The sequence below is a fragment of the Rhizobium sp. WSM1274 genome (assembly GCF_025200775.1).
Classification (GTDB): domain Bacteria; phylum Pseudomonadota; class Alphaproteobacteria; order Rhizobiales; family Rhizobiaceae; genus Rhizobium; species Rhizobium leguminosarum_I.
In genome coordinates this window covers 1,758,876-1,985,598 of the sequence record NZ_CP104138.1, presented here as the reverse complement: position 1 = coordinate 1,985,598, position 226,723 = coordinate 1,758,876, and the positions used below count along the sequence as shown (strand labels likewise).

221 protein-coding genes, 9 tRNA genes and 9 pseudogenes (2 of these 239 only partly in view) are annotated in these 226,723 nt (G+C 60.3%); 99 read left to right on the top strand and 140 right to left on the bottom strand.

The features are described 5' to 3' along the window. Positions 1–389 carry the 5' portion of an ABC transporter substrate-binding protein gene (locus N2600_RS10105; protein WP_260298686.1) on the bottom strand. 1,207 nt of this gene lie to the left of the window's left edge, so 389 of the gene's 1,596 nt are visible here — the first part of the coding sequence; the start codon lies at positions 387–389; its stop codon lies beyond the left edge, outside the window. Positions 390–522: 133 nt separating this feature from the next. Between N2600_RS10105 and N2600_RS10100 the strand changes: the two genes are divergently transcribed. From N2600_RS10100 to kdgD, 3 genes are all read left to right on the top strand, one after another. Continuing rightward, the gene (locus tag N2600_RS10100) at positions 523–1,233 is read left to right on the top strand and encodes a FadR/GntR family transcriptional regulator (protein WP_260298685.1); all 711 of its coding nucleotides are present in this window, start codon (positions 523–525) and stop codon (positions 1,231–1,233) included. A 65-nt stretch (positions 1,234–1,298) separates the two neighbouring features. Continuing rightward, a complete protein-coding gene (locus N2600_RS10095) occupies positions 1,299–2,273 on the top strand; it encodes a mannonate dehydratase (protein ID WP_260110799.1) in 975 nt (324 codons plus the stop codon). Positions 2,274–2,305: 32 nt separating this feature from the next. Further along, positions 2,306–3,232: a 5-dehydro-4-deoxyglucarate dehydratase gene (kdgD, locus tag N2600_RS10090; protein WP_260110798.1), complete on the top strand. Its 927-nt coding sequence runs from the start codon at positions 2,306–2,308 to the stop codon at positions 3,230–3,232. A gap of 270 nt (positions 3,233–3,502) precedes the next feature. Here the strand turns inward: kdgD and N2600_RS10085 are convergent, their stop codons facing one another. The 6 genes from N2600_RS10085 to N2600_RS10060 form a co-directional block, all read right to left on the bottom strand. Then, entirely contained in the window at positions 3,503–4,003 is a 501-nt protein-coding gene (locus tag N2600_RS10085; RefSeq protein ID WP_130688225.1) for a GFA family protein, read from the bottom strand. 87 nt (positions 4,004–4,090) lie between these two features. Next, entirely contained in the window at positions 4,091–4,849 is a 759-nt protein-coding gene (locus N2600_RS10080; RefSeq protein ID WP_222383915.1) for an alpha/beta hydrolase family protein, read from the bottom strand. A gap of 320 nt (positions 4,850–5,169) precedes the next feature. After that, on the bottom strand, positions 5,170–6,243 hold the full coding sequence (locus tag N2600_RS10075) for an ABC transporter ATP-binding protein (protein WP_222383914.1): 1,074 nt from the start codon (positions 6,241–6,243) through the stop codon (positions 5,170–5,172). 22 nt (positions 6,244–6,265) lie between these two features. Further along, positions 6,266–7,114 (bottom strand): carbohydrate ABC transporter permease, encoded by an 849-nt coding sequence (locus tag N2600_RS10070; RefSeq protein ID WP_260298684.1) that lies wholly within the window; start codon positions 7,112–7,114, stop codon positions 6,266–6,268. Then, positions 7,107–8,045, bottom strand: coding sequence for a carbohydrate ABC transporter permease (locus N2600_RS10065; RefSeq protein ID WP_170258052.1), 939 nt, complete (start codon positions 8,043–8,045; stop codon positions 7,107–7,109). Before N2600_RS10065 ends, N2600_RS10070 begins: the two co-directional genes overlap by 8 nt. 79 nt (positions 8,046–8,124) lie before the next feature. Then, on the bottom strand, positions 8,125–9,429 hold the full coding sequence (locus tag N2600_RS10060) for an extracellular solute-binding protein (protein WP_260298683.1): 1,305 nt from the start codon (positions 9,427–9,429) through the stop codon (positions 8,125–8,127). A 198-nt stretch (positions 9,430–9,627) separates the two neighbouring features. Between N2600_RS10060 and N2600_RS10055 the strand changes: the two genes are divergently transcribed. The 3 genes from N2600_RS10055 to N2600_RS10045 are packed head-to-tail and all read left to right on the top strand — an operon-like array spanning position 9,628 to position 12,621. Continuing rightward, positions 9,628–10,827, top strand: coding sequence for an ROK family transcriptional regulator (locus N2600_RS10055; RefSeq protein WP_260298682.1), 1,200 nt, complete (start codon positions 9,628–9,630; stop codon positions 10,825–10,827). 33 nt (positions 10,828–10,860) lie between these two features. Beyond that, positions 10,861–11,961, top strand: coding sequence for a Gfo/Idh/MocA family protein (locus tag N2600_RS10050; protein WP_260298681.1), 1,101 nt, complete (start codon positions 10,861–10,863; stop codon positions 11,959–11,961). A gap of 18 nt (positions 11,962–11,979) precedes the next feature. Beyond that, the gene (locus N2600_RS10045) at positions 11,980–12,621 is read left to right on the top strand and encodes a ThuA domain-containing protein (protein ID WP_260298680.1); all 642 of its coding nucleotides are present in this window, start codon (positions 11,980–11,982) and stop codon (positions 12,619–12,621) included. Positions 12,622–12,805: 184 nt separating this feature from the next. On the opposite strand, the gene N2600_RS10040 is transcribed toward N2600_RS10045, so the two are convergent. Beyond that, positions 12,806–13,282: a DUF2938 domain-containing protein gene (locus N2600_RS10040; protein WP_260298679.1), complete on the bottom strand. Its 477-nt coding sequence runs from the start codon at positions 13,280–13,282 to the stop codon at positions 12,806–12,808. A gap of 135 nt (positions 13,283–13,417) precedes the next feature. Next, positions 13,418–13,507 (bottom strand): annotated as a pseudogene (locus tag N2600_RS10035) (MarR family transcriptional regulator); the annotation flags it as partial. Between N2600_RS10035 and N2600_RS34455 the strand changes: the two are divergent. Further along, a pseudogene (locus tag N2600_RS34455) lies at positions 13,496–13,830 on the top strand (FAD-dependent monooxygenase); the annotation flags it as partial. The pseudogenes N2600_RS10035 and N2600_RS34455 overlap by 12 nt on opposite strands. Before the next feature lie 97 nt (positions 13,831–13,927). On the opposite strand, the gene N2600_RS10020 reads toward N2600_RS34455, so the two are convergent. The 3 genes from N2600_RS10020 to N2600_RS10010 all read right to left on the bottom strand — a co-directional run bounded on the left by N2600_RS10020 (position 13,928) and on the right by N2600_RS10010 (position 14,749). Then, a complete protein-coding gene (locus N2600_RS10020; RefSeq protein WP_017964219.1) occupies positions 13,928–14,194 on the bottom strand; it encodes a hypothetical protein in 267 nt (88 codons plus the stop codon). Then, positions 14,194–14,364, bottom strand: coding sequence for a hypothetical protein (locus tag N2600_RS10015; RefSeq protein ID WP_162039352.1), 171 nt, complete (start codon positions 14,362–14,364; stop codon positions 14,194–14,196). The genes N2600_RS10020 and N2600_RS10015 overlap by 1 nt, the downstream gene beginning before the upstream one ends. 127 nt (positions 14,365–14,491) lie before the next feature. After that, complete coding sequence (locus N2600_RS10010; RefSeq protein ID WP_017964218.1) at positions 14,492–14,749, bottom strand: DUF982 domain-containing protein; 258 nt, start codon at positions 14,747–14,749, stop codon at positions 14,492–14,494. 440 nt (positions 14,750–15,189) lie between these two features. Between N2600_RS10010 and N2600_RS10005 the strand changes: the two genes are divergently transcribed. Further along, a complete protein-coding gene (locus N2600_RS10005; protein ID WP_260298677.1) occupies positions 15,190–16,017 on the top strand; it encodes a nickel-binding protein in 828 nt (275 codons plus the stop codon). Positions 16,018–16,299: 282 nt separating this feature from the next. On the opposite strand, the gene N2600_RS10000 is transcribed toward N2600_RS10005, so the two are convergent. After that, positions 16,300–16,590: a DUF982 domain-containing protein gene (locus tag N2600_RS10000; RefSeq protein WP_017964215.1), complete on the bottom strand. Its 291-nt coding sequence runs from the start codon at positions 16,588–16,590 to the stop codon at positions 16,300–16,302. A gap of 628 nt (positions 16,591–17,218) precedes the next feature. Beyond that, complete coding sequence (locus tag N2600_RS09995; RefSeq protein WP_170279320.1) at positions 17,219–17,698, bottom strand: hypothetical protein; 480 nt, start codon at positions 17,696–17,698, stop codon at positions 17,219–17,221. A gap of 275 nt (positions 17,699–17,973) precedes the next feature. Between N2600_RS09995 and N2600_RS09990 the strand changes: the two genes are divergently transcribed. Then, a complete protein-coding gene (locus tag N2600_RS09990) occupies positions 17,974–18,711 on the top strand; it encodes a hypothetical protein (protein ID WP_260298676.1) in 738 nt (245 codons plus the stop codon). Positions 18,712–18,729: 18 nt separating this feature from the next. Here the strand turns inward: N2600_RS09990 and N2600_RS09985 are convergent. Continuing rightward, a pseudogene (locus tag N2600_RS09985) lies at positions 18,730–20,224 on the bottom strand (FAD-dependent monooxygenase). Positions 20,225–20,882: 658 nt separating this feature from the next. Between N2600_RS09985 and N2600_RS09975 the strand changes: the two are divergent. Then, on the top strand, positions 20,883–21,110 hold the full coding sequence (locus N2600_RS09975) for a hypothetical protein (protein ID WP_017964209.1): 228 nt from the start codon (positions 20,883–20,885) through the stop codon (positions 21,108–21,110). 74 nt (positions 21,111–21,184) lie between these two features. Here N2600_RS09975 and N2600_RS09970 read toward each other — a convergent pair whose 3' ends face one another. Beyond that, complete coding sequence (locus N2600_RS09970) at positions 21,185–21,388, bottom strand: CsbD family protein (RefSeq protein WP_026154138.1); 204 nt, start codon at positions 21,386–21,388, stop codon at positions 21,185–21,187. Between the two features lie 685 nt (positions 21,389–22,073). Between N2600_RS09970 and N2600_RS09965 the strand changes: the two genes are divergently transcribed. Together N2600_RS09965 and N2600_RS09960 are read left to right on the top strand one after the other, a co-directional pair. After that, positions 22,074–24,005, top strand: coding sequence for a hypothetical protein (locus tag N2600_RS09965; RefSeq protein ID WP_260298674.1), 1,932 nt, complete (start codon positions 22,074–22,076; stop codon positions 24,003–24,005). Positions 24,006–24,029: 24 nt separating this feature from the next. Then, positions 24,030–24,248: a hypothetical protein gene (locus tag N2600_RS09960; RefSeq protein ID WP_017964206.1), complete on the top strand. Its 219-nt coding sequence runs from the start codon at positions 24,030–24,032 to the stop codon at positions 24,246–24,248. 416 nt (positions 24,249–24,664) lie between these two features. Here N2600_RS09960 and N2600_RS09955 read toward each other — a convergent pair whose 3' ends face one another. Beyond that, entirely contained in the window at positions 24,665–24,892 is a 228-nt protein-coding gene (locus tag N2600_RS09955; protein WP_170263052.1) for a hypothetical protein, read from the bottom strand. Positions 24,893–24,995: 103 nt separating this feature from the next. Here N2600_RS09955 and N2600_RS34450 point away from each other — a divergent pair. Together N2600_RS34450 and N2600_RS09950 are read left to right on the top strand one after the other, a co-directional pair. Beyond that, a pseudogene (locus N2600_RS34450) lies at positions 24,996–25,231 on the top strand (hypothetical protein). A gap of 91 nt (positions 25,232–25,322) precedes the next feature. Beyond that, a complete protein-coding gene (locus tag N2600_RS09950) occupies positions 25,323–25,523 on the top strand; it encodes a hypothetical protein (RefSeq protein ID WP_164579233.1) in 201 nt (66 codons plus the stop codon). A 393-nt stretch (positions 25,524–25,916) separates the two neighbouring features. Here N2600_RS09950 and N2600_RS09945 read toward each other — a convergent pair whose 3' ends face one another. The 7 genes from N2600_RS09945 to N2600_RS09915 all read right to left on the bottom strand — a co-directional run bounded on the left by N2600_RS09945 (position 25,917) and on the right by N2600_RS09915 (position 33,276). Beyond that, complete coding sequence (locus N2600_RS09945; protein ID WP_260298673.1) at positions 25,917–26,129, bottom strand: hypothetical protein; 213 nt, start codon at positions 26,127–26,129, stop codon at positions 25,917–25,919. 28 nt (positions 26,130–26,157) lie between these two features. Further along, positions 26,158–27,750 (bottom strand): IS66 family transposase, encoded by a 1,593-nt coding sequence (gene tnpC / locus N2600_RS09940; RefSeq protein ID WP_260297203.1) that lies wholly within the window; start codon positions 27,748–27,750, stop codon positions 26,158–26,160. A gap of 73 nt (positions 27,751–27,823) precedes the next feature. Continuing rightward, entirely contained in the window at positions 27,824–28,168 is a 345-nt protein-coding gene (gene tnpB, locus N2600_RS09935; protein WP_011053349.1) for an IS66 family insertion sequence element accessory protein TnpB, read from the bottom strand. Next, entirely contained in the window at positions 28,165–28,509 is a 345-nt protein-coding gene (locus N2600_RS09930; RefSeq protein ID WP_163856647.1) for a transposase, read from the bottom strand. Before N2600_RS09930 ends, tnpB begins: the two co-directional genes overlap by 4 nt. 116 nt (positions 28,510–28,625) lie before the next feature. Next, the gene (locus N2600_RS09925; RefSeq protein WP_260298672.1) at positions 28,626–29,042 is read right to left on the bottom strand and encodes a TetR/AcrR family transcriptional regulator; all 417 of its coding nucleotides are present in this window, start codon (positions 29,040–29,042) and stop codon (positions 28,626–28,628) included. 8 nt (positions 29,043–29,050) lie between these two features. Next, positions 29,051–32,161: an efflux RND transporter permease subunit gene (locus tag N2600_RS09920; RefSeq protein WP_260298894.1), complete on the bottom strand. Its 3,111-nt coding sequence runs from the start codon at positions 32,159–32,161 to the stop codon at positions 29,051–29,053. Continuing rightward, positions 32,161–33,276 (bottom strand): efflux RND transporter periplasmic adaptor subunit, encoded by a 1,116-nt coding sequence (locus N2600_RS09915; protein ID WP_260298671.1) that lies wholly within the window; start codon positions 33,274–33,276, stop codon positions 32,161–32,163. The genes N2600_RS09920 and N2600_RS09915 overlap by 1 nt, the downstream gene beginning before the upstream one ends. A 98-nt stretch (positions 33,277–33,374) precedes the next feature. Between N2600_RS09915 and N2600_RS09910 the strand changes: the two genes are divergently transcribed. Both N2600_RS09910 and N2600_RS09905 read left to right on the top strand, forming a co-directional pair. Beyond that, a complete protein-coding gene (locus N2600_RS09910) occupies positions 33,375–33,968 on the top strand; it encodes a TetR/AcrR family transcriptional regulator (protein WP_170263352.1) in 594 nt (197 codons plus the stop codon). Positions 33,969–34,197: 229 nt separating this feature from the next. Then, a complete protein-coding gene (locus N2600_RS09905; protein ID WP_260298670.1) occupies positions 34,198–35,013 on the top strand; it encodes an oxidoreductase in 816 nt (271 codons plus the stop codon). Between the two features lie 216 nt (positions 35,014–35,229). Here N2600_RS09905 and N2600_RS09900 read toward each other — a convergent pair. Beyond that, positions 35,230–35,305: transfer RNA gene (locus N2600_RS09900), tRNA-Lys, on the bottom strand. A gap of 232 nt (positions 35,306–35,537) precedes the next feature. On the opposite strand from N2600_RS09900, the gene N2600_RS09895 reads away from it, so the two are divergent. From N2600_RS09895 to N2600_RS09855, 9 genes and pseudogenes are all read left to right on the top strand, one after another. Then, positions 35,538–36,287 carry a cytochrome c biogenesis CcdA family protein gene (locus tag N2600_RS09895; RefSeq protein ID WP_017964198.1) on the top strand — a complete coding sequence of 250 codons (750 nt, stop codon included), beginning with the start codon at positions 35,538–35,540 and terminating at the stop codon, positions 36,285–36,287. A 227-nt stretch (positions 36,288–36,514) separates the two neighbouring features. Continuing rightward, the gene (locus tag N2600_RS09890; protein ID WP_026154136.1) at positions 36,515–37,285 is read left to right on the top strand and encodes an SDR family NAD(P)-dependent oxidoreductase; all 771 of its coding nucleotides are present in this window, start codon (positions 36,515–36,517) and stop codon (positions 37,283–37,285) included. Between the two features lie 23 nt (positions 37,286–37,308). Next, positions 37,309–37,674, top strand: a pseudogene (locus N2600_RS09885) (alpha/beta hydrolase); the annotation flags it as partial. Between the two features lie 272 nt (positions 37,675–37,946). Next, positions 37,947–38,984 (top strand): LLM class flavin-dependent oxidoreductase, encoded by a 1,038-nt coding sequence (locus tag N2600_RS09880; RefSeq protein WP_260110791.1) that lies wholly within the window; start codon positions 37,947–37,949, stop codon positions 38,982–38,984. A 493-nt stretch (positions 38,985–39,477) separates the two neighbouring features. Further along, positions 39,478–41,007: an aldehyde dehydrogenase (NADP(+)) gene (locus tag N2600_RS09875; protein WP_260110790.1), complete on the top strand. Its 1,530-nt coding sequence runs from the start codon at positions 39,478–39,480 to the stop codon at positions 41,005–41,007. Positions 41,008–41,385: 378 nt separating this feature from the next. Continuing rightward, a complete protein-coding gene (locus N2600_RS09870; RefSeq protein ID WP_260298669.1) occupies positions 41,386–42,177 on the top strand; it encodes an SDR family NAD(P)-dependent oxidoreductase in 792 nt (263 codons plus the stop codon). Positions 42,178–42,631: 454 nt separating this feature from the next. Continuing rightward, complete coding sequence (locus tag N2600_RS09865; RefSeq protein ID WP_260298668.1) at positions 42,632–43,120, top strand: cupin; 489 nt, start codon at positions 42,632–42,634, stop codon at positions 43,118–43,120. Positions 43,121–43,329: 209 nt separating this feature from the next. After that, complete coding sequence (locus N2600_RS09860; protein WP_260298667.1) at positions 43,330–44,265, top strand: MBL fold metallo-hydrolase; 936 nt, start codon at positions 43,330–43,332, stop codon at positions 44,263–44,265. Positions 44,266–44,503: 238 nt separating this feature from the next. Further along, a pseudogene (locus tag N2600_RS09855) lies at positions 44,504–44,662 on the top strand (AEC family transporter); the annotation flags it as partial. On the opposite strand, the gene N2600_RS09850 reads toward N2600_RS09855, so the two are convergent. From N2600_RS09850 to cysG, 5 genes are read right to left on the bottom strand one after another with little or no spacing between them, the layout of a single operon-like run. Beyond that, positions 44,630–45,841 carry a UbiH/UbiF family hydroxylase gene (locus N2600_RS09850; protein WP_260298666.1) on the bottom strand — a complete coding sequence of 404 codons (1,212 nt, stop codon included), beginning with the start codon at positions 45,839–45,841 and terminating at the stop codon, positions 44,630–44,632. The pseudogene N2600_RS09855 and the gene N2600_RS09850 sit on opposite strands and share 33 nt — an antisense overlap. A 39-nt stretch (positions 45,842–45,880) precedes the next feature. Then, on the bottom strand, positions 45,881–46,393 hold the full coding sequence (locus tag N2600_RS09845; RefSeq protein WP_222383904.1) for a DUF934 domain-containing protein: 513 nt from the start codon (positions 46,391–46,393) through the stop codon (positions 45,881–45,883). Positions 46,394–46,403: 10 nt separating this feature from the next. Continuing rightward, positions 46,404–48,074: a nitrite/sulfite reductase gene (locus tag N2600_RS09840; RefSeq protein ID WP_222383903.1), complete on the bottom strand. Its 1,671-nt coding sequence runs from the start codon at positions 48,072–48,074 to the stop codon at positions 46,404–46,406. An 8-nt stretch (positions 48,075–48,082) separates the two neighbouring features. Continuing rightward, complete coding sequence (locus N2600_RS09835) at positions 48,083–48,397, bottom strand: DUF2849 domain-containing protein (RefSeq protein WP_011651871.1); 315 nt, start codon at positions 48,395–48,397, stop codon at positions 48,083–48,085. A 2-nt stretch (positions 48,398–48,399) separates the two neighbouring features. Continuing rightward, positions 48,400–49,836: a siroheme synthase CysG gene (gene cysG, locus N2600_RS09830; RefSeq protein WP_260298665.1), complete on the bottom strand. Its 1,437-nt coding sequence runs from the start codon at positions 49,834–49,836 to the stop codon at positions 48,400–48,402. Positions 49,837–50,105: 269 nt separating this feature from the next. Here cysG and N2600_RS09825 point away from each other — a divergent pair, with 269 nt between their 5' ends. From N2600_RS09825 to N2600_RS09815, 3 genes are all read left to right on the top strand, one after another. Next, on the top strand, positions 50,106–50,693 hold the full coding sequence (locus tag N2600_RS09825; protein ID WP_260298664.1) for a deaminase: 588 nt from the start codon (positions 50,106–50,108) through the stop codon (positions 50,691–50,693). A 66-nt stretch (positions 50,694–50,759) separates the two neighbouring features. Continuing rightward, a complete protein-coding gene (gene mazG / locus N2600_RS09820; protein ID WP_222383900.1) occupies positions 50,760–51,599 on the top strand; it encodes a nucleoside triphosphate pyrophosphohydrolase in 840 nt (279 codons plus the stop codon). 236 nt (positions 51,600–51,835) lie between these two features. After that, positions 51,836–52,774 carry an IS110 family transposase gene (locus N2600_RS09815; RefSeq protein ID WP_260109994.1) on the top strand — a complete coding sequence of 313 codons (939 nt, stop codon included), beginning with the start codon at positions 51,836–51,838 and terminating at the stop codon, positions 52,772–52,774. 209 nt (positions 52,775–52,983) lie between these two features. Here N2600_RS09815 and hflX read toward each other — a convergent pair whose 3' ends face one another. The 5 genes from hflX to N2600_RS09790 all read right to left on the bottom strand — a co-directional run bounded on the left by hflX (position 52,984) and on the right by N2600_RS09790 (position 59,293). After that, positions 52,984–54,309 carry a GTPase HflX gene (gene hflX, locus N2600_RS09810; RefSeq protein WP_260298663.1) on the bottom strand — a complete coding sequence of 442 codons (1,326 nt, stop codon included), beginning with the start codon at positions 54,307–54,309 and terminating at the stop codon, positions 52,984–52,986. A 77-nt stretch (positions 54,310–54,386) separates the two neighbouring features. After that, a complete protein-coding gene (hfq, locus tag N2600_RS09805; protein ID WP_003539403.1) occupies positions 54,387–54,629 on the bottom strand; it encodes an RNA chaperone Hfq in 243 nt (80 codons plus the stop codon). A 112-nt stretch (positions 54,630–54,741) separates the two neighbouring features. Then, on the bottom strand, positions 54,742–55,605 hold the full coding sequence (locus N2600_RS09800; RefSeq protein ID WP_260110782.1) for a D-amino-acid transaminase: 864 nt from the start codon (positions 55,603–55,605) through the stop codon (positions 54,742–54,744). A 63-nt stretch (positions 55,606–55,668) separates the two neighbouring features. Beyond that, positions 55,669–57,033 (bottom strand): nitrogen assimilation response regulator NtrX, encoded by a 1,365-nt coding sequence (ntrX, locus tag N2600_RS09795; protein ID WP_018484750.1) that lies wholly within the window; start codon positions 57,031–57,033, stop codon positions 55,669–55,671. Then, on the bottom strand, positions 57,023–59,293 hold the full coding sequence (locus N2600_RS09790; protein ID WP_260110781.1) for a sensor histidine kinase NtrY-like: 2,271 nt from the start codon (positions 59,291–59,293) through the stop codon (positions 57,023–57,025). Before N2600_RS09790 ends, ntrX begins: the two co-directional genes overlap by 11 nt. A gap of 945 nt (positions 59,294–60,238) precedes the next feature. Between N2600_RS09790 and N2600_RS09785 the strand changes: the two genes are divergently transcribed. The 6 genes from N2600_RS09785 (at position 60,239) to N2600_RS09760 (ending at position 67,176) form a co-directional block, all read left to right on the top strand. Further along, entirely contained in the window at positions 60,239–61,192 is a 954-nt protein-coding gene (locus tag N2600_RS09785; protein WP_260110780.1) for a formylglycine-generating enzyme family protein, read from the top strand. A gap of 240 nt (positions 61,193–61,432) precedes the next feature. Beyond that, complete coding sequence (locus N2600_RS09780) at positions 61,433–61,609, top strand: hypothetical protein (protein WP_222383994.1); 177 nt, start codon at positions 61,433–61,435, stop codon at positions 61,607–61,609. A gap of 300 nt (positions 61,610–61,909) precedes the next feature. Beyond that, positions 61,910–64,336, top strand: a complete 2,427-nt coding sequence (locus N2600_RS09775) for an arylsulfatase (protein ID WP_260110779.1) — start codon at positions 61,910–61,912, stop codon at positions 64,334–64,336. Between the two features lie 86 nt (positions 64,337–64,422). Further along, positions 64,423–64,812 (top strand): hypothetical protein, encoded by a 390-nt coding sequence (locus N2600_RS09770; protein ID WP_260058405.1) that lies wholly within the window; start codon positions 64,423–64,425, stop codon positions 64,810–64,812. Positions 64,813–65,075: 263 nt separating this feature from the next. Further along, a complete protein-coding gene (locus tag N2600_RS09765; RefSeq protein WP_260298662.1) occupies positions 65,076–66,914 on the top strand; it encodes an adenylate cyclase in 1,839 nt (612 codons plus the stop codon). Positions 66,915–66,951: 37 nt separating this feature from the next. Then, complete coding sequence (locus N2600_RS09760) at positions 66,952–67,176, top strand: hypothetical protein (RefSeq protein WP_260111138.1); 225 nt, start codon at positions 66,952–66,954, stop codon at positions 67,174–67,176. Positions 67,177–67,277: 101 nt separating this feature from the next. Here N2600_RS09760 and ntrC read toward each other — a convergent pair whose 3' ends face one another. Genes ntrC through dusB form a run of 3 tightly spaced genes read right to left on the bottom strand, consistent with a single transcriptional unit; the run spans position 67,278 to position 70,896 of the window. Then, the gene (gene ntrC, locus N2600_RS09755) at positions 67,278–68,729 is read right to left on the bottom strand and encodes a nitrogen regulation protein NR(I) (RefSeq protein ID WP_017964172.1); all 1,452 of its coding nucleotides are present in this window, start codon (positions 68,727–68,729) and stop codon (positions 67,278–67,280) included. Continuing rightward, a complete protein-coding gene (locus tag N2600_RS09750) occupies positions 68,726–69,880 on the bottom strand; it encodes a two-component system sensor histidine kinase NtrB (RefSeq protein ID WP_017964171.1) in 1,155 nt (384 codons plus the stop codon). Before N2600_RS09750 ends, ntrC begins: the two co-directional genes overlap by 4 nt. After that, the gene (gene dusB, locus N2600_RS09745) at positions 69,877–70,896 is read right to left on the bottom strand and encodes a tRNA dihydrouridine synthase DusB (protein WP_260111120.1); all 1,020 of its coding nucleotides are present in this window, start codon (positions 70,894–70,896) and stop codon (positions 69,877–69,879) included. The genes N2600_RS09750 and dusB overlap by 4 nt, the downstream gene beginning before the upstream one ends. A gap of 142 nt (positions 70,897–71,038) precedes the next feature. Between dusB and N2600_RS09740 the strand changes: the two genes are divergently transcribed. Together N2600_RS09740 and N2600_RS09735 are read left to right on the top strand one after the other, a co-directional pair. Then, entirely contained in the window at positions 71,039–72,259 is a 1,221-nt protein-coding gene (locus N2600_RS09740) for a bifunctional 2-C-methyl-D-erythritol 4-phosphate cytidylyltransferase/2-C-methyl-D-erythritol 2,4-cyclodiphosphate synthase (RefSeq protein WP_260110777.1), read from the top strand. Continuing rightward, the gene (locus N2600_RS09735; RefSeq protein ID WP_170280614.1) at positions 72,256–72,756 is read left to right on the top strand and encodes a CinA family protein; all 501 of its coding nucleotides are present in this window, start codon (positions 72,256–72,258) and stop codon (positions 72,754–72,756) included. Before N2600_RS09740 ends, N2600_RS09735 begins: the two co-directional genes overlap by 4 nt. 14 nt (positions 72,757–72,770) lie before the next feature. Here N2600_RS09735 and N2600_RS09730 read toward each other — a convergent pair whose 3' ends face one another. The 15 genes from N2600_RS09730 to N2600_RS09660 all read right to left on the bottom strand — a co-directional run bounded on the left by N2600_RS09730 (position 72,771) and on the right by N2600_RS09660 (position 86,073). Then, a complete protein-coding gene (locus N2600_RS09730; RefSeq protein WP_017964167.1) occupies positions 72,771–73,223 on the bottom strand; it encodes a type II toxin-antitoxin system RatA family toxin in 453 nt (150 codons plus the stop codon). A 9-nt stretch (positions 73,224–73,232) separates the two neighbouring features. Further along, on the bottom strand, positions 73,233–73,811 hold the full coding sequence (locus N2600_RS09725; RefSeq protein WP_260111119.1) for an AAA family ATPase: 579 nt from the start codon (positions 73,809–73,811) through the stop codon (positions 73,233–73,235). A gap of 284 nt (positions 73,812–74,095) precedes the next feature. Then, on the bottom strand, positions 74,096–75,067 hold the full coding sequence (lipA, locus tag N2600_RS09720) for a lipoyl synthase (RefSeq protein ID WP_260298661.1): 972 nt from the start codon (positions 75,065–75,067) through the stop codon (positions 74,096–74,098). Between the two features lie 42 nt (positions 75,068–75,109). Further along, positions 75,110–75,358, bottom strand: a complete 249-nt coding sequence (locus tag N2600_RS09715; RefSeq protein WP_260110776.1) for a GlsB/YeaQ/YmgE family stress response membrane protein — start codon at positions 75,356–75,358, stop codon at positions 75,110–75,112. A 25-nt stretch (positions 75,359–75,383) separates the two neighbouring features. Continuing rightward, entirely contained in the window at positions 75,384–75,638 is a 255-nt protein-coding gene (locus N2600_RS09710; protein WP_003539329.1) for a GlsB/YeaQ/YmgE family stress response membrane protein, read from the bottom strand. A 74-nt stretch (positions 75,639–75,712) separates the two neighbouring features. Beyond that, entirely contained in the window at positions 75,713–77,179 is a 1,467-nt protein-coding gene (gene lpdA, locus N2600_RS09705; RefSeq protein WP_222383891.1) for a dihydrolipoyl dehydrogenase, read from the bottom strand. Positions 77,180–77,195: 16 nt separating this feature from the next. After that, positions 77,196–77,777, bottom strand: coding sequence for a GNAT family N-acetyltransferase (locus N2600_RS09700; protein WP_017964163.1), 582 nt, complete (start codon positions 77,775–77,777; stop codon positions 77,196–77,198). Positions 77,778–77,779: 2 nt separating this feature from the next. Further along, a complete protein-coding gene (locus tag N2600_RS09695) occupies positions 77,780–78,421 on the bottom strand; it encodes an SGNH/GDSL hydrolase family protein (RefSeq protein WP_017964162.1) in 642 nt (213 codons plus the stop codon). Between the two features lie 19 nt (positions 78,422–78,440). Continuing rightward, positions 78,441–79,787 carry a pyruvate dehydrogenase complex dihydrolipoamide acetyltransferase gene (locus N2600_RS09690; protein ID WP_017964161.1) on the bottom strand — a complete coding sequence of 449 codons (1,347 nt, stop codon included), beginning with the start codon at positions 79,785–79,787 and terminating at the stop codon, positions 78,441–78,443. 15 nt (positions 79,788–79,802) lie between these two features. Then, the gene (locus tag N2600_RS09685) at positions 79,803–81,200 is read right to left on the bottom strand and encodes a pyruvate dehydrogenase complex E1 component subunit beta (RefSeq protein ID WP_017964160.1); all 1,398 of its coding nucleotides are present in this window, start codon (positions 81,198–81,200) and stop codon (positions 79,803–79,805) included. Between the two features lie 15 nt (positions 81,201–81,215). Continuing rightward, positions 81,216–82,262, bottom strand: coding sequence for a pyruvate dehydrogenase (acetyl-transferring) E1 component subunit alpha (pdhA, locus tag N2600_RS09680; RefSeq protein WP_017964159.1), 1,047 nt, complete (start codon positions 82,260–82,262; stop codon positions 81,216–81,218). Between the two features lie 146 nt (positions 82,263–82,408). Continuing rightward, positions 82,409–82,729: an FtsB family cell division protein gene (locus N2600_RS09675; protein WP_017964158.1), complete on the bottom strand. Its 321-nt coding sequence runs from the start codon at positions 82,727–82,729 to the stop codon at positions 82,409–82,411. A gap of 188 nt (positions 82,730–82,917) precedes the next feature. Beyond that, on the bottom strand, positions 82,918–84,192 hold the full coding sequence (gene eno, locus N2600_RS09670) for a phosphopyruvate hydratase (RefSeq protein WP_017964157.1): 1,275 nt from the start codon (positions 84,190–84,192) through the stop codon (positions 82,918–82,920). A 142-nt stretch (positions 84,193–84,334) separates the two neighbouring features. Further along, entirely contained in the window at positions 84,335–85,180 is an 846-nt protein-coding gene (gene kdsA / locus N2600_RS09665) for a 3-deoxy-8-phosphooctulonate synthase (protein ID WP_017964156.1), read from the bottom strand. Beyond that, positions 85,177–86,073 (bottom strand): VOC family protein, encoded by an 897-nt coding sequence (locus N2600_RS09660; RefSeq protein ID WP_260298660.1) that lies wholly within the window; start codon positions 86,071–86,073, stop codon positions 85,177–85,179. Before N2600_RS09660 ends, kdsA begins: the two co-directional genes overlap by 4 nt. A gap of 197 nt (positions 86,074–86,270) precedes the next feature. On the opposite strand from N2600_RS09660, the gene lexA reads away from it, so the two are divergent. After that, the gene (lexA, locus tag N2600_RS09655) at positions 86,271–86,990 is read left to right on the top strand and encodes a transcriptional repressor LexA (protein WP_017964154.1); all 720 of its coding nucleotides are present in this window, start codon (positions 86,271–86,273) and stop codon (positions 86,988–86,990) included. On the opposite strand, the gene N2600_RS09650 is transcribed toward lexA, so the two are convergent. After that, a complete protein-coding gene (locus tag N2600_RS09650; RefSeq protein WP_260298659.1) occupies positions 86,971–89,403 on the bottom strand; it encodes a ComEC/Rec2 family competence protein in 2,433 nt (810 codons plus the stop codon). The two genes, lexA and N2600_RS09650, sit on opposite strands and share 20 nt — an antisense overlap. A 290-nt stretch (positions 89,404–89,693) precedes the next feature. On the opposite strand from N2600_RS09650, the gene gltA reads away from it, so the two are divergent. After that, positions 89,694–90,983 (top strand): citrate synthase, encoded by a 1,290-nt coding sequence (gene gltA, locus N2600_RS09645; RefSeq protein ID WP_017964153.1) that lies wholly within the window; start codon positions 89,694–89,696, stop codon positions 90,981–90,983. A 36-nt stretch (positions 90,984–91,019) separates the two neighbouring features. Here the strand turns inward: gltA and lpxB are convergent, their stop codons facing one another. The 18 genes from lpxB to N2600_RS09555 form a co-directional block, all read right to left on the bottom strand. Next, the gene (lpxB, locus tag N2600_RS09640; RefSeq protein ID WP_260298658.1) at positions 91,020–92,198 is read right to left on the bottom strand and encodes a lipid-A-disaccharide synthase; all 1,179 of its coding nucleotides are present in this window, start codon (positions 92,196–92,198) and stop codon (positions 91,020–91,022) included. Further along, complete coding sequence (locus N2600_RS09635) at positions 92,195–93,076, bottom strand: LpxI family protein (protein WP_017964151.1); 882 nt, start codon at positions 93,074–93,076, stop codon at positions 92,195–92,197. Before N2600_RS09635 ends, lpxB begins: the two co-directional genes overlap by 4 nt. A gap of 3 nt (positions 93,077–93,079) precedes the next feature. Then, positions 93,080–93,898, bottom strand: coding sequence for an acyl-ACP--UDP-N-acetylglucosamine O-acyltransferase (lpxA, locus tag N2600_RS09630; protein ID WP_260298657.1), 819 nt, complete (start codon positions 93,896–93,898; stop codon positions 93,080–93,082). Beyond that, entirely contained in the window at positions 93,895–94,362 is a 468-nt protein-coding gene (gene fabZ, locus N2600_RS09625) for a 3-hydroxyacyl-ACP dehydratase FabZ (protein WP_017964149.1), read from the bottom strand. The genes lpxA and fabZ overlap by 4 nt, the downstream gene beginning before the upstream one ends. After that, positions 94,355–95,419: a UDP-3-O-(3-hydroxymyristoyl)glucosamine N-acyltransferase gene (gene lpxD, locus N2600_RS09620; RefSeq protein WP_017964148.1), complete on the bottom strand. Its 1,065-nt coding sequence runs from the start codon at positions 95,417–95,419 to the stop codon at positions 94,355–94,357. Before lpxD ends, fabZ begins: the two co-directional genes overlap by 8 nt. Positions 95,420–95,469: 50 nt before the next feature. Next, positions 95,470–97,803 (bottom strand): outer membrane protein assembly factor BamA, encoded by a 2,334-nt coding sequence (bamA, locus tag N2600_RS09615; RefSeq protein ID WP_017964147.1) that lies wholly within the window; start codon positions 97,801–97,803, stop codon positions 95,470–95,472. A 197-nt stretch (positions 97,804–98,000) separates the two neighbouring features. Next, on the bottom strand, positions 98,001–99,134 hold the full coding sequence (gene rseP, locus N2600_RS09610) for an RIP metalloprotease RseP (protein WP_017964146.1): 1,134 nt from the start codon (positions 99,132–99,134) through the stop codon (positions 98,001–98,003). 24 nt (positions 99,135–99,158) lie between these two features. Beyond that, positions 99,159–99,989, bottom strand: a complete 831-nt coding sequence (locus N2600_RS09605) for a phosphatidate cytidylyltransferase (RefSeq protein WP_017964145.1) — start codon at positions 99,987–99,989, stop codon at positions 99,159–99,161. After that, a complete protein-coding gene (locus N2600_RS09600) occupies positions 99,989–100,732 on the bottom strand; it encodes an isoprenyl transferase (RefSeq protein WP_017964144.1) in 744 nt (247 codons plus the stop codon). The genes N2600_RS09605 and N2600_RS09600 overlap by 1 nt, the downstream gene beginning before the upstream one ends. 37 nt (positions 100,733–100,769) lie before the next feature. Continuing rightward, positions 100,770–101,330 (bottom strand): ribosome recycling factor, encoded by a 561-nt coding sequence (gene frr, locus N2600_RS09595; RefSeq protein ID WP_017964143.1) that lies wholly within the window; start codon positions 101,328–101,330, stop codon positions 100,770–100,772. Positions 101,331–101,494: 164 nt separating this feature from the next. After that, positions 101,495–102,217, bottom strand: coding sequence for a UMP kinase (gene pyrH, locus N2600_RS09590; RefSeq protein ID WP_003539289.1), 723 nt, complete (start codon positions 102,215–102,217; stop codon positions 101,495–101,497). A gap of 96 nt (positions 102,218–102,313) precedes the next feature. Beyond that, positions 102,314–103,240 carry a translation elongation factor Ts gene (gene tsf / locus N2600_RS09585; RefSeq protein ID WP_017964142.1) on the bottom strand — a complete coding sequence of 309 codons (927 nt, stop codon included), beginning with the start codon at positions 103,238–103,240 and terminating at the stop codon, positions 102,314–102,316. A 257-nt stretch (positions 103,241–103,497) separates the two neighbouring features. Then, entirely contained in the window at positions 103,498–104,265 is a 768-nt protein-coding gene (gene rpsB, locus N2600_RS09580) for a 30S ribosomal protein S2 (RefSeq protein ID WP_017964141.1), read from the bottom strand. A gap of 181 nt (positions 104,266–104,446) precedes the next feature. Next, entirely contained in the window at positions 104,447–105,553 is a 1,107-nt protein-coding gene (locus N2600_RS09575; RefSeq protein ID WP_260110772.1) for a substrate-binding domain-containing protein, read from the bottom strand. Further along, positions 105,553–106,170: a 5-bromo-4-chloroindolyl phosphate hydrolysis family protein gene (locus tag N2600_RS09570; protein ID WP_260110771.1), complete on the bottom strand. Its 618-nt coding sequence runs from the start codon at positions 106,168–106,170 to the stop codon at positions 105,553–105,555. The genes N2600_RS09575 and N2600_RS09570 overlap by 1 nt, the downstream gene beginning before the upstream one ends. A 7-nt stretch (positions 106,171–106,177) precedes the next feature. Then, a complete protein-coding gene (locus N2600_RS09565) occupies positions 106,178–107,746 on the bottom strand; it encodes a substrate-binding domain-containing protein (RefSeq protein ID WP_032985285.1) in 1,569 nt (522 codons plus the stop codon). Positions 107,747–107,760: 14 nt separating this feature from the next. Then, complete coding sequence (locus N2600_RS09560) at positions 107,761–108,837, bottom strand: toxic anion resistance protein (protein WP_260110770.1); 1,077 nt, start codon at positions 108,835–108,837, stop codon at positions 107,761–107,763. Between the two features lie 191 nt (positions 108,838–109,028). Continuing rightward, a complete protein-coding gene (locus N2600_RS09555; RefSeq protein ID WP_017964136.1) occupies positions 109,029–109,865 on the bottom strand; it encodes a cell envelope integrity EipB family protein in 837 nt (278 codons plus the stop codon). A 136-nt stretch (positions 109,866–110,001) separates the two neighbouring features. On the opposite strand from N2600_RS09555, the gene N2600_RS09550 reads away from it, so the two are divergent. From N2600_RS09550 to N2600_RS09535, 4 genes are all read left to right on the top strand, one after another. After that, positions 110,002–110,472, top strand: coding sequence for a RidA family protein (locus N2600_RS09550; RefSeq protein WP_018496796.1), 471 nt, complete (start codon positions 110,002–110,004; stop codon positions 110,470–110,472). Then, positions 110,469–111,188 (top strand): glycerophosphodiester phosphodiesterase, encoded by a 720-nt coding sequence (locus N2600_RS09545; RefSeq protein WP_260110769.1) that lies wholly within the window; start codon positions 110,469–110,471, stop codon positions 111,186–111,188. The genes N2600_RS09550 and N2600_RS09545 overlap by 4 nt, the downstream gene beginning before the upstream one ends. Before the next feature lie 178 nt (positions 111,189–111,366). Beyond that, positions 111,367–112,557, top strand: coding sequence for a GNAT family N-acetyltransferase (locus tag N2600_RS09540; RefSeq protein WP_260110768.1), 1,191 nt, complete (start codon positions 111,367–111,369; stop codon positions 112,555–112,557). Positions 112,558–112,612: 55 nt separating this feature from the next. Further along, a complete protein-coding gene (locus tag N2600_RS09535) occupies positions 112,613–113,044 on the top strand; it encodes an HIT family protein (RefSeq protein ID WP_162118803.1) in 432 nt (143 codons plus the stop codon). An 87-nt stretch (positions 113,045–113,131) separates the two neighbouring features. On the opposite strand, the gene clpA is transcribed toward N2600_RS09535, so the two are convergent. From clpA to N2600_RS09505, 6 genes are all read right to left on the bottom strand, one after another. Beyond that, entirely contained in the window at positions 113,132–115,624 is a 2,493-nt protein-coding gene (gene clpA / locus N2600_RS09530; protein WP_017964131.1) for an ATP-dependent Clp protease ATP-binding subunit ClpA, read from the bottom strand. Between the two features lie 10 nt (positions 115,625–115,634). Further along, positions 115,635–115,985: an ATP-dependent Clp protease adapter ClpS gene (gene clpS / locus N2600_RS09525; protein WP_017988219.1), complete on the bottom strand. Its 351-nt coding sequence runs from the start codon at positions 115,983–115,985 to the stop codon at positions 115,635–115,637. A gap of 274 nt (positions 115,986–116,259) precedes the next feature. After that, complete coding sequence (locus N2600_RS09520; RefSeq protein ID WP_017964130.1) at positions 116,260–116,634, bottom strand: phasin family protein; 375 nt, start codon at positions 116,632–116,634, stop codon at positions 116,260–116,262. A 273-nt stretch (positions 116,635–116,907) separates the two neighbouring features. After that, positions 116,908–117,111 carry a DUF3126 family protein gene (locus tag N2600_RS09515; protein ID WP_003539277.1) on the bottom strand — a complete coding sequence of 68 codons (204 nt, stop codon included), beginning with the start codon at positions 117,109–117,111 and terminating at the stop codon, positions 116,908–116,910. Between the two features lie 140 nt (positions 117,112–117,251). Next, positions 117,252–118,085: a serine O-acetyltransferase gene (gene cysE / locus N2600_RS09510; protein ID WP_011651805.1), complete on the bottom strand. Its 834-nt coding sequence runs from the start codon at positions 118,083–118,085 to the stop codon at positions 117,252–117,254. A gap of 128 nt (positions 118,086–118,213) precedes the next feature. Beyond that, entirely contained in the window at positions 118,214–118,999 is a 786-nt protein-coding gene (locus N2600_RS09505; RefSeq protein ID WP_260110765.1) for an alpha/beta fold hydrolase, read from the bottom strand. A gap of 157 nt (positions 119,000–119,156) precedes the next feature. Between N2600_RS09505 and N2600_RS09500 the strand changes: the two genes are divergently transcribed. Both N2600_RS09500 and N2600_RS09495 read left to right on the top strand, forming a co-directional pair. After that, the gene (locus N2600_RS09500) at positions 119,157–119,402 is read left to right on the top strand and encodes a zinc-finger domain-containing protein (protein WP_017964128.1); all 246 of its coding nucleotides are present in this window, start codon (positions 119,157–119,159) and stop codon (positions 119,400–119,402) included. A gap of 27 nt (positions 119,403–119,429) precedes the next feature. Then, positions 119,430–120,584: an FAD-dependent monooxygenase gene (locus N2600_RS09495; protein ID WP_260110764.1), complete on the top strand. Its 1,155-nt coding sequence runs from the start codon at positions 119,430–119,432 to the stop codon at positions 120,582–120,584. A 31-nt stretch (positions 120,585–120,615) separates the two neighbouring features. Here the strand turns inward: N2600_RS09495 and N2600_RS09490 are convergent, their stop codons facing one another. Beyond that, positions 120,616–121,806 carry a cystathionine beta-lyase gene (locus N2600_RS09490; RefSeq protein ID WP_260110763.1) on the bottom strand — a complete coding sequence of 397 codons (1,191 nt, stop codon included), beginning with the start codon at positions 121,804–121,806 and terminating at the stop codon, positions 120,616–120,618. 361 nt (positions 121,807–122,167) lie between these two features. Between N2600_RS09490 and N2600_RS09485 the strand changes: the two genes are divergently transcribed. The 6 genes from N2600_RS09485 to N2600_RS09460 all read left to right on the top strand — a co-directional run bounded on the left by N2600_RS09485 (position 122,168) and on the right by N2600_RS09460 (position 127,750). Further along, positions 122,168–123,193 carry an amino acid ABC transporter substrate-binding protein gene (locus N2600_RS09485; RefSeq protein ID WP_017964125.1) on the top strand — a complete coding sequence of 342 codons (1,026 nt, stop codon included), beginning with the start codon at positions 122,168–122,170 and terminating at the stop codon, positions 123,191–123,193. A gap of 103 nt (positions 123,194–123,296) precedes the next feature. Then, on the top strand, positions 123,297–124,499 hold the full coding sequence (locus N2600_RS09480; RefSeq protein WP_260110762.1) for an amino acid ABC transporter permease: 1,203 nt from the start codon (positions 123,297–123,299) through the stop codon (positions 124,497–124,499). A 1-nt stretch (position 124,500) separates the two neighbouring features. Further along, on the top strand, positions 124,501–125,655 hold the full coding sequence (locus N2600_RS09475) for an amino acid ABC transporter permease (RefSeq protein ID WP_017964123.1): 1,155 nt from the start codon (positions 124,501–124,503) through the stop codon (positions 125,653–125,655). A 35-nt stretch (positions 125,656–125,690) separates the two neighbouring features. Next, positions 125,691–126,464, top strand: a complete 774-nt coding sequence (locus N2600_RS09470) for an amino acid ABC transporter ATP-binding protein (protein WP_162118789.1) — start codon at positions 125,691–125,693, stop codon at positions 126,462–126,464. A 329-nt stretch (positions 126,465–126,793) separates the two neighbouring features. After that, positions 126,794–127,228 (top strand): DUF3597 domain-containing protein, encoded by a 435-nt coding sequence (locus N2600_RS09465; protein WP_222383870.1) that lies wholly within the window; start codon positions 126,794–126,796, stop codon positions 127,226–127,228. Between the two features lie 210 nt (positions 127,229–127,438). After that, complete coding sequence (locus N2600_RS09460; protein WP_170262064.1) at positions 127,439–127,750, top strand: hypothetical protein; 312 nt, start codon at positions 127,439–127,441, stop codon at positions 127,748–127,750. Between the two features lie 151 nt (positions 127,751–127,901). Here the strand turns inward: N2600_RS09460 and N2600_RS09455 are convergent, their stop codons facing one another. After that, complete coding sequence (locus N2600_RS09455; protein ID WP_017964118.1) at positions 127,902–128,081, bottom strand: hypothetical protein; 180 nt, start codon at positions 128,079–128,081, stop codon at positions 127,902–127,904. Between the two features lie 427 nt (positions 128,082–128,508). Then, the gene (locus tag N2600_RS09450) at positions 128,509–128,730 is read right to left on the bottom strand and encodes a hypothetical protein (protein ID WP_260110760.1); all 222 of its coding nucleotides are present in this window, start codon (positions 128,728–128,730) and stop codon (positions 128,509–128,511) included. A 96-nt stretch (positions 128,731–128,826) separates the two neighbouring features. Between N2600_RS09450 and N2600_RS09445 the strand changes: the two genes are divergently transcribed. The 3 genes from N2600_RS09445 to N2600_RS09435 all read left to right on the top strand — a co-directional run bounded on the left by N2600_RS09445 (position 128,827) and on the right by N2600_RS09435 (position 132,931). After that, positions 128,827–129,117 (top strand): DUF982 domain-containing protein, encoded by a 291-nt coding sequence (locus N2600_RS09445; RefSeq protein ID WP_170280592.1) that lies wholly within the window; start codon positions 128,827–128,829, stop codon positions 129,115–129,117. A 690-nt stretch (positions 129,118–129,807) separates the two neighbouring features. Beyond that, complete coding sequence (locus N2600_RS09440; protein ID WP_162118793.1) at positions 129,808–130,089, top strand: hypothetical protein; 282 nt, start codon at positions 129,808–129,810, stop codon at positions 130,087–130,089. 994 nt (positions 130,090–131,083) lie between these two features. Then, positions 131,084–132,931: a choice-of-anchor Q domain-containing protein gene (locus N2600_RS09435; protein WP_260110759.1), complete on the top strand. Its 1,848-nt coding sequence runs from the start codon at positions 131,084–131,086 to the stop codon at positions 132,929–132,931. Positions 132,932–133,114: 183 nt separating this feature from the next. Here N2600_RS09435 and N2600_RS09430 read toward each other — a convergent pair. The 3 genes and pseudogenes from N2600_RS09430 to N2600_RS09420 form a co-directional block, all read right to left on the bottom strand. Beyond that, positions 133,115–133,325 (bottom strand): annotated as a pseudogene (locus N2600_RS09430) (ATP-binding protein); the annotation flags it as partial. 112 nt (positions 133,326–133,437) lie between these two features. After that, positions 133,438–133,514 (bottom strand) — tRNA-Arg (locus N2600_RS09425). Between the two features lie 57 nt (positions 133,515–133,571). Beyond that, positions 133,572–133,877: an ETC complex I subunit gene (locus tag N2600_RS09420; protein ID WP_017964111.1), complete on the bottom strand. Its 306-nt coding sequence runs from the start codon at positions 133,875–133,877 to the stop codon at positions 133,572–133,574. A gap of 308 nt (positions 133,878–134,185) precedes the next feature. Here N2600_RS09420 and N2600_RS09415 point away from each other — a divergent pair, with 308 nt between their 5' ends. Both N2600_RS09415 and N2600_RS09410 read left to right on the top strand, forming a co-directional pair. Further along, entirely contained in the window at positions 134,186–134,398 is a 213-nt protein-coding gene (locus tag N2600_RS09415) for a hypothetical protein (RefSeq protein WP_017964110.1), read from the top strand. Between the two features lie 184 nt (positions 134,399–134,582). Further along, a tRNA-Pro gene (locus N2600_RS09410) sits at positions 134,583–134,659 on the top strand. Between the two features lie 65 nt (positions 134,660–134,724). Here N2600_RS09410 and N2600_RS09405 read toward each other — a convergent pair. Continuing rightward, a complete protein-coding gene (locus tag N2600_RS09405) occupies positions 134,725–135,213 on the bottom strand; it encodes a DUF192 domain-containing protein (protein WP_222383868.1) in 489 nt (162 codons plus the stop codon). Positions 135,214–135,215: 2 nt separating this feature from the next. Continuing rightward, positions 135,216–135,794, bottom strand: coding sequence for a cold-shock protein (locus tag N2600_RS09400; RefSeq protein WP_012757289.1), 579 nt, complete (start codon positions 135,792–135,794; stop codon positions 135,216–135,218). Positions 135,795–135,989: 195 nt separating this feature from the next. Here N2600_RS09400 and gloA point away from each other — a divergent pair, with 195 nt between their 5' ends. The 5 genes from gloA (at position 135,990) to N2600_RS09375 (ending at position 138,412) form a co-directional block, all read left to right on the top strand. Next, positions 135,990–136,430 (top strand): lactoylglutathione lyase, encoded by a 441-nt coding sequence (gloA, locus tag N2600_RS09395; protein WP_170258615.1) that lies wholly within the window; start codon positions 135,990–135,992, stop codon positions 136,428–136,430. 176 nt (positions 136,431–136,606) lie between these two features. Beyond that, complete coding sequence (locus tag N2600_RS09390; RefSeq protein WP_409995332.1) at positions 136,607–137,662, top strand: YcbK family protein; 1,056 nt, start codon at positions 136,607–136,609, stop codon at positions 137,660–137,662. A 198-nt stretch (positions 137,663–137,860) separates the two neighbouring features. Further along, positions 137,861–137,935: transfer RNA gene (locus N2600_RS09385), tRNA-Glu, on the top strand. Between the two features lie 74 nt (positions 137,936–138,009). Then, positions 138,010–138,084 (top strand) — tRNA-Glu (locus N2600_RS09380). A 253-nt stretch (positions 138,085–138,337) separates the two neighbouring features. Beyond that, a tRNA-Glu gene (locus N2600_RS09375) sits at positions 138,338–138,412 on the top strand. 47 nt (positions 138,413–138,459) lie between these two features. Here the strand turns inward: N2600_RS09375 and recJ are convergent. The 5 genes from recJ to N2600_RS09350 all read right to left on the bottom strand — a co-directional run bounded on the left by recJ (position 138,460) and on the right by N2600_RS09350 (position 144,094). Beyond that, complete coding sequence (gene recJ, locus N2600_RS09370; RefSeq protein ID WP_260298656.1) at positions 138,460–140,262, bottom strand: single-stranded-DNA-specific exonuclease RecJ; 1,803 nt, start codon at positions 140,260–140,262, stop codon at positions 138,460–138,462. Positions 140,263–140,448: 186 nt separating this feature from the next. After that, complete coding sequence (locus tag N2600_RS09365; protein ID WP_170261403.1) at positions 140,449–140,691, bottom strand: hypothetical protein; 243 nt, start codon at positions 140,689–140,691, stop codon at positions 140,449–140,451. Positions 140,692–140,853: 162 nt separating this feature from the next. Continuing rightward, positions 140,854–142,179 (bottom strand): homoserine dehydrogenase, encoded by a 1,326-nt coding sequence (locus tag N2600_RS09360; protein ID WP_260298655.1) that lies wholly within the window; start codon positions 142,177–142,179, stop codon positions 140,854–140,856. Between the two features lie 61 nt (positions 142,180–142,240). Then, complete coding sequence (locus tag N2600_RS09355; RefSeq protein WP_162118691.1) at positions 142,241–143,458, bottom strand: LL-diaminopimelate aminotransferase; 1,218 nt, start codon at positions 143,456–143,458, stop codon at positions 142,241–142,243. 222 nt (positions 143,459–143,680) lie between these two features. After that, a complete protein-coding gene (locus N2600_RS09350) occupies positions 143,681–144,094 on the bottom strand; it encodes a hypothetical protein (RefSeq protein ID WP_162118692.1) in 414 nt (137 codons plus the stop codon). Between the two features lie 150 nt (positions 144,095–144,244). On the opposite strand from N2600_RS09350, the gene phaC reads away from it, so the two are divergent. Together phaC and N2600_RS09340 are read left to right on the top strand one after the other, a co-directional pair. Beyond that, a complete protein-coding gene (gene phaC, locus N2600_RS09345; protein WP_260111118.1) occupies positions 144,245–146,113 on the top strand; it encodes a class I poly(R)-hydroxyalkanoic acid synthase in 1,869 nt (622 codons plus the stop codon). A gap of 207 nt (positions 146,114–146,320) precedes the next feature. Next, entirely contained in the window at positions 146,321–147,661 is a 1,341-nt protein-coding gene (locus N2600_RS09340; RefSeq protein WP_260110756.1) for a tlde1 domain-containing protein, read from the top strand. Between the two features lie 39 nt (positions 147,662–147,700). Here N2600_RS09340 and N2600_RS09335 read toward each other — a convergent pair whose 3' ends face one another. Next, positions 147,701–148,858 carry a pyridoxal phosphate-dependent aminotransferase gene (locus tag N2600_RS09335; RefSeq protein WP_260110755.1) on the bottom strand — a complete coding sequence of 386 codons (1,158 nt, stop codon included), beginning with the start codon at positions 148,856–148,858 and terminating at the stop codon, positions 147,701–147,703. Between the two features lie 211 nt (positions 148,859–149,069). On the opposite strand from N2600_RS09335, the gene N2600_RS09330 reads away from it, so the two are divergent. From N2600_RS09330 to aat, 5 genes are all read left to right on the top strand, one after another. Continuing rightward, positions 149,070–149,828 (top strand): DsbA family protein, encoded by a 759-nt coding sequence (locus tag N2600_RS09330; RefSeq protein WP_260110754.1) that lies wholly within the window; start codon positions 149,070–149,072, stop codon positions 149,826–149,828. A 160-nt stretch (positions 149,829–149,988) separates the two neighbouring features. Beyond that, on the top strand, positions 149,989–150,426 hold the full coding sequence (gene aroQ, locus N2600_RS09325) for a type II 3-dehydroquinate dehydratase (protein WP_162118696.1): 438 nt from the start codon (positions 149,989–149,991) through the stop codon (positions 150,424–150,426). Positions 150,427–150,446: 20 nt separating this feature from the next. Then, complete coding sequence (accB, locus tag N2600_RS09320) at positions 150,447–150,917, top strand: acetyl-CoA carboxylase biotin carboxyl carrier protein (RefSeq protein WP_260110753.1); 471 nt, start codon at positions 150,447–150,449, stop codon at positions 150,915–150,917. Positions 150,918–150,921: 4 nt separating this feature from the next. After that, positions 150,922–152,277 (top strand): acetyl-CoA carboxylase biotin carboxylase subunit, encoded by a 1,356-nt coding sequence (gene accC, locus N2600_RS09315; protein WP_017964094.1) that lies wholly within the window; start codon positions 150,922–150,924, stop codon positions 152,275–152,277. Between the two features lie 7 nt (positions 152,278–152,284). After that, positions 152,285–152,899, top strand: coding sequence for a leucyl/phenylalanyl-tRNA--protein transferase (gene aat / locus N2600_RS09310; RefSeq protein WP_260298654.1), 615 nt, complete (start codon positions 152,285–152,287; stop codon positions 152,897–152,899). Positions 152,900–153,009: 110 nt separating this feature from the next. Here aat and N2600_RS09305 read toward each other — a convergent pair whose 3' ends face one another. The 5 genes from N2600_RS09305 to gatB all read right to left on the bottom strand — a co-directional run bounded on the left by N2600_RS09305 (position 153,010) and on the right by gatB (position 156,550). Next, a complete protein-coding gene (locus N2600_RS09305) occupies positions 153,010–153,444 on the bottom strand; it encodes a DUF2155 domain-containing protein (protein WP_260110752.1) in 435 nt (144 codons plus the stop codon). Between the two features lie 116 nt (positions 153,445–153,560). Next, entirely contained in the window at positions 153,561–153,959 is a 399-nt protein-coding gene (locus N2600_RS09300; RefSeq protein WP_222383852.1) for an NADH:ubiquinone oxidoreductase subunit NDUFA12, read from the bottom strand. Positions 153,960–154,062: 103 nt separating this feature from the next. Further along, entirely contained in the window at positions 154,063–154,536 is a 474-nt protein-coding gene (locus N2600_RS09295) for a GNAT family N-acetyltransferase (protein ID WP_260110751.1), read from the bottom strand. A 4-nt stretch (positions 154,537–154,540) separates the two neighbouring features. Next, positions 154,541–155,044: a GNAT family N-acetyltransferase gene (locus N2600_RS09290; RefSeq protein WP_260110750.1), complete on the bottom strand. Its 504-nt coding sequence runs from the start codon at positions 155,042–155,044 to the stop codon at positions 154,541–154,543. A 3-nt stretch (positions 155,045–155,047) separates the two neighbouring features. Continuing rightward, positions 155,048–156,550, bottom strand: coding sequence for an Asp-tRNA(Asn)/Glu-tRNA(Gln) amidotransferase subunit GatB (gatB, locus tag N2600_RS09285; RefSeq protein WP_260110749.1), 1,503 nt, complete (start codon positions 156,548–156,550; stop codon positions 155,048–155,050). 148 nt (positions 156,551–156,698) lie between these two features. On the opposite strand from gatB, the gene N2600_RS09280 reads away from it, so the two are divergent. Next, complete coding sequence (locus N2600_RS09280; protein ID WP_260298653.1) at positions 156,699–157,010, top strand: DUF1294 domain-containing protein; 312 nt, start codon at positions 156,699–156,701, stop codon at positions 157,008–157,010. Positions 157,011–157,014: 4 nt separating this feature from the next. On the opposite strand, the gene N2600_RS09275 is transcribed toward N2600_RS09280, so the two are convergent. Further along, positions 157,015–157,518 carry a GNAT family N-acetyltransferase gene (locus N2600_RS09275; RefSeq protein WP_260110748.1) on the bottom strand — a complete coding sequence of 168 codons (504 nt, stop codon included), beginning with the start codon at positions 157,516–157,518 and terminating at the stop codon, positions 157,015–157,017. A 311-nt stretch (positions 157,519–157,829) separates the two neighbouring features. Between N2600_RS09275 and N2600_RS09270 the strand changes: the two genes are divergently transcribed. Then, entirely contained in the window at positions 157,830–158,087 is a 258-nt protein-coding gene (locus N2600_RS09270) for a YjhX family toxin (RefSeq protein WP_017964084.1), read from the top strand. 50 nt (positions 158,088–158,137) lie between these two features. Here N2600_RS09270 and N2600_RS09265 read toward each other — a convergent pair whose 3' ends face one another. From N2600_RS09265 to N2600_RS09250, 4 genes are all read right to left on the bottom strand, one after another. Continuing rightward, positions 158,138–158,413 carry a hypothetical protein gene (locus N2600_RS09265; RefSeq protein ID WP_260110747.1) on the bottom strand — a complete coding sequence of 92 codons (276 nt, stop codon included), beginning with the start codon at positions 158,411–158,413 and terminating at the stop codon, positions 158,138–158,140. Positions 158,414–158,516: 103 nt separating this feature from the next. Continuing rightward, complete coding sequence (gene gatA / locus N2600_RS09260; RefSeq protein ID WP_170258517.1) at positions 158,517–159,998, bottom strand: Asp-tRNA(Asn)/Glu-tRNA(Gln) amidotransferase subunit GatA; 1,482 nt, start codon at positions 159,996–159,998, stop codon at positions 158,517–158,519. 57 nt (positions 159,999–160,055) lie between these two features. After that, positions 160,056–160,343, bottom strand: a complete 288-nt coding sequence (gene gatC / locus N2600_RS09255; RefSeq protein WP_170280575.1) for an Asp-tRNA(Asn)/Glu-tRNA(Gln) amidotransferase subunit GatC — start codon at positions 160,341–160,343, stop codon at positions 160,056–160,058. A 69-nt stretch (positions 160,344–160,412) separates the two neighbouring features. Further along, positions 160,413–161,117 (bottom strand): metal-dependent hydrolase, encoded by a 705-nt coding sequence (locus N2600_RS09250; protein ID WP_260298652.1) that lies wholly within the window; start codon positions 161,115–161,117, stop codon positions 160,413–160,415. 116 nt (positions 161,118–161,233) lie between these two features. Between N2600_RS09250 and ruvX the strand changes: the two genes are divergently transcribed. Continuing rightward, complete coding sequence (ruvX, locus tag N2600_RS09245; protein WP_260110744.1) at positions 161,234–161,728, top strand: Holliday junction resolvase RuvX; 495 nt, start codon at positions 161,234–161,236, stop codon at positions 161,726–161,728. On the opposite strand, the gene N2600_RS09240 is transcribed toward ruvX, so the two are convergent. The 3 genes from N2600_RS09240 to N2600_RS09230 form a co-directional block, all read right to left on the bottom strand. Next, positions 161,665–161,997, bottom strand: a complete 333-nt coding sequence (locus N2600_RS09240; RefSeq protein WP_260110742.1) for a DUF6105 family protein — start codon at positions 161,995–161,997, stop codon at positions 161,665–161,667. The genes ruvX and N2600_RS09240 overlap by 64 nt on opposite strands. Further along, positions 161,994–162,167: a hypothetical protein gene (locus N2600_RS09235; RefSeq protein ID WP_170261388.1), complete on the bottom strand. Its 174-nt coding sequence runs from the start codon at positions 162,165–162,167 to the stop codon at positions 161,994–161,996. Before N2600_RS09235 ends, N2600_RS09240 begins: the two co-directional genes overlap by 4 nt. Before the next feature lie 129 nt (positions 162,168–162,296). After that, on the bottom strand, positions 162,297–162,956 hold the full coding sequence (locus N2600_RS09230) for a TetR/AcrR family transcriptional regulator (RefSeq protein WP_260110741.1): 660 nt from the start codon (positions 162,954–162,956) through the stop codon (positions 162,297–162,299). 248 nt (positions 162,957–163,204) lie between these two features. Between N2600_RS09230 and map the strand changes: the two genes are divergently transcribed. The 5 genes from map (at position 163,205) to N2600_RS09205 (ending at position 169,201) form a co-directional block, all read left to right on the top strand. Then, positions 163,205–164,041: a type I methionyl aminopeptidase gene (gene map, locus N2600_RS09225; RefSeq protein ID WP_012757260.1), complete on the top strand. Its 837-nt coding sequence runs from the start codon at positions 163,205–163,207 to the stop codon at positions 164,039–164,041. Positions 164,042–164,048: 7 nt separating this feature from the next. Then, the gene (radC, locus tag N2600_RS09220; RefSeq protein WP_260298651.1) at positions 164,049–164,876 is read left to right on the top strand and encodes a RadC family protein; all 828 of its coding nucleotides are present in this window, start codon (positions 164,049–164,051) and stop codon (positions 164,874–164,876) included. Positions 164,877–164,995: 119 nt separating this feature from the next. Continuing rightward, a complete protein-coding gene (sthA, locus tag N2600_RS09215) occupies positions 164,996–166,402 on the top strand; it encodes a Si-specific NAD(P)(+) transhydrogenase (protein WP_260298650.1) in 1,407 nt (468 codons plus the stop codon). 58 nt (positions 166,403–166,460) lie between these two features. Further along, positions 166,461–167,270 carry an endonuclease/exonuclease/phosphatase family protein gene (locus N2600_RS09210; protein ID WP_222383834.1) on the top strand — a complete coding sequence of 270 codons (810 nt, stop codon included), beginning with the start codon at positions 166,461–166,463 and terminating at the stop codon, positions 167,268–167,270. 161 nt (positions 167,271–167,431) lie between these two features. Continuing rightward, positions 167,432–169,201 (top strand): B12-binding domain-containing radical SAM protein, encoded by a 1,770-nt coding sequence (locus N2600_RS09205; protein ID WP_222335862.1) that lies wholly within the window; start codon positions 167,432–167,434, stop codon positions 169,199–169,201. Between the two features lie 115 nt (positions 169,202–169,316). Here the strand turns inward: N2600_RS09205 and N2600_RS09200 are convergent, their stop codons facing one another. From N2600_RS09200 to N2600_RS09180, 5 genes are all read right to left on the bottom strand, one after another. Next, positions 169,317–169,736 carry a nuclear transport factor 2 family protein gene (locus tag N2600_RS09200; RefSeq protein WP_222335863.1) on the bottom strand — a complete coding sequence of 140 codons (420 nt, stop codon included), beginning with the start codon at positions 169,734–169,736 and terminating at the stop codon, positions 169,317–169,319. Between the two features lie 276 nt (positions 169,737–170,012). Beyond that, on the bottom strand, positions 170,013–171,497 hold the full coding sequence (gene tig, locus N2600_RS09195; protein WP_170277943.1) for a trigger factor: 1,485 nt from the start codon (positions 171,495–171,497) through the stop codon (positions 170,013–170,015). A gap of 200 nt (positions 171,498–171,697) precedes the next feature. Further along, positions 171,698–171,782, bottom strand: a tRNA-Leu gene (locus tag N2600_RS09190). Between the two features lie 153 nt (positions 171,783–171,935). Next, a complete protein-coding gene (locus tag N2600_RS09185) occupies positions 171,936–172,526 on the bottom strand; it encodes a GDYXXLXY domain-containing protein (RefSeq protein ID WP_222335864.1) in 591 nt (196 codons plus the stop codon). Next, entirely contained in the window at positions 172,523–173,626 is a 1,104-nt protein-coding gene (locus tag N2600_RS09180; RefSeq protein WP_222383830.1) for a DUF2157 domain-containing protein, read from the bottom strand. The genes N2600_RS09185 and N2600_RS09180 overlap by 4 nt, the downstream gene beginning before the upstream one ends. An 869-nt stretch (positions 173,627–174,495) precedes the next feature. Between N2600_RS09180 and N2600_RS09175 the strand changes: the two genes are divergently transcribed. From N2600_RS09175 to trmFO, 3 genes are all read left to right on the top strand, one after another. Further along, complete coding sequence (locus N2600_RS09175; RefSeq protein WP_003539019.1) at positions 174,496–174,642, top strand: DUF1127 domain-containing protein; 147 nt, start codon at positions 174,496–174,498, stop codon at positions 174,640–174,642. Between the two features lie 294 nt (positions 174,643–174,936). Beyond that, a complete protein-coding gene (locus N2600_RS09170; protein ID WP_003539017.1) occupies positions 174,937–175,080 on the top strand; it encodes a DUF1127 domain-containing protein in 144 nt (47 codons plus the stop codon). A gap of 92 nt (positions 175,081–175,172) precedes the next feature. After that, complete coding sequence (gene trmFO / locus N2600_RS09165) at positions 175,173–176,603, top strand: methylenetetrahydrofolate--tRNA-(uracil(54)-C(5))-methyltransferase (FADH(2)-oxidizing) TrmFO (RefSeq protein WP_222335866.1); 1,431 nt, start codon at positions 175,173–175,175, stop codon at positions 176,601–176,603. A 111-nt stretch (positions 176,604–176,714) separates the two neighbouring features. On the opposite strand, the gene N2600_RS09160 is transcribed toward trmFO, so the two are convergent. From N2600_RS09160 to yajC, 5 genes are all read right to left on the bottom strand, one after another. Continuing rightward, positions 176,715–177,182 carry a hypothetical protein gene (locus tag N2600_RS09160; RefSeq protein ID WP_017964066.1) on the bottom strand — a complete coding sequence of 156 codons (468 nt, stop codon included), beginning with the start codon at positions 177,180–177,182 and terminating at the stop codon, positions 176,715–176,717. A 71-nt stretch (positions 177,183–177,253) separates the two neighbouring features. Continuing rightward, entirely contained in the window at positions 177,254–178,111 is an 858-nt protein-coding gene (locus N2600_RS09155) for a phytoene/squalene synthase family protein (RefSeq protein WP_222335867.1), read from the bottom strand. A 2-nt stretch (positions 178,112–178,113) separates the two neighbouring features. Next, entirely contained in the window at positions 178,114–178,500 is a 387-nt protein-coding gene (locus N2600_RS09150) for an Mth938-like domain-containing protein (RefSeq protein WP_003539009.1), read from the bottom strand. 3 nt (positions 178,501–178,503) lie between these two features. Next, positions 178,504–181,044, bottom strand: a complete 2,541-nt coding sequence (gene secDF / locus N2600_RS09145) for a protein translocase subunit SecDF (protein WP_222335868.1) — start codon at positions 181,042–181,044, stop codon at positions 178,504–178,506. Between the two features lie 45 nt (positions 181,045–181,089). Then, positions 181,090–181,437, bottom strand: a complete 348-nt coding sequence (gene yajC, locus N2600_RS09140) for a preprotein translocase subunit YajC (RefSeq protein ID WP_003558894.1) — start codon at positions 181,435–181,437, stop codon at positions 181,090–181,092. A 309-nt stretch (positions 181,438–181,746) separates the two neighbouring features. Between yajC and N2600_RS09135 the strand changes: the two genes are divergently transcribed. Next, complete coding sequence (locus N2600_RS09135) at positions 181,747–182,619, top strand: ATP-binding protein (protein WP_260298649.1); 873 nt, start codon at positions 181,747–181,749, stop codon at positions 182,617–182,619. A gap of 54 nt (positions 182,620–182,673) precedes the next feature. Here N2600_RS09135 and N2600_RS09130 read toward each other — a convergent pair whose 3' ends face one another. The 13 genes from N2600_RS09130 to N2600_RS09070 form a co-directional block, all read right to left on the bottom strand. After that, entirely contained in the window at positions 182,674–184,278 is a 1,605-nt protein-coding gene (locus tag N2600_RS09130; protein ID WP_170280563.1) for a M23 family metallopeptidase, read from the bottom strand. A 241-nt stretch (positions 184,279–184,519) separates the two neighbouring features. Then, positions 184,520–185,173 carry a protein-L-isoaspartate(D-aspartate) O-methyltransferase gene (locus N2600_RS09125; RefSeq protein WP_260298648.1) on the bottom strand — a complete coding sequence of 218 codons (654 nt, stop codon included), beginning with the start codon at positions 185,171–185,173 and terminating at the stop codon, positions 184,520–184,522. Next, entirely contained in the window at positions 185,170–185,943 is a 774-nt protein-coding gene (gene surE, locus N2600_RS09120; RefSeq protein WP_018481196.1) for a 5'/3'-nucleotidase SurE, read from the bottom strand. Before surE ends, N2600_RS09125 begins: the two co-directional genes overlap by 4 nt. A 4-nt stretch (positions 185,944–185,947) precedes the next feature. Next, complete coding sequence (gene serS / locus N2600_RS09115; RefSeq protein ID WP_260298647.1) at positions 185,948–187,231, bottom strand: serine--tRNA ligase; 1,284 nt, start codon at positions 187,229–187,231, stop codon at positions 185,948–185,950. Between the two features lie 101 nt (positions 187,232–187,332). Continuing rightward, positions 187,333–188,160: a twin-arginine translocase subunit TatC gene (gene tatC / locus N2600_RS09110; RefSeq protein ID WP_260110733.1), complete on the bottom strand. Its 828-nt coding sequence runs from the start codon at positions 188,158–188,160 to the stop codon at positions 187,333–187,335. Continuing rightward, positions 188,157–188,768: a Sec-independent protein translocase protein TatB gene (gene tatB, locus N2600_RS09105; RefSeq protein WP_260298646.1), complete on the bottom strand. Its 612-nt coding sequence runs from the start codon at positions 188,766–188,768 to the stop codon at positions 188,157–188,159. The genes tatC and tatB overlap by 4 nt, the downstream gene beginning before the upstream one ends. A 51-nt stretch (positions 188,769–188,819) precedes the next feature. Continuing rightward, complete coding sequence (locus tag N2600_RS09100) at positions 188,820–189,011, bottom strand: twin-arginine translocase TatA/TatE family subunit (protein WP_018073376.1); 192 nt, start codon at positions 189,009–189,011, stop codon at positions 188,820–188,822. A gap of 181 nt (positions 189,012–189,192) precedes the next feature. Beyond that, positions 189,193–189,909, bottom strand: a complete 717-nt coding sequence (scpB, locus tag N2600_RS09095; protein WP_170258532.1) for an SMC-Scp complex subunit ScpB — start codon at positions 189,907–189,909, stop codon at positions 189,193–189,195. Then, a complete protein-coding gene (locus N2600_RS09090; protein WP_222383816.1) occupies positions 189,906–190,763 on the bottom strand; it encodes a segregation and condensation protein A in 858 nt (285 codons plus the stop codon). The genes scpB and N2600_RS09090 overlap by 4 nt, the downstream gene beginning before the upstream one ends. Before the next feature lie 18 nt (positions 190,764–190,781). Further along, on the bottom strand, positions 190,782–191,795 hold the full coding sequence (gene nagZ / locus N2600_RS09085) for a beta-N-acetylhexosaminidase (protein ID WP_260298645.1): 1,014 nt from the start codon (positions 191,793–191,795) through the stop codon (positions 190,782–190,784). A gap of 115 nt (positions 191,796–191,910) precedes the next feature. After that, the gene (locus N2600_RS09080; RefSeq protein WP_260298644.1) at positions 191,911–195,129 is read right to left on the bottom strand and encodes an SPOR domain-containing protein; all 3,219 of its coding nucleotides are present in this window, start codon (positions 195,127–195,129) and stop codon (positions 191,911–191,913) included. A 61-nt stretch (positions 195,130–195,190) separates the two neighbouring features. After that, complete coding sequence (gene argS, locus N2600_RS09075; protein WP_017964049.1) at positions 195,191–196,948, bottom strand: arginine--tRNA ligase; 1,758 nt, start codon at positions 196,946–196,948, stop codon at positions 195,191–195,193. Between the two features lie 65 nt (positions 196,949–197,013). Beyond that, positions 197,014–198,231: a deoxyguanosinetriphosphate triphosphohydrolase gene (locus N2600_RS09070; RefSeq protein ID WP_017964048.1), complete on the bottom strand. Its 1,218-nt coding sequence runs from the start codon at positions 198,229–198,231 to the stop codon at positions 197,014–197,016. Between the two features lie 222 nt (positions 198,232–198,453). On the opposite strand from N2600_RS09070, the gene erpA reads away from it, so the two are divergent. Together erpA and xth are read left to right on the top strand one after the other, a co-directional pair. Further along, positions 198,454–198,786: an iron-sulfur cluster insertion protein ErpA gene (gene erpA, locus N2600_RS09065; protein WP_017964047.1), complete on the top strand. Its 333-nt coding sequence runs from the start codon at positions 198,454–198,456 to the stop codon at positions 198,784–198,786. Between the two features lie 227 nt (positions 198,787–199,013). Further along, positions 199,014–199,805: an exodeoxyribonuclease III gene (gene xth / locus N2600_RS09060; protein WP_260298643.1), complete on the top strand. Its 792-nt coding sequence runs from the start codon at positions 199,014–199,016 to the stop codon at positions 199,803–199,805. Positions 199,806–199,919: 114 nt separating this feature from the next. On the opposite strand, the gene exoR is transcribed toward xth, so the two are convergent. Then, positions 199,920–200,717 (bottom strand): exopolysaccharide production regulator ExoR, encoded by a 798-nt coding sequence (gene exoR, locus N2600_RS09055; protein WP_017964045.1) that lies wholly within the window; start codon positions 200,715–200,717, stop codon positions 199,920–199,922. A gap of 355 nt (positions 200,718–201,072) precedes the next feature. Between exoR and N2600_RS09050 the strand changes: the two genes are divergently transcribed. Next, the gene (locus tag N2600_RS09050) at positions 201,073–201,390 is read left to right on the top strand and encodes a hypothetical protein (RefSeq protein ID WP_157386322.1); all 318 of its coding nucleotides are present in this window, start codon (positions 201,073–201,075) and stop codon (positions 201,388–201,390) included. A 46-nt stretch (positions 201,391–201,436) separates the two neighbouring features. On the opposite strand, the gene N2600_RS09045 is transcribed toward N2600_RS09050, so the two are convergent. The 4 genes from N2600_RS09045 to N2600_RS09030 all read right to left on the bottom strand — a co-directional run bounded on the left by N2600_RS09045 (position 201,437) and on the right by N2600_RS09030 (position 207,913). After that, entirely contained in the window at positions 201,437–202,684 is a 1,248-nt protein-coding gene (locus N2600_RS09045; protein WP_170258540.1) for an OmpP1/FadL family transporter, read from the bottom strand. A gap of 399 nt (positions 202,685–203,083) precedes the next feature. Further along, a complete protein-coding gene (locus N2600_RS09040; protein ID WP_017964043.1) occupies positions 203,084–205,927 on the bottom strand; it encodes a valine--tRNA ligase in 2,844 nt (947 codons plus the stop codon). 116 nt (positions 205,928–206,043) lie between these two features. Next, positions 206,044–206,913, bottom strand: coding sequence for a DUF2497 domain-containing protein (locus N2600_RS09035; protein WP_017964042.1), 870 nt, complete (start codon positions 206,911–206,913; stop codon positions 206,044–206,046). A gap of 334 nt (positions 206,914–207,247) precedes the next feature. Beyond that, complete coding sequence (locus N2600_RS09030; RefSeq protein ID WP_017964041.1) at positions 207,248–207,913, bottom strand: protein-L-isoaspartate O-methyltransferase family protein; 666 nt, start codon at positions 207,911–207,913, stop codon at positions 207,248–207,250. Between the two features lie 486 nt (positions 207,914–208,399). Between N2600_RS09030 and N2600_RS09025 the strand changes: the two are divergent. The 3 genes and pseudogenes from N2600_RS09025 (at position 208,400) to N2600_RS09015 (ending at position 210,134) form a co-directional block, all read left to right on the top strand. After that, positions 208,400–208,700 (top strand): annotated as a pseudogene (locus tag N2600_RS09025) (hypothetical protein). Positions 208,701–209,071: 371 nt separating this feature from the next. Continuing rightward, the gene (locus N2600_RS09020; protein WP_170258181.1) at positions 209,072–209,407 is read left to right on the top strand and encodes a hypothetical protein; all 336 of its coding nucleotides are present in this window, start codon (positions 209,072–209,074) and stop codon (positions 209,405–209,407) included. A gap of 328 nt (positions 209,408–209,735) precedes the next feature. Beyond that, on the top strand, positions 209,736–210,134 hold the full coding sequence (locus N2600_RS09015) for a hypothetical protein (protein WP_260298642.1): 399 nt from the start codon (positions 209,736–209,738) through the stop codon (positions 210,132–210,134). Between the two features lie 148 nt (positions 210,135–210,282). Here the strand turns inward: N2600_RS09015 and N2600_RS09010 are convergent. After that, positions 210,283–210,356 (bottom strand) — tRNA-Cys (locus N2600_RS09010). Between the two features lie 262 nt (positions 210,357–210,618). Between N2600_RS09010 and N2600_RS09005 the strand changes: the two genes are divergently transcribed. After that, the gene (locus tag N2600_RS09005; RefSeq protein WP_222383810.1) at positions 210,619–210,957 is read left to right on the top strand and encodes a KTSC domain-containing protein; all 339 of its coding nucleotides are present in this window, start codon (positions 210,619–210,621) and stop codon (positions 210,955–210,957) included. Here N2600_RS09005 and N2600_RS09000 read toward each other — a convergent pair. Continuing rightward, positions 210,954–211,286 carry a hypothetical protein gene (locus N2600_RS09000; RefSeq protein ID WP_260298893.1) on the bottom strand — a complete coding sequence of 111 codons (333 nt, stop codon included), beginning with the start codon at positions 211,284–211,286 and terminating at the stop codon, positions 210,954–210,956. The genes N2600_RS09005 and N2600_RS09000 overlap by 4 nt on opposite strands. Before the next feature lie 103 nt (positions 211,287–211,389). Further along, positions 211,390–211,707, bottom strand: coding sequence for a hypothetical protein (locus N2600_RS08995; protein WP_260298641.1), 318 nt, complete (start codon positions 211,705–211,707; stop codon positions 211,390–211,392). Between the two features lie 117 nt (positions 211,708–211,824). Here N2600_RS08995 and N2600_RS08990 point away from each other — a divergent pair. The 4 genes from N2600_RS08990 to N2600_RS08975 all read left to right on the top strand — a co-directional run bounded on the left by N2600_RS08990 (position 211,825) and on the right by N2600_RS08975 (position 214,962). Beyond that, positions 211,825–211,899, top strand: a tRNA-Asn gene (locus N2600_RS08990). Positions 211,900–212,363: 464 nt separating this feature from the next. Then, positions 212,364–212,921 carry a hypothetical protein gene (locus tag N2600_RS08985; protein WP_260298640.1) on the top strand — a complete coding sequence of 186 codons (558 nt, stop codon included), beginning with the start codon at positions 212,364–212,366 and terminating at the stop codon, positions 212,919–212,921. A 362-nt stretch (positions 212,922–213,283) separates the two neighbouring features. Next, positions 213,284–214,288, top strand: coding sequence for an acyltransferase family protein (locus N2600_RS08980; protein WP_260298892.1), 1,005 nt, complete (start codon positions 213,284–213,286; stop codon positions 214,286–214,288). A 419-nt stretch (positions 214,289–214,707) separates the two neighbouring features. Next, positions 214,708–214,962, top strand: a complete 255-nt coding sequence (locus N2600_RS08975; protein ID WP_017964029.1) for a hypothetical protein — start codon at positions 214,708–214,710, stop codon at positions 214,960–214,962. A gap of 91 nt (positions 214,963–215,053) precedes the next feature. Here N2600_RS08975 and N2600_RS08970 read toward each other — a convergent pair whose 3' ends face one another. After that, positions 215,054–216,991: a DUF4396 domain-containing protein gene (locus N2600_RS08970; protein WP_162118456.1), complete on the bottom strand. Its 1,938-nt coding sequence runs from the start codon at positions 216,989–216,991 to the stop codon at positions 215,054–215,056. 195 nt (positions 216,992–217,186) lie between these two features. Here N2600_RS08970 and N2600_RS08965 point away from each other — a divergent pair, with 195 nt between their 5' ends. After that, entirely contained in the window at positions 217,187–217,390 is a 204-nt protein-coding gene (locus tag N2600_RS08965; RefSeq protein ID WP_162118455.1) for a hypothetical protein, read from the top strand. Positions 217,391–217,554: 164 nt separating this feature from the next. Here the strand turns inward: N2600_RS08965 and N2600_RS08960 are convergent, their stop codons facing one another. After that, positions 217,555–217,734, bottom strand: a complete 180-nt coding sequence (locus tag N2600_RS08960) for a hypothetical protein (RefSeq protein ID WP_017964026.1) — start codon at positions 217,732–217,734, stop codon at positions 217,555–217,557. 307 nt (positions 217,735–218,041) lie between these two features. Here N2600_RS08960 and N2600_RS08955 point away from each other — a divergent pair, with 307 nt between their 5' ends. The 5 genes and pseudogenes from N2600_RS08955 (at position 218,042) to N2600_RS08935 (ending at position 221,433) form a co-directional block, all read left to right on the top strand. Further along, positions 218,042–218,278 carry a hypothetical protein gene (locus N2600_RS08955; protein WP_162118454.1) on the top strand — a complete coding sequence of 79 codons (237 nt, stop codon included), beginning with the start codon at positions 218,042–218,044 and terminating at the stop codon, positions 218,276–218,278. Then, the gene (locus tag N2600_RS08950; protein ID WP_170261364.1) at positions 218,275–218,544 is read left to right on the top strand and encodes a hypothetical protein; all 270 of its coding nucleotides are present in this window, start codon (positions 218,275–218,277) and stop codon (positions 218,542–218,544) included. The genes N2600_RS08955 and N2600_RS08950 overlap by 4 nt, the downstream gene beginning before the upstream one ends. A 218-nt stretch (positions 218,545–218,762) precedes the next feature. Continuing rightward, positions 218,763–219,683, top strand: coding sequence for a hypothetical protein (locus N2600_RS08945; RefSeq protein ID WP_162118453.1), 921 nt, complete (start codon positions 218,763–218,765; stop codon positions 219,681–219,683). Between the two features lie 177 nt (positions 219,684–219,860). Beyond that, a pseudogene (locus N2600_RS08940) lies at positions 219,861–220,120 on the top strand (catalase HPII); the annotation flags it as partial. Between the two features lie 221 nt (positions 220,121–220,341). After that, a complete protein-coding gene (locus N2600_RS08935; RefSeq protein WP_222383801.1) occupies positions 220,342–221,433 on the top strand; it encodes an extracellular catalytic domain type 1 short-chain-length polyhydroxyalkanoate depolymerase in 1,092 nt (363 codons plus the stop codon). A 42-nt stretch (positions 221,434–221,475) separates the two neighbouring features. On the opposite strand, the gene N2600_RS08930 is transcribed toward N2600_RS08935, so the two are convergent. Then, positions 221,476–221,775: a DUF6074 family protein gene (locus N2600_RS08930; protein WP_017964020.1), complete on the bottom strand. Its 300-nt coding sequence runs from the start codon at positions 221,773–221,775 to the stop codon at positions 221,476–221,478. A gap of 109 nt (positions 221,776–221,884) precedes the next feature. Further along, positions 221,885–223,867 carry an adenine deaminase gene (locus N2600_RS08925; RefSeq protein ID WP_407766203.1) on the bottom strand — a complete coding sequence of 661 codons (1,983 nt, stop codon included), beginning with the start codon at positions 223,865–223,867 and terminating at the stop codon, positions 221,885–221,887. A 109-nt stretch (positions 223,868–223,976) separates the two neighbouring features. Here N2600_RS08925 and N2600_RS08920 point away from each other — a divergent pair, with 109 nt between their 5' ends. The 3 genes from N2600_RS08920 to N2600_RS08910 form a co-directional block, all read left to right on the top strand. After that, complete coding sequence (locus N2600_RS08920; RefSeq protein WP_260298638.1) at positions 223,977–225,017, top strand: ABC transporter substrate-binding protein; 1,041 nt, start codon at positions 223,977–223,979, stop codon at positions 225,015–225,017. A gap of 109 nt (positions 225,018–225,126) precedes the next feature. After that, complete coding sequence (locus tag N2600_RS08915; protein WP_260298637.1) at positions 225,127–225,951, top strand: ABC transporter permease; 825 nt, start codon at positions 225,127–225,129, stop codon at positions 225,949–225,951. Then, positions 225,948–226,723: the 5' portion of an ABC transporter permease gene (locus N2600_RS08910; protein WP_065279702.1), read on the top strand. 16 nt of this gene lie beyond the right edge of the window; 776 of the gene's 792 nt are visible here — the first part of the coding sequence; it begins with the start codon at positions 225,948–225,950; the stop codon falls past the right edge of the window. Before N2600_RS08915 ends, N2600_RS08910 begins: the two co-directional genes overlap by 4 nt.

Genomic DNA, 226,723 nt, shown 5'->3' with positions numbered 1-226,723 from the left:
CGCTTGAGGTTGGCGGCGGCGGCCTGGTCCATCTTCAGGAGCCGCGCCAGCGAGTAGACGACATCCTTCGAGGTGACCGGGTTGCCGGAGGCGAAATTGGCCTTGCGCAGCATAAAGGTGATGCCCTTGTCGTCGATCTTCCAGCTTTCCGCCAGCTGCGGAAGGATCTTACCATCAGCCGTACTGGCGACCAGCCGATCGTACAGATTCGACATGATCTCGACTGCCTTGCCTTCAGTCGCCTGCTGCGGATCGAGCGACAGTACCTGCGCCAGCGAAGTGCCAATCACCAGCTGGTCCTGCGGCGTGGCGGCCTGCATCTGCGGTGCAGCGATCGTCAGGGCGCCGATGACGGCACCGACGAACAAGCCCTTAGAAAAATGCTTCATTGTCACTCCTCCCTGGATTACTATAGGAAACATATTATGTCGTCCGTATGTCGTATTATGATTTAACGAAGTCCGATAGGATTGACAAGACCTGGGCGGCAGAGACTTGATGCGAAGGGATTGGGGGGCCGAAATGACGACACTCAGCCGTGGCCGGCAAAGACTGGCGCAACAGGTTATCGATCAGCTGCGGGCGCAAATCGAAACGGGGAAGCTGCGCGTCGGCGACCAACTGCCGACCGAGCCGCAGCTTGAAGCTACATTCGGCGTCAGCCGCACCGTGGTGCGCGAGGCCATTGCCGATCTGAGATCGGCAGGCTTCGTCAAGCCGATCCAGGGCAAAGGCGTCTTTGTCGCGGATCCGAAGGCGCATCCGGTCCTGTCGCTGACGCCGGTGGAAATCAAAAGCATTCCGGAAACCCTGGAATTGCTGGAGTTTCGCATGGCCGCCGAGGGTGAAGCGGCGGCGATCGCCGCCTATCGCCGCACCGCCGAGCAAGAGGCGGCAATCCGCGACGCCAACCGCAGAATGGCGAACCTGATCGAAACCGGACAGCAAACGGTGGAAGCGGATTACGCCTTCCACATGGCGATTGCCGCCGCTACGAACAACCGATTCTATGTCGATGTCCTACGCCATTTCGGCCCCAGAGCTATCCCCCGCGGCCAATTTCCGACGCTGCCGGAAGCCAATGACCGCGACTATCTTCAGAAGGTTTATGCCGAACATGTCGAAATCCTCTCGGCAATCGCCGATCAGGATCCCGAACGCGCCCGCCAGGCGATGCGCGCCCATATGCTGGCCAGCCAGCGCCGCTACCGCATGCTCGCGGAGCAGCAATAGGGCTCGACACCCTTCAAAATTCATATTATGTCATATGACATTGGATAATTTCGAAAGAGACTCAAATGTATCTGGGAACACAGGTCGCAGCGCGGGATGACGACGACTATCGTATCTTCGCGCAACTGGGTGTGAAGCATATCAACGCCGACCCGCCGGGAAAGCCGAGCAGTTGGACGCTCTCCGATCTCGAACAGCATCGCGACAAGGTCGAAAGCTTCGGCCTGATTCTCGACATGATCCAGTTGCCGCTGCCCTCGCAGCCAATCGAGAAGGCTTCCTATCCCGATATCCTGCTTGCCGGCCCCGAGCGCGACAGACAGATCGACGCCGTCTGCAAGCTGATCGAGAATGTCGCAGCCGCCGGCATTCCTGCGGTGAAGTACAATCTCAACCTGATCGGCATTCCCCGCACGCCGGATGAACCGGGACGCGGCGGATCGCTGAATGCCAGCTTCCGCTGGGACAAGACGGATCAGCAGGCCGAGCCCGGCCTTGCCGGCGTGCTTTCCGAGGACGAAAACTGGGAGCGGATCGACTATTTCCTGGAACGCGTCGTTCCTGTCGCTGCAAGCAACCGCGTCCGGCTCGCCTGCCATCCGCACGATCCTTATACGCCGCCGGGTTATCGCGGCGTCACGCGGGTGCTGGGTACGGTGGAAGGTCTGAAGAAATTCGTGCTGATGCGTGAAAACCCGTATCACGGCCTCAATTTCTGCCAGGGTTCGATCGGCGAGATGCTGGAAAATCCCGGCAAGGAAATCGACGATGTCATCCGCTGGTTCGGCCAGCGCGGCAAGATCTTCAATGTTCACTTCCGCAATATTCGCGGCGGCAAGCTGTCCTTCATGGAGACCTTCCCTGAAGAAGGCGACATGGACATGGTCCGCTCCGCCAGGATCTACAAGGAGGTGGGCTTCAAATACATGCTGATGCCCGACCATGTGCCGACCGTCAGCGGCAAGGATCCAACCGCCACCGCATTTGCCTTCTGCTACGGCTATATCGCCGCACTTCTGCAAGTGCTCGACAGCGAGTGAGCCGGTTTTCAACACGTCAAGAATAGGACTTCATGATGAACCCGATTGAATTGAAGAAGGCCGTCGGTAGTGGTCTCCTGTCGTTCCCCGTTACGCATTTCGACGACCAACTGAAATTTGACGAAGCGAAGTACTGCCGTCATGTCAAGTGGCTTTCCGGTTATGACGCTGCTGCACTGTTTGCCGCCGGCGGCACCGGTGAATTCTTCTCGCTTAATCCTGCCGAGATTCCGCAGGTGATCCGGGCGGCCAAGGCGTCGGCGGGCAAGACGCCGATCATTTCGGGAACCGGCTACGGCACCTCGCTCGCCATCGAGATCGCAGTCGCGGCCGAGAAGGCCGGCGCGGACGGGCTGCTGCTGCTGCCGCCCTATCTGATGTTTGCCGAGCAGGCGGGTCTCATCGCCCACGTCAAGGCGGTCTGCCAATCGGTCGGCATCGGCGTCATCGTCTATAACCGCGACAACGCCGTCCTGACCGCCGACAGCATCGCGCGCCTGGCGGAGGAATGCCCGAACCTGATCGGCTTCAAGGACGGCGTCGGCGATGTCGACAAGGTGATCGAGATCACCACCCTGCTTGGCGATCGTCTCGTCTATGTCGGCGGCATGCCGACCCATGAGGTTTATGCCCAGGCCTATTTTGCCGCCGGCGTGACGACCTATTCATCGGCCGTGTTCAACTTCGTGCCCGCGCTTGCCCAGCGCTTTTACGGTGCCCTACGCACCGGCGATCAGGCAACCGTCGATGAGATCCTCAAAGGCTTCTTCTTCCCCTTCGTCGCCTTGCGCAACCGCAAGAAGGGATATGCCGTCTCGATCATCAAGGCCGGCCTTCGCGTCCTCGGGCAGAATCCCGGCCCCGTGCGCCCGCCTTTGACGGATCTTACCCAGGAAGAACTGGCGCTGCTGGAAAAGATCATCCAGGCCAACGGCGTCACACGGGTCGCGGCGGAATAATATATCGCGGCAATCGGCCGCCGGGATGGCCCGGCGGCTGTCCCGTTCGCACCAACAACGGACATCGGCTCGGCTCGGATGGACGACCGCTACAGGGCCGGAACTGACGGGCTGCGTCGAGGCCCGAAATAGCTAAAGAGCAAATCTTTAGGCACCCTGCGTGCATAATCTTGAAAGTAAGCTGTTGCCGCTGTCGTTGGTTTCCGGCACGAGGGCCTTTCGAAATAGCGGCAAGGGACAGCGCCGCACTGGCGACCGCCGGATCAGGACTCAGCCATCACGCCCCCTCACCGCCCATGAGGCGGTATCATGATCGGGGTGCTGGTTGTTGCTCTCCTTGATCGCCGCGGCCCAGTCGGCGCCGTTGTTTTCGGTCGCACCGGTATTTTCTATGCCCGTGATCGTATCGAACCATGCCACCATGTTCTCGGTGCAGGTACTGGCAAGCGGCGCGAAGGCGTGCGGATCGTCAAGCGAACCGATCATCAGGTTGGTGCGACCGTTTTCGAGGTGGTGGAAGAACAATGGCGTGCCGCAATTGGCGCAGAAGCCGCGCTCGACAATCTCCGAACTCTTCCAGATGCTTGGCTTGCCGCGTGTCCAGCTGAGCGCATCATCGGGCGCGGCGACGAGCGCGGCAAAGATGTTGCCCGAGGCTTTCTGGCACATGCGGCAATGGCAGAGATGCGAATTGTCAAGCATAGCGGTTGCGTGGTAGCGCACGGCACCACACTGGCAGCCGCCGCTCACCTCCATCTCGATGCGTTTCATTTTTTCTCCTCCTTCAAGAGGCAGGGTTTGGGCTTACCTCTTTTAGGTTTTCGTCACTTTCCCGCTGCCCGAAGCTGTCTTGCGGCCTTAGTGGTACGTCACGACGGGATTGAACACCCTTTGCAGGAAGGGCCTGAGAGCTGCCTGCATGTGGTTCCTCGGAATTTGATGTCCACACTCAAAGACGTGAAGCGTCGCCAGGACTCCGGCATTGGACAGAGCTTTTGAGAAGAGTTCGGCATGGGCAACCGGAGCACGGTCGTCATGCTTTCCATGCAGCAATAGCGTCTCAGACCGAACTTCGGGCGCACAATGCAAAGCAGAGCGAGCCAGAAAGGCCTCTCTCGATAGGCCCGCCTCTTTCTCGATAGCCCACCGCAAACCGTCTGAACTCTCGTGATAAGCGACTTCAAGATCGTAGACGCCGCTGGATAGAATGACTGCTCGCAGATCAGAAACCTGGGTGGCGACCATTGCCGATGCAACGGCACCACGACTGTTTCCACAGAGAACAATTCGGTTAGGATCGACGGAAGGCTGGTCCCGCAGGAAGGCGAGAGCAGCTATGATCGCTTGCTGGGTTTTGGGACCGCAGAAATCTGAAGGGCCATCTGACGCCCCAAAACCGGGCTGCGAGACTGCCGCAGCAGTAATATTCAAACCAGAACAGAACCGAAGCAACGCGCCGCTGTTGACCGTCTCTATCCCTCCAAGCAGACGGCCACCCTGATTGCCGTGGACAAATAGGATTGCTCCTGCGGGCGTTTCGCTTGCGGCTTGAGCTTGAAAAAGCTCGACCGTGGCTCCGTCCCCCCGGTCAATGAGATGTCGAGTTACTACCGGCATTAACCACCATCAGGTTTTCGCGTGCCGGACAGACAATAGTGCAACTTGTGGCATTGGCAACGTCCGGCGGCGGCGGCTGTTTCGGTCTTTTGAGCAGGTAGGTGCTGGCTATCCGCCCTATTCATTGGCCCCAGTAGGGAGCAACGCGGCCGATTCCCCCGGCGGCCCTATCGGCATCACCTGTATGCGCGACACCATCGGATTTGTTCATCCCAGAAATGGTCGCGATCACCCACGGCAAAGGTGGCAGCAAACCGGATGAGGGACTGGTGTCGACGATCTCCTGGACCGAGGATTCGCATGCCCTAGCGGTTCTTGTGCTAAAGCGCCACACCAGTACCGCGGTCGAAGACGTGCACCTGATCGCTGGTGATGCTTGCCTCGAAGACGGCGCCGTAACGGGCGGGGTATTCGCCGTCGACGATGGCGGTCACCTGCTGTCCGGCGAGGTCGAAGACGACATGGGTCTGGGCGCCTGTCGGTTCCACCAGCATCGTCCGGCCGGCAAGCGCCGTGCCGGCGGCAACACCGGGAACGAGATGTTCGGGGCGCAGGCCGATGGTGATGGCCTGGCCGGCCTTGACCTTGCGGTCGGGCGCGATGCGGATTGCCGTACCGTCCCCGAGGCGGGCGGCGGGTTCACCATTTTCGCCGTCGACCGTGCCTTCGAGCATGTTCATCGCCGGCGATCCGATGAAGGCGGCGACGAAGAGATTGGCGGGTTTCCTGTAGAGTTCGAGCGGTGTTCCCTCTTGCTCCACCCTGCCCTGATTGAGCACGACGATGCGGTCCGCAAGCGTCATCGCTTCGATCTGGTCGTGGGTGACATAGATCGAGGTCGTCCTGACCTTCTGGTGCAGCGTCTTGATTTCCGAGCGCATCTGTACGCGCAGCTTGGCATCGAGGTTGGACAGCGGCTCGTCGAACAGGAAGACGGCGGGATTGCGCACGACGGCACGGCCCATGGCGACGCGCTGGCGCTGGCCGCCGGAGAGCTGGGCCGGCTTGCGGTCGAGCAGATTGCCGAGATCCAGCATGCGGGCGGCTTCGGCCACCCGGGCTTCGATCTGCGGTTTGGCAACGCCGGCGAGCTTCAGATTGAAGCCCATGTTTTCCGCCACCGTCATGTGCGGATAGAGCGCGTAGGATTGGAAGACCATGGCGATGTTGCGTTCCCGCGGCGTCATGGCGTTGACGACCTTGCCGCCGATGGCGATCTCACCATCGGTGATCTCCTCAAGGCCGGCGATCATTCTGAGCAGTGTCGATTTTCCGCAACCGGACGGCCCGACGAGGGCGACGAATTCGCCATCCTCAATATGAAGCGAGATGCCGTGAATAACGTCGACGGCGCCATAGGTCTTGCTGATATCGGTGAGTTCAACGGATGCCATGATTGCACTCCAACGGTTCGGCTCAGGACTTCACGGCGCCGGCGGTCAGACCGGCGATGATGTGTCTCTGGGCGACGAAAAAGACGATGACGGTGGGAAGGATGGTCAGCGTGATGAAGGCCAGCACCAGCTGCCATTCCGTGCCGTACTCGCCGCGATAGACCATGATGCCGAGCGGCCAGGGATATTTCGATTCCGAGTTCAGCATGATCAGCGGCAGGATGTAGCTGTTCCAGCTGCCGACGAAGGAAATGATGCTGACGGTGGCGACGATCGGGCGGGAGAGCGGCAGCGAGATATGCCAGAAGAAGCGGAGATAACCGCAGCCGTCGACGAAGGCCGCCTGAAACAATTCTTCCGGAAGATTGCGGAAATAGTTTCGAAACAGCAGGATGCTCATGCCGAGACCGAAAGCCACCTGCGGCAGCACCACGCCCCAATAGGTATCGAGCAGGCCGAGATCGCGGATGCGAATGAACAGCGGCAGGATCGCGGTCGCCGCCGGAAACATCAGGCCGAGCAGGAAATAATTGAGCAGGAAGGACGATCCGAAAAAGCGGACATGGGCAAAGGCGAAAGCCGCCATCGACGAGACGATCAGCGTCAGGAGGACGGTGAGCGACGCGATCACCAGCGAATTGCCGATCTGCAGCCAGTAGCGTTCACCGAAGAGAATATCTGTGTAGTTCGCCCATTGCCACTCCGTCGGCAGGCCGAAGGGATTGGTGCGCAGGTCGCCCAGCGTCTTGAAGCCACCGAGTGCGGTCGTCAGCAGCGGTACGAGCACGATCGCGGCAATCAGGCTCAGCGACGCGTAGAGATAGACGCGTGTTGACGTGCTCATGCGGATGGAGGAGCTCATATCAGTCATGGCGCATGAATATCCTTTTGTAACCGAAGGCGAGCGTCACGCAGATGATGAAGAGCACCACGCCGACGGCGCTGCCGAGGCCGACCTGCATGCGCATGACGCCGTAGGTGTAGAGGAAGGTGACCATCGTCTGGGTGGAGTTGGACGGCCCGCCGCCGGTCAGCGGCATGATCATGTCGAAGAGCTGCAGCGAGCCGACGACGGCAAAGAAGATCGAAAGACGCAAGGTCGAGCCGAGCAGCGGCAGGGTGACATAACGGAACTTCTGCCAGCCGGTGGCGCCGTCGATTTCGGCTGCCTCCAGCACGCTCTTGTCGACGGATTGCAGGCCGGCGATGAACAGCATCATGTGGAAACCGAAATATTTCCAGACGATAACGCCAAGCACGGCATAGATCGCCACGTCCTTGTCGGCGAGCACGTAAGGGTTGGCGAAGCCGAAGAAGTTGGAAACGGCGGCAAACAGGCCATAGTCGCCATCATAGACAAAGCGCCAGATGAGGCCCGCGGCAACGTCCGCCAGCACATAGGGCAGGAAGAAGATCAGGCGGTAACCGACGACACCCGGAATGCGGTGCGCCAGCATGGTGGCCAGCCAGATGGCGAGCGGCACCTGGATGCAGATCGAGATCACGATGATCAGGCCGTTATTGACCAGCGCCTGGGTGAAGGCCGCATTGCGGAACAGAACTTGGAAATTACGCAGCGCGATGAACTCGGTCGGCGTGCCATAGCCGTTCCACTTGTAGAGGCTATACCAGGCCGCCTCGCCCATCGGCATTATGACGAAGAGCGTGAAGAGCAGCAGCGCCGGCGGCAGAAAGATGAACAGCACCGTCAGCCGGTCGTGGGCGACCGAGCTTTTCCGGTTTGCGGCCCGTCTTGCCGGTCTTGCGGCCGATGTCATCGAGGGTACTGAAATATTGGCCATGGGTCCTGCTTTCGTTCGTCGGCAGCAATGCCGGCGCTCCACTTGATCGAGAGCGCCGGGAAGGCTCTGCGGGCGCTGGTTATTGTTCCAGCTCGAAAGCGTCCTGGATCATCTGGGCACCGTCCTTGGAATTCATCTGGCCGGAGACGATTTCCACGGAGACGTCGTTGACGACACGGCCGACGGCCGCGCCGAGATCCTGGTCGAAGAAGTTCTGATGCCAGGTCGAACCGGCAAGCTGTTTGGCCGATTCGGCCAGCAGCGGATTGACGACGCCGTCATCGGCGCCGACGGCAACGGGAAGCAACATGCCGGCCTTGGCCATTGCCCGCTCGTTTTCCGCATTGGTGAGGAAGGCGAGGAAATCGAGCGCTTCCTTGGAGGCCTTCTTGGTGACGGCCCAGCCGTTCAGGCCGCCAAGCGTATCGGTCGGTTTGCCGGCGCCGCCTTCGACCGTCGGGAAGACGAAACGGCCGATATTGTCTGATGAAAGCCCCTTGCCGTCGCCGGCATTCTTGCGCTGGTTGGCCTCGGTCGCTTCAAAGCCGAGGATCATCGCAGCCTTGCCGTCGCCGAAAACGCCGAGCGTTTGCGGCCAGGTCGCACCGAGATAGCCGGGCTGGAACGGCTCGAGCTTGCCGAGTTCGGTGAGGTCGTCGCCGGCCTTGATGATAGCCGGATCAAGGAAACCTTCGCCCTCGCCGTTCTTGGCCGCTTCGAACACCTTCTGGCCGCCCTCGCGCATGACGAGATAGCTCCAGTAGAAATGGATAGGCCATTTCTCACCACCGCCGCCGGCGATCGGCACGATGCCGGCCGCCTTGATCTTCTGAACCGTGGCGAGAAAATCGCTCCAGGTCTTGATGTCTTCGGCTTTGACGCCCGCCTTGGCAAACAGCGTCTTGTTGTAGAAGAAGCTGACGAGACCGACCTTGTAGGGAATGGCCCAGGTCTTGCCGTCGAAAGTCAGGCCATCGACCGAAGCCGGGGTATAGGCGCTGCGCAGCTTGCCGCCATCGCCATCAAGCGCTGCCGTCACATCCTGGAGCGCGCCGGTCTCGGACTGCTGCTTCAACACGCCGCCGCCCCAGCTGAAAAAGAAATCCGGCACGTCGTCGGACTGGAGCAATGTCGGAAGCTTGGCCTTGAAGGCCTCGTTTTCGAGGAACTGCATCTGGATGTCGACGTCGGGATGCTGGGCTTCGTATTTCTTGACGATGTCTTCCCAGGCCGCGACGTTTTTCGGGTCGAGCTCGAGATGCAGCCATTTCACCACCGTCGTCGCCGAGGCGGCGCCCGCTCCCGCCAACAACAGGCCGGCTGCCGCAGCCATGGATACAATGCGCCTGCCGCCGAAAGCGGCGTTCTTCAGCATAAAATTCATTGATTTTCCTCCCAGGGGTCTATCCTCACAATTTTTCCCCTATGCGGATTAATTCAGCGGAGCTTTGCCCGGATGTCAACCCAATCGCTGCTATTTTTACCAAATACGCTTGACAGGCCCACGGGATTGCCTGCTATTTATTTCGTAACCCGTTAAAAATATTGGGTTCCGCCCAACAAACGATGCCGGCTAGTTTTTATGAAGACCGCAGATCCAGAATTGATGCGCGCGATCAATCGCTTGAACGTGCTCGATACCATCCGGCGCCATGGTCCGATCTCGCGCATCGAGATCAGCGAACGCACCGAGCTTTCCACCACCACCGTTTCCGCCATCACCGCGTCGCTGCTCGACGACGGGCTGATCCTGCCGCGCCATGAAGGCGACATCCGCAACGAGGCGGTGCGCGGCAGGCCGCGCGTGGCGCTGGAGCTCAATCCGGATGCCGCCCGCGTGGTGGGCGGCAAGATCGCCGCCAACCGGATGGTCTTCGTCGTCACCAATTTCCGCGGCGACGTGCTGTCGAAGCTTTCCCTGCCGATCCGCATCGACCGGCAGCCAATCGGCGTCATCGCCGATCTCGTCGAGGACGGCGTCAGGCGTTGCGTCGTCGATGCCGGGCTGTCGCTCGAGGATGTCGACAGCGTCTGCCTCGGCTTTCCCGGCGTCATCGAGCACCGCACCGGCTACATCAGAAGCAGCCCGATCTTTCGCGACACCAACGTCGATTTCGCCGCAGAGATGTCAACGCGGCTCTCGACGCCGACGATCGTCGAGAGCGACGCGCATGCCATCACGCTTGGCCATCACTGGTTCGGCAAGGCGCGCGATCTCGAGGATATGGTGTTGATTTCGCTGGAACAAACGTTGGGGCTCGGCGTGCTGCACGGCAACAGCCTGTTTCGCGGCGCCGGCGGCCTCAGCCACAATCTCGGCGACCTCGTGCTCGGCATGGGGCCGAACGGCGTCATCCGGCTTTTCAGCCAGGCCGGCGAAAGCGCCATCCTCGGCGAACAGCCAGCCGACGGGCGTTTTGCCGAAGCGATCCGGCTCGGCCGCGGCATGAACCATGCGCAGGCGTTGATCAAGGCTGATGACGACCGGCTGATCAGCGCCGCCATCCGCGCCGGCGAAGCGGTGGGATTGACCATCGCCAACATCGTCACGCTGTTTGCGCCGCCCCGCGTCATCCTTGTGGGCTCGAGCCTGGCGCTTGGCGAACCCTTTCTGAACAGCCTGCGCGATGCCTATGCGCTCGCCATTCCGCCGTCGCTGAAGGGGGTGAGCGAACTCGTCTTCGACGATTCGAGCGATGATTTCTGGGCGCAGGGCGCGGCTGCCGTGGCGCTCTACGAGCTTTACGAATCGCCCTGGAGCACGACCGGGCCGGCGCTCTGACGGGCGCCACAATCACAATCAATGGAGGAATTCATGGAGAGAGTCGGTATCGGCATCATCGGATGCGGCAATATTTCAGGCGCCTATCTCACGGCGATGGCATCCTTTCCCATTCTCGACATTCGCGGCGTTGCCGATCTCAATCGGGAGCTGGCCGAGGCGAAGGCTAAGGAATTCAACGTTCCCGCCCGATCGATCGAAGAGCTTTTCGCCGATCCGAAGGTCGAGATCATCGTCAATCTGACGATCCCGAAAGCCCATGTCGCGGTCGCGCTGCAGGCGCTCGAGGCCGGCAAACATACCTATTCGGAAAAGCCGCTCGGGATTAATTTCGCGGAAGGGAAAAAATTGGCGGATGCCGCCAAGGCGAGGAATCTGCGCATTGGTGCTGCCCCCGACACCTTCCTCGGCGGTGGCCACCAGACGGCCCGCGCGCTGATCGACCAGGGCGTCATCGGCCAGCCGGTCGGTGGCTCGGCGAGCTTCATGTGCCCGGGCCATGAGCGCTGGCATCCGAACCCGGACTTCTATTACGAAGTCGGCGGCGGGCCGATGCTCGACATGGGTCCCTATTACATCACCGATCTCGTCAATCTTCTCGGACCGGTTTCGCAAGTTGCGGGTTTTGCGACGACGCCGCGCGCCGAACGGCTGATCACCAGCGAACCGCGCAATGGCGAGCGCATTCCCGTGCATGTGCCGACCCATGTCACCGGCATGATGGCCTTTGCCAACGGCGCCGTCGTCCAGATCGCCATGAGCTTCGATGTCGCCGGCCACAAGCATGTGCCGCTTGAGGTCTACGGCACCGAAGGCACGCTTGTTGTGCCCGATCCCAACAAGTTCGCCGGCCCGGTGGAATATCTGAAGAAGGGTGGGCCGTTCGAGGACCAACCGGTCACCACGCCCTATGCCGACGGCAACTACCGCTCGCTCGGCGTCGCCGACATGGCGCATGCGATCCGCTCCAACCGGCCGCACCGCGCCAATGGCGACCTGGCGCTGCATGTGCTCGAAGTCATGGAAGCCTTCCACATCGCCGCCGCGACCGGCCGAACGGTCGCGATCACCACGGCGACGGAGCGCCCTGCCCCGCTGTCCGATTCCATCGTCGACGGACGGCTGGCGAAATAAGTTTCAGGAGGAAAGACTATGCGTGAAGCACTGATCGTCTGGGGCGGCTGGAGCGGGCATGAGCCGCAGGAGTGCGCCGAAATCATCAAGACCATGCTCGAGGAAGACGGTTTCAAGGTCTATCTCGAACACGGCACCGAGGCGCTTGCCGACCCTTCCGTCCACGATCTCAGCCTGGTCGTGCCGATCATGACGATGTCGAAGATCGAGAAGGAGGAGGTCAAGAACCTCGCCACGGCGATCGAAAGCGGCGTCGGTATCGCCGGCTATCACGGCGGCGCCGGCGATGCCTTCCGCGACTCCGTCGATTACCAGTTCATCATCGGCGGCCAGTGGGTGGCTCACCCCGGCAACATCATCGACTATACCGTCAACATCACCCGGCCCGACGATCCGCTGATGGAGGGCATCGCCGATTTCCCCTATACGTCAGAGCAATATTACATGCATGTCGACCCCTCGAATGAGGTTCTGGCGACGACGAAGTTCACCGGCGAACATGCCTATTGGATCGACGACGTCGTCATGCCCGTCGTCTGGAAGCGGAAATACGGCAAGGGCCGGGTCTTCTATTCCTCGCTCGGCCATCAGGCCAAGGAATTCGACGTTCCCCAGATGAAGACCATCTTCCGCCGCGGCGCCAACTGGGCGGCGCGGTGAGGCGAGGCTGTTCGGTTCGTGGGTATCCAAGAAAGGCCCCTCCCCAACCCCTCCCCACAAGGGGGAGGGACTAACCCGGAGCGCCCACCTCGTTCTTCTTGAAACGTCGCAGATCTAGAAAGCGGGTGCGGCATCTTAGCTCCTCCCCCTTGTGGGAGGGGTTGGGGAGGGGTTTTGGCTGATCTCAGCCGATGATCAACGCCGTCCCATAAAGCCCCAGCGCGAAAACAGTGTGAGCCAGCAGATTGAAGCACCGGACCTTGTTCGGGGTCGGATGTTTAGAAGCGGCCCAGCCGATGCCGAGGCCCGGCTGCAATAGGAACCACCCTGCCCCGACGGTGACGATGCCGAAGACCCAGGCGGGAAGAAATGTCGGGGCCGCCAGCCAGGCCGAGCCCATGATGATGGCGAAGATCACCCCATAGAGGATGCCGACGGCGTAGTGGCCGGTCCAGCCGAGCGCCAATTCACTGCCATAGGGCTCGGCGTCGGCAATGCTCTCGTGAAAGACCTTGCCGCGGCTAAGGTGCCAGAACCAGCGTCCCACAGGCGCCCAGTTGGGCGCCGCCTGGCCGAACTGGGTGAGCAGGATCGCCCAGAGGTCCATGAGGATGGTTGCGCCGGCGCCGATCACCAGGCCGCGCCACAGAATATCGAACATTGGGAATCACCGGAAAACGTTGCGATTGCAGGACGCTACAAGATCATCGCCGACGCGCCGGCGCAATGGCTCCGATGAATTCAAAGGCCACATTCCGGAGTGATTCAGAGGCTAATCCGCCTGCGGTTCGCCCTCGCCCATCCGCTCGCGGGCGATATCGATGCGATCGGTCATCGCCTTGCCCTTCGGGCTGATGACCGCCTCGCGCACGCGGCGGTCGGCGGACAGGGCCTGAATACCAGCGTTCAGGACGCCTATAATCTCGGATGGAAACTGGCGGCGGTTGCTGCCAGCGCCCCTGACGCGCTGCTCGACAGCTATGAGGAAGAGCGCCGCCGCCGTGCTCGGTCTGGCGACCAATCTTCTCGACGCCATGAAGCGCGGCAATATGCGGGCGCGGCCGTGATGTGCATCAACTCGATATCGGCTATCCCAATTCCTCCCTCGCGCTGGAAAAGCCGGAGCGGAACGCCGGCCTGCTTGCGGGCGACCGTGCGCCCGATGCGCCGCTCAAAGCTGTCGCCGGCCAGCCGACGCGTCCGTTCGAAAGCGTTGCGGCAGATCCTTCGAGGCTCCGCCCGATGGGCAACGTATAAGGATGAGGAGCATTAGAGGTGCCGCGCTATAAACGGGGCACACGGATCTTTAGAGGGCATCCCGCTCGTATCGCGGCGCCCATCCGCGGGCCATCCCGCGGCTCATCACGCTTTCCGCCAGCGCCAATTGCTGGCGGAGATGTTTGCAGTCATCGAGCAGCGAGCGTATCGCCGCCTTGGCATTGTCGTCATGCCAGGCAAGCACGGCTTCGACTTCCCAAGCTTGATCTGGCCAGGCTTGATCGGGCCAGGTTTGATCAGGTCCAGTTTGTTCGGGTCGAGGCCGATGGGGTTCCAAGACTTTTGCCGGCTGCATCAGTTCAGCGCCAACGGCAATTGCACAGGGCGCGGCAATGGCGGCAGCGGCCGGCTGAGTTCGACCTTTCTCTGCCAGGCGGCGCGCCGCTGTTGATCCCGCTCGCGGGCTGCGCGGGACGCTTCGACGAGCGCGAGGGCGTTGGCGATCACCTGTTCCGTGTGCGTCATGATCATCTCCAATGTTCCTGTTTTGTTCTACCTTAGAACTTCGGCAGGAAAAGTCAAGCGTTTGGATGATATGGCTTTGAGGACGGGTGTGGTCAGGCGGAGGCTGGGGTCGAGGCGAGCCAAATACTCAGTCGGCCGCTTCTATGACGGCGATGCCGGCCTCCTGTGCTGCCCTGATGAAGGCCGCCCGCACGTGTTCCGGTGGGAGATCGCCGATGATCGCATCCAGGCACGACTTGACGGCCTCGAAATACTCTTCACCGTCGTCTACCGGCCAGTCGCGCAGCAGCGTGCGCGCGGCGTCCCACACGGAGTTAATAACGGCATAATGGCCGATCCCCATTGAGGCCAAGCCAACCGGTCGAAAATGTGCCGTCTGTCTCACTTTGCTACAGCTTTTCCCAATTTCAGTGGAGCTCATGGGTACGATGCAAGTTGCGTGCCGTTGGTAGGCCGCGTCACCAGCCGAAGGGTGGCTTCACGGGATTTGATCTTGGTCAGCGATGCTCGCAGTGTAGGCGTTCCTTTCGTCCCCTCCAGATCCCCTGCAGCCGCTGCTTTTGAGAACATGGAGCCTGAACTGGGATCCTGCGATCAGTCATTAAGCGACTGATTATGGTAAATATCGGGCTTCCCCTCCCAGGCCTGCTGATTAAAACTCAGTCTTTCCTTTTATACTCTACAAGGATTACAGCAACTCATATGCATTGCCGGAAGCAAAAACCCCTATAATCATTCATGGATTGTCCCAGAGGTGGACGGAGTTTCATCCGGGTCGTACAATGCCATCTATCCTGCACGCGGCGGATCTGGGAGGAGCGCGCGATGCCTATCTTCATGGACCGGCACTTTCTTGAAGGAACGTCAGCCGCCGACGTTGCCAGGGCGCATCGCATGGATCTCGATATCCAGGACAAGTACGGCGTCAAATTCCTGACCTACTGGTTCGATCAGCGGCGCGGGACCGCCTTTTGCCTCGTGGATGCACCGGATGCCGAAACCGCGCAATGTGTGCATCGCGAAGCGCACGGCTTCGTCGCCGCCGAGATCGTCGAGGTTGCCTTGTCGGCGGTCGAGGCTTTTCTCGGCCGAATTCACGATCCTGAGCCGGCACCCGGTCAGTCGTCCAGCGACGTCGATCCCGGCCACCGAGCAATCCTCTTTACCGACATCGTCGGATCGACAGCGATGACATCGCGCCTCGGCGACCGGATTGCGACCGAAATGGTCAGAGCCCATGATGCCATCGTGCGCCGATGCCTCAGCCAGAATTCGGGCCGCGAAGTGAAACACACCGGCGACGGCATCATGGCGGCCTTCGCCGCGACAACAGCAGCCGTCGAATGCGCAATGGCGATCCAGCGGGAATTCAAGCGTTACAACGGCGGTAACAGCGAACCGATCCACATCCGCATTGGACTGGACTGCGGCGAACCGGTCGAGGACAGCAACGACCTCTTCGGCTCGACCGTGCAACTTGCCGCGCGTCTCTGTGCGGCAGCCTCCAGCGACCAGATCCTCGTCTCGGAGAACATTTTTCGCGAATACGGCGCCGCCGATCTCTTCGCTCACGTAGCGCGCCGACGGTTCAAGGGGTTTTCGAAGCCCATGCTGGTCTTCCGATGCGATTGGGCCAGCGCCGGCCTTGGCTAAGATTTGTCGAGATCCAACACCCGAACAGGCATCTGCCTCTTGGCAGGGCTTGCCGCGCCGCGCGCTTGGTGGCGAAGAAATAGGCGATCATCAAAGCATAGGGCGCAAAACTGTGCCGCGATTTTGCGACAGCGACATGCGTGAAAACAAAGAGCTGAAGACGAAGAGCGAATCTGGAGTTTGCGACCACTTCAGGCCAGCAGACGTTGAGACGAGAACGCACCGCAAAGTGGCGGCGCGTTCTCGTCTGCTATCGGATAGCCTCGTCAAAAGCCTGTCTTGCTAAGCATTGCCCATATGCTCGTTCATCAGCCGCTCGAATTTTGGGCCACCCTCGACCTTCGCCAGCACGCCCGACATCTTGAGGAACCGACGGAAATTCTCGCGTGCAGCGCTCAGCGGGAAACGCCCGTTGGCGGTATCTCTGCACGCCTTCAACAGCGTTTCATATGCCAAACCCCGTTTGTCCTCCGGCCACTCCTCCAGAACATCGAAGATTTCATCGAGGCACGTGACCTCATCGATGAAATGTTGACGATGCAGCAGAATCGGATCAAACCGAGTTGACGACATAGTATCCTCCCATTTATATTACTATTTTATGGCGTAATTCTACTGAAGAACCCCGATTTATTCAAGTCAAAATCAAATTCGCCTGACTATTAACGGCCATGCAACTACTTCCATAACGGCAGAATAGCCCGATCAGACTAGACTGAAGCGAAGTTGATCATCGGCTGAGGTTCGACGCATCACGATTTGAGATTGGTTGATCAATCATACGAATGTTTCGGCTCAGCTGAGCGTGCGTCTAGCGCCCCAGAAGTTTTCGCATAGGCTCGTGTTGGCATGGTAGATTGCCACCATGACAACCTTGCAAGGAGACGTTCAGATGAACCAATTTTTTACGTTGGTAGCGGGAGTGCTGATCGGCGTATCCGCGATCACGTCTTCCTGTACGTCGCCTGCAAGGCAGGATCACCAGGATTATCAGTATCAGCGGAATACATCGGTAAACCCGGCATGCGCGGATGGGTTCAGACCCGGCAATGCTCGCTCGTGCAGCTATTGAAAGGTATGACTGAACCGCGCCTTCCCTTCCCGGCGATCGGATGGACGACGAATTCCTCCGCGCCGATGATCGATAGGGAGTGGGAGCGCCTCAAACCGCGGAAGCCTTGAGCGGCGTCAAAGCCGTCGATCACCTCTCGCAAAGCTTCGCGAGGTTCTTCTCGAGGCTTCGCCGCAGCGCCTCGGAAATCTCGGTCTGGAGTCCTTTGACAACATCGCCGAAGCGACCGCCAGTCTGCACGATCTCGATCGAACTCTCGGCGGTCTTGCAAGTCGCAAGGTCGACCTGCAGATGGACTTCCGCGGTCGCCGAGAACCCGCCTTTGACGAGAGCTTCGTCCGATGTCTTGCAGGCCAGCGTGCCTCGGGCACTGGCCTCCGCAGCGTCGCCATTCACCGACACCTGGAGGTTTTCGATCTTCACGGAATCGAGCTTATCGACGCCGACCTGCACGGTAATCCCAAAACTCGAGACCTTCGCCTTGAGCGACCTGCAAGGTTGCGCGTCTGCGATGGCCCGCTCCAGCGCATTCGCTGCTTGCGCTTGTGAGAAGGTGAGCGGTTGCAAGACAAGAGCACCTGCCGCAAGCAGGCCCAGCCAATTACGCATCTCTTTCTCCGTTCCGTATAGTCCGATGAGCAGTCCGCGGACGCCCGGCATCATAAGCGTGGAACAAGCTGTCGGCAAAGCAATGCCGGTCGCCGCGACACACCCGACAGACTTGGCAAATTGACCGACACGGCCGGCACCACCCGCGATGAACCGCCATTTCGAAAATCCACAGAATGACGTGTAAACAGCGCCAAAAGTAGATGATCACCCCCTCGGCCTTCCTTTATCATTAGTCGTTTCGGCCTCCCAAGGCAGATCGTGAAGGAAAATCGATGGATCGCCTTGTTGGCACAGATGAAGCGACGCAATCGGAGAAGCGGGCTGAGAAAGCGGATCGGCCGGAGGGCTTGGCGCGGGATGTTGCGGCCATCAAGATCGGCGACTGTCTGCTGGGTTACAAGGCCGTCCAGCGCCGCATGCGGGCCAGCCGTTGGAACCATTTCCGCGGCCGGATGCGCGAGATCGAAAAACTGATCCGGCATCGTCACGGAGACATTGTGCCCGAGGCCGACGACGCATTGATCTATGTCGAGGTGATCGCCGGCCTCGCCCTCGTCGAATTCAAGGAAGAATTCGTTGAGGTGGTGCTCGGCTGGGCGGCGCGATGGCTTCCCTGGGCTGGGAAAGCCGACATTGAGGAGGTCATCTACGAGCGGACAAAAGTGCGCTTTTCTGACCTGTCCGCCGACGCCCTCGGTCGCGCTCTGCACTTGAGCTACGCGGAACGGAGCGCCCTCGATATCCGCACCATCGGTGCCTTCGATGTGCCGAAGCGGAAGCGAGAAAAACTGCAGAAGGAAAAGCGGCGGCAGCGGGATCGAAACCGGAAAGAGGAGCAGCGCCGTGCCGCCGGCGCGCTTTCCAGAGCCGACTATCTCGCCCATTCTTTGAGTGCAGCGCGCCCCTGGGAGGCTTTCGGCATCGGCCGCCGGACGTGGGAACGTCGCGGCAAACCGATGCCGGATCCGGAGAAGATATCGGACTGCAATTCGATCTCGCTCGCCGCTTAGGTCGGAGCTTCTCGGCCTTTAGCAGGGTGGTCCGAACCAGCTATTCACAGCCTCTTGCAGACCATCCTGCGTCCCGTTACCCACCCACGCCACATATCCATCGGGCCGGATCAATACTGCGGTTGGCGCGGAGACCACACCCAGCGCAGGCAGCTCCCATGCACCGTCATATCCGGCGTCGAGCAGCGTGATGCGGTCCGACCACGGCGCGATGTCGAAGCTGCCGGGCGCGTCGAGGTTCAAGAACACGGGCCGCGCATCTTGGAGCAGCGTAAAGACACGCACAGAACCATCAGGCATGGCGAGGTCAAGGTCAGGCATGCGGCGGCCGAGCAGCGGATGCCCCTCGCCAAGGTCGTAGTGGATACCAAGCCCGGACATTTCGGCCGCGATTCGTTTGCGCGGCTCCTCCATGCCAAGCAGCTCCGTGACGATGTCTCGCAAGGCTTCGGTGCGATCGTCGGTGCGCTGCAACGCGACCTGCGCCATCGTCATGCGCAACACGCGGGCCGCAACCGGATGCCGCTCTGTGTGATAGGTGTCGAGCAAGGCTTGAGGCGACGTGCCTTTTACCACCTGGGCCAATTTCCAACCGAGATTGGCGGCATCCTGGACGCCCGTATTGAGGCCTTGTCCGCCGACCGGAGAATGAACATGGGCGGCATCGCCGGCGAGGAGTACCCGGCCCTTGCGGTAGGCCGTTGCTTGCCTCGACATGTCGGTGAACGTGGAAATCCAGTTGACGCGGTGGAGTCCGTAATCCGTTCCGAAGGCGGCGATGAGCGCTTCCCTGAGATCCCCGAGGGTCGGCTCGGTCGTGGCGCCGGCATTCTTCTCCGGCACCATCACGCCGATCGGACCTCCCTTGGCAAAGACGATCTTGCCGTCGTGGATTTCATACTCTTCCCTGCCGAAGGCATAGATGCCAAGGGAGGTGCGATGGATGCCGAATGGCGGCTCCTCTTCCATCTCTACTTCGGCGAGAATGTTGCTGGTCGTCGGATCCCATCCTGAAAATTCGATGCCGGCAGCCTTGCGAACCAGACTGCGGCCGCCATCGCAGCCGACGAGATAGCGTGCCTTGAGCGAAGCGCCATTGGACAGCTCGATGGTGACGCTGGTGTCGTGCTGCGCAAAACCCGTTACCTCTAGGCCGCGATAGATCGGCACCTCGAACTCGCCGACCCAGCCGGCCAGAATGCGCTCGATATGCTTCTGCCCTCAACGCCAGCCCGTAATTGTGCCGGGTCGGAAAATCGCTGATGTCCAGACGTGTGACCGCGAACCCCGTGACCTGGGCTATTTGCCCTTCCGCAAGGAACCGGTCGACGATGCCACGCTGATCGAGAACCTCGAGCGTGCGCGCACTCAGACCGCCGGCACGCGTACCGGCAAGCTCCTGATCAGGGCGGCGTTCGACAATGGCGACGTCGACGCCTGCCAAGGCAAGCTCGCCTGCCAGCATCAGGCCCGTCGGCCCTGCCCCTGATACCACGACTGCATGTTCCCTCATCCGCAGACTCCCTTATTTCAATTGTTCCAATGCGATCTCTCAGGGTCTAATGAGACCTCGTCTCACTGCACCACCCCGATCTCATCGGTCCTGCGCAGCTGGCGATTTTCTCTGTCGCAGGTTGTTCTACCTATAATTATAAACCTCATACTGGTTGGAAGGACTTGCGACAGGATTCCTGGCTTGCTCTCTAAAGCCATGTTCTTTGCCACTTGCAGGTCTCTTGCTGTGGAGCTTGAGCTTTTCAATACGACCTGACCGGGTGGGCGCCGGATCTGGCAGGCGCCCAGCCGGGGTCGTTCCTCTCGAAGGGGATCAATCAATTGCGGAACGACGTATCTTACTGCGGAGCCGGAGCTTTTTGCGGAATCGTATCGGCCGCTGGTCGCTCAGACGGATCAGCGGGATGGCCATAGATTGTGTACACGGCCCCCGCCAGCACCCCCAAAAGGAGGAGCGCGGCTACGTACAACATCATGCTACGGATTGCCGTCTTTGGTGTCTCGTCCATTGGGGATCTCCAGGATTACTCAACGGTCAAATTCAATGCGGGCGCTGTTGGTTCCGAGGTGGAGGTTGTTCAGGTGAGTAGCCACTCACGGAACGATCAGGTCCGGATCTGGTTTAACCAATATGCTCATCGCTAGCGGAGGCCATCATGTGGGCAATCCTGACCGGAGCCGCACTCATCATCGGCGGACTTCTTTTTCTCTTTACGTCGGCGCTTGGTCGAAGACCGAGTAATCCGCATCAAATGCCGCAAGGCGGCACCACGCTGGAACCACGACGCCAGGGCCTCAGATTCCTCGGCGTGTCGCAAAACTGGCCAGCGCTGGCCATAATCGCGATCGGCGCACTTCTTCTGGCTTTTGGCGGATATTCATGACATCCGACAACCCTTGACGGCACTAGCTCCTTCCACAGCAAAAACCCGGCTTTCACCGGGTTTTTGTTCAGGCACTACCAAGTCTGGCGACTGGTCCAGTCATCGATGTCGCGTCTGACACGATCCTTTTGGAGGCCATACCGCTCCTGGATCTTGCCTTCCAGCTGCTCGCGCTTGCCCGCGATCTGGTCGAGATCATCGTCAGTGAGTTTGCCCCACTGCTCCTTGATCTTGCCCTTCGCCTGCTTCCAGTTTCCTTCGACACGATTCCAATCCATGGTCGATTTCTCCCGTCTGTTGATGAGGAGAAAACGGAGCGCAGCGGAATTTGGTTCCTGTGTCATAGTCGATTTCATAAACCATCGCGCTATCTGCATCGACGCTCGTAGACGACATCCAAGGCCATGCTCGCCAACAGTTGATCGCCATCGGCCTCAATCTATTCCGAGAGCCTCCCGAAGCAGCGGGACGACTGCCTAACTGATTATAGATCCTTCACTTGCCGCCGCCCTGCGACGCCTTTTATCCTGTTGCACTTCGGCGTTTGAGCAAATGGGACCTATCGTGCCGACTCTAATGCGGAGATCATCTTTTGACCGCGGCGGCGAAAGCCGTAGCAGGCAAGAAAGTCCCTCGGCTCAGGCTGTCGCTTTGACCCGCCATTGGGCAATCCAGGGGCCCAGCGCAGGAGCCCTCCGATTCGCGTTTTCCAGCCATCGCGGTGCCAGTGAGTGCATCTATAATCATCATCTTATATGGAATTCTCTTTAAAGATAATTTGGCCAAGCCGATTGCGAAATTCGTTTCTGCCGTTAACTTGGAAAACGTAGCATACGTTTTCCAGGTACTATTGAATTTCATGGCGCATTGGGAAAAAGTCCGCCGCGAGTGCGACTTCTGCTGGCGCAATACACACACTGCGCTTTCGTGCAGACGCAGAGATGTGATGACTTGAAGGGCAAAATGGCGCTTGTTCTGAAGACCTTCGGTAGGTTGCAGCTCGTTGACGAGGACGGGAATGGGGTCGCGTTTCCGGAGAAGGGCCTGCTGCTTCTCGCCTATTTGCTCACCACCGACCAAGGTTCGGCGGATCGAACAACATTAGTGAGCTTTCTGTGGGGCGACGCCGATAGGGACGATACGCTTGCGACTTTGCGTAAGTTGATTTCGAGAATGAAGGCCCGTCAAATTGAACTCGGGATAAATATCCTTTCATCCCAGGGCAACATGGTCACCCTCGACCGGGAGTCTCTGTCTTCCGACATTCTGCTATCCGGGACAGAGGAAGAGGTTGAACCGTTCTCCCGGCTTAAGCATCTCGTGAAGCTCATGAACCAGCCTTTTCTGGGGCCGGTTCACAGTCATAGCCGTCAGTTTCAACGGTGGCTCGCCGAGCGAGAAATTTGCCATATCGAGCTTCTCGGTAATACATTGAGAACGGCGTCCCGACTGCCGCAGTCGCAGAAGGAATCCGAACTCCTGAGGAAGGCTGCAGTTATCCTCTTTCGGACGGAGCCGAAGGATCCCGATACACTGCAAATGCTCATACAGATATTCCAGGCGGAAGAGGAAGTTGCGTCCCTTCGGAACCATTTTGAACAGCGGCGGAATTCGATTTTGCGAGGAATCGCCGCGCGCGCCAGATCCGATGACGATGACGCAAAATCCCTCCGTCCGACATCAGCGCCTGCAAAGCCGAAACTCGAGGCCGCTCTTCCCGTTGAGCCCGAAGATATCCGGATTGCAATTCCCCGCCTGGTGCTGCTTCCGCCCAAGAACCAATCCGCGCGACCCCAAGCCGGTTTTTTAGCCGCATCTTTGGTGGAAGATATCACAATCGGATTTTGCGCCTTCAACAGCCTGGAGGTCATAGCCCCCTATTCGGCGGTTCAAATCGGCCACCACATGGAGACGCAGAAAGCCTTCTTTGAACGGCATCGCGTCAATTATATTCTCGATACCCGGATCAGCAACACGGACGATGACGTCACCCTGTTCGCCCAACTGATCTTTTTCGACCAAAATCAAATAGTTTGGGCGGAAAGATTCAGCCTTGATCATATGGATCTCGTCAAAGATCGGAGAACTGTCGCCCGACGGATCTCTCTCTCGGTGTCCAGTGAAATCGAGCGCCATGAGACGTTGCGCGAAGATCTGAACCCGATCGCTTACCATCGATATCTTGTCGGCAGGCGGCACCTGGCGCGATTGACGCTTCCGAATCTGCGGCGTGCGCGCAAGGAAATGAAAGGCGCACTCAGCGTCAGCCCCGATTTCGCGCCGGCGCTGAGTTCGATGGCCCGGACCTACTCGAAGGAATGGTTGTTGACGGCCAGGGGTGATGCCGATCTTTTGCAATCGGCGGAGATTTTGGCAAAGCAGGCCACCGAGACGCGTCCGGACTTCGCCGATGGATATCGCGAGTTCGGGGTCGCCAAACTGTTACAGGGGGCATTTGACGAAAGCGCCGAGGCAATGGAAGTGGCCGAGAGCCTTGCTCCACACTACGCCGACGTGATTGCCGACTATGCAGACACCTTGGTTCATTGTTCGCTCCCCGCGATGGCCTTGCGAAAGATCGAGCGGGCAATCGAGCTGAACCCGCTTGCTCCCGACACTTATTTTTGGACCGCCGCGGGAGCGAACTACGCCCTCGGAGCTTTTGAAGAGTCCCTGGATTACATCGGGCAGATGGCCGATCCGAGTCTCGCGGATAGGCTATCTGCCGCAAGCTGGGCTATGCTGGGCCGTCAGGACAAAGCGCGGGTCTTCGTCAGGAGGTTTCGCGAAGGCAACCCGGCCTTCGATGTGGACAAGTGGTTGTCTGCTGTTCCAAGTAAAGAGCAGTGGCATAAAGATCTTTATCGTGAAGGCCTGAAGAAAGCTGGATTTTAAACATCAATCGTTGGAGGGAAAACCATGGCTACAGTTGTTATTATTAGTGTTGACGGCCGAGACGAACTCTGGATCGCTGATCTGGACAACGGCACCGTCGTGCCGCTCCCGGAGCCCAAATCAGGCGGCCTGAAAGTGGTGACCGATCTTCGCGCGACCGGGACAACCTTGACGAAGGGCGTGAATATCGCCGTGGTTGTCAAATCTGCGGAGGCAGCACTTTCGGGCCATTATGATGGCTGAACGCCGATAACCTTAGCGGCGTGAGGCTGGAAGGCGGCAGCACGCTGGAACGAGGCTTCAAGTGGTCGATATTCATGGCATCCGACGGCGCTTGGCCGTACCAGGAGCACCCGAGGTGGCTGGAAGCGCCTTAGTTTCTTCGACAACAAAAACCCGGCTTTCACCGGGTTTTTGTTCAGGCATTGCCACGTGGAAGTTGGTTCCTGTGTCTTAGCCGACTTCATCAAGCGTCGCGTTATCCTGCACCGACGCACGTAAACGACATTCCAGGCCATGCTCGCAAGCGCTCGCCAGCGGCTGATCGCCGGCGGCTTCAATCTCTTCCGAGGGCCTTCCGAAGCAGCGGGACAACTGGTGTGACTGATCATCGATCCTTCACTGGTCTTCCCCTGAGATGCCTTTCAGCCTCCTCCACTTCAGTGTTTGAGCAAATGGGTACCTATGGTGCCGACCATAATGCGGAGATCATCTTTTGATCGTACTCCATGTTCGAACATGGAGATCAACTGTTGAGCTGCTTTGATCGCACTTAGGCTATCCTTGGGGCAGCAGCGTGCGGCGCACCATTCGTCATAGATGTCCTCGATCATTGCGAGGTCTTCTGGACCCAGCGCCGACTTGGAGCCGTGCATACCTTGAAACATCGCAATCCTCCCAGATGCTGACGTGACACGTAACAACGAACTGATTTTATGCCAACTTCCGGAGACTTCAATGTGCGGTATAGGACAGAGGGAAGCTCAATTGCTGCGGCAAAGACGCAAGGCCGCTGCCCACGTCAAAAATACCCACGGCCTGGACCCGCTCAACGTTTCTCTGCGGAGCCTGTCAGATGAAGAAGGCCTTGGCGCGTTACTCTCGCTTGAAATGATGGATACGAAGTGATCTGGAATGCCTGGAGAAAGCCGGCTTCTGCATATGTGTGGAGCGGCCCGAACGAACACTGGTTGTCGGATGGGAACAAAGACCTATCCGGAAAATAGAGATGAGACCTCACGAGCTTGTGTCTCCCTTCATGCCCTTTAAAAGGAGATGTTCCATCCCATTATCGTTCCGAAAGAAGTGAGAGCGATCATGATCCGATCCCAGATAGCCGACGCACAAACCGTGTTGAGCGACGAAGAAGTAGCCCTCTGCCAGAGAGTATTTGACCACATCAGCTCGGTGCGACAAATCACAACGGATACCGAGCGCGAAGATCTGGCTCGGCGGGTGATCCATTCGTACCAGCATGGGGTGAAGGACGAGGGCGCGTTGCTACGACTGTTAATCTGAGATTGCGGCAACTATCTTGATGACTAGAAAAGGTGGAAGCGTCGGGGTTCGAACCCCAAAAAATTTCCTAGATGTTTAGTGTCCCGGCATTTGATGGCGCGGATCGAAGGTGAAGCGCTGGAGTCGTGAAGCCCGTGCTTTGCAAATGAACTCGTAGGGGTGAGGCCTTGATGGTTCGGTTCATACTCTCGACTTGACCGCGGATGCCTCGGCTTGGTCGTGGGGTGCTCGATATCGCCAGTGGCAGGTGTATTCAAGGTGATGCGTTCGCCATTGGCGATTGCTTCAAACGAGGTGTGCAGTCCCACCAGGCACATCGCCTGAGCGACGTATTCCTCGTGCGATGCTGCGCATGTAGGTCGCCTTTGTTGGTCGCGCGAGCAGCGACTTTCGTCATTCCCACCAAAGTGCTTGCAGGATAAACGAGATCTGTTCACCAAGGCCCTCTTCAGCATTCCCGGCGTTTCGAAGCCGCTCCTCGACGAGGACCGGGTGGTAAAAAGGCACGAACGCATTCATCGCACTTCGGGCAGCTAGGGCTGCATCGATGACATTAAAATTGCCGGCGTCTGCCCCTTCTTCGATAATATTTTCGATGATCGCCACAAGACGGTAAGCGGCAAGCCGAGGCCGTTCAGCCTGTGTAGTTCCACGGCATGAGTGCATCGATTTCGCTGCTGGGCCAGCTGTTGGCTATGCGCTCGAGGGTTTGGGTGAGCCAGGCCTGCGGATCGACGTTGTTCATCTTTGCTGTCTGAAGGAGCGTGGCGATTGTCGCCCAGGTCCTGCCCCCGCCGTCGCTGCCGGCGAAGAGGGAGTTCTTTCGCGTAATTGTCTGGGGCCTGATCGCGCGCTCAACGATGTTGGAGTCGAGCTCGATGCGACCGTCGGTGAGGAAGCGTTCGAAGATGGAGCGACGCGAGGTAGCATAGCGGATCGCCTCGGCAAGCTTCGATTTGCCGGAGATCCGCGGCAGGGTTCTTTGCCAAAGGTCGAAGAGCTCATTGACGACGGCAGCAGATGTCTGCTGACGCGCCGCGGCACGAGCGTCAGGGCTTTGCCCGCGGGCAGTTTCTTCGACCTGCCAGAGCTTTGCCATCAGCTCCACCGTTTCGGTGGCGATCTTTGAGCTTTCCGAGGCGTGGAGCTCGTAGAACTTGCGTCTGCTATGGGACCAGCAGCCGGCCAATATCACTCCGTCATTGCCGCCGTCAGATCGGGCAAGCTTGTTGTAGGCGCCATACCCGTCGACCTGAAGGATGCCACGATAGCCATTCAGATGCCGGGCGACACGATCGCCAGCGCGGCTATCTTCGAAGCGATAGGCGACCATCGGCGGGCCACTGCCGCCAAAGGGTCTGTCATCCCTGGCATAGGCCCACAGCCAGGCCGTCTTTGCCGATCCGGATCCCGGCGCGAGCGTTGGCAACGTCGTCTCATCAGCGAAGATACGCTCGGCCTTCTTGACCTCGGCGAGGATGTAATCGGCCAGAATGTCGAGCTCGAAGCCGAGCTTGCCCATCCATTGCGCCATCAGCTTGCGATCGAGATCGACCTTGTCGCGGGCATAGATTGCCTCCTGCCGATAGAGCGGAAGGCCATCGGCATACTTCGAGACCGCGATCTGGGCCAGAAGTGCTTCCGTCGGAATGCCACCCTCGATGATGTGCGCGGGCGCCGATGCCTGGACGACACCGTCTTCGTTTTTGAAGCCATACTTCGGCCGCCGGGTGACGATGACCCGGAACTTCGCCGGCACGACATCTAGCCGTTCAGAGATGTCTTCTCCGATCAGCACCTTCTGCTTGCCGGCATGCTCAGGCAGTTCATCCGGCTCGATCACCACTTCGACCCGCTCCAGATGAGGTGCGAAGCCCTTGCGCGGCCGCGGCTGACGTTTGCCATCCGGATGGGCTGCGCCCTTGGTGACCTGGGCCCGGATCGCGGCGATGCCGGTCTCAATCTCCTCAAAGACAAATGCCTGCTGTTCATCGTCGATGCCTGAAGGTCCAAGCTTTTCCGATCGTCGGCCAAAGCGAGCACGATCGAAGGCTTTCAGGATCTGGGTCAGTCGTTCGATGCGTTCATCAGCATGGGCGTTTCGCGCCTTCAGATCTGCGACCTCGCTCTCAAGAGCATCAGTCCGCGCCGCCTTGTCAGCCATGGCAAGGACCATGGCCTTCAGTGTCTCTACATCATCCGGGAGCTGCAGATCGGGCGGCGTCATGAGGCCTACCAGAGCATATTTTGCTCCGGATTTCCTGCCCTTTCAGGCGGTTGATTCACTTCGCCGCAGGCCTTTACCCAACAATCTCCGGTGGCTTCACCGCCACAGAGCGAACCCGTTTCCAGTCCATGCCGTCAACGAGCGCCATGAGCTGGGCATGATTGAGCTGCACCCGGTTGTGGCCGATCCGCGGCCAGCAGAACTGCGCCTTCTCTAGCCGCTTGGAATAGAGGCAGACCCCTGATCCATCCCACCAGACGATCTTGACCCGGTCTGCCCGTTTCGCCCGGAAGACATAAAGCGAGCCGTTGAACGGATCACTGCCGGCGTCGCGCACGAGCGACAGCAAACTGTCCGGCCCTTTGCGGAAGTCGATGGGATGACTGGCGAGGAATACCTTTACACCCGCGGGGATCATGCCGAACGAACCGCCCGGATGACGCGCTGCATATGCGCCTCGTCGACATGCCGGCCCACCCGCACGACGATATTGCCAATGATGATTTCCACGACGGGGTCGGATACAACGCTCTGTGGATCCACTGTCGCTGCAGCTTGCCCAAGCTCATCACTCCCCGACAGTTCTCTGCGCCAGCGATAGAGCTGAGACGGAAGGATCCCGATTTGCCGCGCAATTGCCGAGACGTTCACACCCGGCTGACAGGCTTGCTCGACCGCTGTGGCCTTGAACTCGTCAGACCAGAACCGCCGCAACTGTCGCGGCGAGCCGTCAAGACGATCGGGCACCGCCTCGATCATCCGCATCAATCCAAGGCTAGCCGCAGGCCTAGACATAGATCCTCACATTCAGAGAAGTCGTATGTCCGAAATACCCTGCCCAGCATCAGCAGCGCCAGATGGGGTCTCCTTGCCGCTTACACAAGACGAGCGCTATGGGCGCTAATAACTGGCCAGCTCTCCACCGTTGCAGCGACGATCAAGTCAGGGACCGGCTTCTCTTCAACGAAGTTCTTTCTTCTCTCCTCATGGAGCAGCTTGAAAAGACTTTCGAGCTTCTCGTGAGCCGGCGCCTCTTGCCGGGCGACTGCATCCGCCAACCGAGCAGCTTTCTCGATGAACCGGCCGCAGATCGACTTGTTGATCGCTGCCCTCGACGGGAAGAACCGGTAGATGTTGGCACTGCTCATCCCGAGGCATGATGCGATATCTGCGACAGATGTCTTCTGGTAACCGATGCGGCGAAAATGCTCTTCCGCCACATCGAGGATACGCTCGCGCCACATTTCGACTTCAGTGCCCGAGCGGCCCTGTGGGATCACGATACGTGGCACGGACGCCCCTATTCTGCCGCCAGCGCTATTGGCCGCGCCTGATGTTCGGCCGCTTCCTCTTTCTCAACTGCTTTGGGTGGTTTGATCCGAAACCACACAGCATAGAGGGCCGGAAGGAAGAGCAGGATCATCACGGTGCCTGCCGCCGTTCCGCCGATCAGGGTATAGGCCATCGACCCCCAGAACACTGAGTGGGTTAGAGGTATGAATGCCAGGATCGCCGCGAGTGCAGTCAGGATAACAGGTCTTGTTCGCTGGACGGTCGCTTCGATCACGGCATGGTAGTCGTCGAGCCCTGCCGCCTGGTTCTCCTTGATCTGCTCTGTCAGGATAAGCGTGTTTCGCATCAGTATGCCTGCGAGCCCGATCAAGCCGAGGATGGCGTTGAAACCGAAGGGTTGATTGAACAGCAGCAAGGTCGGAACCACCCCGGCAAGACCAAGCGGTGCGGTCAGCATCACCATTGTCATTGTCGAGAGACTGCGAACCTGCAGGATGATGATGATCAACATGGCAGCAATCATCAGCGGGAAAACCTGCGCGAGCGCAACATTGGCTTTCAATGACTCCTCGATGTTGCCGCCCATCTCGATACGGCATCCAACGGGAAGCGATGCGATCAGCGGCTGGAGGGCCTTCATTACCTGTTGCGACACCTCCGGTGGCTGCGTCGCCTCGTTGATATCAGACCTTATAGTGATGACCGGGGTCCGGTCACGACGCTTCAAGATCGGCTCTTCGAACCTGATCTCGGAATGCCCGATCTGATCGAGGGGAACCTGGCGGCCATCCCGGCTCATCAGCGAAAAGTCGGCAAGTCGTGACGGGTCGAGGCGGTTTTCGCCGGCACTTCGAGCAACGACAGGCACGTTGCGGATGTTGTCGCGCACCTGCGTGACAGGGATGCCGGTGAGCAGCATCTGCAGCTGCTGGGCAGCCTCCGATGGAGAAAGACCAATCAGATTGAGCCTCTCCTGGTCGGGGACAAATCGCAGAACAGGTGTTCGGTTGCCCCAGTCACGGTTGGCTTGGCGGACATCGGGAACGGTCTTCATGATCGCCAGAGCCTGCTCGGAAATCTTATAGAGTTCATCCTGATCAGGCCCCATGATCCGGAACTCGACCGGGAACGGCGTGTACGGACCAAACACGAGTTGAGTGACGCGCACAGAAGCTTCGGGAACAAGACCCTCCGAAATAGCGGCACGAAGGCGGTGTTTCAGTTCTTCGCGCGCATGGGCGTCGGGCGTGAGAACGACGACCTTGGCGAAGGCGGGATCCGGCAATTCCGGTGCCATAGCAAAGAAGAACCGGGGTGCGCCCTGCCCCACGTAACTTGTGACGATATTGGTCTCGGGCTGGGTCTGTAGCCAGTCTTCAACCTTCTTCACCGCGGATGTCGTCGCCTCGATGCTGGTGCCCTCGGGCATGCGCACTTCAACCAGGACCTCCGGGCGATCCGATGTCGGGAAGAATTGCTGCTTCACGCCGCCCATCCCAACAACCGAAACGGCCATGGTGATGCCTACCACGGCGCAGACCATGAACTTATGGCGGACAGCGAACTCGATGCCGGAACGCAGACGACGGTAGTTCGGCGTGTCGTAGATGGCGTGATGACCGCCCTCGACCGGCTTGATGTTCGGCAGCATCTTGACGCCAAGGTAGGGCGTGAAGGTAACCGCCACGATCCAGGATACGATCAGGGCAAAACCGACGACCCAGAAGATGTTACCGGCATACTCGCCGGCCGTTGATTTTGCGAACCCCACGGGCATCAGCCCGATGATCGTCACCAGCGTGCCCGACAGCATTGGCGCCGCAGTATGGCTCCAGGCATAGGCGGCCGCCTTGATGCGGTCCATGCCCTCTTCCATCTTCACGACCATCACCTCAATGGCGATGATGGCATCGTCCACAAGAAGGCCCAGCGCAAGGATCAAAGCGCCGAGCGTGATGCGGTCGAAGAAGCGCCCGGTTTCCAGCATGATGAGAAAGACCACGGCAAGTGTGAGCGGCACGGCAAGCGCGACGACAATGCCAACGCGCCAGCCGAGTGCGACTAGACTTACGAACAGCACGACGCCAAGCGCCATGGCGAACTTGAGCATGAACTCGCCGACGGCCTCCTCGATGTTGACAGCCTGATCGCTGACCTTGGTGAGCGTCATCCCCAGCGGCAGTGTCTCCGCGATCGTGGCGGATCGAGCCTCAAGCGCTTTTCCGAGATCGAGTCCGTTCCATCCCGCCTGCATTACGGCACCCAACATAATTGTCGGCTCGCCTTCATGGCGGATAAGGTAGGTGGCAGGATCTTGATAACCGCGCCGTACATCCGCGATATCGGAGAGTTTCAAAGTACGGCCAGCGGCCACGATCGGCGTGTCGGCAACGGCCTGCACACTGTTGTAAGCTCCGTCGAACCGGATGAATACCTGTGGCCCCCTGGTGTCGATCGAGCCGGCGGGCGTGACCGTGTTCTGTCGCTGCAAAGCAGCAGCGATATCTTGCGCCGATATGCCGAGTGTCGCGAGCTTCGCGTAGGAGAACTCGACGAAAATCTGTTCGGGACGTTCCCCGACGATGTTGATTTTCTTGATACCAGGAACATGCAGCAGGTCCTGCCGGATGACCTCTGCCTGCCGCACGAGATCGCGCATTGGCAGTCCCTTTGCCTTCAATGCATAGAGACCGAAACTCACATCGGAGTATTCATCGTTGACAAATGGCCCGATGACGCCCGGAGGGAGATTGCGGGCTTCGTCACTAAGCTTCTTGCGCGCCTGATAGAATTCTTCTGCCACGGCACTTGCCGGGGTGTTATCCTTGAGGGTGACCGTCAGGAAAGCGTAGCCCGGTCGGGTTGTCGTCTCGACGCGGTCGTACCATGTGAGTTCCTGAATGCGCTTTTCAAGCGGCTCGGCGACAAGGTCCTGCATTTCACGGGCAGTGGCACCTGGCCAGACCGAAGTAACAGTTAGGGTCTTGATTGTGAAAGACGGATCTTCGGCGCGCCCCAGCTTGACGAAGGCGTAGGCGCCAGCGGCGGCCAGCAGCACAATAAAGAACAAGGTGATGGCACGTTCGCGAACGGCGATGGCTGACAGATTGAAGTTCATTACTTTTTTACCTCTTGCTGCGAGGCAATCCTGATGACCGCGCCGTCGGCGAGAAGATGCGCGCCCAGCGCGACAACTTGCTCTCCAGTTCCAATTCCCGTGACGAATGCCATCTCCTCGCCAATCTGCTGAACTTTGACCAGAGTGAACTTCACCGTTGATGTTGTGCCGTTGACGACCCACACTCCAGTGCGACTACCGTCATCCAGAATTGCGCCCACTGGTATAGCAACCTCCGACTGGCGGTCAGCATCGAGAATTCCAATCGTCACTGTCGAGCCAAGCGGGGCGGAAGCCGCATCGCCTTCGAGAACATAACGCGCCTCGTAGGTACGGGTTTGCGGATCGGCGGAATCCGAGATCTGCCGAAGTTTGGCCTTTCCGCTTAAACTTCCGCCTGCATAGACGCTGGTCTGCGCTTCGGAGCCAATCTTGGGCCGCAGGGTCTCCGGAAGCCAGATAACAGCCTCGCGCGGGCCCGCCTGCGCCAGTTGAACGACCGTCTGGCCCGCTGCCACGACTTGTCCCGGATCTCCAAGGGTCTGGGTTATGGTTCCATCAGCGTCGGCAACGAGAAGCGTGTATGCAGTCCCATTTTCGGCCACCTTGGCGTCGGCTTCTGCCGCAGCAAGCTGAGCAGAGGCTGTGTCGAGCGCTGCTTTTGCCTGTTCATAACGCTGCGGAGTAGCTGCCAAGCCATTTTTTACCAGCGCCGCATAGCGCTTTTCGTCTGCTTGCGCCTGAACCAAGACAGCGCGTGCTGCGGTAACGGTATTACGCTTTGCTGTCAGCGCGAGTTGGAGATCGGTCTCGTCAATGCGCATCAGCGCCTGGCCTTGCCTCACCTGCTGCCCCACGTCGACCATCCGCTCGACGATTTTGCCGGGAACACGAAAACCAAGGTTGCTTTGTACCCGGGAAGCGACAGTGCCTGTGAAAGAGCGCTCAGCCGCACCGGTGGTCGTTGGCTCCACCACTCTTACGAGTGGTGACGCTGTTCTTGGATCAGCGGCCACCGCTTCCTGCTTGGTGGGTTCAAAAACCACGAAGAAGGCCCCGGCTGCGCCGGCCGCTGCCACGAGACCTACGAAAGTCAGGACAAGTTTGCGTTTCATTTGAGTTTCTCTTCTTGACGGGCGACACAGATGATTTAGATTGCGATCTAAATCTATTTTTGTTATAGATGTCAAACAAAATCTAACCGGAGGTCGATATGAGAGTGAGCCGGGCACAGGCTGAAGAGAACCGCGAAACGGTGATCAACGTCGCAAGCCGTCTGTTCCGAGAACATGGCTTCGATGGAATTGGGCTAAAGGATCTGATGAAAGGGGCCGGCCTTACCCAGGGAGGTTTCTACAAGCAGTTCGCGTCGAAGGACGACCTCGCCGCACTAGCATCGCGGCGTGCGATGGAAAGCGCCACACGGAGATGGTCTGCAGCGGCGGCAAGTAGCTCCGATCCCCTTGAGGCAGTCATGGCGTTCTATCTTTCATCGGACCACAGAGGTGAAAAGTCAGAAGGCTGCCCACTTGTGGCGCTGGGATCGGACGCGGCTCGCCAGAGCAAAGAGGTCAGGCGCCCATTTGAAGACGGGATCCGGGCTCACTTCGAGGTTCTGGATGAACTGATGGCCAGCGACGCGAGCTCTAGTCCCAGCGGCGGGGCGATGGCCATACTGTCTCTCATGGTGGGCGCCGTTACGCTGTCGCGGATCATGGAAGACGAGGACCTTTCACGAGGCATCCTTAACGCAGCGGCTGGCGAAGTCAGGCGCATTGCGCGCGGCGACGATGTCGCTGAAGGCTAAGCCGGGTTCAATGACCTGGCGCCGAAAAGTGCCGAAGTTTAGCTCCCGCCCGGCAAGGTGAGTGTGTCCTAAGGCTCCTGCATAAGCCGCAAGTTTAGAGAACAGGCCAAAGCGGTATCCGTCGACTGCCTGACGACATCGTCGGAGACCTCCCTTTTGCTTGTAAGTCGCAGAAAGCCTACCCGAGTTTTAGAAGCAGCAGCTCATCACACAGAAAGAAGTGATTTCCATGAACAAGAACAATCTTGGCGTAGCCTTGGTGACTGGGGCATCCACCGGCATCGGGTATGCAACGGCCGCAGCCCTGCAGAACGCGGGCTTTCGCGTGTTCGGAACCAGCCGCCGCCCCGCAACCCAGAGGAGCGACGGTGTATCCATGCTGACATGCGACGTGACCGACGACGCGTCGGTGGCGAAACTGGTTGATGACGTGCTAGCAGAGGCCGGCCGCATCGATCTTCTTGTCAATAATGCTGGCATGGGGCTGCTTGGTGGCGCGGAGGAATCCTCAATGGCCCAGGCCAAGTCGTTGTTCGACGTGAACGTCTTCGGCGTTTTCCGTGTGACCAACGCGGTGTTGCCGGTTATGCGACGCCAAGGGAAGGGCAGAATCGTGAATTTGAGCTCGGTACAGGGGTTCATCCCCGCTCCCTATTTCGCGCTCTACTCGTCGACCAAACATGCCATCGAGGGTTATTCCGAATCGCTCGATCACGAATTGCGCGCCTTCGGCATTCGCGTTTCGCTGGTCGAGCCAGCCTACACCCGGACGTCGTTCGAAGACAATCTCGCCAAGCCGGATCAGGTGCTCGATATATATGACTCTGCGCGCGCTGGCATGAATGTAGTCGTGCAGAAAGCAATGGAAATAGGCGACACGCCCGACGTGGTGGCAAAGGCAATTATTGCCGCTGCGACTGATCCCGCTCCAAAGAGGCGTTATACGGCCGGAAAAATGGCACGACAGGTCAGTTTTCTGCGCCGCTTCGTCCCTGCATTCGCATTCGACAAGAGCCTCCGAAAACAACTCGGGCTGCCGGTCTGAAACCGACGACATCCTGTTCCGCTTGATGAACAGGCGTCTGGGTGCATTTCAGAAGATGACAATGGCAGCATCGACGCAGGAAACATGCCGCCCTGTTGGCGCGAACGCTTGCCGCGGCGCCATCGGCGGGGCAAGGGCAACGTCTGTCCAGTGAACTTCTTCAAGTATCCGTCGCGCGGATGCCTACAAACCTACGCCTGCCTCCCGGATGACACTTGGTGAGAGCGTCGGGGTTCGAACCCGAGACCTACTGATTAAAAGTCAGTTGCTCTACCAGCTGAGCTACGCTCTCCCTCTCCGCGGGTGTGCCCACCCCGGCTGGAAGTGGGCGGAACATAGGCAGGCGACCCATTGCGGTCAACCGAAAAATTTGCCTTTTTTCCGGCGGTCGGCACATTTCTTGCCAAGCGCAAGACAGATGTCTTGCGTGCAAACACAGATTTCCTGCGTGCGCAAAAAGGTGATTGGCAATCCCTGGCCTGCAAAGCTAGGAACATCACGCAGATTGCAGCCGGAGAGAATGCGTGTCGATTGCCGATATTTCCCTGTGGAGCGCGTTGATAGCCGGGGCGCTTTCGTTTCTGTCGCCCTGCGTGCTTCCCCTCGTCCCGCCCTATCTCTGCTATATGGCCGGAATCTCGGTCGAGCAGTTCCGCGGCGGCGGTGCGGTTGCGGTCGCGCCTGGTGTCAGGCGCGGCGTCTTCTTCTCTGCCCTCTTCTTCACGCTCGGCTTTGCGACCGTCTTTGTGGCGCTCGGCGCCGGTGCTTCCAGCATCGGCATGGCGCTTCGCCAGCATCTCGACCTCCTGTCGAAGATCGGCGGGCTGATCATCATCGTCATGGGGCTGAATTTCCTCGGCCTCTTCCGAATCGGGCTGCTGACCCGCGAGGCGCGCTTCCAGGACGGCGGTAAGCCCGGGACGCTGACGGGCGCCTATGTCATGGGGCTTGCCTTCGCCTTCGGCTGGACGCCCTGCATCGGTCCCGTGCTCGGCGCCATCCTCGGCGTTGCCGCCTCGCGCGAGACGGTCGGCTCCGGCGCCGGGCTGCTCGCCATCTATTCGCTCGGCCTTGCCATCCCCTTCTGGATCGCCGCCGGCTTTTCCGGCGCCTTCATGCGCTTCCTCTCGCGCTTCCGCCGCCATCTCGGCACGGTGGAAAAGGTGATGGGTCTCTTCCTCGTGCTGACCGGCCTCGCCTTCCTATTCGGATGGGTCAGCAATGTGGCGATCTGGTTCCAGCAGACCTTTCCGATCCTGATGCAGATCGGCTAGGCTGCCGGCTGCCGATTTTCCTGGCCATGCAGCAGGTGCGTGGGCTCCTGCGCCGTCCGTCGCCGGTACCGATGGGCAATGCGGCTTTTTGCGCGGCCTATCGGGAACAGCGTCCCACGTTGCGGGATAGGCCATTGGTCAAAGGGACACTCCTCAGCATGCGCAGAATATCTGGCATCCGCACGCCGACGCTGCCATAAATGAGCTTCATCGAGGGAGGCATCGTGATGCAGAAGAATGCGCCGGACTTCAGCCTTGAGGGCAAGGTGACCTTAGTGACGGGAGCGAGCCGTGGGATCGGTCGAGCTTGCGCACTTGCCTGTGCCGCAGCAGGTTCTGATATCGTTTTGGGTGTGCGCGATGTCGCAGCGTCGGCGGCCCTGGTTGCCGAACTCGAGGGAGTGGGACGAAAGGTTCTCCCTGTTGAACTGGACATTCCCAACAAGGCCCATATCGCACAAGCCGTCGACGCAGCGTTGACGACATTTGGTCGGATCGACGTCCTGGTCAACAATGTCGGCGTGGCTCCAGGCAATCTCGCGGAACTCGTTGAGGAGAAGGATCTTGACGAGATACTCGATGTCAACATCAAGGGCACCTTTCTGATGACGCAGGCTGTGGGCCGGCACATGATCAAGCGCAATGGGGGCCGGATCATCAACATCAGCTCACAGGCCGGTACCGTGGCACTGCGCGGCGAGGCAATCTATTGCATGAGCAAGGCGGCCATCAATCACCTCACGCGCTGCCTTGCAGCCGAATGGGCACGCTATAATGTCACTGTAAACACCGTATCGCCGACGTTCATCCACACGGATGGTACAGCACCTTTTCTATCCGATGCCGACAATCGCGAAGCGACGCTCGGTCACATTCCACTCGGCCGGATCGGTGAAACCGATGATGTGGTGGGTGCCGTGGTCTTCCTAGCATCGCCGGCTGCGAGCCTGATCACTGGCGCGAACCTGCTGGTGGACGGTGGATGGTCCGTCGCCTGAGGCCGAGGCGCCCCTGCAGCACCAGGCTCATCTGGAAACTCGCCTCTCCTCGGTGGAAACTCGACGACAACACGTTTGAACGAAGTGCCGCGGCATTCGCCAATCCGGACCATGTCGCGATCGGTTGGCGGCTCCGACTGACGGAGGGAGAGAAGCGGTTCGACGAGTTCGAAACCAAGCTCGCATCCGCTCCCGGCATCCACGTGCCTGCGATCACGATGGAAGGCGATGCCAATGGGGCACCGCATCCTGGTCCGAAGGCCTATGCCGGAAAATTCAAGGCCAAATACGAACACCGTCTGATCGAGGGCGGTACAGGTCATAATCTCCCGCAGGAGTCACCAGAGGCTTTCGCTCAGGCAGTCATCGACGCGGACGCATGGGCATAACCACCGTCATCGGTGGACGGCTTTTCCGAGGATTGTCATGACAATAGGTAGGAAGGAACTCACCTATCGGATATTTGGATAGTATCCATCAGAAAATGACGGGTAGTGGGACGCCTGTCATCGTGTGATGAAGCGGGAGGCGCTTTCTGCCAGATAAACACCGTCCTGTCCGCTCCATCGCGGCGCCAAGGCGAGTCATTCAGAAGCTGGAAGCGCCGAAACTCAGCGACCACCGCGGTTGGGTGGCAACAGTGCCTCGAAAGGATCCTTCGTTGGAAATCGGTATCGATAGTTTTGCGATGCTGCTGAACGACCCCGCTACGGGACGACTGCAGTCAGCCGTCGATCGCATGGAGAGCGTACTTGCAGAGGTCGAGCTGGCCGATCAAGTCGGTCTCGACGTCTTTGGCATGGGCGAACATCATCGAGAAAACGCACTTGATTCCGCGCCAGCCGTGATCCTTGCGGCCGCTGCGGCGCGCACGAAGTCGATCAGGCTGACAAGCGCTGTTGCCGTCCTCAGCGCCGCCGACCCCGTGCGGCTCTTTCAGCAGTTCGCCACACTGGATCTGATATCGCGCGGGCGAGCGGAAATCGTAGTCGGTCGCGGCTCGTCGGTCGAGGCCTATCCGCTGTTCGGATTCGACCTTCGGGACTACGATGCCCTCTTCGCGGAGAAGCTGGACCTGTTGCTAAAGATCAGGGAAAAGCCCGGTATCGAGTGGCAGGGCCGCTTTCGACCGCCCATCGGCGGCCAGGGTGTCTTTCCCCGTCCGCACCAGCCAACCTTGCCAATCTGGCTGGGTGTCGGCGGGACGCCCGAATCCTTCATCCGCGCCGGAACACTTGGCTTGCCTCTGATGGTCGCTATCATCGGCGGTAGTTTCGAGCGGTTTCTGCCGCTGGTCGAACTCTATCGACGTGCATGGCTCGCCGCGGGCCACCCAACCGAGGAACAGAGAATCGGCGTGCACGCTCTCGGCTTTGTCGGAGAGACTGACAAAGCAGCCAGGGAAGCATTCTTTCCTGGCTGGTTCCAGATGTTCACGGACGCTGGACGGGAACGGGGCTGGCCACCGCCAACGCAGGCGCAATTCGACTTCATGTGCGGCCCGGACGGGGCGTTTCTGGTTGGCAGCCCGCAGACAGTTGCGGCAAAGATCGAGCATGTCAACAGGACGTTGGGCGGAGTTTCTCGCCTCACCTTCCAGATGAGCACCGCCGCCTTGGAAACCGAAGCAATGCGCCGGTCGATCGAACTCCTTGGCACCGATGTCGCACCGATCATTCGCGGACACCGTCTCAGCTAGCTCACGAGTCAGCGTTTCCGCGCCGGTCCTCGAAGCGAGTTTCGCGGCCCCGTCCCGACCACATGTTCGTGAAATCGTCGCGCGAGGCCGCCTCCGCCTTCGCCCTGATAGGAGCGAGCGCGGCGGCGGCTGTTGGAAATGCAGGGACGCCTTCCGAGATGGGGGCCAGCTCGCGCACGAGCCGAGCAACGCATCAATCGGAAACCAAAGGGAGCGCGCGCCGCAAGGTGAACAAAGGCTACCCCCGTCGCCTAAACGGAGGCAGGCATGCGCGTGCCCAAAAACCGTGATCAAGGATCATCAGCATTCGGCGGTCGCAAATGCGCGCGCCGAATCTAGCACGACTTGAAAAGTAATACTTTTGATGAGCGAAGGCTTGGCATACCGGCCGTGGATGCCTATGTGAGTTCGACAGCCATACTCAGACGGTTACGCAAAGCCTCCATTCAGCATGCGAGGGCGGCCATGGCTTCTCATTTTGAAAGGATCCACGATGACACTCTCCGGCGACCTGATTATCGGCGGCGCAAACGTACGTGGCGCGGCCGCGGCATTCTCCGCAATCAATCCCGCCAACGGCAACCCGATGGAACCGCGCTTTGCCGGCGCGACGAAGGAGCAGGTGGAAGCGGCCACGAGTTTGGCATGGGACGCCTTCCCGATCTACAAGGAGACGTCGCTCGACGATCGAGCTCGGTTCCTGGAAGCAATCGCCGAAGGCATCGTCGCAATCGGCGACGATCTCGTCCTGCGAGCGATTGACGAGACTGGCCTGCCACGCGGCCGTATCGAGGGAGAGCGCGCCAGGACCGTCGGCCAGCTTCGCCTGTTCGCCAAGGAGGTTCGCGACGGCAGGTTTCAGGAACTTCGCTTCGATCCGGCTGATACGGAGCGCAGGCCAGTTGCAAAGCCGGACCTTCGGCTGCGAAACGTTGCTCTCGGCCCTGTCGCGGTGTTCGGGGCATCGAATTTTCCCCTCGCTTTCTCTGTCGCTGGCGGTGACACCGCCTCCGCCCTCGCCGCCGGCTGCCCGGTTATCGTCAAGGCGCACTCCGCCCATCCCGGCACGTCCGAGCTGGTCGGCAGAGCCGTCGCGGACGCGGTCGCAGCATGCGGCCTTCCGCGGGGGACGTTTGGGCTTTTGTTCGACGCGGGATTCGAGGTGGGCCAGACCCTCGTCGCCGACCACCGCATACGCGCCGTCGGCTTCACAGGCTCGCGTCGTGGCGGCACCGCGTTGATGAAGATCGCCTCGGAGCGGAAGCAGCCGATACCGGTCTACGCCGAAATGAGCAGCATCAACCCTGTCATCCTCTATCCCAATGCACTTCGCAGCAGAGGAGCGGAGATCGGAAAATCGTTCGTCTCCTCTCTGATCCTCGGCGCTGGCCAGTTCTGCACCAATCCTGGCCTGATCATCGCCGTCGAGGGTGCGGGCCTCGATGCCTTCATCGGGAGTGCCGCCGCAGCGCTTTCGGAATCGCAGGCTCAAACAATGCTGACTGGTGGCATCTGTGATGCATATCGCAATGGTGTCGCAAGGCTGTCGTCATCGTCTTCCGTCTCGCAAGTGGCCGCGGGGAAGGAGGGGACGCCCCATCAGGCCGCGGCGGCGCTCTTCGAGACAACCGCGGCTGCATTCCTCGCGAACCCGGAACTTCAGGAAGAGGTTTTCGGCGCGTCGGGACTGATCGTCCGCTGCCGGGACGATGAGGAGTTGCGAAGGGTCGTGGGATCGCTGGAAGGTCAGTTGACCATCGGCCTGCACGTAGATGCCGGGGACATCGGGGCCGCCTCGCCGATGATCTCGCAGTTGGAGCTTCTGGCCGGCCGACTTCTCGTCAACGGCTTCGGAACGGGGGTCGAGGTATCCCCGGCGATGGTCCATGGCGGACCCTATCCAGCCACATCGGACGGACGATCGACCTCAGTAGGGACCTTGGCGATCTACCGCTTCTTGCGCCCGGTCTCCTATCAGGACTTTCCGATAGATCTGCTTCCCGAGCCGCTCAAACCATTCTAAGCGCGTTTAGCCTCGGGCAACAGAACGTCGTGGATGCGATCGACGCATCCACGACGCAGGTCAGAATACCGCTGTTCTGGCGACCATCCTAGCTTTTTGCCCGCCACCACCCGCGATGATCTGCGCGGTGTTTGTGACCAGGGGTTGGCTGGCATTCTCGTCGTGAAGCGCCAAAAAAGCCCGCCGTAGTGAAGAAGGTGCGATCATTGTCTTCCAGGCGGGCCGGATCGGCGACTTCGATAAACCTGGCGAGAGCTACTTCGGTTCTAGGCCCCGCGGCCGCCCCAATGGAAGGGGAAGGATTATCCGCATCATAGGCTGTTGCGCGATCGGTCGCCAGTTCATACGTTCTCTCATCCAACCTCACAGGAGCAGAAGATGCAGATCGACCTCACAGGCAAGACCGCTCTGGTTACCGGATCCACTGAAGGCATTGGATACGCAATCGCCCGCCAGCTCGCGAGGGCGGGTGCGGACGTGGTTGTCAACGGCCGGTCCAAGGAAAAGACCGCGAAGGCCGCCGACCGCCTGAAAGGCGAAGGCGCCAAGGGAAGCGTGACCGCGGCGGCAGCGGATCTCGCAACCGCTGGCGGATGTGACGCTCTTGTCGCCCAAGTTCCCCACGTCGACATCCTCATCAACAACGCGGGCATCTTCCAGCCCCTAGACTTCTTCGATGCGAACGACGAGGTATGGGACCGCCACTGGCAGGTGAACGTCATGTCCGCCGTCAGGCTTTCGCGCGCATATCTTCCGGGCATGCAGAAGCTCGATTGGGGCCGCGTCATCTTCATCGCGTCGGAATCCGGCTTTAACATACCCGTCGAGATGATCCACTACGGTGTCAGCAAGACCGCAGACATCGCGGTTGCCCGCGGCCTTGCCAAGCGCATGGCTGGCACCGGCGTCACCGTGAACTCCGTCCTTCCCGGCCCCACGCTGTCCGAGGGTGTCGAGGCGATGCTCGCAGAGGAACGTGCAAAGACGGGGAAACCGATCGAGGAGGTGGCGGCGGACTTCGTCAAGAAGCACCGCGCCGGTTCGATCATCCAACGCGCCGCGAGCGTCGAGGAAATTGCCAATCTCGTCACCTATCTGGCCTCCCCTTTGGCGTCCGCAACGACTGGAGCTTCGATGCGCGTGGACGGAGGCCTGATCGACACGCTCTGATGGACTCCACCGACCCGCCACTGCACCGTCTTCGTCGGAAGTTGTCTCCGCGATGCGCTGCGGTGGCGGGCATTCGGCGACCTTTCCAAAGCCTTCCAATTCTCACCCTTTCGCAGACCAGTCGCCTATCGAAAAGACGGTGCTCGAAGGCAAGGTGCCTCCCGGCAGCCTGTAAAACGGCATCATGACCGGCCTGGACCGGTTCCCCACATTGGTGGCCGCCGCCGGCGATACCAACATCATTGATGAGCTTAAAAAGGGGGGAACACCTCCAATGCGTCGTCTCCGAAACCACGGCACGTCAAGGAACCGTTGGCGACCGCCAAGGTTTAGACTCGAGAACATCAGCGCAGATGAGTTCAATGGAGAAGGCGCGAGAGACTTGGGCGAACAACCGTCGACGGCTCGATGGCCGTCGCGTCGCGGCAATCGACGACTAGCTTGGGAATTCAGCATGAACACCGAGACGATCATTTTCGGGCCGAGCGACTGGGTCCCGAACAACCCGCATCTTCCTGTATTGCTTTACAGAGGGCTGTTTGCCGACGGCGGACCGATCGATTTCGAGCGTCGCTTCGCGGCAAACGGTTGGACAGGCATCTGGACAAACGGTGTCTTCGATTATCAGCACTACCATTCCGGTGCCCATGAAGTGCTGGGAATTGCACGTGGTAGCGCCACGCTGCTGATTGGTGGTCCCGGCGGTCAAGCAATCGCGGTTGCGGCCGGAGACTGTCTGGTGCTTCCAGCCGGGACAGGGCACCGAAATCTCGGTTGCACGTCGGACTTCCAGGTCATCGGCGCTTATCCTAAGGGACAGCATGCCGACATTCAGACTTCGGCTGCTTCAACCGAGACGCTGACGAAAATCTCGTCAGTTTCCCTACCCCACACCGATCCCGTTCAAGGACCATCGGGATTTCTCATCGAGAAATGGCGGTAGCAGGCTTGCCGCGTTCGTTGATCTGATCGACTCTGCCTCCATCAGCGCGCCGCCGGCAGCACAAAGCGAGGCCCGCACCTATGCCCTGGTATGGCTTGTCCTGTCCCTCGGCCCCACTCGTCCTTATCCCTCGACCAATCGATCGCAAACTCAGCTCCCTGTAGCGTCGTCCGTGCCGTGTTTAAGGCGGCGGTCAGAAGGAGACGAACATGAACCTTGAGACAAAGATGAGCCTGGAAAACACCGTACACCCCGGCAGACCTCGGCTCGACGAATTGGTTCCGTCGCGCTACGCGGTGCAGGTCGGCGAGATCGAGGTGCTGGTGGTCAGCGATGGAGTGCTACCGCTCCCAACCGCGATGCTGGGACACAACGCCGATCCGTCCGTCCGAGCGGCCTGGCTGAAAGAGATGTTCCTGCCGCCGGACGCTTTCGACTGGGCGCTGAACGTGGTCGTGGTGCGCAGCGGCGACCAGACCATACTCCTCGACGCCGGGCTGGGGATCGACCCGGACCTGCACCTGCCGCGGGCCGGGCAGCTGATCAAGCGGCTGGAAGCCGCCGGTATCGATCTTGCGTCGGTGACCGATGTGGTCCTGACCCACATGCACATGGACCACATTGGCGGGCTGCTGGTCGATGGGGTGAAGGACCAGTTGCGTCCGGACCTGCGGATCCACGTGGCGGCGGCCGAGGTCAAGTTCTGGGAGGCGCCTGATTTTTCCCGTGTCTCCATGCCGCCGGGCTTCCCGGACGCGCTTCGGGCGACCGCCGAGCGGTTCGCCAAAGAGTATCGCAGCCATTTCAGGCTGTTCGATGATGAGTATGAGGTCGCGCCGGGCGTGGTCGTCCATCGCACCGGCGGCCACACCCCCGGGCACAGCGTGATCCGCGTAGCGTCCGGCGGCGACCGGCTGATGTTTGCCGGTGACGCCGTGTTCGCGGTCGGGTTCGAACACCCCGACTGGTTCAACGGCTTCGAACACGACCCCGAGGAGGCGGCGCGCGTTCGGGTCCGTCTACTGCGGGAACTGGCGGAGACCGGCGAGCAGCTGGTGGCCACCCACCTGCCGTTCCCGTCCGTCGGCCGGGTGGCGGTCGACGGCGACGCCTTTCGTTGGGTGGCGGCCTTCTGGGACTACTGATCGCTTGCTGGGTTGGGATCTTGGAGCGTGTACTCATCGCGTGAATGAGTTCACGCTCTACTGGTTTGTTTTTTGAGCAATTCCGGACGCAAAACCACTACACACTTTTGCTGGAATTACTCTTGTTTCTGCGCAATTCCGGACGCAAAACCGCGACACACTTTTGCTGGAATTGCTTAAGTCAGATCCTGACCCACCGATCATCCTCGCTTCCTGGGAGATCTCTTGGCCGAAATCGTCAGCGACTAATGTCTTCGTCATCAGCCAGCAATATGGCGTCTGACAGGAGCGCGCTTCGGCGACGATCCTGATCACCACGGCGTTTTCGGTGGCGACTGTTTCGCTCTGGCTGATCGTGATCCGATCAGGCCTTCTTCCGCTTCAGCTTTTCCCGTAGCGCATCAGGAATATCGCGGAAGCCGCGGCCGGGCTCGATGCCCTCGCGCATGACGATGTTGCGCAGCGGCGGTATGGCCGAGAGGATATGCAGGCCGGCAGCCCGCAGCATCTGAACCGGCAGAAAATCCGAGAGCAGCGACCGATTGAGAATATCCACGCTTGCGGTGCGCGTCATGATATCGGCGCGGCGCCTTCGGTCGAAGCTTTCGCCGGCATCGGCCGGCACCGGTAATTCCGCCCTGTCGCAGAGGATATCGGTGAGCGCCATGATATCGCGAAGGCTGAGGTTCAGTCCCTGTGCCCCGATCGGCGGGAAGACATGGGCTGCCTCGCCAATCAGCGCGATGCGTCCCTTGCCGAAACGATGCGCCATCATGCCGGAGAGCGGCCAGACTTGGACGCCCTCCTCGACGCTCACCTTGCCGAGCATCGACTGCATGCGCGCCTCGACGAGAGCGCAGAGTTCGGCAAGCGGCAATTCCATGCGGCTCGCCGCCTCAGCGGGATCCTGCACCCAGACCAGACTGGAGCGGCTCCCCGGCAGCGGCACCTGGGTGAAGGGGCCATGTTTGGTGTGGAATTCGGTCGAGATATTCTGGTGCGGCAGCGAATGGGCGAAATTCAGCACCATGGCCGATTGCGGATAAGACCAGTTGCGCACGGCAATGCCGGCGGTTTCGCGCAGCTTCGAGCCGCGGCCATCGGCGCCGATGGCAAAATCGGCCGACAGCGTCTCGCCGCCGGCAAGCGTGATCGAGACCACTTCGGCTGATATGTCGATCGATTCGGCCATATCGGTGAAACGGGTGATCTTGCCCTCGCCGGCAGCGGCCTCTTCGAGGATATCGATCAGCGCCCTATTAGGGAAATTGTAGCCAAAGGCATCCAGGCCGACATCGGCCGCGCGGAAGGTGGTGGTAGGCGCGCGCAGCAGCCTGTCCGTGCCGTCGACTATGCGCATGCTGGAGAGAGGGGCGGCTGCGGGGCGGAGCTTTTCCCAGAGCGCCAGGCGGTCGAGGAAGCGGATCGACTGATCCATCAGCGCCGTGGTGCGCCGGTCTTCTTTCGGAGCGAGAGGCGCTACCAACGCGACGTTGCGACCGCCGCGCGCCAGCGCGATTGCGGCGATCATGCCGGTGAGACCGCCACCGATCACAGCCACTTCGAATGTCTTCATGCTGTCGTTCCGCCATAGTAATAAGGACGGAGCGACCGCTTATGCGGCCGGCTTCGCCTGTCGGCGCCAACTATAGCCCTTGCCGGCTTCGGCGTCACGCACCGCCGGCTGATAATGATGGGGAATGGCGGGAAGACGGTTTTCGCTCAGCCGCTTCAGCGCCGTGGCGTTGCTGACGGAAAAGCTGTCGATGCCGACGCGCAGCATAAGCGGAACCTGGTCGATCAGTACATCGCCGACGGCGCGCAGTTCATTGGTGTAGCCGAGCCGCTGCCGCAGCAGCGAAGCATGGCTGAAGGCGCGGCCGTCGTTGAAAGCCGGAAAGGCGACGGCGACGATTTCCAGGCGATCGAGATAGGGCGCCAGCCGGCGCACATCGTCGGCCGGCTTGATCAGCACGCCGAAGCCGACATCGTTGCTTTGGTCGGCCTTGGCGATCAATTCGTCGAGGCCGAGCAGCGGCTTCTGCTCCCCGGTCGCCTTGACCTCCTCGGTTTCAATCACCCAGGGATCGTTTTCGACAAAACCGGTTTCTTTCCAGATCTTCGTCATCATCCCCTCCTTATGCCGCTTCGGCGGCCGAGCCGTAGAGCGCAGTCTTGAACGGCTGAGGTCCGACACGGCGATAGGCGGCGAGGAAGTTCTCGGACTGATCGAGGCGCAGGCCGAGATAGGTGTCGACGATCGTCTCGATTGCGTCCGTCACCCGGTCCGGCTCGAAGCCGCGGCCGATGATCTCGCCGATCGAGGTATGTTCGTCGCCGGAGCCGCCGAGCGTGATCTGGTAGAGTTCGGCACCCTTCTTTTCCACACCGAGCAAGCCGATATGGCCGACATGGTGATGGCCGCAGGCATTGATGCAGCCGGAGATCTTGATCTTCAGCTCGCCGATCTCTGCCTGGCGTTCGGCATTGCCGAAACGCCGGGAGATTTCCTGCGCCAGCGGAATCGAGCGCGCATTGGCGAGCGCGCAGTAGTCCAGCCCGGGACAGGCAATGATATCGGTGATCAGGCCGGCATTGGCTTCCGCCAGATTTATGGCGACGAGGCCGCGATAGACGGCTTCGAGATCGGCAAGCGCCACATGCGGCAGGATCAGGTTCTGCTCATGGCTGACGCGGATTTCGTCGAAGGCATATTCCTCGGCAAGATCGGCGATCGCATCCATCTGCGCATCCGAGGCGTCGCCCGGAATGCCGCCGATCGGCTTCAGCGAGATCGTCACCATGCCGTAATCGGGGTTCTTGTGCGGCTGCACGTTCTGCTGGACCCAGCGGGAAAAACCGGAATCAGCTTTCTTCCAGCGGGCAAGGTTTTCCCAGCCTTCGGCGCGTTCGGGCAGATCCGGCGGCGCGAAATAGGCAGCGATCGCCTGGACGTCCTTTTCCGGCAGCCTGAGCTCGGTATCCTTCAGCGCGGCGAATTCGGTTTCCACCTGGCGCGTCAGCTCCTCGGTGCCGGTTTCGTGCACGAGGATCTTGATGCGGGCCTTGTATTTGTTGTCGCGGCGGCCGTGCAGATTGTACACGCGCACGATGGCCGTGGTGTAGGAGAGCAGGTCTTCCTCGGGCAGGAAGTCGCGGATCAGCTTGGCGATCATCGGCGTACGGCCCTGGCCGCCGCCGACATAGACGGCAAAGCCGATCTCGCCCTTGTCGTTCTTCTTCACGTGCAGGCCGATATCATGGACCTGGATTGCCGCGCGGTCGCGCTCGGCGCCGGTGACGGCGATCTTGAACTTGCGCGGCAGGAAGGAAAATTCCGGGTGTACCGACGACCACTGGCGCAGGATTTCGGCGTAAGGACGCGGATCGGCGATCTCATCGGCGGCGGCACCGGCGAAGTGATCGGCCGTGACGTTTCTGATGCAATTGCCCGAGGTCTGCAGGGCATGCATTTCGACGCTCGCGAGGTCGGCCAGCGCATCAGGAATGTCGGACAGTTTCGGCCAGTTGAACTGCAGGTTCTGGCGCGTGGTGAAGTGGCCATAGCCGCGGTCATAGGTGCGAGCGATATGAGCGAGCATACGTAGCTGGCGCGCGCTCAGCGTGCCATAGGGAATGGCAATGCGCAGCATGTAAGCGTGGAGCTGCAGGTAGACGCCGTTCATCAGGCGCAGCGGCTTGAACGCGTCCTCGGCGAGCTCGCCGGAAAGGCGGCGCTGAACCTGATCGCGAAACTGCTCGACGCGCTCGGTAACAAAGGCATGGTCAAATTCGTCGTAACGGTACATCGTCTTCCTCAGACTGCAATGAATTCGGGATCGGCAGGAGCGTAGCCCGGGGCATATTCCATGGTCGGGCCTTGTGCGCGGATGCGCTCGCGAAGGCGAAGCGGCCAGAGAATGCCGTTGGTTTCCTGAACGTCAACGACGGCGACGTCAACGACCTCGTTGTCGGCATAGGATTTCTTGCCGATCGCCTCAAGCGCCGCAACGGCCTCGGCATGACGGGCAACGAGCGCCTCCTGCAGCGAGGTCGACCACTTCCCATTCGCATCCAGCCAGACGGCAATGCCGTCCGTCAGCCGGTTGGCGGTCAGAACCTTGTCACCCATATTCAGCTCCTTGCAAGTTCCTCGAGCCGGGCGTTTGCGCGCACCAGGGGCTCGGACAGTTCGAAATTGGCGCCGGCGACCGCATCGCCGATGATGACCATGACAGGCCCGGTCAATTCGTCGCGGTGCTGCAGATCGGGCAGATCGGCAAGCGTGCCATGCAGCAGGCGGCGCTCAGCGCGGCTGGCATTTTCGATGACGGCGACGGTGGTCTCAGGCGGAATGCCCGCCTGCATCAGCCGCTCGGCGACGGAGGCGGCAACCGTGCGGCCCATATAGACGGCGATCGTGGCGCCGGAAACGGCAAGGCTTGCCCAATCGGGCAGCACGTCGCCGGTGAGATCATGGCCTGTCGTGAACACCAGCGACGAGGCGACGCCGCGCAGCGTCAGCGGCAGCTCGAAATCGGCAGCGGCGGCGAAAGCCGAGGTGATGCCGGGCACGACCTCATAGGTGACGCCGGCAGCGCGCAGTGCCGCCATCTCTTCCCCTGCCCGGCCATAGACCAGCGGATCGCCGGATTTCAGGCGGACGACACGCTTGCCCTGGCGGCCGAGATCGACCAGCAGTTCGTTGATCTCTTCCTGGGATTTCGAATGGCAGCCCTTGCGTTTGCCGACGGAAAGCCGCTCGGCATCGCGGCGGCCCATATCGACGATCGCCTGCGGCACGAGCGCGTCATAGACGATGACGTCGGCTTCCATCATCACGCGCTGGGCGCGCAACGTCAGCAGATCCTCGGCACCCGGACCGGCGCCGACCAGCCAGACGTGGCCGGCGACCTTGTCCATCGCGTGCAGCAGCCGATCGGCGGCTTGGCGAGCCTGCGGCAGGTTGCCGTTGGCGACCGCACCGGCAACGGCACCGGAGAAGAAGCGGCGCCAGAAGACCCGGCGGGAGACGCCCCTCGGAATCAGTTGTTCGACGGCCTTGCGGTAGCTCGTCGCCAGCCCGGCAAGGCGGCCGAGCGAGGGCGAAAGAAGCTGGTCGATCTGCGCGCGGATCATCTGCGCCAGAACCGGCCCTGCCCCTTCGGTGCCGATCGCAACGGCGACGGGCGCGCGGTTGACCAGCGCCGGCGTAAAGAAATCGCAGTAATCGGGCTGATCGACGGCATTGGCCGGAATTCTGGCCGCACGGGCGGCATCGACGATGCTGCGGTCGTCGGCTTCATTGCCGGTTGCGGCGAAGACGAGCGCCGAACCCTCGACCTGTTCGGCTGAGAAGGCAGCGCGCACGGTCTCGATCCGGCTGGCGATCAGGAAGGCGTGGTAATCGGCTTCCGGCCGGTCGGCATAGGCGACAATCCGCGCCTTCGTGTTCAGCAGCAGCCGCACCTTGGCGAACGCTTCGTCGCCATTGCCGAAGACAGCCGTCTTCTGGCCTTCCACGCGAAAGAAGGCGGGAAATACCGAAAGCTGTTCTGTCTTGGAAGGCATCATCAATCCACTTCGAGGTTGCCGGAATATGCCCTTGATCGACAAGGGATTGAAGGAACAGAAATTCGAAAGCCCAGGCAAGCGGGTATTCTTTTGCTCGTGCCGTCAGTGATTTGAGAAAAGTCACCCGTGCTGCCAAAAAGCCGCATATTTCTCAGCCCGCTTGGTGCAGCGCAGTATAAAGCCTGTGGCAAAAGACGTCCACCGGCGCCTGACGCATTTCATCCGCGCCGCCAAGGCGATAGACTGAAGAAAACTGGAGGGCCGTCATGCCTGATAAGACTATTGCCTCCCGCCTGCTTTCGGTCCTGGAGGAGGATATCCTGCCGCTGACGGAGCGTGGCGTTTCGCTTGGCAACAAGGTGTTCGGTGCAGCGATCTTAAGGAAAACCGATCTTTCGCTCGTCGTCGCCGAGACCAATAACGAGCTGGAGAATCCGCTCTGGCACGGTGAGGTACATACGCTGAAGCGCTTCTACGAGCTTGGCGACAAGCCGCCGACCAAGGATCTGATCTTCCTTTCGACGCACGAACCCTGCACCATGTGCATGTCGGCGATCACCTGGGCCGGCTTCGACAATTTCTACTATTTCTTCAGCCATGAGGATTCCCGCGACGCCTTCGCCATTCCGCACGATTTGAAGATCCTGAAGGAGGTCTTCGGGCTTGAACCCGGCGGCTATCGCAGGCAAAACGCCTTCTGGAACAGCTTTGCCATCGCCGATCTCGTTGAGACTGAAGAGGCTGTGCTGCAAAAAGCACTGGAGGCGCAGACCGCCCGCATCAAGGCGCGCTACGACGCGCTGTCGACCAGCTACCAGTCGTCAAAGAGCGCCAACGACATTCCTCTGAACTGAGGGCCCCTGAACCGAGGGCCCCTGAACTGAGGGACTCTGAACAGAAGCCTGCTGAACCGAGGCAACATGGAACCTTCCAAAGACATTTCGCGGCTGATCGAGATCATGGCGGCGCTGCGCCACCCCGAAACCGGCTGCCCCTGGGACATCGTGCAGAGTTTCGAGACGATCAAGCCCTATACGATCGAGGAGGCCTATGAGGTCTCCGACGCGATCGAGCGCGGCGATATGGACGATCTCTGCGACGAGTTGGGCGACCTGCTGCTGCAGGTGGTCTTCCACGCCCGCATAGCCGAAGAGGCCGGCGAATTTTCCTTCGGCGACGTGGTCAACGCCATCACTGCCAAAATGATCCGCCGCCACCCGCACGTCTTTGCCCGCTCGGCGGCAGATACGCCGGACGCGGTGAAGAGACAATGGGACGAGATCAAGCAGGCGGAAAAACGCGAGCGCACTGAGCGGCGGTCACGGCGCGGCATTACCGAGGACTTCAACAGCGGCTTTCTCGGCTCCGTGCAGCGCAGCTTCCCGGCCTTGACGGAAGCGCTGAAGCTGCAGGAACGCGCCGCAAAGGTCGGCTTCGATTGGTCATCGCCGGAGCCGATCCTCGACAAGATCGAGGAGGAGGTCGGCGAATTGCGGGCAGCCCTTCGCGAAGGCGATCAGGCAAAGGTCAGCGACGAACTCGGCGACCTGATCTTCGCGGTTGTCAATATCGGCCGGCATGTCAAGGCCGATCCGGAGCAGGCCGTGCGCGGAACGAATACGAAATTCCGGCGTCGTTTCAGCCATATAGAACATGTTCTTGAAGCAGAAGGTGAGACGCTGGAAGCGGCGACGCTGGAGCGGATGGAGGAAATCTGGCAGGCGGCGAAGGCGATTGAAAGAGCGATCGTGGCGGAGTGAGTTATCGCCGGCGATTTCTATTGATCGCCGAAGCCAGCCCCTTGTATCTGCATGTTAGATTTTATGTGCGATGGAAGCGATTGAGCCTCTGGCTGGGTGGCCACCCAGCCAGAGGCGTGACGAAGTCGCCCGTTTCCCCCTCCGGTTACAACCGTGGATGAGCCTGGGATCTTCGTCATCGTCACGTACGACCGAATAGTCGCTTGGCTTCAACCGCACGCACAAGGCAGGTTACCGTGAACAGAGTTATATGTGGAGTGGATGTTTCGAAGGACTGGCTGGATGCGTTTATCCGCCCGTCCGGGGTTTTTGAGCGTTTCAGCAACGATGCGGCCGGCATCGGCGCGCTGGCTGCGCTCTGCCGGGAGCAGGGTGTCGAGCTCGTCGTCATGGAGGCGTCGGGCGGCTACGAGCGTTCGGCCTTCCTGCTGTTGTGGGAGTTGGGGATCGCCTGCGCGCTTGCCAATCCGCGCCATGTGCGCCGCTTTGCCGAGGCCATGGGCTTTCTGGAAAAGACCGACCGGATCGATGCGGCGATGATCGCCCATTATGCCGAGGCCAGGCGGCTGTCTGCCCTGCCGCCGCCGAAAGCCGCGCAGCTGCGGCTGTCGGCGCTGATGACGCGGCTGTCTCAGGTCACCAGCGATCTGACCGTCCAGAGGCAGCGCCGCAGTGCTGCCCGCGATCAGCAGAGTGTGGCAAGCCTCGACGAAGTGATCGCGCTTCTGGTGCGCCAGAGCCGCACCCTTGAGGGCGAGATTGCCTCGATGATCGACGACGATCCGCTCTGGGCCTGCCTCAACCAAGCCTTTCGCTCGATCAAGGGGGTGGCGGACCGTACCGTTGCCCGGCTGATGGCCGAACTGCCCGAAATCGGCCGAATCTCCAACAAGGCGATCGTCAAACTGGCCGGCCTGGCGCCGATTGCCAACGATAGCGGCAAACGCAGCGGACCCCGGCCGGTGCGCGGCGGGCGCTCCGGACCGCGTGGCATCCTGTTCCTGGTCGCCGCCACCGCGGCCAGGTACGATCCGCATTTGGCTGCCTTCAGGCAAAGGTTGCAGAGCGCTGGCAAGCCAAAAATGGTTATCCGCATTGCGCTCGCCCGAAAACTGCTGGTCATTCTCAATGCAAAAGCACGGGATGCGCGAAGAGAATTCGAATGCGCAACTTGACAACCCAGATAGTCGCTCATCCGGCTGCCGGCACCTACTCCCCGCCTGCGGGGAGAAGGGGATATGCCGCAGCCTCTCCGTGCCCCACCAACCTTTCGCAGGGCACGTCCCCTCGCCCCGTTTTTACGGGGAGAGGGTTAGGGTAAGGGTTAGGGTGAGGGGCAGCCATTAGCGCGAACCCGACAGCAGTGGCACTGCGCCAGCGCGCCTTACCGCTCCCAATCTTCCTTTGAAGACTTCGGGCCGTTGCCGATGCGGCGTTCGAGTTCAGTCGCTTCGGTTTCGGACAGGCGCAGATCGAGCGTGATCGAGCCATCTTCATTATCCTCGCGGCCGTCAACGATCGCGTGGTCGTAAAGCCAGGGCAGCAGTGTCAGCTTGTCGACCGGAAGGCGGATCGTCGCTACGGTCATCACGCCGGACAGTCTGCGGCTGATCTCTTCCATCAGCGTGTCGACGCCCTCGCCGCTGACGGCCGAAACCGCGACCACGTTGCTGGCGCTGGCCGATTTCTGCACCATGGCATCGTGCACCTCGGGTTCCAGCCGGTCGATCTTGTTCCAGACTTCGATCAGACGCTTTTCGGCTTCGGCCTCGTCGATGCCGAGGTCGTTCAGGATGCGCATCACATCCGAGCTCTGCGCCTGGTTGTCGGCATCGGACATGTCGCGGACATGCAGGATGAGATCGGCTTCCAGCACCTCTTCCAGCGTCGCCCGGAAGGCGGCGACCAGATGGGTCGGCAGGTCGGAGATGAAGCCGACGGTGTCGGACAGGATGACGGTGCGGCCGTGCGGCAGCTTCATGCGCCGAAGCGTCGGGTCGAGTGTGGCAAAGAGCATGTCTTCGGCCAGCACGCCGGCGCCGGTGATACGGTTGAACAGCGTCGATTTGCCGGCATTGGTATAGCCGACGAGCGCCACGATCGGGTGCGGCACCTTGCGGCGCTTGGCGCGGTGGAGTTGGCGGGTGCGCACGACCTGCTCCAGCTCGCGCTCGAGCTTGATGATGCGGTCCTGCAGCATCCGCCGGTCGGCTTCGATCTGGGTTTCGCCCGGGCCGCCCATGAAGCCGCCGCCGCCGCGCTGGCGTTCAAGGTGGGTCCAGCTTCGGACCAGGCGGCCCTTTTGATAATTGAGATGGGCGAGATCGACCTGCAGCGTGCCTTCCCTGGTGGAGGCGCGGCGGCCGAAGATTTCGAGGATGAGGCCCGTCCGGTCGATGACCTTGGCGTTCCATTCCTTTTCGAGATTGCGCTGCTGCACCGGCGTCAACGGATGATCGACGATGACGAGACCGGAATCGCGCTCGTCGAGCAGCGCTTTGATCTCCTCGATCTTGCCGGTGCCGAGCAGTGTGGCCGGTCTCGGATCGTTGACCGGGACGATCGAGGCGTTGACGACATCGAGGTCGATCGCCTGGGCAAGGCCCGTCGCCTCTTCGAGCCGGCTTTCCGGCGTGCGGGTCGATGCCGATTCGCTCTGGCCGCCGCGACTGCGCGATTTCAGAACCGGCACGACGACAGTCGCGCGCATATCGTCCCTGTGCTTGGCGGCCTCAGGGATGATCGAATCGTTCTTGGTATCGCGTGTCGAAATGACGGCTGATCCTGTTAGGACGCGGCTTCTTCGCTCTCGAACATCTGCATGGGCTGGCCCGGCATGATCGTCGATATCGCATGCTTATACACGAGCTGCGAGTGGCCGTCACGGCGAAGAAGAACACAGAAATTGTCAAAAGACGTAACAACGCCCGTGAGTTTCACGCCGTTGATCAGAAAGATTGTCAGGGAAATCTTTTGCTTGCGAACAGTATTGAGAAATAAGTCCTGAAGATTCTGAGAACGTTCCGCCATCGCGCCGCTTCTTTCTTTATTGCCGACCTGATCTGGCCGGTAGAATATCAATCAACCTCACCATGCGAAGACCGGCGGCATCCTCATTCCACCTGTCCAGCAAATCTTGGTATCAAATCGCAATCTTTTCCGCAACGTCGAAAAAGGCTTCGCGGACTTTCTGCGAAACGCTGCCCGGATGACCGTTGGCAATGGCCTGGCCATCGACGGAAACGACCGGAAAACAAATGCTTGTGGCTGCAGTGAGGAAGACCTCGCGGGCTGAGAGCATCTCCGAAACGGAGAAGTTCCGCTCGGCGATCGTCAACCCCAGCTTGGCTGCGACATCCATCAGAGTGGTGCGGGTAATGCCGCGCAGAATGCCGTGTTCGGCCGGTCGCGTGACCAGCGTTCCGCCCTGATCGACGATCCAGACATTGGTCGCCGCCCCTTCCTTCACCATACCGTCGCCATCGACATAGATCGCTTCCTGGGCGCCGGCCTCCTTGGCCTGCTGGCGGGCCATGGCATTCGGCAGCAAGCCGACGGACTTGATGTCGACGCGCTCCCAGCGGTTGTCGAGAAGGGTGATCGCCTTGATGCCGTTGGCGTTCTTGGCGGCGATGATCCTGGCATCGGTGCTCTTGGCGGTGATGACAAGCGATGGCGGCGTTCCCTCGACCGGGAAGACATGATCGCGGCGGGCGACGCCGCGCGTCACCTGCATGTAGAAAAGCCCGTTGCGGACATGGTTGCGGCGCAGCGTCTCGCGGATGACCTGCGTCAGCGCCGCCCGGCCCATCGGCCAGGCGATGCGCAACTCACCGAGTGAACGGTCGAGACGGTTCAGATGGCGTGTGAGATCGACGATATAGCCATGGCGCACTTCGCAGACCTCGTAGACGCCATCGGCGAACTGGTAGCCGCGATCCTCGATATGCACGCTGGCATCGGAATGCTTGACGTAACGGCCATTCACATAGGCAATTCTCGGCATGGGAAACCTGGTCTTCCGGAAAGCAATATGGGCGCGGCGCAGCGTCGGCCGCGCCGGAAACGATCAGACGCCGAGCGACTTCAGCTTGCGGTGCAGCGCCGAACGCTCCATGCCGACGAATTCCGCGGTGCGCGAGATATTGCCGCCGAAGCGGTTGATCTGGGCGATCAGGTAATCCTTCTCGAACATCTCGCGAGCTTCGCGCAGCGGCAGCGTCATAATGTGATAGTCGTTCTTAGCGGAAACCTTCGGCAGCATGTCGCCGAGATCGGTCGGCAGCATGTCGGCGGTGATCGGCGCATCCGGGCCGTCGGTGCGGGCAAGGATCATCAGCCGCTCGATGTTGTTGCGCAGCTGGCGGATGTTGCCGGGCCAATCATGCGCCTGCAGCACCGCCATAGCGTCGTCCCCGATGCGGCGTGGACGGATGCCGGCCTGCTCGGATATCTGGCGCATCAGCTGGTCGACGAGGAAGGGAATGTCCTCGCGTCGCTCGGCAAGGGCCGGCACACGCACCGGCACGACGGCGAGGCGATGATAGAGATCCTCGCGGAACCATCCTTCAGCGATGCGGCTCTCAAGATTATAGGCGGTCGAGGAGATGATGCGGACATCGACCTTGACGCGCTTGGAACCACCAACCCGCTCGAACTGCTGATCGACCAGCACGCGCAGGATCTTGTTCTGCGTCTCGCGCGGCATTTCGCCGACTTCGTCGAGATAGAGGATGCCGCGATGGGCTTCCTCGAGCGCGCCGATCTTGCGTGCCTGGCCGGGTGTGCCCTCGGTGCCGAAGAGCGCCACCTCCATGCGGTCGGGCGTGATGTTGGCGGCGTTGATCGCAACGAAGGGGCCGTTGGCGCGTGCCGACTTCTTGTGGATCATCCGTGCCACCAGTTCCTTGCCGGAGCCCGAGGCGCCGAGGATCATGATGCGGCTGTTGGTCGGCGAAACCTTCTCGATCGTCTGGCGCAGCTGCGAAACGGCGACCGAGGTACCGATCAGCTCCAGCGCATCACCGGTGCGGCGCTTCAGGTCGGAAACCTCGCGCTTCAATTTGGAATTCTCCAGCGCCCGTTCGGCGATCAGGATCAGCCGGTCGGCCTTGAAGGGCTTCTCGATGAAATCGAAGGCGCCGCGCTTGATCGCCGAGACAGCGGTCTCGATGTTGCCATGGCCTGATATCATCACGACGGGCAGTTCCGGATGGCGGGTCTTGATCTCGTCGAGCAGCGACAGGCCATCGAGCTTGCTGCCCTGCATCCAGATATCGAGGAAGATCAGCCGCGGCACCCGATCGGAAATCGCCGCCAGCGCGCTGTCGCTGTCATGGGCCGTGCGCGTCTCGTGTCCCTCGTCGGAGAGAATCCCGGAAACGATCTCGCGAATATCGTGCTCATCGTCGACGACGAGAATGTCAGAGGCCATAAACGCTTTCCTTGTCATTGGCTGCGGGAGCAGCAGGCGTCGGATCCAGGCGTGGCAGATGCACGCGGATCATGGCCCCTCTTCCCCGGTCAAAATCGGCGGGCGCATCATGCAGCTCCAGCTGCCCGCCATGTTCCTCGATGATCTTCTTGACGATGGCGAGGCCGAGGCCAGTGCCCTTCTCACGCATCGTCATATAGGGTTCCAGAATGCTGTGGCGGTTCTCCACCGGTAGGCCGCGGCCATTGTCGATCACGTCGACGGTGAAGCGGTCACGGCCGGTATCAAGGGCGGCGCGGACGAGAACCTTGCGTTCGTCCCGCTCGTCGCTCGGAACGGCCTCGATCGATTCGACGGCATTCTTGATGAGATTTCCGAAAGCCTGGCCGAGCATGCGGCTGTCGAACAGGCCCTCCAGCGGCTGGTCGCCGAAATCCTGCTCGAAGGTGACGTGATGGTTGCCCATCTCACGCAGGAAGATCGCGTCGCGCAGGATATCGCGCAGGTCGCTCGGCTCCTTGGTCGGCTTCGGCATACGGGCAAAGGCGGAGAATTCGTCGACCATGCGGCCGATATCGCCGACTTGGCGGATGATCGTATCCGTGCACTGGTCGAAGACGGTTCGGTCGTCCTGGTCGATCTGCTTGCCGTAGCGGCGCTGGATGCGCTCGGCGGACAGCTGGATCGGCGTCAACGGGTTTTTGATCTCATGGGCGATGCGCCTGGCCACGTCGCCCCAGGCGGTCGAGCGCTGGGCGATGACGAGATCGGTGATGTCGTCGAGCGTGATCACGTAGGATTCGCTCATGTCGCGCACTTCCTCGCGGGTGACCTGCACGCTCAGCGTCCTGACAGTGCCGCCGCGGACCAGCGCGATCTGCTTGCGGAAATCGCCGCGATGACGCACCGCCGCCTCGGTCAGCACGTGATCGACCTCCGGCGCGATGTCGACCAACTGCTTTCCGAGCATCTCGTCGGCCGATAGCGACATCAGCGTCTCGGCCGAACTGTTGACGATGGCGATGCGGCGGTCCTGCTCGACGCCGATGACGGCGGCAGTGACACCCGAAAGCACCGCCTCGATGAAGCGGCGGCGGTCGTCGACCTCGTCCTTGGCCTCGAGGATCTCGTCGCGCTGGGTGCGGATTTCCGAGATCATCTTGTTGAAGGTGCGCGAGAGATTGGCGACGTCGCCGTCGACGGCATGCACCGGCACGACGATGTCCATATTGCCCGATGCCACGCTGTCGGCCGCCGTGATCAGCAGGCGGATCGGCCGGACGATGCGGTCGGCGACGGCGATTGCGGTCCAGATCGCCGCCAGCAGTACGATCAGCGCGAAGCCGATATAGAGCACGGCAAAGGCGATCTGCAGCGAGAAGCGGTTGGCCTCCATCGAGCGGTATTCGGTGGCGTTCTCCTCCATCATGCGCATGGCGCCCATGACCTTGGGATCGACGGCGCGCACCGTATAGAGAAAGGTGCCCTGGATGGCATCGAGCTTGATGATGGCGCCGACGAGATTGGTGACGCCGGGCGGGATCAGTGTCGGCTGGCCGGCAGCCGCCTTCTCCAGCGCATCCTGTGGAATGGCCGGCAGCGGCTTTTCAGTGGCGATATCGGCCTGGACGATCACTGAGCCGTCGCGCTCGACGAGGAAGGCGCCGAGCAGGCCGCGGCCCCTCGCCTGGCGGGTCATCAGGTCGGCAAAACCCGTCCTGTCGAGGCTGTAGAGCGCGCGGTTGCGCTCCAGGTCGTTGGCCATGGAGACCGTCTGCCCCTGCAGATAGCTGGCATTCTCCATCATGTAGGCCTGGCCGATATTGCGCGACGAACTGACGATCGACTGGGTGCGCAGGGCAAACCAGCGGTCAAGGCCGGCATTCAGCGTGATGCTGGCGAAGATGGCGACGAGGATCGCCGGCGTGATCGCCACGATCGAAAAAAGCACGACGATGCGGATATGCAGGCGGGCTGCCGCACGGCCGCGGGTGCGCGCCTTGAGCAGCCTTGCCACCTCGCGAGCGATCAAGGCGAGCAGCGTCAGGACAAAGAAGGAATTGACGATCACCGAGGTGATGACGACATGCGACGTCGGGGCGATCGGCGTCAGGCCGAGCAGCACGAAAAGCGTGGCCGTGGCGCAGAGAAGCGCGCCGCCGGCGAGCACGAGGCCGGGCACGGCAAAAAGGGCGCGGCGGTCGGTCACTGTCGTCACCGTCTCGCCCGCCGCCGCCAGCGATACCCCATCCTGCGTCATTCGGCCTCTCTTCAGACGGCACCTGCCGCCCTCGCCATCCGATCGAAACCAAGGAAACGCCGGCTTAAAGAAGCCAGCGTTGCAAGGACTCGATCGGGAGCGAATGTCTAAACCCTTGCGTGACCTTTAAGCAACGCATTGTGGCGAAAATGCAACGCATCTCGGACATTGTCAAGCTGCGCTGACCTCGTCCGCCACAATGAGCGCCTTCAGTTCGAAGGCCGGTTCGGCAAGCCCTTGGTCCGGCGATGAAGCTGGCAGGATCGGCTGTTCATCGCACTCCCGGAACGCCCGCAACGCAGACTATTTTGGGCTGCCTTCCGGGCGAGTGGTGCAACATCTAGCCGTCGCCTCCAAGCAGACGTCAATACCGCGCGTCGATTTCGTCGCGCTCCGATCGTAAGTCGCGGTCGTGGGCGCTTTGGGGGTGATCTTCGGGCGAATTTGGCGCTAGAAAGGATAACGCCCTGCCCTTAAGCTTTGAGTCCGATGCCCATCCTCTATCGCAATTCCAAGCTTCTTCGGCGTTCCCGCGGCGGGTATTTCATTTGGCAGACGCCGGCTTGTTCCTGATCGGGGGGCGAGCTTGGCAGTGCAAAGCTCAACGCTGCAATCGACTGCTGGATACGGTCCGATGAGGTTCTCGAATTCTCTGGGATATCCGCCTCTCGGCTTGCCTGGACGCATACATAAGACATGCGAATATAAGGAGAGCAGGTATCTTACTGCAACCTATGGGCAAAACCGCCCATAGCGTGAAAGGCGACATCCGTGCTGACGCGATATCATCTCCGCGACTTCTATTTCGCTCGATAGAATTCGGCGGGGTCGCGTATTTTACTGTAACCTACTTCAAGAACGCGGCTCTGAGGGATAGTCATCTTGATGGAAGATCGGGAACATGCACTGTTGGATAAACAGCGATAAGCTGCGAGGGTGATGAAAATGATGCCTGGCCGGCGCGCGGTGGACGACGCGGGATTTCAGGGTCTGGTCCGGGTAGCCGGCCGTACCTTCACCATGGGATCGAACGAGCATTATGTGGAGGAGGCCCCTGCCCATCCGGTGACGGTCGACGGCTTCTGGATCGACGCCACCCCTGTCACCAACCGACAGTTCGCCTCATTCGTCAACGCCACCGGATATATAACCGTCGCCGAAAGGGCTCCCCGTGCCGAGGACTATCCCGGAGCGCTTCCCAAAATGCTGCGAGCCGGATCTCTGGTGTTCACGCCGCCGAAAGCCGTCGTCGGCCCCGACATTACCCAGTGGTGGTCGTTCAAGTTCGGCGCGGACTGGCGACACCCTTACGGCGGTCGCACCGACATCCGCGGTAAGCTCGATCATCCCGTCGTTCATATCGCCCATAGCGACGCCAAGGCCTATGCTGCTTGGGCGGGAAAAGATCTGCCGACCGAGGCAGAGTGGGAGCTGGCTGCGCGCGGCGGCCTTGATGAAGCGGAATTTGCCTGGGGCGACGCGTTGCACCCGGAAGGAAAGCTCATGGCCAATATCTGGCAGGGTACCTTCCCTACGCTGAGCACAAAGCCAGCCAGTGCGGACAGAACGTCGCCGGTCGGATCCTTTCCATCAAACGGCTACGGCATCTTTGACATGATCGGCAATGTCTGGGAATGGACCTCCGACTTCTGGTCGACACGCCATCCCGAGCCTGCCAGCCATTCATGCTGCATCCCCAGCAATCCCCGCGGAGGCGACGCCGACGCCAGCTACGATCCGCGGCTGCCTGACATCAGGATCCCGCGGCGCGTCCTCAAGGGCGGGTCCCACCTTTGCGCGCCGAACTACTGCAGGCGCTATCGTCCGGCCGCCAGACATGCCGAGCCTGAGGACACGTCCACAAGTCATGTCGGCTTCAGATGTGTCAAGCGCGCGTGAGGCGGCGTCATGGCCACATGTCGCGTCGGCGGAATAAGCCACCGGTGGTGACAAGACCTTTCATGACGTGTCCTTCGTGATCCGCAGGTTATGGGCGTACTCCCGTGGATTGCGGTTTCCGATTTCGTTCCCGTTCCTTACTGTAAACTACGTTGCTTCCACCCTATTCCGGATCATAATGCACAACTTATAATCCGATGCGGCAGCCGCACCTGCAGAGGCCGCCTGGAGGTAGGATGGATGGATTACGACACACGGTTCGCCAAGCGCGTCTTTCCAGCCAGCGCCAAAACCATCGATTCACTCGCCGCCCGTGACGATAACTTCCGCGAACTCTGTGCCGACAATAGTCCACGCGTGAGCCTGTGCTTCGTCCAAGCCCTGGTCGAGCTGGCCGATGCTGAACTTCCTTCATAAGCAAATTCGCGCTCGGCTTCGGTGTGACCAGCGCCCGTCCGCAACAATATTCGCTCGAAGAGAGGTTTGCCCGTATCATACGGTAGTATCTGTCAATCCGGCGCAGCTGCAGCGGGACGATCACTCCTTCGGCCGTTGCCCGGAAATAAGGTCCGCAACGTGTTCTCGAGTGTGACTGTCGGAGCGAACGCGGATCAACAGTGCATACTGTATGTTACTGGCGCGCTCGCGGTACTCGCCATACCCTCCCCGAATAAAACGGTCCACATCACGCGGGATCGATTGCCGGGGGGAATCGAGATGAAAAGCAGTATCCTGACTTTGGCTGCCCTATTAGGCGGCACTGCGCTTACATTTTTTTCCATTGGCGGGACGAGTGCGTCAGCTCAAGTCATCAATGGAACACCCGGCACGCCGAGTGCGACGATCACAATCGACGGCCGACAGATCCCGCCGCCGCCAGGGCAGTTTGGCGGCACGACAAATCTCGACGCGCTTCAGTCGACGCCATACTGGCAGCCGCAAGTTGTGCCGCCCAAGGGTGCGCCAAACGTCTTGCTGATCTTGACCGATGACGTCGGATTTGCGGCCCCGAGCACGTTCGGCGGGGTCATTCCGACGCCAACGCTCGACCGGATTGCCAACATAGGCCTGCGCTACACGAACTTCCAAACGACATCGCTGTGTTCCCCGACACGCGCCGCTCTGATCACGGGCCGCAATCATCATTCAGTCGGCTTCGGTGTGATCAGCGAGGCGTCGACCGGTTATCCGGGCTACGACAGCGTCATTACCGCGGACAAGGATACGATCGGCACGATCCTCAAGGCGAATGGTTATGCAACATCGTGGTTCGGCAAGAATCACAACACGCCATCTTTCCAAACCAGTCAGGCCGGCCCCTTCGATCAATGGCCCATCGGAATGGGATTTGAATATTTCTATGGCTTTGTCAGCGGCGAGACCAACCAGTGGCAACCGGACCTCTACCGCAATACCACGCGTGTCTATCCCTATCTGAACAATCCTACCTACAACCTGACGACGGACATGGCGGACGACGCCATCAACTATCTCAACCAACTCAATCAGCTCGATCCCAAGAAGCCATTCTTCCTCTACTATGCACCGGGCGGGACTCATGCGCCTCATCACCCGACCCCCGAATGGATCAAGAAGATCAGCGACTTGCATCTGTTCGACAAGGGATGGAATGCGCTGCGCGAGCAAATCTTCGCCAACCAGAAGAGGCTGGGGGTTATCCCTCAGGATGCGCAACTGACAGCCTGGCCAGATAAGCTCATCAAGCCGTGGGACGTCCTTTCGGCTGATGAGAAGAAGCTCTTCATCCACCAGGCCGATGTCTACGGAGCCTACCTCGCCTATACCGACAATGAAATCGGCCGGGTCGTCAAAGCGGTCGAGGACATGGGCAAGCTCGACGACACGCTGATTATCTTTATCAGCGGCGACAATGGCGCGAGCGCGGAAGGCTCCCCGGCTGGAACGCCAAACGAGATGACTTTCTTCAACGGCGTCGACGTGCCCGTCCAGGACCAGCTCAAATTCTACGACGCCTGGGGGTCGGCGTTGACCTATCCGCACTATTCGGTCGGCTGGGCTTGGGCTTTCGATACGCCCTTCAAGTGGACCAAGCAGGTCGCTTCCTATTTTGGGGGCATTCGTAACGGTATGGCCATTGCGTGGCCAGGCCACATCAAAGATCCGGGTGGGGTGCGTAACCAGTTCCACCATGTCATCGACATCGTCCCGACGATCTTGGAAGTGACGGGCATCCGTGCTCCTGATGCAGTTAACGGGATCACCCAGACGCCGATCGAAGGCGTGAGCCTGGCCTACACATTCGACAAGGCAAACGCCGATGCGCCATCGAAACATTCGACCCAATATTTCGAGATGTTCGGCAATCGCGCGATCTATCACGATGGGTGGATCGCCTCCACGTTGCCCTATCGGGAACCTTGGAACGGAACGGCTCCGATCCCGAAAGACATCGTCAACGGCGTGACCTGGCAGCTGTTCGACCTGTCCAAGGACTGGACGCAAAACAACGATCTGGCGGCCGCCAATCCCGGCAAGCTGAAGGAGTTGCAGGATTTGTTCTGGATCGAGGCTGCGAAGTACCAGGTTCTGCCGTTGGACGCCTCGGCCTTGACGCGCTTCATTCTCCCGCGACCGAGCATCGTCGCCGGACGTAATGATTTCATCTACACGAAACCCATCGTCGGCGTGCCCCTTGGGACGGCACCGAGCATCCTCAACAAGTCCTTCACGATCACGGCCGATATCGATGTGCCCGCGGGCGGCGGCAACGGCATGCTTGTGACTGCAGGCGGGCGCTTCGGGGGATGGGGCTTCTACCTGCTCAAAGGGAAGCCAATCTTTGTCTATGACCTATTGGATCTCGCCCGGCCGAGGGTGGAGGGCGCAGCGGCATTGACGCCTGGAAAGCACAATCTCGGCTTCTCCTTCAAGTCCGATGGGCCCGGCCTCGGCAAAGGTGGCAAGGGGACAATCACGATCGACGGCGCCGAGGCGGCAAGCGGGACCTTCCCAAACACCATTCCATTTGCTCTCGAGGCGAGTGAAACCTTTGATATCGGCTCCGACACGGGAACCGGTGTCGACGATAACGACTACCAGGCACCGTTCGCCTTCGACGGCAAGCTGAGCAGCTTGAAGATAGAACTTCAGCCGCAACCTTGATGCAAGAGGTTCTGCGCAGAGCGGCCCGTCGCCAAGGCGGCCCGTGCCGAAAGTGACGTTGACCTGGGCACGGGGGGTCCTGCGCCATGAACACAGCTCACCGACACACGCTTCTGACCCTGTTCGCAATCGCCGAAGGTGCAACGGGACTGGGGCTTGTCGTGGCGCCATCGATCCTCTTCGTTCTGCTGTTTGAGGCAAGGCCGGTCGCTTCGGAGGCACCACTGATTGCGCGGATCTGCGGTGCGGCGCTGCTCGCTCTTGCCGCAGCAAGCTGGGGCGGGCGTGACGCCGAAGACAGGCGAGGCACGCTGGGACTCCTCGTCGGCGTGGCGCTCTATAATTTCCTGACCACGGCGGTCCTGACCTATTCCGCTCTCGTTCCGGAGATGATCGGCATCCTGTTGTGGCCCGCGATCCTCTATCACGCGGCGACTTCCCTGTGGTGCTTGCTCGCTATCTGGCGGGCGCGTTAGACCGAGTCGTCGTGGCCCCTTGCGTGGTCACTAACGGCTTTGGCCGCTTCGGGTCGCGGGCTGCTAAGAGGCGGCGAAGAGGCGATGTCCGCTTCCGCGGTTCACGCGCCTGGAGTCTCCTTCCCTCGATCTGCGTAGTCGTCGAACAGGCTCGATGCGCCGCCTTTGATGGACGAGGATCGGTTTCTGCGGTAGGTTACAAAAGGGATAGTTAATAAAATCTCCGGTAGTCACGTCCCTCAAGAGCGGGTGAGGAGCAAGTCGTGCAGGATTCATTGCCATCAAGGCGCGATATCGCGCCGGATTCGACGCGACCACTACCGACCCATGATGATGTTCGGGCTCAGCTTAAGCGAATCATCACCAGCCCGCAATTTCCGCATGTCGGCCGGAGTGGGGCATTTCTCATCTATGCCGTGGAGGAGACGCTTGCAGGCCGCGCAGACCGGATCAAGGGTTACTCCATCGCCGTCGAGGTCTTCAAGCGCTCAAACGGCTTCACGCAGGATGATCCGGTTGTGCGGATCGAGGCCGGAAGGCTCAGGCGGGTGCTCGAGCGCTATTATTTTACAGCAGGCCAACACGATCCGATCCGAATAGACATTCCGAAAGGCGGTTACGTGCCGACCTTTGCCTGGACTAGCCCGAGCGATGACAATCGCGATGCTGAAGACCAAGGTCTGCCGCCGGAGCGCGCCTATTCCCTTTTTCCCGGCTTAAGAGGATATAGATGGGTAGTGGTCCTTGGATTGATCGTGATCGCGGGCGGCGCTGCAGCCCTGGCTGGCTTGACCTCCATTCGATTTGGCTCGATCTGGCCGTTTGCGACCCCCCACATGACGGGATCTGACGGACCGACATTGGTGATCGCGCCATTTGCCAATCTCGGTGATGGTCCTCAGGCGGAACTCTACACGACGGGCCTGACCGAGGAACTCCTCACTGCCCTTCCCCGCTTCAAGGAGATCAAGGTCTTCGGGCGCGAGACGTCCAGATCGTTGCCGCCAGAGGTGGAGACATCGCGGATTCGCGGGGAGCTTGGCGCACGCTTCCTGCTGGCAGGCGGTGTTCGCGTCTCCGGAAGCCGAGTGCGTGTGACGGCGCGTCTGCTCGACACGCAGACCGATGAGATCCTCTGGTCGCAGACCTACGACGACGACATCGGCGTCGGCGACCTGTTCACCATCCAGTCCGACGTCGCAAACAAGGTTGCGACCGCCGTGGCGCAGCCCTATGGCATCATGGCCCAGGCCGATGTTTCCAATCCGCCGCCTGATGATCTCGGCATCTACGGCTGCACGCTTAGCTTTTATGCTTACCGTGCCGAGTTAATCAGGGAGCGGCACGGAGAGGTTCGAAACTGCCTCGAAAGTGCTGTCGCTCGCTATCCATCCTTTGCGACCGCCTGGGCGATGTTGTCCATAATCTATCTTGACGAGGATCGTTTCAGGTTCAACCGGAAGCCCATTTCGTCCACGCCGATAGATCGCAGCTTTCAAGCCGCCCGCCGTGCCGTTCAACTGGATCCCGGCAACACCCGCGCCCTTCAGGCGCTGATGACAGCGTTGTTTTTCAGCCAGCGGGTTTCGGAGGCACTTCAGATCGGCGAACGGGCATTGGCGACCAATCCGAACGACACCGAATTGCTGGCAGAATTTGGAACCCGGCTGGCGATGAGCGGGGAATGGCAGCACGGGGCAGCGCTGCTGGATCGTGCCATTGCTCTCAACCCTGCCGGCGGCGGCTACTATCGCGGAACGCGCGCACTCGCAGCCTACATGTTGCACGACGACAAGACCGCAGTCATAGAGATCAGGCAGGCGGACCTGCAGAAGTTCCCGCTATTCCATGCGGTGGCTGCCGTCATTTACGTCGACGCCGCAATGATCGAGGACGCCCGCAGCGAGGCCGCGCGGTTCAACGAAATGAGACCCGACTTCATTCCGAACATCGTGGCCGAACTCAAGGTGCGCAATTTCCAGCCACAGGACCGGTCGCGGATGATTGCCGATCTGCAAACGGCCGGACTGCTTGTGAGGGACGAGGTGCAGGCGACCATGTCGCTGCCGATCGACGGCTCCAAGGCCCTTCAGCCGCGGTAGAGCTACCGTCAGGACAACTGGCACAGAAACCCGGCGAATGCATTCGACAAGCGTCGGTGCCGGCGGCGCGGATCTCGACTGGGATGTGGTCGCGGTCGGCTACAAGTTCACCGATACGATCTCGGCCGTTGCGGGATACCGCGCACTCGGCGTCGACTACGACAATGACGGCTTTGTCTTCGACGTCGTCCAGCAGGGGTCCGATCCTCGGCGTCGTTATCCACTTCTGAGTACGACGTCTGGAGCAGCAGACTGGGTTTGAACGATGAAGTCGTCCATGAAGCCCACGATTTCTCGCCAGCCCGTCGCGGCGCCAATTCTGGCATCAGGCCGCATGCCGGCCCGATGCGAGCGCGAACACACTCAGGCGGTGCGGGAACTCCTGTAGACGGAGACGCCAAGTTCCCTGATCTTCTTGCGCAAGGTGTTGCGGTTGAGACCGAGAAGATCGGCGGCCTTGATCTGGTTGCCGCGTGTCGCCGTCAGGGCTGCGAGGATCAGCGGATACTCCATTTCCGTCAGCACGCGGTCATAGAGGCCGGGCGGCGGCAGATTGTCCCCGAAGCCTGCGAAGTAGCTGCGCATGTTCTCCTCGACCGCCTGTGCGATCGTCATCGAGCCGCTGCGGATCGGCCCCTTGTCGATCGGGCTGTCAGGCACGTCGGAACGAAGTTCGGCGTCGATGATCTCGCGGGTGATGACATCCTGCGGATAGAGCGCCATCAGACGGCGGATGAGGTTTTCCAGTTCGCGGACGTTGCCCGGCCAGGCATAGGCCTTCATCAGTTCGAGCGCTTCCTGATCGAAGCGCTTGGAGCCGAGGCCTTCCTTTTCGGCCTGCTGGATGAAATGGCGCACCAGATCGGGAATGTCCTCGGCGCGATCGCGCAGCGGCGGCAGGCGCAGCGGCACGACATTGAGGCGGTAATAGAGGTCCTCGCGGAAGAGACCCTGGTTGATCGCCTGCTTCAGGTCCTTGTTGGTGGCGGCAACGATGCGCACGTCGGTGCGGATCGGCGTGCGGCCGCCGACGGTGGTGTATTCGCCCTGCTGCAGGACGCGTAAGAGCCGTGTCTGGGCGTCCATCGGCATGTCGCCGATCTCGTCGAGGAAGAGCGTGCCGCCTTCGGCCTGTTCGAAACGGCCGGTCGAGCGGGTCTGCGCGCCGGTAAAGGCGCCCTTCTCATGGCCGAAAAGTTCGGATTCGATCAGGTCGCGCGGGATCGCCGCCATGTTGATTGCAACAAACGGGCCGTTGCGGCGCTTGCCGTAGTCGTGCAGCGCGCGGGCGACGAGTTCCTTGCCGGTGCCGGATTCGCCGGTGATCATCAGCGTCAGGTCCGTCTGCATCAGCCGGGCGAGCACGCGGTAGATTTCCTGCATTGCCGCCGACCGGCCGACGAGCGGCATGCCGTCCTGCATGTCGTCTTCGAGCTTGGCGGGCTTGCGCTTCGGTTCCGCCAGCGCCCGGCCGATGATGCCGATCAGCTCGGTGAGGTCGAAGGGCTTCGGCAGATAGTCGTAGGCGCCTTTTTCCGATGCCTTGATGGCGGTCATGAAGGTGTTCTGGGCGCTCATGACCAGGACGGGCAGGTCGGGCCGCGCCTTCTTGATGCGCGGCAGCAGATCGAAGGCGTTTTCGTCGGGCATCACCACATCGGTGACGACCAGATCGCCCTCGCCCGCGGAAATCCAGCGCCAGAGGGTAGCGGCGTTGGAGGTGATGCGAACGTCATAGCCGGCGCGGCTCAAAGCCTGGTTGAGCACGGTCCGGATGGCCGCATCATCATCTGCAACGAGGATCGTGGCTGTCATCGAGAAGGTCCTGTCGAGCTTGCTATAGAAGCGTCTTCAAGCGAGGCGTCCTTCGACGCCGGCATGAGAACGCGGAATGTCGTGCGGCTGTTCTGGCTGTCGCATTCGATGATGCCGCCGTGATCGCCGATGATCTTGGCGACCAGCGCCAGGCCGAGGCCGCTGCCGTTCGGCTTGGTGGTGATGAAGGGATCGAAGAGATGCGGCAACAGATCGAGGGGGACGCCGGGGCCGTTGTCGTGGACGCAGAATTCCAGCGGCAGCGAGATCTTCTCGCGCGTGCCGGCGACCGAAAGACGGATGCCCGGGCGATAGGCGGTCGTCAGCATGATCTCGCCGTCCGGCCGATCGCCGACCGCTTCGGCGGCGTTCTTCACCAGATTGAGGAAGACCTGGACGAGCTGGTCGCGATTGGCATAGACGGCCGGCAGCGACGGGTCGTAACTCTCGGTGACGCGGATGTTGCGGGCAAAACCTGCCTTGGCGACCGCCTTCACATGATCGAGCACGGAATGGATATTGACCGGCATGCGGTCGACAGGACGTTCGTCGGAAAAGACTTCCATACGGTCGACCAGCGAGACAATGCGATCGGTCTCGTCGCAGATCAGCCGGGTCAGCGCCCGATCCTCGTCGACCGCAGACTGTTCGAGCAGCTGGGCAGCGCCGCGTATACCAGAGAGCGGGTTCTTGATCTCATGCGCCAGCATCGAGGCAAGGCCGGTCACCGAGCGGGCGGCGGCGCGATGCGTCAGCTGCCGGTCGATCTTGTCGGCCATCGAGCGTTCCTGAAAGACGATGACGACGGCGCCGGGCTCGCTGAGCACCGGGGCGACGTAGAGATCGACGAGCTTGTCCTGTCCGAGGCGGGGCGAACTCAGGTCGACGCGATATTCGTTGACCGGCGCCTTGCGCTCGCGCACCTGGTCGATGAGGGCAAGCAGCGGGCTGCCGAAAGGGATGAAGGTCGAGATGCGGTAACGCGCCAGATGCGAGGCGCTGGCACCGAAGAAGGCCTCCGCCTCCCAATTGGCGAAAACGACGAAACCGGATTCGTCGACCATGATGACCGGGTTCTGGATGGCGTTCAGTACGGCCATCGCGACGGTCCCGCCGGCGTGATCGGACGGAGATATCATATCCTTCGTCATGCCGCCTCCCGGCTGTCGACAATATTCACAGCCAGCGCATCATAAAGGCGCGCGGTGACCTCGCGCGGATCGCGCGAGGTCATGATCTCCGCCTTTTCAGCGCCTGACAGAGCCGGGGCGAAACGCTGGAGATACCAGCCAAGGTGCTTGCGGGCGTGGCGGATCGCCACCGCTTCGCCGTAGAAATCCAGCATCATCCGGTAATGTTCGACGGCGATATCGGCGATCTCCTGGCGTCGCGGCTCGGGCGCACCGGCAAGGACGCCGGCATGCCACGGTCTGCCCTGACAGCCCCTGCCAATCATCACGGCATCGGCGCCGGAGCGACGCAATATTTCCTGCGCGTCGCCAGCGGTTTCGACATCGCCATTGGCGATCAGCGGAATGGAGATCACCTCGCGTACGGCGCGGATAGCATCCCAATCGGCGCGGCCTTCATAGAATTGCATGCGGGTGCGCCCATGAATGGTCACAAGCTGGATGCCGGCGGCTTCGGCGCGACGGGCGATATCAGGCGCGTTGATGGAATTCTCATCCCAGCCGAGGCGCATCTTCAGCGTTACCGGAATGTCGACAGCCTTGACCGTCGCCTCGATGAGGCCGAGCGCCTGATCGGGCGCGCGCATCAGCGCCGAGCCGGAATAACCGCCGATCACCTTCTTTGCCGGGCAACCCATGTTGATGTCGATGATATCGGCGCCGTGATCGGCGGCGATCTTGGCCGCCTCCGCCATCCAGTGCGCCTCGCGGCCGGCAAGCTGCACCATATGCGGCCGGAAGCCGGCAGCGCTGAGCCGCGACCAGGATTCGGCGGTGTCGTTGACCAGTTCACGGCTCGCCACCATTTCTGTGACGACGAGGCCGGCGCCGAAGCGCCAGGCAAGCTCTCGATAGGGCATGTCGGTGACGCCGGACATCGGCGCCAGCACAACGCGGTTCCGCACAGACACGGGTCCGATTCGGAAAGGCGCTGCGAGGTCCTGGGAAATCAAATGATTATCTTTCGGGCATACAATAGAACTGCATTATTTTTAGCCACTATTCCCTGGCTTGCCAAGGGGGCTGGCACCGGAATTGATATTTTTCGGGCAGATGCTGGAAAAGGCCCAAGCAAGACGTTAGAGCACTCCGGTCAATTCCGCATAATTTAGGGGATTTATGCTGCAAATGCCTTCTAAGCAACCGATATCGGCTGGAATTGTCATCGTTGCCGCCGGCCGCGGCGAGCGCGCAGGATCCTCCAAGGAAGGCCCCAAGCAGTATCGCATGATCGGCGGCAAACCGGTTATCGTGCATACGCTTGAAAACTTCATGACATGGGAAGCGGCAACTGAGATCGTCGTGGTCATTCATCCCGATGACGAGGCGCTGTTTGCGAGAGCCTTCCGCCACATCATCTCGGCAACGCCCATCGAAACGGTGCATGGGGGTGCAACGAGGCAACAATCCGTCCTGGCAGGCCTCAGATACCTCAAGGACAAGCACATCAGTCACGTGCTGATCCATGATGCCGTGCGACCTTTCTTCGACCATGTGCTGCTCGATCGCATTGCCGCGAGCCTTCGCGCCGGAGCCCAGGCGGTCCTGCCGGCGATCCCGGTCACCGACACGCTGAAACGCGCCGATAATGCCGGCACCGTGCTGACCACGGTGTTCCGCGAGCATCTCTACGCGGCGCAGACGCCGCAATCCTTCGCCTTCGAAACGATCCTCGAGGCGCATGAGAAGGCAGCCGCGAGCGGTCGAGGCGATTTCACCGACGACGCCTCGATCGCCGAATGGCTGGGCATTCCGGTGACAATCGTCGAGGGCACGGCCGACAACGTCAAGCTGACGGTCAAGAACGATATTGCCATGGCCGACGACAAGCTGTCGACGTCGCTGCTTCCGGACGTGCGCACCGGCAACGGCTACGACGTGCACCAGCTCGTCGCCGGCGATGGCGTGACGCTCTGCGGCGTGTTCATTCCGCATGACCAGAAGCTGAAAGGACACTCCGATGCCGACGTTGCGCTGCATGCGCTGACGGACGCGCTGCTCGCCACCTGCGGCGCCGGCGATATCGGCGATCATTTTCCGCCGTCCGACCCGCAATGGAAGGGGGCAGCCTCGCGGATATTCATCGAATATGCCGCCCGGATCGTGCGCGAGCGCGGCGGCACGATCATGAATGCCGACGTCTCGCTGATCGCCGAGGCGCCGAAAGTCGGCCCGCATCGAGACGCCATGCGGGCGAAACTGTCGGACTATCTCGGAATCGATATCGAGCGCTGCTCGGTCAAGGCGACGACCAACGAGACGATCGGCTTCGTCGGCCGACGCGAAGGCATCGCGGCGATCGCGACTGCCACCGTCGTCTATCGCGGGAGGAAAGGATGAGCCTTTTTCCTCAAGATATAATTTCCACGGCGGAGGCGATCATCCGTGACTTCACGGCTGCAGGGCTGATGGTCTCGACCGCCGAATCCTGCACCGGCGGCCTGATCGCCGGGGCGCTGACGGAGATTTCGGGTTCGTCCGCCGTCGTCGACCGCGGCTTCGTCACCTATACGAATAGCGCAAAGATCGAGATGCTCGGCGTGCAGGCGGAAACGCTCTCGCGCTTCGGCGCGGTCTCGGAGGAAACGGCGCGGCAGATGGTGCATGGCGCCCTCTTCCGCTCACGCGCCGAGATCGCCGTCGCCGTCACAGGCATTGCCGGCCCCGGCGGCGGATCCGCCGAAAAGCCGGTCGGCCTCGTGCACCTCGCCGCCAAATCGCGCGCCGGCGCGCTCATCCATCGGAAAATGCACTATGGCGATATCGGCCGCAGCGAGGTTCGGCTAGCGACGATCAGGACGGCGCTGGAGATGGTGCGCTCGCTTCTTGCTGCCTGAGGCCGGTTCGCTCATCAAGCCGGTGTGTAGATCCTGTTTGCCCTGGTCTCGAAGGCTTCGGTGAACATGCGGAAGGCGCGGTCGAACATCGAGCCCATCAACGCGCCGAGAATACGGCTCTTGAACTCGTAATCGATGAAGAAATCGACGGTGCAGCCGCCGGACGGCGTCTCGGCGAAATGCCAGCGATTGTCGAGATATTTGAACGGGCCATCGATATATTTGACCTCAATGACGTGCTCGGCCCGGTTCAGCAGCACCTGGGTCGTGAAGGTCTCGCGGATCGCCTTATAGCCGACCGTCATGTCGGCGACGAGCAGGATCTTGCCGTCGCGCTCCTTGCGGCTCCTGATGGCGAGCGCTTCGCAAAGCGGCAGGAATTCCGGATAGCGCTCGACGTCGGCGACGAGGTCGAACATCTGCTCGGGCGAATGCGGGACGGGACGGTGTGTTTCGAATTGCGGCATAGTCGGCAATTAAGCGGGCCGGCCGAGAAGATCAAGAAGCTCGCGCATCTGGCGGCGGGATTTTAGCTGAAGAACCGGCACGTCGGGGCCGTGCTCGGCGATGCCGGCGACATGATCCAGAAGCGCTGCTTCGATCAAGGGGGCGGCATCCCGCTCGAAATTCCAGATATAGGCGAGCGCCTCCAGCGAGAGGCGTTCGGGACACCCGACAGGCAGTTCGGGGCGGTTGCGCCCGAAATAACGGAACGCTCTCGATATGGCGCCGTAAAGGCATGCATATCTCGGTAGCCGAAGCCAAATGACGGCGTCGGCGCGTGGCAGGCGAAGATCGAAGGAGTTCAGCCCGGTTCCATCCATGATCCAGCGCTCTTCCGCCACGGCCTTGGCGATCAGGCGGTCGATCTCGTCGCGCGGCCTCTTTCTCCAGCCCGGCAGCCAGTAAAAGTCGCGGTCCATGGAGATATAGCCAAGGCCGAGCGCTCGCGAAAGCCGCTTTGCGAGCGTGCTCTTGCCGCTACCGGGGCAGCCAATCACCAGGATGCGGTCGGCTTCGATCAGCGTCGACTTCAAACCGAATTTGACCTTCATCATCGCCCTCAAGATACGACACCTCGGCCGAGGAGAACGGCGAGGCCGGCCCCTCATCCGCCTGCCGGCACCTTCTCCCCGCTTGCGGGGCGAAGGGATTATGCCGCGACCTCTCCGTCCCTCGCCCACTTCTCGCAGGGCACGTCCCCTCGCCCCGTTTACGGGGAGAGGGTTAGGGTGAGGGGCAGCCATTGGCGCGAACAGGGCAACCGCGGCACCAGCTCGAGCAGCCGAAGCATGGTTGGTCGACTTTATCAGCAGTCTGATAAAGCAAGCGCCAAATCTCACTCAGCGGCGATCAGCAGCTTCTTTTCGCGCGCCGCCCGCAGCCGGGCGAAGTCGTCGCCGGCATGGTGGGAAGAGCGGGTCAGCGGGCTGGAGGCGACCATCAGGAAGCCCTTGCTGTAGGCGACCGTCTCGTACGACTTGAACTCGTCGGGAGTGACGAAGCTTTCGACTTTGTGGTGCTTGCGGGTCGGCTGCAGGTACTGGCCGATCGTCAGAAAGTCGACATCGGCGGTGCGTAGATCGTCCATCAGCTGCAGGACTTCGTTTCGCTCTTCGCCGAGACCAACCATGATGCCCGATTTGGTGAACATGGTGGGATCGAGTTCCTTCACCCGCTGCAGCAGGCGGACGGAATGGAAGTAGCGGGCGCCAGGACGAACCGTCAGATAGTTGCCGGGCACCGTTTCCATATTGTGGTTGAAGACGTCGGGTTTGGCAGCGACGACGCGTTCCAGCGCACCCGGCTTTTTCAGGAAATCGGGCGTCAGGATCTCGATCGTCGTCATCGGCGAGGCGGCACGGATTGCCCAGATCACCTTTTCGAAGTGTTCGGCGCCGCCGTCCTCCAGGTCGTCACGGTCGACCGAGGTGATGACGACGTGGCTGAGGCCCATCTGCTTGACCGCCTTGGCGACATTCTCGGGCTCGGCCATATCGAGCGCATTCGGCTTGCCGGTGGCGACGTTGCAGAAGGCACAGGCGCGGGTACAGATCTCGCCCATGATCATGAACGTCGCGTGCTTCTTGTCCCAGCACTCGCCGATATTCGGGCAGCCGGCCTCCTCGCAGACGGTGACAACCTTATGCTCCTTCACGATCGCGCGCGTCTCGGCATAACCCTTGGAGGTCGGCGCCTTGACGCGAATCCAGTCCGGCTTGCGCATGACTTCCGTGTCCGGCCGATGCGCCTTCTCCGGATGCCGGACGCGCTTGGCGTCGGGATTGATCGTATCGAGGATGGTCACCATTGCAGTTTCAGCTTTCTACCGCCCTATGCGGCAAATCCAGATCTAGCGCCGCACCAGCCGCGCAAGGAATATCAACAAGCAGGCGCCGAGGAAACCCGTCACGAAATAGCCGAGCCGTCCGCCGACCACCTCAACGTGGAACTGTGCAAGGACGGCGCTTGCGACGACCGAGCCGAGAATGCCGAGCACGATATTCAGGAAAATCCCGTATCGCGCTTCCATCAGCTTGCCGGCGAGCCAGCCCGCAAGTCCGCCGATGATGATTGCCGAAATCCAGCCGACGCTTTCCATTCTTACTCTGCCCCTCAGTTGCGCTTCAAGCGACCGCCCTCGCGATCAGAACCACGATGATGGCGCCGACCGTGGCGTGGATGATCTGCACCACCAGCGCGTTTTCAATGCCCAGCGAAATGCCGAGCGCGCTGAACAGATAGCCGCCGACGAAGGCGCCAATGATGCCGCTCAGCAGGCATCTTATCAGCCCGCCGCCACCGACGACCAGGCTTGCGAGGAAGCCTGCAACCAGGCCGATCAGCAAAAACACCAGCAACGCCTGCGTCTCCATAGACATGATGATTTCCTTTCGTTTTTTCCATCCTCAGCGTGGCTTTCCACTCCGGACATAGAGGGCGGGATGGGAAATTATCAAGCGTTCAGGACGCGACCGTAAGCATCGAGCACCGCTTCCTTCATCGATTCCGACACGGTCGGATGAGGGAAGATCGTGTGCATCAGTTCTTCCTCGGTCGTCTCGAGATTCATCGCGACGACGAAGCCTTGGATGAGCTCGGTGACTTCGGCGCCGACCATGTGGGCGCCGAGCAGCTCGCCGGTCTTCTTGTCGAAGATCACCTTGCAGAGGCCCTGATCCTCGCCGAGCGCGATCGCCTTGCCGTTTGCAGAGAAGGGGAAGCGGCCGACGCGGATGTCGCGGCCCAGTTCCTTGGCTTTTGCTTCGGTGACACCGACGGAGGCGACCTGCGGCTGGCAATAGGTGCAGCCCGGCACCTTGCCCTTGTCTGTGGGATGAACGTTCGGGAGGCCGGCGATCTTTTCGACGCAGACGACGCCCTCATGCTCTGCCTTGTGGGCCAGCATCGGTGGGCCGGCGACATCGCCGATCGCATAGATGCCGGCGACATTGGTCTTGCCATAGCCATCGATGACGACGCAGCCGCGGTCGGTCTTGACGCCGAGCGCCTCGAGACCGAGGTTTTCGATATTGCCCTGAACGCCGACGGCCGAAATCAACCGGTCCGCGGTGATCTGCTGCACCTTGCCATCAGCCGTCTCGACGTGAGCGGTGACGCTGTCGGCGGCCTTCTCGACCTTGGTGACCTTGGCGCTGGTGAAGATCTTGAGCCCGCGCTTTTCAAGCTGCTTGCGGGCGATCGCGGTGATCTCGGCATCCTCGACCGGCATGATGGTCGGCATGACTTCGACGACCGTGACGTCGACGCCCATCGAGCGATAGAAGCTGGCGAATTCGATGCCGATCGCGCCAGAGCCCATGACGATCAGCGACTTCGGCAGAACATCCGGCTTCAGAGCCTCGAAATAGGTCCAGATCAACTCGCCATCCGGCTCGATGCCGGGCAACGCGCGGGGACGGGCGCCGGTGGCGATGATGATGTGCTTTGCGCTATAGGTTCCCTCGCCGCCCTTGACGTTCTTCGGCAACGGATGCTGCGGCTCGACAACCGGCTTCGACGACTTGCCGACGACCACCTCGCCCGCCTGGGTCCCGGTCGAAGCCTTGGTGATTTTCGCCTCGCCCCAGATGATGTCGATCTTGTTCTTCTTCATCAGGAAGCCGACGCCGGCATTCAGACGGGCGGAGACTGCGCGCGAGCGGCCGACGACGGCCTTGGCATCCGGCTTGACCGTGCCTTCGAGAACGAGGCCGTAATCCTTGAAATGATTGGCATGGTCGAGCACCTCGGCCGAGCGCAGCAGCGCCTTTGTGGGTATGCAGCCCCAGTTCAGGCAGATGCCGCCCATATGCTCGCGCTCGACGATCGCGGTCTTGAGGCCGAGCTGGCTGGAACGGATGGCGGCGACATAGCCGCCGGGACCCGAGCCGATGATGATGACGTCGTAGGATTCAGCCATGTATTTCCTGCCTTTGTTACGCTGCGCTGCGGGTCATGAGCACCCACGCGTGTCTCTTGCTGTTTTCGAAGAGCGGCACGGCATCGGCGCGCGCAGCCTCCAGGAATCCGTTTCTTTCATAAAGCGACAAAGCCGCTTCGTTGTCGCTGGCGGTGATCAGGCTGACGGGCCGCCGATCGGCCCTTTCGATCTGGTCGTCCAGCAGCCTGCGTCCGATGCCGATGCCACGCAGATGGCGATAGACGCCGAGACTGCCGATGAACCAGCTTCCCACAACCGTTTTCTGCAAGGCGAGCATCGGTGCGGTCGCCGGAATCGTCGCCTCGATATCACCTATCCCCTCACTCAGCGCATGGCCGATCGCCACACCAGCGACCTCGCCATAGGCCTCGGCAATGACGGCATCCCGCCAGCCGCCGACAGCTTCCTCCTCGCCCATCTTCAGCCGGCCCCGCTCCAGCGGCGTGTCGCTCACGCCGTTTTCCACACCGGCAAACCAAAGCCAGGATGCAAAACCGCGCGACGCGATATCCGCCAGAATCGCCAGCTCCGAGGCATCCCGCCGTGAGGCCTGCCGGAGGGCGATGAAGGAGGTCATGCTCAGATCCCCAGCATCATCCGCACGATCGATTCCAGCCCACGGCCGAGCGCACGCGTATTCTCCGCATCGAGATGGATGCCATCGATCGGTGTGGTCTTGGCGACGGAATTGCCGTCGAAGAAACCACAACCGAGTTCGTCGGCAAGATCACGATAAAGCGTTGCAAGTTTTGCCGATTCCTCGATGCCGCCGGGGAACGACGCGGCGAAAGGCACATTGCCCGTCGCGCGGATCGCCGGCGGCGCCACGATCAGAATCTCCGGCCCATCGAATTCGAAGGGCCAGGCGTGATTGCGGATCAGCCGCACGAGCCGGCTGATGCCCTGGCATGCGGCAAAGGCCGAACCCGCCACAACCGGCTTCATGTCGTTGGTGCCGAGCAGAAGGACAACGAGGTCGAGCGGCGCATGCGACTGCAGGATCGTCGGCAGGATGCGCGCCCCGTTGCGGTCGCAATCGGCGAGATGGTCGTCGAAAGCGGTGGTGCGACCGTTCAGGCCTTCGGCGATGACGCGGGCCTCACCGCCGAGCGCTGCCTGAAGCACGCTCGGCCAGCGATTCTTGTAGTCATGACGGCCGATCGTCTCGGCGTCATAACCCCAGGTCAGCGAGTCACCATAGCAAAGAACGGTCTTGGTCATTTCCGTCTCCGCGTCGCTATCAGACAAGCATGCCCATCGGGTTCTCGATGTAGCCCTTGAAGGCTTGGAGTAGCTCGGCGCCGAGCGCGCCGTCGACACAGCGATGGTCGGTCGAGAGCGTGACTGACATCACGGTGGCGATCGCCATTTCGCTCTTCTTGACGACAACCCGCTGTTCGCCGGCACCGACCGCGAGGATCGTCGCATGCGGCGGGTTGACGACGGCTGCGAAGTTCTTCACGCCCATCATGCCCATGTTGGAGACGGAGCTGGTGCCGCCCTGATATTCCTCAGGCTTCAGCTTGCGGTCCTTGGCCCGCTTGCCGAGATCGCGCATCTCGTTGGAGATCGTCGACAGGGTCTTTTCCTCGGCCTTGCGGATGATCGGCGTGATCAGGCCGCCGGGGATCGAGACAGCAACGCCGACATCGGCGTGCTTGTGCTTGACCATGTTGCTGTCGGTCCAGGAGACGTTGGCATCCGGAACGTCGCGCAGCGCCAGCGCCATGGCCTTGATGACCATGTCGTTGACCGAGAGCTTGTAGGCCGGAGCGTTGTCCTTGCGCGGAGCCGCATCGTTCAGCTGGGCGCGTAGCGCCAGCAACGCATCGAGCTCGCAATCGAGGCTGACGTAGAAATGCGGGATCGTCTGCTTGGACTCGACCAGGCGCCTGGCGATCGTCTTGCGCATGCCGTCATGCGGCACGAGCTCGTAGGAGCCTGGTTCGAAGAGCTTGAGCACGGCTTCTTCGGACGCGCCTTTCGGTGCAGCGGCGGCCGGAGCCGGCGCGGCGGGCGCGGATACGGGCGCAGCAGCCTTGGCGCCACCGCCGGCGACGGCGGCTTCGATGTCGCTCTTGACGACGCGGCCATGCGGGCCGGAGCCCGCGACTGCCGAAAGGTCGATACCGGCTTCCTTGGCCAGCCTGCGAGCGAGCGGCGAAGAGAAGGTGCGGTTGCCATCGGACGAAACCGAGGCGGGTGCGGCGGTGGCTACAGGTGCCGCAGCCGGAGCAGACTGGGCCGGAGCCGGTGCAGCCTCGGCTTTCGGTGCGGCTGCACCGTCAGTTTTCGGTGCCGGAGCGGCGGAACCCGCACTGCTTGCGGCAGCGGAGACATCCTCGCCATCGGCGGCGAGAACCGCGATCAGCGCATTGACCTTGACGCCTTCGGTGCCGGCGGCAACGACGAGCTTGGCGACCGTGCCTTCATCGACGGCTTCGACTTCCATCGTCGCCTTGTCGGTCTCGATCTCGGCGATCACATCGCCAGACTTGACCTTGTCGCCTTCCTTGACCAGCCATTTGGAAAGATTGCCTTCCTCCATGGTCGGAGAGAGGGCGGGCATCGTGATATTGATCGGCATCGAAACACCCTCCCCTTATTTGTAGCAAACAGCCTTCACCGCATCGACCACTTCGCCGACGTTCGGAAGGGCGAGTTTTTCGAGATTGGCGGCGTAAGGCATCGGAACGTCCTTGCCTGCGATCGTCAGGATCGGCGCATCGAGATAGTCGAAGGCCTGCTGCATGACGCGGGTGGCGATTTCGGTGCCGACGGAGGACTGGGGATAACCCTCCTCGACGGTGACCAGACGGCCGGTCTTCTTCACCGATTCGATGACAGTCGGCAGGTCCATCGGGCGGATGGTGCGAAGGTCGATCAGCTCGACGTCGATGCCGATCTTCTCGAGTTCGGCGACAGCCTTGGTGGCATAGCTCATGCCGATGCCGAAGGAGACGACCGTGACGTCCTTGCCCGGACGATGGACGCGGGCCTTGCCGATCGGCAGCACGAAATTGTCGAGCTTCGGCACGTCGAAGTGCTGACCGTAGAGAATTTCGTTTTCGAGGAAGATGACCGGGTTCGGATCGCGGATCGCAGCCTTCAGCAGGCCCTTGGCGTCGGATGCCGTATAGGGCATGACGACCTTCAGGCCGGGGATGGCGCTATACCAGGCAGCATAATCCTGGCTGTGCTGGGCGCCGACGCGAGCGGCTGCACCATTCGGACCGCGGAAGACGATCGGAGCGCCCATCTGGCCGCCGGACATATAAAGCGTCTTGGCGGCGGAGTTGATGATCTGGTCGATCGCCTGCATGGCGAAGTTGAAGGTCATGAACTCGACGATCGGCCGAAGGCCGGCCATGGCTGCACCGACGCCGACGCCGGCAAAGCCATGCTCGGTGATCGGCGTATCGACGACGCGGCGGGGTCCAAATTCCTGCAGCAGCCCCTGCGTGACCTTGTAAGCGCCCTGGTATTCGGCGACTTCCTCGCCCATGACGAAGACGTTTTCGTCGGCGCGCATTTCCTCGGCCATGGCGTCGCGTAGCGCTTCGCGCACGGTCGTCGACACCATTTCGGTGCCGGCCGGGATTTCCGGATCGTTCTGCACCTGGGCTTTCGGCTCGGCCGGAACGGGTGCGGATGCCGGAGTTGCGGCAGCCGGCTTTTCCTCTTGCGCGGCCTGCGGTGCAGCAGCAGGAGCCGGCGCTGCTGCCGGAGCGGACGCAGACATGTCGGATGCGGATTCACCGTCCTGCAGGAGAACGGCGATCTTGGCGTTCACCTTGACGCCTTCGGTTCCGGCAGGAACCAGAAGCTTGCCGATGACGCCTTCGTCGACGGCTTCGACTTCCATCGTCGCCTTGTCGGTTTCGATTTCGGCGATCACGTCGCCTGAGGTGACCTTGTCACCTTCCTGCTTCAGCCATTTGGACAGTGTGCCTTCTTCCATGGTCGGAGAGAGGGCGGGCATGAGGATATCGATAGGCATGGGTTCCCTCCCCGATTAGAGCAGAATGTCGGTATAGAGCTCGGATACATCCGGCTCCGGATCGGCCTGGGCGAAGTCGGCGCTGTCGGCGACGATGTCGCGGACATCCTTGTCGATCGCCTTCAGATCGTCTTCGGAAGCCCAGCCCTTGTCGACGAGGCGTGCCTTCACCTGTTCGATCGGGTCATGCTCGGAGCGCATCTTCTGCACCTCGTCCTTGGAGCGATACTTCGCCGGGTCGGACATGGAGTGACCGCGATAACGATAGGTCAGCATTTCGAGAATGATCGGGCCCTTGCCGGAACGGCAATGTTCGAGCGCTTCGTCGGCGGCCGCCTTGACGGCGCGGACGTCCATGCCGTCGACCTGAATGCCGGGGATGCCGAAGCCGGATCCGCGAAGCGAATAGTTCGACTGCGCGGTGGCGCGGGCGGTCGAGGTGCCCATGGCGTAACGGTTGTTCTCGACGATATAGACGATCGGCAGCTTCCAGAGAGCCGCCATGTTGAAGCTCTCGTAGACCTGGCCCTGGTTGGCAGCGCCGTCGCCGAAATAGGCAATGGAAACATTGTCGTTGCCGCGGTAGCGGTTTGCGAAGGCAAGACCCGTTCCGAGCGAGACCTGGGCGCCGACGATGCCGTGACCGCCGTAGAAATGCTTCTCTTTCGAGAACATGTGCATCGAGCCGCCCTTGCCGTGGGAATAGCCGCTGCGACGCCCGGTCAGTTCCGCCATGACGCCGCGCGCTTCCATGCCGGTTGCCAGCATATGGCCGTGGTCGCGATAGGCGGTGATGACCTGGTCGCCTTCCTTCTGCGCCATCTGCATGCCGACGACGACAGCTTCCTGACCGATGTAGAGGTGACAAAAGCCGCCGATGAAGCCCATGCCGTAAAGCTGACCGGCCTTCTCCTCGAAGCGGCGGATCAGCAGCATCTCGCGATAGGCCTTCAGCTCTTCATTGCGATCGAAGTCGGCTACCGGGCCGCCATTCGATGCTTTGGCTGCCGGTTTTGCTGCAGTTTTGCGGCTGGAAACGGTCGCGGTCTTTCGCGGCGCCATTCAACCCTCCCTATGGGTTTGTCGTTTCTTGGTGGCGCGTACCATAGGGAAGAAACATGACCACAGCAATGCCATAATTGCATGGCTCGTATTCAGTGCTAAGCTACTGGAAATAAGTATGAAAATTCCAATGAACCTGTTTTCGGTTAATTGGAATAATGGTTGAAGACGACGATCTCGTCCGCACGCGACATGTTGAGCTGATAACGCGCTTTTTCGTCCAGCATATCCTTGTCGAGCGAACCGTCACTCAGCAGCGCGACCTGATTTTCCAGATGTTCGCGCTTCGCCTTCAAGACTGCAAGCTCTTTTTCACGCGCAACACGCTGATGCTCGAACGTCTCCGTCGCGCGCAGGCCGTAATCGCCATGGATGCAATGATAACCGAAATAGGAAAGGAAGGCGACCGTCATGGCCGGAATGACGAAGCGACCGATCTTTCTCTTCTTATGATGCTTTGTCCACATACACGCATGCTCTTGAACGCATTACCAATTCGTTCAATCTAGCGCGCAGAGATTAACCGTTCGTTGACTCAAAAAATCGGGCAATAAAAAACCCGCGCCGGTGAACTGACCCCCGAAAGTTGGACATCCAACCTTCGGGGGTCAGTTCACGGGAAGGCGCGGGTCAAGCCATTGGAAATCAGATCCGATCAGCCGCGAATGATCGAGCGGCCGGCATACTGGGCCTGCGGGCCGAGGCCCTCTTCGATGCGGATCAGCTGGTTGTACTTGGCAAGACGGTCGGAGCGCGACAGCGAGCCGGTCTTGATCTGACCGCAGTTGGTGGCGACCGCGAGATCGGCGATGGTCGAATCTTCGGTTTCGCCGGAGCGGTGCGACATGACGGCGGTATAGGCCGCCTTGTGCGCCGTGTTGACGGCATCGAGCGTCTCCGTCAGCGTGCCGATCTGGTTGACCTTGACGAGGATCGAGTTGGCAACACCCATGCGGATGCCGTCGCGAAGACGGGCGGAGTTGGTGACGAAGAGATCGTCGCCGACGAGCTGGGTCTTTTTGCCAGCCAGGTCGGTCAGCGTCTTCCAGCCGTCCCAATCGTCTTCGGCCATGCCGTCCTCGATCGAGATGATCGGATACTTGCCGGCGAGCTCGGCCAGATATTCGGCCATGGCGCCCGATTCCAGCGTGCGGCCTTCACCTTCGAGAACGTATTTGCCATCCTTGAAGAATTCGGTCGAGGCGCAGTCTAGGCCGAGGCACATGTCGTCGCCCGGCTTGTAGCCGGCTTTCTCGATCGACTTCATGATGAAGTCGAGGGCTTCCGGCGCGCTCTTCAGACCCGGTGCGAAACCGCCTTCGTCGCCGACATTGGTGTTGTGGCCCTGGCTAGCAAGTTCCTTGCGCAGCGTATGGAAGACTTCCGAACCCATGCGCACGGCTTCGGCGATCGAATCGGCGCCGACCGGCAGGATCATGAACTCCTGGAAATCGATCGGGTTGTCCGCGTGGGCGCCGCCGTTGATGATGTTCATCATCGGCACCGGCAGCAGGCTGGCGGAAGCACCGCCGACGTAGCGGTAGAGCGGCAGGCCGGACGCCTGGGCGGCAGCCTTGGCGACGGCGAGCGACACGCCGAGGATGGCGTTGGCGCCGAGGCGCGACTTGTTCGGCGTGCCGTCCAGCTCGATCATGATGTTGTCGATCTGGATCTGGTTTTCGGCGTCGATGCCGCCGATCGCGTCGAAGATCTCGGTGTTGGCGGCTTCGACCGCCTTTTCGACGCCCTTGCCCAAGTAGCGCTTGCCGCCGTCGCGCAGTTCGACCGCCTCATGCGCGCCCGTCGAGGCACCCGAGGGAACGGCCGCGCGGCCCATGCTGCCATCTTCGAGATAGACATCGACTTCGACGGTGGGGTTGCCACGGCTATCGAGAATCTCGCGGGCGATGATATCGGTGATTGCAGTCATGGGTTCTTCCTGCTCGGTGGGTGATAAGTCGGTTCGAAACCTGTCTTAGTCGAAGGCGTGCAAATTACAATGCTGCAATTTCCAGCCCTTCGGACCGTGTTCGGATCTCGCCTATAGCACGATCATGTCAGGCTGTTGAACGTCAAGCCTTGGCGACCGCATCGAAGGCGAGTAGCTTTTCAAGCAGCCGCGGCATGTCCTTGAGATAGACCATGTTGGGGCCGTCGGAAGGTGCATTGTCGGGGTCCTGGTGGGTTTCGACGAACACGCCGGCGATACCGGTAGCCACCGCTGCGCGCGCCAGCGTTTCCACGAATTCCCGCTGACCGCCGGAGGATTCGCCCTGCCCGCCCGGCTGCGCCACGGAATGGGTCGCATCGAAGATAACGGGGGCGCCCATCGCCGCCATGATCGGCAGCGAACGCATGTCGGAAACCAGCGTGTTGTAACCGAAAGAGGCGCCGCGCTCGCACAGCAGCACGTTCGGATTGCCACTGGCATTGAGCTTCTTCAGAACGTTCTTCATATCCCAGGGAGCGAGGAACTGGCCCTTCTTGACGTTGACGACGCGGCCGGTCTTGGCCGCGGCAATAAGAAGGTCGGTCTGGCGGCAAAGGAAGGCCGGGATCTGCAGGACGTCGACGATCTTTGCCACCTCGGCGCATTGTTCGGCGGTATGAACGTCGGTCAGGACGGGAAAGCCGAATTCCTTCTTGAGGTCGGCAAAGACCTCCATGCCCTTTTCGATCCCGATACCGCGTTCGGCCGAGAGCGAGGTCCGGTTCGCCTTGTCGAAGGAACTCTTGTAGACGAGGCCGATGCCGAGCCTTCCGCAAAGCTCCTTCAGCGTGCCGGCGACCATGAAGGCGTGGTCGCGGCTCTCCATCTGGCAGGGACCGGCAATTAGCGACAGGCGGCCGGTATTGGAAAAGGTGACCTGGCCTTGGCCTTCGCCGACCCTGACGTCGGAATTCGTATCAGTGCTCATCGTGTTTCCTCGAAGGCGAAGAGCGTGCCCTGCCCGGGCGCGGGCTTCACCAGAATGCGATTGTTCTTGCGCGTGTATGTCACCCCGTTAGCAGCCAAATGCGCTTCTGTCACGGCAAGATCGGCAACAGCAAAGAGGATTGCCCGGCCGCGCAGGCCGCGATCTGCGGATGAGCCGGCGATGTCGAAATAGGCCTCCAGCCCTTCCGGCGTCATCAGACCGATTTTCGCATTTGACGCCGCGACATTGACGCCGAAACCGGTTTTCTCGACTGCCGATTGCGCCGCTGCAAGGCCGACGAAGGCAGCGAATGCGGCCGGTTCCGGCGCGCAAAGCGCGATCTCCGTTATGCCGGTCACGCCATTGGCATGCGTCTCCAGCGCGGCGCGGTCGGCCGGCAGCGGATTGATACGCTCGACGGTGAAGAGCAAGAGATCAGGCGCGCGCAGGTCGCCGGCAAAAGCCAGCTTGAAGCCGGCAATCGTCTCGGAGCCGTCCGGCATCGTCATCGGCCGGTTGAACTGCAGCATCTCCCCGGCGCTCGACCCGTTGCCGACGAAATCCTGATGATCGATGCCGGCATCCTTGCTGCCGAAGGCCACCGCCGAAAGCCCCTCCGCGCCGCAACGGAAGCGGAAAGCCCGGTTGCGAGCGGTGAAGACATTGCCTCGTCGCGCCGATGCCTCGCTCTCCTCGACGCTCGCGATCCCGAGCGGCTCCAGATAGGTCTTGTCGGCAAAGAAGACGCAGGCATTCTTCGTTCCGAAGGGATGGCGCGCATCGGCGGCAACGGTGAAGCCGAGCTTGCCGAGCCTTTCGCGCGCCAGATCGATGTCGACGACCGGCAGCACGACATGATCCAGCGGGTACGGTTTGGTGGAATGCGTGTTCATCATATCCCTCCTCAAATCGGCAAGAGATGTGCGACAGCGCCACCCTCAATGCAAGACATGTGTCCAATCCGGCGAATGAAAATAAGAATCTCGACGAGTTGGTTCCAAGTTTTACGGAAATTTAGCTACTTGCGGAACACATATGGAACATATAGTGTCTGTTCTGGATTTGTTTCAATCACGAGGTCACAACGTCGATGCTCACGCGCAAACAACAGGAGCTTCTCCTTTTCATTCATGAGCGCATGAAGGAATCCGGCGTTCCGCCATCTTTCGACGAAATGAAGGATGCCCTGGACCTCGCTTCGAAGTCCGGGATTCATCGCTTGATTACAGCGCTCGAGGAACGTGGCTTCATTCGCCGCCTACCGAACCGGGCCCGCGCGATCGAGGTCATCAAGCTTCCGGAGGCCTACAGCCCCAGCATCCAGCCGCGGCGTGGCTTTTCGCCGAGCGTCATCGAGGGCAGCCTCGGCAAGCCACAGCCGGTCGCCGCTCCTGCCCCTGCAAAACCCGTCGCCGACAACGGCAACTCGGTCTCCGTGCCGGTCATGGGCCGCATCGCCGCCGGTGTTCCGATCTCGGCGATCCAGAACAACACCCACGACATCGTCGTTCCGGCCGACATGCTCGGTTCCGGTGAACATTATGCGCTGGAGGTCAAGGGCGATTCGATGATCGACGCCGGCATCTTTGACGGCGACACCGTGATCATCCGCAACGGCAGCACCGCAAGTCCTGGCGACATCGTCGTTGCTCTCGTCGACGACGAGGAAGCGACACTCAAACGCTTCCGCCGCAAGGGCGCCTCGATTGCGCTCGAAGCCGCCAACCCGGCTTACGAGACCCGGATTTTCGGGCCGGACCGTGTCAAGGTTCAGGGCAAGCTCGTCGGTCTTATTCGCCGCTATCACTGACCTTGGCTAGACCGGGCTCGGTAAAACTATTGCTGCGCCAGTCATAGGCGCGATGGCGCATCCATGGCCGCGACAATGCATCGAATGCGGTTGCCACCTCCAGGCCGGCGTTCGTGAAGCGCAACTCGACGGAACCGGTCCTGCGCAGCGTTTCACCGGTGAAGAGCGTCGCACCTGAGCGGCAGCTGTTGAAGCGCAGGCGGACCGACGTCACGACGATATCGGCGGCGTCGCATGCGGGGCCGAGATAGGCGGCATTGTCGATGACGGCCACGACCTGGCCATTGCCAAGCCTTGATGTGCACCAGGCCTTTTTGACGCAGGAAAAGCGGTTTGCTTCACCGGCCGCTGCGGCTGCACGCATCGCGGTCCTCGCTTCGGTCTGCTGATCGCGGGAAAGCCTGACGCGGCGGTCTTCTCCCTCCGGCGGGATAGCAGGACCATCCAGCATCTTCGGCGGATCATGCGTCGGCAGGACCAGCGCTCTCTGCCATTGGTCGAAGATGAAATCCGGCGGTCGTTCACGGTTGGACGCCATTGCTGCCGCCTCGACGACCGCGACGAGATTGCCATCCTCCGAAATCACCAGATCCGGCGGCCGGGGAACCGGTAGAAGGAACAGGATGAGCGTCGAGACTGCGATGATCGATGTGCCGGAATGGCGCAGTCGCGTCCGGAGCAGCGTCAGCAGAAGAAAGCCTGCCACGGCGACCGCGAAATACCAGCCGGGCAAACGGCCAACGTCGATATTGCCGCCCCAGCCGGATACCGTCTTTGCGACCGCGATCACCAGATCGAGGCCGAATCCGACGACCTTCCAGGCCCAAACATCCAGACCGAAAGGCATGAGCAGCATCGCCAGCAGCCCGGCCGGCATGACGATAAAGGAGATGATCGGCATCGTCGCGAGGTTTGCCGGCAGGCCATAGGCGGTCAGGCGATGAAAATGGTCGATCGAAAACAGCGCGGTTGAAAAGCCGCCGATCAGCGACGTCAGGAAGACGCCGCCGAAGAAACCCGCAACCGTAACGACCGGCCTGATGATCGGCAGCTTGAGGAAGGCGTTTTCGCGGACGCGCCGGTCCTTCCACAGCTGATAGCCCGAGACCAGCGCCAATGTCGCGGCAAAGGACATCTGGAAGCTCGGACCCAAGACCTCGGACGGCGAAATGGCGATGATGACGAGCGCGGAGAGCGCGACATTGCGCAGGCTGATCGACGGCCGGTCGAAGAAGACGGCAATCAACATGATGGCCATCATGATGAAGGCGCGTTCGGCAGAGACCCCAAAGCCCGAGATCAGGAAATAGGCGGTCACGGCGATGAGCGCGCCGGCGGCAGCGATCTTCTTCGTCGGATAGGCCTCAGCGACGCCGGGAAAGAGGCTGAGCAACATCCGGAACCCAACGAAGAAGATACCGGCCGACAGCGCCATGTTGAGGCCGGAGATGGCGACGATATGAGCCAGGCCGGACTGGCGCAGCGCTTCCGTCGTCTCATTCGAGATGGCGCGCCGCTCGTCCGTCACCAGAGCAGCGGCGAAAGCGCCGGTGTCGCCAGGCAAGATCGACCTTATGCGGTCGCCAATGCCGCTGCGCAGCCGGTAGAGCCCTTCGAGCAGAGCTTCCCACGTCGATCTTGCCGCCTGCGGACCTGCCTGCCAGTCGACCTTCGACGGCGCGCCGTAGAAGAAGCCGTTCGCGCCGATTCCATCGAAATAGGCACCGAAGGAGAAGTCGTTGAGCTCAGGAAGTGCTGGACCTGCCGGCGGCGTCAGCCGCGCCCTGCCGGTTATGATATCACCGATCTCGAAGGGCGCGTCTGCGCCGCGGGTGATCGCGGTTATGCGTTCGGGCGACCGCTTCACTTCCGGCGCCTCCGTACCGGTGACGGCAAGAATGTAGCGCCACCGGCCGCGACCGTCGCCTTCGCGCCGTTCCACACGGCCGGTCACCGTCGTCGTGACGGCGGAATCGAGGATCACGGTCGAAGCCCGCCAGCTCTCGAGCTGCGCGGAGGCCATGCCGCAGGCCACAAGTGCAAGCGCCAGCAGCGTTGCCCGCAATGCCGCCCGGCTGCGGCTGGCGATGAGAACGGCGACGATCAGCAGCAACAGGCAGAGCAGCGATGCAACGAGCGGAAAGTCCGATGCCGCGAGAAACCAGAAGGCTGACCCGGCACCGAGGAAGACAGGCGAGACAAGCAGCAGACGGCCGTGGTCCGCCTCTTCGCTCAGCATCCGCATGCCGATACGCAGCGATTGCGAGGCTGCTGCCGGCAGCCGGTGCCGCAAGGGGCTCGTCGACTGCGTTCTTGTCGGGCGCGTCACCATGACAGGTGGAGAAAAACCGGCGGAGTCGGCGAGGCCTTCGCCTGCTTCCGGCCGCAATTCGACTGTGGTCAACTCCTGCATGTGCCGCCCAAGCCCAGCTGCGAAGGCGGCCAGAATGCAACCTCCGATCAAATCCGGCAAGCATAATCGATTGAAATACGAGGGAAAATCGCAAGCGCCAAAAGACGAGTTGAATCATCGGCTTCCGATATGCGTGCGGCTCATCGCTGCAGTGCCTAAAAGGTGATACCGCAATGCACAAAATGCCGTCACGGTAACTTGGCATTAGCTTCGCGATCATATAGCTATCGGTGAGGACGCTTAACCCCTATGGCGCTTTTATGGCGCCACCGCCATTTCGGAGGATCAGCATGACGGATCAAAGCGCTACAATAAAAATCGGTGACAAGTCTGTCGACCTTGCTGTCAAAAGCGGCACGATCGGCCCGAGCGTCATCGATATCGGTGCCCTCTACAAGAATACGGCTTCCTTCACCTACGATCCGGGTTTCACCTCGACGGCATCCTGTGAATCGAAAATCACTTACATCGACGGCGACGAAGGTGTCCTGTTGCACCGCGGCTATCCGATCGAGCAGCTCGCCGAGCATGGCGACTTCCTCGAGGTCTGCTACCTGCTGCTTTACGGCGAACTGCCGACCACCGTGCAGAAGAAGGATTTCGATTATCGCGTCACGCACCACACCATGGTGCACGAGCAGATGAGCCGCTTCTTCACCGGCTTCCGCCGCGATGCGCATCCGATGGCCGTCATGTGCGGCTGCGTCGGCGCGCTGTCGGCCTTCTATCACGACTCCACCGACATCACCGATCCGCACCAGCGCATGGTCGCCAGCCTGCGCATGATCGCCAAGATGCCGACGCTTGCCGCCATGGCCTACAAGTACCATATCGGCCAGCCCTTCGTTTATCCGAAGAACGACCTCGACTATGCCTCGAACTTCCTGCGCATGTGCTTTGCCGTGCCTTGCGAGGAATATGTGGTCAATCCGGTGCTTGCCCGCGCCATGGACCGCATCTTCATCCTGCATGCCGATCACGAGCAAAACGCCTCGACCTCGACCGTCCGTCTCGCCGGTTCGTCGGGCGCCAACCCGTTCGCCTGCATCGCCGCCGGCATCGCCTGCCTCTGGGGCCCCGCCCACGGCGGCGCCAACGAAGCAGCCCTCAACATGCTGACGGAAATCGGCACGGTCGACCACATTCCGGAATATGTCGCTCGCGCCAAGGACAAGAACGATCCGTTCCGCCTGATGGGCTTCGGTCACCGTGTCTACAAGAACTATGATCCGCGCGCCAAGATCATGCAGAAAACGACGCATGAAGTGCTCGGCGAACTCGGCATCAAGGACGATCCATTGCTCGAAGTGGCCATGGAGTTGGAGCGCATCGCGCTCACCGACGAATATTTCATCGAGAAGAAGCTCTATCCGAACATCGACTTCTATTCCGGAATCACGCTGAAGGCGCTGGGCTTCCCCACGACCATGTTCACCGTGCTCTTCGCGCTCGCCCGCACCGTCGGCTGGATTGCGCAGTGGAACGAGATGATCGAGGATCCGGAACAGCGCATCGGCCGTCCGCGCCAGCTCTATGTCGGCGAACCGAAGCGCGATTACATCCCGGTTTCAAAGCGCTGATCGCTTCAAAGGAACCCAAAAGAAAACCCGGTCAGTTCAGAAACGACCGGGTTTTTTCTTTTTCAAGACGTCGAGAAGGATCTCGGCAGCGTGCTCGCCGGGCGGCTTTTCGGTCTGCATGCGTTGCCAGACGAGATCATAACCCTCGTTCATCGCCTTCAGTTGGAACGTGTCGGCCGACAGCCGCTCCATCCAGCGCGCCAGGCTGGCGCCGCGGACGATCTCGTTCAGATATTCCGGCACGACGGCATAATCGGCGATGATATTGGGCAATGCGCCCGTCCACACCTTGATGCGCGGGGCGAGCAGGCGGATGATCCAATCCGTCTTGTAGACGGACACCGTCGGCACGCCGGCAAGGGCGAGTTCGAGGATCACCGTGCCGGAGGCTGCCATCGCCGCATCCGCTTCGGCAAAGGCCTTCCATTTCTGCGCCGGCCCGACCGCCACCTCCGGCGGTGTAGCCCAACCGGCAACCAGACCCTTCACCAGCGCTTCGTTGTGCGGCACGGTCGGCAGCAGGAATCGCATCGGGCCGTTGCGGGCGACGAGTTCATTGGCCGCATCCTCGAAGAACGGCAGGAGTTTGGCGATTTCGGAGGATCTTGACCCCGGAAGCATCAGGATGGTCTTGCCCGCTTCCCCGACGGATGCCCTCCCGGCGCGCAGCCGCCGCGCTTCGAGCAGCGCCGGATCAGCGATCAGGCGATGGCCGACATAGGTGGTCTCAGGCCCGCCGAGCGCACGCATCGTCGCCGGCTCGAAGGGCAGGACGGCGAGCACATGATCGACATAGGGCAGCATGCGCGTGGCGCGATATTCCTTCCAGGCCCAGACGCTCGGACAGACATAATTGACGACAGGCAGATCAGGCAGTGCGGTCCGGACACGCTTAGCGACTCGGTGGGTGAAGTCTGGGCTATCGATAATGAGAAGTATGTCCGGCCTTGCGGCGACGACGGCAGCCGTTGTCTTCCGGATCAGCGTATAGAGCCTTGGCAGCCGGCTCAGCACCTGGGTGATGCCCATGATCGACAGCTCGGAAAAATCGAACAGCGATTTCAAACCTTGGGCCTGAAGCCCCTCGCCGCCGACACCGACGAGTTTGATCGGTCCGGCATGGATCCGCTTCAGGGCCGCAACCAGATCGGCGCCGAGCAGGTCGCCCGACACCTCGCCGGCAATGACGGCGATCTTCAGCGGCGCCCCGGTCATTCGAGCCCCCATGCCGGCAGCTCGCGATCGATGCCGCAGACGAAAAGCCCGGCCTCATCGGCGGCCTTGAGGACGGCGGCGCGATCGAGCACCAGCGAACGGCCTGCCTCGACCGCCACGCCGCCAAGGCCCGCCTTCTTTGCATTCAGGACCGTGGAAACGCCGATCGCCGGCAGGTCGGCACGGATGTCCTGTTGCGGCTTGCAGAGCTTGACAAGCGCGCCGCGGCGGCGCGGAGAGATGCGTCCGGCGGCTCTGAGACCGGCGACACGCTCCAACATCTCGTCCGTGCCCTCAAGACCCTCCAGCGCGACGATACGCCCGCCGATGGCGACGGCGCCTTGGCCGACATCGAGCCGGCCGAGCATTTCGGCGGCTTCCGCTGCACGGTTGATATCGCGCCGGTCTTCTTCGCCCGGTATCGCCGTGCCGAGCGGGCCGACGGCGGCAAGAAGGTCGGGGGCGATCTCATGGGCACCGACGACACGCCTGCCGTTTCCCTCGATCAGCCGGATCACCATCTGCAGCACCTTATCGTCGCCGCCTGACAACAAGGTGCGGATCACGGCCGGCATCTTCATCAGAGTGCGCAGCGTCGGGCGCACCTCGCGCCATTCCGGCCGGCGCCGCACGCTGCCGGACATGACCACACGGCCGATGCCGTAGCGGTTCAAGAGGCCCTCGAGAGCTGCAAAATCGCCGATGCCGATGACGGCATGGTCATACGCTTCCCAACGCCGGTCGCTTTCATCCTTCAGCGCGACGATGACGGGATTTTCGCCCGCCGCGCGCGCGGCTTCGGCGACATAGGAAGGCAGAAGGCCGCCGCCGGCGATGATCGCCAGCCGGCCCGCAGCGGTGTCGCCTGATAAAGCCACGGACTAACCCTTCTGCCCCCGGGTCGGCGAGGACAAGGCACGGTCGCTGTCGGCGGCAATGAAGTCGAGGATGTGGACCACCGGCTCGCAATCGGCATATTCTTCGCGGATGGCGGCGGCGTTTTCACGGACGGAGCCCGTTCCTTCGAAGATCGACTTATAGGCGCGACGTACCCTGTGAATGACGGCGCGGTCGACGCCGGCGCGCGTCATGCCGACGACGTTGAGGCCGCTCAGCAGCCCGGGATTGCCGTTCAGCATGCCGTAGGGAATGACGTCGTAACTCACTGCCGAGAGCCCGCCGACGAAGGCCTGACGGCCGACGCGGGTGAACTGGTGAACGGCCGAACCGCCGCCCAGGATGACGCGATCCTCGATGACGACATGGCCGGCGAGCATGACGTTATTCGACATGATCACATGATTGCCGACCCGGCAGTCGTGCGCGACATGCGAATTGGCAAGGAAGAGGTTATTCTCGCCGACGATAGTCTGGCCACCAAAATCGGCCGTGCCTGTATTCATCGTCACGCCTTCGCGGATCGTGCAGTTGGCGCCCACCGTCAGCGTCGTCTCCTCGCCGCCGTGATGCACGCTCTGCGGATCGCCGCCGACGACCGCCATCGGGAAGATGCGCGTGCCCTTGCCGATCACCGTGCGGCCGGTCACGACCGCATGCGACAAAAGCTCGACATTCGCATGCAGGATGACGTGCGAGCCGACATGGCAGAAGGGACCGATCTTGACGCCCTCATCGATGGTCGCGCCGTCTTCAACGACGGCCATCGGATGAATGCGGGCGCTTTCGGCGATAGTGCTCATGCCTGATCCTTACGAACGATCATCGCGCCGATATCGGCCTCGGCAACAAGCGCGCCGTCGACCTTGGCATCGCAATGGAATTTCCAGATATTGCCACGCTGCTTCTGCTTCCTGACATGGAATTCAACACGATCGCCGGGTACGACGGGCTTGCGGAAGCGCGCATTCTCGATGGTCATGAAATAGACGAGGTTGCCCGGCTGGCCATCCTTCTTGGCACAGATCGCACCCGCGGTCTGAGCCATGCCCTCGATCAAGAGCACGCCGGGCATGATCGGAGATTCCGGAAAATGGCCGGTGAAATGCGGTTCATTCACTGTGACGTTCTTGATGCCGATCGCCGTGTTATCGCCGTCGATCTCGATGATCTTGTCGACCATGAGAAACGGGTAACGATGCGGCAGCAGCTTCATGATCTCGATGATGTCAGCCGAAGAAAGCGTTGTCGTGGCTTCCTCAGTCATTTTTCTCGCCTCCAGGTTTCTTTCCGCGCACCCTGGTCTTGGACATCAGTTGTGCAACATCTCTCAGATAGTCATTCAGCGGACGCGCAGGTGTACCACCATATTGTCCGCCGGCGGCAAGATCGGTCATGATACCGCTTTGGGCGGCGATCTGCACGCCGTCGCCGATCGTCACATGCCCCTTGATGCCGACCTGGCCGCCGATCTGCACGCCATTGCCGATCTTCGCGCTGCCGGCAATGCCGACCTGCGCGACGATGGCGCAATGGCGGCCGATCTGAACGTTGTGGCCAATCTGTACCTGGTTGTCGATCTTGGTGCCTTCACCGATCACCGTATCGTCCATGGCGCCACGGTCGATCGTGGTGTTGGCGCCGATCTCGACATTATCCTGGATGATCACCCGGCCGATCTGGACGATCTTAATCATGCCGCGCGGACCCGGCGCATAACCGAAACCATCCTGGCCGATGCGGACGCCGTTGTGGATAATGACGCCGTTGCCGAGCAGAGCGCAGAGAATGCTCGCGCCGGCCGCAATCGAACAATCCCGGCCAATCTTGACATTCGGGCCGATCACACTGTGCGCGCCGATACGCGTCCCTTCGCCGATCTCGGCATGCGCCCCGATGACGGCCATCGGCTCGACGATCACGCCCTTTTCAAGCTTGGCGCTCGGATCGATTACCGCGCTTGGCGCGATCTCGCTTTCACCGGAAAAGGCGACCGGGCGCAATGCCGTGGGATAGAACAGGCCGCCTGCCATCGCGAAGGCCGCATGCGGATTGGACGACAGCATGACAGGGAGATGTTGGGGGACGAGATCGGCGAGCGCCTTGTCGCAGATCACCGCCGAGGCTTCGCATGTCGCCAGTTCATCGCGGCTGCGGCGCGACAGGATATAACAGATATCGCCTGCCCGTGCCCGGCTGATGGGGGCAACGGACCTGACGATAACATCGGCATGGTCGGAATTGACAAGCTCCGCCCCAAGAAACTCTGCCAGCTCAGCGAGCCTCAGACCTTCATGGGGCAGAAAAAAAACGTTTTGCTCCATCGGCAATGCTCCAGAACGGAATTGAGTCTTACAGTTCCGGACTGCCGATATCAGAATTGGTTGTTGATGCCAAACTTGAAGTTCTGCGTCTTGTCGAAGTCTTCCTTGAGGACCGGGATCGCGTAATCCAGACGCAATGCACCGAAGGGAGACTGCCAGACGACACCGACACCGACGGAAGCACGCAGCGAAGCGCTGGTGCCCTCGGCCTGGTCGGCCCCGAGAAGCTCGACATCATTGCCAAACAGCGTGCCGGCATCGGCAAAGACTGCGCCGCGCAGATTGAAGTCACGCGGGAAGCCCGGCATTGGGAAGGTCGCTTCAGCAGACGCCGTGAAATAGGTCGTGCCACCGAGCGGGTCATCGTGGTCCCCGGTGATGCGCGGGCCGATACCCTTGTTCTCGAAGCCGCGAATATCGCCGTTGGTCAGCGTGAACTGGTCGAAGACGTTCAGATGGTCGCCGAAGGGGACGACATAACCAGCCGAACCCGAGACCGAGCCGATGATATCGGCATCGTCGGCAAGCAGATGGTAGTAGCGGGCCTTGCCGTAGATCTTGTAGAACTGCGAGTCGCCGCCGAGGCCGGCAATTTCCTGCGTCGCCGTCGCATAGATGCCTTCACGCGGCAGGACGGTGTCGTCAAGCGTGTTGTAGGTCAGCGTCTGCGAGACGGAAGAGCGTGTCCACGGGCTCTCATCGACCAGATTGGCGTAGGTCGCCGACAGGTCCGAGGTATCGCCATCGTACTTCATCTGCTTGTAGTTATAGCGGAAGGTCGTCGCCAGATCTTCGGTAATCGGCGCAGTGACGCGCAGGACAACGCTGGTTTCCTCGTAATCGTAATTGCTGTTGCTCGACGTTTCGCTGCGATTGACGTCGAAGCCTGCCGCCAGTCGGTAGCCGAGGAAATAGGGTTCGGTGAAGCTGACGCCGTAAGCGCGCGAGCCTTCCTGGCCGCCACCGGCCGAGATGCGGATGTACTGGCCGCGGCCGAGGAAGTTCTTTTCCTCGATCGATGCTTCGAGCAGCAAGCCGTCGCCGCCGGCGGCATAACCCGCGCCGACACCGAACGAACCGGTCGACTGATCCTGCACGTCGACGACCACCACGACACGGTCCGGGGAACTGCCCGGTTGGGTGGAGATGTTGACCGAGGAGAAATAACCGAGCGCTTCGAGACGACGCTTGGCCTTGGTGATCATCTGCTGGTTGAAGGCGTCGCCTTCGCTCATGTCGAATTCGCGGCGGATGACGTAGTCGCGCGTACGGCTGTTGCCGCGAATCTCGATGCGCTCGACATAGGCGCGCTCGCCCTGGTCGACCAGATATTCAACACCGATCGTGTTGTTGTTAAGGTCGCGGTTACCGCGCGGCGTGACACGTGCAAAGGGATAACCGGCAGACGCCACCTGATCGGAGATCGCCTCGATCGACTTCTGCACTTCCTTGGCGCTGTAGACCTGGCCTTCGCGAGTGCGCACGAGCGGCTGCAGCTGGTCGGAGCCGACGCCTTCGACGGTCGACTGAACGGTCACTGGTCCGAAGTCGTAACGCTGGCCTTCCTCGATGTTGAAGGTGAGCGTGTATTTGTTGGTCGCATCGTCGAACGTTGCATCGGAAGAGACGATGCGCATGTCGGCGTAGCCGCGATTGTAATAGAACTGGCGCAGCGCTTCTTCGTCGGCGTGGAGCTTGTCTTCGTTGTAGACGTCCTTGCGGGTCAGGAACGACAGGAAGTTCGAACGCTTGGTGGCGATGACGGCAGCCAGGCGGCCGGCGCTGTAGGCATTGTTGCCGACGAAGTTGATCGAATCGATCTTGGTGCGGTCCCCCTCGTTGATGACGAAGGCAAGGTTGACGCGGCCTTCGCCGAGCGGCACCACCTGCGTCGTAACTTCGACCTCGCTGCGGCCGGTGGCGGCGTAGGCGTCCTTGATCGACTGGATGTCAGCTTGAATCTGGGCGTCGCTATAAGGGCCGGCTGCATGGGTCTGGACGACAGTCGCGAGCTTGTCGTCCTTGATCTTGCGGTTGCCGTTGAAGACAACCTGATTGACGAGCTGGGCTTCCTGGACGTTGACGACGAGCGTGCTTCCGGAGACCGAGATCTTGACGTCGGAGAAGTAGCCCGTCCCGTAGAGCTGCTTGACCGAGGCATCGATATCGCTGTTGGAAAAACTCTTGCCGGGAGCGATGGTAAGGTTCGACCGGACGGCTTCCGCGCCGACACGGCTTGCGCCGCGCACATCGATGCGCTGGATAACCGCGGCCTCAGCGGCCGTAGCGGAAACGAACGTCAAAGCACCTGCGCCCGAAGCAACAACACTAGCAGACAGCGCAACCGCCGATACTGCGTTCAAAAACTTTGAACCAGCCTTCATTTCACCTATTACCTTTGTTTCCCTCGTCCCCGGTTCCGGGAGAACCCGATTCCGGTCACGTGTGTCGTTTTACCCGCTTTTGACATACAAGCAAGGCAGGTCGTTAATTTCTGTTTACTTCATTTGCAAGCGTGACCCATTCGCCACTACAGCCTTGAAACATCGTAAATAAATAGTAATTGGCCCCGCTTGCGCGTTTACCCTCTCAACGAGCCAATGTCGTTCCAGGTCGTGAAAACCATCAATGTCAGGATCATCGCCAAGCCGATGCGAAATGCAATTTCCTGGGCCGAAGAGCCGAGCGGCTTTCCCCTCACCGCTTCCACCGCATAGAACATCAAGTGGCCGCCATCAAGTACCGGAACCGGCATCAGGTTAAGCAATCCTATCGAAACAGAAAGCACCGCCGCAAGCTGCAACACTGCGCCTATCCCAAGCGACGCCATCTGGCCCGAGGCTTGCGCGACGCGGATCGGCCCGCCCAATTGGTCGGCGCGCATCGTTCCGCTGAAGATGTTACCGATATATTTGAAGGTGCCGGTGACGATATCCCGGGTCTGGAGCACAGACTCACGCAGCGCCTGGAGCGGCGTATAGGTCTGCAGGCGGAAATTGCCGGCCTGCTGGTTGGTGACGATGCCGATCTGGCCGACCTCAGCCTTGTTACCGAACTGGTCAGTCGTGTCGGTGCGTTGCGGCACCATCGGCACGTCGAGCTTCTGGCCGGCGCGCTCGATCGTCACGACGATCTGCTGGCTCGGCCGGATGCTGACATAGCGGCGCACGTCGTCGAAGGTCTCGACCTTACCGCCATCGATGGCGACCAATAGATCGCCTGGAAGGATGCCGGCGGCGGCGGCAGCGCCATCAGGCTTGACTTCGGCAACGACAGGATCGGCGATCATGCGGCCATAGACTGAGAAAAGAATGGTGAAGATGGCGATCGCCAGCAGAAAATTGGCAATCGGGCCAGCCGCGACGGTTACAGCTCGTTTCCATAGCTTGGCGCCGGCAAAGGAGCGCGCCCTGTCCTCTTCGGACATGGCGGCGATCTTGTCGGTGTCGGGCTTGCTCGAGGCATCCTCGTCGCCGAAGAACCGGACGTAGCCGCCAAGTGGGATCACAGAGATCTTCCAGCGCGTTCCATGGCGGTCGGTGAAGCCGAATATCTCCGGACCGAAACCGACGGAAAAGGCAAGGATGCGAATGCCGCTCCAACGCCCGACAAGGTAATGGCCCATCTCATGCACGAAGACGAGCAGTGACAGCACGAGGATGAAGGTGACGATATTCCCCATCAAAAATGCGTATATTCCGCTCAGGGTTTCCATGGGTGCCTTCCGTCAGACGCGTTGTCAGAGTCCGAACAATGCCGCGCCGAGCGACGTCATTCCGGTCCCCTTTATCAGGGAAAAAAGCCCTGCAAGCAAGAACGCCGAAAAACAGGCAAAAATCAGTCCGTCGACACGGTCCATGACGCCGCCATGGCCCGGAATGAGACGGCTGGAATCCTTGACGCCGAATTTCCGCTTGATGAACGATTCGAAAAGATCGCCGGACTGGCTGCAAACCGATAGAACGAGCGCCACAAAGGCGGCGATGATTTCAGCGCCCGGAAGGAGAAAATGGACGAGAACGACGCCGGCGGCGACTGCCGAGACGGCGCCGCCGATTGCGCCAGACCAAGTCTTTCCAGGCGAGATCGAAGGGGCAAGCTTCGGTCCGCCGAGCGCCCTGCCGACGAAATAGGCAAGGATATCGGTTGCCCAGACGACGGCAAAGACGAAGAGCATGGCGTAAAGGCCGGGCCGGTCATCGCTTCTGATCGCGGCAAGAGCCAGGCCGGTAGCGCCGGAATAAAACAGGCCAGTCGGAAACCAGCGGCTCGTGCCCTGCAAGATGATCAGGGCGATGCCGACGGCGGTGACGCCGGCCAGCATGCCGGCGGCGAATTCGAAATTGCCGACAAGCACGAGGAAGGCTATCGCCGCCTCGCCGATCCAGCCGACGGCATTGGCAACCCAATCACGGGCGATACCCGTGATCTTCGACCATTCATAATAGATCAGCAGGCCAATGACGACCGCCAGGATGCGGAAGGCAAGGCCGCCATACCAGGTGGCGGCGAGAACGATGGCCGCAAGAATCAGCCCTGAAACAATGCGGAGCTTCAATTCCCTCTGCATCAGGTGCCGACCGCGGCTGCCGGCGACGAGAGGCCGCCGAAGCGCCGGTCGCGAGAGGCGAATGTCTCGAGCGCCGAACGGAAGATCTCGGCGGTGAAATCCGGCCAGTATTCCGGAAGGAAGATGAATTCCGAATAGGCCGCCTGCCAGAGGAGGAAGTTGGAAAGCCGCTCCTCGCCGCTGGTGCGGATGATGAGATCCGGATCGGGGATACCTGCCGTGTCAAGACGGGCGTTGATCAGCGCCGGGGTGATGTCCTGCGCCCTCAAGCGGCCAGCCTCGACATCCCTGGCAAGGCTCACTGCGGCGCGGGCGATCTCGTCGCGAGAACCATAATTGAAGGCGATGACCAGCGTCAGCGCCGTGTTGTCCTTGGTCGTTTCCTCGGCTTCGAGCAGCAGGCCGAGAATATCGCTGCGCAGGCTGTGGCGGTCGCCGATCACCTTGATCCGCACGTTCTGGCGATGGAGCTCGGCGAGGTCGCGGCGGATGAAAGCCTTGAGGAGACCGAGCAGATCGGAGACCTCGGCTTCGGGCCGACGCCAGTTCTCCGAGGAGAAGGCAAAGAGGGTCAGATATTTTATCCCGACGGCGCCAGCGGCGCGTACTGTCTCGCGTACCGCCTCCACACCCTTGCGATGGCCCATCGTGCGCGGCAGACCACGCTGCTTGGCCCAACGGCCATTGCCGTCCATGATGATGGCAACATGCTCTGGCACAGTTACAAATACAGATTCCGACATTTCCCGTCCGGTCTTTCCAGGCAAAGGCACAGATCCACTAGACCTGCATGATTTCCTTTTCCTTCTCGCCAAGCAAGCGGTCGACTTCGGAAATCGTCTCGTCCGTCATCTTCTGTACACGTTCCGACTGCGCCCGGCTCTCGTCCTGGCCGATGACGCCGTCCTTTTCGGCCTTCTTCAGGCCGTCCATGCCATCGCGGCGGACATGGCGAATCGCCACCTTGCTCTTTTCGGCATAGTCGTGCGCCACCTTGACGAGCGACTTGCGGCGCTCCTCGTTCAGTTCCGGCAGCGGAATGCGCAGGTTCTGGCCGTCGATGATCGGGTTGAGGCCGAGATTGGATTCGCGGATGCCGCGCTCGACGGCGCTGACCATCGACTTGTCCCAGACGGAGACCGACAGCATGCGCGGCTCAGGCACGGTGATGTTGGCGACTTGGTTCAGCGGCATGCGCGAACCATAGGCCTCGACCGTGACCGGGTCGAGGATGTTGGCCGAAGCACGGCCGGTGCGCAGCGATGCGATGTCGCCCTTGAATGCGGAAATCGCGCCATCCATGCGGCGCTTCAGTTCCTTGATATCTATACCTTCACTCATGTCGATGCTCCCGTCCAGAGCATGATGCCGAAAAGTGTCAGCGGTTTTCGGGCGACATCATGCTCTAACTATCTAATGTAGAACATGATTCAGATTTAGGCCCGTCGGGCCTAAAATCATCATGTTCTAGCGAGGGCTGCGCCGAAACCGCGGCGCAGCTTATATCAGTTGTCGGAGACGATGGTCTTGAGGCCACCGCCCGTCAAGATTTCAGCAAAACCGCCTTTTTCGTGGATCGAAAAGACGATGATCGGAATGGAATTTTCTCTGGCGAGCGCCACGGCGGCAACGTCCATCACCGCCAGCCCTCTGTCCAGCACTTCCTGGTGCGTCAGCCGGTCGAGGCGGGTCGCATCGGGATATTTTTTGGGGTCGGCGGTGTAGATGCCGTCGACCTGCGTGCCCTTGAAGATCGCTTCCGCACCCATTTCGGCGGCGCGCAGTGCCGCAGCGGAATCGGTGGTGAAGAAGGGATTGCCGGTGCCGCCGGCAAAGATCACCACGCGTCCCATCGACAGATGGTAGAGGGTCGCGCGCTGCGAGAAACTTTCACAAATCTCCGGCATGGAGATGGCCGAGAGCACCACCGTATCGATGTTCAGCTTGCGCAACGACGTCGCCAGCGCCAGCGCGTTGATGATGGTGCCGAGCATGCCCATATGGTCGCCGGTGACCCGGTCGCCGCCCTTGGACGCTACCGCGACTCCGCGGAAGATATTGCCGCCACCGACGACAACGCCGACTTCCACGCCCATATGCCTTGCCTCGGCGATGTCGGATGCAATGCGGTCCGCCACCGTCACATCGATCCCGAAACCCTGGCCACCCATCAGCGCTTCGCCGGAAGCCTTGAGTAGAACACGTTTATAGACAGGCTCTAAAGACATCTTGGCTCCTCGTAAATTGCCGTGAATGCCCGATACACGAAGGGCACCGCGTTGTCACGCGATGCCCTTCGTGTTTTCCCAATTATGGCTGGAAGATCAACCCTTGACGGCAGCAGCGACTTCGGCTGCGAAGTCGGTTTCTTCCTTCTCGACGCCTTCGCCGAGGAGCAGACGGGCCATGCCGGCAACCTCGATCGGCGCGCCGACGGCCTTTTCAGCTTCCTTGATGGCAGCGGCGACGGTCAGATCCGGATTGATAACGAAAGCCTGCGAGAGAAGGGCGACTTCCTCGAAGAACTTGCGCATGCGGCCTTCGACCATCTTTTCGATGATGTTGTCAGGCTTGCCGGAAGCACGCGACTGCTCGATGAAGACATTGCGCTCGCGCTCGGCGACGGCGGCATCGACTTCTTCCGGGCGGATCGCCAGCGGCGCGGTCGCGGCGATGTGCATGGCGACCTGACGGCCGATGGCGTTCAGGGCTTCCTTGTCGCCGGTCGACTTCAGCGCGACCAGAACGCCGAGCTTGCCGAGGCCGTCGGAAACAGCATTGTGGATATAGGTGGCGACGACGCCGTCCTCGACGGAGAGAGCGGTTGAACGACGCAGGTTCATGTTCTCGCCGATCGTTGCGATCGCGTCCTTGATCGTGTCGGAAACCGACTTGCCGGATGCCGGGTAGGCCGCAGCGGCAACAGCCTCGACAGTGCCGTCGGTCGAGACAGCGACCTTGGCGATGCCGCGGACGAGTTCCTGGAAGGCATCGTTACGGGCAACGAAGTCGGTTTCGGAATTGACTTCGACGACGACGGCCTTGGTGCCCTGGCTCGCAACGCCGATGAGGCCTTCGGCAGCGGTGCGGCCGGACTTCTTGTCGGCCTTGGCGATGCCCTTGGCGCGCAGCCAGTCGATCGCCGCTTCCATGTCGCCACCGGTTTCAGCAAGAGCCTTCTTGCAGTCCATCATGCCTGCGCCGGTCTTTTCGCGCAGTTCCTTCACCATTGCAGCCGTAATCTCGCTCATTAGCTTCCTCTTGTCGGTTCATACGGTGGACCGCAAAGCGCGGCTCGGCACCGGATTGAGGCACGAAATGTACCTGTGTGTATGACAGCGTGATGAAGACGCGTCATAACGAAACTTATCGGGCGGAGAGCCTGATGCCCTCCCCTCGAAACAGGCAAGGCCGCCGAACTTCGATGAGTCGCGAGCGGCCTTTCCCAGTCTCTGCAAGCCCAGTCTCTGCAAGCATCGGCGGACCTTTTCGATCCCGCCTGCTTTCATCAGCCTTCGGCTGATTCCTCGAGAGCCGGCTCGACCGGAACTTCGAAGGATGCGCCGAGATCGCGGCCGGAAGAGCCCTGCTGACGCGCGATGCCGTCGATGGCGGCGCGGGAGATCAGCTCGCAGTAAAGGGCGATCGCGCGCGATGCGTCGTCGTTACCCGGGATCGGATAGTCGATCAGGTCCGGATCGCAGTTCGAATCGATGATGGCGACAACCGGAATGCCGAGGCGCTTGGCTTCGTCGATCGCGATCTTTTCCTTGTTGGTGTCGATGATGAACATCAGGTCGGGCGTGCCGCCCATATCGCGGATACCGCCGAGAGCCTTGTCGAGCTTTTCACGCTCGCGCTCGAGGTTCAGGCGTTCCTTCTTTGTGAAGCCCTGGGCTTCGCCGTTCAGGATCTCGTCGAGCTTGCGCAGGCGCTGGATCGAGTTGGAGATCGTCTTCCAGTTCGTCATCATGCCGCCGAGCCAGCGCGAGTTGACGTAGTACTGGGCCGAGCGCTTGGCGCTGTCGGCGATGATCTCAGACGCCTGGCGCTTGGTGCCGACGAAGAGAACACGGCCGCCGCGGGCAACGGTGTCGCTGACGACCTGAAGGGCGCGCGACAGCATCGGAACGGTCTGAGCCAGGTCGATGATGTGGATGTTATTGCGATCGCCGAAGATGTACGGCTTCATCTTCGGGTTCCAGCGATGCGTCTGGTGGCCGAAGTGGACGCCTGCCTCAAGAAGCTGGCGCATAGAAAAATCAGGCAATGCCATGCCTTGTTACTCCTTTTCCGGTTGAACCTCCGCAAGGCGAACAGCATCCTCTTCGAGAATGCCACCGGGCGGAACAGCCCGGATTTCTCCCGGACGATCCCATGCCTTACGTGTGGAATGCCGGTGCCCATACATTCGATTTGGCGCAAAAGCAAGGCTTATGCGGAAAAAACCTGGCCGCTTAGCTTAGCAGTGTCGGCAGCAGCGACAGCATGACGCCCGCATCCGGCATCGGCAGGATGGCATCGACCTCGGCCGGCAGCAGAGAGCCGATCGCGCTGTCGGCATTACCGGTGGCAGTTCCCAGCGGACCACGGAAGCCGTGTCTCGTCCAGGCAAGTTCCTGGAGCTTCGCGCTCACCAGCGCTTCGATCAGCCGGTTGGCGCTCTCGTCGACGACGATCAGCGGATGTGCCGAATAAACGGTCGGGCGCGGATAGAGCACCACGGGCTTTGCGCCGGCGCTCGCCTTGATGCGTTGCCATCGCGCGGGATCGGCGAGGATCCATTCGACCAGCTGGTTCTCATAGCCGACGATCATCGGCTCGCCGCCGAGGCCGCCTGCCAGATACTGGTCGAAAAGCTTGCCTGAGGATGGTGACTTGAAGCCCATGTTGCGGAAGATCGCCTGCACTTTGCCGCCAAAGGTGCCAAGGTCACCTGATGTCGCGACATTGCCGCTGAAAAGGCTGAGCGCGAGGCCGGCGAACATGAAGCCGGAATTCGAGCGGTTCGGATCGGTCGAGACGATGCGGGCGCGGCCGTAGAGCGAATTGACGCCGAGCTTCGACCAGTCGGATCCGGCAAGAATCGCATCAAGCAACGCCTTGAGGTCGAGCTGATGATGACCTTCGTTCGTCACCGTCACCAATCCCGCTTTCATCAGTCCGTCGACGACGGGCTGCCAGGAATAGACGACGATCGGTGTGTTCAGCACGACGCGGTCGTCGCGGATATTGATGCCGTTTTGCCTGGCGATATCGACCATGATCGAGGAGGACGGCCAGAGGAATTGCGGACGCTGCGACAGCAGCGCCTGTTCGCGGACCATCTCCACGGAGCCCGCGACGCGGCTGTCCACCGTCAACCCGTATCCGCCGAGCGCCCTGATGACGTCAGGATCGGCCAGGAAGGCCTCCTTCTCGCCGCCGATGAAACCGAACAACGTCGTGCGGCTGCCGAGCAGGCCCTGCAATTCCGGCCGATCCCGGACGGCGAAATAACCGCCGGTGCCCGCGACGCCGGCTCCCAGCAGTCCCACTCCAAAGGCGCGACGAGAAAGGGCCATCAGCGTCCGATATCCTCTTTGAGCGATGCCTGGATGAGGCGCAGATCGGTATCGAGCGTGCCGAGTTCCTCATCAACCAGACTGTCGGCATAATGGACGAAGGCCTCTTCGAGCTTCACCAGCACGCCGCGCACTTCCTCCAGTTGCTTGAGGTCGGGAACGCGCTTGGCCTCGATGACGGCAAACCCTTCCGCCAGCTCGGCAGAACGCGGCAGATAATAGGAGAGGAACCGCCGCACGGCATTGGCACTTTCGGGCTTCGCTTCGACCTTGCGAAAGACATCGGCGGCGATTTCAGCGAGATGCCGGACTGCGGCCGCCATCTGTTTGTCGCCGATCACATCCGCGGCAGTCTCCAGGCGTTCGGCAAAGGGAACGGCGGCCTCCAGCAGGTCACGGGCAAAGGCGATGCGTCCGCTGCCGATGCGCTTGATATCGAGGCCTTCGAACAGCCGGCGCGGTGCAAGCAGAATGACGAGGCCGGCAAAGACCAGGAGGGCGATGATGGCGGCGATCCAGAAGGGCATGCCGGCGGCAAAGCTCAAGAGCGGCACGGTGATTGCCGCCGCCAGTCCCGCTACGATCCAGTTGCCGTCATTGCCGAGCCAGTTGCGCATGCCTGTCCTAATTATAGCCCCGCGCCGTACGAAAGGCGGTGGCGAGATCCGAGCCGCCGTCGAACACGCGCGCTGAGCTCAGCTTGGCGAGGCTGTCGAGCTGCGTCTTGTCGGCATCGCCGAATGTGATGCCGAAGATCGGCACATGTGGCTCCATCGCGTTCCATGAACGCATGAAAGCCTGGCTTTGATCATCGGACTTGCCGTCGGTCATGATGACGATGGCAGGCAGATAAGTCGAGAGCCTGTCGGTTCGGGCAATCTGCTGCAGAGCTCGTTCGGCGCAGGCATACATGTTCGTGCCGCCATCGGCCTTCTGGCGGGAAATCTCGTTCAGCAGCCCTTCCTGCTCCAGCGGGTTTCCACTTGCCACGAACGTGCTGCGCACGTTGCCGTCGAAGGGAATGACGATAATCTGATCGGCGGGCGACCATTGTACCAGCACCTTGCTCGCTTCGTCGGGCGTCAACAGGAAACGCATCGCCTTCTGCAACTGGTCCTCGCCGTCACCTTGCATCGAGCCGGAAAAATCGAGGCAGAGCGCGGTCAACGACGGTTTGCGCAGCGCCGCCTGATAAAGGTTGAGCGCCTGGCGGATGACGCTCGCCTCCGGCATGCGGATCGCCGTCACCAGCCGGGCGGGATCGAAATTCCAGCTCGGCTCCGGTTTTGCGGCAACGCCGGTCAGCGGAATGCGCCGGCCGGTATCGGCGATGCGCTGCTGCACGGGGGCAGAGCTCAGATAGGCGAGCAGATCGTTGAAGAAGGTCTGGACTTCTGGCCCGCGGCCATGATCGACGAAACCGATCGGCGAATCCGCCATGGCCACACCATCAGCCGGATAGATGGCGTAAAGCGGTTCCTGCGACAGGGCAGCGAGCTTGTCGTTGGTTTCCTTCAGCACCGCTTCGTAATTCCACATCGCGTCATAGACTGTGCCCTTGCCGGCGGATTCGACATAGAGATCGGCGAGCCAGCCCGAAGAACCGGAAGAGCGCACGACACCTGACAGCAGCGACCGGACGCTTTCCTGGACGTGTCTGTCGTCGAGATCGCCGGGTTCGATTACCGGTTTGTTGCCGAGTGCGCTCGACAGCATGGCAAGATAGGCGCTGGCGCCCGAATTGGATTGCGTCGCCGAGGTCATCAGGAACTTCAGTGATCCGCTCTCGACAGCAGCGAGAATGTCTTTCATGAATACATCCTTGCCGATCCAGCCAAGCTGCTGCGCCTTCGATCTGCGCACACCCAAGACCACCGGCGTCTGAGCGATCGAGGTCAAGCTCTTGACGCGGCGCTTGGTGTCGAACATGTCGACCCAGACGCTGGAAGCCGGCCAGACCGCATCCTGCGCGACGCCCTCGTCGCTCTGCAACGCCAGGCCGATATCGAGCGTGCCTTCATATTTGAAGGTGCAGGTGGCGTTCTTCTGCTTGCAGAATTCCTCGACGATCGGCTGCAGAATGGTATTCTCCGATCCCGATACGATCGAGAAATCCGGCCCCTGGCCGAAGGGATTGCAGCCGGCAAGGGGCAGAGCTGCAAGAAGTGCCAAGCCTGAAAGCAGTGCTCGCATCGCCATCTTGCCGATCACGCCTGGGTCATCGCCTTCTTGAGTTCGATCGTCATCTGCTCCATCTGCTGCTCGGCGAGCGCCCGCTTTCGCCGACCCTCCTCCTGAACCTGCAGCACGCCGGATATCGTATCGATCAGATCCCTGTTCGCCTTGGCAAGCGTGTCGATATCGACGATGCCGCGCTGCGACTGCTGCTCGATTGATATCGCCTGATCCTTCATCATCTCGGATGCCTGGCGGATCATGTCGTTGGTGGCGTCGGTCACCGCCTTTTGCAGGTCGAGCGCCGATTTCTGCCGCGTCAGGCCGAGCAGGATCACCATCTTCTGCTTCCAGGCCGGCACCGTCAGCGCCGAAGTCGCCTGCAGGTTCTCGATCAGCGTTTCGTCGCCCGCCTGAACGATGCGGATCTGCGGTAATTGCTGGATACCGAGCTGGCGGGCCTGCTGCAGGTAGAAGACCCGCTTTTCCAGCCGGTCGAGCGCCTGCAGGCTGTCCTGGTAGGTCTGCGCCTCCAGCATGCCGCCGCCGGGGCCTGTCGCTGCCGCCTCGGCTTGCGCCTTCAGCCTCGGCAGCTCGACGCTGCGAAAACGCTCGGCGAAAGTCTTGCCGGCCTGGACATAGGCCTCGAGCCGCATGATCGATTGCCGGGTTTCTTCATGCAGGTCGTCGAGCAGCGCAATGTCGCGCCTCAGCGTATCCTTATGACGGTCGAGCTCCAGGCCGATCCGGTCGATCTGGCCGGCTACGTCCTCGAATTCCGCCTTGAAGCGTTCGAGTCGGGCCTTGGCTGAGAAAAACATGCGACTAAGGAAACCCTTGTCCTTCAATGACGCCGGATCGAGGCTCTTCGATTTGAGGATGATGTCGGTCAGCAGGTGGCCGACATCGCCGAGGTCCTTGTTACGAACTTCGCGCAGGATCCTGTCGGCATAATCGCTGACCGCCTGCTGGGCGCAGTCACCATAGACCGAGATGCCGGCGCGGTCGGTGATGTCGATGCTATCGGAAATGCGGGCAATTTCCGCCGGATCGCCGACGACAACCGGCAGGGCAGCATTTTGAACAGTCGCGAGATCGGTATCGGCCATGGTTCGGGCTTTCAAGCTTGCGATGCGTAACGGTCTACGCGGTCTGACAGATAGACGTCATCGCAATGGCTTGGCCGCTCGGATCGCACCGACCCGAAAAGCAGGACGACAGACGGCGACTCAGTCATCGCTGATCGCCGAACCATAGTGAATTTTATGATACCGTTTTATGACAGGCGAGATCTCGTCGCCTATTTGCAAACCTCGGCCTTGCGGTCGAGCAGCTCCAGCTTGGCGAGCTTGCCGGTCAGGACGAAATCGCCGTAGTCCATCGTCAGGTCGCGGGTGATGCCGTTCTCATAAAGCTTGAACGACATGCGGTAGACCGGCAAAGCATCGGATTTCGCACTCTCGTTGAAATAGGCGATCGTTACCGGCCAGAAGGCCGTCTTGGAGAAAGCGCCGGCGTTACCGGCATCGGTTTCCTCGGCGATCGGCGTCTCCTGCTTGCCGACGATCGTCGTCGTCACCAGCGACTTGTCGCCGTCGTCCGAACCGTCGAAGACGCGCGCCTCGAAGAAGCGCTTGCCGTCCTTGGCGTGCTGGATCACGTCGAGCATATGTTCTGTGGGAAAACGGCTTTCTAAAAGCTGCAGCTCGCGGCTCGCCGGCTGCGTCAGATCGACCTTGACACCATCCGGCTGATCCTGAGCCGCACCGTTGACCTCCTTGTCGAGCTGGTCGTCAGTGAAGGACTTGGTGTCGAAGGTGAACTTGCCGTCCTTCAGGTTCTCGAAGGTCTTCGTCTGCTGGTCGCTGACGCGAACGTTGTCGCCGGTGTCGATCTGCGTCACGAAGCGGAAATTGGTGGTGAAGCCCTGGCAATAGCTGCCATCGAACTCATAGACCATGCGACCATACATGGCGGCGATGCCAGAGCGGTCCGAGGCGTCCTTCAATTCCAGATCGTAGACCGCACGATGTGCGACGAGGCCGGTCGCGATCGCAGCGCTTACCGCGGGCGCAGCCGCCCATGCATTGGCGGAAACGCTGGCAAGAAGCAGAGCGACAAGACTCGATCGGAACATTCACTAACTCCTGTTGGACTCGCTCGCGATGTTATAAGAACGCTTTCGGCCAAATCGAGGCTCGAAACTGTCATATTAAAGATTCTAGTCTTGATGCATAATTTTAGAAGAATTGACAATAAAAGCGGAGACGAAAATGTCCGATGAAATAGCAGCGCGCCTGATTGAGATGGGGATAACCCTGCCCGAAGCCGCAGCACCTGCTGCAAATTACGTTCCCTATGTCATCAGCGGCAATCTCCTCTACATCTCCGGCCAGCTACCGCTCGAAGGCGGCAAGGTGGCCGTATCGGGCCATCTCGGCAAGACCGTCGACGTTGCAACGGGCCAGCGCGGCGCCGAACTCTGCGCCATCAACATCCTTGCCCAGGCGAAGGCGGCACTTGGCGGTGATCTCAGCCGTATCCGGCGCGTCGTCAAGCTGAACGGCTTCGTCGCCTCGGCGCCCGACTTCATTGAGCAGCATCTCGTTATCAATGGCGCTTCGAACCTGATTGCCGGCGTGCTCGGCGAAGCCGGCAAACATGCGCGTGCTGCTGTCGGCATGGCCGCCCTGCCGTTGAACGCCGCCGTCGAGATAGACGCTATCATGGAAATCGCCGAATGACCAATGCTGCCTGGATCAGGGACCTGCCGGTCGCCCATCGCGGCTATCACGATCTCAACACCCATATCTGGGAAAATACGCTTTCGGCATTCTCGCGTGCCGTCGAAGCGGGCTTTGCGATCGAATGCGACCTGCATTACGCCTCCGACGGCGTGCCGGTCATCTTTCACGACGAGGACTTGCAGCGCCTGTGCAATCTCAGCGGCGACATCCGCGAGCGCACCTCCAGGGAACTCGGACTGATCGCCGTCGGCGGCACCAGCGACAAGGTGCCGACGCTGCGCCAGCTCCTCGACCTCGTCAAGGGCAAGGTGCCGCTGGTGCTGGAGCTCAAGGGCCGCGAGGCCGATGACGAAGGTTTCGCCGAAGACGTGCTCGAGGTGCTTGAAAACTATCAGGGCAAAGTGGCGCTGATGAGCTTCGATCACTGGCTGCTGCGCGATCTGAAGGCGCTTGGCTCGCCCTACCCGCTCGGGCTGACCGCCAACGGCAACACGCCGGAAGCGTTCAACACGCATGCGAAGGCGATGGCGATCGGTCTCGATTTCATCTCCTATTATTATGACGACCTGCCGAATGCCTTCATCACGGGCGAACGCGAAAAGGGCATTCCCGTCATCACCTGGACGGTGCGTGACGACGAGGGGCGCCGACGCACATTCGCCAATGCAGACCAGATGACCTTCGAGGGCTTCGATCCGCGCGTGGCTGCTTGACGCTCGCTTTTTGGCCAAGATCATGCGCAGACTGCTGCATAATTCCTTAAATCGGATCGAATTGGGGATAAAATTATGCAGCAACTCAAAGTGTTACAGCGTCCTTTGCGCGTGTGAAAGACGTGCGGCGCCGTGAGGCAGAGCTGAGACTATCCTCCCACAGGCTTCCATTTGCCCCATGAATGAAGAACTATCCATTCGCGTAGAACGCTCCTTCACCGCGATTTCCCCGGAGAGCTGGTCCAGGCTTTCCGGGGCATCGAAGTCCTGCAGTACGCTTGCTTACAACCCCTTCGTTTCGCACGCCTTTTTATCATCGCTGGAGGAATCCGGTTCGGCCGACGCCGAGACCGGCTGGCTCGGCCACCACCTGCTGCTCGAGACCGATCGCGGCGAACTGGTCGGCGCCCTGCCCGGCTATCTCAAGAACCACAGCCAGGGCGAATATGTCTTCGACCATGGCTGGGCCGACGCCTTCGAGCGGGCCGGCGGGCGTTATTATCCCAAACTTCAGTGCTCGATCCCGTTCACCCCGGCGACAGGCCCGCGTCTTCTTGTCGCCGAGGGGCTGCAGCGGCTTCCGATCCAGAGCGCTATCGCCGAAAGCCTGAAGGAGGTCGTGCGCCGGCTCGGCATCTCCTCGGCCCATATCACCTTCGTGCCAGATGATGAGATCGGCGTCTTCGAGATGGACGGCTATCTGCACCGCACCGACCAGCAGTTCCATTTCATCAATGACGGCTATGCCAATCACGAGGAATTCCTCGAAACGCTTGCCTCGCGCAAACGCAAGGCGTTGCGCAAGGAGCGTCGCGCCGCACTCGAAAACGGTATCAGCATCGACTGGCTGACCGGCAGCGACCTGACAGAACGCATCTGGGATCAATTCTTCAAGTTCTACATGGATACCGGCGGGCGCAAGTGGGGTCGGCCCTACCTCACCCGTAAGTTCTATTCGCTGATCGGCGAACGCATGGCCGACGACGTCCTGCTCGTCATGGCCAAGCGCGACGGGCGCTATGTCGCCGGCGCGATCAACTTCATCGGCGGCGATACGCTCTACGGCCGTCACTGGGGCTGCGTCGAGGATCACCCCTTCCTCCATTTCGAGGTCTGCTATCACCAGGCGATCGACTTCGCCCTTTCGAAAGGGTTGAAACGGGTCGAGGCCGGCGCGCAGGGCGAACACAAGCTCGCCCGCGGTTACCTGCCGGTGACAACGCATTCCGCCCATTATGTCGCCCATGCCGGCCTTCGCCGGGCGATCGGCGACTATCTCGCCCGCGAGCGCACCGACGTCGAACAGATGAGCGAGTTGCTGAGCGAGCACAGTCCGTTCCGCAAGGGCGAGCGTCAGCAGGAGGATTGACGCCGCCGCAACGGTCGCGCTACCCGAATAATCTGGAAACGAGGAGATTTTCGTGATGACCAGCCCAGCCGCCTATGACGACAGCAACATCTTCGCCAAGATCCTGCGCGGCGAAATCCCTTCGCACCGGGTTTATGAAGACGAGCATACCGTCGCGATCATGGATGTGATGCCGCAGGCGCCGGGCCACGTGCTCGTCGTTCCGAAGGCGGCGTCGCGCAATATCTTCGATGCCGATCCCGCCACCCTCACCCGTGCGATTACGGTCGTCCAGAAGGTCGCCAATGCGGTCAAGGATGTTTTCGACGCCGACGGCGTTTTCGTCGCCCAGTTCAACGAACCGGCCGCCGGGCAAACGGTGTTCCATCTGCATTTCCACGTCATCCCGCGGCTTGAGGGCACCGCCCTCAAGCCGCATTCCGGCAAGATGGAGGACGGTGCCGTGCTGGCCGCCAATGCCGAAAAGATCAGGGCAGCGCTGGCGTAAGGTCGATATCAGCCAAAGCGATGGAACGAGCCGAAAACCAAAAAAGGCCGCGGTGACGCGGCCTTTTTCCAATTCGGTGACACTATCTTACTTCTTGCGTGGAACCTTCGGAACCGCGCTTCCCTTCTTCGGAGCGTCGCGAACCTCAGGCTCGGCCCGCGGGGCTGTCTTGGCGCGCGCCTTGCGGGCCGCCTTCGTCTTCAGCTCACCGTCATCCTCGCCGTCGACTTCGGGGTGGGCGACCTCGGCTTCGGGCTTCGGCTTGATCGGCGCCGTTTCCGAAATGGCTTCGAGCACGATGCCGGGCTTGCCGTCTTCCTTGGGGCCGACGGTGACATTGACGACGCCGCCCTTCTTCAGCTTGCCGAAGAGGATTTCGTTGGCGAGCGGCTTCTTGATCGTATCCTGGATGACGCGCGCAAGCGGGCGGGCGCCCATCTTCTCGTCGTAACCCTTTTCCGCCAGCCAGGCGATCGCATCCTCGTGCAGGTCGAAGGTGACGTTCCTTTCGGAAAGCTGGGCCTCCAGCTGCATGATGAACTTCTGCACGACCTTGTGGATGACCGCCGTCGGCAACGCCGCGAAGGGAATGATCGCGTCGAGACGGTTGCGGAATTCCGGCGTGAAGAGACGGGTCAGCGCCTCCTCGTCTTCGCCGGTGCGCTTGGACGAACCGAAACCGATTGCAGCCTTGGCCATTTCGGATGCGCCCGCATTGGTCGTCATGATCAGGATGACGTTGCGGAAGTCGATCTTCTTGCCGTTATGGTCGGTCAGCGTGCCGTGGTCCATGACCTGCAACAGGATATTGTAGATGTCGGGATGCGCCTTCTCGATTTCGTCGAGCAGGACCACGCAATGCGGGTGCTGGTCGACGCCATCTGTGAGGAGGCCGCCCTGGTCGAAGCCGACATAGCCGGGAGGTGCACCGAGAAGACGCGAAACCGTGTGCCGCTCCATATATTCCGACATGTCGAAGCGCAGGAGTTCGACGCCGAGCGACGATGCCAGCTGTTTTGCCACCTCGGTCTTGCCGACGCCGGTCGGACCGGAGAAGACATAGGCGCCGATCGGTTTGTTCGGCTCGCGAAGACCGGCACGCGCCAGCTTGATCGAGGTCGAAAGAGCTTCGATCGCGATATCCTGGCCGTAGACCACCGAACGCAGTTCCTGCTCGAGATTGGCGAGCACGGCTTCATCGTCCTTGGAGACGGTCTTCGGCGGAATGCGCGCCATCGTGGCGACCGTCGCCTCGATCTCCTTTTCGGTGATCAGCTTGCGGCGCTTCGACGGCGGCAGCAGCATCTGGGCCGCACCGGTTTCGTCGATCACGTCGATCGCCTTGTCGGGCAGCTTGCGGTCGGAGATGTAGCGGGCCGACAATTCGACGGCCGACTTGATGGCGTCGTTCGAATAACGCAGGTGGTGATACTCTTCGAAATAGGGCTTCAGGCCCTTCATGATCTCGATCGCATCATCGATCGACGGCTCGCTGACGTCGATCTTCTGGAAACGACGGACCAGCGCCCTGTCCTTCTCGAAGAACTGGCGGTATTCCTTGTACGTTGTCGAACCGATGCAGCGAATCGCGCCCGATGACAGGGCCGGCTTCAGGAGGTTCGATGCATCCATCGCGCCGCCCGAGGTGGCGCCGGCGCCGATCACCGTGTGGATCTCGTCGATGAAGAGCACGGCGCCCGGATATTCTTCCAGTTCCTTGACGACCTGCTTCAGGCGCTCCTCGAAATCGCCGCGGTAGCGCGTGCCGGCCAAGAGCGTGCCCATGTCGAGCGAGAAGATCGTCGCATCGGCGAGCGCTTCCGGCACCTTGCCTTCGACGATGCGCTTGGCAAGGCCTTCGGCGATCGCCGTCTTGCCGACGCCGGGATCACCGACGTAGAGCGGATTGTTCTTCGAACGGCGGCACAGGATCTGGATCGTGCGGCTCACCTCAGCGTGACGGCCGATCAGCGGATCGATCTTGCCGCCCTTGGCCTTCTCGTTGAGATTGACGCAGTAGGCCTTGAGCGCGTCCTGCTGTTTCTTGGGGCCGCCCTCTTCCTCGCCGCCGCGCGCCGTCGGCTTGCTGCTTTCGGCTTCGTCTTCGGCGCCGCGTGGGGGGCGCGCTTCCGAAACGCCGGGGCGCTTGCCGATGCCGTGCGAGATGTAGTTGACGGCATCGTAGCGGGTCATCTCCTGCTCCTGCAGGAAATAGGCGGCATGGCTTTCGCGCTCGGCGAAGATCGCGACGAGCACATTGGCGCCGGTCACCTCTTCGCGGCCGGACGACTGCACGTGGATGACCGCACGCTGAATGACGCGCTGGAATCCGGAGGTCGGCTTCGAATCCTCGTCATAACCGGTGATCAGGTTAGAAAGTTCGTTATCGACATATTCGACGAGCGTCTTGCGCAGCGCGTCGAGATCGACATTGCAGGCACCCATGACCGCGGCCGCATCGGCATCGTCGATCAGGGCAAGCAGCAAATGCTCGAGCGTCGCGTATTCGTGGTGCCGCTCGTTGGCAAAGGTCAGTGCCTGATGGAGCGCCTTCTCTAAACTAGGCGAAAATGTTGGCACGTTCAGATCCTCACTTCTTTTCCATGACGCATTGCAGCGGATGCTGGTGCTGCCGGGCGAAGTCCATCACCTGGCTGACCTTCGTTTCCGCTACCTCGTATGTGAATATTCCGCATTCGCCGACGCCGTGGTTATGGACATGGAGCATGATGCGGGTGGCACTTTCACGATCCTTCTGAAAAAAACGCTCCAGAATATGGATGACGAATTCCATGGGAGTGTAGTCGTCATTCAAAAGCAGCACACGATAAAGATTGGGCTTCTTGGTCTTCGGCTTGGTGCGCGTGATGACCGAGGTTCGATTTGCGTTGTCCCCGTTCCTTTCGCTGTCGTTCTGCATCCGGATCGGCTTTGCGATCATTGTCATTCATTCCTCAAGCAATCCAGCGGAGCATGGGAGGGTGCTTTTCCCGCCGAATATCTGAAACACTAACTTAGTTCATAATAGGCTGATTTTAAGCCCCCTGTCAGACACTGCAATCAAGAAATGGCCGCATGCACGGGAAAGACCAAAAAAGTCCCCGGTCGATCCCATGCGGGCGCTGCAGCGAAAGTGGAAACAAAAAGACCGGCTACAGATGCGTAGCCGGTCCTCATTTTTCAATATGTAGCGCAGGTTGCGCGTCAAAATCAGTTCATGCAGCAGCAGGCGTCGCCGCCGACGGCGCCGACTTGGCGCTCTTGACCACGGCAGCGGCGATCGGTGCTTCATAGGGCTTGTAGGCTGATTTGGCGAGATCGGCATACATCTCACTGAGCTTCGTCGTCTCGGAGACAAAGCCTTCGAAATACGCCTTGACGTAGCTCGTCTGCAACTCGAAGGCCGCCTCGAAGCTCTTGACGCCGGCCAGCGTTTCGAAATGCGTCACTGCGTCCTGGAAGGATTTCTTAGAATATTCAGTGGCTTCGGCGGCGATCGCCTGAAAGCCCTTGGTCGTGTCGGAATAGGTTTTCAAGGCCGTGTCGACGGCTTCCTTGCTCTTCTTGTTAGCATCGTCAAAGTTGAACATAAGCCATCCTCCGTTGGGCTGTTGATGGCCGCAGGGTAGCTGCAATGCACAAATAGTCAAGTAGTCTTGTGCGATGCAACACCTCTTTGGGTTGCATGACAATAATAAAACAAAGCCGATGTCCCGGGGCACGTACGTCTTTAACGGATTTCGCTAATATATAGGCCGATGCTGCAACTATAAGCTTTAAAAAAAATTTTACTCGTGAGCACAAAAGACAAAAAAAACCGGGCGGATCGTGCCGCCCGGCTCAGCTAAATTGGTCGAACGCGATCAGAGATCGACGTCGAGGATCGCCATCGAAAAGTTGTAGGAGCGGTCACCGTCCTCGTCATCGATATAGACGACGCCCAGAAATTCTTCGCCGAGATAGACTTCCGCAGAATCATCCTTGCGCGGACGCGCCTTGACGATCATCTGCGGATTGAACATGCGCTTGAAATAGGCGTCGAGCTTCTTGATTTCTTCTGGCTTCACTCTGTCATCTCCGTAAGCGGTCTTGATTGGCCGCTTCTTGCACAGGAAATGCAGCGGTGTAAAGGCAAGGTTGCCGTCTGCTCATGGCCCTCCTCGCTCGGATCCCGCCGATTTCTCCTATCCCTGTTTCCAACGGGCGCTCAGATATCGGCGCCGATCACCTGGTCCATGTTGCGCGACGGCTCGGAACAACCGGCCTCGCCGACGACCTTAGCCGGAACGCCCGCCACCGTCTTCTTGGGAGGCACCGCCTTCAAGACAACGGAGCCGGCTGCGACACGTGAGCAGTAGCCGATCTCGATATTGCCAAGGATCTTGGCGCCGGCGCCGATCATGACGCCGGAGCCGATCTTCGGATGACGGTCGGCGCCCTCCTTGCCGGTGCCGCCGAGTGTGACGCCGTGCAGGATCGAGACGTTGTCGCCGATGACAGCCGTCTCGCCGACGACGAGGCCGGTGGCGTGATCGAGGAAGATGCCCTTGCCGATCCGGGCGGCCGGATTGATGTCGGTCTGGAAGACGCTGGAAGAGCGGCTCTGCAGATAGAGGGCGAAATCACGCCGGCCGCGGTTCAGCAGCCAATGGGCGAGACGGTGTGTCTGCAGCGCATGGAAGCCCTTGAAATAAAGCACCGCCTCCATGAAGCGCAGGCATGCGGGATCGCGGTCATAGATCGCCTGGATATCGACGCGCAGGATGGAACTCCAGTCAGGCCAGTCGAGAAGCATTTCCTCGAAGGTCTGGCGCAGGAGGTTCGCCTGCATGTCGGGATGATCGAGACGTTCGCAGATGCGGTGGATGACGCATTCCTCGAGCGAATGGTAGTTGATCACCGTAGAATAGAGGAAGGCGGCGAGAACCGGATCCCGTTCGGCGGCGAGCCGGGCTTCCTCGCGCAGGCTGTCCCAGATGGGGTCCATCACCTTCAGCGGATGGCCTGTCTCAAAAGCACGGATGTCAGTCTTTGCGACCATCGCCGCTCTCCTCGTTGCCGGAAGGAATGCCGTTTTCGGAATGCCAATATATAAAGGAAAACGCCAATAACATAAATGGGTGCCGTCGCCATGGTTTTTTAGCATGGTTTTTCGGCATCACGATGTTGTCAGCGATGGGCGACCCTTGCATAGAAGGCCAGCACCGCCTGCTTGAAAACCCTGTCGCCGACGGCGAGCATATGATCGCGGCCCGGAATATCCAGCGCCTCGGCATTTTGCATCAGCGCCGCCAATTCCTGCGGCGAGCCGGCAATATCATCCTTGGTGCCGACGCCGATCAGCGTCGGCATGTCGAGCTTGGCCATATCGGAGCGGGCAACGAGATCGCGCGAGCCGCGGATACAGTCGGCAAGGGCGACGCGGTCACTCTTCGTCTGCTCGGCGAAGGCGCGGAACACGCGTCCGCGGGCATGCGTCACCGCGTCGAGCGAGGGCGCCAGCAGCGCATCGGCGATCGGGTCCCAATCGCCGACGCCGTCGGTCATGCCGATGCCGAGGCCGCCGAGCACCAGCGAACGGACCCGATGGGGATTGGCAAGTGCGGCAAAGACGGAAATACGCGCGCCCATCGAATAGCCCATGACATTGGCTTTGGGGATGCCAAGATGGTCGAGCAGCGCGACCGCATCGCCGGCCATGATCCATGGACGATAGGCTTCGGCATCGTGCGGCTTGTCGCTTGCGCCATGGCCGCGATTGTCCATGGCGATCACCCGGTAGCCGGCATCGCCCAGCGTCTTCAGCCAGCCCGGATGCACCCAGTTGACGTTAGCGGTCGAGGCAAAGCCGTGGATCAACAACACGGGCACACCGGCCGGATCGCCCTCATCGAAGAAGGCGAGCTGCAATCCATCATGGGTAAAGCTTGAAAATGCGGGTGTATTTAAATTCATCGGGCCTTCCTTTTGGCGCGACCATAGTCGAGCGGCCTTTCATCGTGAAGCCAAAAACTGTGGCTAAAAACTGTGCCTGGCGCGGCGGTTTGGCTCTACACATTTGCGGCGAAGGCTTATAAGGTTCGCGCACATTTCAAAGCATTCGGAGAGCGACATGGCCGGCCACAACATTCCCCACTTCCAGAACGACGGCGGTCACAGCGTTATCGAAGTTGGCGTCAAGGAATTCATGTGCACCGGCGCTTCGGCTCCCTTCGATCATCCGCATATCTTCATCGACATGGGCGACGACAACGAGAAGGTCTGTTCCTATTGCTCGACGCTCTATCGTTTCAATTCCGCGCTCAAGCCCAGCCAGACCAATCCGGCCGGTTGCGTTTTCCACGTGAAGGCGGCGTAGTCAGTCCAGATCCGGATCGGACGGACAATGCCGATCGAACATGCCGCCATCATCGGCGCCGGCATATCAGGGCTGACCGCTGCCCTTGCGCTTTCGCGCCGGGGTATCAGTTCGGAGATCTTCGAGCAGGCGGGCGAACTCACCGACATCGGCGCCGGATTGCAGGTTTCGCCGAACGCCTCTCGCATCCTTGCCGAATTCGGTATCCTTGAGGGACTGTCAAAGGTCTGGCTCGAGCCGGATGCGATCCGGCTGATATCAGGCAGTTCGCTTCGCCAACTCGCGACGGTGCCGGCCGGCAAATTCGCGCGGGAACGCTGGGGCGCTCCCTATGGCGTCCTGCACCGCACCACATTGCAAAAAGCCCTTCTGGATGCGGTTACGGCCGATCCGCTCTGCCGGCTTCACCTCGGCGTGCGGATGGTCTCGATCCTACCGCCTTTCGAGCGGGCGCCCGATGTTATCATCGGCGCCGACGGCGTCTGGTCGAAGCTTCGGCAATCCGTTCCGGGCAGCCCCTCGCCGCGCTTTTCCGGCAATATCGCCTACCGCTTTACCATTCCCGAAAATGAGGCGCCTGGTTTCCTCGACCGGGCAAGCGTTTCGGCTTTTCTCGGCGGCTCGGCACATCTCGTCTGCTATCCGCTCAGGGAGACCGGCAGCTTCAACATGGTGGCGATCACCGCCGGCAATATCGCGCCGCAGGCCTGGCAAAGCGAGCCGACGGCCGAGCAGCGGGTGCAGCTGCGGGCGCGCCTTTCCGGCTGGAACGCCTCGATCGTCTCACTACTCAGCCGAAATAGGAAGCTGACGTTCTGGCCACTGTTCGAAACCACATCAGGCGCATGGCAGGACGGCCGAAAGACGGTTCTGATCGGCGACGCCGCACATGCGATGATGCCGTTTGCCGCCCAGGGAGCGGCGATGGCGATCGAAGACGGCTATGAACTGGCCGCATTTCTTTCGAACCGTCCCGTGGCGGAAGCACTGGCGCTCTTCGAACGACATCGCGCGCCGCGCATCGCGAAGCTTCGCCAGCGCGGCGCCTTCAACCGGTTTGCCTATCATGCGAAAGGGCCGATCCGGATCGGCCGCGATCTCGTGCTCGGCCTCAAGCCGCCGCTAAGCCTGGCGGCAGATCTCGACTGGATCTACGGCTATCGGGCTGCAGATCTGCCGTGAGCCGCTGCCAGCGACGACAAAGCGTGTCCGATCAGATGGCGCTTGCGGCGGCAAAACCCCGCTCGATATCGGCCTTGAGATCGGCCACGTCCTCGATGCCGATCTGCAGGCGGATGACCGGACCGTCCGTCGGAGCCTTGGCGACCGTGCGATCGTTGAGATAGGCGTGCAAGGCGAGGCTTTCATAGCCGCCCCAGGAATAACCGAGACCAAAAATCCTGAGCGCGTCGAGGAAGGCATGCGCCTTTGCTCTGGACTTCTCGGGACCATCGGCGGCAAGCACGAAGGAAAAGATGCCGCTGGCACCTTTGAAATCGCGCTTCCAGAGATGGTGGGAGGGGAAACTCGGCAGGGCCGGATGCAGCACGCGGGCGACATCCTCCCTGCCCTCCAGCCATTCCGCGATATCGAGCGCGCTTTCATAATGCCGCTCGAGGCGCAGGCCCATGGTGCGCAATCCGCGTAGGATCTGGTAGGCATCATCGGGTGCGCCGCAGATGCCGAGCACACCGTTTGCCTCCTTCAGCCGCTCCCAATGCTCGGCATTGGCCGAAACCGTTCCGAGCAGAATATCGGAATGGCCGGACGGATATTTCGTCGATGCGTGGATCGAGATGTCGACGCCGTGATGGAGCGGCCTGAAATAGAGCGGCGTTGCCCAGGTATTGTCCATCATGACGACGGCGCCATGGCGGTGCGCAACCGCCGAGATTGCCGGAATATCCTGCATTTCGAACGTATTCGAGCCGGGGGCCTCGGTATGGACGAGCTTCGTGTTCGACCGGAACAACGTCTCGATGCCGGCGCCGATCTCCGGATCGTAATATTCCACCTCGACGCCGAGGCGCTTCAGCATCGTGTCGCAGAAATGGCGCGTCGGACCATAGACCGAATCGACCACCAGCGCATGATCGCCGGCAGCGACGAAACCCAGGAACGGAATTGTGACGGCCGCAAGGCCCGAGGGGACGAGGATCGTGCCGGCCGAGCCTTCGAGCGCGTCGATCGCCTCGCAGAGCGCATCCGTCGTCGGTGTGCCGCGCGTTCCGTAGGTGTATTTCTGCGTGCGCGTCTCCATCGCCCGTGCATTCGGAAACAACACAGTCGAGGCATGCACGACCGGCGGATTGATGAAGCCGTGATAGTCGAACGGGTCGTTGCCGATATGGGTCAGGCGGGTGTTGATGCCGGCATTCTGCAGCAAGCTGTCTTTGTCTTTCATGTCGGGAATAGCCTTTGGCGAAGGGTCGCGAAACCAGACTTTTGGACGCCCCGCCGTTTCGGGTCAACCCCTTGAAGATCGGTTGCAGGCGACGATCCGAAATGATGGAAATTTCGATTTTCGCGTTATTTTTCCGCAACCGGACGCCTATTTCATAGCCAGCCGCCCACGAATGCAGCGCAATCTACCAAAATTCTGAATTTTGCGGCAATTATTGGGCGCGACACTTGACCATAGTGACATTTGCGACTGTGATAGGGTCACTCGCGCCGGGAGGGTGTCGAGACAATGGGGAGGCGGCACGGATTGTTCGCACGCACTCTCCACAAGAAAAGATAAGACAACGGAAAAGGTTGGGAAAATGAAAAATAAGCTCCTGTCGGCCGCCATCGGCGCAGCAGTTTTGGCAGCTGGCGCCTCGGCCGCCTCCGCCACCACACTCTCAGACGTCAAGGCAAAGGGTTTCGTTCAGTGCGGCGTCAATACCGGCCTTACCGGCTTTGCCGCACCTGACGCTTCCGGCAATTGGGCCGGCTTCGACGTCGACTTCTGCAAGGCCGTCGCTTCGGCCGTGTTCGGCGACCCCACCAAGGTCAAATACACGCCGACAAATGCGAAGGAACGCTTCACCGCTCTGCAGTCCGGCGAAATCGACGTTCTCTCGCGCAATACGACCTGGACGATCAATCGCGACACCGCTCTCGGCTTCAACTTCCGTCCTGTCACCTATTACGACGGCCAGGGCTTCATGGTGCGCAAGGGTCTGAACGTGAAGTCGGCTCTCGAACTCTCCGGCGCCGCAGTGTGCGTACAGTCAGGCACGACTACCGAACTGAACCTCGCCGATTACTTCAAGACGAACAATCTGCAGTACAATCCGGTCGTCTTCGAAAATCTTCCTGAGGTCAACGCCGCCTATGACGCCGGTCGTTGCGACGTTTACACGACCGACCAATCCGGTCTCTATTCGTTGCGTCTGACGCTGAAGAATCCCGACGAACACGTCATCCTTCCTGAGATCATCTCCAAGGAGCCGCTTGGCCCGGCCGTCCGTCAGGGTGACGACCAGTGGTTCGACATCGTTTCCTGGACGGCTTATGCGCTGATCAATGCCGAAGAGTTCGGCATTACCCAGGCAAATGTCGACGAGATGAAGAACTCGCCGAACCCGGATATCAAGCGCTTCCTCGGCAGCGAGGCCGATACCAAGATCGGCACCGACCTCGGCCTGACCAATGATTGGGCCGCCAATGTCATCAAGGGCGTCGGCAATTATGGCGAAATCTTCGAACGCAACATCGGTCAGGGTAGCCCCCTCAAGATCGCACGCGGCTTGAATGCCCTGTGGAACAAGGGCGGCATCCAGTACGCACCGCCGGTTCGTTAATCGAGCCCTGGCATGAAATACCGGGAAGGCGGCCAAGCCGCCTTCCCGCTTCCAAAAAGCTAAAAAGAAAGCCCGAAAACGGGCACAAGGGGATTGGCGCGGCATGACGCATGAGGCTGTGGATTCGACACCTTTGCATGGCACCGGCTGGAGTTTCCGGTCGGCAATGTACGACCCGAAATACCGGAGCATATTTTACCAGGTTCTAACAATCGTTGTCCTCGTGGGCTTTGTGTGGTGGGTGGCCCACAACACGGCCGCGAACCTTGCCCGCAGCAATACGGCATCGGGTTTCGGCTTTCTTCGCGGTCGCGCCGGTTTCGAAATCGGCCAGTCGCTGATCAGCTTTTCGAGTGACTCGACTTATGCGCGCGCACTTCTCGTCGGCATTCTGAATACCTTGCTGGTGGCGGTGACCGGGATCTTCACGGCGACCATCATCGGTTTCCTGATCGGGATCGGCCGGCTGTCGCGCAATTGGTTGGTTGCCAAGCTCTGCACGGTCTATGTCGAGGTTTTCCGCAACATTCCGCCGCTGCTCGTCATCTTTTTCTGGTATCTCGGCGTTCTCTCCGTCTTGCCGCAGCCGCGCGAGTCGGTGGGTCTGCCGTTCAGCATGTTCCTCAACAACAGAGGACTAGCCTTCCCGAAGCCGATCTTTGAGACAGGCATGATAGCGGTCGCCATCGCCCTGCTGATTGCGATTGTCGCCACCATCATCATCGTGCGCTGGGCCCACAAGCGCCAAGCCGCAACCGGCCAGCCGTTCCACACCGTATGGACGTCGATCGCGCTGATCGTCGGCATGCCATTGCTGGTCTTCGTTGTCTCCGGCTTTCCGCTCACCTTCGACGTTCCGATTGCCGGAAAATTCAACCTCACGGGCGGCTCCGTCGTCGGCCCCGAATTCATGTCGCTGTTTCTCGCTCTGTCCTTCTATACCGCCTCGTTCATCGCCGAGATCGTTCGCGGCGGCATTCGCGGCGTTGCAAAGGGACAATCCGAAGCAGCCGGCGCGCTGGGACTGCATCCATCGAGCGTGACGAGACTTGTCGTGGTGCCGCAGGCGCTACGTATCATCATCCCGCCGCTGACGAGCCAGTACCTGAACCTGACCAAGAACTCCTCACTCGCCATCGCGATCGGTTTCTCGGATCTCGTTGCCGTCGGTGGCACGATCCTCAATCAGAGCGGTCAAGCGATCGAGATCGTCTGCATCTGGGGTATCGTCTATCTCAGCTTGAGCATTCTCACGTCGCTGTTCATGAATTGGTTCAATGCCAAGATGGCACTGGTGGAGAGATAAGATGTCGGTCGCCGATAAACCCTTTGTCAGAACGTCCATCCTTGCCGCCGAACCGCCGCCCCCCGGCGAGACGGGGGCCGTCGCCTGGATACGCCGCAATCTCCTGGCAACTCCGAAGGACGTGATCCTGACGATCCTGGCTCTTGCGCTCATCGCATGGGCCGTGCCGCATCTCGTCAACTGGCTGTTCATCCAGGCCGTATGGTCAGGCCCGGACCGCACATTCTGCGCGACGACGATCCAGGGCGGCATCCAGCCTGACGGCTGGAGCGGTGCATGCTGGGCCTTCATCAGCGCCAAGTACGATCAGTTTATTTTCGGCCGCTATCCGCTCGGTGAGCGTTGGAGGCCGGCGATCGTCGGGATCCTGTTCATTCTGCTGCTGGTCCCGATGTTGATCCCGTCGGCGCCGCGCAAGGGCATGAACGCCATTCTTCTGTTCGCCGTCCTGCCGGTCCTCGCCTTCTGGCTTCTTCACGGCGGCTTCGGCCTCGAAGTGGTGGATACTCCGCTCTGGGGCGGGTTGATGGTGACGCTCGTTCTATCCTTTGTCGGTATTGCCGTCTCTTTACCCTGCGGCATTCTGCTCGCGCTGGGACGCCGCTCGAAGATGCCCGTCATCCGGATGCTTTGCGTTACCTTCATCGAGGTCATTCGAGGCGTTCCGCTGATCACCGTTCTGTTCATGGCAAGTGTCATGCTGCCGCTCTTCCTTCCCACAGGCTGGAACGTGGACAAACTGCTTCGGGCGCTGATCGGTGTGTCGATCTTCACGTCGGCCTATATGGCGGAAGTGATCCGCGGCGGCCTTCAGGCGATCCCGAAGGGCCAGTTCGAAGGCGCCGATTCACTTGGCCTCGGCTATTGGCAAAAAACCCGGCTGATCATCATGCCGCAGGCCATCAAGCTGGTGATCCCGAGCATCGTGAACACCTTCATCGGAACGTTCAAGGACACGTCGCTGGTCACCATTATCGGCATGTTCGATCTGCTTGGCATCGTCAAGCTGAACTTCTCAGATGCCAACTGGGCAAGCGCTGTCACGCCGATCACGGGTCTGATCTTCGCGGGCTTCATCTTCTGGCTGTTCTGCTTCGGCATGTCGCGCTATTCAGGTTTCATGGAACGCCATCTCGATACCGGCCACAAACGATAAGAACGCTAAAACGATAAAAATGAGGGAAAATAGTCATGGCTGAAGCTCCAGCGAAAAAGCTCACCGTTTCCGCGACGGAAGTGGCGGTCGAGATCGTCAACATGAACAAGTGGTACGGCGATTTCCACGTGCTACGCGACATCAACCTGAAGGTCATGCGTGGCGAGCGTATCGTCATCGCCGGTCCGTCGGGCTCGGGCAAGTCGACGATGATCCGCTGCATCAATCGCCTGGAAGAGCATCAGAAGGGCAAAATCATCGTCGATGGCACCGAGCTCACCAACGACCTGAAGAAGATCGACGAAGTGCGGCGCGAAGTCGGCATGGTGTTCCAGCACTTCAACCTCTTCCCGCACCTGACGATCCTCGAAAACTGCACGCTGGCGCCGATCTGGGTCCGCAAGATGCCGAAGAAGCAAGCCGAAGAAGTGGCCATGCACTTCCTCAAGCGGGTCAAGATTCCGGAGCAGGCCAACAAATATCCGGGCCAGCTCTCCGGCGGCCAGCAGCAGCGCGTGGCGATCGCCCGGTCGCTGTGTATGAACCCGAAGATCATGCTGTTCGACGAGCCGACCTCGGCGCTCGATCCCGAAATGATCAAGGAAGTGCTCGACACCATGGTGGGTCTTGCCGAGGAAGGCATGACCATGCTCTGCGTCACGCATGAAATGGGCTTTGCCCGCCAGGTCGCCAACCGCGTCATCTTCATGGACCAGGGCCAGATCGTCGAGCAGAATTCACCGGCCGAGTTCTTCGACAATCCGCAGCACGAACGCACCAAGCTGTTCCTCAGCCAGATCCTGCACTAAAGCGGGTCACGATCTTTCGGTTTCTCTCCCCGCGCTTTAGGCCCTTGTTTTTACGCATGTTGTCGCAAACCGCTGCTCACTTTTGCATGCTTTAGATCGAAGCATCCTTTGAAAAGACCTGCCGAGCCGCTGGCTCGGCGGGTTTTGCATGTTCAGCGGGAGGCGGCGAATAATCCGATCGGAGCTCTTCCTCGAGATCGATCACACGCCGCATTGGCTTTTCTACCAAAGATTGAACGTGTTAAAAATAACTCCCTTCCCGCCTGGATATATCAGGCGGGAAGTCCATGTTTCAGCATGTTCTCATCTGATGGAACTGGAGGTTTAGAATGGGCATTTTCGACAAAATCAAACATGCAATCTTCGGAGAGGCGAAAGCAGCCGAACCCGTTGCTGCCGGCGCGCCGAAGATGGAGCCGGCGCAAGCGCCTGCCTCACCGTCGGCAGCGCCCAGTCCAAGGCCTGCTGCCCCTGCCCCGCAGAGCAAGCCTGCCACCGCGACAGCCACAGTCGATATCGTCCCGATCCTTGACGCGGCTGTGAAGAAGAGCGGCCAGAAACTCGATTGGCGCCACTCGATCGTGGACTTGATGAAAGCCGTTGGGATGGATGCAAGCCTAACCGAGCGCAAGGAACTTGCCGCTGAACTCGGCTATACCGGCGACGCCAACGATTCCGCAAAAATGAATGTGTGGCTGCACAAGGCGCTGATGAAGCGGCTTTCGGAAAATGGCGGCAAGGTTCCCGCCGATCTCTTGGATTGATCGGTACAGAATTGCTGCCGCCATCCGTGGCGGCAGCTCTCAAGCCGCCGGTGCGCTTCGCGAGATGATCTCGCTCATTTCTCACGGTCGGCCATCCGGAAGATCACGCCGCCGATGTAGATGCCGGAACAAGCGGGCCTTGCCCGCAGGCACTGGAACTAATAACGTTCTGCTCGATACTTCGATAATCGATCAGGGGGAATAAATCCAATGAGATTGATGGCAGTCGTTGGTCTTGCACTTAGCCTGGGCTGTATATCGGCCGCAGAATCTCCTTCAAACTATCAGTCCTACAGCGGCATTCGGGTCGATACCGACCCGGCGCTCCTGGCTCGATACGATAAAGTGCTTCAGCAGTGCGTGCCGGAGGCTGGCTCATGGCGACGCGGCTCAACGGACCCGCACAGCCTCTATTACAACGCGGCTCTCAGAAGTTGCCTCTATAGGTACAGTTTCGTCGACAGGGGCGTCTACGCCTACCCCATCCCCCAGGTCTACTTCGATCATTTCCTGGATCGCTGAGAAGAGCCGAGCAGATCCAATCCGCCGTAGGCCTTCAGAGGCGCATCAAACAAAACCCCGCCATTATGGCGGGGTTGTCTTCAATCGCGATGCAGCCATTCAAAATGCTACAGCGTCCTTGGCGCGGCTTAAAAGACGCACGGCGCACTCGTCAGCGTTTGCCGCCACTTGGCGGCCTGCCCTTGCCTGCCGGTCGATTGCCGCTTCCGGACGAGGTCTTGGCGTCATTGCCCTGACCGAAGTTGGTGCCGCCGAGATGGCCACCGCCACTGGTATTGGCGACCTGGCGCTGCATTTTACGCAACAGTGCTTCTGCATTGGTCTTGCTCATGAAATTCTCCTCAATGGCTGGAAAACCCAGCCTGAATGGCGCCGCTGACATCCGCGGGCAAAGACCGTAGGCATATCAGGCAGCGACGATGGGTGTTTGGTGGAGGCTTGCGTCGATCAAAGAATTGCCTGCGTTCATAACGATCCCCCTCAACCGGCATGACAATCACCCTCCGGCGGCTGCCAGACGGCGCAGAAATCGATTTTGAAAGGAAAGATCAGCTGGGACGCCAAGGGCGCAAACCAAGCTCGACAAGCAATTTCGATAGAAGAATCAATAGGACGGCAATGTGTTTAAAACAAGTTCCCGGCCACTTGGTTGTGTAGGCATTGCCTCGAATTTCTGCCCAATCGGACAAGGGCAATAGCCCTAAGCATCCAGATAATCCGATCGAAAGCTGCGCCTGACAAAACAACAACTTACGATTTCAACGGTGAAACGACATGTCACGGTTTTTGATGGGATCGGTGGCCTTCATCGCGGAGTGATGAACCTCGTGTTCTCGGTGTACTCCGGTGCGGTCATGGTAACGGCAGCCCTCATTGAAGCCTGTCATCCGTCCGAGAAGCATCCCAAGACCAGTTCGGATCTGCTCGGCCGCGCTTTGACCCAGATCGGTTTGATCGGTTTGACCGCTCTGCGACTGCATCGATCTCCCCGTTCCGTTGCCGGCCGTTGTTGCGGAACCATCCGCGGATGATCATGCAGCAGCTCCCGTTGGAACGCTTTTTGCAGGGTTACTAATATGTTGATGATGCAAGGACCAAATGTCATGAATCGGTACACATCGCATCAGTTTCCCGCCCTGAGGATGCTCATGAGCGGCCAAGATAAATACAGCGTCATCAGGACCCTCGGCGACGCAGCCACCATGCTCATTTCCGAATGGCCTGGGGATGATGGCGAGGAGTATATCGTGGCGGTGAAGACATGCCTCGACGCGATCCGCGGCACCGCGCCCGCAAACGCCGCGCGGGAAGCGCTGATGAGAGCGGCTGATGAAGCCGGCATCCGCTACCTCTCGGTCGTTCACTGAGATCACCGCCTGGATCGGGCAGAATCGGCGCGCAGCCACGCTGATCGCCGAGGCCGAATTCTGGGGCTAGGATGGATGGCGGAGAGCTGCAGCCTGCCTGCTATGCTGAGGAAATGCGGGATAGCACTGGTCCTGTGAGCCCTCCCAGATCAAGCTGCGGGCGTGAGTGTATCATATCGGGCGAAACGACATCCCACCTGTAGTGACTAGCTGCAATACGCTACCTGTTGGACCTCGTCAAAGGCATGAAATACGTGAAAGCCGGACATACCATGCCCTGACTGACCTCCGCAATTTCCGCCGCATGGTCTTTCGCGTCACGCGAATCGAAATAGAAATCAGACGCCGATCATTGATAGCAACAACACCGTTGTGGCCGCGACAAACCGACAAACGGCGTCCGACAGACCTTCAATTCTGCGCAGCGGGCAGTTCCGGCACCGCTGGCGCGGGGCTCTACACTGACAGCGCCGTGGATCGGAGCTGGCGTGCATGCGACGCAGCCGGCAATCTGCCGATAGTGAGCAGCGGCGTCACTGATCCTGCGCTGATCGTGCGCTTGCCCCTGATCCCGGACCAATACTTACCAGTTGATTCACTCTTGTTTAAATGCAAGAGGAGTAAGGATTTCGCGAGTATCACAACAATGATCGCGCCGTCCGAAACTCGATAAGTTAATAGGGCCTTCGCATGGATATTGACGGTATGCTTAAGGAGATTGCCGACAAGGGCGGGGCGATGGAAGTCGTAGAAGACCACTATTATCCCTTGGACGTGGAAGCCGAGTTGCTGGGCCTCATTTCCAAAGAGTATCATGGCGGGGACCTAGGCTTTACAGAAACGCTGGCGTTGACGAATAAGGGACGCCAGCATCTGGGAATAGATGTAGTCACTCCACACACATGGACTTCCGCTGCCAGCACATTCGCTCGTATTATTGCCAAGTTTACACGACCAATTCTCTACCGGTGACTTAGTATTACTTAGGTTTATAAAATTTCCATAGTCGCGTGGCTATTTTTGGCCTCGCTCCATTGTTTGCGGCGCGGCTGGCGGTTTGGAAGCGGAGGCACAAAGACCGCGTGCTTGCTGGGTGTGGATCGCATTTGACCCAATTTTTCGGCGGCTGCCGAAGCGGGTGGGTGTCCAACTTATCGACCACGGATGTTATCTGGCTCTTATTGATTGCGCCGGGCGGCAGTGGCAGTCTCGATGCTGCATATTCAGTCGGATAGTCCTCATAGATTACGTCGCGCGCGCATTCCATGAGATCTCCACCAAAATAGTTCAGTGCACTACGAGGATGTTGGTAGGCATAGCGCAGCCTAACGAATGCGTTGGCTGACAAATGCAATGTTTCGTCAAAAATCCGGATGAGGTTTATTCGTCCCGGCGGCAATGGCATCGCGTATCATTAAAACGCCTGCAATAGGGTTTTCCTATTTCGACTTGAAGAGCTTTTCCGGGTCGTACCGCATGCCCAATGATCTCGGCGGGGAATCGGCGCTTGAAATGCTGCTCAATGGGTTTGGCCGAATCTGCTGCGGTCATGCCCTCCCATTACCCTCTCGATTTGTCCCAATCGGTAAAGCAGCGCTGCCTAAAATCGCTAAATACAGAAAAAATGTCGATTCCGCCCTTTGCGGGAGGAATCCGCTCACGCCCGTCAGGTTTTTCTAATGTTTTCAAGGGGCGTATATCGCGGCAGTTGCAGAAAGAATAATTCGCGGAAAGCGAGACCTTTATACTGCCTCAATTTGGGCGACTCAAATTTCACTAAATATTTCAAAACGTAACTTCGGATCGATTTTGATAATGTGGCAGCAATATGGCTATGTTTGTCAAGCACTTACTATCGCTCTACTGTTGCGCCCTCCAGGATGTCACCCTATAACCCCTCGCCGTAACGCCTGATTAACCAAAAATAGTACCGGCAAAGACAACGCTAAGGTTGAGGAACAAGAACATGACGACATACTATGTAGCGACGACCGGCAGCGGCGGTGGTAACGGAAGTGCCTCCACTCCCTTTCGCACGATTGGCGAGGCAATGTCGGCGAACCTTAAGCCCGGCGACGAGGTGGTGGTGAAGCCAGGAACCTACAACGAGAGCATCAACATCGACAAGGACGGCTCGGCGGCAGGCGACATCACGCTACGCTCGGAAGTGCCTGGCGCAGCGCTGATCCGGCCGCCCGCGGGCTCGTACACCGGGATCAGTGTCAACGCCAACTACGTGACAATCGACGGCTTCGACATCAAGGGCGGCAACGGTGACGGCATCGAAGCGAACAACGTCCATCACGTCTCAATTCTCAACAACAAGGTCCACGACAGCGGCGAGTCGGGCATTCAGTTCAACTATTCTGACTTCGTCAAGATCGTCGGGAACGAGACCTACCATAACGCGTCCACGGGCTGGTTCTCGGGCATCTCGATCTACGAGAACCGGAACATCACCGGCGATACCTCGACGACCGGCTACCGGAATATCGTACAAAACAACATCTCGCACGACAACGTCACGAAGACGGGTGCGCACACCGATGGCAACGGCATCATCATCGACGATTTTCAGAGCACACAGGCGGATGGTCATCCGAACTATACGTTTAAGACCCTCGTCGACAACAACCTGGTCTACGAGAACGGCGGCAAAGGCGTCCAGGTTGCCTGGAGCGACTCCGTCACGGTGCAGAACAACACAGCATATCACAACAACCAGGACCCGCTGAACGACGGCACCTGGCGCGGCGAACTCAGCAACGCGCAGTCGAGCAACAACACCTGGGTCAACAACGTCGCCGTAGCCGACCCATCGGTGAACAAGAACAACACCGCTGTCGATAACACGTCGTACGGTGGCTACACCAACGCCAACACCGTCTGGGCCAACAACATCACTTACAACGGCACGGCCGGCCAGGACTCGGTCAGGACCGACGGCGGCAACGCGATGCCGAGTGCGACGAACGGCAACAAGCTCGGTGTCGACCCGCATTTCGCGGGGGCAGCGACCGACAACTTCCACCTCGGCTCCGGCTCGTCGGCGATCGACAGTGGAACCACCAAGTACGGCGTCGGCTCGACCGATCTGGACGGCCACGCTCGCGTCGTTGGAACTGTCGATATGGGTGCCTACGAATCGGGCTCCAGCGCGGCACCGGGAACGCCAACCACGCCGACGCAACCGACAACGCCGACCACGCCGACAGAGCCAACCACGCCGACGCAGCCGAGCTCCGGCTCGGGAACGCCGACCACGCCGACGCAACCGACAGAGCCGACAACGCCGACCACATCGACGAAGGTATATACCGGCACCGAGGGTAACGACTACCTGCCACACACCGGTCAGTCCAACGGCGGCAACGAAACCTACAAGGGTCTCGGCGGCAATGACGTGTTGAAGGGCGGCGCCGGCTCGGACGTCATAATTGGTGGTGCTGGAAAGGACATCATGAGCGGTGGTATCGGCTCGGATACGTTTACCTTCAAGACAGCGACGGAGACCGGGTCCGGCTGGAACCGCGACGTCATCACCGACTTCCAGCATGGGGTCGACAAGATCAACCTCTCGGCGATCGATGCGAATGGCTCTGCGCAGGGCGATGCAGCCTTCCATTTCCAGGCGCAAGAGAATGCCTTGTTCGATAAGAAGGCTGGCGCGCTCGCTTGGCACTATCAAGACAATGCTGGATCCGATCACGATATTACCGTTGTCCAGGCCGACCTGAACGGCGACGGCGTTCATGACTTCGAGATTCAGCTGCAGGGCCTCGTCCACCTGGGGGCAGGCGATTTGATCCTGTAACTATACCTGTTGCGGCGGTCGTCCGATCGCCGCAACAATCGTGCTAACAAAATGTGTCGACGGCGGAGTAAAACCCGCCACGCGGCGCGCAAAATTCGACTACTTCAGCGCGTGGATGAGCAAGCTGGGAGGGCGTAGCCCGAACGGCGATCCCATCCGCGCGCTGCGATTTTTTGACGGCTGTCAGCCGGCCTTTCGAGTGCGGACTTGCGCGAGGCGATAACTGTCGCCGTTCATCTCGCGGATGTCGACGTGGCGGGTGACGCGGTCCAACAGAGCGCCGGTCGGCACTCGGATCCCAGGATCCCTCGAACGCAAGGTTGCTGGTGATCAGATGGCACTCGTCGACGTCTTGCGAGATCAGTTCAAACAATAATTCCGCACCGGTTTGGGACGCCCGTCCGGCCGCCGTACGCGGGATTCGCTGGACGGCGGTCCAAATGTGAGCGCCCCGTGACCAGGCTCCTTCGCGCTGGTCAGGGGACGGCTTCAAGTCATTGAATTTGTGGCGACCCCTGCAGGAATCGAACCTGCGACAACCTGCTTAGAAGGCAGGTGCTCTATCCAGCTGAGCTAAGGGGCCGTCCGGCGGCCGCGTCTCACGAGCGCGACCGGATGCGGCATATCTGGACCAGAAATCTCAATGCGTCCAGGGCTGCGTGCGGGTATAGCGGAAATTGTCCGGATAGGCGACAACCTGGCGTGTCGGGTCCTTCGGCGCGATGACGCGGTAGTCGATACCGTTGCGCTGGGCATAGGCTTCGGCGAGTTCCTGCGTTTCGAAGGTGAGCTTCACCTGCTGGCGCATGTCACCCGAAGAGGTGTAGCCCATGATCGGATCGATCTTAAGCGGCGACTCCTGATCGAACTCAAGCACCCAGAGATTGGTCTTGGCCTTGCCGGACTGCATGGCGGTCTTGGCTGGACGATAGATCTTGGCAGACATGACTGCAGCGTCTCCGACTATGCGGGACAATGCCCGCCGTTCATGGTCTAAATCCTGTTGCCGGCCCGTTCCGGGCCTTTTGCATCATCGCTGAGGATAACGCAAAGAGATGAATTTTGCTTAGCTGCGAATCCCCGCTTTTTCAAGGAAAAAGGCGGTGCACGACGACGCTGCCGACTCCGTTCCCATGACGGCCGATGCGTTAGGGAAACAAAGAATATCGGCGGACAAGCGGCTGTGCGCATTCTTCCCCTCGGGTGGAGCCAGCCATCTCTTGAAGGCCAAGCGACTCTGGGGCGGATTGCACAATGTTACCGATTGTCGCATGTTGTGATTGCAACCTGATTGCCGCAGCCAGCCCTCGGCACTATTTCTACGGCTCGGTTGGTTTCAGTGGATTCGCACTCATGATGAGACGTTCGGCGGAGTTCAATGCCATTGTGATAGGGGCTGGTATCACGGCGTTCTTCTACCTTGCGATCAGCTACGCTCAATATATCGGCCTGATCGCTCACGGCTAAGGTAGAATTGCCCTGACGCCAATTGTGCCAGGCAAACGGATTAGTGCGCTGGTAAGCAGACTGACCGCCCATCAAGATTTTTCTATCTTGCATCCACAGGTCCGGCGAGGAATCTTCGGCCAGAGCTGGATTTATGGGTTGCGACGGCGAAGTGAACCGTGTATCTCCCCTGCCATTCACGGCACGGAGTGTAGCGCAGCCTGGTAGCGCATCTGGTTTGGGACCAGAGGGTCGGGAGTTCGAATCTCTCCACTCCGACCATTCAAATATCCCGATATTGTTGAATTCCTTGACAGGCGCAGCGCAGCTTGCGGTTATACGCGCCGTCACTTCATCCTTTTCGTCGTCGTGGCGCTGACGATCCTGTCGCCCGGCTTGATTCCGAGTTTGGCAACAATGCCGGCGTTGAGTTCGACGACGTATTTCACCGCAACCATCGAATCGATGATGTCGCGCGAATAGGGCACTGCCTTTTCCTTGATGTGGCGAATCGTACCGGCGTCGTCGGCAAAGAGCATGTCGAGCGGCAGGATGGTGTTTTCCATCCACATGGTGACGCGCCTTGGCTCGTCGAAATCGAAGATCATGCCGGCATCATCGGCCATCACCTTGCGAAACATCAGTCCGCGGGCGCGCTGATCCGGGGTCGAGGCAATCTCGACAGTGAAATGCAGCACCTTGCCCGCCGCAGTCTGGATGAGCAGCGGCTCCTTGTCGAACCGCATCTGCTCCTCGGCCAAAGCCGGCAGCGCAACCATGAAAAAAAGCGCCAGGATGGCGCTTCTGATAGCATCAAATAGGATTAGACCGCGCATGTTCAGTGCGACCGGCTTGCCGGGCTCGGAACGTCAGGATGGATCTCTGCGGCCATCAGGCCCTTTTCTCCGTCGCCGAAGCGGACGAGAACCACCTGGCCAGGGCGGAGCTCCGTCAGGCCGAAGCGGCGGAGCGTTTCCATGTGCACGAAGATGTCTTCCGTGCCCTCGCCGCGCGTCAGGAAGCCGAATCCCTTGGTGCGGTTGAACCACTTGACCAGCGCGCGCTCGAGTCCGCTCGTTGCGGTGACCTGCACATGGGTGCGCACCGGCGGCAGCTGCGAGGGATGAACCGCGGTCGACTGGTCCATCGAGAGGATTTTGAAAGCCTGATAGCCGCGCTCGCGGCGCTGGATGAGGGCGACGATGCGCGTTCCCTCGAGGATCGTTTGGTAACCGTCGCGGCGCAGGCAGGTCACGTGCAGGAGTACATCCTGCATGCCGTTGTCTGGCACGATGAAGCCGAAACCCTTGGCGACGTCGAACCACTTGACGACGCCGGTGATTTCAACAAGATCGACCGCCTCTCCCGATAGCTCGTCGAGGTCGGAGTATTCGTTCGATGAAATCCTGTCAGCCATTGTCGCCAGCCCCTCGAATACGCGTCACACTGTTACGGTTAACTGATTCTTGAAATCAAGATTAACATCTTGGTAACGGATAAGCGCAAGTCCTAGTTTTCGGTTATTCCCAGGTGCACATTTTATAAAGATGACTTGCCCGAAGCTGACCTCGGCTCGCCGAAAAAAGCTAGCCCCAATAAAGGAGTAAATAGAATGCGTTATCTTCATACAATGGTGCGCGTCAAAGACCTGGACGCCTCGCTTGCCTTTTACACCACGCTTTTCGGGCTGGAGGAGATTCGCCGCCACGAAAACGAGAAGGGCCGCTTCACCCTGGTTTTCCTGGCTGCTCGCGACGATCTCGACCGTGCGCGCAGCGAAAAGGCCCCCTGCCTCGAGCTTACCTACAATTGGGACACGGAAGATTATAGCGGAGGTCGCAATTTCGGCCACCTCGCTTATGAGGTCGACGATATTTACGCGACCTGCCAGAATCTGATGGACAACGGCGTCACCATCAACCGGCCGCCGCGCGACGGGAACATGGCGTTCGTGCGCTCACCCGACGGCATCTCGATCGAAATCCTGCAAAAGGGCAGCCCGCTTCCGGCCACTGAGCCCTGGCTCTCGATGGGCAATACCGGCGCCTGGTAAGGCTTTTCGGCGCAAGGCTTTTGCGAGGCTTGCGGCTTTTCCGATTTCGGGTCCGGCCGGCGCCTCGGCGCTTGCCGCGATCCGGCCCCGCAGGCAATCTCCAAACGACTCGAAGCGGAAGAGAAGCGGTTTTCGCTTATTTTCCGGATCAACTGGAGACTGTTGCTTTGCGTAAGATGCAGATGCGGATGCCCCTGACCGACGCTTTGCTGATCGCCACCTCGGTGCTGGCGCTGTCCGGCTGCGCGTCGGACAAGAAGGCGCTCGATTCCGCCGCAGTTGTTCCAGCACAAGCCGCAGCACCGCAGCTTGCCACCGCAGGGCCTGGAAGCCCTGCCCCACATTCGGTCTATACGGACCCTCGGCTCGTCAACGTCTCCGGCGCTCAAGCCGCGCCTCAGGTCGTGGCACAAGATCCAAATGCCGCCGCTCCGCCCGCCGGCTCGGCAACGGCGGCGCCTGCCAATATCGGCGGGTTGGTCCTGCAGTCGACCCGGATCAACGCGCAGTCGATGAGCATCTTTTCCGATCGCCAGCCGGCGCCGCAAGACAACAGCACCTCCACCGTCGTTCAGCCGCAGGCCTATGCGCCGGTGGAAGGTGCAGCATCGGCGCGAAGCAGCGTCTATAGCCAGCCGCCCACGCTCCAACAGCCGGCAGAGCCGGTGCTGCCGCAGCAATCCTCGCAGAATAACAGTACGCAGCTTGCGCCTGTGCAGACTGCGTCGCTGGCGACGGGCAGCATTCCGACCTCGACGATGAATGCGCTCTACAGCGCGCCGAAGCAGAACCTGCTCGGCAGCCTCTCCGGCCTGCTGCACAAAGCCGCCCTGCCCGGCATGACGCGCATCGCGCCGAACGGGCTGCATCTCCAGAACGACAAGGTCGAGGTCGGTTGCTTCAAGCCCGACCTGCTGAAAGTGATCAAGACGGTCGAAAACCATTTCGGGCGACCGGTCATCGTCACCTCCGGCTATCGAGACGAGGAGCACAACCGCTTGGTCGGCGGCGCCGACGAATCGATGCACAAGAGCTGCGAGGCGGCCGACATCCAGATCGACGGTGTTACAAAATGGGATATCGCCGCCTATATCCGCTCGTTGCCGGACCGCGGCGGCGTCGGCACCTATTGCCATACGGATTCGGTCCACCTCGATACCGGCAAAAGTCGTGACTGGAACTGGGGCTGCGGCGGCAAACGCGCGCCGATGACGACCGCACGAGCGATCTGACGGCCGCGCGATTTTCGCATTGCGTTACGGCAGCATCAGCTAGTCTCAATAAAGAAACAAACCGGCAGCCTGTTGATTCGGCTTCAATAATCGGCTTCTCGAACGCGCTCGGATTTGCTGTCATTTTTTTGAAAGAAACCGCAATTGCCGCTTGCGGGATTCAATACGCCTGACTATAAGGGCGCCACCACGAAGGACGCGCCCTTCGTCTATCGGTTAGGACACCAGATTTTCATTCTGGGAAGAGGGGTTCGACTCCCCTAGGGCGTACCACTTTCTCCCTATATAGAAGCCATCACTTCCGCTTGCAGAAGCCGGCGCACGCTCCTATTTTAACGAGGCTGCCTGCGCCCTTCGTCTATCGGTTAGGACGACAGATTCTCATTCTGTAAAGAGGGGTTCGACTCCCCTAGGGCGTACCAATTCCTGATGATGGCCATCGTCATCCGTTTCGATCGACATTCGCCGACCCTATGAGTCTCCTTGAGGAGAACCCTTCGGGTCCGCGCGACGCTGCCCATCCTAACCCGCCGGCTTGATTTTTCTCCGCTCCGCCGTGCCTTGCACATCGTTTCTCCACAGCCACAAATAAATCGGCGAAAACGATGATTTTTTCGCGCCTTGGCGCTTGCGGCCTTCGAAGGCGCTGACTATAAGGGCGCCACCACGAAGGAAGCGCCCTTCGTCTATCGGTTAGGACACCAGATTTTCATTCTGGGAAGAGGGGTTCGACTCCCCTAGGGCGTACCACTTTCTCTCCCTTGACTTCACATCGTCAGCGCTCTTGCGCGACCGTTCTATTTCGCCGGCGCAGCGTCGCAGACGCGCAGCTGGATGCGGCGTGCGCCCTGGTAGTGGTCGGCACCGAGCGAACCCGCGACATGCAGGCTGGCACCGCGTGAATTGATAAGAAGATTGCCAAGCGGCGTGTCGGCGGCGCGGAAGGCGATGCCGTCGAGCCGCGATCCGTCCATGGCCTCCAGCGTCACCTTCACATGTTTCTCGCCGACCAGGCGGGCGTCGCGCAGACGATGCGCCGGTATGGCAAAGAGCGGCTGTGCGTGACCAGAGCCATAGGGGCCGGCGGCCTCCAGGCGGTCGATGAGTTCGAGAGTGGCGCCGCTTGCACCGATCGCACCGTCGATCTTCAGCGTTTCGTTGGCGACGAGGCTAGCCACCGTCCTCTCGGCCTTCTCCGTGAAGAAGGTCCTCAGCCTGCCGAGATCAGCGCGCTCGACCGTCAGTCCCGCGGCCATTGCGTGGCCGCCGCCCTTGACGAGCAGACCCTCGTCAACCGCGGCCCGGACCATCCTGCCCATGTCGAAGCCGTTGATGGATCGGCCAGAGCCGGTGCCGCGGCCGGCGGGATCGAAGGCGATCGCAAAGGCCGGCCGTTTGAATTTCTCCTTCAGCCGCGCCGCGATCAGCCCGACGATACCGGGATGCCATTTCTCATGGGCGGTGACGATGACGGAGGCGCCCTCGCCGTCGCCATATTCGGCAAGCGCCTCGGCTTCAGCCTCCTGCAGCATGATGGCCTCCATCGCTTGGCGTTCGCGATTGAGCTCGTCGAGGCGCTGCGCGATCACATCCGCCTCTCCGGCGTCATCGAGCGTGAGCAGCCGGCTTCCGAGTGCGGCGTCGCCGATCCGCCCGCCGGCATTGATGCGCGGGCCGATCAGGAAGCCGAAATGGTAGGGCGTCACCGGGCCGGCGAGCCCCGCCTTGCGGAAGAGTGCCGCCAGTCCGGCATTGCTCTGGTGGCGGGCAGCAACCAGCCCCTTTACCACATAGGCGCGGTTGAGACCCTTCAGCGGCACGACATCGCAGACCGTCGCAAGTGCCACGATATCCAGCCATTGCAGCAGGTCGAGCGCCAGGATGCGCTTGTTGCCGGCCGCGCGCAGCAGCCTGAGTGTCGCGACCAGCACCATGAAGACGACGCCGGCGGCGCAAAGATGCCCCTGCCCCGAGAGATCGTCCTCGCGGTTCGGGTTGACCAGCGCATGGCAGGGCGGCAGCTCATGTGTCACCTGGTGGTGATCGATGACGACGACATCGATGTTGCGCGCCGCGGCAGCGGCCAGTGCCTCGTGGCTGGTGGAGCCGCAATCGACGGTGATGATCAGCTCAGCGCCGTTGTCGATCAACTGGTTGATGGCCGCCGGATTGGGGCCGTAGCCTTCGAAGACGCGGTCGGGAATATAGATGGTCGCCCTGACGCCGAAATGGCGGAGAAAACGAAACATCAGCGCCGAGGAGGCTGCGCCGTCGACGTCGTAGTCGCCGAAGATGGCGACGCTCTCGCCTCGCTCGATCGCGCGCAGGAGGCGGGTCGCGGCCTTTTCGCAATCAGTCAGTCTATGGGGATCGGGCATCAGGCTTCGGATCGTCGGATCGAGGAATTCGATCGCCTCGTCTACCGTCACGCCGCGCCCAGCGAGCACCCGGGCGATCAGATCCGGCAATCCATGGATCTGCGACATGGCCAGCGCGCGGTTCTGCCCGGCCTGGTCGAGCCGCGCCACCCAGCGATTGTCGAGCGCGGATTTCTCCACGCCGAGAAACGCGCGCTGTACGGGGTCGACGAGATCTGCCATGCCACACTCCGCTGACTTCATCTGCTCTTTCTACAGGAGCAGCGGAGATAACATAGCGATGGATTTGCAGACACGGTTTTTTACCAAAGCATGTCGCGCAAAAGCGTGCAGCGATTTTGCGACAACGACATGCGTAAAAATAAAGACCTAAAGCGCGAGAGCGAATCTGAAAGATCGCGACACGCTTTAGAATACCGCCCAGACGATCAGGGCGATGCCGGCCAGTTGCACCAGGATGACGGAGAAGAGAGTGAGAAGAATGGCCCAGTTGCGGCCTTCCGGGCTTTCGTCGTCATAGGCCCCATCGGAGGGGTGGTAACGAACCTCATCACGGTTCGTCTCGGGAACTTCCTCAAACAGACCAGGATGATCGGGAGGTTCCTCTTCCGGGCGACCATACCCCTTCCCGGCATGGCTGTCCTTGTTCACGGTGTTCTCCAAAGCCGGCGACTCCCTCTCCCGGCTTATTTATATCAATGTTTCGGTACCTGTTAATATAAGTTTTCGTGAGAGCGGTTAAACAGGCAATAAAAAAACCCGCCCTGCGTGCACAGAGCGGGTCAGCCATCCCGGATTGTGGCAAAAAAGAGTTCAGCCTTCTTCTTTTGGCCGCTCGATGCGAATCACCTGCGGTTCGCCGAAGAGGTAACCTTCCGACTTGATCGAGGCGACCGCCTTGCGCACCGACTCTTCCATCGTCGCATGGGTGACGAGAATGATCGTCTGGTGGTGCGATGGCGCCAGGTGCTGCTTGGAGCGCTGGACGATCGATTCCAGCGAGATGTTGTTTTCCGCCATGCGGGTTGCGACGCTGGCAAAGACGCCGGTGCGGTCGAGCACGGTCAGGCGGATGAAATAGCCGCCCTCGTGGCTCTGCATCTGCGCCTTGCGGTAGGGTTCCAGCGTCGCTGCGGGATGGCCGAGCACCGGCACGCGCTGGGCGCCTGGCTGGCTCTTGGCAATATCGGCGATATCGCCGAGCACGGACGAGGCCGTCGCGTTGCCGCCGGCGCCCGGGCCGACCATCAGCAGCTCGCCGAGCACGTCGGATTCGATCGCCACCGCATTGGTGACGCCGTCGACCTGGGCGATGACCGAATCGACCGGCACCATTGTGGGATGGACGCGCTGCTCGATGCCGGTATCGGTGCGCTGGGCAACGCCCAAGAGTTTGATGCGATAGCCGAGCTCGGCGGCAGCGTGGATATCCTCGATCGAGATGTTGGTGATGCCTTCGAGATAGATGTCGTCGGCCGCGATCTGATTGCCGAAGGCGAGCGTCGTCAGGATGGAAAGCTTATGGGCCGTGTCGTTGCCCTCGACATCGAAGGCTGGATCGGCCTCGGCATAACCCAGCCGCTGCGCTTCCTTGAGGCATTCGGCGAAGGAAAGCCCCTCCTTCTCCATCTTGGTCAGGATGTAATTGCAGGTGCCGTTCATGATGCCATAGATGCGCGAGACGGAATTGCCCGTCAGCGATTCACGCAGCGCCTTGATGACCGGAATGCCGCCGGCGACTGCCGCCTCGAAGTTCAGCAGCGAACCCTTCTCCTCGGCGATCTTCGCAAGCTCGACGCCGTGATAGGCAAGCAGCGCCTTGTTGGCTGTCACCACATGGAGACCACGTTGGAGTGCCGTACGCACCGAGACGTTGGCCGCCCCTTCGGCGCCACCCATCAGCTCGACGAAGACGTCGATATCGCCTTTTTCGGCAAGCTCTTCCGGCCGGTCGAACCAGGTAACGGTGGAAAGATCGATGCCGCGATCCCTCGCCTTGTCACGCGCGGAGACCGCCGTGATGATGATCGGACGCCCGCAGGTGACGGCAAGCTCGTTGCTTTTCTGCTGAATGATACGGACAAGCGAGGCGCCAACGGTGCCCAAGCCCGCAATGCCGATTTTGAGGGCATCTGCCATGGATCGATCCTGAAGTGTCTGTGTGGCGGCAGCCGCCGAACGCAGCTGCCCAACGGTTGGATTAGCGGTGGGCGTTCAGCGAGATGACGTTGTGCATCGTCTCGTCTGCCGTCGACATGAACTTCTTGATGTTGCGCGCAGCCTGACGGATGCGGTGTTCGTTCTCGACAAGCGCCAGACGGACGTAGTCGTCGCCCATTTCGCCGAAGCCGATGCCCGGGGCAACGGCGACGTCGGCCTTCTCGACCAGCAGCTTGGAGAACTCCAGCGAACCGAGATGACGGAACTTTTCCGGGATCTTCGCCCAGGCGAACATCGTCGCGGCCGGCGGCGGCACCTCGAACCCGGCCTTGCCGAAACTTTCGACCATGACGTCGCGGCGGCGTTTATAGACGTTGCGGACTTCCGCAATGTCGGAACCATCGCCGTTCAACGCATGCGTCGCCGCCACCTGGATCGGCGTGAAGGCGCCGTAGTCGAGATAGGACTTGACGCGGGTGAGCGCCGCGATCAGCCGCTCGTTGCCGACGGCAAAGCCCATGCGCCAGCCGGGCATGGAGAAGGTCTTCGACATCGAGGTGAACTCGACCGTCACGTCCATTGCGCCCGGCACTTCGAGAACCGACGGCGGCGGGGAGCCGTCGAAGTAGATTTCCGAATAGGCAAGGTCGGAAAGCACGATGATGTCGTGCTTTTTCGCGAAGGCGATGACGTCCTTGTAGAAATCGAGCGTCGCGACAAAGGCCGTCGGATTCGAGGGGTAGTTGAGGATCAGCGCCAAGGGCTTCGGGATCGAATGCCGGACGGCACGTTCCAGCGGTTCGAAGAAGCTCGCATCCGGCTCCACCGACATGGAACGGATCACGCCGCCCGCCATCAGGAAGCCGAAGGCGTGGATCGGATAGGTGGGGTTCGGGCAGAGGATCACGTCGCCCGGCGCCGTAATCGCCTGCGCCATATTGGCGAACCCTTCCTTGGAGCCCAAGGTGGCGACCACCTGGGTATCCGGGTTGAGCTTGACGCCAAAACGACGGGCATAATAGGCGGCCTGGGCGCGGCGCAGGCCCGGAATGCCCTTGGAAGAGGAATAGCGGTGCGTGCGCGGATCCTGCACGACCTCGCACAGCTTGTCGACGATCGACTGAGGAGTGGGGAGGTCTGGGTTTCCCATGCCGAGATCGATGATATCGGCGCCGCCCGCTCGCGCGCTTGCTTTCAAACGGTTGACCTGTTCGAAAACGTAAGGCGGCAAACGCCGGACTTTGTGAAACTCTTCCATCTCATTCCCCATGGAAAGGCGGCATTTCGGGCCGCAGTCGAAGTTCGTTCCGTCTTCCGGCGGCTGCGACACGAACTTCAGAATCGCAACGCCGTGTTCATCAGACCCAAGTGACGCGGCGAATCTTTGACGGAAAGGCCGCGTAACGCGCTTTATCGGAAAAATTGTATCTTCCGATGCATTCGGAATGGCTTTGCGTCCAAATTGCCTGAAAGGCAAGGTCTATTTGGAGATTTCGGAGAGTGTATCGGTGCCGTGCTCGGCGGCGAGACGCCGCATTTCGGCGACCTTGGCCTGATATTCGGCTTCCGAGATCGTGCCGGCCTTACGCCGAGCGGCAAGTGCCGTCAGCTGATGCTGCAGTTCAGCCGCCTGCTCGTCACTCATCTGGACATTGGCGGCGGTCAGCGGCGCACCGAAACTCGGATAGCCGTCCGGGTATTTTGCCAGGCCGCCCTCAGCCGCCTCGCCCTTGGTGGCCGGCATGACGACGGCGGTCGGCGCCGCCCGCTTAGCGGCAGCTGCGGCCTTTTGTTCCGCCGTCAGATTGCATCCGGCAAGCGCCATCGCCGCCGCGGCGCAGATCAGTGCGGTGCGGTTGAGGATTGCGATGCGCCGAATGCCGTTCTTTGTCATGCCTCAAAAATCCAGTTCTGACTGCGTCGACTGTTAAATTTGTCGCAGCCACAAAGCAATAGCATGAGCCGATGCGGGTGGAACTTGTTTTCTCGTTCGATCACGATGTACAACGAATGGATAAAAAGAGTGGTGCTGCCGCCGGAGGAAATGGTGACCGACAGCAAGCAGGAGAATGGCGGCCAAAAAAATGGCGAAAAGGCCGGCTTCGACGCGACCGATCTCGATCCCTATCTGTTGAAGGATCCCGAGGCCATGGCGATGAATTTCGCCCGAGCGCTCGAAAATCTCGGACAAGCAGCGTCTGCCTGGCTCGCGCCGCGCGAACGCGGTGAGATCACCGAAACCGCCGTCGATCCGATGACCGACATGGTCAAGACGCTTTCCAAGGTGACCGAATACTGGATTTCCGATCCGCGCCGCACCTTCGAGGCGCAGACGCAGCTGATGTCCTCGTTCTTCGGCATCTGGATGCGCTCAATGCAGCGCATGCAAGGCACGCGCGGCATGCAAGGCGAACCCACGGAGCCGGAACCGGACACCCGCAAGGACAAGCGCTTCTCGGACGAGGACTGGCAGAAGAATCCGTTCTTCGATTTTCTCCGCCAAGTCTATTTCGTCACCACCGACTGGGTGGAAAAGCTGGTGTCGGAGACCGATGGCCTCGACGAGCATACCAAGCACAAGGCCGGCTTCTACGTGAAGCAGATCACGGCAGCGCTTTCGCCGACCAACTTCATCGCCACCAATCCGCAGCTCTACCGCGAGACGATCGCAACCAGCGGCGCCAATCTGGTGCGCGGGATGAAGATGCTGGCCGAGGATATCGCTGCCGGACATGGTGATCTTCGCCTTCGCCAGACCGACATGACGAAATTCGCCGTCGGCCGCGACATGGCGCTGACGCCAGGCAAAGTGATCGCCCAGAACGACATCTGCCAGATCATCCAGTACGAGGCTTCGACCGAAACGGTGCTGAAGCGGCCGCTTTTGATCTGCCCGCCCTGGATCAACAAATTCTATATTCTCGACCTCAACCCGCAAAAATCCTTCATCAAATGGTGCGTCGACCAGGGTCAGACGGTCTTCGTCATTTCCTGGGTCAACCCGGATGCGCGCCACGCCGACAAGGACTGGGCGGCCTATGCCCGAGAGGGAATCGATTTCGCGCTTGTTACAATCGAGAAGGCGACCGGCGAAAAGGACGTCAACGCCGTCGGCTACTGCGTCGGCGGCACGCTGCTGGCCGCAACGCTGGCGCTGCATGCCAAGGAGAAGAACAAGCGCATCAAGACAGCGACGCTGTTCACCACCCAGGTCGATTTCACCCATGCCGGCGACCTCAAGGTCTTCGTCGACGAGGAGCAGCTTGAAGCGCTCGAAGAGCATATGCAGGCGACCGGCTATCTCGACGGCACGAAGATGTCGATGGCCTTCAACATGCTGCGCGCCTCCGAGCTGATCTGGCCTTATTTCGTCAACAACTACCTCAAGGGCCAGGATCCCCTGCCCTTCGACCTGTTGTTCTGGAACGCCGACTCGACCCGCATGGCGGCGGCAAACCATGCCTTCTACCTGCGCAATTGCTATCTCAAGAATGCGCTGACGCGGAACGAGATGATCCTCGACGGCAAGTCCGTGTCGCTGAAGGATGTGAAGATCCCGATCTATAATCTCGCCACCCGCGAGGATCACATCGCACCTGCCAAGTCCGTCTTCCTCGGCAGCCGGTTCTTCGGCGGCAAGGTGGAATTCGTCGTGACCGGCTCGGGACATATCGCCGGCGTCGTCAACCCGCCCGACAGGAAGAAGTATCAATTCTGGACGGGCGGCCCGGCCAAGGGGGACTACGAGACTTGGCTCGAGCAGGCGACCGAGACCCCGGGATCATGGTGGCCACATTGGCAGGCCTGGATCGAGACGCATGACGGCAGGCGTGTGCCGGCCCGCAAACCCGGCGGCGACGCCTTGAACGCCATCGAGGAAGCGCCGGGAAGTTATGTGATGGAGCGCGCCTGAGACGCCCAACGCATCTCTTTTTGAGACGTCGTGAGAAACTGCAACGCCGCGTAAACAAATTAGAAACCATAATTCGTCATCCTTGCGAGACAGTCGGACGTCGTGGGTGGTCTAAATTCGGCCCATTTGCGCCTGTACCGGCCCCCGGCGAAGTGTAGTCAGTCAGTGCCGCCGGCCTGCGTAGCGAGTTTGAAAGACGAGTGTAGTATGGCGTGTGTGGTCGGGACGTTCGATGACGTCACCCCTCTTGGCGGATCTGCTTTCCGTTGGCGCAGATCTCGCGGTTTCCTTTACAGTGTTGTCGGCGCCGGATTTCTGACCTCGACATGGCTGATCGCGACCTTCGCGACGATGCATTCGATCGCCGCTCCCTATTCTCCGCCGGATCGCCCGGCACAGGTGGCGGCTGCGCCGAAGGTGGCGCCTACACCGCGCCATGAGAGGCTGATTCATGTCGGCAAGGCCGACCGGCTAACCGCCTTCGATGCGAAGCCGAAGGTCCTGCTGACGGCGAGCCTCATTCAATCCCATGCCGAAAAGACCGCCGCCGCAGCAACGGCGCTGGCGGCTCTTACAAAAAACAATCGGCTCACCATGGCCGCGGAGCAACCGGTCGTGGCCGCGATTTCCGACAGCGCCAAATTCCGCAAGGACGATGTCATCGCGCCGCCGCCGGTCGAGCTCGCCTCGGCAGAGACTGATGAAGACGACGGCAATCGGATCATCGTTCCGTCGAAGGAGGCGGTCGCTGCAGCCGAACTGACAGCCCTGCTTGCGCTTGCCGATGCAGGATCCGGGCAAATCGCGCCGGCTCCGGTCGAGCCGACCGCATCTCCCGTCAAAACGGCCTCAATTCCCGCCTCGGAACCTGCACCGGTGGTCGTTGCCGCCGCGGACGACGCGCCACCCTTCGATCTCGTGCTGGCGCCGGACGAAGGTTCCGTGCCGCTGCCGATGGCACGTCCTGATGGCCTCATCGGCAAACCGGCACTGGCTTCCAAGGGTTCGCAGCGCGCTGGCGAGCCTGCACTTGCCTATGCCCAGCCGAACTCGCCGATCGAGGATGACGAGGACGACGCAGTGCCGCGCTACGACAAGCCGGTGTTCTCGCCGAAGCTGCGCGCTGGCGTGGCGATCTACGACATCGAAAACAGCACCGTCTATCTGCCGAACGGCGAACGGCTCGAGGCCCATTCCGGGCTCGGCAAGATGCGCGACAATCCGCGTTATGTGAACAAGAAGATGCGCGGGCCAACACCGCCGCACACCTATGTCCTCACCATGCGCGAGAGCCTTTTCCATGGGGTCGAGGCGCTGCGGCTGACGCCGGTCCAGGGTTCGGACGCCATCTATGACCGTGTCGGCCTTCTCGCCCATACCTATATGCTCGGCAAGAACGGCGATTCCAACGGCTGCGTCTCCTTCAAGGACTACCGCCGCTTCCTCGCTGCCTATAAGCGCGGCGACATCAAGCAGCTCGTGGTGGTGCCAAGGCTGAACAACAAACCGTCTTCGACGTTCGCTTCGCTGTTTTCGTCGCGCAGCTGACGACAGGAGAGTGCATTGCCGCTTGCCCGGTCGTGAGCGCTACTTCAACCAGGCTGCGATTCGCTCCACCGCCTCGGCGATCTCTGCCTGCGAGCCCGCATAGGACAGGCGCAGCGTTCGATTTCCCTCCAGCGGATCGAAATCGAGACCGGGCGTTGCGGCGACGTCGATTTCCGCGAGCATGCGTTTGGCAAAGCCCATGCTGTCATTGCTGAAGCGGGTGACGTCGAGATAGGCGTAGAAGGCCCCGTCCATCGGCGAGGCGATCGAAAGGCCGATCTGCGGTAGACGCCGCATCAGCAGGTCGCGGTTAGCGGCATAGCTTGCCTTGTAACGATCGAGTTCGGCGCCAGCGCCAAGAGCAGCCGTGGCGGCGATCTGGGAGAGCTCGGGCGGGGAGATGTAGAGGCTCTGCGCCACCCGCTCGATCGGCCGAACCAGGCGGTCGGGAAGCACCATCCAGCCGATTCGCCAGCCGGTCATGCAATAATATTTGGAGAAGGAATTGATGACGATCGCCTCGTCAGTCAGTTCCAGCGCGCTCGCCTCCTCGCCTGCGAAGGTCAGCCCGTGGTAGATTTCATCGGAGATGAAGGCGATGGAATGGGCCGCGCAGTAATCCGAAAGCGCCTTCAGCCCCTCGCGGCCGGTCACCGTGCCGGTCGGATTGGCGGGACTGGCGAGCAGCACGCCTTTCAGCGTGATGCCGCTTTCCTTCTGCGCCGCTTCCAGGCTTTGCGGCGTCAGGGTGAAGTGGGTCTCGGCCGTTACGGGCACTTCGAGAACCTTCAGGCCGAGCGCACCGAGGATATTGCGATAGGCGGGATAACCGGGTCTTGCGATCGCCACCGCATCGCCGGCATCGAAGAGCGACAGGAAGGCGAGATTGAAGCCGGCCGAGGAACCGGTGGTGATGGCGATGCGCTTTGGATCGATCTCCAGGCCGTGGCGATCCTTGTAGTGCCAGGCGAGCGCCGATTTCAGCCGTGCCGTCCCCAGCGCATCGGTATAGCCGATCCGGCCTTCGGCAAGGGCTGCGCGCGCCGCTTCGAGGGCCGCTTGAGGTGCCGGATGCGAGGGCTGACCGACCGCCATCGAGATCACCGGATGGCCGCTCGCGCGCCGCTTCGTTGCCTCCGCCAAAACGTCCATGGCATGAAAAGGCTCGACTTCGCTGCGTTTCGATATGGAAAACAAGATCGTTTCTCGCTCAGCTTCTGCAATGACGGCCCGACAATTGCCGCATTAATCGGCTGATCACAATCCCGCGAGGGCCACGCGGGGATGAAAAATTCTGGTTTGAGCAGAACCGAACGCACCGTACCTTGACGCGAGGCATTCAAGTCCATTAACCCGGCGAGCGTCTTCTCGACAAAGAGACGACCATACCGCCGATGACGAGGATATCATGGCATTCTTCCCGAAGACCTTCACCGCTCTGGTGCTTGCCGCATCGATCGCCCTTCCGCTTCCGGCGGCAGCGCTCGACGACCAGCAGAAGAAGGAGTTCGGTGAATTCATCAAGCAATACCTGATCGAAAATCCTGAGATCATGCTCGAAGTCCAGGATGCGCTGCAGAAGAAGCAGGAAGCCCAGCGGTTGGTGAAGGCCAATATGGCGATCGAAGAGAACACTACCGACATCTTCGAATCGAAGAACGACGTTACGCTCGGCAATCCCAAGGGCGACGTGACGGTCGTCGAGTTCTTCGATTATAATTGCAGCTACTGCCGGCATGCGCTGCCCGACATGCAGGCGATGCTTAAGAAGGACAAGAACGTCCGTTTCGTCCTCAAGGAATTCCCGATCCTCGGGCCGGATTCGGTTGCCGCCCACAAGGTGGCCGACGCTTTCCGCAAGCTGGCACCGGAGAAATATGCCGATTTCCACGTCGCCCTTCTCGGCACCGAAGGCCGCGCCTCTGACGAAACAGCGATAGCGGTCGCCGCTTCGCTCGGCGTCAGCGAGGACAAGATCCGCGCGGAGATGGCAAAGAGCCCGAATGACGGTATCGTCCAGGCGACCTACCAGCTCGCCTCCAGTCTCGGCATCAGCGGCACGCCCTCCTATGTGATCGGCAACGAACTGGTGCCGGGTGCCGTCGGGCTCGACGATCTCGAAGCCAAGGTCAAGAATATGCGCAGCTGCGGCAAGACCGCCTGCTGAGCAATCAACCGCCAAACGATAGCCCATCAAATCGCCAAAATCGAAGCGTTTCAACCATGTGGACAAATGTGGCGCGATTGCCGCTGGCCAATCCGTAAGGGCTTTCATTCAGCTCTCGCGGAGTCTATAGGTTGCCGTCGTACATTTTACGGAACATTCGATGACGCAAACGATTTTTGTCCTGAACGGCCCCAACCTGAACATGCTGGGTAAACGAGAGCCCGGCATTTATGGCGGCAAGACGCTCAAGGACATCGAGGCGGACTGCAAGGCCGCAGGCCGCGAACTCGGCATCGATATCGACTTCCGTCAGAGCAACCACGAAGGAACGCTCGTCGACTGGTTCCATGAGGCCGACGAAAATGCCGTCGGCGTTGCCATCAATGCAGGCGCCTATACGCATACGTCGGTCGCGCTGCATGATGCGATCCGCGCCATTTCCATTCCCGTCGTCGAGCTCCACATATCCAACGTGCATGCACGGGAAGAATTCCGCCACAAGTCGATGATCGCGCCGGCATGCAAAGGCGTGATCTATGGCTTCGGGCCTCACAGCTACATCCTGGCGCTCCACGCGCTGAAGAACATCACGGCATAAGAAGAAGACAGGGCAACACCATGGCTGAAAAGAAATCGGGTATCGACCAGGCACTGATCCGCGATCTCGCCAATATTCTCAACGAAACGGATCTGACGGAGATCGAGGTCGAGCAGGACGATCTGCGTATCCGCGTTTCGCGCGCCGGCACGCCGCAATATGTCCAGGCGCCGATCGCAGCACCTGGTTATGCCGCGCCCGCAGCAGCCGCTGCGGCGGCAATTGCTGCGCCTGCCGCAGCTCCCAGCCGCAACCCGGCCAATGTCGTCAATGCACCGATGGTGGGCACCGTCTACATGGCGCCGGCTCCAGGCGCGCGTCCGTTCATCGAAGTCGGCGCAATCGTCAAGGAAGGCCAGACGCTCATCATCATCGAAGCGATGAAGACGATGAACCAGATCCCTTCGCCGAAGTCAGGCAAGGTGACCGAGATCCTCGTCGATGACGGACATCCCGTTGAGTACGGCCAAGCCCTCGTCGTCATCGAATAGGCCGATGCCCATGATTTCGAAAATCCTCATCGCCAATCGCGGGGAAATTGCCCTTCGCGTGCTCCGGGCCTGCAAAGAGCTCGGCATCGCCTGCGTCGTGGTTCATTCCACCGCCGATGCCGATGCCATGCATGTGCGCCTTGCCGACGAAAGTGTGTGCATCGGCCCGCCCTCGTCGCGCGAGAGCTATCTCAACATCCACCAGATCGTCGCCGCCTGCGAGATCACCGGCGCCGACGCCGTGCATCCGGGCTACGGCTTTCTGTCGGAGAATGCCAAGTTCGCCGATATCCTCGACGCCCACGGCATCACCTTTATCGGGCCGACGGCGGACCACATCCGCATCATGGGCGACAAGATCACCGCCAAGACGACGGCGCTGGAACTCGGCATTCCCGTCGTTCCGGGCTCGGACGGCGAAGTGAAGACCGAAGAGGATGCGCTGAAGACGGCCGCCGAAATCGGCTATCCCGTACTGATCAAGGCCACGGCCGGCGGCGGCGGACGCGGCATGAAGGTCGCCAAGAGCGAGGCCGACCTGATCGAGGCCTGGTCGACGGCGCGCAGCGAAGCGGCAGCTGCCTTCGGCAATGATGCCGTCTACATGGAAAAATATCTCGGCAAGCCGCGGCACATCGAAATCCAGGTGTTCGGCGACGGCGAAGGCAATGCAATCCATCTCGGCGAGCGCGACTGCTCGCTGCAGCGCCGCCATCAGAAGGTCTGGGAAGAGGCGAATTCGCCGGCTCTCAACGTCGAGCAGCGCATGAAGATCGGCCAAATCTGTGCCGATGCCATGAAGAAGCTGAAATATCGCGGCGCCGGCACGATCGAATTTCTCTACGAGAACGGCGAGTTCTATTTCATCGAAATGAACACCCGTCTGCAGGTGGAGCATCCGATCACCGAAGCGATCACCGGCATCGACCTCGTGCACGAACAGATCCGCGTCGCTTCCGGCGGCGGTCTCTCGGTGACGCAGGATGAAGTGCATTTTTCCGGTCACGCCATCGAGTGCCGTATCAATGCCGAGCACCCGCGCACCTTCGTGCCCTCACCCGGTACGATCACGCATTTCCACGCGCCGGGTGGCCTCGGCGTACGCATCGATTCCGGCGCCTATCAGGGCTACAAGATCCCGCCCTATTACGACAGCCTCATCGGCAAGCTGATCGTGCATGGCCGTACCCGCGTCGAATGCATGATGCGCCTGCGCCGGGCGCTCGACGAATTCGTCGTTGACGGCATCAATACGACGCTGCCACTATTCCAGGATCTCGTCTCCAACCAGGATATCGCCAACGGCGACTACGACATCCACTGGCTGGAAGACTACCTCGCCAACACACCGGCGGCATAGGACAGGAATGGCAGGATCGCGCAGGAAGTCACCAGGCATAACCCCTGACATTCTCCTGCGCGCCTATTCCATCGGGCTCTTCCCGATGGCCGAATCCGCCGACGATCCGGAGATTTTCTGGGTCGAACCGGAACTCCGCGGCGTGCTGCCGTTCGACCGTTTCCATGTGTCGAAAAGCCTTGCCAAGGCAGTGCGCAAGAAACGCTTCAAGATCCGTTTCGATCACGCTTTCGATCAGGTCATCGCCGCCTGTGCGGAGGAGACATCCGGGCGCCCGAGCACCTGGATCAACAAGACGATCAGATCGCTTTACGCGACGCTCTTCGACATGGGCCATGCCCATACCGTCGAAGCCTGGGAGGGCAATGAACTGGTCGGCGGCCTCTATGGCGTCTCGCTCGGCTCGGCCTTCTTCGGCGAAAGCATGTTTTCGCGCCGGACGGATGCCTCGAAGATCTGTCTCGTTCATCTGGTCGACCGGCTGCGGGAAAAGGGCTTCACACTGCTCGACACGCAGTTCACCACCGAGCACCTGAAGACGTTCGGAGCGATCGACGTTCCGAAGGCCGATTATGCCGTGATGCTTGCGGCGGCGGTGGAATCGCCGCATCTGGAATTCTGAGGATCGTTTTCAGAGTAAAATTCGGCAGACAATATCGTCCTTGCCCGTCGTGGATCACCTCGTTCCACGCGTCGGGTTGTGGAGGGTGCGGAAGACCAGCGAAGACGCAGTTACTTCGCCTTGGCGCCGTCAGGCGCCGGGACATCCGAGTTTGCCTTGCAGTCTTTCAGCCAGACGTCGTAGATCGGGTGCTCGACGGCATTGAGGCCGGGGCTGGCGGCGAACATCCAGCCGGTGAAAATCCGGCGGATCTTGCGGTCGAGGGTGATCTCGTCGACCTCGACGAAACCGTCGATCTTCTGGGCTTCTGCCTGGTCGCGCGAATAACAGGCCTTCGGTGTCACTTGCAGCGCGCCGAACTGTACCGTCTCATTGACATAGACGTCGAAGGTCGTGATGCGGCCGGTGATCTTGTCGAGGCCGGAGAAGACGGCAACCGGATTTTCGATGCGTGCGGCATTTGCCGCAACTGGCGGAAGCAGGGCCGAAAGCGCCAGCAGCGATCCGGCGGCACGCAGCACCATGTTCCGCGTGAAGAGCTTCATGTGTACCCGTCTCCAGACATTTTCAGTTCACGGCCGCGGTCAAGCGCTGCCAACCTGCGGGTAAAGGTCAATTGTGGCCAAAAGCCGGGTCTTGGGATCGCCCCGGTCGGGCCGTCTCAGTTGCCTGGCGTCCAGGCGTCGTAATCGCCGGTGACGCGTGGACGCTCGCCCGGAACGGCGATGGAACCCGGCGGACGATAGGCCTGCGACGAACCGGTATGGTTGGGACGGTGCGGCTTCTGCCATTCCTTGGCGACGTAGCTCTCCTTGGACGGAGGAACATCGGTGCGATGATGCATCCAGCCATGCCAACCCGGCGGAATGGCGGAGGCTTCGGCATAACCCTTGTAGATCACCCAACGCTTCGGCAGACCGTAGGAAGACATGCCGCCTTCGTAGTAGACGTTGCCGAATTCATCCTCGCCGACGCGCTTGCCAAAACGCCAGGTCGCAAAACGCGTGCCCATCGTCTGACTGTTCCACCAGGTAAAGGTCTGAACCAGAAGATTCCACATGTCTTTTCCTTGTGCCCGCCAGATGCGAGCCAAACCAGAATTCGTTTCCTCGCTTATGCCGTCGCCAAGCCGAATTGTCCAGCGATTCCACGACGGACACGGGTCATTTCAAAGCCATCTTGAAGCCCAGATGCGAGGGCTTGAAGCCCAGCCTTTCATAGAAACGATGGGCATCCTTGCGTACTGCATTCGAGGTCAACGCTACCCGCCCGATACCGCGGCCTTTTGCCTCTGCAATGGCGAATTCGATCATTGTGGCACCGACCCCCTGCCCGCGCATATCGGCGCGCGTCTGCACCGCCTCGATAATCATCGCCGGGGAGCCGCGGCTGGTGAGCGACGTCGTCACCATCGTCTGGAACGTGCCGACGACCTCGCCGCCGCGCTCTGCGACGTAAAGCGTCTGGTCGGGCGAAGCCTCAATGGCGGCGAAGGCCCTGATATAATCGGGAAAGGCTTCGGGATCGGTCGTATCGCCGTGACCGCCGAGCGCATCGGCGGCAAACATAGCCACCAGCGCCGACAGGTCGTCCTTGCGCGCCTGACGAATGAGAATGTCGGATAACTCAACGGCCACGGCTTCAATGTCCTTCGAGCGGTTTTTCGAGGATCAATGCCGGAATGCCGGATTGCCCGGCCCCGCTATTTTCGTTGCGTCCGACCTCGATGAAGCCGTGCGAGAGATAGAAGGCGATCGCCGCAGCGTTTTGCGGTTCAACTTCGAGACGTATGATCTCGGCATCCGGAAAGCAGGTTTCGAGTTCGGCGAAGATATCGCGGCCGATACCCTGGCGCTGTAGCGCCGGCCTGACATAGAGGAGATGCAGCATGACCGTTTTCGTCAATTGCTGCGACATTGCCGCATACCCCATGCCGCCGATATTGCGGCCGTCATCGGCAACGAGGAATTCGGCATCCTTTCGCACCAGGCGCGCCTTCAGCGCCGCCGGCGAAAAGAGATGGGCGACCAGTTCATCTACCCTGGCTCGGCCATACAGGCCGTCATAGCTGGCATGAAAGCTCTCCACGAGCAGGGCGTGCACCTTCTCCAGGTCGCGCTCGCCGGCCGTGCGGACGAAATACACCGCTTATTCCTCGATGCCGAGCTTCGCCTTGACGAGGGCCTGGACAGCCTGCGGATTGGCCTTGCCGCCGGTCGCCTTCATCACCTGACCGACGAACCATGCCGCCATGGTCGGCTTCGCCTTGACCTTTTCGACCTGATCGGGATTGGCGGCGATGATCTCGTCCACGGCCTTTTCGATGGCGCCGGTATCCGTCACCTGCTTCATGCCGCGCACTTCGACGATCTCGGCGGGATCGCCGCCTTCGGTCAGAACGATCTCGAACAGATCCTTGGCGATCTTGCCGGAGATGGTTTCGGCCTTGATGAGGTCGATGATGGCGCCGAGCTGGGCCGGCGAAACCGGCGTCTGCTCGATGTCCTTGCCGGTGCGGTTCAGCGCGCCGAGCAGATCGTTGATCACCCAATTGGCGGCCATCTTGCCGTCACGGCCGGCGGCGACTGCTTCGTAATAATCGGCGATCGCCTTTTCGGAAACGAGCACCGAGGCGTCGTAGATCGACAGGCCGAGCTCGCGCACGAAGCGCTCCTTCTTGTCGTCAGGCAGTTCCGGCAGATCGGCTTCGAGCGCCTTGATGAAGGCGTCGTCGAATTCGAGCGGCAGCAGATCCGGATCGGGGAAATAACGATAGTCGTGCGCATCCTCCTTGGAGCGCATCGAGCGCGTCTCGCCCTTGTTCGGATCGAAAAGGCGGGTCTCCTGATCGATCTTGCCGCCCTCCTCCAGAATTCCGATCTGGCGGCGGGCTTCATATTCGATCGCCTGGCCGATGAAGCGGATGGAGTTGACGTTCTTGATCTCGCAGCGCGTGCCAAAATCTTCGCCCGGCCGGCGGACGGAGACGTTGACGTCGGCGCGCATGGAGCCCTCGTCCATGTTGCCGTCGCAGGTGCCGAGATAGCGCACGATCGAGCGCAGCTTGGTCATATAGGCCTTGGCCTCGTCGGACGAGCGCATGTCGGGCTTGGAGACGATCTCCATCAGGGCAACGCCGGAACGGTTGAGATCGACATAGGACATGGTCGCGTGCTGGTCATGCATCGACTTGCCGGCATCCTGTTCCAGATGCAGGCGCTCGATGCCGATCTCGATGTCCTCGAACTGACCCTGGCGGTCCGGCCCGAGCGAAATGACGATCTTGCCTTCGCCGACGATCGGATCCTTGAACTGCGAGATCTGATAGCCCTGCGGCAGGTCGGGATAAAAATAGTTCTTGCGATCAAAGAGGGAGCGCTTGTTGATCTGCGCTTTCAGGCCGAGGCCGGTGCGAACCGCCTGCTTGACGCATTCTTCGTTGATCACGGGCAGCATGCCGGGCATGGCGGCGTCGACCATCGAGACGTTCGAATTCTGCGGCTTGCCGAATTCCGTCGAGGCGCCGGAGAAGAGCTTCGAATTGGACAGCACCTGGGCATGGACTTCCATACCGACGATGACTTCCCAGTCGCCGGTGGCGCCGGGGATGAAGCGTTTCGGATCAGGCGTGCGGACGTCGACAAGGGTCATCTGATGCTCTTTGCAGGCTGTTCTTTTCCACTGGTGAGGTAAAGGAAATGGCGTACCGGTGCAAGGCTTTCGCCATGGCGCGCATCACGGTTTGACGGCGGGCGGCGACATTTGTCGTGTGTTAACCAAGGCACGGTAGAGTTGTCGCATGACGATAATCGATATCACCAAGTGGGCCGCACCGTTTCTGGCGCTGAACCTCCTCGTCTTCTCGATCTATTTCCTCGACAAGCAGGCGGCGCGCGATGGCAGGTGGCGGATCAGCGAGCGTACGCTTCTGACGCTTGCGCTGATTGGCGGCAGCCCCGGCGCGGTGGCTGCACAGCAATTCCTGCGGCACAAAACGAGAAAGGAGCCGTTCCGGTCGATCCTGGCGGCGATCCTGATGTTGCACAGCGCATTGGCCGCGGTGCTGATCTTTGCGCCAAAATGGCGCGTTTTCCTTCTTCAGGATTTTTGAAGCATCAGAATTCCTGCCCACCTTGGCCATCCGAAACGAGCTGTTTCGTCAGCCCAACGGAGGGCACGTCGCGATCAAGCTTCGGATTGTAGGCGACCGAGAGCCAATGGATGCTGTAGCCGTGCTTCCGGAAGAAGCCGATCGCCTCGCTATTGCCGGAGTGGGTCTGCATCGCCGCCTTTTCGAGGCCCTGATCGGCGATCTCCTTTTCGATGCGGACGAGAAGGGCCGAACCAAGGCCCTGGCGGGTGAAGACGGGATCGATCCAGAAATCCGAGATGGTTTCGTCTAATCCCTCGCGCGCCGCCCAGCCTGCGACCTGGCCGTTCTGCTCGACGACGGTGATGGTCAGCCAGTCGTTTTCCACGAAGTTCCGAAAGGCGTTGCGCGCTGCGTCGATCATCGCGTCCGATTCGCCGATCGACGCCATCGCCTTTTGCCAGGCCCTCAGCCCGATCTCGCTCAATAACTCCGCTTCACCGTCGCGGGCATTGCGAATGTGGATCAACGACACCTCCGCGTTACCCGTGAACTAGACCATTGAGTCGCGGATTTTACCAGTAGCTCCAACGGGATGATCCACCGAAACCGCGGTTTTCGACTGGTTTTGACCTGAGAACACGCCCTTGACCGAATTTTCCGGGCTGAATAATAGGTCTTTTCGAGGTGTTTTATGTTGAGCCTTCCTGAGACCCGGTAAAGGCCCTGCCCGCAAGTTTGCTTGCGCGCATGGGCCCGAAAAAAACGAAGCCCTGACGTTCGAATGAGCGCCAGATCGTTTTTGTGCGCCCTGCCGGGCGCGATACCGGATCTCAACACATGGATATTTCTCGCACGGAGCAGCGCATCCTGCATCTCATGGCCCAAGGCGGCCGCATTGAAATTACCCGCGACGACGACAGGAAAATCGGGACGGTCAGTTGCTTCACCCGCGACGGCTGGCTCTATCCCGGCGTCGACCTCGATCTCTTCCGCCGGCTGAAGCGGCTGAGGGCAATCAAGTCCTCAGGTGGCCAGCCCTACCGGATCACCGAAAGAGGGCTGAGGTTGGTCAGGTCGCAGCTGAACAACAGGTAATCGTGGCACCCCTGATCGCGTCTCGAACGGGCGCGGTCAGGGGGATCGTCTCAGGCCTTTGCAGAAAGTTCCGTCCGCATCGCCGACCACTCGTCGGCCATCGTGCCCGTGCCCCGCGCCTTACCGGCGCGGCGATACCAGTAATCGGCGTTCCAGGCATCGCCCTCGATGCGATGGCAAAGGGCGTGCCCCCAGTCGAACGGCTGTTCGCCTTCGTGGCGCTGGCAGATGTCGTGGACGGCCTGCCAATCCGCGCCCTTGGTGAAACCACCGGCAGAGAGGCGATCGAATGCCTCGATCAATTGCGCAATATCATTGCTGGCCATAAAACCTTCTCCTGGTTCCGGCTATCAATCAACCATGCGGCAAAGCCGACGGCGCCGACCGCTTCGTGGTCGGCAGCCGCTATCTTATGAATCGTTAGATCCGTTACCACCACTTGGCCGGCGTAAACCGGCCGGCTGCCTGTTCGATGACGTGGGCGGTCTTGAAGAGGGTTTCCTCATCGAAGGGTTTGCCGATCAACTGCAGGCCGAGCGGCAGGCCCTTGTGGTCGAGGCCGGCCGGCACGGCGATGCCGGGCAGGCCCGCCATGTTGACGGTCACCGTGAAGATGTCGTTCAGATACATCTTCACCGGATCGGCGGCGAGGTTCTCATCGGCAACGCCAAAGGCGGACGACGGCGTTGCCGGTGTCAGTATGGCATCGACGCCGGCGTCAAAGGCGAGTTCGAAATCGCGCTTGATCAGCGTGCGCACCTTCTGGGCGCGGATGTAATAGGCATCGTAATAGCCGGCCGACAGCACATAGGTGCCGATCATGATGCGGCGCTTGACTTCCTTGCCGAAGCCCGCGGCACGTGTCTTCTCATACATGTCGACAATGTCCTTGCCGTCGACGCGCAGGCCGTAGCGCACGCCGTCGTAACGGGCGAGGTTCGAGGATGCCTCGGCGGGAGCGACGATGTAATAGGCCGGAAGGGCGTATTTGGTGTGCGGCAGCGAGATGTCGACGATCTCGGCGCCGGCATCCTTCAGCCAGGCGATGCCCTGGCGCCAGAGGGTTTCGATCTCATCCGGCATGCCGTCGACACGATATTCGTTCGGAATACCGATCTTCATGCCCTTCAGCGACTGGCCGAGGGCCGCTTCGTAATCCGGCACCGGCAAATCGACCGATGTCGTGTCCTTGGCGTCGACGCTTGCCATCGACTTCAAAAGGATGGCGGCATCGCGGACGTCGCGGGCGATCGGGCCTGCCTGGTCGAGCGAGGAGGCAAAGGCGACGGTGCCCCAGCGCGAGCAGCGGCCATAGGTCGGCTTGATGCCGACGGTGCCGGTGAAAGCGGCCGGCTGGCGGATCGAGCCGCCGGTATCGGTTGCGGTCGCGCCGGCGCAAAGATGCGCGGCGACAGCGGCGGCCGAGCCGCCGGAGGAGCCGCCGGGCACGAGCTGCTGATTGGAGCCTGCGGCGCGCCAGGGATTGATCACTGGGCCGTAATAGGATGTTTCATTCGACGAGCCCATGGCGAATTCGTCCATGTTGAGCTTGCCGAGCATGACGGCGCCGTCATCCCAGAGGTTCTGCGTGACCGTCGATTCATAACGCGGCTCGAAACCGTCGAGTATATGGCTGCAGGCCTGGGTGTGGACACCGACGGTGGCGAAGAGATCCTTGATGCCGAGCGGAATGCCTTCGAGGTCACCGGCCTTGCCGGCGGCGATGCGCTCGTCGGAGTTCTTCGCCATGACGCGGGCGAGATCCGGCGTGACCTTGATATAGGCATTCAACCGATCATTGGCCGCATCGATCGCCGAGATATAGGAATCAGTCAGTTCGATCGCGGTGATTTCCTTGCCGCGCAGCTTCTGGCGGGCTTCGGCAATGGTCAGGCTGGTGAGTTCGCTCATCGTGTTTTCGCTTCAGATCTGGAAATGGCAACAGGGTCGGAAAGAGGCTTCGAAGCCTTATTCGACGACTTTCGGCACCAGGAAAAAATTGTGGTCGGTGACGGGCGCATTGGCGACGATATCGGCTGCCTTGCTGCCGTCGGTCACCACGTCAGTCCGCTTCTTCATCGCCATTGGGGTCACCGAGGTCATCGCCTCGACGCCGTCGACATTCACTTCGGAGAGTTGCTCGACGAAGCCGAGGATGCCGTTCAGCTCGCCGACCATGCGATTTGCTTCGTCCTCGGAGACGGCAATACGGGCAAGGCGGGCGACGCGCTTCACGGTGGCAAGATCGACGGACATGGCATTCTCCGGGTAGGATTTTTCCTACCCGCTATAAAGGCCCTGTCCGCCTGACGCAACGGGGTTTCGTCAGATCGACAGGCTCTCGGAAGGCCTGATCGCCTTCACTTCGGTCTTCGATCCTTCCATGCCGGCAGCGAATTTTTCCGCCGTCTGGTCGATGATCGGGAAGGTGCCGTAGTGGCAGGGGATCGCGGTCTTGAAGTTGAAATAGCGCCGGCAGGCAAGGGCTGCCACAGCGCCGCCCATGGTAAAGCGGTCGCCGACCGGCACGAAGCCGATATCGGGCTGGTGCAATTCATTGATCAGCGCCATGTCGGAGAAGATGTCGGTATCGCCCATGGCAAGGATCGAGGCTTCGTCGTCGAAATGCAGCATCAGGCCGTTGGCGTTGCCGAGCGCGTGCGAGATACCGTCCTCGGTGATCTGGGCGGAGGAGTGCAGCGCATTGGTGAAGGTCGCCGAGAAGCTGCCGAGCGCGATCGTGCCGCCGGTATTGCCCATCTCGATCTTGTCGACGCCCTTGGAGCCGAGCCAGGCGGCAAGATCGGCATTGGCGAGAACGACGGCGCCGGTTTCCTTGGCGAGTGCCACGGTATCGCCGACATGATCGCCATGGCCGTGCGTCAACAGGATGTGAGTGATGCCGGCAGAAACAGCCTTGATATCCTGGCCGGAAAAGGAGGCGTTATAGCTGAGGAATGGATCGAGCAGGATCTTCGCCCTTGATGTCTCGATGCGGAAGGCGGAATGGCCAAGCCAGGTGATCTTCATGAAATGTCTCCTTTATTACGTGATGCAAAGCCGGTTTAGATGCTAAGGACATATCTTATGCGGCCGCAAAGAAAAGCGGCGGCAACTTCAATTTGTTTTGACAGGATAAGACGGCGATGACGGTGCTGACGATCGAGGAAATGGCCGAAACGCTCGCTCCGCGACAGGCAATTGCCGGCCTCGATCTCGGCACCAAGACGATCGGGCTTTCGATGTCCGATCTCGGGCGGCGTTTCGCCACGCCGCGCACGGTGATCCGCCGCGTCAAGTTCACCATCGATGCCCAGGCGCTGCTGGATTTCGCCACAGCGGAAAAGGTCGCAGGCTTCGTCATCGGCCTGCCGATGAATATGGACGGATCGGCGGGTCCCCGCGTACAGGCAACGCGCGCCTTCGTGCGTAATATGGAGCAGAAGACGGCGCTGCCCTTCGTCTATTGGGATGAGCGGCTTTCGACGGTTGCGGCCGAACGGACACTGCTCGAAATGGACGTCTCGCGCGCCAAGCGGGCCGAACGGATCGATTCGGCCGCCGCAAGCTTCATTCTTCAGGGCGCGCTCGACAGGCTTTCCTTACTGGCAAGGTCTGATGGAGACGAATTCAACGCCTGACGCGCTTTCCACCAGGCGATGACCGACTTGCGCTTGCGGAAGGTCAGAATGGCGAAAACGACGAGGCTGTCGACCGCGATCGCGCGGGCAACGAGCGGCGGGATAGACTCCGGCGGAATGCCGAGCGCCTTGCCGTAAAGCTGGAATGTCAGGTCATGGACCTGCCGGGTGAACATGAAGATGCCGAAACTCATATCGTAATAGGAGAGCCAGTACCATCCGCCCAGAAAGACGATGGGGCCGGCCCAGAAGACCAGAAACCACTTCATGCGGCCTCTCCTCCATGCTTGCGCGTCACGGGCAGATCGAGGGTGACCAACCAGGTCGACGATGCCATGATGCAAAGCACCAGCGCCGGAATTGCGATATCCAGCGCCAGGACTGCGAAAAACATCATCGCCGTCACCAGGAACGCGGCTTTAGCGATCTTGATTCTCATGGGCGTCAACTCGGGGCTTCTACTCGTACATCTCTGCTCACCGCCACACTGTCGGGTTAACCAGGCCCCCGCAACGTAAACCATTTGTTAAGGTTAACGTGGCCCCGCCCCCTGTGGATGAGGCAGGCATCAACCGTAAACACCACGCACGATGCGCTTCAGCGCTAGTGCCGCCTTCTCCCAATCCTTGGATGTCTTCAGCGACAGGCCGGCGCACTGCCCGCCGGCTGCGGCGGCCAGCACGAGGTGCTGGATCGCGGCGATGACGACGGCGTTGACGGCAGCCGCATCCACGCCCTTCGGCGGCGCCAGCGAGCCGCGCATGCGCTCCAGCCAGAGAGCGAGCGCCTTCGAACGCGCTTCGGACAGCCGCCTCACCTGTTCGGTGTTTTCAGAAATCTCCCAGGCGAGGATGCGGCGCATCAGCGGATCGGTTCTCAAGGCGTCGAGGAGGAGAAGCGACAGCCGCTCCATCAGGTCGCCATAGGTGAGCAGGAACATGCCGCCGGCGTCTTCCGGGATGCGATCCTTTACCCATGTGCCGAGATCGGTGCCGATCGCCTCGACCAAGCCGTCGAGGCCGCCATAATAGCGATAGATCAACTGCTTGTCGCAACCGGCGCGGCGGGCAACCGCATTGATGCCGAAATTCTGGAAGCCTTCCTCGGCGAGCAGCCCCTTGGCGGCGGCAAGGATTGCGCGCTCGGTAGCGCCGCGGTCACGCGCCCGCCGTTCCGGCTCTCCGCCGGTCCCGGGTGAATTTTCAAGATTTACGGCTTCATTCAGCATGATCGACCCTTCCCCGCTGTCACCAATCGGTGAGTAGCGGGGAGGCTTCATGCAATCAATCCTATCTCCTTGGGAAGATTGTGGATATTCCAGCCGGACGGCTGATTGTCCGCCGAACGGATGTGGAAAGCTGCACGTTGGACTGATCGGATCCGTCCAGAAATCTCGTCCTGGCAGTTGATCGTGATGGACGAACCCGGCATAGCTGCATTATGAACAAATCTAACAATCTCTGCTAAGGCCCTGCAATGGTGAACTATATCGAAGCCTCTACCGCGCCCCCGAAGAATACGGGCGCCATCCGGCTTTATGATGCTGAAGCATTCGAGGGTATGCGCAGGGCGTGTCAGCTGACCGCGCGCTGCCTCGATGCGCTTGCCGACATCGTCAAACCCGGCCTGCTGACCGATGAGATCGACAGGTTCGTCTTCGATTTCGGCATGGATCACGGCGCCTATCCTGCGACGCTGAACTATCGCGGCTACACCAAATCGACCTGCACCTCGATCAACCACGTCGTCTGCCACGGCATTCCCAACGACAAGCCGCTGCGTGACGGCGATATCGTGAATATCGACGTCACCTTCGTGCTCGACGGCTGGCACGGCGATTCCAGCCGGATGTACCCCGTCGGCGTCGTCAAGCGTGCTGCCGAGCGGCTGCTCGAAGTCACCTATGAATCGCTGATGCGCGGCATTGCCGCCGTCAGGCCCGGCGCCCGCACCGGCGCGATCGGCGAGGCGATCCAGACCTATGCGGAGGCCGAACGCTGTTCGGTGGTGCGCGATTTCTGCGGCCATGGCGTTGGGCGGCTGTTCCACGATTCGCCGAATATCCTGCATTACGGCCGTGCCAACGAGGGGCCGGAGCTGCGCGAAGGCATGATCTTCACCATCGAGCCGATGATCAACCTCGGCCGGCCGCATGTGAAGGTGCTGGCCGACGGCTGGACGGCAGTCACCCGCGACCGCTCACTTTCGGCGCAGTACGAACACACCGTCGGCGTCACCTCCGACGGCTGCGAGATCTTCACGCTGTCGCCTGGCGGGCTCGACCGCCCCGGCCTGCCGTCACACAACGGGTGACGCTTCGATGGCGAAGGGCCCCGTTTCGACATCTTCCGATGACGAGCTGCCTTTCCCAACGCAGGAGCCTATTGCCGCCGACGAACGCTCGTTTTTCGGCGGACACCCGCAAAAACCGGCCGGGCCGAATGCCAGGACCACCCTGCCCGCTTCGCTTGCCGGCCATGAGCATTATCACGGCCATCGGGAGCGATTGCGTGACCGCTTCCGCGAGCTCGGCGACACAGCGCTTGCCGACTACGAAATCCTCGAACTGCTGCTTTTCCGGCTGATCCCGCGGCGTGACACCAAACCGATCGCCAAGGCGCTGATCGAACGGTTCGGCTCGCTCTCCGGCGTCTTCGGTGCGCCCCAGGCGCTGCTGATGGAAGTCAAGGGCGTCGGCGAGGCCGTGGCGCTCGACCTGAAGCTGATCTCGACTGTCGCCCACCGGACACTGAAGAGCGAGCTCAGGAGCAAACAGGTTCTGTCTTCGTGGTCTTCGGTCATCCAGTATTGCCATGCAGCCATGGCGCACGAGACACGCGAACAGTTCCGCATCCTCTTCCTCGACAAGCGCAATGTGCTGATCGCCGACGAGGTACAGGGCCGCGGCACGGTCGACCATACGCCGGTCTATCCGCGCGAGGTGGTCAAACGCGCGCTCGAGCTTTCGGCAACGGCGATGATTCTCGTCCACAACCATCCCTCCGGCGATCCTACGCCATCGCGCGCCGACATCGACATGACGAAGGTGATCATCGATGCCGCCAAGGCGCTCGATATCACCGTCCACGACCACGTCATCATCGGCAGGGATGGGCATGTCAGCCTGAAGGGGCTGAAGCTGATCTGAAAGGGCACAGGCCCGGCGGAACCGGCGGTCGTAAAACAATCTGTAACATTGACCGGCTAACGATGGACGGGTGACATTTTGCGTCGCAATATGATTCCTTTCCAATTCGGGGCTTGATGATGCTTCAGTACGATCTCGTTGTGGTGGGCAGCGGTCCAGCAGGGCGCCGCGGCGCGATCCAGGCGGCAAAACTCGGCAAGAAAGTGCTTGTCATCGAGCAGGGCAAACGCGTCGGCGGCGTGTCCGTGCATACCGGCACCATCCCTTCCAAAACGCTGCGCGAGACGGCGCTTAATCTTTCCGGCTGGCGCGAACGCGGCTTCTACGGCCGGTCTTACCGCGTCAAGGAAGAGATCAGTGCAGATGACCTGCGCCGCCGCCTGCTGATTACGCTCAACCACGAGGTCGAGGTGCTGGAACACCAGTTCGCCCGCAACCGCGTGCAGCATATTCGCGGCAAAGCGAGCTTCATCGATGCATCGACGCTGCAGGTGATCAAGGATGACGGCGAGACCATGCAGGTCACCGGCGCCAGCGTGCTGCTTGCCGTCGGCACAAAGCCTTTCCGCCCAGATTACATACCCTTCGACGGCAAGACCGTTCTCGACAGCGACGAACTGCTCGACATCCAGGACCTGCCGCGATCAATGGTCGTCATCGGCGCCGGCGTCATCGGAATCGAATATGCGACGATCTTCAGCGCGCTCGACACCGCCGTCACCGTCATCGATCCGAAGGCGACGATGCTCGACTTCATCGACAAGGAAATCATCGAGGATTTTACCTACCAGCTGCGCGACCGCAACATGAAGCTGCTGCTCGGCCAGAAGGCCGACAAGGTGGAGAGGCTCGAAAACGGCAAGGTCGAACTGATGCTCGACAGCGGCCGACGCCTTACGACCGACATGGTGCTTTTCGCCGCCGGCCGCATGGGGGCAACCGATGCGCTGAACCTTCAGGCCATCGGCCTCGACGCCGACAGCCGCGGCCGTCTCAAGGTCAATCCGGAAACCTTCCAGACATCAGTTGCCAACATCTATGCCGCCGGCGACGTCGTCGGCTTTCCGAGCCTTGCCTCGACCTCGATGGAACAGGGCCGCATCGCTGCCCGCGTCGCGGTCGGCGCGGTCGCCAAGGAGCCGCCGAAATATTTCCCCTATGGCATCTATGCCGTGCCCGAGATTTCGACCTGCGGCCTGACCGAAGAAGAAATGAAGGAGCGCGGTATTCCCTATGAATGCGGCATCGCCCGCTTCCGCGAGACGTCGCGCGGTCATATCATGGGCCTCGACACGGGGCTTTTGAAACTGATCTTCTCGCTGAAGACCCGCCGCCTGCTCGGCGTGCATATCGTCGGCGAAGGCGCCACCGAGCTGGTGCATATCGGCCAGGCGGTGCTCAATCTCAAAGGCACCGTCGAATATTTCGTCGAGAACACCTTCAACTATCCGACGCTCGCCGAAGCCTACAAGATCGCTGGGCTCGATGCGTGGAACCGGATGGGCGACATCAAGTCAGAACTTTAAAACGCATCATGTAGACGGCGGAGCTTTCGTCTAAATCCGGCCGCCAAAACGGAGCCGAATGACATTGCGCATCATTTCGCTGAACGCATGGGGCGGTAGGCTGCATGAGGCCTTGATCGGCTTTGTCAGGCAAGCCGATCCGGATGTCCTGTGCCTGCAGGAAGTGCTGCGGGCGCCAGGTACGGGCGGCGGATGGTCGATCTATCGGGACGCGGGGCTGGAGCTGCCGCAGCGCGCCAATTTGTTTACTGAGATCAGCACCGCCCTGCCCGCTCACGACGGTTTTTTCTGCCCGACCTCGAGAGGCGAGCTTTTCGATGGCGATACCGTCATTGCCGCCGAATTCGGGCTGGCGACCTTCGTGCGCAAAACGCATTGCGTCATCGCCCAAGGGCTGAACTTCGTGCATGGCCGTTTTTCCGCTGATGGCTGGGGCGAGCATCCGCGGCCGCGAAACGCCCATTGCATCCGTCTCTTCAGCCCTGAGCACGCATCTACCGTGACGGTCGCCCACATGCATGGCCTGCGCGATCCCGCGGGCAAGGGCGATACCGCAGCGCGCGAGGAGCAGGCCGAGGCGCTGGTCAGGCTCATCGCGCGCGTCTGGCCCGGCGACGAAGGGCTCGTCCTCTGCGGCGATTTCAACGTGCGGCCTGACAGCGCGACCTTTGCGATTCTCGCCACACTCGGGCTTTCCGATCTCGTCACCGGAAACGGCCTTGTAGACACGCGAACCTCCTACTATCTGAAGCAGGGCCGCTTTGCCGACTACATGCTGGTGACGCCAGGGGTGAAGGTTGCCAAATTCGAGGTGGTCGAGGCGCCCGAAGTCTCCGACCATCGCGCATTGCTGCTCGATATCGGGTAGTATATTAAGGAATGATACACGTCGCGAAGCGTTCGCGCGCCGTGCCGTTTTTTACGCCTTAGTTTGAACCCTCACAAATGGCATTGATACGCGGTGCCTGATATATGCCTTCAACGCCATTTTGCCTTCGGGCAAAAGCTTCTAAAGAAAGATAGATACTCTTGTCCCATGTCTTGGAAGCTGCGCGCCGACGTTTTCAGCTGATCCTGATCAAGCCGTCGCATTATGACGATGACGGCTACGTCATCCGCTGGTGGCGGGCGATGATCCCCTCCAATTCGCTTGCGGCTCTTTACGGCATCGCTGCCGAATGTGCCGAGCGCAAGGTGCTCGGCGACGATACGGCGATCGACATCACCGTGATCGACGAAACCAATACGCGGATCGATGTCGCCGGACTGCTGGCGCAGTTCAAGCGCCACGACAATTTCGGCATGATTGCGCTCGTCGGCGTCCAGACCAACCAGTATCCGCGCGCCCTCGATATCGCCCGGCCGTTCCGCGATGCCGGCCTGCCGGTTTCGATCGGCGGCTTTCATGTTTCCGGCTGCCTGTCGATGCTGGATGGCAAGGCGGTCGGGCTCGACGCCTGCCGCGACATGGGCATCTCGATGTTTGCCGGCGAAGCCGAGGGCCGGCTCGACATGGTGCTGCGCGATGCCGCCGCCGGTGAGCTGAAGCCGCTCTACAATTTCATGAACGACCTTCCCGGTATCGGCGGCACGCCGGTTCCCTTCCTGCCGAAGGACAATATCCAGCGCACGCTCGGGCTCAGCACCAGCTTCGATGCCGGACGTGGCTGTCCCTATCAGTGCTCGTTCTGCACCATCATCAACGTGCAGGGACGCAAGTCACGCTTCCGTTCGGCCGACGACGTCGAGAAACTGGTGCGGATGAACTGGGCGCAGGGCATCCACAAATTTTTCATCACCGACGACAATTTCGCCCGTAACAAGGATTGGGAAGCGATCTTCGACCGGTTGATCGAACTTAAGGAACGGGACGGCATTCCACTCGGCCTGATGATCCAGGTCGACACGCTCTGCCACAAGATCCCCAATTTCATCGAGAAATCCAGGCGCGCCGGGGTCACGCGCGTCTTCATCGGCCTTGAGAACGTCAATCCGGACAATCTGACCGCCGCCAAGAAGAACCAGAACAAGATCACCGAATACCGCAAGATGCTGCTCGCCTGGAAGGCGCAGGGCATCATGACGCTTGCCGGTTATATCTTGGGCTTCCCCGCCGACACGCCGGAATCGATCCGCCGCGACATCGCGATCATCCAGGAAGAGCTGCCGCTCGACGTCATCGAATTCTTCATCCTGACGCCGCTGCCCGGCTCTGAGGACCATCAGGTCCTGTGGAAGAAGGGCATCGAGATGGATGCCGATCTCAACATCTACGATGTCGAGCACGTCTGCACCGCGCATCCCAAAATGAGCAAGCAGGAATGGGAAGACATCTACCACGAGGCCTGGTCGCTCTATTATTCGCCTGATCATATGAAGACGCTGCTGCGCCGCGCCGTTGCGACCGGGGTACCGCTGGCAAGGCTCGTCAAGGTTCTCGTCTCCTTCGCCACCACCGTGCCGCTGGAAAACGTGCATCCGCTGCAAAGCGGTCTGCTGCGCCTGAAGACGCCATCGGAGCGGCGCCCTGACCTGCCGCGCGAGAATCCGCTGGTCTTCTGGCCGCGCTTTGCCTGGGAAACCTTCCGCAAACATGCTTCGCTCGCAGGCACGATCGTTGGCCTGACGATTTCGGCGTTCCTGATTTCAAGGGATGCAAAGTCGAAGACCTATATGGATCAGGCTTTGACGCCGGTCGCCGACGACGAAGAGGAAACGCTCCACCTCTTCACACAGACCGCAGGCGGCGCCGCAGCCGTGAGCCATGTCAGGAAAGTCGCGCAACTGACAGCGCATTGAGCGATAATTCTTGAACGGCGGCTGACGCCCGAAGACATGGGCGGCATTAAACTCTAAAGCGCGTCGCATGAATCGACTTTGACAACGCTTCGAAGGCTCCGACCTTGGTGGCCGTTTAAGCGACTTGGATCATCTTGGCCGTCTCGGCCACTTGCAGCGTGTCGACGAATTCGACAATCTTGACCAGTTTCCCATCCCGGAAATGGATCTTGTCAATGAATTCCGTATGGAAGCTCACGCCCGATGGGATGTGCCTGATCTCGCCTTCACGGTGGGCAAAGACCATATGCTCATCCTCGTCCACATAGATAGCTGTCCTGATATTCGATAGATCCCATACGGTGATAAGCTGCGTTATCGCTTGGCGAAAAGCATGCCCGCTTGATTCAGTCGAAAAAGGCGCCAGCCGTGTATTGCCGACCATGCGAAAGGTGCAACCCTCGCCGATCAGCGCCAGCGTAGCTTCGACATCGCCGCAGTCGCGCACAGCATAGATTTCTTCCACCAGCTTCTTCATGTCATGCTTTGCAGTCATTTTCAGGTCCCTCCACCATCAGGAAATCTGCATCGAATTATACTTTCGCGCAACTCTTTGTTGTTTCGAATGCATAAACACAATGGAGTAGGCGGCGAGAAATGAACTGCCCTGTACAATAGAAAAGGCCCCGCACGATGGCGAGGCCTCCCAAACTTTACTGCATGATTCCTTAAATCGGAATCGATTTAAGGACAAAATCATGCAGCAACTCAAAGTGTTACAGCTTCCTTTGCGCGTCTGAAAGACGCGCGGCGCTGTAGAACTGAAAAGCGACTATTCGGCGCTTTCGTCAGCCGCCTTCTTCTTCGGAGCAGCCTTCTTCTTCGGTGCGGCTTCTTCGCCTTCACCGGCGTCCGCTGCTTCGGCCTTGGCGGCAGCCTTCTTCTTCGGCGCGGCTTTCTTGGTCTCAGCCTTGGCTTCGCCTTCTTCCTCGGCGAGCAGCTCTTCCTTCGTCACCTTCTTGTCAGTGACGTCGATTTCGGTCAGCAGGTGATCGATGACCTTCTCTTCGAAGATCGGCGCGCGGATCGAAGCGGCGGCACCCGGCTGGCTGCGGAAGAATTCGAGGATCTGCTTTTCCTGGCCCGGATACTGGCGCAGCTGATCGTAGATGGCGCGCTGCATTTCGTCTTCGCTGACTTCGACGCCGGCCTTTTCGCCGATTTCGGAGAGAACGAGGCCGAGGCGAACACGGCGCTCGGCGAGCGTCTTGTATTCCTCGCGAGCCTTCTCCTCAGTCGTGTCTTCGTCCTCGAAGGTCTTGCCGGACTGGGCGAGATCGTTGTTCACCTGGCTCCAGATGCCGTTATATTCGGCGTCGACGAGCGAGTTCGGGGTTTCGAACTTGTACATCTCGTCCAGCTGGTCGAGGATCTGGCGCTTCAGCTTCTGGCGGGTCAGCGAGCCGTACTGCGATTCGATCTGGCCACGGACGATTTCCTTCAGGCGATCGGCGGATTCGATGCCGAGCTTGGAAGCGAGTTCGTCGTTGATCTCGACATCGGCAGGTGCGGCGACTTCCTTGACTGTCACGTCGAAGGTCGCTTCCTTGCCGGCGAGGTTCTTGGCCGGATAGTCGGCCGGGAAGGTCACGGTGATGGTCTTCTCGTCGCCGGCCTTGGCGCCGACGAGCTGGTCTTCGAAGCCCGGAATGAAGCGGCCGGAGCCGAGCACCAGTTCGGCGCCCTGATCGGTGCCGCCTTCGAAGGCTTCGCCGTCGACCTTGCCGACATAATCCATGGTGATGCGGTCGCCATTCGCGGCCTTGCCGGTCTTGGTCTCGTAGGCGCGAGCGCTTTCGGCGACCTTCAGGACCTGCTCGTTGACTTCGTCGTCCGAGATGTCGATCACTTCGCGCGTGACCTTGATGCCCTTGACCGACTTCAGTTCGATCGGCGGCAGCACTTCATAGGAAAGCGTGAATTCGAAATCCTGCTCGGCAGCGAGGATCTTGTCGGCTTCGTCCTTGTCTTCCGTCATGGCGATTTCCGGCTGCGTGGCCGACTTCTCACCGCGGCTGGACAGGATGGCGGCCGGCTGCTCGCGGACGATCTCGTTGACGAGATCGGCCATGATCGACTTGCCGTAGACCTTCTTCAGGTGAGCGGCAGGGACCTTGCCCGGACGGAAGCCGTTGATGCGAACCTTGTCCTTCACATCGGCAAGACGCTCATTCATCTTGTCTTGCATGTCCTTGGCCGGGATAACGACCTTGATTTCGCGCTTCAGCCCTTCAGCGAGCGTTTCGATAACCTGCATGTCTTCCTACCTTCATTTCGTGGCGGCCGTGCCCAGACGCCGTTCGTTTCGATGAGCACGACGCCGGCGATCCTGCCGCGCGTGGCTTTTCCCAATTCCTGTATCATTCCGCCCAAAGGGGAACGGCACTCGCGGGCTATTCGGGACAACTCTCGGCTGCCCTAAGCCAACCGATTTCAGTCTCCCGCCTGCAAACAGCTTGGTGCGGGTAGAGAGACTTGAACTCCCACGCCTTGCGGCACCAGAACCTAAATCTGGCGTGTCTACCAATTTCACCATACCCGCGTTCACAAAACCGCATGCCTATGCCTGCGCATGAGGCCTTCCGGAGCGCGGCGTCTCTATATCACCCGATTTGGTCGAGGCAAAGGAAAAATGAACGGTAAATGACAGGGGATTTGCGGCCCTGGAGCCGCCCCGCCCCGAAGTGCGACGAGATCAGTAAAGCGGCTCGTCGTAAACCGGCTTGCCGTCAACGAGAAGGCTGCGAATCTGTGCGCTTCCATCAGGCGAGACACGCACTGCGATGGCGACGTTGCCGTCATTGCGGGCCTCCTCGATCGGCTTGCCCTCGCCTTCTGGAACGTAGTAGCGCTCGATGCCGTATTCGACACGCATGCTGTCGCCGGCGGCAAGTCCGCCACTATAAAATGGCTGGCTGCGCAGGATCACGGTCTCCGGCTGCGGAGGCAGTTCGTGAAAGGACGATTCGATCACCGTCCAGAAACCGTCTTCCTGCTTCTTCAACCGGACCAATAGCACGCGTTCGCCTGGCTCTGCCGGAATGCCGCCGGAGACCGTCTGCACCGGCACAGAGGAAATGTCGTAGTTCAAGACGACATAATCGCCGCGCAGGAAATCACGCGGATCGACGGGCGCCGTCTTCAGCAGCACTTCAGCGCCATCGCTGAGGATCGACGCCCGGCTCTGGATGATCGTGCCGAGGATCAGGGTCTGCAGACCGGCGACGATGATCGCCGAAAGCAGATAGCCCTTGCCGGATTGCAGCCTTGCCATGAACGAGTTCATGCGCCCTCCCCCTGTGCATTCGCCGAAAAACGCCGCTCGAGACGGATGACGATCCAGGCGACAAGTGCCACCACGAGACCGGAGAAAAGGAAGAGGCTCGACGTGCCGAGGATCGAGCCGACGGTGACGGAGGCGAGATAGAGCATCTCCGCGGCAAAAATCGTATAAGCGAGATAACGCACCGCGCCATTATCCCTTCCATGCAGGGCAATCGCCAGCACCGAAGCGGCAAGTGTCGCCACTCCGAGCACCACCAGCCGCCAGCCGTCCTCGATCTCGATATGCAGCAGCAGCAAGCCGATCCCGGCGACAAGGAAGCTGTAGAAGGCCGGGGCCGCGCCGGCGCTCCTGACCAGGGAGGCAATAGGCCGGAGCGGCAACGCCGTCAGCACGAACGCCGCCATGCCGCCGATCGCGAAGGCAAGCGCCACGGCGATCTCCTCATAAAGAGTGTAGAGCCAGGCGAGCCAGCCGATCAGCAGCAGATAGGCGAGATGGCGGGCCCGCTCGGCGCCGGTATAACGCACCAACCCGATGACGATTGCCGCCATGAGAGGCGCCATCCAGGGATCGAACCCTATCCAATGCGTGTCGTGGTTCTCAAGATAGAGGGCAAACGACGCCCAGGAGAGGACGCCCGCGACGACGGCCACTGCGCCCGAACGGAACAGGATCGCCGAGATCGTCGCGATGGCGAACCAGAGATACATTACCGTCTGTTCATCGCCGGAGAGATGATACATCTGGCCGACCAGCGAGATGGCGCCGCCGAAGCTCATCGCGCCGATGACCAGCAACCCTCCTGCCGCCGCCGTCGCACCGCGGGCGAGCAGACGGGCAGCGGCGATGTGCACGACCCAGATCAGGGCAAGGATGGCGCCGACGCGGACGAGGCGCGGGATGGCCTCCCAATTGGAGGCGACGACCAACAGAATGGCAGCGGCAAGCAGCACCGCCGCCAGCGCCATCAGCACCCGGCCGAGGCTGAAGCTTGCCGGGCGGCTATCATATTCGGCGAGAAGCGCGCCCGCCGTTTCCTGCCTGAGCAGGCCTTTGCCTACCCAGAGCGAGAGATCCCGCTCCAATCTGCCGCGATACATGCCCTACCCCTTATTTCTGCAACGCCGACTGCGCCTGCGGCTCACGCCGTTATAGACGCAGGACCGGTGTCCGCAAACGCTCTGCAACAAACATACAAGTTCCTCACTGGTCTAAATAGTACCGAGTGTTAACCAGCCGCTAACGCCAGACGCGCTAATATAAGCTTATGGACGGAGAGATATGCGTATTTCGTATATCCGGCATGAATTTATTGCACTGCACAATATTCATTAGTCATACTATTGATCAACACATCAAAGCACGGGGATGGCGCCCCGGCCCGGCATCAGCCGGACGCCCGCGGATGCATTGTCCGTGACGAGATTCGCAGCCGCGCACTCCTCCTCCCAGCGCGCTGCGATAGACTGGCAACACTCCTCCTCCCAGTTGTCAGTCACCATAACACGCCCGCCGGATCCTCCCCCGGCGGGCGTTTTTGTATAGCCAAAGCTTCATTAAGGCCTTGGCGGTGAGAGGATTTTCGTCGCAGGGCGCCGTCATGCCACATTGTCGTCACGCCGCACCACCAACCCCGCGAAGGGGTGGGCGACTTCCAATCCGAAGCGGAACGCCTCTTTGCAGCGGAATGGACGAGCGGAATCACCGGAGGAAGCAGCGTTTTCTGCTATGGCACTTCATTCGCCTCTCCAAATCGAACTGCTTTCTCAAAAGTCATTCTGCCTATTCGTTGGCCAAAAAATGGTAAGTCTGCGTCAAATACCTTTTGAGCATTGCATATCTCGCATAGGTGATCTGAAAACTTGGCTGTTTTAGTCTTTCGCATCGCAACATATATTCCAGTTATCAAATAGAGGTCAGCGCCGATCGGTGGCTGCTGGCGAATAAAACCCTCGGAAAGGGGCTTAACATGAACTTCTCTCGCTCTTTCAATAACTGGCGCAAGTATCGTCAGACCGTCACGGAACTCGGCCGCATGACCAACCGCGAATTGCACGATCTCGGCATCGACCGTTCGGACATCCATCGCGTTGCCCGTGAGGCTTCTCACCGCTAATTCCAGGCGATCCGCTGCTCCTCCCAAGCAGGATTATTCTCGATTGAAACGCCCGCTGTATCCGCAGCGGGCGTTTCTTTTGTCTGCACGTGGTGGCCGCGGTGGTTGCATGTTTTTCCGCTTGTTTAGCCCGCTCAAAAAATATCCTCTGCTTAATTGAAGAGCATCATAGTGCACAATTGCATGGCAGACGCCTTTTATTTGCACTGCACAATCGGACGGTTCTCGCCTATATAAACATCAACCGCAGAGAGACAGGCGATCCCGCCGTCCCGCGGACATAGGAAGAAGACAATGAACCCGATCCGCATTGCAAGAAGCTGGCTCAGCTACCGTCGCACGCTCAATGAACTCGGCGGCCTTTCGAACCAGACCCTGTCCGATATCGGCGTTAGCCGCTACGACATCCGGAATATCGCATCCCGCTCGTTCCGCTAATAGCGAGTACGATGCTTCCAAGACGGCGCCCAGGGCGCCGTTTTTGATTTCGGGGTGTTGGATCGCACCGGCCGACATGATATCAGCCCGGAATGAACACGATCTCCTATTCCCCTATCCACGTCGTCGGCGGTGGGCTTGCAGGTTCGGAAGCCGCCTGGCAGATCGCCAATTCCGGCGTTCCGGTCCTCCTGCATGAAATGCGCGGGGTGCGCGGCACGGATGCGCACAAGACCGATGGTCTTGCCGAACTTGTCTGCTCCAATTCTTTCCGGTCCGATGATGCGACCAGCAATGCCGTCGGCGTCATCCATGCTGAGATGCGCATGGCGGGCTCGCTGATCATGGCCGCTGCCGATCGATGCCAGGTACCGGCCGGTGGTGCGCTCGCCGTCGATCGCGACGGTTTCTCCGAGGCAGTGACCAAAGCGGTCCATGACCACCCGCTGATCACCGTCGTGCGTGAAGAGGTCACCGGCCTGCCGCCGAAGGATTGGGATCTTGCCATCGTCGCCACCGGACCGTTGACGGCGCCGTCGCTCGCGAGTGCCATCCAGGCGGAAACCGGCGAGGATTCGCTCGCCTTTTTCGACGCCATCGCGCCGATCGTCTACCGCGAGAGCATCGACATGGATATCTGCTGGTATCAGTCGCGCTACGACAAGGTCGGGCCCGGCGGCACCGGCAAGGATTACATCAACTGCCCGATGGACGAGGCGCAGTACAATGCCTTCGTTGACGCGCTGATATCAGGCGACACGGTCGGCTTCAAGGAATGGGAGGGTACGCCTTATTTCGACGGCTGCCTGCCGATCGAGGTGATGGCCGAACGCGGCCGCGAGACACTGCGCCACGGACCGATGAAGCCGATGGGGCTGACGAACGCGCATAATCCGACGGTCAAGGCCTATGCCGTCGTGCAACTGCGGCAGGACAATGCACTTGGCACGCTCTACAATATGGTTGGCTTCCAGACGAAGCTGAAATATGGCGCACAGGCTGACATCTTCCGGATGATCCCGGGTCTGGAAAATGCGGAATTCGCCCGTCTCGGCGGGCTTCACCGCAATACCTATATCAACTCCCCTACCTTGCTCGACCCGTCGCTGACGCTGAAATCGCGGCCCGGCCTGCGTTTCGCCGGCCAGATCACCGGCTGCGAGGGTTATGTGGAAAGCGCCAGCGTCGGGCTGTTGGCCGGGCGTTTCGCCGCCGCCGAACGCAAGGGTGAGGCGATCTCGCCGCCGCCGGCGACGACAGCGCTCGGCTCGCTGCTCGGTCATATCACCGGCGGACACCTGGTCACCGACGAAGAGCCGGGCAAACGATCGTTCCAGCCGATGAACATCAATTTCGGGCTGTTTCCGGAGCTCCAGCCGGGTTCGATCGTCAAGCCTGAAGGCGTCAAGCGCTTTCGTGGCAAGGACAAGACGATCATGAAGCGGCAGTTGATCGCCCGGCGCGCTCTTACAGATTGCGCCGCCTGGCTGGGTCAAGAATCGACGCTTGCCGAAAGCGCCTGACCGGCGTTTTCAAACGCGTCGCATCGAACCGGTTCATGCGACCCGCTCGAAGTCTTTGCCTTTATGCATGTCGTCCTCCCAAAACCGCTGCACACTTTTGGGCGACATGCATTACTGCTTGTTCGCCGCCGAAATATTGCCTGTCGGCAGATCTTTATCCGGCTCTGCGATATAATTGCCGAGCAGCCAAAGCGAAACCTCCGAAGCTTCCTTGGCGGAAGCGAATTCGAAATCAGCGTTGTGATAGGGTGCATCGAGGAAGTCGATCACCAGTCCCCGGCCCGTTTCCGAGCCCACCACGCGCACCCGACCCGGCTCGATCAGATGGCAGGCGAAGTGGCGCGACATGTTGCGCATGAAGCCCGCCTTGTTGTCATGCAGGCGCACGAAGACCGCCTGACCGTTTTCCGTCGCCTGCAACTGACGGATCGCCTCGTTCGGAAAGGCGCGACCGAATTCGATGATGGCGAGGCCCGTGTCATGCAGGCCGTCTTCCTTGTTCTGCGCGGCCATGCGCGTTGCCACAAAAGCAATGAAAATGACGATGGCGAAAAGAACGCACCAGACGATAATGCCCACGCCGAGTCTCCGTTCAAAGGGTAGCGGTGGAAGCCTTGTAACGCGCGAGACTTGCGCGAATTTGACCGATATCAGATTTTCCGGCGGGTTGCTGCCAGTCCCATTCGCAGCTGGCGGCGCCATTGCGGCGGCTGCAGCGGTCGGTCGAACAGCAACGCGCCTCGCTTCTGCGCTTTGACGAGCACCGGTTCGGCAAGCGTCGCCGGCAGGAAGGCTGGAAAGACGGCCGGCGCAATCGGCCCCGCCGCCCTCGCCTTCACCAGATGTTCGCGACCAAGACCGGCTAAGGCCTCGATGGCAGCAGAGATGCGCGGCCTGTCTTTTCCAGCAAGGAAGGCATCGCGATCGAGACCGGTGGCGGAAAGGATCTGCAGCGGAATATACACCTGGCCGCGGCGGCGATGCAGCGGCATCAGCAGCAGCAATCCGGCGACCGCCTGGGCGACGCCGGCATGGCCGGCGGCGTCGGCCGATCGTGCGGCTTCCTCCGGCGACAGCACGAGACTTGCGAGCTGGATTAGGGCCGATGCCGTTTCACCGGCATAGCCTTCAAGCGAAAGGCGTGTCTCCATCGGATCGTCATAGAGATCGAAGGTGCGGGCCTCGATCATGTCGATCAGCGTCTTGCGCGGCAGGCGGTGCGTTTCGATCGCGGTCAGAAGGGCTGCTGCGACGGGATTGGCTGCCGTCGAGCCGTGTGCGCTGCCTTCCAGCAGGTCGTGCCAATATTGTAGCCGCACCTCGCCGGGCAACGGCTCGTGCACGAGATCGCGGATGCGGGCAAGCTCGGCATTGAAGGCATAAAGAGCTGCAAGCGCGCCGCGCTTTTCCTCCGGCGACAGCAGACAGGCGAGATAGCGGTCGCGATCGCTGTCACGCAGCATCGCCAGGCAGATCTCCTGGTTCGTCGCAATATGCGCTTCAGTCATCGTCAGACCGCAATCAATGCCGCGGCGACGGCGCGTTGCTCGGCGAGCATGATATTGAAGGTGCGGACTGCAGCGCCGGTGCTCATCGGATCGGAGGAGATGCCGCGCGACTTCAGCGCCAGCCTCAATTCCTCGGGCAGACGGCGAAGCTCGGTTCCGGTACCGACGAGCAGAACCTCGATATCGGCGGCCTCATCCAGCACCCGGCGAAAATTTTCAGGCGACAGCGGTTTTGACATGTCCATGTCCCAGCCATGAATGCCGGAGGGCAGGCAAAGGATCGAGCCGCGATGCGACATGTCGGCAAAACGAAAGCCGCCATTGCCATAAGCATCGATCGGAGCGCGCCCGGGGAAATGCGCGGCGCGGATTTCTATGCCTTTTGCCATGTTTCAAACCACCGTGCCGGATTTTACACCAGCATCCGTCTTGTTGCTCTCTTCCCCGTCGGAAGCCTCCGGCCGCAGCCGGAAGACGATCAACACGGGAGCGGCGATATAGATCGAAGAGAAGGTGCCGAGAGCGACGCCGAAGAGCATCGCAAAGGTGAAGGAACGGATGACTTCGCCGCCGAAGAGAAAGAGCGCCAGCAAGGCGATCAGCGTCGTCGCCGCGGTCAAAACGGTGCGCGACAGCGTCTGGTTGATCGATGCATCGATCAGGATCGGCAGCGGCATCTTCTTGTATCGCTTCAGATTCTCGCGCATTCGGTCGTAGACCACGACCGTATCGTTCAGGGAATAACCGACGATGGTCAGCACGGCGGCGATGCTCGTCAGGTTGAACTCGATGCCGGTGAGGACGAAGAGACCGAGCATGATGATGACGTCGTGCAGCGTTGCGACGATGGCGCCGACCGCGAATTGCCATTCGAAGCGGATCCAGATGTAGATCAGGATCGCCGCAAGTGCTGCCAGCACGCCGAGCGTCGCCATCATCGTCAATTCGCCCGAGATGGCGGGGCCGACGACTTCGACGCGGCGAAAATCATAATCTTCCTGGAGCTCGCCGCGCACCAGCGTCGCCGACGACTGCTCGGCATTTTCGCCGCCGCCCTGGGAAGCGATGCGGATCCGCGCATTCGACGGCCCGCCCGTGCGTTCGACACGGATCTCACCGAGATTGAGATCGTTGAGGCGCTCGTGGAGATCGGCGATGTCGGCATTGCCCTGCTTTGCCGTCACCTCGATGAGCGAGCCGCCGGTGAAATCAATGCCGAGATGCAGTCCGACGGTAGCAAAGGCGGCCATGGCGATCAGCGAGATGACCGCCGACGCCGTAAAGACATAACGGCGGATCCCCATGAAACGGATATTGGCGTGTTCGAAAAGATGGGTCAGCACGCTCTTCGGCAGATGCCGGGGATGGCGCCTTCTCAGCCAGACGGCAACGATCGAGCGCGTCAGCGTGAAAGCCGTGAAAACGGTCGTCAGGATGCCGACCGCCAGCGTCACCGCGAAACCGCGGATGGATTCGCTGCCAAGGAAAAAGAGGATGATGGCGGCGATGAAGATCGTCACATTGGCGTCGACGATCGTTGCAAATGCGCGCGAGAAACCGCGGCCGACGGCCTCGGCAAAGAAATGGGTGGTTTTTTCCTCTTCGCGGATGCGCTCGTAGATCAGTACGTTCGAATCGACCGCCATGCCGACGATCAGCACGATGCCGGCAATCCCGGGCAAGGTGAGCGTCGCACCGACAAGACTGAGCACCGCGACGATGAGGATCAGGTTGAGGAAGAGCGAGACGACGGCGATGATGCCGAGAATACGATAGAGGGCGATCATCAGTGCTGCGACCAGCACGACGGCGACAAGGCCGGCAACGAGACCGTTGAAGATGGAATCGGCGCCGAAGCTCGGGCTGACGCTGCGTTCCTCAACGCTCGTCAGCGTCGCCGGCAAGGCGCCGGCGCGCAGCATGATCGCAAGGTCGCGGACGCCGTCCTCGGAGAAGTTTGCCGAAATCCGGCCCTCGCCGCCAGTGATCGCCGCATCGATGACCGGTGACGACATCACCTGGTCGTCGAAGACGATGGCAAGGTGCTTGCCGATATTCCGCTCCGTCGCCTGCGCCAGCCGCTGTGTGCCTTCCGCATCGAGACGGTAGGCAATCGAGGTCTCCTGCGTCTGCGGATCGACGATGGGCTCGATATCGATCATGTTGCTGCCGGTGACAAAAGCCGTGCGGTCGACGAGATAGGGAATCGGCGGATCGTCGAGGGAATAAAGGACTTGCGACGTTGCAGGCCAGCGGCCGTTCAGCGCCTCCTGCCCCGACATGCTTTCGTCAATCAGATGAAAGGAAAGCTTGGCGGGCTGGTTCAGGATGTTCTTCAGCCGCTCGGCGTCGACCGATCCCAGCACCTGCATGACGATGCGGTCGGCGCCATCGGGGCGAACGAGGAAATTTTCATAGCCGAATCCGGCGATGCGGCGGCCAACGATATCGAGCGAGCGGCTCCGGGCGGAAGCGACATCAGCGGTAATGCCGGCGTCGGAAATCTGCAGTGAGAGTTGCCCCTCCTCGCCCTGCCGAAGCGCGACCTCAGATCCGGAATGTCCACCAACCGTCGTCAACGGCTTCAGGAGATCGACCGCCGCCTGTGTCTGGGCCGGATCGGTGATGCGGACGGTGACGGTCTGGTCATTGCCGGTCAGCCCAGTATAGCGGATGCCGGCGCCGCGTAGCGCGTTACGCACATTGGCGACCAACTCCTCCAGGCGGTCCTTGACGACATCGGAACGCTCGACCTTCAGAACGATATGCGAGCCGCCCTGCAGGTCGAGACCGAGCGTCAAGCGGTCGTGCCCCAACCAGTCCGGCAGGGAGGATCGCTGCGCCTCAGTCAGCAGATTGGGCGCAGCGATGACGATGGCCGCAAACGCGACCAGCCAAATCAGAAGTGTTTTCCAGCGGGAAAAATGCAACATTCTCTCGACGATCTTCCGATCCGGCGGTCCTGCCGTTATCGCTTGTTACGCCGCGTCGGCCTTGACCGGTTCACCCTTGACGCGAATTTCGGAGATGCCGCTGCGGACAATGCGCACACGCACGCCATCAGCGATCTCGACTTCGACTTCCTTTTCGTCAACGACCTTGGTGACCTTGCCAACGAGACCGCCGCCGGTGACGACCTGGTCGCCGCGACGGATCGCCTTCAGGGTTTCCTCACGCTTCTTTGCCTGTGCGCGCTGCGGACGGATCAGCAGGAAGTACCAGACGACCATCAGCGGCACGAACAGGATGATCATTTCGAAACCGGAGCCGCCGAATCCCGTTGCGGTATCGGTCGCGCTCTGGGCGAATGCCGGGGTGATGAACATGCTAAACTCCTCAGGCTTGGGCGGCGGAGCTCCGCCTCTCTTTTCAGGTTGCCGGACTATAGTTACGGCTTCGATGAATGCAACAGAAACAGCCGGAAACAGTACCGATTCCGCTGCCTCATAACCTTTCCGCCGTCAAAACGCCATGCTAAAGCGCGTCGCATCGAACTTGATCGATGCGACGCGCTTTAGATCTTTTGTTTTCAAGCATGTCGTTATCCGGAACCGCTCCACACTTCCGGGCGACATGCATTAGCGGCATCGAAAGATCAAAGCGGATTGCCGCAGTGAGAAATCAGGAGGCCACCGATGACCGAGGAAATCAACACAGCCCTGCTCGTCGAACTGAGACGGCTCGCTGACGCCGTCGAACGTCTTGCCGGACCGGCACCTGCCCTCAACGATTGGGACGCTGCCGACTGTTTCGTCTGGGTGCCATTGCGCCAGCATCTGCAGCCGGTCAAGAAGCCGAACCGGGTGGCGTTGACGCTCATCCGCGGCGTCGATCATGTGCGCGACATCCTGCATGAAAATACGGTGCGTTTCGCCGAGGGGTATGCCGCCAACAATGTGCTGCTCTGGGGCGCGCGCGGCATGGGCAAATCCTCGCTGGTCAAAGCCGTCCACGAAGACGTCAGGCGCGAAAGCAGCATCTTGCTGAAGCTGGTCGAAGTCCATCGCGAGGATATCGCCAGCCTTCCCCATCTGCTCGACCTCCTGAAGGACACGCCCTACCGCGTGATCGTCTTCTGCGACGATCTTTCCTTCGATCACGACGACACCGCCTACAAGTCGCTGAAGGCGGCACTCGACGGCGGCGTCGAGGGGCGGCCGGACAATGTGCTCTTCTACGCCACCTCCAACCGGCGCCACCTCCTGCCGCGCCACATGATGGAAAACGAGCAGTCGACGGCGATCAATCCGTCGGAGGCGGTCGAGGAGAAGGTTTCGCTTTCCGACCGCTTCGGCCTCTGGCTCGGCTTCCACAAATGCAGCCAGGAGGATTATCTCGGCATGATCGATGGCTATGCCGATCATTTCAAGCTCGGGCTCGAACGCGACAAGATGCATGCCGAGGCGCTGGAATGGGCAACGACCCGCGGCGCCCGCTCCGGCCGTGTCGCCTGGCAGTATATCCAGGACTTGGCCGGGCGCATGCGCGTTCACATCGACAGAGCCTGAAATAACAAAAGCCCGGCTGTTGGCCGGGCTTTTGCGCTTCCTGGTACGCAGTACCTATTCCAGGAAAGTCATCGGGTTGACCGGGGACGCGTCCTTGCGCACCTCGAAATGGACCTGCGGCTGCTTGACGTCGCCGCTCATACCGGAGACGGCGACGGTCTGGCCGCGCTGGATCTTCTGGCCGCGGGTGACGCTCAGCGTATCGGCGTTGCCGTAGACGGTGACAGTGCCGTCGTCGTGACGGACGAGAACGGTGTTGCCGAGTTCCTTCAGGCCGTTGCCGGCATAAATGACGACGCCGTTTTCAGCGGCCTTGATCGGCGTGCCCTGCGGTACCGAGATGTCGATGCCGTCATTGCGGTTGCCGTTGACGTTGGCGCCGTATGAAGCAATGACCTGGCCGCGCACCGGCCAGCGGTATTTGCCGATGCCGGTTGATTCCGGTGCGGCGGAGCTGACGTCCGACTTCTTCTCGGCATCGTCGACGGTCTGGGTAGCGGCCGGCGCCTTATAGGGCGCGGGCTGAACGGACGCCGTCTGCTGGGCAGCCGCCGGCTGGGTCTGCTTCGAATCGACCTTCTCGGCCGGGATCGACGCGGTCTTGATATTGTCGGCGGTGCCGTTCGGGATCTTCAGGGCCTGACCGATGCGGAGCGAGTTGGCCGATAGATTATTGGCGGCCTTGAGGTCGTCGACATTGCTGCCAGTCGCCTTGGCAATCTTCGCCAGGGAATCACCTTGCTTGACGACATAGGTGCCGGCAGGCGCCTTCGGATCCTTGCCGGTGCCGGCGGGAATTTTGCCGGTGGTATCGGCACTCGCCAGCGTCTTGTCGCGGGCTGAATTGGCGCCTGGAATGACGGCAACGTTCTGCTCAGGCGTCTTCGGCGCCTCCGGCATCTTGGCGGGCTTGGAAAGGTCAGCCGCTTGCGATGCCGCCTTGGCGGCATTGCCGCCGTTGAAGGTCGGGATCAGGATCGCCTGGCCAGGCTGGGCGGCAGATGCCGTCCTCAGAGCATTTACGCGCAGAATTTCTTTTTCCGGGACGCCGAAACGCCTGGAGAGCGTGGCGATGCTTTCACCCGGACGCAGCGTCACGGAAGGCGCGTTGGTCGCGGACCAGCCGGAAACCTTCGGCGTCGTGCCGGTCGTCAGCGTATCGGGCGTCATCTTCGGCGCAGCCGGCGCGACCAATCGCGGCTTTTCAGCCTGCGGCGCAGACGGGAAAGGCTGGGCGAGCGCGACTTCCTTTTCCCGCTGCCGGGAGGGGGCAACAGCCGTCGGCGCCGCCAACTCGGAACGCTGCACCGAGACCGGCGCCGAAGCGAGACGCGCGCTCGAGCTCGACGTGCGGGTCGGATCGTAACCCTGGCGTGCGGGATAAGGCTGGTTCAGCGCGTCATTGCCGCCGCCGTAGCCCGACTGGCTGGCAACGGCCGAACCGCCGAGATCGGCGCGCGGCACCGGATCGCCCTGAGAACCGTTCATATTCCTGCGCGGAATGGAACTTGTGGTGATCTGGTCCTGCCCGGAGGAGGAAAACAAGCCGCCAAACCGTGTCACATCGGAACTACAGCCCGTTGCGGCACTTGCCAGCAGGCCAACAACCAGAAGGTTACCGGCCGACTTCCCGAACTTTGGCGAAAGATTGAAACGCATGACTCGACCCACTGAGAACGCAACCATTTGTGAGTCTATTAAAACGCGTTAGTATTACCACGCGGTTAAGATGCTGGAATCAGTGCGATATTTTTGAGAAGTTGATAACCATAGCTTACGGGTGAAAAATCGCAGTGTGCCGAGCATGATGCCAAAAAGCCTGAGTGGCTTTCGCACAACCTCATCCTCTGGTTTTTTGTTGGTCGGATTTCAGGCCGATGCGGCCTGAAGTCGTCGACATCTACAGCAGTGAGGCAAGGCGCGGAACGATCGGCAGATATGGAGCGTCGAACAGTTCCTCGCGTTCGAAACGGCTGCCGGTTTTCGTCAGCCGCACCATGCGACACTCATTCTCGGAAATCATCAGCGGCGCGATCATCGAGCCGCCGGAAACGAGCTGGTCGGTATAGAAGCGCGGCATCGCGTTGAAGGCGGCCGTCACCAGGATGCGGTCGAAGGTGCCCTCACCCTGCATGCCGGCGCTGCCGTCGGCGTGGCGGATGATGACGCTGCGCAGGCCAAGCGATTCCATGCGCCGTTGCGCTGCCGTCGTCAGCGTCTTGTAGCGGTCGATGGACAGGACACGCTCGGCCACGCGGCCCATGACGGCGGCGGTAAAGCCACTTCCGGTGCCGATCTCCAGGACGCGTTGGCCGGGCTTGAGTTTCAGGTGATGCAGGATGCGGACGGCAATATCGATGCCTTCGAGAAAAGAGCCGCATTCGATCGGAATCGTCCGGCTCGAATAGGCGTCGTCGGCAAATTGCGGCGGCACGAACAGCGAGCGCTGCGTCTGCTCGACCGCCGTCAGCAGATCGAGGTCGGAGATGCCTTCGGCACGCAATCTAAGGACCAGCGCAGCAAAGCCCTCCTTCTCCGCCAGTCTTGCCGTCAAACTTGTGCTCCGTATCCCAAGGCCCGCGCCACGCGGTCCGTCACGGAATAATCGGTCAGATCCAGTTTCAAAGGCGTTACCGAAATCTTGTTATGCTTCAGGGCGTGAATATCGGTGCCTTCGATGAAGGCGCCGGCGCGTTCGCCAAACTTCAGCCAGTAGTAAGGAAACCCCCGGCCGTCGGAGCGGGCGTCGACCTGCAGATTGAAGGCCAGCTTGCCTTGCATGGTCACCTCGGCGCCATCGACTTCGTCGGGACGGCAGTTCGGGAAGTTGAGATTGAGGAACGTGCCCTCCGGCAGGTCCAGGACCATCAGCTTTTCCAAAAGAGCCGGGGCATGCGTCTCACAGACCTCCCAGGGCACGATGCGCGCGCCGTCCTCATAGAGATAGGCTTGGCTGAGCGCGAAGGAGCGCACGCCCTGCATGGTGCCCTCGATGGCGCCGGCGATCGTGCCGGAATAGGTCACGTCGTCGGCAACGTTCGACCCCGAATTGACCCCTGACAGCACCAGATCGGGCTTGATGTCCATCACCTGCCGGATGCCCATGATGACGCAATCGGTCGGCGTGCCGCGCAAGGCGAAATGCTTCTCGGAAATCTTGCGCAGCCGCAGCGGTTCGGAGAGGCTCAGCGAATGGGCAAGACCGCTCTGGTCGGTCTCGGGCGCCACGATCCAGACATCGTCGGACAGCGTGCGCGCGATCCGCTCCAGCGCGGCGAGGCCTTCGGCATGAATGCCGTCGTCATTCGTAAGCAGGATGCGCATCGCCTCAGGCCGCCCGTTCGATCTTGGTCAATCCGCCCATATAAGGCAGCAAAACGTCCGGAATCGTGACGGAACCGTCCTCATTCAGATAATTTTCGAGAACGGCGATCAGGCAGCGGCCGACGGCCGTGCCGGAACCGTTCAGCGTGTGGACGAACCTGTTGCTCTTGTCTTCCTTGCCGCGATACCGCGCGTTCATTCGGCGGCCCTGAAAATCGCCGCAGACCGAGCAGGAGGAGATTTCACGGAAGGCATTCTGTCCCGGCAGCCACACTTCGAGATCGTAGGTCTTGCGCGAGCCGAAGCCCATATCACCGGTGCAAAGCGTCATGGTGCGGAAATGCAGGCCGAGGCGTTTCAACACTTCCTCGGCGCAGGCGGTCATGCGTTCATGCTCGGCAACGGCGCTCTCGGCATCGGTGATCGAGACGAGTTCGCACTTCCAGAACTGGTGCTGGCGCAGCATGCCGCGCGTATCACGACCGGCAGAGCCTGCTTCCGAGCGGAAGGACGGCGTCAGCGCGGTGAAGCGCAACGGCAGATTTTCCTGATCGAGGATTTCCTCGCGTACCAGATTGGTGAGCGTCACTTCGGCCGTCGGGATCAGATAGCGGCCATCCGTGGTTTTGAAGAGATCCTCTTCGAACTTCGGCAGGCTGCCGGTGCCGAACACCGCTTCAGCGCGCACCATCAGTGGCGAGCTGACCTCGGTATAGCCGTGCTCGCTGGTGTGGAGATCGATCATGAACTGGCCGAGCGCGCGCTCGAGCTTGGCGAGCGGCCCGGTCAGAACCGTGAAGCGCGAGCCGGAGAGCTTGGCGGCGCGCTCGAAATCCATATAGCCGAGCGCCTCGCCGATTTCGAAGTGCTCCTTCGGCGTGTGGTTCCAGCGCGGCTTTTCGCCGACGGTGCGGGTGACGACATTGTCATGCTCGTCCTTGCCAACCGGGACATCGTCGAAGGGGATGTTCGGGATGCGCGACAAAGCGTCGTTGAGTTCGGCCGTCAGTTGCCGATCCTCTTCCTCGATCGCCGGCAGCAGGGTCTTGAGTTCGGCGACCTCGGCCTTTAGCTTCTCGGCAAGCTCGCTATTCTTTTGAGCCATCGCCGCACCAATCTCCTTGGAGGCGAGGTTGCGGCGAGACAGCAAATCCTGCGCCTTCTGCACGGCGGAGCGCCGCTTTTCATCGAGGGCAACGAGGCTTTGGGCCAGAGGCTCCGCGCCGCGCTTGGCAAGGGCGGCATCGAGCGCTTCGGGATTCTCACGGATCCATTTGATATCGAGCATCGTCGTTCCAGGTCGTTGCAACAGAGATGGCCCGGCCAAAGCCTGATCGGGCCTCGACCGGATGTTAAACGGCGTTCACAAAGGGGGATTGGGATCGCCGCTCAGACGCTGTCCGTCTTGGCAACGTCCGCGGATCCGGTGTCCTCTTCGACCGCCTGCCGGGCACGCTGGCGCTCCACGAGTCGCGCCGCATAGATGGAAATCTCGTAGAGAAGGATCGTCGGGATCGCAAGGCCGATCTGGGACATCGGGTCCGGCGGCGTCAGCACGGCAGCGACGACAAAGGCGAGGACGATGGCAAACTTGCGCTTTTCGGCGAGCCATTGCGACGTCAGAAGACCGACACGGGCGAGCAGCGTGGTGACGACGGGAAGCTGGAAGACCAGACCGAAGGAGAAGACCAGCGTCATGATCAGGCTCAGATATTCCGAGACCTTCGGCATCAGCGAGATCGCTATCTCGTCATGACCCGGCGCCTGCTGCATCGACAGGAAGAACCACATGACCATCGGCGTGAAGAAGAAATAGACGAGCGCGCCGCCCATCAGGAACAGGACCGGTGAGGCGATCAGGAACGGCAAGAAAGCCTGGCGCTCGTTCTTGTAGAGACCGGGCGCCACGAACTTGTAGACCTGGGCGGCAATGATCGGGAACGCGACCACAAGGCCGCCGAACATCGCCACCTTGACCTGCGTGAAGAAGAATTCCTGCGGCGCGGTGTAGATGAGCTGGGCCTTCTCGACGTCGAGATGCGCCCACACGACGGCTGTCTTGTAGGGAATGACCAGATAGTTGAATAGATGCTTGGCAAAAAAGAAGCATGCGATGAAGGCGACGAAAAACGCGCCGATCGACCATATCAGCCGCTTGCGCAGCTCCATCAAGTGCTCGATCAACGGCTGCGGCTTGTCTTCGATATCACCGCTCATGCCTCGTCCTTCTTCGTCTGCGCCGGCTTCTTCGGCGTTGCAGGCTTCCTGGCTGCCGTCGTGCGTTTGGGTTTTTCCACAGGCACGGCGATAGCGGCCGCAGCATCGACCCTGTCAGCAGCCTTGACGCGCGGCCTGCGCACGGGTTTCGGCTTGGCGGCAACTGTATCGGCCTGAACAATCGCTGCTGCGACGGGTTCCGACGGCGCAGGCGTCGCTACCAATGGCGGCGTTTCCGGCAGGCTCATCGACGGCGTCGGGGCTGCGACAGCACTTGGCGGCACCTCGGTCTTGTTTTCCGTGATCGTGGACGACTTCTGCAGGTCGGCCTTGATCTCGTTGCCCATCTGGCGAAGCGGGTTCATCGCCTCGCGCAGGCTGTTGACCGGGTTCAGTTTCTGGGCGTCGCTGATCGTCTGCCGGACGTCGTCAAGCTCGGCTTCGCGCAACGCTTCGTCGAACTGCGCACGAAATTCACCCGCCACCTTGCGGGCGCGCTGCGTCATCTTGCCGAAAGCGCGCAGCATCGGCGGCAAATCCTTGGGACCGACCACCACGATCAGTACGACCGCGATGACCAAAAGCTCGGTCCAGCCAATATCGAACATGCAAGGCTCCTGGACGGGAAGCGCGGGGGCTGCGCTTTTTCCCGGACTTGGTTACTTCGTTTCGTCGGCCTTGTGATCGACGGTCTTTGCCGTGTCCGGCGCGTCCTCGTCCGTCATGCCCTTCTTGAAGCTTTTGATGCCCTTGGCGACATCGCCCATCAGTTCCGGAATCTTGCCGCGACCGAACAACAACAGCACGACCGCCAGAACGATCAGCCAGTGGTAGATGCCAAAAGAACCCATTACGCTTACTCCCTGTTGTGATGTTCCCTAATGTAAGAATTTCCCACACCGTTTCCAACATCAAGCCCTTTGAACTGTGCTTAATGTCACGGTATCGCCCTTTGTGACAAGCCACAGATCCGTCGAAAAATGGTGAGCACTATTGTTTTCGTCATGCGTGGCAAAAGCAAGACGAAGTCCTTCAATCTTCGGAGGTAGAACGCGGGGCCAGCAACCCCAGTTCTTCGAGATCCATCTGGGTGATCGGATCTTCGTCCTCGGTCAATTCGTCGTTCATCAACGGCGAGGGAATATTGAAGTTCGCCGGGATGCGGCCCGACAGCAGGCCCGCCCCCTTCAATTCTTCGAGGCCAGGCAGATCGCGCAACTCTTCCAGGCCGAAATGGTCGAGAAAATCGCGCGTCGTGCCCAATGTCACCGGCCGGCCCGGCGTGCGCCGACGGCCGCGAAACCGTACCCAGCCGGCTTCCATCAGCACGTCGAGCGTGCCGCGCGAGGTCTGAACGCCGCGGATATCCTCGATTTCGGCACGCGTTACCGGCTGGTGATAGGCGATGATCGCCAGCACTTCCAGTGCCGCGCGCGAAAGCTTCTTCACCTCATTGTCATCACGACGGATGACAAAGGATAGGTCGGCGGCGGTGCGGAAGGCCCAGGCGCCTTCGACCTGCACGAGATTGACGCCGCGCGGCGCATATTGCTCCTTCAGCCGCAGCATGATCGCGTGCACGTCGGTCTTCTCAGGCAGGCGCTCGGCGAGGAAGCCTTCGGAGACCGGTTGCGAGGAGGCGAAAACCAGCGCCTCGGCGATGCGCTCGGCCTCGATCTCGGCCTGCAGGTCGCGGCCCTGGTCTTCGAAATTGCCGTCGAATTCCTCTTCGCTCCTCGGATCGATCAAGCCGGCTGCTCCTGTTCGACCACTTGCAGTGTGGCATGTTTCGGACCGCGGCGCATGTATATCGGCTGAAAGGCGCCATCCTGGCGGATTTCGAGCTTGCCCTCGCGCACCAGCTCCAGCGAGGCGGCAAAGGCGCTGGCGATCGCCGTGACGCGCTCCTCGGGCGCGGCGAGATAACGCAGCAGATAATGCTCCATCGCCGTCCAGTCGCCGATCTCGCCGATCATCTGGGTCAGCAGCTCGCGGGCGTCGGTCAGCGACCAGACGGTACGCCGCTCGATCGTAACCTGGGTGACGGCATGGCGCTGGCGCAGCGCCGCATAGGCGGTCAAGAGATCGTAGAGGCTTGCCGCATAAGCGGATTGCTGCCGGTCGGGAATATGCTCGGGCGCTCCGCGCACGAAGATATCGCGGCCGAGGCGGTTGCGGTTGACGAGGCCGTCCGCCGCCTGTCGCATGGCTTCGAGACGTTTCAGACGGAAGGCGAGTGTTGCCGCCAGCTCCTCACCGGAAGGACCGTCATCCTTGGCTTGCTGGGGAATGAGCAGCTTCGACTTGAGATAGGCAAGCCATGCTGCCATGACGAGGTAATCGGCGGCAAGCTCGATGCGAATACGCCGGGCACTTTCGATGAACAGCAGATATTGCTCGGCGAGCGCCAGCACCGAAATGCGCGACAGATCGACCTTCTGGTTGCGGGCGAGATAGAGCAACAGGTCGAGCGGGCCTTCGAAGCCGGCGACGTCGATCACCAGCGCCGGCTCGTGGCTGGCGCGCTCGGTACCGTTATCCTGCCACAGCTTGTCCATTGGCGTTGCCGCCTGCGGACGTTCCGTGCCCTTGACCGTGTTCACCTAGCTGCTCCCTTACGATCAGACCGTCGCAAACATCGCCTCGAATTCCATCCTCAATTGCGCTTCATCTGAAGTATCCGGCGCCGCGAAGCCCGCTTCCACCGTTTTTGCGCGGGCAAGCGATATGCCGGCGAGCGGCGGAACATTTGCCCCGACATCGAGCATCTCGTCCATATTGCCGTTGCAATGCAGCACGATATCGCATCCGCCTGCAATGATATTCGCCGCACGTTCACCGATCGTGCCGGAAAGTGCGTTCATCGAGCTGTCGTCGGAGAGCAGCAGACCGTTAAAGCCGATGTGTTCGCGGATGATGCCGTCGATCACCTTGCGCGAGGTCGTCGCTGGGTTGTCGGGGTCGATGGCGGCGAAAACGACGTGACAGGTCATCGCCATCAACTCGTCCTTCATCGCAACAAAGGGTGGGAAATCATGGAACTCCAGCTCATGGCGCGAGACAGTGACGACAGGCAGCTCCAGATGTGAATCCGCAAAGCCGCGGCCGTGGCCGGGCATATGCTTCATTACAGGCAACAGGCCGCCGGCCTTCAGCCCTGCGGCAGCCGCTTTTCCCATTACGATGACGGTTTCGGGATCGCCGCCATAGGCGCGGTCGCCGATGACGTTGCTGCTGCCCTCGACCGGCACATCGAGCACCGGCAGGCAATCAACATCGATGCCGAGGCTCGAAAGGTCGAAGGCGTGCAGCCGCGACATCAGCCAGGCGGCGCGCAGGCCGAGCGCGCGATCGCGGCGATAGAGATCGCCGAGCGCCTGGCCGGAAGGATAACGCGCCAGAACGGGCGGACGGATGCGCTGGACGCGGCCGCCCTCCTGGTCGATCAGCACCGGCGCATGCCAGCCGACGCTGTCGCGCAATTCGGCGACGAGATCGGCGATCTGCGGCGCTTCGGAGATGTTGCGCCCGAAGAGGATGAAGCCCCAGGGTCGTTCGCCCCGGTAAAAGGCCTTCTCTTCGGATGTGAGGGCAAGGCCGCTACAGCCAAGGATCATCGCTTTTGATTCGGTCATATCGGAATCATAGACGGCGCCCGGCCAAATGCGAGCAAGGTCGGGCGCGATGCACAGAAAAGAGCCGCGGACCGATCCGGCCCGCCGCCCTTATATTCTATCCAAAAAAACCGATCTACTTGGAGATCAGGCAGCTTCCGCCCGCTGCGCGATACTGTTCGCAGAGTGCTGCGGCCTCGTCCTTGGAACCGGCCGGAATGCGGACACGATAGAAAGTGCCCTTGCCGGCGATATCGGCCCTGCGGATCTCATGATTGCGGCCACTAAGCACGCTGGCGAATTTCTTCGACAGGTTGGCATAGGATTTGGTCGCCTCGTCTTCCGAAGGCAGCGAGGCGATCTGGATGCCGTAGCCGCCGGCGGATGCAGCCTGCTGTGGCTTTGCGGCGACTGGCGCTGCGGCCGCGACCTCAGTCGTCTTCGGCTGCTGCGCGGGCGGGCGGACATTGCCCTTCTCGGTCACGGTGCCGACGACGGTGACAGGCTGATCGGCCGGACGGGCGGTGGGGATCGGAGCGGTATCGGTGATCGCCGAGCTCTTGACCGGGCGCACCGGTGGAGCGACCGGGGCCGGGTTTGCGGCCTGCGCATCCGCACTGCCGGCGAGCGACGGCTGTACCGGCGCGGTTTCGACCGGGGCTGCAGAACGAGCATCGGCAGAAGCGATCTCGGCGCTTGCCGGGAAGCTCGCAGCCGTTCCACCCACTGGCGGCACGGGCGGGCTCGACTGAGCCGTCAACGGTGGCTGAGCCGGCGGCGTCGGCTGGGCAGACTGTGTCGCCTGGGCAGACTGTGTCGCCTGGGCAGACTGTGTCACCCGGGCAGATTGCGTCGCCGGGGCAGACGCCGCAGGCTGATCGACGGGCGCAGGCTCCTCGCGGGCGACCAACGTACCGTCAGGCTTGACGATCATCGTGCGGACCTTGCGCGGCGAAACCGACGGCGTCTTGTCGGCGTCGCTTGCGAGAGCCTTGTCGGTGTTGTCCTGGTCCGGCAGCAGACGCGGATCCTCCGTCTCACCGACCGCAGTCGGCGTGACCTGATCGTCGGCGTTGGCGTTCTCGTCGTCCTCAGGCAGCGCTTCCGGTGTCAGCGTGCGCTGGACGACATCGACGGGCGCCTCGTCGGAAGAAACGAGCGCCTTCTGCTTCGGCTCTTCGGCAGAACCCGCAACGCGGTCGTAAACGGCCTTATCCTGGTTCGGCACGGTCTTGCCGCCAGGATTTTCCGGAACGACCTTGACCGGCTCCTTGTCGGCGGTGATCACACGCGGCTCACCGGACGCGACAATGCCGAGCCCCTCGCCGTTCCAGACGGAGGAATAGACGCCATAACCGACGCCGCCAAAGACCACGAGCACGACGGCCCCGGCGAGCAGCCGACGCATCGACCGGGCGCGGCTGAAATCAGCGGCCTGGCTTGCCGATTCGATCCTAACTTCGGAGGTCTCACGGCGCTCGACCGGTTCACGCACGCTGCGGCGGAAATCCTCCTCCAGCGCCCGTTCGAAATCATCGAGGCCGTCGGCGATGGTAGGCTTGACAGGCTTTGCCGCGGCGGCAGCCGTATCCCGGGCAGGCGCCGGTGTTTCCCGCGGCTTGGCCGGTTCAAAGAAGCTGGCGATCTCTGCGTCGAGATCGAACTCGTAATCTGCGGTTTTCGCGATCGGGGCGGGCTGCTCCACTGGCGGCAGCGCCGGCACGTGCATGTCGTCGACGGTCTCGGGACGATCCTCCGGGTCAGAGATCATCGCCGGATCGAATGGCAGGTCTTCGGTTGAGTCGCCGGCTGACGCCCAGTTGAAAGACGGAGCCGGTGCTGGAGCCTGCGGCTCGGGAACGTAGGCCGGAGCCGGCCGTGAGGGGGCAGCATCCTGCTGGTAAGCCGGAGTTTGCGGCTCAGGAGCAAAAACGGGGGCGGACCGAGGCGGGAGGGCCGCGGCCTGCTGGGGAGCAGGCGCCGGCACCTCAGGCTGCGGCGCGGGCTCGGACGGCTCGGAGAAATCGAGATCGGCGAGCTCCAGCTCGATGCCGGCAAGATCCAACTCGAAATCATGGCCGGCGAAGGGGTCTTCGGCTTCCGGTATCGGCTGCGGCGCCCGCGAATATGCCGTTGCAGCAGGCTCTGGCGCAACGACCTCTGCAAGCTGCGGCGCGACTGGCCGTGCGGCTTCGGCTGCATAGACCGGAGCAGGCCGGACGGACACTGCGGCGACTGGTGGGGGGGCGATCACCTCGGTCTGGACAGGTGCGTCTGCCACGGGGGCGGCAGGAATGGGCGCGGCCTCGATCGATGCGGGCGGCGGCGTGACGGGCGCCGGATTGGCACGTTGCGGCACCGGATAACGCGAGACGTCGGCAAGCAGATCGTCAAGATCGAAAGTGCCGGCGGTGTGCGGAACATCAGGCACGACCTCGGTCAGCGCGGCATCGGCCTGGATCTCGCCCTCGACGGCAGCGGCGATCAGATCGAAACCGGCATCGGACCCGAAATCCTCCGGTTCCTCCTCCTCGACTTCGATGAATTCTTCGGCCTCCGCAGTCTCTTCCGGCGCGATCACCTCATCATGGCGGTCGAGTTCAGCGGGGAAGCCAAGCGACGGTGAAGCGGATTCGAATTCCTCGGAAGGCTCTATAGCGGCGACAGGCGCCGGCGGTTCGATGACAGGTTCAGGCTCCAGGACAGGATGATCGACAGACGGCACTTCAGCTGCCGGTGCCACGACCATTTCGGCCACAGCCTCCGGCAAAACAACCGCTTCTTCGCGTTTCGGAGCATGGAAATTGGCAAGCGGTAGCCGGATGCTGGCAGCCGACCATTGCGGCGCCTTGGCGGGCTGCGCCAGCGAAGAGACGGGTGCGGCGCCGATCGACAGCTCAAGCTCCTCGATCAGATCGCGTGCACCGCCGAATGCTGATTGCAGCGATGCCTCGGGCTCGGGGGAAAGATGCTCCGCCCAGTCGGCGGCCGCAGGCACAGCTGCTTCTTCAGCCTCAACCGCGGCGACGGAAACCGGCTCAGGAACCTCCGCATTTTCGGCAGCCGGAGAAGTATCGAGAACCGGCTCGACGTAATCTTCAAGCATATCATCAGAGATCGGCTCGGCGGGCCGGTCGAGCTCTGCGAGCGGACGGGGCGAATCGTAACGGTCGAACTCACGCCCCAACTCGTCCTCGAGATCAAGGGCGGGCTCGCGGCGTTCGGCCTCGGTCACCGTATTCGCTGCAACACGCGGCTCGAAGCCGACGATACGGGCAAGTTCAGCCAACGGATCATCGTCGCCAAACAGATCGTTTTTTCCGCGCGTATCATACGCAAGTTGTTTATCAGCCATGCCTATCCCACTCGCAAACGCCAACGCTCAAATGCCAGCGCATTGTGGGGAAATGGTGACGTTATCGCATTTCGTCCGGTGCGGCAGTGCCTGTAATGGCGAGTCCCGACTTCAAAACCGACGCGACGGCGTACACCAGCCCAAGTCTGGCAATACTTGATTCTCGGTTTTTATCATTAACAAATCGTAATTCCGTCTGATCTTTACCTTTGTTCCAGTGCGCGTGGAAGGAACTGGCGACGTCGTAGAGGTAAAAAGCGATGCGATGCGGCTCCTGCGACTGGGCCGCTGCCTCGACGACACGCGGGAATTCAGCAAGCTTGGCGACGAGCTGCAATTCGGCCGGATCGCCAATGCCTGCAACGGTTTTCGCGAGTTTCTCGGGCGAGACATCGAGGTCGGGAAAAGCCTCCCTCGCCTGCCGGAAGACCGACATGCAGCGAGCATGCGCATATTGCACGTAGAAGACTGGATTATCTTTCGATTGTTCCGTCACTTTGGCGAAATCGAAGTCGAGCGGTTCGGAATTCTTGCGGTAAAGCATCATGAACCGGACCGAATCACGGCCGACTTCTTCGACGACGTCCCGAAGCGTGACGAAATCGCCCGAGCGCTTCGACATCTTCACCGGTTCGCCGTTGCGATAGAGCTTGACGAGCTGACAGAGCAGCACAGTCAGCTTCGCCTTACCGTCCGAAACGCCGCGTGCAACCGCTTCCAGGCGTTTGACGTAACCGCCATGGTCAGCGCCAAGCACATAGATCATCTCGTCGAAACCACGGTCGAACTTGTTCTTGAAGTAGGCGACGTCGGCGGCGAAATAGGTGTAGGAGCCATCCGACTTGATCAGCGGCCGGTCGATATCGTCGCCCACCTCGGTCGAACGGAACAGGGTCTGTTCGCGATCCTCCCAGTCCTCGGGAAGCTGGCCCTTCGGCGGTGGCAGCGTGCCCTTGTAGACATAGCCCTTGAAGGTCAGGTCGTTGATCGCGGTGCGGATCGCGGCCGCGCCATTGGCATGCAGGGTGCGTTCGGAGAAGAAGACGTCGTGATGGACGTTCAGCGCCGCCAGATCGTCGCGGATCATCACCATCATCGCATCGATCGTGCGGTCCTTGACGATCGGCATCCATTGTTCTTCCGGCATGTTGTGCAGCCGCACGCCGTAATCGGCGGCAAGCGACTGGCCGACGGGCACGAGATAGTCGCCGGGATAGAGACCCGAGGGGATTTCGCCGATCTTTTCGCCGAGCGCTTCGCGATAGCGCAGGAAGACGGAGCGGGCGAGTACATCGATCTGCGAGCCGGCGTCGTTGATGTAATATTCCTTCTCGACACCGTAACCGGCAAAAGCGAGCAGGTTGGCAAGCGCGTCGCCGACGACGGCACCCCTGCAATGGCCGACATGCATCGGGCCGGTCGGGTTGGCCGAGACATATTCGACGTTGACCTTCCTGCCGTTTCCAAGCGTCGAGCGACCGTAATCGGTACCGGCACCTATCATCGAGGCGAGCAGCCGCTGCCAGTAGCCGACGGCGAGACGGATGTTGATGAAGCCCGGACCCGCGACCGAGACATCGGCGACGTCGGAATCCTCTTTCAGCTTGGCGATGATGACATCGGCCAGCGCGCGCGGATTGGTTCCGAGCGGTTTTGCCAGCACCATCGCGGCATTGGTCGCGACATCGCCATGGCTCGCGTCACGCGGCGGCTCGACGGTGATGCGGCCGAAATCGAGCTCGGATCGCTTTTCCCTGACCAGATCGATCTGTTCAAGGGCTGTTTTGATCCTGGCTTCGAAGTCGGTAAAAAGGTTCATCGCACTCTTCCATGCATAGGCTGTGCCAAAGGCTCAAATCGGCCCTCGGCGTGGGCGACCGCTGCCTATCGCAAATCAGGAGTGTGGTCAAACAACCGCCTGTGGGCGCTGATCGCGTAAGTGTCGGTCATGCCGGCGAGATAATCGCCGACATGGCGGGCCTTCGGCGCATCGGATAGGCCGGCGATATGATCGACCCAGTAATGGCTTTGCATCTCTTTCGGATTGGCCATGTAGGCGGCAAAGAGATCGGTGACGATCTGGGCGGCACCGGCACGGATGCGCATGATATCGGGATTGCGGTAGATGCGTTTGAAGAGCATCGCCTTGATCTGCCTGTCGGTCTCGGCCATCCCCTCGGAAAAGGTGGCGATAACCTGGCCGGCGCCGCGAATATCGTCTGCACTCTCAGGGCGCAAGAGGGACAGGCGCTGCTGCGCGACGCCGATCACGTCTTCGACCATGCGGGTGATCTGGCGGCGCATGATCTCATGGGTGAAGCGGCTCGGCTCCAGGTGCGGATATCGCTCCCTCACCTCGGCCATTAGCCCGGCAAGAAACGGGATTTCCTCCAGCATGTCGAAAGTCAGGTAGCCGGAACGCAGGCCATCGTCGATATCATGAGTATTATAGGCGATGTCGTCGGCGATCGCCGCGACCTGGGCTTCGAGGCTGGCATAGCTTGCAAGCTCGAGATCGTGCAGCTCGCAATAATCGAGGATCGGCTGCGGAACGGGACCGTGCGTACCCACTCCATCAGGCGTCAGAAGCGGACCATTGTGCTTGACGAGACCTTCCAGGCTTTCCCATGTCAGATTGATGCCGTCAAATTCGGCATAACGCCTCTCCAGCTTGGTCACGATGCGTAGCGATTGTGCATTATGGTCGAAGCCGCCATAGGGCAGCAGCACCTCGTGCAGCGCATCCTCGCCGGTATGGCCGAACGGCGTGTGGCCGAAATCGTGCACGAGCGCCACACCTTCGGCCAGATCCTCGTCGAGCTTCAGCGCGCGGGCAAGAGCGCGGGCGATCTGCGCCACTTCGATCGTATGCGTCAGCCGGGTGCGGTAATGATCGCCGTCCTGGGCGATGAAGACCTGGGTCTTGTGCTTCAGCCGGCGGAAGGCGGTGGTGTGGACGATGCGGTCGCGGTCACGCTGGAAATCGGAGCGCGTCGGGCTTCCGTCCTCCTGATAGAGCCGTCCGCGCGTCGTCCAGGGGTCGGCCGCATAAACCGCCCTTTCACTGCTGCCGAAACCCAAAGCACGCGTATCGATCGTCATTCTTCACCGTCATCCTGCATGTTGCCGCTTCCGCCCATTGACGCCGCTTTGTGCTCTTCATACCTATAGGTCGATGAAACGGCAAAGAGGCTCTTTCCTAATCGCTTCGGCGCATCATCGCCTTTTCGCGAAGATCATGGTAAGTTTCTTTGATATCAGGCATTTGAACATTCAAGTGCCCAAACCCATTCTCTCCGGATCTTGACCCCGGCAGGAGGAAATATGACGGATACAAGTGTAACCCTTTCAGATGCCGCGGCAAAGCGTATCGCAGCCATCGTCGGCGCCGAAGCCGGCAAGAGCGCCTTGCGAGTTTCCGTCGAAGGCGGCGGCTGTTCGGGCTTTTCCTACAAGTTCGATCTTGCCGACAGCGCAGCGGACGACGACATCATCGTCGAGAAGAACAATGCCAAGGTGCTGATCGACAGCCTGTCGATCGTCTACATGGCGGGCTCAGAGATCGACTTCGTCGACAATCTGCTTGGCCAATCCTTCCAGATCAAGAACCCGAATGCAGTGGCAAGCTGCGGCTGCGGCACCAGTTTCTCGATCTGAACGTCTAAACGCACGGACTCCTCATCAAACCGGCCGAAGAATTCCTTCCGGCCGGTTTATCGTCTTGTCCGCCGGTGAAAGACCGCGATAAAAGAAGCGCACTAAAGTGCGCTGCATCGACGCTGCTTCATGCGGTGCGCTTTAGCCCTTTGTTTTTATGCCTGTCGTTATCCCAGAACCGCTGCACACTTCTGGGCGACATGCAGTATGCGGAACGGGACAGAGCCATGAAGATCGCGACCTGGAACATCAACGGCGTCAAGGCGCGCATCGACAATCTCACGCAATGGCTGAAGGATTCCGATCCGGATATCGTCTGCCTGCAGGAGATCAAGACGGTCGACGAAGCTTTCCCGCGACTGGAGATCGAGGCGCTCGGCTATCATGTCGAGACGCACGGCCAGAAAGGCTTCAACGGCGTGGCGATCCTCTCCAAGAGTTCACCTTTCGAAGTGAATCGCGGCCTGCCCGGCGATCCGCTGGACGAACAGGCGCGTTTCCTCGAAGCGGCGTTCACGCTGTCCGATACGCGCATCCTGCGCGTCTGCTGCATCTACCTACCAAACGGCAATCCTGTCGAAACGGAGAAATATCCCTGCAAGCTCGCCTGGATGGAGCGTCTAAGGACGTTCGCTGCTGAACGGCTGGCCTATGAGGAGATGCTGGTTCTTGCCGGCGATTACAATGTCATCCCGGAACCGCACGACTGCTTCGATCCCAAGGTCTGGGAAAACGACGCACTGTTTCTGCCACAGACCCGGGAGGCGTTCCGCAGGCTCGAAAATCTCGGGCTGACGGATGCGGTGCGCGCGACGACGGATGCGACGCAGTTCTATTCCTTCTGGGATTATCAGGCCGGCGCCTGGCCGAAAAACAACGGCATCCGCATCGATCATCTGCTGCTATCGCCGGAAGCTGCCGACCGAATGACATCGGCTGCGATCGAAAAACACGTGCGGGCCTGGGAAAAGCCGTCCGACCACGTGCCTGTCATCGCCTATTTCGATTTGGCGGGCTGAGCGTCCGATCGGCGCTTAGAGCGGTTCAGCTTTTACGGGCGCAGGACCGCTCTAGCCTTTTGTCTTTACGCAATTCCGGACGGAAAACCGCTTCGCACTTTTCCTGGAATAGCTCTAGTCGTCGGTCCCGCTCGCGATGGTGTGCGACAGTGATACCGCCGTGCGTCGGTCGGATTCGGTGGCAACCGAGAAGGCTTGCTCCTGCAGCGCTTCCATCCAGCCGCAATCCTTGGGTTTGCAGCGGTCGAGTGCTGCCGTCATCAGCGCCAGGCCGCGAGCCGTCTGGCCTTCGTCGAACAGAATATTGCCGAAGACTGCCATGGCGCCAGGATGGCCACTCTTGCGGGCCTGGTTTAGCCATTTCTTGGCTTGCTGCGGGCTGGCATTGCCCCCCTCGCCGGCCAGCATCATCTGCGCCAGCTGGAACTGCGCCTCGGGCACGCCAAAGGTGGAGGCCACCTGAAAATAAAGCTGGCGCGCCTGGCTGAGGTCGATCCTGACCGGGCTGCCGGCAATGCCATGCTTGTAATAACTGGCGAGCGAGAGCAGCGCGTTGACGAAGAAACCCGTATCTTCCGAACCAGGCTCGACGCCCTGCTGGGCGATCTCGCTATAGATCTTGAAGGCTTCAAAATCATCCTGCGTGACACCGTCGCCGTCGGCATACATGTTGGCGAGCGCCCAGCGCGAGCCGGTGTGGCCCTTTTCGGCGGCGTATTTATAAGCTTCGACCGCCTCTTCCTTCTGGCCGTTCTTATAGGCTTTGAAGCCGAACTTGAAGAGATCGAACGGTCCGGATTCCTTACTGACGCCGCCTTTGATATCGAATGCGCGGCACGGACCGGACAGCGCTATGGCTATCGACATGCCCACCAGCATGAATTTGAACAGTTTGAACTCGGACGTCACCATTTCAACCGATTTCTGTCGTTCATCCAAGGCAGGCGGCAACGGCGCTCATGCCGTGCATCCCGCGGATGTATTCCTTCGAGGCGAGCGATCCCGCGGCGAGCTCCATGGCTCCTTTGCCCGCGTCGCATCCAGCCCACTGGCCTTTTCTCAAAGGCGATATTCTCAGCACATCCTTCAGAGCCACCCGGCTCCCGGCATGGCCCGACTGCAATCTCCGTGGCACTCTTTCGGCAGGCGCGGCATCCCGCCTTCCCGCCTTTATCGCATTCGTAAACGGCAAATGTGACGAAACCGGTATCGACCTTTCGGCAAAGCCGGGCCGCTCAGCTGAGCGGGTCGAAAATAACGACAATGAATGGATCGACGACTTCGTCGCGAGGCCGGATTGGCGGCTGGAACAGCCTTGTTCGAAAAGCGAAACGACCGCAATCAAACGATTGTTGCCAATCGCGCCGCACGATCTGATGTACCCGGAAAAAAATCGACCCATGCTACTATTTACACGCACCGTATGCCTGCCATTTCCTCACCCGCAAATATCGCTGCGCCCTCTTTGTGGCGGGAAATGGACAAATTCGCCCCGCCACCACCATACGCCAAACGTCGTAAAAATGTGTTGCTGAATCGTCACAAATTGGGACCGGGAAATGGCATGATTAACGGCCGCGAATAAAGTAGAGCCCGGCACCGCCGGGCTCCTCAATTCTTCAATGGGAGAATTAGAACTTGATCTTTAGGCTCGTCGAGAGCGCGGCGACCAGATCGTTGCCAAAAGAATAGGAGACATCATCTCCAAATGTGACGCCGTTCTGGGTCACGGCGCCGGACGAACCGCTCGTCAACACGCCCACGGCACCGGCCACGCGCCATTCGATATGTTCGGTCGGGGTGAAGGCTGCACCGAGCCCCAGCGTCCAGCTATCGGTCTGCGCGCCATAGCCCTGGCTGGTGCCGCGGTCCCAGGTGAGGCTGACTGCACCTGCCCACTGGTCGTTGAACTTGTGGCCGACACCACCGGAGATCGTCCAGCCGTCCTGGTAAAGAAGGTCGAGCGAAGTTAGGCCACCCGCTGGGCAAGGCAACCCGTTGGTCGGGCAGAATGCCACCGACTGCAGGACGCTCCAATTTGTCCATTTAACCGATCCGAATGCAAGCCAATCCGGAGCGATGCCGCTTTGTAACTTCAGCTCCAGCGAATCCGGCGCTTCGGCGGAACCGGAAACAGGTGTGACCTGGCCCCCATATAACGGCACAATTGGAACCTGGCGCAGATCAACAGTCCCGGTCAGGTTATCGTAGTTGACACGGCTGTTATAGACGAGGCTCGCACGCATCGCATATTCGGGGATCTCGTAGGCGAGACCGGCGCGCCAGCCCCAGCCGCTATCGTCGATATCGAGGCGGCCGACGCCAGTTCCGGTACCGAGCAGAAGCGGAAGCGTTGAAACCAGACGTTCCTTGAAGCCTTCGACTTCCTGATAGAAAGCGCCGCCGATGAAGCGAAGCTGCCCAGGGCCGACATCAAAACGATAGGAGCAGGTGCCGCCATAGTTGCGGGTTTTGATCTCTGTCTCAATGTTATTGTTGGCGCCAGCCCAGTTCACACCGGGGTCGTTATGCCCGCCGAAGGGTTCTGAATAGTCGACCAAGCAGTCGATTGCGTCGCCAAATCCAGCCTTAAAGCCAATATATGGGATGGTATAATTTGAGGTATCGTCAGCTGTGTTTGGACGGCTGTTCAGATTGCCGCCGCCCGAGAATATCGACGTATCCGTATCCCGGACATCCTTAAGCCTGCGTTGCGGTGTGACGTAGGTCACACCGGACTGAAACGTGAAAGGCGACGTGTCGAACAACTGATCGATGTTATAGCCGCCACGCTCCAGCCCCCCGGCGAAGGACGGCGATGCAAGCGACGAAAGAAGAACGAGCGATGTTATGCCCTTGGAAAACCTACGAGATGCCATTGTGTCTCCCCCACTCCAGCAATTGATGTGACCCCACTCTAGTAAGTGTTCGCGTGATATGGCAACGCGCCTACGGCAGCGCTCCCGGGCATTGCAATGACCAACTTACGTAAAGAAATTGACGGACACGTCAAAAAACCTGGTTAATAAAATTTTATTCCAGACTTGCCTAATTTCAGGTGGGCTTTTGGGTTTTCATTCCAAATATTGCCGAAGCTGTATCAATCCCACAACAGTGGCAGTTTTCGCCATCTGGACGCCCGTTCAGCCTCAATCCACAGGCTCAGCGCTCGAAACTAGCCGAATTCACGACCGAATCGCGTGTGCCCAGAACGACAAAAAGACGCGCCGGCAGAGGGCGCGTCCTTGAAATAACTTACCAAAATGGGTTGGTGAAACTTAACCGGCTTCGCTCACCCTGGAAAGAGCGATCCTCAAGCTTGCGATCTGACCCTTCAGTTCCTCGAGACGATCGCGTTCGGCATCGACCACGTCGGGATTGGCGTTGGCGACGAACTTCTCATTGGAGAGCTTGCCGTCGATGCGGGAGATCTCGCCTTCCATCTTGGCAATCGCCTTTTCCAAGCGAGCCTTTTCGGCGGAAAGGTCGATCAGTTTGCCGAGCGGCAGGCAGATGGTAGCTTCGGCGACGACGATCTGAGCGGCACCCTTGGGCGCATCCTCAGCCAGCGATATCGCCTCGACGCGCGCAAGCCGCTTGATGGCGGCGTCGTGGCGGAACAGCCTTTCGCGTGTCAGGTTATTGGCCTTGACGACGACGAGCGGCGCTGTCGCCGACGGCGGCACATTCATTTCGGCGCGCACCGAGCGGATGCCGGAAACGAGGTCGATCAGCCAGTTGATCTCGTCGGCCGCTCCGTCGTCGGCATAGGACGGCGCCGGCCATTCGGCATGGCAGACCAATGTGTCGCGCTCTTTACCTTCGCCTGCCGTATGCGCCCAGAGCTCCTCGGTCATGAAGGGCATGAAGGGATGCAGCAGCTTGTAAATCTCTTCGAGAACATAAGCGCTACAAGCCTGGGCTTCAGCCTTGGCGCCCTCGTCTTCGCCATTGAAGACCGGCTTCAAGAGCTCGAGATACCAGTCGCAGACCTCGTTCCAGACGAAGCGATAGAGCGCGCCGGCGGCATCGTTGAAGCGGAACGCTTCGAGCGCTTCCGTAACGTCACGTTCCGTACGGGCAAGTTCCGTCAGGATCCAGCGGTTGATGGTGAGTTCGGCGGCCTCCGGCACGAAGTGCGGGTCGCTCTTCGCACCATTCATCTCAGCGAAGCGCGTGGCGTTCCAGAGCTTGGTGCCGAAATTGCGGTAGCCGGCGATGCGGGCCGGATCGAGCTTCACGTCGCGGCCCTGCGCCGCCATAATCGCCAGAGTGAACCGTAGCGCGTCGGCGCCGTATTCATCGATCAGTTCCAGGGGATCGATGACGTTGCCCTTCGATTTCGACATCTTCTGCCCATTCTTGTCGCGCACCAGCGCGTGGACATAGACGGTCTGGAAGGGCTCGACGGGTTCGCCGTCCTCGTCCTTCATGAAGTGCAGACCCATCATCATCATGCGGGCGACCCAGAAGAAGATGATGTCGAAGCCGGTAACGAGAACATTGGTCGGGTAATAACGCGCCAGCTCCGGCGTCTCGTCCGGCCAGCCGAGCGTCGAGAAGGGCCAGAGTGCTGAGGAGAACCAGGTGTCGAGCACGTCCTCGTCACGCGTCAGGATCTCGCCCGGCTTGAAGTTTTCGAGCAGGTCCTCGACATAGGCCTTCATCGGCCCCTCATGAGAGAGATAATGCTGGATCGCCGCCTGCAGCGCCTCTTCCTCGGTCTTTTCGACGAAGACCTGGCCGTCCGGGCCGTACCAGGCGGGGATCTGGTGACCCCACCAGAGCTGACGGGAGACGCACCAGGGCTGGATGTTTTCCATCCATTCGTAATAGGTCTTGTCCCAGCTCTTCGGCACCATCCTGGTGCGGCCTTCGCGCACCGAAGCGATCGCCGGTTCGGCGAGCGTCTTGGCATCGACATACCATTGTTCGGTCAGCCGCGGCTCGATCGGCACGCCGCCGCGGTCGCCGTGCGGGACCATATGCTTGTGCGGTTCGATCTTGTCGACCAGGCCCGCCTCTTCGAAAATCTCGACAATGACCTTGCGCGCATAGAAACGGTCCTGCCCTTCCAGGCGATCCCAGGCGCCATGCAGCGCCGCCGGATTGTCGAGACCTTCGAGAAAGTCCTCATTGTCCTTGATGGTGATCGTGCCGTCGCCATTCATGATATTGATGACACGAAGACCTGCGCGCTTGCCGACGTCGAAGTCGTTGAAATCGTGCGCGGGCGTTATCTTCACCGCGCCGGTGCCGGCAGCCGGATCGGCATAATCGTCGGCAACGATCGGAATCCTGCGGCCGACGATCGGCAGAATGGCATGCTTGCCGACAATGCCCTGATAGCGTTCATCCTTCGGATTGACGGCCACACCGGTATCGCCCAGCATGGTCTCCGGTCGTGTCGTTGCGACGACCACATAATCGCGCGTCTCGAATTCGGTCGGCTTGCCTTCTTCATCGAAAGCGATCGGGTACTGGTAGGTTACGCCCTTCTCCAGCGGATAGCGCAGGTGCCAGAGATGGCCCTTGACCTCGTGCTGCTCGACTTCGATATCGGAAATCGCCGTCAAGAGCTTCGGGTCCCAATTGACCAGGCGCTTGTCGCGATAGATCAGGCCCTGTTTGTAGAGCGTGACGAAAACTTCGAGAACGGCCTTCGACAGGCCTTCGTCCATGGTGAAACGTTCACGCGACCAGTCGCATGACGCACCCAGGCGTTTCAGCTGGTTGAAGATCAGGCCGCCCGATTCAGCCTTCCATTCCCAGATCTTGTCGATGAAGGCTTCGCGGCCCATGTCGCGGCGTCCCGGCAGCTGCTGTTCCATCAGCTTGCGCTCGACGACCATCTGCGTGGCGATGCCGGCGTGGTCCATGCCCGGCTGCCAGAGCACGTCCTTGCCGCGCATGCGCTCGAAGCGCACCAGGATGTCCTGCAGCGTGTTGTTCAGCGCATGGCCCATGTGCAGCGAACCGGTGACATTCGGCGGCGGGATCACGATGGTGAAGGTCTCGGCCCCGGCTTTGGCGTTCGCGCCGGCGCGGAAAGCGTCCGCCTCATCCCATATCGCGGCGATTTTCGGTTCGACGGCGGCGGAATCATAGGTCTTGTCGAGCATTTTCTGACCAATTTCGAGGTTCGAGGATGGGCGTTTGTAAATAGGATGGTCTCGGCCAAGTCAATAACAAAGCCGCCCCGGAGACCGGAGCGGCTTTTCAGGAAAAAGCAATCCGATCAGCGGCGCGGGCCGCGGGCCACGCGCTCGATTTCCTCGCGCACCAACCGCTCGACCAGTGTCGGCAGATTATCATCCAGCCACTCGCGCAGCATCGGGCGCAGCATGTCCTCCGCGATCTCGTCCAGCGAGCGGCGCTCGGCACCGTCGATCGCGGCGGCGAGCTCCTCGAAAGAGCGGCTGATCTGCAGGCCGGCATCCTCCGAAAGCAGCGTCGGCTGGACCTCGTCCATAACGCTCGGCAGGAAACGGTCAGTCGACGATTGAGCGGGCGCCATGGCCGGCGGCGCTGTTTCGATAGCAGGCGCTGGCTCGGCGACGGCCACCTCAGGCGTTTCCATAACAACCGGCTCGGCCGGCTGCTGGATTGCAACAGGCTGAACGGGCGCTGCGGCAGCCGCGAAAACAGGCTGCGACTGCTGCGGCTGTGGTGCCGCGGCGCGCGGCGGTTCCGGCGTCACGGCCGGCTGCGGTTCGGGCTGGCGGAAACCGCTCGGAATTTCGCGCAGCGCCTGACCGGCTTGCACGGCGCTGCGCTCGGAGGCAGCGCGCACGCGGGCGGCGACATCGGCAAGCGACAGCGCGCGGGCCGGCACTTCGGCTTCGGGAGCGGTGCCTGCCGAATTGGCGGCGACGAAACGCGGATCGGAGGAGCGCATGACCGGTTCGGGGAACTCCACGCCGGCATAGGTGTCGTCGACCGTCAGATGAATTTCGGAGCTGTTGTCATCCTCGTCGGCGCCGTAGACCGGTGGCAGGGAGGCGGAAATCGCCTTGCCGGCGCCAGGCTCATTGCTTTCGATGATCTGACGGATGGACGCCAGAATTTCTTCCATGGACGGTTCACGCGCTACACTTGGCTGAGCCATTTCTATCCCCGTTATTCCAAAACAACGACCGGATGGTGTGGAGCGTTCATCCGAATCACCACGACCTTAGAATACCCCAGGCGGGAAAAAAATCATCGCGAATCAAATGAATGCGGCCATGCACAGTTTTGTTACCTGATCTTTGCCACCCGCAAAGCCTGTTGCAATTTTGCGGCGGCGACATCCGATGAAAAAGAATTTGAAGCGCATAACATCCGTCCGATCGGCTGTGGCGGCGTCAGGGTAGATGATGTTTGTGAAGGCTTTCCAGCGGCGCTGATAAAAAACGGGCGCCGATGGCGCCCGTCGCTGAACGTCATCGACAAGAACGATGTCAGAAAACGAATTCGCGCGCCTTGGCGAAGCCCGGCAACGGCTTGACCGAGGCATTGAAGAAGACGTTTTCCGAAATGGCGCCGCGCTCGGCGACGAAGACCTTGGCGCGGGCGGCATTGCCGTAACCTTCGACGGTGACCAGACGGCCACCATCGCGCAATTGCCCGAGAAGGGCGGCCGGAACCTCTTCGACTGCGCCGTTGATGAAGATCAGATCATAGGGAGCGCCGGCAGCGTAGCCCTGTTCGAGCGGGCCGGTCACGACCTCGACTTTGGCGTAGCCAGCCAGCTGCGCCTTCGCTTCAGTGGCTAGCGTCTCGTCACATTCAAGCGCGATGACGGAGCCGGCAATGATCGATAGCAGCGCCGATGTGTAACCGGTGCCGCAACCGACTTCGAGCACGAAATCATCCTTGGTGATCGCGGCCAGCTGCAGCAGCTTGGCGAGCGGCGACGCTTCCATCAGGAAGCGGGCCGGCTTTCCCGGTGCGGCTGCGGAGATCTCGACATCGTTATCGATATAAGCCAGCAGTTTCGCCTTCTCCGGCACAAAAGCCTCACGCGGCACCGTGAGAAACGCCGTCAGCACGGAATGCGAGGTAACGTCCGTCGTGCGAACCTGGGTATCGACCATCTTTGCGCGCGCTGCTTCGAAATCCATCATGTCCTCTCGCTCTTAAAAAGCGGTTCCTGTCCCTCGTCTCTTAATCTCCGCCACGGATGCTTTCAAGGCTTGGCAGCCGCCGGCGAAAAGAATCCGGCCGGCGCCTCATCCGCGCCACAGGGGCAGGATGGACGCTGCAACCCCAGCGTGGAACGTTCCGCCCCTTCATGTTATGATCTGCATCGGAGGAAATAGGAGGAGCAGGCCATGTCTGCGATTTTCGAATATTTCACGCTGTTCGATTTCTTCATCGTCGCAGCGCTTATCGGCGTATTCTGCTGCGGGTTGCTGGACGGCGAAACGACCTGGAGACGATAGGGCGCCGAAGCGAGCTCGGAGATATCTCTCTGCATGGCGTCTGCGGCAATCTCATGCCGGCGGGCGCAGGCCTGATATACGTCTGTTTCTTTTGAAATCCAGCACCGACAGCCGCATGCGCATTAACGTTACGTCAACCATTTTGTCGCACCGCCCTCGCCTTCCGCTATGGGTGTGCGCATGCAAACCTTCCTGATCCAATCGCGCTACATAGAAGCGCTTCACTACAACGCCGATGCCCGCCTGCTGCTGACCAAATACAGCAGCGGCGACATTCGCAGCTTCACCTGCATTTCGCCGCAGGGCATGCGGCGGCTGCTTGGCGCCGGCCCCGAAATCGATGACGGGCCTGAATTGAGCGATCTGGAATATCAGGCTCAAATTCGCAAGGGCGGCCTGAAGGCGCTACCGCCTCACGGGAATCAATCCGTCACAGTTCGATTTTTCGCCGAGCCAGCGGGTTTGGTAGCTTAGCAAACGGCGATGCTGCACCGTTGAGCCGGCAGCGTTTCACATAGATTCTGTCATGTGGAGATGTTTGAGGTCCAGAAATTCGCAAGCGGGCGGCGTCAAATGGTTAGCGAGTTTTCGGCCACACCTTAGCTGAAATATTTCCCTTGAGAAATCAAAGGCGGCTGCCACACCCTGCCACACCTCAGAGGAATGCAAAACTCGCCAAGATGCCGTCTGAAAGCAGCACCGTCCCCCGCCGGTGCATATCATCTCCTAAACCCTGTTGAATAACCGCGCACTTGGTAACCACGTCACAAAAGTCCAGAAATAGTGCTTGTGCAAATTACTCGCGTGGGCTGAAGCTAATTACTTGGGTGGGGAGAATCAATGAACATAATTAATCACGCAGGCATGTCCTCTGCGGCTGCCATAGCGTCACTGGACGAAGATGTTATTCAGCTTCTGTATATGACAGCGAAGGAAGTCGATCTCTGCTGTCTCATGACTGATGGGGAATGGGAAGATCACGACAAAACGGTTGTAAATCGTGCATGTGATCTTGGCCTCGTCACCATTCATAGTCCTGGTGGCGGATGGAGTTACGTCACCGGCTGGCGGCTCACAAAGCTCGGCAAAGAAACAATAGGAATCCCGGTCAAGCTTGGCATCCTATCGCGCCTTCTCGCACTCTTCACCCGCCTCAAACTCTATTCGACCTCATAAAACGCCGCATTGTCCTGCCACGTCGACCACACTCGAGGTCCTGCGCGATAGCAAGAAGGAAACGCCCTTCGCAGCCGGCGAACGCCTGACGGTGCCGCGCAGTTGTTCGACACCAGGAAGGACGGCAAGGCAATCGCTCCGAACATCGCCCGCCTCGTCGAGCCCTTCGCCGTCCATACGGACGGCCACGCGACCGCGACGCCCGAGGAGCTGGCCGAAGTGCATCGAAACACATGGGATGCGCTCCAAGTCCCTCCTGTGTGTCGCTATCATGATGTTCCGAGTGTCAGATGTCTCGCAGCTCGGTCCGCAGCATCGCCGCAGGGACATGTTCAAGCTTCGCCTATTCAAGAACTGCAACCGCAATCCACACGACATCGAGATCGCCATCCACCCCATCATCGAGGCTGTGCTCGCCATGCACAAGGTGACGGGCCTCACCTACATCGCCACCGATTTCGGCAGGCCGTTCTCCATCAAAAGTCTTGGAAACAGAATCTCGGATTGGTTCTGTCGGGCCGGCCTCGGCCACCTCACCGCCCATTCAGTCCGCAAGGGACTGGCGGCCGACGTTGCCCACAACCGACAGCATGCTCGAGGCGACGTTCGCCTGGCGCGATGGAAAGACCTCAAAATTTATACGAAAAATGCCGATCACGCCCGCCTGGCCGGCAGACGGTCGCACGAATCAACTGGGACGGCGTCGGTACGAAACTGCTGGCGCTGACCGACGAAAGCGACGTGGCGAACGGATAAACCGGGAACACACTGCCACACCTGGCTTTTTGGTGTGGCGGAACGGTTCAAGTTCGAACTACCACACCTCGAAAATTACCAAGGTTTTGCAAATGCTTATCGATGCGGTGAAAAGATGTTGGAGGCCTCGCCCGGAATTGAACCGGGGTACAAGGATTTGCAGTCCTCTGCGTCACCACTCCGCCACGAGGCCTCACGCGCTCGTTATCTGAGCCGTGGCGAGCGTTTAGAATGATCGTAAGGAAATCGCAAGAGGGCATTTCGGAAAAACGCCATTCCGCTGCTGCCGAAACGACCATTTTGTCATCCCGAAACGGCACGCGCGCGGGCCGGAATTTCCATGGCCATGACGATGCCCCATTTCCTGCCAATAATGGCATTTGAAACAAATTCTTGACTTGACTTCGATCCCCCTCCGGGACTCAATTATTTTCGGGAGGGTATAGGAGCTTGCAATGGATTGGGCTGCCCTCAAATCGAAGCACGTACATGCGGCATACGACGCCGAAACCCGGGATCTCTATGTAAAGTTCCCCGGTTCTCCGCCTTTGAAGCATGCGGATATTCCGTTGCACGTCTACCAGAACCTGCTGGAAACCGATGATCCGCACTTCTATTACAAATATTATGTAGCGCCGTGTCGCGTATCACCGGGCCGTCGACAACCGGTCTCCGTGGCGTCCTATGCAGTCAAGCTCGTTCTCCTCCTTGCCGCCTGCAGCTTGTTGCTGGCGACAGGTCTCGATCCGGACCATGGCGGGACTTTCGAGGAAAGCGAACTCAGATCGAACTAGATGTACATAGGCTGCACGCCCAACTCAATCACAGGGCTTGCGGCAACGCGGCCGGTTCGCGCTCTGATATTGTCACTTCTGTTCTGAGAACGATAGCGGCGGTCGTTCCGCTCGCGGTCGTTCCTCCCATCACGCTCGTTCCGGCCGTTAAAATTGCGATAGTTGCGAGGTCCGTTGTAGCTGCCGCCTTGACCTTGGTCGACCACGCAGCCTTCGGGACGGCGACAGATGCCACGAGCGTCAAAGCCGCGGCTGTCGATGGCTTGGGCCTCGGCGGAAATACCAGAGAGGACAACTGCCGACAGGACGACAACAAAAAATGCTTTCATTTCCTGACCTGCATCATTGTGGCGCGTTTCGGATTTTACGTTCCATAAACCACGAATGCGAAAGGCGATCCACTGTTCCACAAGACCCGTTCTGGGGTGGCCGTCAGTCAGCGGGTCTCCGGCGTCTGTGCCACCAGACCGCCAGACGCCGTCGCAGCCGGCGCGCGAACGGCAGATCGTGCGAGAGCACGAGGAAACCGAGCGGCAGCATCCAGAAGCCCAGGATGGGCAGGAAACCCAGTAATCCGCAGAAAATGAGGGCCACACCGAGCGCCATCCGCGCGATGCGCGAGCGCGGCATGCCGATGCTGAAGGAGCCGAGCACAAGCCTGCCGCTTGCATGATCGATGCCGAAGCGCCCTGCCCGTGCCTTGCGCTTTTCGCCGCTACTTGTCTCACTGCGATCATTCACATTTGTCATTGCCCAGAGATGGGCGCAGACAACCCAAATACAAGTTCATTTCATTTTTTTGAAAAAACCGCTTGGCAAATCGGGAAAGCGTTTGTATTAGCGCACTCACACCGCGCCAAGCAGTGATCCCTGGTAGCTCAGCGGTAGAGCATTCGACTGTTAATCGACAGGTCGCCGGTTCGAATCCGGCCCGGGGAGCCATTTTAGGAAATAAGTACCTGTTTTTGTCGAGAAATCCGAAACAGGTACTCACTTCCCACTTTCCCTCCCCGCTTTTAGCTGCCTGTGAATAGCTTATTCCCTATCCGCTAGCGCTGCTCTAGCGCCAGCGATATAGTCCGTCGCGTGCAATGGCGGCGGGAAATGCATCAAGCCGGACTTCGCAATCTCCTCATCGAGCTGGAAGGGCGTGTAAGCCGTCTGGAACGAACTTATGAGCGATCAGATCACATCGCGATTCCTCCGGTTGCTGTGAAAGCGGAAGTAAGCAGATATCTCAGCAAAGTCGATTCTTTGCGCGTTCTCTTATTCCACTCGTGTTGCAAGCCACCGGCGGATGAGAGAATCTGCATATTTACCATTTCCAAGGTCGTCGAAGCCTTTCAGTTTTTTGGGAAGTGGATGCATCTCCATTGCTATCAAGGTGAGGAGACGCGCATCTTACGATGAACCCTCAAAAGACCCGCGCTTGTTTCCAAGTGTTAGCGGCCCTTGAATGCCGCCGTTTCGTGGCTCAAGTGGCTCCCTCCGCTATTCCTTACGCGCGCGTTATCATAACGCCTGCCAAACCTCCTCCACTTGCCGACGAAGACGTTGCTTACATCTTCACAGACGACACGGCGGTTAAATTTTGGATCGACGGAAACATCCGGCTTAATCCCATCAATTTCTACCATACGATCGAAAATCAGCACGCAGTCGACGTTCGTGAGGGCTTAGGAATGGTCCATCTCGAATCCTCTACAAGGTTTGCTAACATGCTGTTGATGTCGGGGTTCAACGCCCTGGCTATATGCACTTCATGTGACGCGCCAGATATCGGGAGAGACTTTCTTCATGCCAAGTTCGGCAGTCGGCTTTTGCGCATTAATAGGGTGACTGAATTTACGCAAAAGATCGCCGGGATGATCGGAGCCAAGCGCTTTATCGTGCGGACGTTTCTTACTCCGATATCAAAGTGGTCAAAGGCGTCAGCAGTTTGCCTGATGTATTTGCCCGCTTGAACGGACCGTTTGATTTGAAGCAAACGACGCTAGAGCATGTTGCAATGCATCAACTCGACGAGCTTATTGAGACAACCGAGGCCGCTTCAGTATTTACAAAGCCTGGCGAGCACAGACGAGAGAGAGAGAAAGAAAGACACCTACTTTCGTCATGGATCGCGATGTTACTAAATGGATTTCGGTGCAAGATAAATCCCTCGCAGAGCATATTGAGGTTATAGGCTAGGAAATTTCACGGTCGAAGGTTGCAATCATTGACACCGGCAACTGCGCATGTTTAGTGGCCGCCACTCAACTGGGGGTCGTCGGTGATTTACTCAATTCAATACTTAAGAGCGCTTGCCGCAACGGCGGTGGTCGTAATGCACGTAGGCTATATTTTTGGGTGCGAGTGGAGGCCTTTAGCCGCAGGAGTCGATTTGTTCTTCCTGATCAGCGGCTTCATTATGTGGTCGGTAACTGCGGGCAAGGACATGAAATTTGGAACGTTTTTGACTCATCGATTAATAAAAATCGTTCCGCTTTATTGGCTCTTTACTGTGATATTTGTTATTGCCTCAGAAGTGTCGCCGGGCTCATTTGGAAATTTCTTGTCGACACCTCTTCAGATCGTGATGTCGTTGCTGTTCATCCCTTACTATGGTCGAAACGGCGACATGGAACCGGCTCTGGGGGTGGGTTGGACGCTCAACTACGAGATGTTTTTCTACTTGATTTTTGCGCTGTCTCTGCTGGTTCGCGAGCGTTATCGCCTGCCATGCATCCTGGCGGCCCTGATTTCTTTCGTCCTGGCCAGAGAACTCCCGTTCCACAATGCACCATTCGGACTTTTCACTTCGCCGATGCTTCTCGAATTCGCCGCAGGCATTTCGATCGCGGCTTGGTATAGGTCGGGCCGCAGGCTTCAAAGCGGCGTTGACCTATTGTTGATCGCCCTCGGCATTGCTGGCATAGCGCTGTCCTTCATCGCGCCACCAGAAGGCGGTTTCGCGCGCGTGGTCACGTGGGGATTACCTGCAGCCGTCGTTCTAGTCGGATCATTGTCCTACGAGAGAAACGGCAGCGTCAGACATATCGAGTTTCTGAAGACGCTCGGCGATGCCTCTTATGCCATTTATCTATCCCACTTGATCACGATCGGTGTTTGTAAATATCTCTTCTCGAAGATCGGTCTTGAGCGATGGGGTGTTCCATTGAGCCAGCAGCTACTCTTAGCCGCTTTCACCTTTTTGGCTTCAATGGCGGTCGGCCTCCTCTGCTACTATGTCTTCGACAGGCCATCCCACGACTTTCTTCGCGAACGCGTCAGTCGAGTGTGGAAGAAGCGCGTTGTCACATCAGCCCTGCTTCTACCAGAGAGCACTTGACAGTTCAGGCCACGGCACTTGTTAGCGCAGTGCCGTGGCCGCTCACTTTAGATAATCCCCCACGGGAGAATCACGCGCTTGAACGCATCGACGCCGAGCAGGTCCGACCCGCGATATGCTCCGAAGAACTCGATAGCGTGAGCGCGGCTGGCGAAAGCTGATGCGTTCTTGTGGAACGTCAGAACTCCATTAGGGGAGCCATTTTTCAAGTTAAGCGCCTGCTCCGTTGATAACTCCGAATGCAGGCGCTTTCTTCTCACTTCCCTCCCCGCTTTGCAGCACGACGGCCCGCCGGTTGGTGAGACCGACGGCGCGCTTGTGATGGCTTCGGTAGTAAAATTCTGCTGGCTGACAACGCGCTTTTACTGCGAGCAGGTAACCGCTGGCCAAAAAACTGCCGGCGGTGTACAGCAAATGCCATGGCGCTAGATCCCGAAAAAGCATTCTTAGATTACAGTACGGCGGACTGCAGCGTGCAGTTCTGGACCGCCAATGCACCGGCGGTGCAATTCACCTCTTTGGAAGCCGCCGTCAGGTTCGCAAAAGACCATGGCGGCAGGTGGCAAGAGATCGAGATAACAGTCCATCTGCCGCGCGAGGACATCGCCTTCGCCACCGGAAAAGTGCATCAACTTATTGACGCTTTGCCCGGTGACCTCCGGAAAAAGCGGTAGCGAAGTGAATTGGCAGTCAAACCAACCAACCGGCTCGCTGCTGGTGTTGGCAACGGGGTGACCGACGCGGTGTGATTTGCGGCGGTGTTTGTTAGACCTCAACCTCGATGACCATCATCAGGCCGCCGCCCCCTTCGGTTTCGGTATTATTGTTGGTCGTGTGGTGCCCGATGTGGCAGTGAATGAGCCATTTGCCGGGATTGAGCGCCTTCCAGATAACGTCGTAGCGCTGTCCTGGGCCGACATTGACGGTGTCCGCCTGAAAGCGCGCTGTTGGCGAGAGATTGATGCCGTCACGGGCAACGACGGTAAATGGTCCACCATGAATGTGCATGGGATGGATGAAGCCATTGTTCGACCCGACAAAGCGCACCTTCAGGGTTTCGCCGACCTTCATTTTGATGGTGTCTGTCTCGGGATAGGCACGGCCGTTGATGGTAAAGTAGTTGGGCTGCCCGCCATCCATCGGCATGGCTGGATAGGTGAGGCCCTCGCGCTTCAGCCACTCCTGCAAGAGAATGACATACTCGTGGTCTGCGATCGTGGTCGGATCGGCTTGCGCCGGATCGATCATCAACGCGCCATAGAGGCCCAGAGCCTGCTGCCGGTCAACGTGGTCGTGCGAGTGATAGAAATATGAACCCGACTGCCCCGCAGTAAATTCGTACACGTAGGTCTCGCCCGGATTGATCGGCGGCTGGGTAATTTCTGCCGGTCCGTCCATCTCGTTGGGAAGGACCAAACCGTGCCAATGCACTGACGTGCTTTCGGGCAGGCTGTTTTTCACCTTGATGCGGACGCGATCACCTTCACGGATCTGAAGCCGCGGACCGGGTAGCTGACCATTGAAAGTGTAGGCGTCGACCGTGATTCCTGGCAGAATCGTCCAGCGAACGACCTTGGTCTCCATGTCGAAGACCTTGACGCCGCCCTCAATGCGAGGTTCGAGCACACGGTCGCCGCGCGTGTCGAGGCCATAGGTAGCGGTGATATAGCGTGGATGGATCGCCGCCATATCCAGCATCGCCTCGGCCGGAGTGTCGCGATCCATGATCATGCCCGGCGGCATGATGGCGCCCTCGACATCGCGCGCGCTCAACGTCATATTGACCCAGTTGGCAGGGGCGACCATGCCGAACAGCAACAACATCAGTGAGATGCCACCAACGGCAGCGAGCTGTGGCACAGGCGTATCCGGGGCCATGTCGTGGCCGGAACCGTGGCCATCATGATGGAGCGCGCTCCCGCGACGCGGCGACCGCGGAGCTTCCATCACGGCGTGTCGATGGTTTTCCTTGTGCTCATGCGCTGGTGGCGAGGGCTCCGAACGGCTTTCGTGCGCACGCTCGGCATGGTCAGTGTCTCCGCGGTCGGTCATCAAACCGTGCTTGAGACCATGGGCGACCATCCAGACATTGGACGGATAGGCGAGCGCGAACCCGACCATGACGCCCAACGACATGACGCCCCAGAATAGCAGTTCGGTCGGTTCCATGGCGCGCATATCGCGGCCCATCATCAGGAAGCTCATGACAGGCGCCATGCCGGCCATCATGAAATTCATGGAGATGAACTCAGGCAGGAAGGACTTGCGAACGTTCTCTTGGTAGGTGCCGCCCATCATGTTCTTCATGAAGAGGGACTGGAAGATGAAGAGGCCGACCACGAACCCGGCGATGTACTCGACGATCAGGTCGAGCCACATTGGCAGACCCAGTAGCGCGACGATCACCGCGGCGATGATGATACCGGTAGCATCTCCCGCCACACAGTGGATCGTGGAGCCGATGCCCTGCTTCCATAGCGGTTTGACGAACTCTTCGTGCGTGCCCGGCCGCGGCTCCTTGTCGGCGAGCACATAGATCAGCAACCCGAAGGGACCGAGGTAGAGCGTGACGAGGATGAAGCCCCACTTCATCACCACCGGTTCGGGATTGTTGGTGTACTGGTCCCAAGCAACGTACAAGGTGGACGTAAGGGCAAGTGCAAACCAAACAAGCAGAAAGTAATCAATTGGCTGAATGAGCATCGTTCCGCCTCTGACAACATTGGCACCTGATTTGGAGCGGTCGCCGCCCCCGGCAAGGGCGACGCCGTCAAGGAGGCGATCAGCCGCCCCTACGTGTTCTAATTAAAGCACCAATATGCCCGCTTAATCCCGTTTTCACTGGAACTCTCGCAGCCGGCCGCTGTTTTGCATTAGGCAACGAAACGGAGGAAAATCATGACTTCCAAACATCCCAAGTCATCTCGCCCTACCGACGCAGATCTCGAGCGAGATCCGGGTATCGGACAATCGAAGGGGCTGCATCGTGACACGGGCGCCGACGATATTGCCGGGGAGAACACCGAAGAAGGCGATGTGGCCAACGACACCAACAGATTTGGCGGCATAAACCCTAAACAGCGCGGCCGCACAAACAAGTAAGCATGCTCGATAAAAGCGACCTGACGGCGCGCTTGTATTGCAGCCGGCCGGCCGGCGAAATAGTCCGCCACGGTGCCGGTTGGCGCTCCAGGAACCTAGCGCTGAAGCGGCCAGCCACCGCCTGTTGTACGGACAAAGGGACGCCCGCCTTTAGACGCCTGGCTCTAATAGCTGCATGAACGGCCGTCGCCTGGCCGAAATCCATCCGCACAGGCCGGGTTCATTGAATCGCCCGGCTGATATCCTGATGCCGAGCCATATGAATTCGGTGGTGTCGAGCAGGCCGAGGTCATGGCGGCAAGGCTGATTGCCGCGGCTGCTACAAATGTCTGAAGTCTGTTCATCGATGCTTCTCCAGTTTACGAAGCGATGAGAGCCTCTCCCCTTTTGGAATACTGGGAGAAATTTTCCCAGAACTCATCTCCTTCCAGATCATCTGGATGATATAGGCGCACTCCCCGATTGGCGTTAGCTCCGAACGCGCAAGATTCTCTTGCGACCTCCATAAACTCTGCAACGTCAACCAAGGGCTCTCGAGATTGTTTCCGTTCGAAAGCTGCGGAAACCTCAGCGTCGACCTCTCTTGACTCGTCAGTCCATCGGAACATAATAGGAACATCGGCGTAATGGCCGCCAATCTGAAAACTTGCGGTGGAAACTCTGAAGGAGATCGAGATCGTGCGTCCGCAGATAGCTGAAAAGCTGGCAGAAGAAGCGCTGAAAGTTGAAGTCGATGCAGTTGTCGCCTTTCATGATGGTGACGTCCGTGCCGCCATCACGACATTGCTGCTGGACTGCCATCACCTGCGACTTCAGCTTGCCTTCGCGGAAAGAGGGATGGGTTGCGACATGACACGTGGACGGACACAGACCGTTGAACGGGCATGAAACATCGCCGCAGTATTGAACTCGCATCTCCTGGTCGCCATGCCGTCGAAATCGAAAAAGAAACGCTGGCGACCTTGCCGCAGTGGTACGTCCTCCATGCCCGTTGCCGCATATGCCATCACGAAACATCCATCGACCGGTGGGAGATTGCTCGCCGTTGCGGCCGTGACATATCTCTCGCCGAGGTTGCCAAGCGCCTCAAATGTCAAGGATGCGGCAACCGATCCGACAATCTGTTGTTACTTTATAAGCTGCCGCGTGATTGAAGAGATTGCGCGGCAGATCATGTCGGGTTTCGGCTGAACCCGCGCGAGAGAAGCCGGCCGGGAACAAACGCCGTGGATAAAAGTTGAGTGGCATCAACCACGTAACGTCAGTTCCTGACAGGAGGTCTCTCATGGGTCGCGGTATTCTTCTTTGGCTGCTTGGTGTTCCACTGCCGATCATCATCCTTCTTGCTCTGTTTATGCGATAGGAACAGATCATGTCGGTTTCAATGACAGGTTCCGGAGAGATTGCTACTCCGGTCGAATCGTCCAAATCCGCCATCACATGGGGGCCTATCTTCGCAGGCGCCGCGGCTGCCATCGGGGTGACGCTCATTCTTCTGTTGCTTGGATCCGGGGTTGGGTTGACGATGGTGTCGCCCTGGTCGGGGCAAAGCAGTTCGCTCGGCACGGTGGGGGTGACGGCAGCGATCTGGCTCGTTGTCGTGCAATGGCTCTCCTCCGGGCTCGGAGGCTACATCACCGGCCGGCTGCGCACGAAGTGGGCGGCCGTCCACACCGATGAGGTGTTCTTCCGCGATACGGCGCATGGCTTCATCAGCTGGGCGCTGGCGACGATCTTCGTCGCCGGATTTCTGGCGTCGTCGCTGACTTCGCTTGCCGGCGCAGGCGCACAAGCCGTAGGCTCCGCCGCACAAGCTGTGGGTTCGACCGCCACTGCAGCCGGCACGGCAGCCGCATCGTCGACAGCATCGCCGATGGATTTGCCCACTGCCTATTTTACCGACGCGTTGCTGCGTCCTGATCAGACTCGCGCAGCGGCACCGTCGAATGACGCCGCGGCAACGGCGGAAGTATCCCGCATCCTCCTGAACGGCGCCGCTGAAGGCCAAATTCCTGATGATGACAAGGCCTATCTCGCCACCATCGTCTCTGCGCGGACCGGTCTTTCCGAAGCCGATGCGCGTACCCGCGTCGACACCGTGCTGAAGCGGATCGACGACGCCAAGGTCGCCGCCCAGAAAGCCGCCGATAAGGCACGCAAGGCGGCCTCCACCACGGCATTGCTCGGCGCGTTGTCGCTTCTGATCGGGGCTTTCATCGCCTCTGCCGCCGCAGCGTTCGGCGGGTCGCAGCGCGATGAAGAGGAGGATCTCCTCGTCACACCTCGGATTTAAGAATCGACGGAAACCGGGCGCGGGGTCGAAGGGCAACGCGTCCCCTTTTAACCGGCGCCATCGCGGCTCTCCGCCGCCAGCCTCTTTCCCAATTGGCGATTTATTTTGCATCGAGCGGAACATGCGGCCGTGGTGATACTTCGGTGAGGTCAAAATCTCACCGGAGTACGGCGGACCGCACTCCTCCCCTCGGCCGAGGGAACCGGCGACTTGCTAAAGGAGGCAACGGCCCGCGATTTCGTGGCGGATGCCTTCGTGCACTGCAAGTTCATCGGCTATGTGGAATCAGCACAGGCGCTGATGCAGAAGGCCGGAATCGCCAATTCACCCGATGAGGCGTGATTGCGCTCGGAGCGACGAAGGACGTTACAGCTTTTATCAAGGCGCTTGGCAAACTGCGTGTCTGGGGCCGGGAGCCATCGGTCAAATTGAATTGACCGTTTTCCTCGTCACTCGGTGAGAGAGTGGTTTGCCGTAGGTTTGAGCCTAGTCATGGAACTTGCCCGGAGCCGGTTCGTCGCGGGAGCCGGCGCACCATGCCCACGCGCTTGGAAGTGCAGCCACCCCAGAATATTGTGCACTGCAGCAACCATTCGCTCACTGACGCGTTTATGTAAGCATCACCGCCGTCCCGGCTGCTGATTGGCGGAGAATTTTCATGAGATCCATGTCAGACACGCTTGCACGCCTTGCTGCGCTGCGAGGAATGCTTCGCACCCGCCCCACGCAGGACAACACCGACCTCGTCTCCCTGGAAACGTTCGGTTCTAATCCCGGGGCTTTGGGAGGCTATACGTATCTGCCGTCACAGCGCGGGAAGAACATGGCCCTGGTCGTCGTCCTGCATGGCTGCACCCAGACTGCCGCCGGCTATGATATCGGGTCCGGCTGGTCGCGATTGGCCGAGGACTACGGCTTCGCACTGCTGTTTCCCGAGCAACGGCGGGCAAACAATCCAAACCTCTGCTTCAATTGGTTTAACCCGGAGGACATAAGCCGGGATCACGGCGAGGTCTTTTCCATTCGTCAGATGATTGCGAAGGTGGTTGCGGAACACAGCATCGACGGCAGGCGCGTGTTCGTGACCGGACTTTCGGCTGGCGGTGCGATGGCCGCCGCCATGCTCGCCACCTATCCCGAGGTCTTTGCCGGCGGCGCAATCATCGCAGGCCTGCCATATGCCAGTGCCGCAACCATTCCCGAGGCGTTCGACCGAATGCGCGGCCAGGGCGGTCCGACCAGCAAAGAGCTTCAACAGCGGTTGAGAAATGCTTCAGAGCACAACGGACCGTGGCCGACATTATCGATCTGGCAGGGAAGCGCAGACAGAACCGTCGTGCCGTCCAACGCAAATACGATGGTCGAGCAATGGACACATGTCCACGGCGTCGACGCATTCCCGGGGCGTGTCGAAGAGATCGGACAGCATCAGCGAAAGGTCTGGACCGACGCTGACGGCGTCGAGGTAATCGAGCTCTATACGATTGCCGGGATGGGTCATGGCACGCCGCTTGATGTCGGCACCGGCTATGGGGCAAGCGGTCCCTTCATGCTTGACGTCGGAATTTCCTCGACCGTCGAAATTGCCAGGTCCTGGGGTCTCGTCCCCTCGTTTGAAAAACGGCGCAACGCGAAAGTCTCTGCTGCTCAACCGGAAAGCGCGGCAGATCCATACGGCACAGGTAGCGATCGTGGCGGCATCCAAAAAATCATTGAAGACGCCCTTCGGTCCGCCGGACTGCTGCGATAGTCGCAAGGCATATCACGGCCGTCAGAACCCGCGAGATCGCCGCTATCGGTTTTGAGACTTGGGCAATGGTCCGTTTTGATGGCTGAAGACCAGTTCGCTCTGGACGTCTTGCTGAAACTGCAGCACCCGCTGACCGACATCGCTCTCCGGCATCCCGGCCGCCAAAAGCTGATCGGCAATCCTGCGGCATTCGGCCTTCCAGAATTCTATCGCATCTGCGCCATGCCGCCGGCCGAGTTCGCGAGCGCAACGCTCGACATTGGCAGTTCCGGTTCCAGCGGGAAAGGCAATAATCCTGCCTTCATTGTCGCCGGCAGGCCGGCGGGTCATTTCAGTAGCCATCGAACACAGGTTCCTTTGATCCTGTTCGTTGTCTACGGGACTATGGTTAATGCTTTCTATTTGCTGCAGTAAGAAGATCGATCAGGTGGAATTTTAGCGGGCAGCAACGTCACCAGACGATCGGATGGGTTTTGCCGTTGAGCACGTTCACGAACCCCTCCGGCGCCAGTTCCGACGGCGCGACTAGGACCCAACGCCAGGGCGAGCAGGTCAGCGTTGCAAATGACAGGCGTTCGGGAAAGCCCGGCCACCATCGAGGCGAAAAGGTCGGCTCGTACATCCAGTCGATCCCGGCGCCGGCTGTATAAAGAGCCTGCATCTCCGCATCGAGCACTTCGGCCGGACGCGCCGTCATCAGGCCGCCAACCTCGTAGCGGACGCGGGCGAGAATCTTGCCGGCGGATACCAGCACCCAGCCGCCCTGCTGCTCGTTCAGGGCATTGACTGATATCGCCATCGCCTCGTCGGATGAGCCGACCGTCCAGATATTGTGCTTGTCGTGCCCCAGCGTAGAGGCGAGTGCCGTCTCCGGCGTGCGCGGTCCGGTGCCCAGCCAGAACATCCTGGAGACCTTCGCCTCTCCGGAAAACCGGTCGACAATTGCGAATTTGGTGACATTACGCGCGGGATCCCGCTGCACGGCGCCCTCTTCCACCGGCAATTCCATGGTGATGAAATCGTCGTGCCAGTGAAACGGCCGCAAAAGTGCAGCGTTGACCGTGGCCCGGTTCGGTGGCGCCTCGATGCGGAAATCGTCAGCCGTGATCGTCCTGTCTATTTTCACGGTCCGCGTCGCCCATTGCGGCCAGTCGATTTCAGGGCGCACGTCAATGAATGTCGCACCCTCGGAAACGGGACGCCCGTCGGCCCACACTTTATCGATCGAGAGGCTGGCGATGTCGCTGAGAAGAACGAAATCGGCGAAGCGGCCCGGCGCGATCGATCCGACCCAAGGCGTCAGCCGCATATGGCGTGCCGGATTGAGGGTGACGCACTGGATGGCGATCTCCGGCGCAAGGCCGTTTTCAATGGCGAGGCGGACATTGTGGTCGGTCGCACCGATTTTCAGCGTGTCCGAGGCGCTGCGGTCGTCGGTGACCAGGGCGATCTGCGACCAATCCGTCAGCCCCTTGTCGATCAGCCCACGGATGACCTCCGGCAGGGAATGCGGCCGGAGCTCGATGAAAAGACCGTGGAGCAGCTTCTGCCAGATCTCATCGAGAAACCAGCCTTCATGATCCGAAGCGAGACCCGCTGCGGCAAAGGCGTTGATCGAGGCCATGTCGCGCAGTCCCGCACCGTGGCCTTCGACGACGCCGCGCTGCTCGAAGGTCGCGCCGATCATGCCCCATAGGCGATCGTAGGAAGGATTGCCGGGATCTGAAATGGACGGCCAGTCCATGACCTCGTCCAGCCCGGCGACCATCAGGCTCTCGGAAAGAAAGGCTTTCTGTTCGTCGTAGCCGAACCAGCCGCCGCCCCACTCGTAGGCGGTCGGCGGCACGGCTGAGCCAGGCAGGGGAAAGATTTTCATCGGCGATCCGCGCCGGCGCGCTTCCAGCCAGAATTCCAGATTGCGGGCGCCGTTGACGTTGGAAAATTCGTGGCTCGCCTCGCATGTCCAGGTCACGCCATGCGGCATCACCAAAGCCGCCTCCCATTCGGGGGTCAGATGGGAGCTTTCGATATGTTTGTGTGCCTCGCCGAAGCCCGGCACGGCCGCAAGATCCGGCTCGGAGAACTGCTCGCTCACCTCGCCTGCGTAACTGCCGGCGGGGCCGACATAGGCGATGCGGCGGCCCTTGATGACAATCTCCTGATCGTCGAGCCATGTCCTCGAATGGACATCGAGCAACTTGCCCACGCGCAACCGCTTGTCGGCGGGCCGGCGTCCGAGCGCCGTCAGCACCAGATCCTGGCGCGTCAAAACCTCGTCGGACGCGTTGATCAGCAGATCGTCGGGAAGGGCAGTACGCGAAGTGGCCATGAATGAAATGCCCGTGAGAAGCTGGAACCGCCGGACCGTAAAGGCCACAGGCCGACGTGTAAAGCGATGCTCCGGCCTTGGAAAATTCCTCGCATAAGAGCGCATTTGCTCAATTATTGAGCTTGCGACCCGATCGATCAAAAAATAGTATCCCCCAAATCCTGGGGGTATCATCCCGATTGCCAACGCCGCTTTTCACAGAAGGACATTGCTCATGAAGGCCAGACGTTTTGCCCGAATCCTGTCTCTGGCGCTGCTTGCCGCCGTCGGCAGCACCACAGCGGCACATGCGCAATCGAAGACGCTGACCATCTCCTGGTGGGGCTATAACGGCGAGAAGATGAATGCGAACATCATCACGCCGTTCAAGAAGATCTGCGGCTGCGAGATCGTGTTCGAGACCGGCAACAATGCCGACCGGCTCAACAAGCTGAAACTGCGCGATGGCAAGGGCGTCGATGTCATCTATCTTACCGACAGCTTCTCGCAGCTCGGCATCGAACAGGGACTGTTCCAGGAGATCGATGCGTCAAAGATCCCCAACCTCGCGGATATCTACGAGCTGGGCAAGGCGCCTCAGGGTAAATACGGCCCCGCCTATACGATCGGGCGCGTCGGCATCGTTTATGATTCCGCCAAGGTCAACCCGCCGATCACCGCCTGGGGCGACCTGTGGCGCGACGATCTGAAAAGCTCCGTCTCCTTGCCCGGAATCACCACTACGGCCGGCCCGCTGGTCGTTCTGGAAGCCGGCAAGCATGGCGGCGCAGATACCTATGAGGACACCGACAAGGCCTTCTCGGAAATCGAGGCGCTGAAGCCCAATGTCGTCAAGAACTACAACACCGGCTCGGAGCTGGTGAACCTGATATCAACAGGCGAAGTGCGTGTTGCGCTGGCCCAGGACTTTACCCTGGCATCGATGCAGGCGGCCGTTCCGACGATGACATGGGCCAAGCTCAAGGACGGCGATATCGCCACGCTGAACACCGTGAACATCCCGAAGGGTTCGGAAAATGTCGAACTCGCCCATCAGTTCATCAACTTCATCCTATCCAAGGACGTCCAGCAGGCCGAAGCCGAACAAGGTGTCGATGCGCCGATCTCGACAAAGGTCAGCCTGACGCCGGACCAGGCGAAGATCTGGACCTATGGCCCGGATATGGTCGCCAGCCTCACCCGCATCGACTATGCCAAGATGAATGCTGCCAAGGCCGACTGGATCGACCGCTGGAACGAAGTCTTCGGTCAGTAAGGTGCCCGATATCCCGGCCTGACCTGGTTGACTGCCAGACATGGAAGCGCCGCACATCCGAATCCGAGATGCGGCGCTCCTGATACTAGGATATGCGACGAGTTTCGAGATGAAGCGTTTTGCCAGATGGGGATTGACGATGCCGGCGACGATTGCCGTCGTTGTGCTTCTCATCATTCCCGTCGCCATCACCATTGCGGCGACGTTTGCGGAACCGAAGGGCCTGTTTGCGCCCTATGTGACATTCTTCAGCAGCAGCTTTCGCCGGGCGGTTCTTTATCGGACGCTGGAAGTCGCCCTGGTCACGACGGCGATATCGCTCACCGTCGGTTTCATCACCGCCTATGTAATCGCGCAGATGCCCGGTCATGCGAAGAGTATCATGATCATCGCGGCGGTCTTTCCGTTGCTGACGGGTGTCGTCGTCCGATCCTTCGCATGGCTGATCATTCTCGGAAAGAACGGCATTCTGAACGCCATTCTGATCTCGACCGGCATCCTCAGTGAACCGCTTTCGATGCTCTATACCGAAGGTTCGGTGATCGTTGCCATGGTCTATCTCTTCGTTCCCCTGATGATCCTGACCCTCGTCGGGGTGCTTGAAGGTATCCCGCGCGATCTGATCGATGCCGCCGCCTCGCTCGGCGCGAAACCGCTGATGACATTCTTTCAGGTGATCTTGCCGCTTGCGACACCCGGCCTCATCGTCGGCGCGGTCTTGGTCTTCACCGGCAGCTTCACCTCCTATGCGACACCACAACTGCTCGGCGGAGAAAAGCAGATGATGATGGGGACCTTCCTTTACCAGCGCGCCATGGTGACCTTCGATTGGGTCGGTGCATCGACGATTGCCGCCATTATGGTGGTGCTGACGCTCGGCGTCGTCCTCATCATGAGCCGCATCGCACGCCGGCTCAATCCGATGGCGGTGTGATGGACAGGCGCGTTCACCCTATCCTCGCCGCCTTTGCGGCCTGCGTTTTCTTCTTCCTGCTCGCACCGCTCGTCATCATCATCGGTGCGGCCGTCAGCGACACGACCTATCTGACCTTCCCGCCGCAGGGCCTGACATTGCGCTGGTTCGTCAATATCTTCCAGATCGAAGCCTTCCGCACGACCGCGATCACCAGCCTGCAGGTCGCCTTTCTCGGCACGGCGCTCTCCCTGCTGATCGGTGTCCCGGCAGCCTATGCGATCAACCGCTACCGGGTGGAATTGCCGCGCTGGCTTTCCACCATTTTCGTGCTGCCGATCCTGGTGCCGGAGATCGTCTTCGGCTTCTCGCTGATGAAATCGGTCACGATCGGCCTCGGACTGCCAATCTTTATCAGCCTGCTGGTCGGCCATGCCCTGCTGATCCTGCCCTATTCGGTGCGTGTCGTCGGCGCCAGCCTGGCGGCCTTCGATTTTTCCGTCGAGGAGGCGGCGATCAGCCTGGGTTGCCCGCCGCTGAAAACCTTCCTGACCGTGGTCCTGCCGAACATCCGCGCCGGGGTCATTGCCGCCTTCATCCTCGCCTTCATCACCTCGATCAACGACGTGTCGGTTTCGGTCTTCCTGACGGGGCCGGGCATCTCGACGCTGCCGATTCAGATCCTCGCGCATATGGAACAGTTCTTCGATCCGACGATCGCATCGGTCTCGGTGCTGCTGATGTTCGTGACAGTCGGCGTCATGGCCGTCGTCGAGGCCACGCTCGGCCTCAC

Coding starts and splice junctions, on each gene's coding strand:
- N2600_RS10100 (WP_260298685.1), top strand. CDS start 523: ATGACGACACTCAGCCGTGGCCGGCAAAGACTGGCGCAACAGGTTATC.
- N2600_RS10095 (WP_260110799.1), top strand. CDS start 1,299: ATGTATCTGGGAACACAGGTCGCAGCGCGGGATGACGACGACTATCGT.
- kdgD (WP_260110798.1), top strand. CDS start 2,306: ATGATGAACCCGATTGAATTGAAGAAGGCCGTCGGTAGTGGTCTCCTG.
- N2600_RS10085 (WP_130688225.1), bottom strand. CDS start 4,003: ATGAAACGCATCGAGATGGAGGTGAGCGGCGGCTGCCAGTGTGGTGCC.
- N2600_RS10080 (WP_222383915.1), bottom strand. CDS start 4,849: ATGCCGGTAGTAACTCGACATCTCATTGACCGGGGGGACGGAGCCACG.
- N2600_RS10075 (WP_222383914.1), bottom strand. CDS start 6,243: ATGGCATCCGTTGAACTCACCGATATCAGCAAGACCTATGGCGCCGTC.
- N2600_RS10070 (WP_260298684.1), bottom strand. CDS start 7,114: ATGACTGATATGAGCTCCTCCATCCGCATGAGCACGTCAACACGCGTC.
- N2600_RS10065 (WP_170258052.1), bottom strand. CDS start 8,045: ATGGCCAATATTTCAGTACCCTCGATGACATCGGCCGCAAGACCGGCA.
- N2600_RS10060 (WP_260298683.1), bottom strand. CDS start 9,429: ATGAATTTTATGCTGAAGAACGCCGCTTTCGGCGGCAGGCGCATTGTA.
- N2600_RS10055 (WP_260298682.1), top strand. CDS start 9,628: ATGAAGACCGCAGATCCAGAATTGATGCGCGCGATCAATCGCTTGAAC.
- N2600_RS10050 (WP_260298681.1), top strand. CDS start 10,861: ATGGAGAGAGTCGGTATCGGCATCATCGGATGCGGCAATATTTCAGGC.
- N2600_RS10045 (WP_260298680.1), top strand. CDS start 11,980: ATGCGTGAAGCACTGATCGTCTGGGGCGGCTGGAGCGGGCATGAGCCG.
- N2600_RS10040 (WP_260298679.1), bottom strand. CDS start 13,282: ATGTTCGATATTCTGTGGCGCGGCCTGGTGATCGGCGCCGGCGCAACC.
- N2600_RS10020 (WP_017964219.1), bottom strand. CDS start 14,194: ATGCAGCCGGCAAAAGTCTTGGAACCCCATCGGCCTCGACCCGAACAA.
- N2600_RS10015 (WP_162039352.1), bottom strand. CDS start 14,364: ATGACGCACACGGAACAGGTGATCGCCAACGCCCTCGCGCTCGTCGAA.
- N2600_RS10005 (WP_260298677.1), top strand. CDS start 15,190: ATGCCTATCTTCATGGACCGGCACTTTCTTGAAGGAACGTCAGCCGCC.
- N2600_RS10000 (WP_017964215.1), bottom strand. CDS start 16,590: ATGTCGTCAACTCGGTTTGATCCGATTCTGCTGCATCGTCAACATTTC.
- N2600_RS09995 (WP_170279320.1), bottom strand. CDS start 17,698: ATGCGTAATTGGCTGGGCCTGCTTGCGGCAGGTGCTCTTGTCTTGCAA.
- N2600_RS09990 (WP_260298676.1), top strand. CDS start 17,974: ATGGATCGCCTTGTTGGCACAGATGAAGCGACGCAATCGGAGAAGCGG.
- N2600_RS09975 (WP_017964209.1), top strand. CDS start 20,883: ATGTGGGCAATCCTGACCGGAGCCGCACTCATCATCGGCGGACTTCTT.
- N2600_RS09970 (WP_026154138.1), bottom strand. CDS start 21,388: ATGGATTGGAATCGTGTCGAAGGAAACTGGAAGCAGGCGAAGGGCAAG.
- N2600_RS09965 (WP_260298674.1), top strand. CDS start 22,074: ATGGCGCTTGTTCTGAAGACCTTCGGTAGGTTGCAGCTCGTTGACGAG.
- N2600_RS09960 (WP_017964206.1), top strand. CDS start 24,030: ATGGCTACAGTTGTTATTATTAGTGTTGACGGCCGAGACGAACTCTGG.
- N2600_RS09955 (WP_170263052.1), bottom strand. CDS start 24,892: ATGTTTCAAGGTATGCACGGCTCCAAGTCGGCGCTGGGTCCAGAAGAC.
- N2600_RS09950 (WP_164579233.1), top strand. CDS start 25,323: ATGATCCGATCCCAGATAGCCGACGCACAAACCGTGTTGAGCGACGAA.
- tnpC (WP_260297203.1), bottom strand. CDS start 27,750: ATGACGCCGCCCGATCTGCAGCTCCCGGATGATGTAGAGACACTGAAG.
- tnpB (WP_011053349.1), bottom strand. CDS start 28,168: ATGATCCCCGCGGGTGTAAAGGTATTCCTCGCCAGTCATCCCATCGAC.
- N2600_RS09930 (WP_163856647.1), bottom strand. CDS start 28,509: ATGATCGAGGCGGTGCCCGATCGTCTTGACGGCTCGCCGCGACAGTTG.
- N2600_RS09920 (WP_260298894.1), bottom strand. CDS start 32,161: ATGAACTTCAATCTGTCAGCCATCGCCGTTCGCGAACGTGCCATCACC.
- N2600_RS09915 (WP_260298671.1), bottom strand. CDS start 33,276: ATGAAACGCAAACTTGTCCTGACTTTCGTAGGTCTCGTGGCAGCGGCC.
- N2600_RS09910 (WP_170263352.1), top strand. CDS start 33,375: ATGAGAGTGAGCCGGGCACAGGCTGAAGAGAACCGCGAAACGGTGATC.
- N2600_RS09905 (WP_260298670.1), top strand. CDS start 34,198: ATGAACAAGAACAATCTTGGCGTAGCCTTGGTGACTGGGGCATCCACC.
- N2600_RS09890 (WP_026154136.1), top strand. CDS start 36,515: ATGCAGAAGAATGCGCCGGACTTCAGCCTTGAGGGCAAGGTGACCTTA.
- N2600_RS09875 (WP_260110790.1), top strand. CDS start 39,478: ATGACACTCTCCGGCGACCTGATTATCGGCGGCGCAAACGTACGTGGC.
- N2600_RS09870 (WP_260298669.1), top strand. CDS start 41,386: ATGCAGATCGACCTCACAGGCAAGACCGCTCTGGTTACCGGATCCACT.
- N2600_RS09865 (WP_260298668.1), top strand. CDS start 42,632: ATGAACACCGAGACGATCATTTTCGGGCCGAGCGACTGGGTCCCGAAC.
- N2600_RS09860 (WP_260298667.1), top strand. CDS start 43,330: ATGAACCTTGAGACAAAGATGAGCCTGGAAAACACCGTACACCCCGGC.
- N2600_RS09850 (WP_260298666.1), bottom strand. CDS start 45,841: ATGAAGACATTCGAAGTGGCTGTGATCGGTGGCGGTCTCACCGGCATG.
- N2600_RS09845 (WP_222383904.1), bottom strand. CDS start 46,393: ATGACGAAGATCTGGAAAGAAACCGGTTTTGTCGAAAACGATCCCTGG.
- N2600_RS09840 (WP_222383903.1), bottom strand. CDS start 48,074: ATGTACCGTTACGACGAATTTGACCATGCCTTTGTTACCGAGCGCGTC.
- N2600_RS09835 (WP_011651871.1), bottom strand. CDS start 48,397: ATGGGTGACAAGGTTCTGACCGCCAACCGGCTGACGGACGGCATTGCC.
- cysG (WP_260298665.1), bottom strand. CDS start 49,836: ATGCCTTCCAAGACAGAACAGCTTTCGGTATTTCCCGCCTTCTTTCGC.
- N2600_RS09825 (WP_260298664.1), top strand. CDS start 50,106: ATGCCTGATAAGACTATTGCCTCCCGCCTGCTTTCGGTCCTGGAGGAG.
- mazG (WP_222383900.1), top strand. CDS start 50,760: ATGGAACCTTCCAAAGACATTTCGCGGCTGATCGAGATCATGGCGGCG.
- hflX (WP_260298663.1), bottom strand. CDS start 54,309: ATGCGCGCGACTGTCGTCGTGCCGGTTCTGAAATCGCGCAGTCGCGGC.
- hfq (WP_003539403.1), bottom strand. CDS start 54,629: ATGGCGGAACGTTCTCAGAATCTTCAGGACTTATTTCTCAATACTGTT.
- N2600_RS09800 (WP_260110782.1), bottom strand. CDS start 55,605: ATGCCGAGAATTGCCTATGTGAATGGCCGTTACGTCAAGCATTCCGAT.
- ntrX (WP_018484750.1), bottom strand. CDS start 57,033: ATGGCCTCTGACATTCTCGTCGTCGACGATGAGCACGATATTCGCGAG.
- N2600_RS09790 (WP_260110781.1), bottom strand. CDS start 59,293: ATGACGCAGGATGGGGTATCGCTGGCGGCGGCGGGCGAGACGGTGACG.
- N2600_RS09785 (WP_260110780.1), top strand. CDS start 60,239: ATGATGCCTGGCCGGCGCGCGGTGGACGACGCGGGATTTCAGGGTCTG.
- N2600_RS09780 (WP_222383994.1), top strand. CDS start 61,433: ATGGATTACGACACACGGTTCGCCAAGCGCGTCTTTCCAGCCAGCGCC.
- N2600_RS09775 (WP_260110779.1), top strand. CDS start 61,910: ATGAAAAGCAGTATCCTGACTTTGGCTGCCCTATTAGGCGGCACTGCG.
- N2600_RS09770 (WP_260058405.1), top strand. CDS start 64,423: ATGAACACAGCTCACCGACACACGCTTCTGACCCTGTTCGCAATCGCC.
- N2600_RS09760 (WP_260111138.1), top strand. CDS start 66,952: ATGCATTCGACAAGCGTCGGTGCCGGCGGCGCGGATCTCGACTGGGAT.
- ntrC (WP_017964172.1), bottom strand. CDS start 68,729: ATGACAGCCACGATCCTCGTTGCAGATGATGATGCGGCCATCCGGACC.
- N2600_RS09750 (WP_017964171.1), bottom strand. CDS start 69,880: ATGACGAAGGATATGATATCTCCGTCCGATCACGCCGGCGGGACCGTC.
- N2600_RS09740 (WP_260110777.1), top strand. CDS start 71,039: ATGCTGCAAATGCCTTCTAAGCAACCGATATCGGCTGGAATTGTCATC.
- N2600_RS09735 (WP_170280614.1), top strand. CDS start 72,256: ATGAGCCTTTTTCCTCAAGATATAATTTCCACGGCGGAGGCGATCATC.
- N2600_RS09730 (WP_017964167.1), bottom strand. CDS start 73,223: ATGCCGCAATTCGAAACACACCGTCCCGTCCCGCATTCGCCCGAGCAG.
- N2600_RS09725 (WP_260111119.1), bottom strand. CDS start 73,811: ATGAAGGTCAAATTCGGTTTGAAGTCGACGCTGATCGAAGCCGACCGC.
- lipA (WP_260298661.1), bottom strand. CDS start 75,067: ATGGTGACCATCCTCGATACGATCAATCCCGACGCCAAGCGCGTCCGG.
- N2600_RS09715 (WP_260110776.1), bottom strand. CDS start 75,358: ATGGAAAGCGTCGGCTGGATTTCGGCAATCATCATCGGCGGACTTGCG.
- N2600_RS09710 (WP_003539329.1), bottom strand. CDS start 75,638: ATGTCTATGGAGACGCAGGCGTTGCTGGTGTTTTTGCTGATCGGCCTG.
- lpdA (WP_222383891.1), bottom strand. CDS start 77,179: ATGGCTGAATCCTACGACGTCATCATCATCGGCTCGGGTCCCGGCGGC.
- N2600_RS09700 (WP_017964163.1), bottom strand. CDS start 77,777: ATGACCTCCTTCATCGCCCTCCGGCAGGCCTCACGGCGGGATGCCTCG.
- N2600_RS09695 (WP_017964162.1), bottom strand. CDS start 78,421: ATGACCAAGACCGTTCTTTGCTATGGTGACTCGCTGACCTGGGGTTAT.
- N2600_RS09690 (WP_017964161.1), bottom strand. CDS start 79,787: ATGCCGATCAATATCACGATGCCCGCCCTCTCTCCGACCATGGAGGAA.
- N2600_RS09685 (WP_017964160.1), bottom strand. CDS start 81,200: ATGCCTATCGATATCCTCATGCCCGCCCTCTCTCCGACCATGGAAGAA.
- pdhA (WP_017964159.1), bottom strand. CDS start 82,262: ATGGCGCCGCGAAAGACCGCGACCGTTTCCAGCCGCAAAACTGCAGCA.
- N2600_RS09675 (WP_017964158.1), bottom strand. CDS start 82,729: ATGTGGACAAAGCATCATAAGAAGAGAAAGATCGGTCGCTTCGTCATT.
- eno (WP_017964157.1), bottom strand. CDS start 84,192: ATGACTGCAATCACCGATATCATCGCCCGCGAGATTCTCGATAGCCGT.
- kdsA (WP_017964156.1), bottom strand. CDS start 85,180: ATGAGCACTGATACGAATTCCGACGTCAGGGTCGGCGAAGGCCAAGGC.
- N2600_RS09660 (WP_260298660.1), bottom strand. CDS start 86,073: ATGAACACGCATTCCACCAAACCGTACCCGCTGGATCATGTCGTGCTG.
- lexA (WP_017964154.1), top strand. CDS start 86,271: ATGCTCACGCGCAAACAACAGGAGCTTCTCCTTTTCATTCATGAGCGC.
- N2600_RS09650 (WP_260298659.1), bottom strand. CDS start 89,403: ATGCAGGAGTTGACCACAGTCGAATTGCGGCCGGAAGCAGGCGAAGGC.
- gltA (WP_017964153.1), top strand. CDS start 89,694: ATGACGGATCAAAGCGCTACAATAAAAATCGGTGACAAGTCTGTCGAC.
- lpxB (WP_260298658.1), bottom strand. CDS start 92,198: ATGACCGGGGCGCCGCTGAAGATCGCCGTCATTGCCGGCGAGGTGTCG.
- lpxA (WP_260298657.1), bottom strand. CDS start 93,898: ATGAGCACTATCGCCGAAAGCGCCCGCATTCATCCGATGGCCGTCGTT.
- fabZ (WP_017964149.1), bottom strand. CDS start 94,362: ATGACTGAGGAAGCCACGACAACGCTTTCTTCGGCTGACATCATCGAG.
- lpxD (WP_017964148.1), bottom strand. CDS start 95,419: ATGGAGCAAAACGTTTTTTTTCTGCCCCATGAAGGTCTGAGGCTCGCT.
- bamA (WP_017964147.1), bottom strand. CDS start 97,803: ATGAAGGCTGGTTCAAAGTTTTTGAACGCAGTATCGGCGGTTGCGCTG.
- rseP (WP_017964146.1), bottom strand. CDS start 99,134: ATGGAAACCCTGAGCGGAATATACGCATTTTTGATGGGGAATATCGTC.
- N2600_RS09605 (WP_017964145.1), bottom strand. CDS start 99,989: ATGCAGAGGGAATTGAAGCTCCGCATTGTTTCAGGGCTGATTCTTGCG.
- N2600_RS09600 (WP_017964144.1), bottom strand. CDS start 100,732: ATGTCGGAATCTGTATTTGTAACTGTGCCAGAGCATGTTGCCATCATC.
- frr (WP_017964143.1), bottom strand. CDS start 101,330: ATGAGTGAAGGTATAGATATCAAGGAACTGAAGCGCCGCATGGATGGC.
- pyrH (WP_003539289.1), bottom strand. CDS start 102,217: ATGTCTTTAGAGCCTGTCTATAAACGTGTTCTACTCAAGGCTTCCGGC.
- tsf (WP_017964142.1), bottom strand. CDS start 103,240: ATGAGCGAGATTACGGCTGCAATGGTGAAGGAACTGCGCGAAAAGACC.
- rpsB (WP_017964141.1), bottom strand. CDS start 104,265: ATGGCATTGCCTGATTTTTCTATGCGCCAGCTTCTTGAGGCAGGCGTC.
- N2600_RS09575 (WP_260110772.1), bottom strand. CDS start 105,553: ATGGCCCTTTCTCGTCGCGCCTTTGGAGTGGGACTGCTGGGAGCCGGC.
- N2600_RS09570 (WP_260110771.1), bottom strand. CDS start 106,170: ATGCGCAACTGGCTCGGCAATGACGGCAACTGGATCGTAGCGGGACTG.
- N2600_RS09565 (WP_032985285.1), bottom strand. CDS start 107,746: ATGCGAGCACTGCTTTCAGGCTTGGCACTTCTTGCAGCTCTGCCCCTT.
- N2600_RS09560 (WP_260110770.1), bottom strand. CDS start 108,837: ATGGCCGATACCGATCTCGCGACTGTTCAAAATGCTGCCCTGCCGGTT.
- N2600_RS09555 (WP_017964136.1), bottom strand. CDS start 109,865: ATGTTCCGATCGAGTCTTGTCGCTCTGCTTCTTGCCAGCGTTTCCGCC.
- N2600_RS09550 (WP_018496796.1), top strand. CDS start 110,002: ATGTCCGATGAAATAGCAGCGCGCCTGATTGAGATGGGGATAACCCTG.
- N2600_RS09545 (WP_260110769.1), top strand. CDS start 110,469: ATGACCAATGCTGCCTGGATCAGGGACCTGCCGGTCGCCCATCGCGGC.
- N2600_RS09540 (WP_260110768.1), top strand. CDS start 111,367: ATGAATGAAGAACTATCCATTCGCGTAGAACGCTCCTTCACCGCGATT.
- N2600_RS09535 (WP_162118803.1), top strand. CDS start 112,613: ATGACCAGCCCAGCCGCCTATGACGACAGCAACATCTTCGCCAAGATC.
- clpS (WP_017988219.1), bottom strand. CDS start 115,985: ATGATCGCAAAGCCGATCCGGATGCAGAACGACAGCGAAAGGAACGGG.
- N2600_RS09520 (WP_017964130.1), bottom strand. CDS start 116,634: ATGTTCAACTTTGACGATGCTAACAAGAAGAGCAAGGAAGCCGTCGAC.
- cysE (WP_011651805.1), bottom strand. CDS start 118,085: ATGGTCGCAAAGACTGACATCCGTGCTTTTGAGACAGGCCATCCGCTG.
- N2600_RS09505 (WP_260110765.1), bottom strand. CDS start 118,999: ATGAATTTAAATACACCCGCATTTTCAAGCTTTACCCATGATGGATTG.
- N2600_RS09500 (WP_017964128.1), top strand. CDS start 119,157: ATGGCCGGCCACAACATTCCCCACTTCCAGAACGACGGCGGTCACAGC.
- N2600_RS09495 (WP_260110764.1), top strand. CDS start 119,430: ATGCCGATCGAACATGCCGCCATCATCGGCGCCGGCATATCAGGGCTG.
- N2600_RS09490 (WP_260110763.1), bottom strand. CDS start 121,806: ATGAAAGACAAAGACAGCTTGCTGCAGAATGCCGGCATCAACACCCGC.
- N2600_RS09485 (WP_017964125.1), top strand. CDS start 122,168: ATGAAAAATAAGCTCCTGTCGGCCGCCATCGGCGCAGCAGTTTTGGCA.
- N2600_RS09480 (WP_260110762.1), top strand. CDS start 123,297: ATGACGCATGAGGCTGTGGATTCGACACCTTTGCATGGCACCGGCTGG.
- N2600_RS09475 (WP_017964123.1), top strand. CDS start 124,501: ATGTCGGTCGCCGATAAACCCTTTGTCAGAACGTCCATCCTTGCCGCC.
- N2600_RS09470 (WP_162118789.1), top strand. CDS start 125,691: ATGGCTGAAGCTCCAGCGAAAAAGCTCACCGTTTCCGCGACGGAAGTG.
- N2600_RS09465 (WP_222383870.1), top strand. CDS start 126,794: ATGGGCATTTTCGACAAAATCAAACATGCAATCTTCGGAGAGGCGAAA.
- N2600_RS09460 (WP_170262064.1), top strand. CDS start 127,439: ATGAGATTGATGGCAGTCGTTGGTCTTGCACTTAGCCTGGGCTGTATA.
- N2600_RS09455 (WP_017964118.1), bottom strand. CDS start 128,081: ATGAGCAAGACCAATGCAGAAGCACTGTTGCGTAAAATGCAGCGCCAG.
- N2600_RS09450 (WP_260110760.1), bottom strand. CDS start 128,730: ATGCAGTCGCAGAGCGGTCAAACCGATCAAACCGATCTGGGTCAAAGC.
- N2600_RS09445 (WP_170280592.1), top strand. CDS start 128,827: ATGTTGATGATGCAAGGACCAAATGTCATGAATCGGTACACATCGCAT.
- N2600_RS09440 (WP_162118793.1), top strand. CDS start 129,808: ATGGATATTGACGGTATGCTTAAGGAGATTGCCGACAAGGGCGGGGCG.
- N2600_RS09435 (WP_260110759.1), top strand. CDS start 131,084: ATGACGACATACTATGTAGCGACGACCGGCAGCGGCGGTGGTAACGGA.
- N2600_RS09420 (WP_017964111.1), bottom strand. CDS start 133,877: ATGTCTGCCAAGATCTATCGTCCAGCCAAGACCGCCATGCAGTCCGGC.
- N2600_RS09415 (WP_017964110.1), top strand. CDS start 134,186: ATGTTACCGATTGTCGCATGTTGTGATTGCAACCTGATTGCCGCAGCC.
- N2600_RS09405 (WP_222383868.1), bottom strand. CDS start 135,213: ATGCGCGGTCTAATCCTATTTGATGCTATCAGAAGCGCCATCCTGGCG.
- N2600_RS09400 (WP_012757289.1), bottom strand. CDS start 135,794: ATGGCTGACAGGATTTCATCGAACGAATACTCCGACCTCGACGAGCTA.
- gloA (WP_170258615.1), top strand. CDS start 135,990: ATGCGTTATCTTCATACAATGGTGCGCGTCAAAGACCTGGACGCCTCG.
- N2600_RS09390 (WP_409995332.1), top strand. CDS start 136,607: ATGCAGATGCGGATGCCCCTGACCGACGCTTTGCTGATCGCCACCTCG.
- recJ (WP_260298656.1), bottom strand. CDS start 140,262: ATGGCAGATCTCGTCGACCCCGTACAGCGCGCGTTTCTCGGCGTGGAG.
- N2600_RS09360 (WP_260298655.1), bottom strand. CDS start 142,179: ATGGCAGATGCCCTCAAAATCGGCATTGCGGGCTTGGGCACCGTTGGC.
- N2600_RS09355 (WP_162118691.1), bottom strand. CDS start 143,458: ATGGAAGAGTTTCACAAAGTCCGGCGTTTGCCGCCTTACGTTTTCGAA.
- N2600_RS09350 (WP_162118692.1), bottom strand. CDS start 144,094: ATGACAAAGAACGGCATTCGGCGCATCGCAATCCTCAACCGCACCGCA.
- phaC (WP_260111118.1), top strand. CDS start 144,245: ATGGTGACCGACAGCAAGCAGGAGAATGGCGGCCAAAAAAATGGCGAA.
- N2600_RS09340 (WP_260110756.1), top strand. CDS start 146,321: ATGGCGTGTGTGGTCGGGACGTTCGATGACGTCACCCCTCTTGGCGGA.
- N2600_RS09330 (WP_260110754.1), top strand. CDS start 149,070: ATGGCATTCTTCCCGAAGACCTTCACCGCTCTGGTGCTTGCCGCATCG.
- aroQ (WP_162118696.1), top strand. CDS start 149,989: ATGACGCAAACGATTTTTGTCCTGAACGGCCCCAACCTGAACATGCTG.
- accB (WP_260110753.1), top strand. CDS start 150,447: ATGGCTGAAAAGAAATCGGGTATCGACCAGGCACTGATCCGCGATCTC.
- accC (WP_017964094.1), top strand. CDS start 150,922: ATGCCCATGATTTCGAAAATCCTCATCGCCAATCGCGGGGAAATTGCC.
- aat (WP_260298654.1), top strand. CDS start 152,285: ATGGCAGGATCGCGCAGGAAGTCACCAGGCATAACCCCTGACATTCTC.
- N2600_RS09305 (WP_260110752.1), bottom strand. CDS start 153,444: ATGAAGCTCTTCACGCGGAACATGGTGCTGCGTGCCGCCGGATCGCTG.
- N2600_RS09300 (WP_222383852.1), bottom strand. CDS start 153,959: ATGTGGAATCTTCTGGTTCAGACCTTTACCTGGTGGAACAGTCAGACG.
- gatB (WP_260110749.1), bottom strand. CDS start 156,550: ATGACCCTTGTCGACGTCCGCACGCCTGATCCGAAACGCTTCATCCCC.
- N2600_RS09280 (WP_260298653.1), top strand. CDS start 156,699: ATGACGATAATCGATATCACCAAGTGGGCCGCACCGTTTCTGGCGCTG.
- N2600_RS09270 (WP_017964084.1), top strand. CDS start 157,830: ATGGATATTTCTCGCACGGAGCAGCGCATCCTGCATCTCATGGCCCAA.
- N2600_RS09265 (WP_260110747.1), bottom strand. CDS start 158,413: ATGGCCAGCAATGATATTGCGCAATTGATCGAGGCATTCGATCGCCTC.
- gatA (WP_170258517.1), bottom strand. CDS start 159,998: ATGAGCGAACTCACCAGCCTGACCATTGCCGAAGCCCGCCAGAAGCTG.
- gatC (WP_170280575.1), bottom strand. CDS start 160,343: ATGTCCGTCGATCTTGCCACCGTGAAGCGCGTCGCCCGCCTTGCCCGT.
- N2600_RS09250 (WP_260298652.1), bottom strand. CDS start 161,117: ATGAAGATCACCTGGCTTGGCCATTCCGCCTTCCGCATCGAGACATCA.
- ruvX (WP_260110744.1), top strand. CDS start 161,234: ATGACGGTGCTGACGATCGAGGAAATGGCCGAAACGCTCGCTCCGCGA.
- N2600_RS09240 (WP_260110742.1), bottom strand. CDS start 161,997: ATGAAGTGGTTTCTGGTCTTCTGGGCCGGCCCCATCGTCTTTCTGGGC.
- N2600_RS09235 (WP_170261388.1), bottom strand. CDS start 162,167: ATGAGAATCAAGATCGCTAAAGCCGCGTTCCTGGTGACGGCGATGATG.
- N2600_RS09230 (WP_260110741.1), bottom strand. CDS start 162,956: ATGCTGAATGAAGCCGTAAATCTTGAAAATTCACCCGGGACCGGCGGA.
- map (WP_012757260.1), top strand. CDS start 163,205: ATGGTGAACTATATCGAAGCCTCTACCGCGCCCCCGAAGAATACGGGC.
- radC (WP_260298651.1), top strand. CDS start 164,049: ATGGCGAAGGGCCCCGTTTCGACATCTTCCGATGACGAGCTGCCTTTC.
- sthA (WP_260298650.1), top strand. CDS start 164,996: ATGCTTCAGTACGATCTCGTTGTGGTGGGCAGCGGTCCAGCAGGGCGC.
- N2600_RS09210 (WP_222383834.1), top strand. CDS start 166,461: ATGACATTGCGCATCATTTCGCTGAACGCATGGGGCGGTAGGCTGCAT.
- N2600_RS09200 (WP_222335863.1), bottom strand. CDS start 169,736: ATGACTGCAAAGCATGACATGAAGAAGCTGGTGGAAGAAATCTATGCT.
- tig (WP_170277943.1), bottom strand. CDS start 171,497: ATGCAGGTTATCGAAACGCTCGCTGAAGGGCTGAAGCGCGAAATCAAG.
- N2600_RS09185 (WP_222335864.1), bottom strand. CDS start 172,526: ATGAACTCGTTCATGGCAAGGCTGCAATCCGGCAAGGGCTATCTGCTT.
- N2600_RS09180 (WP_222383830.1), bottom strand. CDS start 173,626: ATGTATCGCGGCAGATTGGAGCGGGATCTCTCGCTCTGGGTAGGCAAA.
- N2600_RS09175 (WP_003539019.1), top strand. CDS start 174,496: ATGAACTTCTCTCGCTCTTTCAATAACTGGCGCAAGTATCGTCAGACC.
- N2600_RS09170 (WP_003539017.1), top strand. CDS start 174,937: ATGAACCCGATCCGCATTGCAAGAAGCTGGCTCAGCTACCGTCGCACG.
- trmFO (WP_222335866.1), top strand. CDS start 175,173: ATGAACACGATCTCCTATTCCCCTATCCACGTCGTCGGCGGTGGGCTT.
- N2600_RS09155 (WP_222335867.1), bottom strand. CDS start 178,111: ATGACTGAAGCGCATATTGCGACGAACCAGGAGATCTGCCTGGCGATG.
- N2600_RS09150 (WP_003539009.1), bottom strand. CDS start 178,500: ATGGCAAAAGGCATAGAAATCCGCGCCGCGCATTTCCCCGGGCGCGCT.
- secDF (WP_222335868.1), bottom strand. CDS start 181,044: ATGTTGCATTTTTCCCGCTGGAAAACACTTCTGATTTGGCTGGTCGCG.
- yajC (WP_003558894.1), bottom strand. CDS start 181,437: ATGTTCATCACCCCGGCATTCGCCCAGAGCGCGACCGATACCGCAACG.
- N2600_RS09135 (WP_260298649.1), top strand. CDS start 181,747: ATGACCGAGGAAATCAACACAGCCCTGCTCGTCGAACTGAGACGGCTC.
- N2600_RS09130 (WP_170280563.1), bottom strand. CDS start 184,278: ATGCGTTTCAATCTTTCGCCAAAGTTCGGGAAGTCGGCCGGTAACCTT.
- surE (WP_018481196.1), bottom strand. CDS start 185,943: ATGCGCATCCTGCTTACGAATGACGACGGCATTCATGCCGAAGGCCTC.
- serS (WP_260298647.1), bottom strand. CDS start 187,231: ATGCTCGATATCAAATGGATCCGTGAGAATCCCGAAGCGCTCGATGCC.
- tatC (WP_260110733.1), bottom strand. CDS start 188,160: ATGAGCGGTGATATCGAAGACAAGCCGCAGCCGTTGATCGAGCACTTG.
- tatB (WP_260298646.1), bottom strand. CDS start 188,768: ATGTTCGATATTGGCTGGACCGAGCTTTTGGTCATCGCGGTCGTACTG.
- N2600_RS09100 (WP_018073376.1), bottom strand. CDS start 189,011: ATGGGTTCTTTTGGCATCTACCACTGGCTGATCGTTCTGGCGGTCGTG.
- nagZ (WP_260298645.1), bottom strand. CDS start 191,795: ATGACCGAATCAAAAGCGATGATCCTTGGCTGTAGCGGCCTTGCCCTC.
- N2600_RS09080 (WP_260298644.1), bottom strand. CDS start 195,129: ATGGCTGATAAACAACTTGCGTATGATACGCGCGGAAAAAACGATCTG.
- argS (WP_017964049.1), bottom strand. CDS start 196,948: ATGAACCTTTTTACCGACTTCGAAGCCAGGATCAAAACAGCCCTTGAA.
- N2600_RS09070 (WP_017964048.1), bottom strand. CDS start 198,231: ATGACGATCGATACGCGTGCTTTGGGTTTCGGCAGCAGTGAAAGGGCG.
- erpA (WP_017964047.1), top strand. CDS start 198,454: ATGACGGATACAAGTGTAACCCTTTCAGATGCCGCGGCAAAGCGTATC.
- xth (WP_260298643.1), top strand. CDS start 199,014: ATGAAGATCGCGACCTGGAACATCAACGGCGTCAAGGCGCGCATCGAC.
- exoR (WP_017964045.1), bottom strand. CDS start 200,717: ATGGTGACGTCCGAGTTCAAACTGTTCAAATTCATGCTGGTGGGCATG.
- N2600_RS09050 (WP_157386322.1), top strand. CDS start 201,073: ATGGATCGACGACTTCGTCGCGAGGCCGGATTGGCGGCTGGAACAGCC.
- N2600_RS09045 (WP_170258540.1), bottom strand. CDS start 202,684: ATGGCATCTCGTAGGTTTTCCAAGGGCATAACATCGCTCGTTCTTCTT.
- N2600_RS09040 (WP_017964043.1), bottom strand. CDS start 205,927: ATGCTCGACAAGACCTATGATTCCGCCGCCGTCGAACCGAAAATCGCC.
- N2600_RS09035 (WP_017964042.1), bottom strand. CDS start 206,913: ATGGCTCAGCCAAGTGTAGCGCGTGAACCGTCCATGGAAGAAATTCTG.
- N2600_RS09030 (WP_017964041.1), bottom strand. CDS start 207,913: ATGATGGATTTCGAAGCAGCGCGCGCAAAGATGGTCGATACCCAGGTT.
- N2600_RS09020 (WP_170258181.1), top strand. CDS start 209,072: ATGAACATAATTAATCACGCAGGCATGTCCTCTGCGGCTGCCATAGCG.
- N2600_RS09015 (WP_260298642.1), top strand. CDS start 209,736: ATGTTCAAGCTTCGCCTATTCAAGAACTGCAACCGCAATCCACACGAC.
- N2600_RS09005 (WP_222383810.1), top strand. CDS start 210,619: ATGGATTGGGCTGCCCTCAAATCGAAGCACGTACATGCGGCATACGAC.
- N2600_RS09000 (WP_260298893.1), bottom strand. CDS start 211,286: ATGAAAGCATTTTTTGTTGTCGTCCTGTCGGCAGTTGTCCTCTCTGGT.
- N2600_RS08995 (WP_260298641.1), bottom strand. CDS start 211,707: ATGACAAATGTGAATGATCGCAGTGAGACAAGTAGCGGCGAAAAGCGC.
- N2600_RS08985 (WP_260298640.1), top strand. CDS start 212,364: ATGAACCCTCAAAAGACCCGCGCTTGTTTCCAAGTGTTAGCGGCCCTT.
- N2600_RS08980 (WP_260298892.1), top strand. CDS start 213,284: ATGCACGTAGGCTATATTTTTGGGTGCGAGTGGAGGCCTTTAGCCGCA.
- N2600_RS08975 (WP_017964029.1), top strand. CDS start 214,708: ATGGCGCTAGATCCCGAAAAAGCATTCTTAGATTACAGTACGGCGGAC.
- N2600_RS08970 (WP_162118456.1), bottom strand. CDS start 216,991: ATGCTCATTCAGCCAATTGATTACTTTCTGCTTGTTTGGTTTGCACTT.
- N2600_RS08965 (WP_162118455.1), top strand. CDS start 217,187: ATGACTTCCAAACATCCCAAGTCATCTCGCCCTACCGACGCAGATCTC.
- N2600_RS08960 (WP_017964026.1), bottom strand. CDS start 217,734: ATGAACAGACTTCAGACATTTGTAGCAGCCGCGGCAATCAGCCTTGCC.
- N2600_RS08950 (WP_170261364.1), top strand. CDS start 218,275: ATGAAACATCGCCGCAGTATTGAACTCGCATCTCCTGGTCGCCATGCC.
- N2600_RS08945 (WP_162118453.1), top strand. CDS start 218,763: ATGTCGGTTTCAATGACAGGTTCCGGAGAGATTGCTACTCCGGTCGAA.
- N2600_RS08935 (WP_222383801.1), top strand. CDS start 220,342: ATGAGATCCATGTCAGACACGCTTGCACGCCTTGCTGCGCTGCGAGGA.
- N2600_RS08930 (WP_017964020.1), bottom strand. CDS start 221,775: ATGGCTACTGAAATGACCCGCCGGCCTGCCGGCGACAATGAAGGCAGG.
- N2600_RS08925 (WP_407766203.1), bottom strand. CDS start 223,867: ATGCGCTCTTATGCGAGGAATTTTCCAAGGCCGGAGCATCGCTTTACA.
- N2600_RS08920 (WP_260298638.1), top strand. CDS start 223,977: ATGAAGGCCAGACGTTTTGCCCGAATCCTGTCTCTGGCGCTGCTTGCC.
- N2600_RS08915 (WP_260298637.1), top strand. CDS start 225,127: ATGAAGCGTTTTGCCAGATGGGGATTGACGATGCCGGCGACGATTGCC.